The following is a 190,848-nucleotide window of genomic DNA, read 5'->3' as shown; positions in this document are numbered from 1 at the left end:
GATCCGGGGCCATGCCACCCTCGACAGCGTCATCTATTCGGATGGCTGGCGCGGCTACAATAGCCTGGTGGATGTTGGCTACGGTAAGCATTTACGCGTCGATCATGGCCGTGATGAGTTTGTGCGTGACAAAGCCCACATCAATGGCATTGAGGGCTTCTGGGGCTTTGCCAAGTCGCGGCTGACCCGCTTTCGGCGCATGAAAAAAGCAACGTTCTACTTGCATCTCAAAGAATGTGAGTTCAGGTTTAATCATCGAGGCCAAAACCTTTATCCGGTACTACTGATACTGTGCCGAAAACGGCCGCTTAACTAGTCATGACCCTTAACTAATTAACCAGTGAACCACATCCGTAGGAGGCCCGATCCTGGGCCGAACAGCTGATTGGCCAGCCATTGCCTTCCATTCGCATGTTTTTGTGTAACAGTTTTGATACACCTGCCGGCATCGTTCGAATCTCCTGAGTGCCAGCCATGACGGTTGATCGGCTTTATTTGTGCACGCGTCTGTTACGTACAGTTTGCAGTTTACCGCAGGCAAGATCGGGCCAACCTCACCTGCCAGTGGATATGCCACCTGGGATCCAAACTTAATGCTGTCATATGAGTAAGTCGTGCAGCTGTTTGTTGGTTCTTTTCCCCGCCCCATGACCCCGCATTGATTGGGATTCAGCCAGGCGCACCATGGCCAGCCTGGCCTGCCACGAGTTTTTGGCACATGTATTGCAATATAATTACTGAAACGGCTTCCCTGCTTGCGACAGGAAAATGTTGCCAGCGGTGACAAATCCCGCCGGCAACGGAAACCCCAATATTTATCAAACAATTAGCTAGAAGAACGCAGGTGATGCGGGCCGCCGATTGCGGGGAAAACGATGCAGACATTAGTTTTTTTGTCTTCGCAAAAATGACAAAATGTCGTCTATAGGCGACATATTACCGTCGCAAGACGGTGATTATACAGCCTGTTTATCAGGGACCCTGAGGAGGCACAGGCTTTGTTGAATCGATCAGCCACAAACGGTATGCGGCTAGCCGTACTGGTCACCGGTGGTGCCGGCTTTATCGGCTCGCATACGGTTGACCGGCTTTTAGCCGAAGGTCACAGCGTTCGCGTCATCGACAATCTGTCGTCGGGCGCGCGCGTCAATTTACCGGCCCATCACCCACAGTTCGAATTCATTCATGCCGACGTGAACGACGCTGGGCAACTCCGGTCCGCCATGAGCGGTGTCGACAGCTGTCTGCATCTCGCCGCCCAGATTTCGGTGGAGCGTTCGCTCGCTGACCCGGTCTATTCGGCCGAGCAGAACATCATGGGCAGCATCCAGGTGTTGCAGGCTGCTCGGGACATGGGCTTGTCCCGCGTAGTTTACAGTTCTTCCGCCGCCGTCTACGGCAATCCTGATCGGCTGTCACTCGATGAAATGACGCCGTTGCAGCCGCTCTCACCATACGGGATCGAGAAACAGATCCTCGAACAGTATGCCGGTTTCTATACCCAGACATTCGGTCTGTCGTGCATGGGCCTGCGCTATTTCAATGTCTACGGACCGCGCCAGAACGGTGCCTCGCCCTACAGCGGGGTTATTGCTAAGTTCATTGATGCGCTGCTGACCGGCGAGCCACTGCGCATTTTTGGCGATGGTCTGCAACAGCGTGACTTCATCTACGTGCAGGACGTGGTCGCCGCCAATATGGCGGCGCTGCAGGCAAACTGCCAGGGCGTCTGTAATGTCGCGACCGGCCGGCTCACGAACCTTCTGGATCTGGTGCGGGCCCTGGAAGTGCTAACCGGGCAGAATATCCGCCCCGTATTCAATACCATGCGCCAGGGCGATATCCGCAATTCGCTCGGCCATGTCGGTCGCCTGCGTGAATGGCTGGGCGTCAGTGCCCGCTGGTCTCTACATGAGGGTCTGAAGGAGCTGCTTGCCCACGAGGCGGCGAAGCTGGACCAGGTCTACGAGGCGTAATTCATGACACGCCTATCGCTGGGGCTGGTGTGGCTGGCCGTGCTTGGCTGGCTGACGCAGGGTACTGCCGTTGCCGCGGACGCGGCTGTCTCTGCGGCGTCGCCGAGTGTCGCTTTTTACTACGGCAATTCGTTACCGACCGAGATCCTGAATCAGTACGACTGGGTTGTACTGGAGGCCGCCCACGCGGATGAACGGGATCTGCGCGAGATCCGACGCTACGGTGCGGAGGTTTTCGCCTACGTCAGTGTCGGCGAGGCGGAAGCCTGGCGTCAGGACACCGGTCATTTGCCGGACAGCTTGCGGCTCGGCAAAAACAAGGCCTGGAACAGTGAGGTCATGGATCTCACCCACCCGGCCTGGCGCGAGTATCTGCTGGAAGAACGCGTCCGGCCACTCTGGGAAGCGGGTCATCGCGGGCTGTTTCTGGACACCCTCGACAGCTTCCACCTGTTCCTGGAAAAAGAAGCCGACATTGAGGCCCAGTGGCAGGCACTGACCGGATTCATCAGGACGTTGCGGGAAGAGTTTCCGGACATCCAGCTGATCCTCAACCGCGGTTTCCCGATTCTTGACGAAGTACACGACGACATTCGCGCCGTCGCCGCGGAATCACTGTATCAGCGCTGGGACGCCGAACGGGAAAAATACACTGACGTGCCGGAGGCGGATCGCGACTACCTATTGAACGAGCTGCAGTCGGTTCGTAATGATTACGGCCTGCCGGCCATCAGCATCGATTACTTGCCACCGTCGGAACGTGACAAGGCGCGCACTACCGCCAGGCGCATTGCCGAAAACGGCATTATTCCCTGGGTAAGCACGCCGGCGCTGGATCAGGCCGGCATCGGCCTGATTGAACCGCTGCCGCGCCGGGTACTGGTAATGTACAACGCCGCCGAGCTCGAAAACGGCGATCTCGCCAACAGTAGTGGCCATCTGTACCTCGCCGCGCCGCTGGAATATCTCGGTTACGGCGCGGAATACGTGGACGTCGGCGGTCCGTTGCCGAGCGACACGCTGGCCGGCCGCTACGCCGGTATTGTCTCGTGGTTCAACGAAGAAATTGCCGATGCCGGGCGCTACCGCGAGTGGCTGTTACGGCAGATGGATAACGGAGTACCGGTGGCGCTGTTCGGCGATCCGGGCATCAGTCTAACCGGTGAGTTGGCACAAGCCATGAGCATCGAACCGACGCCACCACTCAAGACCGGTCCTGCCTCAATCGTGCGACATGATGACATGGTCGGTTTCGAGGGCATGCCGGCATCGAACATTGTTGAACCGACCGGCGTCAACATCACCCGCGATGATGTCGAGGCGCATGTCGTCATGCGTGATGCAGCGGGCACCGAATACACGCCCGTGCTGAGCGGCGACTGGGGCGGGCTTGCTTCCTATGGTTGGCTGATAGAACAGGGTATGCCGGGTCAGGAGCGCTGGTTGCTGGATCCCTTCCGGTTCCTGCGCACGGCGCTGCAGTTGCCGGATATGCCCGTGGCCGACGCCACCACTGAAAACGGTTCGCGTTACCTCATCACGCATATCGACGGCGACGGTATGGTAAGCCAGGCGGATTTGCCCGGCACGCCCTACAACGGCCAGGTCATCCTGGACCGCATTCTCGAGCGTTACCGCGTGCCGACGACGGTGTCGATTATCCAGGGCGAAACCGGGCCTGAAGGTCTGTATCCCGAGCAAAGCCAGACCGTCGAGGCGATTGCCCGAAAGATCTTTCAGCTGTCATGGGTCGAGATCGCGACGCACACCTTCAGTCATCCGTTCGAATGGCACAGCCTGGAGCAAGGCGTCGTGTCCGGTGAGGGCCAGACATCGGCCGGATTCAATTACAACCTGCCGATACCGGGTTATCACTATTCGCTGGAAAAGGAAATCGCCGGCTCGACGCAGTACATCAACGAGCAACTGGCGCCGGTAGACAAGAAAACCCGTGTCGTGCTGTGGACCGGCGACGCCCAGCCTTCGGCCGAAGCACTGGCCATCGCCGAACGCGAGGGGCTGCTGAATCTCAACGGCGGTAATACCTCGGCGACCAACGACAATCCCTCACTCACCGCCGTCTCGCCGATGTTGCGGCCACAGGGCGAGTACCTGCAGGTCTATGCGCCGCAGATTAACGAGAACGTTTATACCAATGACATGACTGCGCCATTGTGGGGTTACCGGCGTGTCATCGAAACCTACCAGATCACCAACCAGCCACGCCGGCTGAAACCCATCAACATCTATTACCACTTCTATTCGGCGGGTTCCCCGGCCCTGCTTTCGGCCCTGCATGAGGTATACGGTTACGCGTTGGAACAAGAGATCCTGCCGGTCTATGTCAGTACCTACAGTCGTGCCGCCCAGAACTGGTATCACCTGGGTATCGCCCGGCGCCTGCTGGACGAGAGCTGGCAGATAACCGGCGCCGAGGCGAATCGCACACTGCGGCTGCCCGCATCGCTGGGCTGGCCGGACTTGCAGCGGTCGCAGGGTGTGGCCGGTGTTCGTGATCTGGAGCAGGGCCGTTACGTGGCGCTTACCGGCGAGCCGAGGGTCAGGCTGGTATTGCAGTCGCAGCCAACGGACAAACCGCATCTGGTCCGCGCCAACGGCCGCATCGTGAAGTGGCAGCAAGATGGCAAGCGTATTGAAGTCCGGCTGCAGTCCGAAGTCGTGCCGCTGGAAGTGGAACTCGGCGGTGTCGATGGCTGCCGTGTCGATGCTGACAAGGCCCGGCAACAGCGGCGCGGCGATCACCTGATCCTGGCATATAAAACACCGGATTCCGGATTGATCGAGATGCACTGTGGCTGAACCAACGGCATCCCGTCGGCCGGCCACCCTCATCAACCCACTGGCATTAGTGGGACTTGTTGCCATACTCGCACTGGTGCTCTATGTGCTCTTTCCGCTGCACCACCAGATTATCCGTGAAACACCGGAAAGCGCGGGGTCCGACAGCGTTTCGATCAGTTACAAGGAAAACCTGTTGCGGGCGACGCCGGACGATCCGGAACTGATACTCGGACTGGCGCGGGAATACCGCGCCGCAGCACGTTTCGCCGAGGCACTGGCACTGCTTGAGCGTATCGAGCAGGCTAGCCCCGAGATCGCCTGGCTCAGATTCCGGCTGGCAGTCCAGATTTTCAACAGTGTGCCGGCGGATACGCTCGAACATGATGCCGGGCGCCTGTTGATGGAACGTTATAGCAAGGCCCTGCCGCTGGATGACCTGAGTGCCGAACAGCTCGAAACCCTGGCCGTTGACTGGCTGGCGGTAGAACGGCCGGACCGGGCCGCAGCGATTTACGAGCGCCTGGCAGCGGTCAGCCCGGACCAGCGTTACAGCGCCTGGCAGAAGGCTGCCAGATGGTGGCTAGCGGCCGGTGACAACCGACGCGCCGCCGAAGCCCTGCGCCGGGTGCACGAACAGGCACCCGACCGGGCGGCGGCCGTTGAAGCCGCCGAGCGGAGCCTGACGGTACAACGACAGGTCGACGAATCGGTCGCGCTATCATGGGCGCGCGACTTGCTGGCGCGCTATCCGGATACACTGGTATTGCTGGATAAGGGTATCGAGATCGCCCGTGCCCATAATGCCGTGCCGGAAATGCTGCAGTGGTCGGCGCGTTTTTCAGCGCTGCAGCCGGACAGTCGTGCAGCCCTGGAGCGGCGCATCGAGATAGAACTGGCCACCAATCACCTTGAGCGGGCGGCCGGTAGCCTGCGGCGTCTGCGTGATGCCTACCCGGATGATACCGGTGTGCGCAAACAGCTGGCCCTGGTTGAGGAATGGGTAGGGAACCACCAGCGCGCGCTGACGCAATGGCAGTTTGTGGCGCGTAGCGAGGTAAACCCCGCACACGACCAGGAGGTAATTCGCCTGGCGCGAATGCTCAATGACGATGCCGCCGTACTGGCAGCGCTCGAACGCGGTTATCGCCACTATGGCCTGGATACCGAACAACGCTGGACGATGATCGAGATACTGGATCATATGGGCCGGCCGGAGCAGTCTATCGATTACCTGCAGCGCTGGTCGACCGCCGGACGCATGCCGGAACGTTTCTGGCACAAGCTGGCCTGGCTGCACGAGGCGCGGGGCGAACTCGACGCCGCGTTGAATACCTGGACGCGCTACGCCAGTGAGTATGACCGCGATGTCACCGAGACACTGGCGCGGGCACGCCTGCATGTTCGCCTGTGGCAGCCCAACAAGGCGCAGGCAGTCATGGCGTCGCTAAACGCCACGCCGCCAGCTGACGCTACAGAGTTCTGGCAGCTGTATGGCCAGCTGGCCTGGCAGGCGGCTGATATGGCGCGTGTTCGCGACGCTTACTGGCAACTGCACGAAAACGGCGAGCTGGATGTCACCGGTTATCTGCGGCTGATTCAGACCGCGTTCGCCACGGGTGCCACGCAGGAGGCCATGATCGCCACGCGGACCGGCTGGCAGCGTCACCGGGATCCCGAGATTATCGTCACGGCGCTGACTGCGGCGAGTCAGGCACAACAAACCGAAGCGGTAGCCGAACTGTTTCGACTGGCGGCGAAACATCCGGAGGCACTGGCGGACAACAGCAATTACTGGCAACTCTACGGCGAATATCTTTACAGCCAGGGGCAGCTGGACAAGGCCCATGACGCCTACCGCAAGGCGCTGGCCATTCGTCCGCACGATAGCGGCCTGCAGGCGGCCATGATTTACCTGCTCGCTGACAGTCGGCGTTACGCCGAACTCGAGCAGGCGCTGGAACGCTGGGCCGGGACGGCGCGGCAGAGTGCTGAACTGTGGCCGGCTTACGCGGTGGCTTACACCGCCCTCGAGAAACCGCGCCTGGCGCTGCCGTGGTATCAGCGGGCCGTCAAAGCGAATCCGCAGAACGCAATGCTGCTACTGGACTATGCCGATAGTCTCGAGTGGCTGGGTCGCCACGACAGCGCACTGCGCATGCGTCGCCATGCCGTTGCCCTGCTGCGCCAGCAATTCTGGTCCATGGAGGCGAATGAGACCACGCAGTCGACGCTGATGGCCCGCCTGATACCGGCAACGTCACTGTTTCCGGTGGCGACCCGGCGGGCTTTGCTCGTGCGCATGCTGACCGAACCGGCGGCCGGTGATGGCAGAACTGGAGATACCGCGGCGGCCGATACCGGTCTGCTGTTGACCTGGTACCTGGATCAGGCAATGCCGGCCTACGCCCGCTACTGGCATCAGCGCGCGCAGCTGCAGCGGCTGGACACTGAACTCTGGCAACAGCTGTCGCTGGCTTTGCAGGCCAACGATGAAGCAGCCATCCAGGCAATTCTGGTCGCCGACGCCGAGCGCGGGGCACTCGATGTCAACGACAGGGTCACGGCCCTGCGGCGGCTCGATCATAACGGGTCAGCGCAGCGGCTCGCGCTCGATCATATCGGCGATGACGCGCTGACCCGCGCGAGTCATCGGAACCTGAAGCGTCAGGCCGCCGAACTTTACCGCGAGATGCCGCAGAACACGGGCGTGGAGCTGGAAATGGGCGCGCTGGGCGATCTTGATCTGTTAACTGAGCGCGCCTGGCTAACACGCAGCACTGAATCCTGGACGTTCACGTTCGAGGGCGGGGCCGTGCAGTTCGATGATTCGGCACTGGATGCTGATCTTACCGGCCTCGATCAGCCGGCCTATATCGGCACACAGGTGCAATGGCGACAGCGGCGCGGCCAGACCGGCCTGCGGCTGCGCTACAGCGAGGCCAGTGACGCCGACACGCTCAGCCTGGGGCTCAGTCAGCGCTGGCAGCTGACGCGCCGGCTTGGCATCGACGCGTTTGCCAGCCTGCGTGACGAGGCAATCGAGACCGGCGAATTGCGCGCGCTCGGCACCCGCGATCGATTGGGCATCGGCTTCGACTGGTCGCCGACTGCACGCGACACTCTGAGCATCAATGCGGCTTACAACAGCTACAACACGCGCGAGGACGCAAACCACCTGGGCGACGGTTACCAGCTCGAAGCCGTGGCCTCGCGCGCGCTGATGACGGGCCCCACCTATCAGTTGACCACGCGCGTGCTGGCCACCACACAACAGAATTCACCGGTCGGCTCGCTGCCGGATGACGTGGCGCGGCGATTGCCCGCCGGCAGTGTCGGCGGTGATGTGGTACCGGATGAATACAGTTTCATCGGTGCCGGCATCAGTTTCAGTCGCGGACTGCCCGGTAGCGATTATCCGCTGGTGGCATCACCGCGTTTTCAATTGAATCTGGATGCCGGTTACGTCTCGCCGGATTCGAGTTTCGGTGCCAGCGCCAGCGGCGCTGTGGGCGTCAGCGTAATCGGCAGCGATGAACTGAGCCTGGAGGCCAGTTACAGCCAGAGCGGCACGGCAGCTGCCTCGAGCAGTTACGGCGTCATGCTGAAATATCAGTACTTCTTTGGACGGTGATGTGAACAGTTTCTTATTTAACGTTGTTTCATTTTAGGAAAGGGAGGAAACCATGAAACCTTTCAAGTCAGTTTTATTAATACTGCTGTTACTGGGTGGCTGTGCAGTCAGTGACGTCTACGAGACGCAACCGCTGCAGGCCGATGCACGCTGGGCGCTGTTACCCATGGTGAACTATGCAGAAGCACCCATGGCGGGGCAGCGGGCCGAGTCGATACTGGCGACGCTGCTGCGCAAGCAGGGCATCAACAGTCTGGAGACCTATCCGCAGCGCGATGATGAAGGGCTGCCCGAACTCAACGACGAACGGCGACTGAGCCATGCCATGGAATGGGCCCGGAACAGCGACTTTCAGTATGGCGTCCGTGGCTCGGTCAAGGAATGGCAGTACAAGAGCGGCCTGGATGGCGAACCGGCTGTCGGCCTGACGGTCGAGGTCATCGAAATCGCCAGCGGCCGGGTGGTCTGGAGCGCTTCGGGCGCTGAATCCGGCTGGGGCTTTGACACGCTGGCCGGTACGGCTCAGGAATTGCTGGTAGACCTGATCGCCACGCTGCCACTGCAATGATCAACAGGTAGACAGCTATGGCCACGCGTATAGAAGACACGCAATATCAGCCACCGGCGCTCTGGATCCGTGTGCTTGAAACCCTGTTGCTCACCCTGGCGGTACCTGCACTCGGTTGGTTCATGAAGCCCGACGATCCGTTTTTCCTGGATGAACCTTTCGCCTGGCTGATTGCAGGCCCCCTGCTCGTCGGTCTGCGTTACGGTTTCGCGCTTGCCTTCAGCAGCGCATTGCTGCTGGCACTGCTGGCGCTGTCGGCTGACAACATGGGCATCGGTGGGCTGACTATCTCGCTGCAATACATCGTCGGTCTGATTCTGCTGGCAATGGTAACGGGCGAATTCACGGATGTCTGGCATCGACGATTGAAACAGGTGGAGGTCATCAACCACCAGCAGTCCACGCGCCTGAACGAGTTTGTCAGAAACTACCACCTGCTGCGCACCTCGCACGACCAGCTCGCCGAGCGGATTGCGGCGAATCCGTATAACCTGCGCGATGCCTTGCTGCATCTGAATCAGCGATTCAATCCGGCGGCGGAAGAGCATTCCATGCTGGCATTTTCCGGCGATGAGCTGCTGAGCTTCCTCGCCTGGCATACCAAGATTCAGCAGGCGGCGTTATATTCGGTGGATGAGACAGGCCGGATCGTGACGCCGGCCATAGCGAATATCGGCGGTGAACCGGCCTTCGATGTGACAAATCACCCGATGGTCAGGGAATGTCTCAATAAACGCTGCATGATCAGTCTCAAGGAGGCCCTGATCGAGGAACTGGAACTGAGCGGCTCGGATGTGCTGGCCGCCGTTCCGCTGATTGATGTGAATGAACGCGTCTGGGCCATTGCCGTGGTGACAGATGTGCCATTCATCATGTTCCATCATAACATGCTCGATTTACTGGCCATTCTGGGTGCCAACCTGGGCGATCTGATTCGCGAAGCCAAGAACAAGGCCAGTGTCTGGGCGAGTGACTCGGATGCAGCATTCATTGAACGAATCAAGACATGGTCGCTTTACAAGCGTCGTTACAAACTGGAATCCCTGCTGATGCGTGTGCACGTTCCGAACACGGGAGAAGCTGATATGTCCCGGTCCATTATTGACCTGTTGCTGGGTCAGTTGCGTGGCCTTGACTATCCGGCCGTATTCGATAGTGACAATGGCTATCACAAAACGCTGGCGATTCTGATGCCACTGACAGGCAGCGCCGCCGCCGGGCCTTACGAGAACCGCATTAGCCAGATGCTACGCGAGCAGTTGGGTATCGAGCCCGCTGACTATGGCATCACCTTCCAGCATAAGCTGATAGACGGCAAGCTGGACGCCAAGGCGCTGATTGACGAGATCCGGGATGAAAATGCTGCGCTATATAATTAGCGTCATCCTGCTTCTGGTGGGCGTCGGGCTTGAGTGTCTGGCTCTGGTCGATCTGCTGCATCTGATTGCCGTGGCTAACGCCGTAGCCTGGCAGCCGTTCTGGCTGCATCTGCTGGCCGCATTGCTGGCGACCGCGGCCGGGGCCCGACTCGTGCCGCAGCGGTATCGGCAGGGTAGCGACGCCGGCATGATCTATTTATTCAGCATGGCCTTATTCATTCCGTTGCTGGGCGTGCTAATTATCACCCTGTCATTGTTACCGGGGCTCTGGACGACCCGGGAGCCGTTACCGAAAATCTGGGAAGAGCGCCGAATACCAGACCTGGCGATGCGGACGCTGAATATCCATACCGATACCATGTTCATGCGCGATGGCTTGATGTCCAGTCTCTTAAACATCAAGGATCCCGACTATCGCCAGGAGGTCATCAGTTCCTGTCAGTATCTCAACCGCCGTCAGGCGGTGCCAATTCTACGGGCTGCCATGGCGGATCCTGCCGAAGAAGTCCGGCTACAGGCCTTTGCCATGATCAGCAAATACGAAAAACAGCTCGAAGAACAAGTCAACGATCTGGAAAAAAAGGTCGAACATAATCGGGCGGATGATCGGGCGCAGGAAATGCTGGCGCGGCTTTACTGGGAGTACAATTATCTGGACCTGGCACGTTCGACACTGACCGATTTTTTCATGCACAAGGCCATGTCGCATCTGGAGCAGGCGCTGGCACTGGTGCCGAACTCGGGACGCTGGCTTATGCTCACCCGGATCAGCACCAGCCTGGGCGAGTTTGAAAAAGCCCAGCAGGCGATCGTTGAAGCCGGCAAACTGGGACTTGACCAGGATCATCTTGCGCCTTACCAGGCGGAACTGTCCTTTCGCCGGGGAAACTACAGGGATATTCCCAGTGACCTGGACTCATTGAGTGAACAGGCCCGTAACAATCCAACACTGGCCCCGGTGGTGGCTTACTGGACATGAATCTACCTCGACTCAATCCCGATGATCAGCCTGCTGACGTGACCCTGCTGCTTGAGGGCAGCTATCCACTGATTCGCGGTGGTGTGGCAAGCTGGGTGCATCAGCTAATAACCGGCTTGCCATCGTTGCGCTTCGCCGCCATTTTTGTCGGCGGTGCCGAGGACGAGTACCAGGGATTGCGCTATGAACTGCCGCCGAATCTAGTACATCTTGAACTGCATTATCTGTTGGCAGGCAAGGCCGCGACCAAGCCGGCGCCAAGACAGGGCTGTCCGGCAGCTTTCCAGGCTAACGATGAACTGCATCAGTATTTCAAGTCGCCGACTGAATATAGTGGTGAACACTGCCTGCAAAGCATCGCGTCGCTCCTGGAACAGCCCGGTGGTCTGAGCGAGGAAGATTTTCTCTACAGCCAGCAGGCCTGGGATCAGATCGTTGATTATTATCAGCGTTACTGCACCAATCCTTCCTTCATCGACTATTTCTGGAACGTGCGTAATATTCATGCGCCACTGTTTCTACTGGCGGATATTGCCAAGCATTTGCCGCCAACACGCTGCCTGCATTCCATCTCCACCGGCTATACCGGCTTTATCGGTGCGCTGGCCCGGCAGTTGCACGACATTCCGTTCCTGCTGACCGAGCATGGTATCTATACCAAGGAACGCCGTATCGAGTTAACGGAGGTTGAATGGATCAAGACACCCCAGGCCAACCTGGGTGAACTGCTCCAGCATGAAGTCGATTATGTCCGTCACATGTGGCAGCGATTCTTCGAAGGGCTGGGCAGACTTTGCTACGTGGCCGCCGATTCCGTGACTACACTTTACGAGAATAACCGCCTGCAACAGATTCAGGACGGGGCCTATGCCGAGCGTACCCAGGTGATTCACAACGGCATCGATGTGCAGAAATTCAGTCACCTGCGTGAACGCGATGCCGATGCCAGACCGCCGGTCATCGGTTTTCTCGGCCGTATCACTCCGATCAAGGATCTCAAGACGCTGATCCGCAGCATGCACACGGTCTGCACTCGCATGCCTGAGGCAGAGGTGCTCATAGCCGGTCCCGAGGATGAAGATCCGGAATACGACGAGGAATGCAAGGCGCTGGTCAAGCGGCTTGGGCTTGAAGACAGAATCCATTTTTTGGGCTTTCAGAAGACCGAGGAGATTCTTGGGCGTATCAGTGTGCTGGTGTTGAGTTCGATCAGTGAAGCGCAGCCGCTTGTTGTACTGGAAGCCATGGCGGCCGGCGTCCCCGTGGTAGCCACCGACGTCGGCGCCTGCCGGGAATTGCTATACGGCAGCAACGGATCCAGACATGAACCGCAAGCCGTTGAAACCATGGATCCGCGACCGGACCAGGCCTGCGGCTATATCGTACCGATTGCAAATCCAGAAAGCATGGCCAATGCCGTGCTCAAGCTATTGCGCGACAGCGAGGACTGGCAGCGGGCCCATGATGCCGGCATCCGGCGCGTGGATGCAGAATACACCCAGGAACTGATGTTCGATCGTTACAGGCGGCTGTATGAAGACACCATGCAAGCCGATGCTGACAGGGAGAAAAACTGATGGCCGGTATCGGGTTTGAGCTGCGCAAACTGCTGCGCGAGGAAAGTTATACAGGCCTGCTGCGCGCCTATGGCTACGCCGGACTGATCAGTTCCGGTCCCTGGGTGCTGTCAATTCTGGCGGTCATGGCACTTGGCGTGATGAGTCTGGTCTATGCCGAGCATGCTCTGCAGGTCAACCAGTTCCTGGTATCGGTAACCTACCTGGTGGCTGCTTCCCTGATAATCACCGGCCCGTTCCAAATCCTGTTCACCCGCTTTGTAGCCGATCGCCTGTTTGCCCATGAGCGCCATCGCATCATGCCGAACCTGATCGGGCTGCTGTCGTTCATCAACATACTGGCTGGCGTGATCGGCATTGCCATTATCGGATTTCTGTTTCAGGGCGAGCCGCTGTTGTACCGTCTGGAAATGATGACGGGCTTTGTCCTGCTGTGCAACATCTGGTGTGTCGTGATTTTTGTGGTCGGCATGAAAGCCTATCGCCAGGTTCTATGGGCTTTTGTTTTCGGCTATGGGGCGACGCTGGCTGCCGGTTTGCTGCTCAATGATTATGGTCTACAAGGGTTGCTGGGCGGCTTCGTTATGGGGCAGGGACTGCTGCTATCGATTCTTTTATACCTGGTGCTCCGGGATTATCCTGCAGACCGGTTCATTGCCCTGGATATTCGCCATCGGAATCTGACCCATCGTTCACTGCTGTTCGTGGGATTGTTCTACAATCTGGGTATCTGGGCGGATAAACTGATTTTCTGGTTCAACCCCTATACCTCGGAGCCGGTTATAGGACCATTGCGTTCCTCACCGATTTACGACTTGCCCATCTTTCTGGCTTACCTGTCCATCGTGCCCGGTATGGCGGTATTTCTGATTCGTCTGGAAACCGATTTTGTCGAACGCTATGACGCGTATTATTCCTCGATTCGCGATGGCGGTGCGTTGAATACCATCCAGGAACAACTGGATGCCATGATCGAGGCGGTCCGCCAGGGCATCTACGACATTCTAAAAATACAGGGCATCACGGTCGTCGCGCTGATCCTGCTGGGACCAAGCATCATGGACTGGCTGGGCTTTTCCATGCTGTATCTGCCGCTGTTCAATATCGATCTGGTTGCCGTCGGCATTCAGGTCCTGTTTCTGGGAATTCTGAATGTGCTGTTCTATCTCGACAGGCTGAAAGAGGCACTCGGCCTGTGTTTAGCGTTCTTGCTTGCAAATACGGGCCTGACCCTGCTCAGTCAACAACTGGGACCATTCTATTATGGCTATGGCTATGCGGTGTCGCTTTTGCTGGTGACGTTGCTGGGCTTCATCCTGTTGGATCGGGTATTCAAACAGCTGACTTACGCGACCTTCATGCTGCAGCCGCAGACCATCCGGCATGTTGAGTGAGAGGATGACCGGTATTCAGCCAACGGGTCCCTGGATTGACAACCACCGATAACCAGCCTCTTGTAGGAGCCGACCTCAGTCGGCGAAACATGCGCCAAATGGTTCGCGGATTGCAATCTGCTCCCACAGGAGTCGGGCCTTACCAATCACCGCTCCGTAGGAGGCCCGACCCCGGGCCGAACAGGAAACCGGTTATGGCGTAATATTCGAACCTTTTCTTCGCGGCGGGGTCGCCGCTCCTGCCAATTAACCCTGTTTAGCTCGCCTCCCGTTCCGGCGGCCGTGGTACGGCACTGAGCAGCTTGCGGGTGTATTCGTGTTGCGGCTGTAGCAGCACATCGTCGACCTTGCCCTGCTCGACGACGCGACCCTCGTACATCACGGCCACATAGTGCGCCAGATACTCGACCACGGCGATATTGTGGGTGATGAATAGATAGGCCAGACCCAGTCGCGCCTGCAAATCCTTGAGCAGATCCAGAATCTGCGCCTGCACGGACACATCGAGCGCACTGGTCGGTTCGTCGCAGATGATGAGTTTCGGATCAACGGCCAGTGCTCGCGCGATGCAGATACGCTGGCGCTGGCCGCCAGAGAACTCATGCGGGTAACGATTCTTGTGCTGTGCCTGCAGACCGACCTGCTGCAGCAGCTGTTCGATACGTGCCTGACGCTCGTGGCGATCACCGCCGACGCGCTGCGCCAGCATGCCCTCCTCGATGATGTCCCCCACCAGCATGCGCGGATTCATCGATGCGTAGGGATCCTGGAAAACCACCTGGATATCGGCACGCCGGCGGCGCAGGGCATCACCACGCAGCCGGGTCAGTTCATCACCATCGAACAGCACGGCGCCATCGGTCGGCTTCAACAATTGCAATATGCCCTTGCCCAGCGTGGTCTTGCCGGAGCCGGACTCGCCGACCATAGCCACGGTCTCGCCCGAGTGAATCCTGATGGAGACGCCATCGACAGCACGCACGTGACCGACCACGCGCTTGAATACACCCTTGCGGATCGGAAAATGGACTTTCAGATCGCGTACCTCCAGCAACGGCGCACTTGCAACATCCGGACGGGTATCATTGGCCTCACGCTGGCGCCGCTCGCGACTCGGCAGGGCATCGAACAGTTCGTGCGTATAGGGATGACGCGGTCGGGCGAAGAACGCCTCGCGCGGATTGGACTCGACAATGCAACCGTGGCGCATGACCGCAACGTGATCGGCGACCTGGGCGGCGACACCGATATCATGGGTAATGAACAGGATGCCCATGTGCGTTTCGCGTTGTAACGACTTGAGCAGATCGAGGATACGTGCCTGAATGGTGACATCCAGCGCCGTGGTCGGCTCGTCGGCGATGAGCAGATCCGGACGGCCGGCCAGCGCCATGGCGATCATGATGCGCTGCTTCATGCCACCGGAAAACTGGTGCGGGTAGTCGTCGATGCGGCTGCGGGCCTCGGGAATACCGACCTCGTCCAGCAGTTCCAGTGTGCGCCGACGCTGCGCGCTGCCGTGCAACTGCTGGTGGCGGGCGAGCGTTTCGCCAATCTGCTGGCCCGCCGTCAGCACCGGGTTGAGTGAGCTCTGTGGTTCCTGAAAGATCATCGCGATACGCCCGCCACGGATATCACGCATGCGCCGTTCCGGCAATTTCAACAGATTCTGACCATCGAGTATAACCTCGCCGCCAGCCACCCGGGCGGCCGGTGGTAACAGACGCATGATCGTGTGCGCGGTAATCGACTTGCCGCTGCCGGATTCACCCAGCAGGGCCAGCGTTTCATCGCGGTCGATGCCGAAACTGACATCATCGACGGCGCGGGTGAGATTGTCGTCGTCACCGAAGAAGGTCTGAAGATTGCGAACTTCGAGTAGTTTATGGCTCATCAACGGATTCCTCGGGCACGGTTCGCGGCCGACGTTCATCGTCCAGTGCCACGTAAGTCAGCTCGGCGTCGGCGACATGCAGTACCGCCGCCCCGGGTGCGCCCAGGTGGCGCTGGCTGTAAACGTCGACATGAATGGTCATGGAGGTGCGGCCCACTTCGATGACTTCCGCGTAACAACTAACCAGATCACCGGCCAATACTGCCTCACGGAAATGAAAATTGTTAACCGCCACGGTAGCGACACGTCCGGCGGCGCGCTGGATAGCGATAATTCCGGCGGCAATATCCACCTGCCCCATCAACCAGCCGCCAAAGATAGAACCACCGGTATTACTTTCCTTGGGCATGGCGGCGACCCGCAGCACCGCTTCACGATCACTGGGCAGGTCCTGTTTCATGTTGTTACTGTACGTAGCCATAAGTTCAATTGTTCTGGAGTTTGCGCATGCGCGGATCGAAGGCATCGCGCACCGCATCGGAAAACAGGTTCGCCGGCAGTACCAGACCGAGCATGAATATGAACGCTGCCGCCAGCGACCACCAGACCACCGGGTCGCGTGCCATTTCCAGGCGTGCGCTGTTGATCATATTGCCCCAGCTGTTCATGCTCGGGTCAACGCCGATGTTGATGTAGGACAGCACCGCCTCGGCAAGCACCAGCGCGCTGAAGTCCAGCACCACGGTAATCAATACGATGTGCATGACGTTGGGCAGTATATGCCGTGTCAGAATGGTCATGTGCGAGACCCCAAACGCCTGTGCCGCCTGCACGTATTCGATATCACGCAGTTTCAGCGTTTCTCCGCGCAGCAACCGGCACAGGCTGGTCCAGCTGGTAATGCCGAGGATCAGGCACAGAAACAGCAGGCGCAGGTCGGCACGGTTCTCGGGGGTGCTGAACTGTTCGGGATTATTGCTCATGTAGACCTGCAGCAACAGGATCGCCGCAGCGATCAGCAACACGCCGGGGATCGAAACCAGCGTCGTATAGGTGTACTGCACCACATCATCGACCCAGCCGCGGAAGTAGCCGGCAGCCAGGCCGAGAAAGAGGGCAAACGGCAGCATGATCAGTGTCGTCAACGTACCAATCATGAGACCGGTACGAATGCTCTTCAGGGTCTGGTAGAACACGTCGGCACCGACCTTATCAGTGCCGAATATATGATAGTGCGGCGCCAGCTGCGTCGCCAGACTGATGAACACAATGACCACGGCGCCGGTATAGATGATCACATCCCACGGCACCGGGGTGCGGCGCTTGAAGATATCGGCCAGCCGCCGGCGGAACGGCTGTTGCAGACCCCGACTCTGCCAACCCACCAGCACAGCGACCGCCAGCAGCCAGATAACAAGCGCATATATCAGTCCCATTCCCGCGCGCGTGGCGATATCCGTCAGCCGCTGCGTTTCCGGGTCACTCAAGTGCGCACCGCCGTGTTCGAGTCGCGGATAGATGCGATCCTGGGTACCATCCGGCAGACGCACGGTTTCCTTGGCATAGAGATGCGTGGCAAATGGTGCCGAGTAGGTTTTCTCGACCTTGCTGCGCACCGGGTCCATGATCCAGTCGAAAACGCTGATCACATCCGCGGAATAGCGCGGCTGATCGGCACTGGCATCGTGGTCGCGCGGATGGAAATGAATCGAGTCGAGCAGACCGATGGCCACATAGACCACCAGAATAACGGCCGCTGCCATACCCATGCGACTGCGCGCCACCTGCCGCCAGGGCGCACGCATATGTTCCCGGCGGCGGGCCACCAGCACGAAACTGATGATGGCCAGCACCAGCAGGAATACCAGCATGTCGGTCCACAGCAATACCAGGTTCATCGCGTCCTCAATTCAGCCGCACGCGCGGATCGACCAGGGTGTAGGAAATATCGGTCAACAATAGACCGATGATGTAAAGCACCGACCCCAGGAACACCATTGAACGAACAATGGCGAAATCCTGTTGATTGATGGCATCGATGGTGTAACTGCCAAGGCCGGGAATGCCGAAAAACGACTCGATGATGAGACTGCCCATGAACAGCAGCGGCAGCAGCACGACGATACCGGTCAGGATGGGTATCAGGGCGTTACGCAGTACGTGCCGACCCATGACAACTTTCTCGCTGAGGCCCTTGGCACGTGCAGTACGCACGTATTCCTTGCCCGACTCCTCGAGAAAGATCGTGCGATACCAGCGAGAGCCGGAACCGATGCTGTAAATGATGCTGATCGCCACCGGCAGGATCAGGAACTTGATCGCTTCAAGACCGGTATCGTACCCCGAGATTGGCACCAGGTTGAGCATTTTTCCGATCAGGAACTGGCCGCCGATGATGTAGAAAAGACTCGAGATCGACATAAGAATGACGCACAACACCACCCCCGCGGTGTCGATATAAGTCGCGCGGAAAAAGACCATGGTCAGGGCGAAGGTAATATTCAGCAACAGACCGACCAGCAATGAGGGCACGGCGATCGCCAGGCTGGGCCACATACGCTGACTGATATCGTGGGCAATGTTGCGACCATTATCCGACAGGCCGAAATCGAACACGAACAGCCGTATCGACTTGGTATAGAAGATCGTATCGGTAAATTGCCCCGCACCGTCCTTCTCGGCATTCCAGAACAGTGGTTTGTCATAGCCGAGATTCGCTTTCCACTTCTCGATCGCTTCCTCGGTCACCCGCTTGTCGCCCAGGTGCATGCGCGCCATGTCGTCCGGCGTATTGACCACGAAAAACAGTGCGAAGGTGAGAATATTGACGCCAATCAGGATCGGGATGGCATACAGTAAACGGCGGATAATATAGGCAATCATAGCGCGGCTTCCTTCTCGCGTTTACGATAAACCCGGATCGCCGGCAGTATTGCCAGCACCAGCAGACCGATGACCGTCAACACCGGCCAGACCACGGGCTCATTCCACTCGGCCCGCAGCCGCTCGCGCTGTTGTGCGTCGATGCGCTTGTATTTCAGCGTATTGTTGGCCATCAGGTTGGGTTTGGCATTGCTGTACCACTGGTGATGCAGGGTGTAGGCAACCGGATGGAAACCCCACAGCCAGGGTGCATCGCGACGGGCAATTTCAACCATCTTGTCGATGATGGCCTGGCGCTCGTCGTCGTTGTCCATATTGCGCATCTGCTCGAACAGGCGATCAAACTCGCTGTTATCGTAGTTCGAGGAATTCTCGCCGCCATGGAGTACCTTGCCATTGGGGCCGTAAAGCAGGAACAGAAAGTTTTCCGGGTCCGGGTAGTCGGCATTCCAGCCCCAGAAATACATCTGCGCATTGCCCTTGCGCATTTTCTCGCGGAAACGGTTGTAATCCGTGCTGCGGACCACCAGGCGGATACCGAGCTTGTCGAGCTGCTTGATGTACCAGTTGTGGATTGCCTTGGAATCGGGGCCGCGATCGAGCGTATCAAAGTATAGTGTCAGCGGTTCACCGGATTCCCGATTACGGCCGTTCGGATAACCGGCTTCGGCCAGCAGCTCCCGCGCCTCGCGTATCGACTTGCGTTCCGGTTCGCCCTCTTCCCAGTCATAGACATAGGGATTGATGCCGGCCTTGCCTTCGCGGTGACCGAAAATGCCGGGCGGCAACGGGCCCTGCGCGGCGATGCCGCGCCCGTTCTGGAAGATGCTGATGAATTCCTCGTAGTCGATGGCAATGGAAATCGCCCGGCGCAACAGCCGCGCCTGCTCGCTATCGCCGCCGACCACGGAATCGAGCATGTTGAAACCCAGGTAATAGCTCGAGGTCGTGACTGCCTTGAGCAGGTTGATCCCCTTGCGCTTCATTTGCGGGGTCAGCTCGGCATTGCCCTGGGCATTAAAGTTGACTGCCTGATCGAAGCTGTCGGAACTGATGGCCGAGACGTCATAGTAGCCCTGCAGGAACTTGTTCCACGCCGGAATGCTCTCGTTCTCCAGGCTGTAGACCGCCTTGTCGATGAACGGCATGGTCTTGCCGGCGTCATCCAGTAGACCGGCCTCGCGATCGCCGGGCATGCCCTCGGTCGGGTATTTTTCACCCCAATAATTGGGATTGCGCTCCATCACCATGCGCAGATTGGGATTGTTTTCCGTGAGCATGAACGCGCCCGTGCCGATCGGATACCAGTCGAGCACGATATTGCGCTGATTCATGCCGGTTTGATTGTAGAAGCGTTCGGCTTCCCACGGCATGGGGGCAAAAAACGGCATCGCCAGCCAGTAATTGAACTGCGGGTACTTGCCGTTGACCCGGATCTCGTAGGTATAGCGATCGATGACCTGGACGCCCTCGAGATCGTGATTGCGCAGGTCGATGTAACCGTTCAGGTCCATCGGCGCGCTCTTGAGTTCCTCCTTCAGATCCGGCAGACCGACGATATGCTTGGACATCACGCCGGCAATGGGCGAGTAGCGCCGCGGGTGCACCATGCGCTTGATCTGGTATACGTAATCGGCCGCTGTCAGTTCGCGTGTGCCGTGATGCTCGAAATCGGACAGCTCGCGAATACCTTCAAGCTCCGACTTTTCCAGCGCATGATAGCGATAGTTGCCGTCGGCGTCGCGGGCGAAGGCCGGATGCGGCTGATACTCGATACCCGGTTTGATCGATACCCGGTAAACACTGTAATCCACCGCATCGGCGGGGGCATCCGCCGGCAGGCGCTCGTCATCGGCGTCGAACAGCATGGGCTCCGGCACCGACTCGGCGGTCAGGGTCGTCAGCTCATATGGGCGCTTGAGAAAATGGTACTGCAGTGGCGGTTCGTAGATCTGGCCGATGAACTTGTATTCGTCAGCGCTGTAGGCGGATACCGGGTCAAGGTGCTTCGGCCGCTCACTGAACATGTCGTAGTAGACCGGTTGACCCGATTCCGACGCCGGGTACGGATTATTCCACGGCGCCTGCTCACAGGCCCCGAGCCCGAGCGTGAGCAGCGTCAACAGGATTTTCAGACCGCTAGGCATGGCTGTGGCTGGGCGCTGGCTTCGAGGTTGCGTTATTATTCTTGCGGTTCAGGCTTTGTCGTGGTCAAACATAAGGCTTCAGCCGGTATCGGGCACGGTTTCTGTCAGCGGCTATCGACACCCTCTGATCCAGCACCGTGCGGCCAGCAGCGGTGCCCGACTCATAAATCACTACAAACCCGGTTGCCGCCTGCTCTGACACTGGCATTATAAACACAGGCTTAAAGGTCCAGTCATCCACCTGCTGCATGAAAGTCACGCGGCATGCCACAGCCTGTATACTGGCACCCATAACATAGACACGGCGACGGGCATTTCATTCCCGGGAACCAGCAACACAATCAAGGATAGCGACTATGGCATTACTACAAGGCAAGCGCGCGCTGATCACCGGCGTCGCCAGCAACCGTTCCATCGCCTGGGGCATCGCCCAGGCCATGCGCCGCGAGGGCGCAGAGCTCGCCTTCACCTACCAGAACGAGCGTCTCAAGGAGCGCGTCACGGCACTGGCGGCAGAGCTCGACTCGGACATCGTCCTGCCCCTGGACGTCGCCGACGACGCCCAGATCAATGATGTTTTCACGCACCTCGGCCAGCGCTGGGACGGCCTCGACATCCTGGTCCATGCCATCGCCTTCGCGCCGCGCGATCAGTTACAGGGCGACTATCTGAAAAACATCAACCGCGAGGCCTTCAGCAGCGCTCACGATATCAGCTCGTACAGCTTCGCGGCACTCGGCGCCGCTGCCCGCGACATGATGCAGGGCCGCAATGCCGCATTACTGACGCTGAGCTACCTCGGCGCAATGCGTTCGATCGCCAATTACAACCTCATGGGGGTGGCCAAGGCCAGTCTCGAGGCCAATGTACGCTACATGGCCGCCAGCCTCGGGCCGGAAAACATCCGCGTCAATGCCATCTCGGCCGGCCCCATCCGCACCCTCGCGGCGGCTGGCATCAGCGGTTTCCGCGAGATTCTCGACCACGTCGAACAGGCCGCACCACTGCGCCGCAACGTCACCATCGACGAGGTCGGTAATGTCGGCGCATTCCTGTGCTCCGATCTGGCCAGTGCCATTACTGCCGAGATCACCTACGTCGACTGCGGCTTCAGTACCACGGCGAGCCTCTAGGCCCCGCCGCAACGGCCACCCCACCGGCTTCCTCGAGGACGCACTGCATGCCGCAATTCCGTCAGCAAACCCTGCTCTGGGCCATTCTTGTCGGTGCGGCCGCCGGTCTTGTCTGCGGCTGGTGGTTTGGCGAAGCCATGGCACCGGTAGCCTGGCTTGGCGATCTGTTCCTTGACGCGCTGAAGATGGTCATCGTGCCGCTGATCGTGGCGGCAGTCATCAGCGGCATCGGCTCGCTCGGCGATGTGCGCCGGCTCGGCCGCATCGGCGGCCTGACCCTGCTGTACTACTTGCTGACGACTGCCAGTGCAGTGCTGCTGGGACTCGTCCTGGTCAACCTGGTCCAGCCCGGCAGCGGCATCGACACGCTGGCCGGCGGCGTGCCGGAGGGCTTCGCCGACAAGGAAACGACCGGTTTCAGCGACATCGTCCGCTCGCTGATCAGCCCCAACCTGGTCGCCGCCGCCGCCGATACCCAGCTGTTGCCGATCATTGTCTTCAGCCTGCTGCTGGGTGCCGCACTAACGACCGTCGGCGAGCACGGCCGCACTACGCTCGCCTTCTTCGACGGCCTCAACGAGGCGATGATGAAGCTGGTGATGTGGATCATGGTGGCGGCCCCGGTCGGCATCTTTGCGCTCATCGCCGGGCGCTTCGCCGAGGCCGGCGGCGGCGCGGCGTTCCTGGCCGAGGTCCAGGCGGTGGGCTGGTACGTCGCCACGGTCATTGGCGGCCTGTTCCTGCATTTCCTGCTGCTGACCGCCGTCGGCCAGGCGCTGGCGCGGCGCGGCTTCAGCTACGTCCGCGCCCAGGGCCGGGCGCTGGTGACCGCTTTCGGTACCGGGACGTCCTCCGGCACCCTGCCGGTGACGATGGAGTGTGCCCGTGAGGCCGGCGTGGATGATCGCGCGGTACGCTTTGTGCTGCCGCTGGGGGCAACCGTGAACATGGACGGCACGGCGCTGTATGAGGCTGTGGCGGTCATGTTCATTGCCCAGGCCTATGGCATCGAGCTGGGTCTGGCCGAACAGACGCTGGTGTTCATTACCGCGACCCTGGCCGCGATTGGTGCGGCCGGCATTCCCCAGGCCGGGCTGGTGACGATGATCATCGTATTGACCGCCGTCAACCTGCCGCTGGAGGGTATCGGCCTGCTGCTGGCGGTGGACTGGTTCCTGGACAGGCTGCGAACGCTGGTCAACGTCTGGGGCGATAGCGTCGGCGCCGCCGTCATCGGCCAGTACATCGGTGCCAACGACGCTGCTGCGGCGCCTGCCGCGCCGCAGCCCAACGCCTGAGGCGACTCAGATATCCACGTTGTCGCGGTTGACCGATATCTCGGTCCGCGACTTGGCGTCCTCGACCAGATTCTGCCAGCTGTTCCGCGCGGTCGCCTGCCGCAGCTGCTCGCGCAGTTCGTCACGCTGCTCGGCGGTCAGCGTATCGACGCTCGGTACCTGCACATCACTGACACCCACGACGATGTAGTCGCCGCTGCCCAGCGAACTGCCGTCGTAGCGGGCCGCGTCGTCTTCCGGTGCCGGGATGCCGAAGGCGGTCCGCAGCACCGACCGGCTGACATTCGGGTCGTCACGCGTGGCTGCCTGCGCCTGCTGCCAGTCGATATCGTGCTCAGTCGCCACCGCTTCCGGCGACTCGCCCGCCTGCAGTGCCTGCAGTATGGCCTCGCCCTTTTCGATCGCCTGCTGGCGGGCGCGCTCGTACTTGATATCGTCAACAATTTCGTCCCGCACGCTGTCCAGCGGCAGCGGCTGGGCCGGCTCATGCTCGGCAACCCGCAGTACCAGCATGCGTGAATTGCCCAGTTCCAGTGCCTCGCTATTCAGTCCGCGTTCGAGCACGTCGTTGGAGAAGCTGGCCATCGCCACCTCGGGTTCGGCGGCGATGCCTTCACCACCGCCCTCGCTGAACCAGTCACTGGTCTGAATATCAGCATTCAACGCATCGGCGGCCGGCTCCAGGGAACGCGGGTTCTCGTAGGCCAGCGTTGCCAGGCGATCGGCCTGTTCGAAAAACAATTGTTCGGCCTGTTCGCGGCGATAGTCTTCCTCGACCTCGTCACGCACACTGCCGAAATCGCTGCGCTCGCCGCCCTTGGCATCGTCAACCCGGACGATGTGCATGCCGACATCGGAGCGGATAATGTCGCTGATCTCGCCCTTGTCCATGTCGAAGACCAGCTCGTCGAGCTCCGGTGCCATCACGCCGCGTGGCGTGAAACCGAGAGAAATCTGTTCGAAGTCGTTGCCCAACTGATCTTCATAGTCCTCGGCCACCTCTTCCATGGTCATGCCGGCATCGAGTTTCTCCTGGATGAATTCCATTGACTCGCGGGCAGTCTCGACAGCCTCTTCTTCCGCATCCTTGTCCAGTTTGATGTACATCTGCGTCAGTTTGCGTGCCTCGTCAACGGAATACGACTCCGCATTGCTTTCAAAATAGGCGCGCAGATCGTCCTCGCTAACTTCGACATCGTCCATCAGGCTTTCGAGGGTTAGATCGATATAGGCAATACGGACCCTAGCCGGCTCACGGTAATCATCGATATTCTCGTCATAATAGGTCTGGATGTCGTCATCGCTGACCTCAATGCTGTCATAAAGCGGCTGCGCGGCGATGGTGACGTAACGAATATCACGCGTCTGGGCCTCGATCTTGGCCAGCCGGGTAACATCCGCATCGGTAACGAATGCGGTGTCGATGATCGAATTGCGCAGTTGCTGCAACAGGACTTCCTCGCGCATCTGCTGTTCAAACCCGGAAGCGCTCATGCCAATACGTGACAGCGCCTGCTGGTAACGTCTCTGGCTGAAACCGCCATCGTCATCATGAAACGCGTCGATAGCGCGAATACCGGCAACCACATCGGCATCGCTGACGCGCATGCCGGCGTCACGGGTCAGCTGCTTGAGCACTTGTGTCTCTATCAACTGATTCAATGCTTCCTGGCGCAGCATTTCGTTGTTCAGGGAATTGGCCGACTGACCCAGTGCCTGTTGGACCTGCTGACGATAGTTCTGGTAGGCGCGCTGATACTCGGCGATGGTAATTGGTCGATCACCGACCCGGGCCACGTTCTGGCTACCGCCCGGTTCCATGTAGTAATGAATGCCAAAAAAGGCAAAAACGATAATGATTAGTCCTACAATAACGCCAGCTATCCAGCCGGAAACAACGTCTTGGATTTTCAGCAGCATATCGACTGTCTCTGATAATTAATTAGTTAGCTTTATTGATTGAACCATAGTCCCGGCCGCGAGCGGGCTTTATGGAAACCCGGCCGCGCTGGTGCAGCGCCATGAGCACGGGGCATTTTACCGTGTTGTTCGCCGTAATGCCTCCCCGACAGTAGACACGGAACGGGAATACGGGCCACAAACAAAAACGGGCGTCCGCATGGGACGCCCGTGGTGCTTAATGGCGGAGCGGACGGGACTCGAACCCGCGACCTCCGGCGTGACAGGCCGGCATTCTAACCAGCTGAACTACCGCTCCGTATATAACCTGATTGTCTCTTTGGTGGGTGCTGAGGGGATCGAACCCCCGACCTTCGCCTTGTAAGGGCGACGCTCTCCCGGCTGAGCTAAGCACCCGTCCGGAAAAGCGCGCTAGTTTATGGCATCTTTGAGCGCTTTTCCAGGCTTAAATCCTGGAACTTTCGAAGCCTTGATCTTGATCTCGGCGCCGGTCTGCGGATTGCGACCGGTACGGGCGGCACGCTCACGCACGGAGAAGGTACCAAAACCCACCAAGGTCACGCTGTCGCCCTTTTTCAGCGAGTCGGTGATGGCATCAAGGGCCCCGTCCAATGCCCGCGCAGCTGATGCTTTTGAAATATCAGCCGCCTCCGCTACGGCGTCAATCAGTTCTGATTTATTCATTCGTTATTCCCCTTGGAAATAGGACCAGCACATGAGAAGTGCTGATCATGAAATTATTCGCTTGAAGTCGATATACCCGGACTGGCGCTAAGACTTATTAACGCCGAGCGGAGTTTTATACCAAGCACCCCTATCGCCGTCAAGAAGCGCCAGAACCCGCTGCCAAACAATTAACATCACTAAACCGGCAAACGAATAAAACTGGTACGGTTAATGCGTACGCAGATGGTCCGTGTCCTTGTCGGCGTCCTTGTCATCCTGCTTGACCAGTTCTACCGCCTGATCCTGTTCCGGCAACGGTTCCGGCATACGCGGCAGGGCAACCGTCAGGACCTCGTCAATCCAGCGGACCGGACGAATATCAAGATTCTTCTTGATATTCTTTGGAATTTCCGCCAGTTCGCGCTCGTTTTCCTGCGGAATCAATACCACCTGAATGCCGCCACGCAGCGCGGCCAGCAGTTTCTCCTTGAGACCTCCGATCGGCAATACTTCACCACGCAGGGTGATTTCACCGGTCATGGCGACGTCGGCGCGCACCGGAATGCCGGTCAGGGCCGAGACAACGGCCGTGCACATCGCGACACCGGCGCTGGGGCCGTCTTTCGGCGTCGCGCCTTCCGGCACATGGATATGAAAATCGTTTTCCTGGTAGAAATCCGGCTTGATACCCAGGACCCGGCTGCGGCTGCGCACTACCGTCATCGCTGCCTGAATTGATTCCTTCATGACATCGCCAAGCTGACCGGTATGGTTGGCCTTGCCCTTGCCCGGCACGATGGCCGCTTCAATCGACAGCAGATCGCCGCCGACCTCGGTCCAGGCCAGTCCGGTCACCTGACCGATGCGATCCTCCTCCTCGGCACGGCCGAAACGATAACGCTGCACTCCGATGAGCTTTTCGACTTTCTTCGGTGTGACCTGCATCTTCTTCTGCTGCGGCTTAAGCAACAGCTGCTTGACGACCTTGCGGCAGATGTTGGCAACCTCACGTTCCAGGTTACGTACCCCGGCCTCGCGCGTGTAATGGCGAATGATGTCGCGGATGGCCGGGTCCCCCATCAGGATTTCCTCGGGTTTCAGGCCGTTGCGCTCGATTTGTTTCGGTAACAGGTACTTGCGGGCGATATTGACCTTTTCATCCTCGGTGTAACCGGACAGACGAATCACTTCCATCCGGTCCAGCAATGCCGGCGGAATGTTCGTGCTGTTGGCCGTGGTCATGAACATGACCTCGGACAGATCGTATTCGACCTCAAGGTAGTGATCGGCAAAGGTCGAGTTCTGCTCCGGATCCAGCACTTCCAGCAACGCCGATGCCGGGTCGCCACGGAAGTCCATGGCCATCTTGTCGATCTCGTCGAGCAGGAACAGCGGGTTCTTCTTGCCGGTTTTGGCCATCGACTGGATGATCTTGCCCGGCATGGAACCGATATAGGTACGACGGTGACCGCGGATCTCGGCCTCGTCACGCACGCCGCCGAGCGACATGCGGATGAATTCACGATTGGTCGCACGGGCAATGGACTTGCCCAGCGAGGTCTTGCCGACACCGGGCGGGCCCACCAGGCACAGGATCGGCCCCTTCATGCTCTTGACGCGCTGCTGTACAGCGAGGTACTCGAGAATGCGCTCCTTGACCTTTTCCAGACCGTAGTGATCCTCGTTCAGCACCTGCTCGGCCTTAACAACATCACGCGAGATTTTGTTGCGCTTCTTCCACGGCACGCTGACCAGCCAGTCGATGTAATTGCGCACCACCGTGGCCTCGGCCGACATCGGTGACATCATCTTCAGTTTGTTCAGCTCGGACTGCGCCTTTTCCTTGGCCTCCTTGGTCATGCCGGCCTTTTCAATCTTGTTGGTCAGCTCCTCGATCTCGTTCGGCGCATCTTCCATCTCACCGAGTTCTTTCTGAATCGCCTTCATCTGCTCATTCAGATAGTACTCGCGCTGACTCTTCTCCATCTGCGTCTTGACGCGACCGCGGATGCGCTTTTCGACCTGCAACAGGTCGATCTCGGCTTCCATCAGGCCAATGATGTGCTCGAAGCGCTCGCGCAGGTCGACAATTTCGAGAATGTTCTGCTTTTCTTCCAGCTTAACCGCCATGTGCGCGGCAATGGTATCGGCCAGCCGGCCCGGGTCATCGATGCTCGACAGCGACGACATGACTTCCGGCGGCACCTTCTTGTTCAGTTTGACGTACTGGTCGAACTGGCTGGTTGCCGACCGGCCCAACACCTCGAGTTCGCGCTCGTCGTACTCGGGCGATTCGAGCTCCTGGACCTCGGCGGTAAAACAGCCGTCATCGTCGTTCAGCTGGGTGACCTGCGCGCGACTGCCGCCCTCGACCAGCACCTTGATGGTGCCGTCCGGCAGCTTCAGCAGCTGCAGTATGTTTGACAGCGTACCGATCTGGTAAAGGGAATCAGCGCTTGGATCGTCCTCGGCGGCGCTCTTTTGCGCGACCAGGAATATCTGCTTGTTGCCCGCCATGGCGGCGTCCAGCGCCTTGATCGACTTCTCGCGGCCGACGAACAACGGGATGACCATGTGCGGATAAACCACGACATCACGCAATGGCAACACCGGAAATGCGTTTTCCGGCACTTGGATTTCGGTTTGGTTCTGCTCTTCAGTCAAGGGATAATACCTCCGCTGGGACAGCGGTCGGGGACACGGTCGGTGTCATTACCGGCCGTATGTAAAGATGGATGTGGCTGAAAAACCGGCCATCTGTCGTATTCAATATACCACAGCATCGCGCCGGCCAGTGTCTCCGCCGGCTCTGGTTCTCAGTCGGAAGCCACCTTGGGCATGTCGGAACCCTCATAGATAATGAGCGGCTTGGACTCGCCCTTGATGACGGCCTCGTCGATGACCACCTTGGTGACGTTTTCCATCGACGGTAATTCATACATGGTGTCGAGTAGCACGTTTTCAAGGATCGAGCGCAAACCACGGGCACCGGTCTTGCGGTCCATGGCCTTGCGGGCGACGGCGCGCAGGGCGTCCTCGCGGAACTCGATCTCACAGCCTTCCATTTCGAACAGGCTCTGGTACTGCTTGACGATGGCGTTCTTCGGCTCCAGCAGGATAGTAATGAGCTGATCCTCGTTCAGCTCGTCCAGCGTCGCCGCCACCGGCATGCGGCCGACAAATTCCGGGATCAGACCGTACTTGACCAGATCTTCGGGCTCGACCGAGTGCAGTATTTCGGTAGCGCTCTTCTTGTCATGCTGGCCCTTGACCTCGGCCGAGAAGCCGATACCGCCCTTCTCCGAACGCTCACGGATGAGCTTGTCGAGACCGGAAAACGCGCCGCCGCAGATGAACAGAATATTGTCCGTGTTCACCTGCAGGAATTCCTGCTGCGGATGCTTACGGCCACCCTGCGGCGGCACCGAAGCGACGGTGCCCTCGATCAGCTTCAGCAGCGCCTGCTGCACACCCTCGCCGGACACATCGCGGGTAATCGACGGGTTGTCCGACTTGCGTGAAATCTTGTCAATTTCATCGATGTAGACAATGCCCTGCTGCGCCTTGTCGACGTCGTAGTCGCACTTTTGCAGCAGCTTCTGGATGATGTTCTCAACGTCCTCGCCGACATAACCGGCCTCGGTCAGTGTCGTGGCATCGGCGATGGTGAACGGCACATTCAGAACGCGCGCCAGTGTCTCGGCCAGCAGCGTCTTGCCGCTACCGGTCGGGCCGATGAGCAGCACGTTGCTCTTGGTAATTTCGACGTCGGACTTGTGCTGCGTCTTGTCCATGCGCTTGTAGTGGTTGTACACCGCGACCGACAGGATCTTCTTCGCCTGCTCCTGGCCGATGACGTACTCATCCAGTACTTCCTTGATCTCATGCGGTGTCGGCAGGCTGCTGCGCGACCCGGGCATGGACTTTTCCTCGATCTCCTCGCGAATGATGTCGTTACACAGTTCGACACATTCATCACAGATGAAGACCGACGGGCCCGCTATCAGCTTGCGGACTTCATGTTGGCTCTTGCCGCAAAACGAGCAGTACAACAGCCGATCGCTGTCACCGCCGTTCTTGCCCTGATTGCTGTCACTCATTTACAACACCTTCGAGTCAACATTGAATGAAATACTGACGCTCACCTTACTAAGCCGGTCACGTACTGGCAACATCGGGCACCGGTTTGCGTTCGCTCAGGACGTCGTCGATGAGGCCGTAGGTCACCGCTTCGTCGCCGCCCATAAAGCGATCGCGCTCGGTATCCTGCTGGACCTGTTCCACGGACTGTCCCGTATGTTTGGACAATATCTGGTTCAGTTGTTCACGCGCCTTGAGAATTTCGCGCGCGTGAATATCGATATCCGTCGCCTGGCCCTGGAAACCGCCCAGCGGCTGGTGGATCATGATGCGCGAGTGCGGCAGGCAGAAACGCTTGCCCGGGGCGCCGGCCGCCAGCAGCAGCGATCCCATGCTCGCCGCCTGACCGACGCACATGGTGCTGATATCGGGCTTGATGAACTGCATGGTGTCGTAAATGCCGAGTCCCGCGCTCACCGAACCGCCGGGTGAGTTGATATACAGATGTATATCCTTGTCCGGGTTCTCCGATTCCAGGAACAGCAACTGGGCGATGATCAGGTTGGCAACCTGGTCCTCGACCGGGCCGACCAGAAACACCACCCGCTCCTTGAGCAGCCGGGAATAGATGTCATAGGCACGTTCGCCGCGAGCGGACTGCTCGACGACCATCGGCACGAGATTTAAAGCTTGCGTATTAGGTGCACTCATGTATTTGAATCAACAGTAGAAAATAGTATCACGGCGATTACTCAGTCTGCCCTTTATTCATCAGAGCGTCAAACGTATACGGCGTCTCGCTGACCTGGGCCTGCGACAGCAGCCAGTCAATCAGCTTGTCCTCGATGACCAGGGCCTCGACCTCGCCAAGACGCTGCTGATCGGCGAAGTACCAGTTGACCACCTCTTCCGGGCTTTCGTAGCCGGAGGCGTTCTTTTCAATCAGTTCGCGCATTTCACTGGTCTCGGCCTTGATGCCCTGCTCGCTGACCATTTCGCGCACCAGCAGCTGCAACGCCACGCGCTTTTGCGCCTGTTCCAGGTAATTGGACTTGTCCATGCCCATGGCCTCCAGCTGCTCGTCGCCGATGCCGTACTGGCGCATGTTGTTCTTGGTCTGCTCCAGCAGGCGATCTTGCTCGGCCTCGACCAGCGCCGCCGGCAGCTCGACGCTGTTGGCCTGATAGAGCGCATCCATGACCGATTCCTTGGTACGGTTGCGTACGGTCTGCTCGGCCTCGCGCTCCATATTCCGGCGCACCTCGGCACGAAATGCCTCCATGCCGCCTTCGGTAACGCCGAACGCCTGGAAGAATTCGTCATTGAGCTCCGGCAGCCGGGCTTCCTGGACCTGCTTGACCGTGATCTCGAACTCGACCGGCTTGCCGGCCAGCTCCGCCTTGCCGTAATCGTCCGGGAATTTCAGGCTGAGGTTACGGGTGTCGCCAGCCTGGGCGCCCACCAGCCCCTCCTCGAAGCCCGGAATCAGGCGGTTGGCGCCGATCTCGACATCGAAATCCGTACCCTGGCCGCCCTCGAACACCTCGCCGTCGACGCGGCCGGTGAAGTCGACCTTGACCGTGTCGCCCTCGGCGGCGGCGCGCTCGACGGCTTCCAGCTGCTTCTGCTGCTGGCGCAGGGTCTCGATCATCTGGTCAACGTCAGTCTCATTGACCTCGCACACCGGCTGCTCGACCTTGAGCTGATCCGGGGCCACCGGCTTGACCTCCGGGTAGACCTCGAACGTCGCGGTGTAGGTGAAGCCCTGTTCCGTTTCCTGCGGCTCGATTTTCGGCTGACCCGCCGGGTTGAGCTGTTTTTCGGTCACCGCCTCATAGAAAGTCTGGCGCATGGTCTCGCCGATGACCTCGGCGCGAACCTGCTGGCCATAGCGCTTCTGGACCAGTTTCAACGGCACCTTGCCCGGCCGGAAACCGTCAATCCGGGTGGTGCGCGACAGGTTTTTCAGGCGGTTTTCAACCTCGCCGGCAATTCTATCTTCAGGGATCTCGACGCGCAGGCGGCGTTCCAGCGATCCCAGTTCTTCTACGGAAACTTGCATGATCTGTCCTCAGACCTAATGAATTATATATTTAAAAACAATAACTTAAGTGATAAATACGCGATTGGTGCGAAAGGAGAGACTCGAACTCTCACGGGTTGCCCCACTGGCACCTAAAGCCAGCGCGTCTACCAATTCCGCCACTTTCGCGCTTGTACTGTCTTGTGCGGGCAGCGCCTGTCACGGCGCCGCGTGGCTGACACCTGTCGCTGGGGTATACCGTGACAGAGCGCAGCAGGCGACCAAAGCTGCAGACGAATTATAAAGGTGGGCTCCGGCTTTGTAACCCTCCGGCACACGAAAATGCCGTTGACCCGGTGCGTAGCTTGATTGCCGGTGTATACTGACGCCATTAGGCATTTATTGAAAGAAGGGTGTATGCCATGGACCAGACACGCGCGCTATTGTCCTGTCTCTGCCTGCTCGCCGTCACCGGCCCGGCCGTCGCGGCGACCATTGTTCAGTGCGAGGATGCCGACGGCAATCGTACCTTCGAGGCCAGCTGTCCGCCGGGCACGACCCAGGTCGAGAAGAAAAGCTACTATACCGGACCCAAAGACACCGCACCTGACCTCGAAACCCTGAAGGCGGAGCGCCCCGTTGTCCTCTACCGGGTGCCCACGTGCGAGGCCTGCGACGCGGTAAGCAACTACCTGGATAACCGCGGTACGCCCTACAGCGAAAAGAATGTCTCCGACGACGCCGAGCTGCAGGAAGAGTTGCTGTCGATCAGCGGCGAACTGTCAGTACCGGTGGTAACGGTCGGCGAGGAAATGGTCGCCGGCTACAACCGGCCGATGCTCAGTGACAAGCTCGACGCGGCCGGCTACCCATCGGCAGAGGACGAGGGGACCGAGTCCGCCAGCCGCTAGCACGGCAAGCGATCTAGAAGCACTCCATTCCGAACTGCTTGCAGCTGCGGCGGCACTTGCGCGTGCCCTGTTTCGAATCGATGATGCAATCCTCGCCCCATTCACGGCACACCCGCATGCACTTGCGCCGCGACTCGGACTGCGTCTGCCGGCCACTGGCGCTGTCCTGTCCGGGCATCAACAGCGTGCCGGAGGGCACGCCCGCCCGATCGTTGCCGTCCTGCTTGCTGGTGGCCGGCTCGTCAGACAGGGCGAGCGGCGACGACGCCACCACGACTGACATTAATAAAGCGCGTAGTACATCCATTGGCACAACCGATTCATCTGGTTAGCAAATCACTTATACAGCCTACAGGCACACCGGGCCTACCAGCCTATTGGAGCCGGTAAATCGAGACAGGTTCACTGATACCGCGGATGTTCACCGACACCGGCGCACTGAAGCGGAATGATTCATCGGCAGTTTCCGCCACCACCGATCCGGACACCTCGATGGTCATGGATTCGGCATTGCTGCACAATCTGGAAGCCAGGTTAACGGACTGCCCCACGGCCGAATAGTCCAGATGTTCCTGCGAGCCGATATTCCCGATCAGTACCGGGCCCATGTCAATGCCAATAGCCACCGGCAGACTCGGCTGGTCGGCGACACCCTGCATGCCGGATGCCTGGTGCAGGATTTCCAGAGCACAGCGACAGGCGCTATGAGCCTTATGGTCACCGTCAAAAATCGCCATGATGCCATCGCCGGAAAACTTGTCGATGTAACCGCCATAGTGGTAAACCATATCGACCTGCATGGCCAGCAAGCGATTCAGCGAGTTGAACAACACCTCGGGTTCGGTCCTGCGGCTCAGGGCCGTGAAACCGCGGACATCGGAAAACATGATGCAGACTTCGCGCCGCTCCGGCACCGGTAATTCATCCGTGGTGGCATAGGCTTCCACCATACGCTGGGTCCGTGGCGATACGTAGCGATTGAGGTAACGCCGGACACGTTCCATTTCCAGGTAGTATTCAACCTTCTGGATATGTCCCTGCAGGCGGGCCTTGAGTACAACGGGATTGATTGGCTTGGCAATAAAATCCGTTGCTCCGGCATCGAACACCGCGGCCAGCATTTCCTCTTCTTCCAGCGCGGTGATGAAGATAATCGGTGTAATGCGATAGCGATCGTGTGCGCGCAGCTTGCGGCACAGTTCCAGCCCGCCCAGCCCGGGCATGCGGATATCGACCAGGAACGCATCAATGTCCTTTTCCAGGGCCAGGAACAGGCACTTCTCGCCACGGTCGGCGAGCTCGACATTGAAACCGTCGTTTTCCAGCAGACTCGCCAGCACGTTACGGGTCGTGCGATCGTCGTCCGCTACCAGAATCGTGTAATTATCATTTTGCATGCCGCCCTGCCCCCTGAGCAGGTGGAGCATCCTGCCGTTTCCCGCCGGCCGTCGTGGCCAGTCATGAACCAGTTTATCAACACACCGGTTTACAGACTTAATTATTATCCCGGCTGCCCCGACCAGGGCAGCCTGTTAAGTCTCTCTTGACAACCAATCCGGGCCGTTATCTGTTTTCCTTATATATCAAAGCTTGAGACATTTAATCTTGAGAATACAGATTAGAGTCATTTGTTGATTTAAATCAAGCGTCCGGCAATCGATTAAAATTACATGGTCTAATTTAAAACAACTGTCATTTGCAATAGCCACCCCCCTCTGCTATTAACTGTAGTTACCTGATCAGTGGGGTGACGTATGCCGGGGAGGCATATGTCCAGAGCACCCGGTCGAGGGCAATACTTTCTTCCCGTATAACCATAACAATATGCCCGCCCGGAGTTGCCAGTACCCACACTGGTCCACGCTAAGAGTCCTTATGCCTGTAGCACAGGAAGGAATAAAGCAATGGATGCACATAAGCCGTTGCTGTTCGTCGGCGATAATAAGCAGGGTGAACTGCAGCAGATTGCCAATGACATGCGCACGTGTGGCTGGACCGTACAGCACGCCAGCGACTGGGATCAGGCCGGGCTCTATTTGGACAAGCAGCCCTGTGAAGTTGGCCTGGCGCACCTCAATCCCAAACACCTGCCCGCCAAGACCGAGCTGGATGAGCTTGTCGACGGCAAACAAACCGAGTGGATCGCCCTCGTTGATACGCCGGCGCTTGGCAACTGCAATGTCCAGCAACTGATCCACAGCCTGTTCTTCGCCTATCACACAATACCTGGGGACGCGGCCAGGCTGGATAGTGTACTCGATCATGCCAGGGCCATGGCACGTTTATCATTCTCCGAATGCGGCCAGAATGAGCAGGCCGATAATGAATACGAAATGGTCGGCAGTACCGCCATCATGCGGCAACTGTTTGCAGATATCCGCAAGATCGCGGCCGTAGACGCCCCGGTTCTGATAACCGGCGAATCAGGCACAGGCAAGGAACTGACGGCACGCGCGATTCATGAACGTTCAAAACGCGCCCAGGGACCGTTCAACGCCGTCAACTGCGCCGCCATACCGGCCAACCTGGTTCAATCCGAGCTGTTCGGTCATGAAAAAGGCGCCTTTACCGGCGCCAATCAACGCAAGGCCGGACATTTTGAAGCGACCGCCGGTGGCACCATCTTCCTCGACGAGATTGGCGATTTGCCACTCGACCTGCAGGTCAACCTGCTGCGTTTTCTGGAACGCCATTGTATCCAGCGCGTCGGCAGCAGCCAGGAGATTCCCGTGGACGTGCGTGTGCTGGCTGCCACGCACGTCGATCTGGAAACGGCCGTGGCCGAAAAACGTTTCCGTGAGGACCTGTATCATCGCCTCAATGTCCTGACTATAAAAACACCGCCCTTGCGCGAGCGTCAGGAAGACATCGAAGTCCTGGCCAATTTCTTCTTCCACAAGTTCCGTTGCGAGAAAAGCAGCCGCCTGACTGGCATCAGCGAACAGGCCCTAACCATCATGCACCAGTACGACTGGCCAGGTAACGTGCGCGAGCTGATCAACCGCATGCGGCGGGCCATGGTGATGTGTGACAGCCGTTTGATACGGCCTGCCGATCTCGGCCTGGAGCGTCGCAAATCCAAACGCGTCGTAGTTACGCTGGAACAGGCACGTGACAAGGTGGAAAAGAACACCATCCATACTGCCTTGATGCGCAATCAGAATAACGTCTCACGCGCGGCCCAGGAACTCGGCATCTCACGAGTCACCCTGTACCGGTTACTGGAAAAGCATCACATCCCCCACGCCGGCAAGCATTGACCGACCGACAATCAGCAGCATGCCAGCAAACTGTATCATTCCTGTATCACTTCCATAACAGCGGCAAACAGGCCCATTCAGTCTGATAAAGGTTGATGGGGCCTACAGCCCGTATCGATAGCTTTACAGTCGTCATCAAGCGGTAAAAACCCTTTCCTAACAAAAACAGCCACATACCTATTGGCATAGCGATTGCTATGTCTATTCACATCAGCAACCGGTGAGGAAGCGGACGGTGAATAGACTCCAAAACAATCAAGCACGCGTTAGTTGCCATACCCCCTGGCAGCGCCCCTTATCGCTGCTTATGGCGCTCTCATTCGCTCTGCTTAGTGCCACCTCGCCGGTTGCTGCTGAACAATTGGCAGATAGACCGGCTCCTGCGGGCGTACATTACGCCTACGCCGGCTTTAGTGTCACGACGACAGGAAATATCAGCGGCCACACGCCCTTAAACGACGACCAGCTGGGCCAGGTTCGCGGTCTGTTTACCGAACCCATGCTGATACAAGCGAGTAACGGTAATGAAACCGGCGTCATTCTCTGGGACGAAACCAGCTCCAGTGGCAATCGTACTTCCGTCATGCAAAGCAATGGTCATAACAACAGCCAGAACAACCGCCTCAAGATGGGCCAATGACAATGACCATCAAAACACACAGAGTAATCATTCTGTCCCAGGCAATCTTTCTGATGCTGCTGTTCGCCGCCGCCTCACCTGTGCTCCAAGCTCAGGACAGCTCCCCCAACCTCAGACCCGGCGTCAATCCCGGTGAAGTGGTTGTGATACGCCGAGTCGAGCCGGCACCCATGAACCGGGTTGACCGTGACAATGGCCCGATCACCACCAAGATCAATCTGCGTCGTACTGGCGAACTCAGCAACGGAGTCAACAACCAGGTCAATAATCAACTGGATGGCATGATGGGAATTGCACTGTCGGACAGCCAGGCAGCAGGTGTGCACAGCACACCCGCGCCGGCCCGACAGCTGCATCAGGCACTCGGCATGGAACAGGGCCATAACCTAAACCGTAATGGTGGCAGCCATTCCCAGGCAAACAGCAGCAGCGGTCGGCTCATGGGCATCCTCAATGCAGAAAGCGGCAGGGGCGGCAGCATCGGCGGCGTCATGTCCGGCTTCTCGGATACGCTCAAGCAGTCGCTGGGCGCCATAAACCAACAATAAAATGACAAGACAGAAAACCATGAATCTGCAATCAACCACCAGTCAATCAATAGCAAACCAGTGGCTTGCATGGTCCAGCTCAGGCTGTCTGCAAAAAATGATAACGGCCTTGGCCGTCAGTCTGCTAACAGCGGCTCCCGCACTGGCACAGGAACTCTCCCCCGCAAATTCGTTTTATTCAGCCAGAACCATTCTGAATGGCAACGCGCTCAGCGGCGTGACCGGGGCGATCAACGTCAACATGGCGGCCGGGGACAACAACCTGCAGAACAACGCCGGCACCATGGCGCTGGGTGAATACGCGCATATAACCAACCTTATAGTGCAGCGGGCTTTACTGAATAGTGGCTTCGCGCCGGACAAGGCATCTGTACGCATTGGCGACAGGGCCTTCAGCAATGCCGTGGGATGGATCACGGTCAACCAGGCGGCGGGGCAAACGAATGTACAGAGCAATACGATGGGTATGGCTCTGGGCATAAAAGGCAGCAGTCTGACCGACATGAGTCTGGGTCAGGTACTGTCCAATCAGCAAATACTGACCGGCGACCCGGATTCCGGGACACCACAGCGTCAAATCGAGATAGAGAGCTCGACGTTCAGTGGTGCCCGGGGAATTATCCAGGTCAACCAGTCAGCGGGTACAGGCAATGCCACTCGCAACAGTTTCAGCCTCCAAATGGGGCCGTAACGGGGCGATGGGATAGCCAGTAATAATATAGCACAAACTAATAAGTCAGGAGATACACCATGAAAACCTTTAAATTGACTCCGCTGGCGCTGGCGATTGCTGCCCTGGTAGCTTCGCCGCTCGTGCTGGCAGGCAACGGCGGTTATCCGAACGGTGGTGGTAACCACTTCGAGACCGACAGCGAAATCGATTCCGAGTTTGAGAACGATATCGAGGTAGACCTCGAGCATAACGCCGATACCGACAAGTACATCGACGTCAAGATCGACGCCGAAGTCGACCCGGGCAACTACAGCGGCGCCACCGTTGACAGCAAGCAGCTGACCGACGATGTCGACGTTGACAACAAGCTCAGCGAGAACAATGCCCGTTTGAACGGCGACGCCCTGCGTGGCGCTTCTGGCAACATCGGTGTCAACGTTACTGCTGGTGACGACAACAAGCAGGCCAACGATGCGGCCCTGTCCGCTTCTGACGCGGCCACCGTGTTTGCCCAGTCAGCGGCGTTCTCGGCCCAGTCTGCTTCCAACAACAAGGTCGACAACCAGGGCGCTACCAACAACGCCACGCTCGGTGGCAACGCCCTGCAAAACGCCACTGGCAATATCGGTGTGAACATTGCCGCAGGTGTCGCCAATGCCCAGCAGAATTCACTGGCAGCTTCGGTTAATACCGCCAGCGGTTCGGCGGATGCGACCACAGCCGGCGTTCAGCAGAGCTTTGATAACTACACCGATAATACCGGCAAGGTGGTCACGCTGGAGAAGGGCTTTGTCTATCGTGAAAACCTGGTCATGGTCGGCGGCTACGCCGGTGGTGGTGGTGGCACCTATTCGGGTGAATGGGAACAGACCAATAACGTCTATCCGGAAATCTGGATGAGCAACAACCCCAGTGACCCGGACACCCTGAATCATCCCTGTTCAAACTGTCAGCAAGTTGGTCACCTTGACTTCGATGCCGATCAGGAAAATGGCCGCTTTGCTGGTGAAGAAAGTGGTGAATTCGGCTTCAGGGAAGCCGGCATCATCGTGCTCAAGGGTGCCGCCTCGGGTTATGGCAAGACCTTTGAAGACGTCATCGTCTATCACCAGAACAATGCTACCTTCGGTGGCAATGCTCTGCGCGGTGCCAGCGGCAACATCGGCGTGAACGTCGCTGCCGGCAGCAACAATCTGCAGCGCAACTCGCTGTCGATTGCAGCCGCGACTGGTGGTAATGGCGGTGGCAATGGTGGTGGTAATGGTGGTGGTGAATTATAAAAGCACCATTACAAAGACCAGCATAATATATAAATGCTGATACAAGTTCCCGGTCCGCCACAAGCGGACCGGGATTTTTCTCCAGGGATGGGCCGGTACATTGGCAGGGAAGCAGTCGACGACCATGGACAGAAGCGCATGTTGTCAGTAAATGACAGGAATATTATCAGCGGCATGGTTGGCGCAGTGATGCTAGCTACGACCCTGCTTGTCAGCATACCAGAGACAAGCCAGGCCGCCGGGATCAAGTTCGGCAATGCCATACCCGGCACCATGATCACCAAGAATGTGCAATCCATCCGCGAACGTCGCTACGAAAATCTCGTTGAACAGCAAACCGATTTCTCCTGTGGTGCCGCATCCGTCGCAACCATCCTCAGGTATGCCTACGGCCAGGAAGGCATTACCGAGCTTGATGTGCTCGACGGCATGCTGGATGTCGCCGACCCGGAAGTTGTCAAGGCCAGGGGTTTTTCCCTGCTGGACCTGAAGAACTATGTCGAATCACTGGGGCTGCGTGGCCGCGGTTACCAGGTTGAAACTGAAACGCTCGATGATGTATCCATCCCGGTTATCGTGCTACTGGACCTGAATGGCTACAAGCATTTCGTCATCATGAAAAAGACCAGTGGCGATCGTGTCTATGTCGGCGACCCTGCACTGGGCAACCGCATCATGGAGCGTGATGAATTTGTCGCTTCTTGGAATAACATCATTTTCGCCATAGTTGGCGAGGGATTCAATGAAAATACCGTTTTGCTCAAGCCCCGGCAGCCACTGACGGCACGCAAACTAACCGACGTGTTTGCGCCGGTGCCCAAGCATAGATTACTGGATTTCGGCTTCATACATGCCGATTTATTTTGATTATATCGATAGCCTTTTTGAGGGACTAGAGAGATGAACACTCGATTTGTAAGGCGTCACTGGTTTATCGTTCAGGCCAGTGCTCTACTGTGCATAACAGTCGGAACGACAGCGCCGGCAGCCCAGGCAGCCTGGCCTGATACTTCCGCTTTCAGCAATGCACGCGAACTGACTGACGGTGAACTGAGTGGTATGCGGGGCCGTTTTATTGACGGCAATAAAATCCTTTACTTTGGCATCCAGATGACCAGCGAGTGGCGCACCGCAGCCGGTGAGTCGCTCCAGGCGGGCGCCATCATGTATGCCGACATGAGCGGCAAGGTACCGAACGTAAGGTTCGAGCCACACATAACCGCGGCAAACGGTGACGGCAACACTCCGTCACAGCAGAATTTCGGCAACAACCAGGTTCAGAATCAGGGCACGGAAAATGCGAGCGGCGTCGTCCAAACCATTCAGGCCGGCGGCGACCACAATTCCGCCAGCAATGATTTCTTTATTGAAATCGACAGCCGCAGCCGTGGCAATGCGCTGCCCGGCAATACAGGCAATGGCATGTCCAACTTGACCACACTGTCCGGTGCCAGATTATCGGTCAGCAGTGGCAATGGCGGCCTCGGTGTCAGCATTGATGTGCCGGGACAGGGGCGTATCAACCAGCAGATACTCTCGCGCCAGGGGCTGCACCAGTCCGTTCAGCTAAACAGCAATTTACAACAGATACGCAATGTTACGCGCCTGCAGCTGGGTATAGATCGTCAGGCCAGTGCAGGCATGGACGGCCAGATGCGCCGTGCCATCGAGACCGCCCGGGGCCTGAATCGCCTCTAATTCAGGATTTTATCAAGCGTCTCTGCTATAAGTTATAGAGAGCAAAAACCGCGAACACGGATGGTGCATTTGCCCATCCGCGTTCCCATTCAAAAGGCCGGCAGTGGCAGGTAATCGTGTGGTCCGGTTACAGACAGCGGCTTAATAAAAATTGCAATATGGGAACCACCTGGGGGCATTAAAAATGAAAAGAACGACTGTTTATACCATGGCGTTGGCCACGCTATTGAGCAGCCGGGGCGCTGCCGTTCTGGCCGAGGATATAGATGAGGTTGAACGCCTGCGGGCACAGGTGGAAGCTTTGAAGGAGCAAGCTGAAAAGCAGCAAAAAGTCATTTCAATAATCAGTCAACGTCTCGAAAAGATTGAGAACACCGACGCTAAAGCCGGAACCAATCGAATCAGCAAAAAATCAGTACCCGATAGCGAGCTGGAAAGATTGGCCGGCAGGGGCACATCGCAGACAGACAACAGTCCGCCACCAGCCAGCACGGAGAGCGCCCCGGCCCAGGGCGAGGAGGAAGTGGTCAAAGAGGCCGGCCCGAGCCAGAGTGTCCGCGACGTCCTGCGCGAAGAGCACACCTTGTTCAATCAGCGACTCACCCTGGAACCCGGCTTCACCTACTCCTATTCCGATCGCAGTCAGCTGGCACTCAGCGGCTTCCTGGCACTGGATGCCATTTTCCTCGGCCAGATCAACGTGGATACGGTTGAAAGTCATATAATGACCCTGGACATGAATGCTCGTTATGGCTTTTCGGACCGCCTTGAGGCAGAGGTCAACGCCCCATTTATCTATCGTGAATCAACCTATCAGTCGATCGGTGTCGGCGGCTCGACAACGCAAAGCAGTGAAGTGAGTGTTGATGAAACCGGTCTCGGCGACATTAGTGCCGCACTGTACTACCGCCTGTTCCGGGAAACCCAGACCACGCCGGATGTGGTCGTCAATATCGGTTTTCGTGCGCCGACAGGCTCCGACCCCTTTGGTATCCCTACCCAGGTAGATCCCGTCAATAACAATGTCACGTTCCCCTCCGAACTGCCTACGGGCAACGGCGTCTGGGGTGTGACCGGCGGCGTATCCGTGCTCAAGACCATTGACCCGGCTATCGTGTTCGCCAATGCCGGCTATACCTACAACATCGAGGAAAGTTTTGACGACATCAACGCGACCAGTGGCAACCAGCCGGGCGACGTAAAGCTGGGCGACGCCATACGTTTCGGTTTCGGCACGGCCTTTGCCTTGAATGAGCGCTTCAGCCTGTCGCTGTCATACAGCCACCAGTACAGCATGAAATCCGAGGTGACGCAGAATGGCGTCAGTCAGAGGATCATCGGTAGCGATGCCAATGTCGGCGTCATGAATTTCGGCGCCACTTACGCGCTCAACAACTCGACATCCATCGTCAGCAACATAGGCCTCGGCCTCACCAACGATGCATCCGATATCGCCATAACCTTCCGCGTCCCCATGCAATTCTAGCCGTATAATATCGGTAAACAAAAAAAGCCGTTCAGGGCAACCTGAACGGCTTTTTTCAGTTTGGTGGGCCGTGGAGGAATCGAACCTCCAACCTTGGGATTAAGAGTCCCCTGCTCTACCAATTGAGCTAACGGCCCTTCATTTTTTGCCATTCGCGGACATTGCGCCCGCTGTTGATACATCAGCAAACAACAATGCAGGGCTCACGCCCTGCATTGGTTGCCATCAAGTTTGGGGTGAGAGATGGGACTTGAACCCACGACCACCGGAGCCACAATCCGGAGCTCTACCAGCTGAGCTACTCCCACCATAAAATCTGTACTGCCTGATTTGGTGCGCCTGGCAGGACTCGAACCTGCTACCCTCGGCTTAGCTTACCAACTACTGTTTTCACAGCCTGACTATACCGACTGGATCCCCGCTTTCGCGGGGATGACACCTACGGCGTCAGTTTGTGGTCTGGACTATCTCTTCGCCATCTCAGGCGCTACACGTATAGTCTCTACGGAACCCCGCCGTACTTCATTGTTGCAGGTTTCCACGGGATTGCCATCAGCCCAGCCTGTTTGACTGGCTGCTAAGGTTTCCCCGTTACGGTGTAGTCCACCCGACAGGTTCAATTTCCCTGCAGGGGCTCCTGCAATGAGCAACTGACATACCAGTCACTCGCTTAAAGGCCGATGCTCTATCCGGATGAGCTACAGGCGCATATCGTAAACTCAACTTACTGGCTTATCAGCCTTTAATTACTTCACTTCTGGTCGGGGCAGAGGGATTTGAACCCCCGACCCCCTGCTCCCAAAGCAGGTGCGCTACCAGCCTGCGCTATGCCCCGTAAATCTTTGATTCATTTTCGAATCATCTTCCAGTCACCACAACCGATATTCTACTCGAACAGCCGATTGCGCGGGAGGGCGGGATAATACGCGCCGGCCGCGTAAGCGTCAATTTTAATGGCTTTAGAACAACTTAGCCATACGCGACTAGCCCCGGCGCCAGGTTGTGCCGCTGGCGGTGTCCTCCAGCTGAATGCCTTGGGCCGCCAATTCGTCGCGGATGCGATCGGACTCGGCAAAATCCTTGCGCTGGCGTGCCTCGCTGCGTTGCTGGATCAGCGCCTCGATGGCGGCGCTGTCGAGCGCATCGTCGGCGCGCTGCGGCGTACCCTGGAGAAACGCCTCCGGCTCGCTCTGGCACAGCCCCAGCACAGCACCGAGATGCTTCAGGGTAGCCGCCAGGTCGGCCTGTTCCTGACCGCTTGCCCGGTTGATACGCCCGGCCAGGTCGAAAAACACCGCCAGCGCGTCAGGGGTGTTGAAATCGTCATCCATGGCGGCACGGAAACGCTCGACCTCGTCATCCAGGATCTCGCCGCCGCTGGCGTCGGCGTGACGCAGCGCCGTGTACAGTCGCGTCAACGAGGCCTTCGCGTGTTCGAGATTTTCGCCAGAGTAGTTCAGTGGGCTGCGATAGTGACTGGCCAGAATGAAGAAACGCACGATCTCCGGCCGGTACTGTTTCAGCACGTCGCGCACAGTGAAAAAGTTGCCCAGCGATTTCGACATCTTCTCGTCGTCAACACGGACAAAACCGTTGTGCATCCAGGTCTTGACGAACGGCTGGCCGGTGGCGCCGACCGACTGCGCGATCTCGTTTTCATGGTGCGGAAACTGCAGGTCCATGCCGCCACCATGAATATCGAAATAATCCCCGAGGCAATGGGTCGACATGGCCGAACACTCGATATGCCAGCCGGGCCGGCCCGGTCCCCAGGGTGACGCCCAGCTCGGCTCGTCCGGCTTGGCCGCCTTCCAGAGCACGAAATCCAGCGGATCCTGTTTCGATTCCTGCACCTCGACACGGGCGCCGGCGCGCAGTTCATCAAGATGCTTGCCCGACAGCCGGCCGTAGTCCTCGAAACTGGTGATGTCGTAATAGACGTCGCCATTATCGGCGACATAGGCATGGCCGCGCGCGATAAGCTGCTCGATCATTTTGGTAATGTCATCGATGTGCGCGGTAGCGGCCGGTTCCTGATCCGGACGCTCGACGCCGAGTGCATCGGCATCCTCGTGCATTGCCGCGACAAAGCGCGCGGTCAGCTCACCGATGGTCTCGCCGTTTTCGCGCGCACGCGTGATGATCTTGTCGTCGATATCGGTGATGTTGCGCACGTAGTTGACGTCATAACCACTGTAGCGCAGGTAGCGCGCGACCATGTCGAACACCAGCATGACGCGGGCATGGCCGAGGTGGCAGTAGTCATACACGGTCATGCCACAGACGTACATGTTGACCTGTCCGGGCGTCAGGGGTTCGAAGGCGGACTTCTTGCGGGTCAGGCTGTTGTAGATCTGGAGCATCGGGTTCTTCTTGGGAGTACGGGATTCGGCTGCGGCCAAGGCGCGCATGTTAGCCGAATTGCGGGATCGACTCAAAAGCCGGCCGGCGTCCGTGGCTGTCGACAGGCCCCCTGTGCAATAATCGCGACTCATTCCTTTTCAGGCAGACTGCCATGCAAGTCAAGCTGACCACCAGCCGCGGCGACATCGTTATCAACCTGCACGACGAACAGGCGCCGCAGACGGTCGCAAACTTTCTCGACCATGTCCGTTCGGGCCACTACGACGGCACCATTTTTCACCGCGTCATCAAGGGTTTCATGATCCAGACCGGCGGCATGGATGCCGACATGCGCAGCCGGCCCGGCGGCGGCCCGATCCGCAACGAGGCGAACAACGGCCTCAATAACCTGACCGGCCAGGTCAGCATGGCACGGACATCGGATCCACACTCCGCCAGTGCGCAGTTCTTCATCAATACCAACGACAACCTGTTTCTCGATTTCAAGGCCGAGACCGCCGATGGCTGGGGTTACTGCGTATTTGGCGAGGTCAGCGCAGGCATGGACGTGGTGCGCGACATCGAGTCGACCAAAACGACCCGTAAGGGCGGCCATGCCGACGTGCCGGTCGAACCGATAGAAATCCGCCAGGCGGAGATCCTGGACAGCTAGCCGCCGATCATGCGCACACTGTTCGTCTCCGATCTGCACCTCAGCGACGAACGCCCGGACCAGCTGGATCTGTTCCGCCGTTTCATGAGCGGGCCGGCGCTGGAGGCGCAGGCGCTGTATATTCTCGGCGATCTGATCGAAGTCTGGGCCGGCGACGACGACGCGACAGCGCCGCACCCCTGGCTCATCGCAATCATGCGCCGGTTCACCGATGCCGGGGGGCGGCTGTTCGTCATGCGCGGTAACCGCGACTTTCTCATGGGCGAGCGTTTCTGCCGCGAAACCGGCGCCACCCTGTTACCGGACCCGAGCGTGATTGAACTGAACGATCGCCGGGTGCTGATCATGCACGGCGACCTGCTTTGCACGCAGGACACCGGTTACCAGCGCTACCGCCGGCTGGTGCACCATCCGGCGTTCCAGAAGGGCTTTCTCGCCATACCGCGGTTTCTGCGCGTCGGCATCGCGCATGGCTTTCGCAACCTGACGCGGCGCACCACGCGCCAGAAGGCAAATACGATTACGGACGTCGAGCAAAGCACGGTTGAAGCGACGCTGCGCGAGCACGGCGTTTCATTATTGATACACGGCCATACACATCGGCCGGCGGTGCATGACTTCGATCTCGACGGTCAGCCGGCACGCCGCATCGTTATCGGCGACTGGTACGAGCAGGACAGCGTGCTGGTCAGCGACGACCAGGGCGAACGGCTGGTGCGGGTGCGGGAACTGCTGGACTGAAGCGGCCTGTAGGAGGCCCGACCCCGGGCCGAACAGGAGGCCAGTTACAGTATCTGAATCTTGTCTTCGCGGCGGGGTCGCCGCTCCTACCAATTAATAAGTTAGCATCCACCCCCCATCCTAACCTTCCCCCGTCTAGGGGGAAGGAACAAGGTGTACTGCGCGCTGTGGATTGATGCGCTCCCACGGGAGTCGGACCTACCAATCACGAATCACCAGTCACCAATCAACCAGGCCCATCAGCTGACGACGCCGGCGATCGTCATGACCGCCAGCACGCTGAGCCAGACGATCAGCGTACGGTTTTCAAGTCCGCGCGCCATCTCGATCCAGCTGATGATGTCCTCGCTGTGCGGCTCGCCTGCCGTCGTACTACCAGCAGCAACGTTCTCGCTGCCGGTGTCGTCAGCGTCGGTGTCGTAAACCTGCGGAAACTGCAGCGCGTTCAGGCCCGACTCGATCAACACGTCTTCGTTGACCGCCAGGCTGCGCGCCTCAGCCCGGCGCCAGCCCTCGATTGCATCGACCAGGTTGCCGGCCAGGGCAAAACCCAGTGCCGACAGCCGCGTGGTCGGCCAGTTGAGCAGGTTATACAGATCGCGAATGCTGTTGGCGAAACCGCCATGCACTTCATGGTAGTGGCGATACAGCTCGGCGGTCAGGCGATACAGCAGCGCACCCACGGGACCGAGTACGGCGAACCAGAACAGCACCGCGAACAATCGCACGTTGGCCTGCTCCAGCAGACTGGCCAGCGTGCCGCCGAGCGGGCCGTAAGGGTGCCAGTGGTGATTGATGAAAGCGGCATGGGCCTCGGCCGCGGCATTGCGATCGCCGGCTTCCAGCGCCTCGGTGTAGCGGCTGACCTGGTGGCCTAGGTCCGCCGGACCGAGGCAGTAGAGCAGCACAGCGCATGCGAGCAGGAAGTCGAGCACCGGCGTAACGCTATGCAACGCCTGGATGATGACAGCGAGCAGCAGCAACGGCGGCAATAGGATGACAATGACACCGAACGGCCCCTGCCAGAGCGAACGGGTCGACAGGCGATTTTCACACCAGCGCGAGTAGGTCCGGAACCAGCCGAAGTGCCGCAGGTGGTCGACGGCACCAACAAAACGCTCAATGGCAAGTACCAGCAAGATGGCGATCAGGGTCATGCGAATGCTCCGTTATTCAATGAGTTGCCGGTAGTATGTCCAGTCAAAAGCCGGGCCCGGATCGGTCTTGCGGCCCGGCGCGATATCACTGTGGCCGACGATGTGACTGCCCGCAAGCGCCGGATAATGGCGCTGTAACGCCCGCGTCAGCTGTGCCAGCGCGCGGTACTGCGCCGCCGTGTAGGCCACATCATCGGTGCCCTCGAGCTCGATGCCGACGGCAAAGTCATTGCAGCGTTCCCGACCCAGAAAACAGGACGCGCCGGCATGCCAGGCGCGATCGTTCACCGACACGTACTGGGTGACCGCGCCACTGCGATCGACAAGCAGATGCGATGACACCCGCAGCCCGGCGATTTCGCGGTAATAAGGGTGCGCTGACGGGTCCAGCGTATTGGTAAACAGCCGGTCGATGCCGTCGCCGCCGAATTCGCCCGGCGGCAGGCTGATGCCGTGAATGACCAGCAGGTCGATGCTTGCCTCCGGCGGACGCGCGTCGCAGTTCGGTGACGGCAGCTGGCGCACGCCCGCGAACCAGCCGGTTGCACCGTCCAGTTCAGGCGTTGTATCAGTTACGGGTGCCGGGGTTTGGCCGCTCATGCGTCCATGCTAGGCTAAGCTTTGGGTAGTTGAAAGCCACCCCCACCGGTTTAGCACCGGTTACCACACTGGATTGAAGGGATTATGTGTCGACTGGCGGCCTACGCCGGCCCCCCGCTGTCACTGCGCCAGCTGCTGCTGGCACCGCCGCACAGCCTGTATAAACAGGCCTACGCGCCGGCGGAGATGGTCAGTGCTGTGCTGAACGCCGACGGTTACGGCTTCGGCTGGTACGACGACGAGCAGCGGCCGCGCATCTACACGCACACGCTGCCGATCTGGTCCGACGGCAACCTGCCGGATCTGGCCGACAGCCTGTCAGCGCGGCTGTGGCTGGCCAACGTGCGCAGCGCCACCCCCGGCCAGTCGGTCAACCTGGCCAACACCCAGCCATTCCGCGCCGGCCCGCTGATGTACCTGCACAACGGTTTCCTGCAGGACTTCAACAGCGGCCTGCGGACGCGCTTCCACGAGCACCTGCAGGCCGACCTGAGCGCCAGCCTGCAGGGCACCACAGACTCCGAGTACCTGTTTGCGCTGGTACGCCAGCACCTGCGCCACACGCCCGACCTGGGCCGTGCCCTGAGTACCGCGCTGGACGAACTCGAGGATCTGCTCGCCGGCCGCCAGGCGCTGCTCGGCATCGTCATGAGCGACGGCGACAGCCTCTACGCGGTGCGCCACGGCATCGGCTGCGCACCGCCGACCATGTACGTCAGCGACAGCGACCCGGACTATGCCGGCGGCTGGCTGATTGCCTCGGAGCGCCTGACCGAACCGCGCTACTGGCAGACGCTGACGGCCGGCCGGGTACACCGCTTCAGTCCCGGACAGCCGCTTGCCGCCAGCGCATGAGCAGTCTGGAACGGCTGGCACGCTACCAGCGGCTGGTGCTGGATCTCGTAACCGATGAAGGCACCGACCACTACAGCCACCAGTTTCATCCCGACCTGAGCCCCAGCGGCTGGCACCTGGGCCACTGCGTATTCACCGAAAACTACTGGATCCGCGAGGTCATTGAGGCACAGCCGCTGGCCGCCGCCAACCGTGACCTGTACGTGCCGGAGTTCTCCTACAAGCCGGCGCGTGGCCAGCAACTGCCCGATTTTCACGACCTGATCGACTGGGCCGGCCGCGAGCAACGCGAGAATAGCCGGCGCCTGCAGCAGTTGCAGCACAACCCGCGCCGGCATCCGCTGCTCAGGGGCGGCTACCTGCACGATTTCCTCATTCAGCACTACGCCCAGCACTACGAGACGCTGTGCTATGCGCGCGCCCAGCGCCAGCTGCAACAGGCCAGTGCTGTACCGGTGCGGCCGTTGCCCGTACGCCGGCCCAACGCCCGCGACGCGGTCACGCTCGCGGGCGGTGACTACGCCGTTGGCCAGACTGCGCCCGGCCGCCCGTACGACAACGAGCATTCACGCCATACGATCACGCTTGCCGGCTGCCGGCTGGCACACCGGCCGCTGTCGAACGCCGAGTTTTTCGGTTTCATGGAGGATGGCGGCTATGAACGGCGTGAACTCTGGTCCGACGCCGGCTGGCACTGGCTGCAGACTGCCGCGGTCGCACGACCCGGCTACTGGCGTTGTGACGACCCGGGCCATTATTTCCAGGTCAGCCCGGCCGGGGCAGAGCGCCTGCGCCCGGGCGCGCCGGTCGTCGGCATCAATTACCACGAGGCCGCGGCGGTGGCCGCCTGGGCCGGTGCCCGCCTGCCACACGAGCACGAGTGGGAAGCCGCGACGCGCAGTGGCCTGCTGCAAGGTCGCGGCCAGGTATGGGAATGGTGTGCGAACGCCTTCTATCCCTACCCCGGCTTCCAGGCGTATCCCTATGACGGCTACTCGCTGCCCTACTTTGACAATGCACACTTCGTTTTGCGGGGCGGCAGCCGTTACACCCGGCGGGTCATCAAGCGTCCCAGTTTTCGCAACTACTACGAGGCCGACAAGCGCCACCTGTTTGCCGGTGTGCGCCTGGCCTGGGACAGTCCCCCGGCCTGATCCCGACCGGCATGACCGGCATTCAACGTAATGGCCGCGGTTATGCTGTAATGCGATTATTCGATATCAATAAAAACAATGAACCCAGGATAAGCGGATGATTCCCATGGAAACCCTCGAGACGCTGCTCGGCCAGTTCAGCAACTTCATCTGGGGCGTGCCGATGCTGTTGATGCTGCTCGGCATCGGCCTTTACCTGACCCTGGGCCTGCGGGCGATGCCATGGCGCAAGCTCATCGCGGCCTGTCGTTACCTGTGGCAGGGGCGTGAATCGCGTGCCGGTGACGAGGGCGACATTTCACCCTTTCAGGCGCTGATGACGGCATTGTCCGGCGCCATCGGCACCGGCAACATCGCCGGCGTCGCCACCGCCATCTACCTCGGCGGTCCGGGGGCCGTGTTCTGGATGTGGATGACGGCTCTAGTCGGCATGGCCACCAGCTTCTGCGAAGGGTATCTCGCGGTGCGCTACCGCGAGCAGGATGCGCTCGGCAACTATGTTGGCGGGCCCATGTATTACATCAAGAACGGCCTCGGCCAGCGCTGGCTGTGGCTGGCCGGCACGTTTGCCTTTCTCGGCACCTTCGCCGCCTTCGGCATCGGTAACATGGTGCAGGCGCACTCGGTCGCCGACGTCATGCATTCCACGTTCAGCATACCGACCTGGGTGACCGGCGTGGTACTGGTCATCCTGACTGCCGCAGTGATTCTCGGCGGCATCAAGCGTATCGCCGAGGTGGCCGGCAAACTGGTTCCGGTCATGGCGGCCGGCTACATCCTCGGCGCACTGGTACTCATCGGCCTGAATTTCGAGGCCGTTCCGGACGCGCTGGCACTGATCTTCACGGATGCGTTCACCGGCACCGCCGCGACCGGCGGCTTCGCCGGCGCCGCCGTGTGGGCAACGATCCGTTACGGCATCGCCCGTGGCGCGTTTTCCAACGAGGCCGGCATGGGCAGCACGCCGATTGCCCACGCCGCCGCGCGCACCCGCGATCCGTTCAAGCAGGGCCTGCTGGCCATGCTCGGCACTTTCATCGACACCCTGCTGGTCTGCACCATGACCGCACTGGCCATCGTCCTCAGCGGCCAGTGGACCAGTGGCGAGAATGGCGCACCGCTGACCGCGCTGGCCTTCGAGACCGGCCTGCCCGGCCCCGGCGGCTGGATCGTCACCTTCAGCCTGATGATCTTCGCCTTTACGACCATTCTCGCCTGGAGCTATTACGGCGAGCGCTGCGCCGAGTACCTGTTCGGTGTGCGCGCCATCCAGCCGTACCGCTACGCCTGGCTGGCGCTACTGCTGGTCGGCTCGCTCGGCCAGATCGGGCTGGTCTGGATCATCGCCGAGATCATGAACGGCCTGATGGCGATACCGAACCTGGTCGCCCTGGCGGCGCTGAGTCCGCTGGTCTTCCGCGCGGTGCGCGAACGCCTGGCACAAGGTGAACTATGACCGTGCAATGGCCCGACCCCGCGGTCGTACAACGTGACGTCGCCGCGGCGCTGGCCGAGGATGTCGGTAGCGGTGATCGCACCGCCGCGCTGATTCCCGCCGACAAACCCGGCCATGCCCGGGTCATCTGCCGCGAGGCGGCCGTGCTCGCCGGCCAGCCGTGGTTCAGCGAGGTCTTCCGTCAACTCGACCCGGACGTGCGCATCGACTGGCATCTTGGCGACGGCGATCGCATGGCGCTGGACAGCTGCGTGTGTGAACTTCAGGGACCGGCCCGCGTGCTACTCACCGGCGAGCGCTCGGCACTGAATTTTCTCCAGCTGCTGTCCGGCACGGCCACCGTGACCCGAAACTATGTCGACGCGGTCGCCGGCAGCACTGCCACGATCCTGGATACCCGCAAGACCCTGCCGGGATTGCGGCTGGCACAGAAATACGCGGTACGCTGCGGCGGCGGCGCCAACCACCGCATCGGCCTGTTCGACGCGATCCTGATCAAGGAAAACCACATCGCCGCCGCCGGCAGCATCAGCGCCGCGGTGACAGCGGCACGCCAGCAACAGGTGCCGATCGAGGTCGAGGTGGAAAGCCTGAAACAACTGGAAGAAGCGACACGCGCCGGCGTGACGCGGGTACTGCTGGACAACTTTAACGAGCAGGGATTGCGCGCGGCGGTGGCACAGAATGCCGGCCGGGTAGAACTGGAAGCCTCGGGCAGCGTTGATGAAGAGACGGTGGCGACGATCGCCGCCACCGGCGTCGATTACATCTCAATCGGCGGACTGACAAAGCACGTCCGCGCAATCGATTTTTCCATGCGACTGGATGGTTAATGGTGACTGGCGAACAGTGAATGGTATCCCTATCAAATTCACCAATTACTACTCACCAATCACAATCTAGATTTGACGATTTCATAAACCTCGTCGGTCAGTTCGCGCGTGCCTGACAGGGTCTGCTCGAGTTCCTGCTCGCGCGACTGCTTGAAGTCCTCGTCCTTGATGCCGCCGACGTTGATGTAGACGTTCAGCGCGGCACTGCGTAATGCGGCCTCGGCAGCCAGAACGGCGACGCCGGCGTCGCTGATGACGTTCTTGTTGCCCTTCTCGGCCAACGGCTTGGACAGCTTGATGACTTCGGCGGCGGCCTTGGCACAGTCCAGGGGTACGTCGGTGGCTTCTTTCAGTGCCGCCTGGATGGCCTTGCTGCGCTCGGCCTTTTGCTCATCGGTGTCCTTGGGCATGCCGTAGGCGCCCATGACCTGGTTGAAGACGTCGATGTCGGCCTTGATCATGCCGGTCAGCTTATCGCGCAACGCCTCGCACTGATCCAGTATCTCGCGCACCTCGGCGTCGACGTCCTCGTAGCCTTTCTTGCCGACCGTGAAGTTGCCGACCATGCTGCCCAGCGCCGCGCCCATGGCACCCATGATCGCCGCGGCGCTACCGCCACCCGGGGTCGAGGCCTTGCTGGCCAGTTCATCGAGAAACTGCTGGATCGGTTGGTCCTTAATCATGCTTTCCTCCGCGCGGTTCGGGTAGTGTTGGTTATAGCGACAGCCACCGGCGACTCAAGCCGGCGCAAAACAGCCGCAGATTTGCAGAAAAGCGATTGATTATACAGCATTTCGGCCCCTCGTCGCGGCCCCGCCCAAGTTGTCGGATCGGTGCGCATGCGTTAACTTATGCGCCATTCAGCCGACCGGCCCGGCCGGCCGGCGCCGCACAGCCGCTGACAAACGATTAAAAAAACCCGATAAATCGAGGACATCCATGAAAAAGTTACTGTTCCAGCTCGACACCGACATGCACCCGGCCGTTTTCGACAGCGTCGTCGCCTACGACGGTGGCGCCGATCACGTCATCGGCCATGGCAATGTAACGCCGGACAACGTCGCTCCGCTGGTCGAGGGCACGATCTTCACCCGTGCGCCGAAGGAAAAGCGCTTCACCGCGATCTTTGTCGGCGGCAGCGACATGGCGGCCGGCCAGGAACTGTTCAAGGCCGTACAGAAGATGTTCTTCGCCGACTTCCGCGTGTCGGTCATGCTGGACAGCAACGGCAGCAATACCACCGCCGCCGCCGGCGTCGCCAAGCTGATGTCCAGCGGTGCGGTCAAGGGCAAGAAGACCGTGGTGCTGGCCGGCACCGGTCCCGTCGGCATGCGCGCCGCGGCATTGCTGGCGCGTGAGGGCGCCGACGTGTCGCTGACCTCGCGCGATCAGCAGCGCGCCGATCAGGCCTGCAAGGCTATAGCCGAACGCTTCGAGGTGAACGTTACGCCGATCGAGGCCAAGGACAATGCCGCCCGCGCCAAGGCCATTGCCGACGCCCAGGTCGTGTTCGCCACGGGTGCGGCTGGCGTCGAGCTGCTTGGCGAGGACGACTGGGCCAACAACAAGACCATCGAACTGATGGCCGACGCCAACGCCACCCCGCCGCTCGGCATCGGCGGTACCGGCATGATGGATAAGGGCAAGGACTACGATGGCCGCATCATGTGGGGCGCAATCGGCTTCGGTACGCTGAAGCTGGCACTGCACCGCGCCTGTATCGACAAGCTGTTCGAGGCACACGACCAGGTGTTCGACGCCGAAAACATCTTCGATCTTGCCAAGACCATGGCCTGACCGGACAGCGCATCGATGCCGTTCCGACCCGCCGGTCTCACGTACACCGTGAACGCCCGGATAACTCTGTTGCGTGGCGCCACCGCCATTGTCCTGGCGCTGTGGCTGGCATTATTGACCGCGAGCCCGGCGCTCGCCCAGGGCTACAACGAGGCCAAGCAGGCTTACCTGGCCAAGGAATACGACAAGGCACTGAATATCCTGGAGCCGCTGGCCACCGAGGGTGACAGCGATGCCCAGGTTCTTCTGGGCCTGATGTACGACTACGGCCATGGCGTCGAAGCCGACCCGCAGACCGCCATCGACTGGTATACGCGGGCGGCGCGCCAGGGTCTGCCGGTGGTCCAGCATGACCTCGGCGTCAAGTACTTCCAGGGCAAGGGCATCGAACGCGACTACGATCAGGCCAGGCTCTGGTGGCAGATGGCCGCTAATGCCGGTCTCGCCGATTCCCAGTTCAATCTCGGCCTGATGTACTACCGCGGCCTGGGCGTGGCCCAGGATCGTGAACGGGCCCGCGATCTGTTCGAACAGGCCGCCGCACAGGACCATGCCAACGCCCAGTACAGCCTGGCCGTCATGTATGCCTTCAGCCAGGGTGTCGAGCAGGACTACGAGCGCGCCTTCAAGCTGTTTGAGGCGGCCGCAGATAACGACATTGCCCAGGCGCAGTACAACCTCGGCGTGTTCTTTGAAAACGGTTACGGCGTCGACAAGGAAATGGACCGCGCGCGTTACTGGTATAAACAGGCAGCGGCCAATGATATCGACAAGGCCGTCGAGAGGCTCGCGGTCCTGGACGGTGATGCCAGCGGTGCCGCCGGTAGCGAACCGGAAGATACCGCTACCGCTGCTGACGACATTCGCGAAGCAACCGACATGGCCGGGACCAGCGGCCAGTTCCGCCGCGACGACTGGCTGCGCGAGCAGTCGGCCGGGGAATTTACTATCCAGCTGATCAGCCTCACCGACGAACAGTCAACCAAGCAATATCTGCAGGACCATGCCTTAACGGACCGTGGCGGTTACATTGAAGTCAAAGTGGACGGGCAGCGCCGCTACAATGCCATCTACGGCACCTACAGTAATTACGAGTCTGCCCAGGCTGCAATCACCGAACTGCCAACATCCGTACAACGCGGCCAGCCCTGGGTCCGGAATTTCGGCGTATTACAGGATTTGATGCCCTGAGCGGCGTGAGCTTTTAAGGTGCGATACCGAACAGGCACGGCGCCGTCATCGTGTTGTGTACAATAGCGATGGACTATGGTCTGCTAAATACCGTTTCAGCGTATCAAACTAGGGGACTGTCGCGTGGCGAGTTTTAACGATGTGTTGCGGGCACCTGCAGAAGATCTGCTCAGGATCTTCTACGTTTTCCGTTCGCAGCCACAACAGCAGCACCAGACACCCGCCGCCATTGCCAAAAGCCTGGATCTCAGCAACGGTCAGCTCATGTGCGGTCTCGGTTTCAACCGGGAGTGCCGCGAACTCAGCGAAATCGTCGACATCCTCGGTTTCCGCCGCTTCGCCGACATCGAGGAACGGCGCAACGAGTACTTCGCCAAAGACATATACCGGCGCCTGACGCTGGACAATATTCTCGCCATCTACGAGGTCGTCAAGCACGATGCCGAGATTCTGCACAGCATGCAGTACCTGTTGCGCCGGCGGCTGCAGTCCATCGAGGAAAACATCGAATCGACCATCAACTCGCTGACCATAGAGAAATACAAGGCCGAGATTCGTGCCATCTACTCCGACGGCATTGCGTCCATCGATTTTGCCAAGGAGCGCCTGCAGCAAATGGACAATGGCTTCCGCGCCCTGGCAAACGAGGTCAGTATGATCACGGAATACAAGCTCATTCCGGTTGGCGAGGTATTTTTCATGGACACCATCCTGCCGGAAGAAAAGCGCCGCCTGCTCAGCCAGGGCGATATTCCCGATGAACTGGTCGAGATGCGCCTCGAGGACAGCTCGATTCCCGGCCAGGAGAGCCGCGTATTGCGCGAGTACCTGCGGCTGAACAGACACCAGGAAGGTGGCGAATGACGCAGACGGTCGGCTTCACCGAGCTGCTGACGGCGACGGACACCGATCTGGTCCGCCTGTTCTACAGGATCAAGTCCGATCCCAGGGATGATTTCATCATTCGCATCAACAGGGTTGCCGAACAGCTCGGCCTTAATCATACCCAGTTAATCTGTGCGCTCGGTTTCAACCGGCACATCCGCGATCTGTCCGACATCCACTCGGTACTCGGCTTCAAATCATACAAGTTGCTGATGTACCGCAATAACGAGTTGTTTCGTACCGACACCTACCGACAGCTGTCGATCGACAACGTCATCGACATCTACGCCGAGCACCTCGAGGATGAGGATATCTTTGCTGCCCTGCGGCAATTGCTGAAGCCGCGGCTCGACAATATCCAGGCGCGTATCGCCGACAGCGACGACCCACAGCTGACGATCTGCTACCGCATGGAGGTCCACACCATCTACACAGCCGGCCTGGCCGATACAGCCTTTGCCGAGAGCCGGCTGGCCGAGCCCATCAGCCGTTTTCGCGAACTGGCCAGCGAGGTCAAGGTTGTCGCCGACAGCGGCCTGCTGCCGCCCAGCAACATGTTTTTCATGGACAGCCTGTCCCCCGGCGAAAAAGTCAGCCTGATCGAACAATGCGGGATCAGCCGCGCCATGATCGAAAACCGCCTGAAAAATGCCAGGATTTCGGCTGACGAGCGCGACCAGCTGGAAAACTACATCTAGCCCCCACCGGCCGCGGCGACGTTTTGTCCGCCGTATATTCACTCTAGAATATAGACAGGAATTTTTCCTGCCAATTATTAGCCAGTATCCTATTGTCACCGGGAAACAAGACGGCTACGCAATCCCGCTGAAAAAGGGTAGCTTGCAGCCTAATAACAAGGTCGTCGCAACGGCCATCTATACACAAATAAAACAGCTGAGGGGATAGCAATGGGAGAGATGTTCACACCCAAGCCACTGTCACGTGCGATCGTTTTCGCGCTGGCGGCCGGCGGCATACCGACGATAGGTCTCGCACAGGATGAGCCGGAAACCATGCAAGCCATCGAGGTTATCGGCGTGACGCCAACGCTCGGTGTTGGCCTGCCCGAGGACAAGATTCCGTACAATGTCCAGTCCGCCGATGATGAGGATCTGGATCGGACCAAAAGTCTCGACATCACGGACTACATGAACCGCAATTTTGCCGGGGTCATCGTCAACGACGCGGTCAACAACCCGCTGCAACCGGACATTCAGTACCGCGGCTTCACCGCCTCTCCCCTGCTCGGCCTGCCGCAGGGCCTGGCGGTCTACCAGAACAGCGTCCGCGTCAACGAAGTCTTTGGCGACACGATCAACTGGGACCTGATCCCGGAATCCTCGATTGCCAACATGAACCTGGTCGGTGGCGCCAACCCGCTGTACGGCCTCAACACCCTGGGCGGCGCCATCGCCCTGGAAACCAAGAATGGTTTCACCCATCCGGGGCATAGCCTGGAAGTCTATGGCGGCTCCTACGAACGCTACGTCACCACGGTGGAAAGCGGTGGCAACAACGGCACCTGGGGCTACTACACCACCTTCCAGTATTTTGACGAGGAAGGCTGGCGCGACGCCTCACCGTCGGATTCGCTTAACCTGTTCACCGCCCTGAGCTACCGCGATGGCAATACCACATCGCTGGACCTGAACTTCAACTACGCCGACACTGACCTGATCGGCAACGGTGCCATTCCGATTGAGCTCGCCCAGCGCGACCGCTCGGCTATTTTCACCTCGCCCGACCAGACCAAGAACGAGATGTTTTTCCTCGACCTGGAAGGTGAACACTGGCTGAACGACGTGACCCAGATATCCGGTAACATCTTCTATCGCGATAATGACACCAACGCATTCAATGGTGACGGTTCGGAATACGACGAATGCGACTCTGACCCGACCGTCCTGTGTGAGGAAGACGAACCCACCGATCCGATCGAGGATCAGAACGGCAACGAGATCGCCGTCGACGGCGGCAACGGCGAGCGCAACGGCCTCCAGAACCGCAGTACCCGTGACCAGGAAAACTATGGTTTCTCGTTGCAGACAGCGTTTTTCAACGACCTGTTCAACCGTGATAACCAGCTCATCATTGGCGGCGGTTATAATGCCGGCGAGGTGGACTTTATGGCGAGCAGCGAAGTCGCACGCCTGACACCCCAGCGCAGTACGATTGGCTCGGGACTGTTCGTGCCGGAGGAAGGCACCTTCATAAACTCGGAAGTCGAAAGCTGGTCGCTGTATGTAACCGATACCCTGTCGCTCACCGAAAAGCTCGACTTGACCCTGTCAGCCCGCTACAACCACACGAACGTCAAGCTCAATGACCGGGGCGGAACCGATGCTGCCGGTCACACCGTCGCGGAACCGGATCTCAACGGTGACCACGACTTCGACCGCATCAATCCGGCGATCGGACTGACCTACGCCATTCGCGACAATCTGTCGACCTATGCGAGCTACAGTGAGTCATCACGCGCACCGACGGCCGTGGAGCTGGCCTGCGCCGACGAGGATGCACCGTGCAGCCTGCCGAACGGCTTCTTGGCCGATCCGCCGCTGGAACAGGTGGTTGCGAAAAGCTTCGAGGGCGGTTTCCGCGGCAGCTTCCGCAACATCGGCATGATGGACGTACTGAACTGGCAGGTCGGTGCATTCCACACCACCAACGAGGATGACATCATCTTCCAGACCACAGGCGGCGTTTCCAGCAACCAGGGTTTCTTTAACAACGTCGGTGACACCGAGCGCGTCGGTATGGAGCTCGGCCTCAATGGTGTAGTAGAGCGCCTCAACTGGTTTATGAACTACAGCTATGTCAGCGCCACCTACGAGGATCCGTTTAGTTCCAATAGCGCCAACAATCCCGCTGCCGACAGCAATGGCAAGATCCAGGTGCAGCCTGGCGATCACATCCCCGGCATTCCAGAGCATACTTTCAAGGTAGGCGGTGATTTTGCAGTCACTCCGAAACTCAGCCTTGGTGCCGATCTGCTGTACAAGTCGGGCGTCTATCTCCGCGGTGACGAATCCAACCAGCTTGGCAAGCTGGACGACTACGTAACCGTGGATCTGCGGGGTGAATACCAGATCAACAAGATGTTCAGCGTCTTTGCACTGGTCAACAACGTCTTCGATGAGGACTACGAGAGCTTCGGTCTACTGGGCGAACCCGACGAGGTGCCCGGCTTCGACAACTTCGAAGATGCTCGTTTCGTCGGCGTCGGAGCGCCGCGTTCTGCCTACATAGGCGCGCGGATGCAATTCTAGGGTGAATCACATCGCTACACTAAGAAGGGCGCCATTGGCGCCCTTCTTTATTATCCCCGACCAAACCCGGACCCGCTCACTCAGACCCTGCAGGTACAAACCAAGCCGGCCGACAAGTTACTAACTCCCCTTGCCCTGCTCACTTACAGCCAGCCTAACTTGCTGAAAATTAACCAATAGCCAAAGAATGCATTGCTGAGTGTGTCTGCAGGCAGTTGATGCTATGGTAAAAAGACAGGATGAATGTCTTGTCGGTACTACAAGGTAATTCCTGCACATACGGGTATATAAGACAATGTATGAGCAGATTCAGCAAAACGAATCTACATATCGCCAGTTGTTCGAATCCAGCCCCTCCCCCATGTGGGTCTACGATCTGGAGAGCCTCGGGTTTCTGGCCGTAAACAATGCCGCCGTAAGTCATTATGGCTATACGCGCGAATCCTTTCTGGCAATGACTATCAAGGAAATACGTCCGCCAGAAGAAATTCCTGCCTTGCTGGCCAATATCACCAATGTAGACTCGGACACGGACCATGCCGGTGTCTGGCGACACCAGCTTGCTGACGGCCGGATCATTTTTGTCGAGATCATTTCCCAGCCCCTGACTTTCGCGGGCCGACTCGCCGAGATCGTCATTGCGCATGATGTCACCGAACGCGTGGAAGCAGAGGAGAAAGCCAGCCAGAATAAACTTCTGTTGCAAATCGCCGGACAGACCGCACGCCTGGGTGGCTGGTCCATCGATTTGCGGGATAACCGCATTATCTGGTCAGATGAAGTCTGCGCCATTCACGAGGAACCGCCCGGAACATCCCCAAGCCTGGAAGAAGGAATCAATTATTACGCGCCGGAGTATCGTGATCATATTCGGACAGTATTCGATACCTGTGTCAACGACGGGATACCCTACGATGAAGAGTTGCAGATCATTTCCGCCAATGACCAGAGGGTCTGGGTGCGGGCCATCGGGCATCCTGTGCATGACGACGATGGAACCGTCATCAAGGTTCAGGGCTCTTTCCAGGACATTACAGAAAAAAAAACTGGCGCAAGAGGAGGCTAGACGCCTTGCCGAACGACTCATGTCGACCCTGGAAAGCATAACCGACGCCTTTTTCATCCTGAATCATGAATGGCGGTTTACCTACCTTAATCAGCAGGCCGAACGGCTTTTACAACGCGATCGCAACGACCTTGTGGGGAAGTTTATATGGGAGGAATTCCCTGAAGCTATAAACGGTATTTTTTATCGTGAATATCACCGTGCCATGTCTGAGAAGTGCACTGTCGGCTTCGAGGAATATTTTGATCCACTGGAGACCTGGTTTGAGGTCAATGCTTATCCATCAGAAGAAGGTCTGGCAGTCTATTTTCGTGACATAACCGAACGCAAGGCTGCGCAACGCATAATGCACGAAAGTGAGGAACGTTTCAGGAATATCGCCCGGGCTACTGCAGACGCCGTCTGGGACTGGGACATGAAAACTGATGTCATGTGGTGGAACGATGGTATACACACGCTGTTTGGGTACAGCCCCAAGGAAATCGAATCCGACATCAGTTCGTGGACCAGCCGCATTCATCCCGATGAAAAAGATCAAATACTGGCTGAAGTCCATCATGCCATCGACAGTGGTGCCGGAAGCTGGACAGGCGAATACCGATTCCGACGCAAGGATGGTTCATATGCCTATGTCTGGGATCGCAGTTTCATTATCCGTGATGAATACGGCAAAGCCGTACGCATGCTCGGCGGCAAGAATGACATTACCGAATCGAAACTGCAACAGGCCAGACTGACCCAGCAGGCCGAACTACTGGACAAGGCCCACGATGCAATCATAATCCGGGACATGGACAATCATGTTTCATTCTGGAACAAGGGCGCTGAACGCCTCTACGGATGGACAGCCGAGGAAGTTGCCGGACGTCACCTGGAAGAATTTCTTTACGAGGATACCAAAGGGTTCAGAACGGCCATGGAGGAATTACAGAAAAATGGTGAATGGCGCGGTGAACTGGAGCCAATCCACAAGAACGGCAAAAGGTTGATTATCGAGGCACACTGGACATTGATACAGGATGATGCCGGCTATCCAGAATCAATACTGGCCATCAATACGGACATCACGCAGCGCAAGGCCGCTGAGCACGAAATCCAGTACCTCGCCTTTTATGATCAATTGACACAATTGCCTAATCGACAACTCATGCTGGATCGCCTGCAACGGGCCATTAACGCAACTTCGCGAAACGGGCAGCATGGTGCGCTTCTGTTTATCGACCTGGATAATTTCAAGATCCTCAATGACACGCTTGGTCATGATATTGGCGATTTACTTCTGCAACAGGTGGCCCAACGGCTAACAACATGTATCCGGGAAAGTGATAGCTTGTCCCGTCTTGGTGGCGACGAATTCGTGGTTATGCTGGAAAACCTGGGCGGTGACTCCCTGGAAGCTGCCAGCCAGGCAGAAACTATTGGCGAGAAAATCCTGGCCGCACTTAATGAAAGCTATTCACTCTCTGACTACGAGCACCAATGCACACCCAGTATCGGTATCACCCTGTTCAGCAACCAGGAACATAACATGGATGAATTGCAAAAAAGAGCTGATCTAGCCATGTACCAGGCAAAAGGTGAAGGCCGCAATACCATACGTTTCTTCGATCCTGATATGCAGGCGGCTATAACCAACCGGATAACACTGGAAGCGGACTTGCGTAGTGGGCTAAAACAAAATGACTTCCTTGTCTATTATCAGCCTCAGATAGTCAAGGATGGTAAGCTGCTGGGTGCCGAGGCGTTATTACGCTGGCAGCACCCATCGCGAGGCTTGGTTTCACCGACTGAGTTCATACCTCTGGCCGAGGATACAGGGCTGATCCTGCCGCTCAGCGAATTCGTACTGATGACGGCTTGCAATCAATTGGTTGCCTGGGCACAGCACCCTGAAACAGCTGAACTTAATCTGTCAGTCAATATCAGCGCTCGCCAGTTTCATCATAGGGATTTTGTTGATCAGGTGCTGGGCACACTCGCGAAATCAGGTGCCAACCCGGAAAACCTGACTCTGGAACTTACGGAAAGCCTGCTAGTGGAGGATATGGAAAGCGTCATATCGAAAATGACCACCCTAAAGTCCAGGGGCATCAGTTTCTCCCTGGATGATTTTGGCACCGGCTATTCATCGCTCAGTTACCTTAAGCGATTGCCACTGGATATCCTGAAGATCGATCAATCATTCATCCGCGACTTACTGACCGATCCAAGCGACGAGGCAATCGTGCGCACGGTCATTTCCCTCGGCCAGAGTCTGGAACTGGCCGTAATTGCTGAAGGCGTGGAAACCGGGGAAACCCGCGAAGCTCTGATAAATATTGGCTGTCATGTTTATCAGGGGTATCTATTCAGCCATCCTCTACCGATCGAGGAATTCAATAAATTCATTCGCAAGATGCAGACGGAAACAATAACAAACAAGGTTTGAAACAGAGGTTGCCGGAGAGAGGATGATTCGGCACTGACGTGCCTCACCCTACGGGCCGGATGCGCTATGCGCATCCGTTCAAATTGGCCGTTGGCCAATTTGTCGAACATATTGTTTGACGGAAGTTCGAACACATCTCCCGAACAACTAAAAAGGCCCATACCATGATGGACCTTCAGAATTGGTGCCGGAGAGAAGATTCGAACTTCCGACCCACGCATTACGAATGCGTTGCTCTACCAACTGAGCTACTCCGGCTGAATCATGAAGGGGTGCGAGTATAGAGAACGGACCGGGCTGACTCAACTGTTGCTGCGATCTTCGTTACGCACCCGGATGATGACGTCTATACCATCACTGCGGGTGGCCTCTGGCAGATCGGGCAGACGGGCAAATTCCACGGCCGAGGCCGGAATATCAGTCAGGTCGCCGGTGTCCTGGTTATAGAAATGATGGTGCGGCGTGGTATTCGAATCGTAGAACACCTTGCTCGAGTCGACCATCACCTCCAGCACCAGGCCCTTTTCCGCGAACAGGTTGAGCGTATTGTAAACCGTGGCCTTGGAGACCTTTCTGCCGCTCTGGTTGACCCGCTCGAGGACTTGGTCGGCCGACAGATGCTGGTGCGTCGCCAGCAATACGGCGGCTATATGCAGTCGCTGGCTGGTCGGCAATATGCCGTGCTGCTTGAACAGCTCGGTGAGCGAATTTTCCTGATCGTCCGAGATTCCCATGACTGAATTATATAAGCACGGGCACGCCCAGACAATGAATGCATCTGAGTCTCACTCAGCAATATGCCGATCCGGCGCGAAGGCCGCCGCCGGCGGGCAGTCGGTGCCGTCCACCATGATGTCCGCCAGCAACTCGGCCGAAGCCGGTGCCAGCAGAATGCCGTTGCGGAAGTGGCCGTAATTGACGTAGAGCCCGTCAACACCAGGATGGCGCCCGATATAGGGCAGGCCATCAGCCGTGGCCGGCCGCAACCCTGACCAGTGGTGCATCGGAACCCGATCCGCCAGCTGCGGTGCCAGGCGCGCGGCCATGGTCCGCAGACCGTTGGCGGCCGCGGTGGTCGTCTCGCTATCGAAACCGACCTGCTCGAGCGTGCTACCGGCCAGGATCAGACCATCGCGTCGGGGAATCAGGTACTCGCGTGTCTGTAGAACCATCCGCTGCAAGAGCCCGGGCTCGGCCTGAAAGGCCAGCATCTGCCCGCGTACAGGCGTCACGGCCAGATCGGGCTTACAGTCGCTCAGGAGCTCACTACTCCAGGCGCCGGCGGCAACAACCACACGCCCAGCCACAAGTCGTTCGCCATCGACGTCCACGCCGCTACAGCGCCCGTCCGTCAGCACCAGGCGAATGTTGTCACCGGTGCAAAAATGCACGCCGCGCGCCTGCAGATCCCGGCGCAGCGCCTTGAGCAGTCGCGGATTGCGAACCTGGGCAACGTCCGGCAGCAGCAGGCCGCCTGCATGGGACGGTCCGACAGCCGGTTCCAGCGCCGTCAGCCGTTCGCTATCCAGCCATTCATGGGTAACCGCCTGGTATTCAAGCCATGCATCCACCCGGTCATGATCGAGCGGTTCCAGTACCAGCATGCCGCAGCTATCGTACTCGGCATCAATGCCCGTATCCCGCTTGAGCGCGGCCACCAGACCTGGAAACAGCTGCTGGCTGCGCCGGGCAAGCTGCGTAATCGGTTCGGGCTCCAGCCAGGGTTCCAGCGGCGATAGGATACCCCCCGCTGCCCAGCTGGCGGCCGGCCCAGCAACGGCCTTGCCGCAGACCACCACCTGCAGGCCACGTCCCAGCAGCTCACGGGCCAGGAACAGCCCGGCGGCACCATCTCCCGCGATCAAGCAGTCCGGTGTCGTCATAAGTCTCTGCAAAAGTCTTCAAAAGCCAATCAACGAGCAATTGCCGCCGCCCATCCGCCAGCAAGGACCGCTGGTCTGAACAGGCCTGACATTCGCCGCAAGCTTGCCTAAATTCAAGGCTGGGTAATCTTATTCAGCCGTGATTATGACGCATGAAAATCCACGGGTATATATAAAGGGACAAGAGCAATACCGATGACGGACAAACCTGCTAACGGCTTCACGCTGATTGAACTGCTGGTCACGATGGCCATCGTGGCAATCCTGGCCGTGGCCGGTATCCCGATGTTTGGCGACTTGGTCAAGAATAATCGAATCACCGCACAAGCCAATTCTGCCATTACGGCGCTCCACTACGCCCGCAGTGAAGCCATCAATCGCGGCGTCGATGTCAGGGTCGAACCGATAGTCGCCGGCACCGACTGGTCCGCCGGCTGGCGCGTCCGGATAGATGGCAACAATGACGGCGACTTTTCCGACAGTGAAGACGTCATCACCCGCACCTTTGACGAAGTTAAATCCAGCAGTCTGACAAGCAGCGAGAACAATATAATCTATATGCCAAACGGCCAGGTAGATACCGGCGCAACGCTGACCCTGCTGGCTGATAAGTGTACCGGCGAACATAAACGAGTCATCAACGTAAAGCCCTCGGGCCATGTCTGGCTGGATGAAAACGACAGGGATTGCCCATGAAATCAAGAAACACATCCATTTATCGCATAAAAAGCATCAACTCAGGATTCTCATTACTTGAAGTCATGATTGCACTGTTTGTCCTATCGATAGGATTGCTCGGGCTGGCGGCCCTTCAATCGGTTGCTTTGAAAAGCAACCACAGTGCCTACCATCGTTCCCAGGCCACGTTTCTGGCCTACGACATCATGGATCGCATGCGCGCTAACAAGAATGCAGCCAAAGCGGGCAATTATAACGTCGAAATGGGCGCCAACCCCAGTGGCAGCGGGAGCCTTGCTGCCAATGACGTCTCGGACTGGGTCAACAACCATGTTGCCCAACTTCTGCCGGCCGGTGACGGTTCCATCAATTGTGATAACCAAGGAATGTGCCTGGTTATCGTGCAATGGGACGAGTCACGTGCCGGTGGCACAGCAACAGGAGGCGATGACACAGCCGAATTCGAGCTTGAGGCAGAGATTTAACCGCCATGAATAAACCACATAACAAACTAAAAAAACGGCAATCAGGCCTGTCCATGATTGAACTCATGGTTGCACTGGTCATCGGTCTGGTGTTGACCGCCGGCGCCATCCAGATTTTCATCAGTAACAAACAGACTTATCGGCTGGAATCAGAACTATCACGGATGCAGGAAACCGGCCGATTCATCGTTGACACGATCAGCAAAGAAGTCCGCATGGCTGGCTACACCGGCTGCTCGAGCCGCGGCAATATTGATATGAATACAATATCCAACAATCCGCCGCCGTTCGATCCTACTGGTGAAAATGCCATTCTCGGTTATGAGGCAACCGGTGGAGGTTCATGGTCGCCGACCTTCCCTACCATTATAGAGAACGCCATAAATGACATTGATGGCGATGCATCCAAGGACATTATCAGTGGCACCGATTTCGTGATTATCCAGAGAGCTGACGAATGTGGTGGCACGGTTGACGAGATCGATGTTGCCAATGCAAACATCAAGATCAATTACCCCAACACCTGCGATTTTCAACAGGATCAGACGGTAATGGTCACCAACTGTCGGACGGCTGATATTTTCTCGATTACCAACGTGACGTCTAACGAATCCAGTGGCCGGCAAAATCTGGCGCACTCAAACAGCGGCAACACTGATAATAGATTATCACAGACCTACGGCACGGATTCGCAGGCATTCATATTTCGTTCAAACATATTTTTTATCGCCACTGGAGAAACCGGCGAACCCGCTCTTTACATGGCCCAGTGGAATCCAGTCGACCCTGATGATTACACCATAATTGAACTGGCTGATGGTGTCGTTGATATGCAGATTCTCTATGGAATCGATAACGCGGGGGGTGATGAATACGCGGATAACTATGTTACAGCCAACAATGTTACCGACTGGAATGACGTGAGAAGCGCCCGGATCAGTTTATTGTTACAGAGCGACGATAATCTGACTAGCGAATCGCGCAGCTACATGTTTAACGGCGCTGAAGCCAACCCGGGCAATGACCGTCGTTTGCGCATGACGTTCACATCAACTGTGACACTGCGCAATCGCTTGCAATAATAAGGAGATAGCAATGGCATCATTGAATAACCATCAGAAAGGCGCCGCGCTGATCGTCAGTCTCCTGCTGTTGCTGGTCATGACGCTGCTTGGCATCAGTGCGGTGACGACCACGACAATGGAAGAGAAAATGGCTGGCAACATCCGCAACAAGCATGTGTCATTTCAGGCAGCTGAAACAGCACTGCGTGCTGGCGAACAGGTTGCTGCCAACCTCGATCCGGACACGACTTTTAATGGGGCAAGCGGCCTTTATCCGCGTACTGAGGTCGGTGACACCAACTATCCAATCTGGATGCAGACCAGCGGTATCAACTGGCAAGGCGTTAGTGGCGTCAAGGGTGTCGTTCAAGATCCCGTGTATGTTGTCGAGGATTTCAGCAATGCGCCGAGGGACAAGAACTGCATGCTGGAACTGCCGCCACCGCCCGGCTGCATGCTGCCGATTTACCGAGTAACGGCTAAGGGGTGGGGCCAGAACACCAACGCCGAAACCATGCTGCAGTCCACCTACAAGCAACTCTGACAGCACCAGGTAATGACTATGGAAACCATCACTAACAAACTCAGACTGAGCCTGTCGGTACTGCTGCTGACATTCCTAACTGGCGTCAGCCAGTCCGCACACAGCGCGTTGGTGTTGCCTGATGATCCCCTGATCATAGACTCCGGCCCACAACCGAACATCTTCTTTGCTCTGGACGATTCAGGCAGTATGGCATTTGCACTGCTGACTTCAGGTAATGGCGGTACGTTTAGATATCCTGTCAGTGGTTTTAGAGGTAATGTCGAGCTTTATTATACGTTCCCCGCCCCGAACAATCTGGATCCATTCGATCGTGTTGTTCCTTTCGAAGAATGGCTTACAAATCGTGGTAATAGCCCATTAGGCGTATGGCGAGCACGTAATTCTGACTACAATCGAATCTATTACAATCCAGGAGTAAACTATACCCCCTGGTCAGGCAAGGACGAGGATGGCAACGAGTACACGGATGCCAATGCATCGGCGGCTCGTTATAACCCTTATAATCCTGATATTGGCACAATTGATCTAACATCTGATCGAACCGAAAGCTATGTCAGTTATCATCCTGAAATCCCTAATAGTAATCCTGGTTGTTGTCTATTCTCCACCACAAGCACTTATTTTCCTGCTTTCTACTATACATGGGACGAAAAAGTAGCTGGTGAAGAACCCGATGCTGATGACGACCATACCAAGATTGAAATCAAACCGGGCAATGCCCCTTTTGCCGGCGGACCCGACCGGGTTGACTGCGCCAACCCAAATGCCTGTACCTATGCTGAAGAAATCCAGAATTTTGCTAACTGGTTTGTTTACTACCGGTTAAGAGATTTTACGCTCAAGCGCGCGACCTCAAACCTTATAAATGACTCACAGGCCTACATGGGCCTTGCGACACTGCATGATAACAATGATGTCGGAACACCCATACGCGATATGAGCGAGCAGACGAACAAAGATAACCTTCTGAACCAGTTGTCCAGAATGGAACCAGTTGGTGGCACGCCATTACGTAATTTGTTAGATAATGTTGGCCGATATTATGACGATACTGATGGTAGCGGGTCCCCCAGCGCACTGGGCTTTTCAGAACAAAGCCCTATTCTCTCAGAGACAGAGGGCGGCGCCTGCCAGCAGAATTTTACTGTTCTCATGTCTGATGGTTTCTGGAATGGTAGTCATTCCGGCACCGGCAATACGGACGGTGACAACAATACCGATTTTGACGGCGGACCGCATGCCGACGATCTCTCAAACACGCTAGCCGACGTAGCCATGAAATATTACGAGAGCGACCTGTCAAATTTACCTGACGCTGTACCCGTAATTGAGGGGGTCGATGAAAATGAAGCACAGCATATGGTTACTTATACAGTGGCTTTTGGTCTTACCGGGAATAACCTGACAACACCGGAGAATCACGATCCCTCGACCCCTCCACCGCCATGGCCGAATAATATTGATGCAGACACACCAGAAACCCTGGATGACATGCAACATGCTGCATTCAATGGTCGCGGTCTTTTTCTTAACGCATCTAATCCGCAAGAACTGATTGATTCCTTAGCCAACTCAATCGGCGATATTGAGGAGCGGACAACTTTTTCCGCATCGTCAGTCGCCATCAACAGCACAGTGCTGCGCACCAGCTCCCTGCTGTTCCAGGCTCGTTTTGACAGCAGCAACTATACGGGCGAACTCAATGCCTTCAGTCTAAACGCCGATGGCACCCTGGACGAACAGGTCTGGCAGGCCACAAGCAACATCCCGGCCGCGACCAGCAGGGAAATATTTACCACGGTCGACAAAGCCGGCACACCAACGGCGATATCGTTTGATGATACTGACGCCGATCTCCAGGCAGCCGTGGGCACCCTTGATATCGATGGAACCACGGTCACCTCAAGCGAGATCATCAATTATGTTCGTGGTGATCAGTCAGAAGAAGAACAGAACAACGGTCTGTTACGTGATCGTGATGAGCTGCTGGGTGATATTGTCAATTCATCACCGCTATCCGTTGGGCAGTCTGACCAACTCTATGAAATGCTGCCGGGTGACGAGGGCGACGAATATCCTGCTTTCCTGTCGGATAAAATCAGTCGTTTCACCAGTGGCGGCGATCCGTTCAGTGTTGTTTATGTAGGCAGTAATGACGGCATGCTGCATGCCTTTGACTCGCGGGATGGCGGCGAGGAATTCGCCTATATACCCAGCACCGTGCATCAGAACCTGAAGCAACTGGCCAAGCCGAGCTATGGTCATAAATTCTTTGTCGATGCCACGGCCGGGGCTTCCGATGCCTATGTCGGTGGCGGTTGGAAAACTCTTCTCGCCGGTACACAGGGCGCCGGCGGTCGCGGCATTTTCACCCTGGACATTACTAATCCGTTTGCTTTCGGCAGCGACGACGTACTTTGGGAATTCACCAGCGCTGATCATGCTGAGCTGGGTTTCATCTATCACCAGCCACAGATTGTGCGTCTGAACAATGGTGAATGGGGCGTTATCGTCGGCAATGGCTTCAACAGTGACAGCGAAAAGGCCCAGCTGTTCATCCTGAATGCCGAAAACGGTTCCGTCATCAAGGTCATTGATACTGAGACCGGCAACCCCACCAACACCAACGGGCTTTCCATGCCATTCATCCTGGATGAAAACTCCGACCTGATCGCAGACACCGTATATGCTGGCGATCTGCACGGTAACATGTGGAAATTCGACCTGACGGGCAATGTTAATAACTGGGATGTAGCCTACAAGCAGGGCAATAATAAGCTGCCGCTTTACAGTGCTGAAGATACGAACGGCGACCCACAGCCCATCACCACCCGGCCCGTAGTCGTCAACCACCCGGATGGCGGTTTTGTGGTTCTGTTCGGTAGCGGCAAATATATCGAAAACAGCGATAACAGCATCCCCGAGAACCCGCAGGTACAGACCTTCTACGGTATTCGCGACAATAATGACGACGTGGGCAGTGGCCGTAATAAGCTACAGGAACAGGAAATCCTGTCAGAACCCGACATTGTCGACGAGAACGGCGATACGACCGGCAAAGCCAGAATCGTCAGCGAAAATACGGTCGATTATGCCAACAAGGATGGCTGGTACATTGACCTGATCTCGCCGATCGAGGGTGCCCAGGCGGAGCGCGTTATCGCCAACCCCCTGACCCGTTTCGGCCGTATCATTTTCACGACTTTCATACCGGGCGTATCTCCCTGTGATCGCGGTGGCGCCTCAGTCATCATGGAGCTTGATGCGGTCAGTGGCGCCCGGCTTGAAAACTCGGTATTCGACTATAATGATGACGGCATCATTGATGCCTCGGACTTTGTCAATGACCCCAGCGGCAATGGTGTACCGGGTTCTGGCATCTTCATTCCGCCGACCATCGCCTCACCGGCAGTGATCTCGGCAGAGGATGCAAGCATGGAATACAAGCAGACCTCAGGTATAGAAACTGACATTACCACCACCAAGGAAAGTACCGGTGGCACAACCGTCGGTCGACAGTCCTGGCGCCAGCTGCGCTGATACAGACAGGAGACAAGGCAATGAGAGTAATTAAATCATGTATACTCCTGCTGATACTTTTGGGTATCTTGCCCTTACACGCGCAGACACCCAAGTATCAGGGTACGGGTATAGTAGATTTCATATATCCCGATGATGGTCAGGTGGTCATTAGTGACCGCACCTTCAATATTGCATCCTATGTACAGGTTCACAATGGCAGTACTGCCATAGGCATTCAGCATCTAGAATTGGGCAAGCCAATTGGCTACAAGATGCAGACGATGAATAATAGTAGCCTGATAACCGAGGTCTGGATCCTTGATGAACTGGCCTCACCTGAAGAGATCAGTATTCCTGTGCGTTAATAACAGCCATCAAAATCGAGTTATATATATGATCAAACAGACAAAAATACTGGGTTTTACGCTTATTGAACTTATGATCACGGTGGCCATTATCGGCCTGTTGGCTGCGATTGCTTACCCTTCCTATCAGAATTACGTTACCAAGACGCGGCGCGTGGATGCGGAGGGCAATCTGCTGGAGCTGTCGCAGTATATGGAACGCTTCTTTACCGAGAATGGTCGTTATGATGAAGATACCGGCGGTGATGACGTAGACCTACCCTTCACCGAATCGCCAAAGGAAGGAAATTCAACATTTTATAATCTCGGCTTTGCCAGTGGTGAACCGACCAGTACCACCTTTGTTCTGGAAGCGGTACCTGTCGGTCCCCAGGCAGCCAACGACACGGCTTGCGCGACATTGACTCTCGACTCGACCGGCGCCAAGTGCATACTGGGCGGTAGCAAATGCTCCGACAGCACGGATTCCGCCGTGCGTAAGGCGGTTGATGAGTGCTGGTGAGGTTTCAGGAAAGGTTGATTAGAAAGAAAGGAGGCCCAGAAAGGTCTTAACTCTCGCAGTACTTCTTAACCTTCTCCTTCACTTCGTTAATGCGTTCGGCCTGTTCTTCCGGACCAATGCGCGACATGTTGCCATCTTCATCAATCGCGCGGACCATGCCACTGTTTTCCAGCCTCTGCAGTCTTTCCCGGGCCAGGCGGCAGTTCTTTTCGTAGAGCGCGGCGCGCTCCTGTTCTTTCTCCGCCTCTTCACGGGCCTGTTCGCGCTGTTGCTCCATTGCCTCGAGCTTTTCCTGTTTGCGCTGCAGTTCCTCGCGCGCCTGTTCGGTGTCTACGTCGGCGGGCGGATCCATGCGCACGCCTTGGGCATCTTCCGGGGGTGGGTTTTGCGTATAGTGGACGTTGCCCTCTTCGTCCGTCCACTTGTACATATTCGTGGCCAGTACCGGCGTATTCAGCATCAGCAGTGCCAGTATCGATGGAATGACTGTCTGAACCCGGTACATTAAGTTTTAATCCTGTGAATGCTCAGTGGGAGGTCGCCGTATCCTGCTCGGGCTCGCTCATCAGTTCGCGCGGCAGCGAGAACATCACTTTCTCCTGCTTGCCCGGTACTTCGCTGGCGACATTGGCACCCCACTCCTTGAGCTGCTTGACCACGCGTTCGACCAGCACTTCCGGCGCCGAGGCACCGGCGGTGATGCCGACGTTGGTTTTACCGTCCAGCCATTCGCGCTGGATTTGATCGGCGGAATCGATCAGATAGGCGGGGATACCGAACTTCTGCGCCAGCTCCTTGAGCCGGGTCGAATTGGAGCTGTTCGGCGAACCGACGACGAGGACCATGTCGCACTGCTCGGCCATCTTCTTGACCGCGTCCTGGCGGTTCTGGGTGGCATAACAGATGTCGTCCTTGCGCGGCCCGGCGATTTTCGGAAAACGCTGACGCAGGGCATCGATAATACCGGCGGTGTCATCCATCGACAGCGTCGTCTGCGTTACATAGGCAATAAATTCCGGGTTCTTGACCTGAAGCTTCCAGACATCGTCGATCGATTCGACCAGGTAGATGCCGCCCTTGCCGTCGGCCGGTCGGTACTGGCCGAGCGTGCCCTCGACTTCCGGATGACCGGCGTGGCCGATGAGAATGCATTCGCGGCCCTCGTCCTGGTAACGGCCGACTTCCATATGCACCTTGGTCACCAGCGGGCAGATGGCATCGAAGATGCGCAGGTTGCGACGCGCGGCTTCCTCGCGCACCGCTTTGGAAACGCCGTGGGCGCTGAAGATCACGATCGAGTCGTCTGGCACTTCGTCGAGTTCCTCGACGAAGATGGCGCCCTTCTCGCGCAGTCCGTCGACTACGTACTTGTTATGGACGACCTCGTGGCGCACGTAGACCGGTGCGCCGAACTGGTCGAGCGCGCGCTCGACGATTTCGATCGCCCGGTCGACACCCGCACAAAAACCGCGCGGGTTGGCGAGCAATAATTCCATCGGTTTCAAAACTGCTTCCATCTTGCTTCTCCGATTGCCTGGGGTTCTGATCGGACGCCCCGAAAAGGGTCATAAGTCCTTGAACATAAAGCAACCATAATCAATTGTTGCCCTGCACACTACGTCCCGGTCACGACGGTGTCAACCGCCCGGCCAGTATTCTAGCCCAGCCCGGACCGGGGTCGTGATCCCGACCTCAATCCAGGTTGGCAAAGGCCATGTCCGTCATCAAGACAGGTTCGCCCGCAGGGGTTGGACTAGGCCTGTTTGCGATCGTCACGGCTCAGCCAGATGGCGTCGATAATCAGCATGACCGCACCCACGGTGATGGCCGAATCCGCGATATTGAACGCCGGCCAGTACCACTGCTGATAGTAAACCTGTATGAAATCAACCACATAACCATGAACCAGGCGGTCATACAGGTTGCCCAGCGCGCCGCCCAGGATCAGTGCCAGTGCCGTCGGCAACCAGCGGGCGCCGCGCGGCAGGCGGTACAGCCAGACCAGCAGCACTGCACTCACGGCCAGCGCGAAGGCGGCGAAGAACCAGCGCTGCCAGCCACCCGCCTCACTGAGGAAGCTGAATGCCGCACCGGTATTATACGTCAATGTCAGGTTGAAACCGGGCGTGACCGCGAGCGGCCGGTGATATTCCAGCACCTGCAGGACCAGGTATTTGCTGCCCAGGTCCAGCGTTATCACCACGGCGGCCAACAGCAGCCATGGCAGCATGCCCGGCATCCGGTTATTGTCAGTACCCGTGTTCATTCCGCCCGTCCCAGCCGTTGTCTGGCATTGTCCATATCGATATGCATTTGTTTGACAAGTTCATCAGCGCTGTCGAAATTGCGATCCCCGCGCACGCGTTCGACGAATTCGATCTCGATCAGACGACCATAACAGTCGGCATCGAAATCGAAGATATGCGTTTCCAGCAATAATTTACGACCGTTGAAGACCGGCCGCGTACCGATATAACTGATCGCCGGCAGTGGCGTATCCGCGAGCCGATGCACGCGCGTGGCGAACACACCCTGCAACGGTGACTGCAGGCGCTTCAGATCCATGTTCAGTGTCGGCACACCCAGGTCACGGCCGCGCTTCTCGCCGTGGATAACACGACCGACGTGGGAAAACGGCCGACCCAGCAGAGCGGCGGCCGCTTGCAGGTCGCCGGCTGCCAGTGCCTCGCGTACCCGGGTACTGCTGACCCGTTCGGTACCGACATCGTGCGTGTCCATGGCGGTTACCGTATAGCCGAACTCCGCACCCAGTTCCTTCAGCGTTGTATGGTCACCGTCGCGGCCTCTGCCGAAGCGGAAATCGTCACCAATGACCAGGCTCCTCAGTCCGAGCCGTTCAATCAGCAGCTGTTGCACGAACTCACGCGCCGTCAGGCTCGCCAGTCTGGCATCAAAGTGCAGACACACAAGGTGATCCAGCTGCATGTGGCTGAGTACCAGTGCCTTCTCGCGCAGTGTCGTCAGCCGTGCCGGCGCGATCGCCGGTTTGAAATATTCCAGTGGCTGCGGCTCGAACGTGACCAGCACGCTTGGCAAGCCGGCACTTTTGGCCTGGCGCTCGACTTCAGCCAGCAGGTACTGATGGCCACGGTGCAGGCCATCGAAGTTACCGATCGTGGCCACACAGCCTGTCAATGCTTGCGTCAGGTTCTGCAGACCCCGTATCAGCTGCATTCAATTCGCTCCCTGGCCGCGAAAATGCCGCAGCCGCAGACCGGCGATCAACAACACCAGCGGATAGAGCAACGCCCCTGCCAGTACCCAGGCGGTCAATTGCAGTACACGCTGCCACAGATCCAGGTTCACCCAATGGTCGATGGCCGGCACATAGTAAATCAGCAATGCCGTCATCACGATCGCCGCAATGGCAATCCGCAAGGCGAACACGCCCCACCCCGACTGCGATTGAAATGCGCCGCTGCGCTGCAACCACACATACAACAGGCCGGCGTTCACCATGGCGGCGATCGATGTTGCCAATGCCAGACCAACATGTGCCAGCGCCTGAATCAATGCCAGGTTCAGGACAATGTTGGTCAGCATGGCGGCGACACCGGCCTTGACCGGGGTTTTCGTATCCTGGCGCGAGAAAAAGGCACTGGCGAGCACTTTGATCAACACGAAAGCCGGCAAACCGAGCGCAAAGGCCATCAGGCTGCGTGCCGCCATCGCCGCGTCACCGGGCGTGAAACTGCCATACTGGAACAGTGTGACCATGATCGGTCCGGCGAGCAGCGCCAGACCGAGTGCCGCCGGCAGACACACCAGCCAGACCAGTCGCAGCCCCCAGTCCAGCGTGGCGGAATAGTCCGCGCTATTGCCCTGGCTGTGCTTCTCGGACAGCTGCGGCAGGATGACGGTGGCCAACGCGATACCGAACACGCCGAGCGGAAACTCCATCATGCGATCCGAATAGTACAGCCAGGAGATGCTGCCACTGACCAGAAACGATGCCATCAGCGTATCAACAATCGTATTGATCTGCGCCACCGAGACACCGAACAGCGTCGGCAGCATCAGTTTGAATATCCTTTTCACACCCTCTTTGTCGCGCCCCTTGAACGGGCGCGGCAGACGTCGCAGTTTCAGCAGAAACGGCAACTGAAATAGCAATTGCACGACGCCAGCGAGCAATACGCCCCAGGCCAGTGCGATGATGGGCCGCTCGAAATAAGGCGCCCACCAGATCGCCGCGGCGATCATCGCCAGATTCAGCAGCACCGGTGTAAACGCCGGCACGGCAAACTGCCGGTAAGCATTCAGAATGGCACCAGCCAGCGCGGTCAACGAAATGAACAACAGATACGGAAACGTCAGCTGCAACATGGACACGGCCAGTTCATAACGGCCGCCGTCACCACTAAAGCCCGGCGCGAAACCGAGAATGACAATCGGGGCGGCGACAATACCGATCAGGGTCACGGCGATCAGGATCAGCGCCAGAGTCGCGGTGGTATGATCGATCAGGTTGCGAACCTGTTCTTCGTCGCGCTGCTCCTTGTATTCGGTCAGCACCGGCACGAAAGCCTGGGCGAATGCGCCTTCGCCGAACAGGCGGCGGAAGAAATTGGGGATACGAAAGGCGACGAAGAACGCGTCGGTACCGACGTCGGCACCAAAGGCACGCGCGATGACGATGTCACGGATCAGCCCGAAAATCCGCGACAGCAGGGTCATGCTGCCGACGGTGGCGGTGGATTTCAGCAGGCGTTTGCTCAGGGCGGCGACCTCGGTGGACCGGTTTTCCGGGCTGACCAGCTAACTGGTTGTTTTCGATACAGTATTCAAAAACGGCGTAGCATACCACAGACACCGCACAGGATTGACAAATGTCCGCCAAATCAGCATGATGTCGCGCCTTACGGACAGGTGTCTGTCCACCGACGAATTGATTTCAGGAGTTTTCAGTCTTGGCTAACATCGCCTCAGCGAAAAAGCGCGCCCGGCAGTCCGAAGTGGCCCGCAAGCAGAACACCGGCCAGCGTTCCATGCTGCGCACGCAGATCAAGAAGGTCGTCACGGCCATCGAGAAGAAGGACAAGGAAGCGGCCAGCGCGGCTTACAAGGCTGCCGTTCCGGTGATCGACAGCATGGCCGACAAGGGCCTGATCCACAAGAACAAGGCCGCCCGCCACAAGAGCCGTCTGAACAGCCAGATCCGCGCGCTGTAATACACCCCCGTTAGTGTTGCGCGCGGACTGTAGTCCGCGCCCGCAATCCTGGTTTATATCCGTCATTCCGGCCGACCGCAGGGCGAGCCGGAATCTCTGGTATCGGTACAGGCTGATTCATTCGCGCAGCAAGCTGCGCTCCAGTAGGAGCGGCGACCCCGCCGCGAAAGAAGGTTCAGATACCACGCCATAATCGGTTTCCTGTTCGGCCCGTGGTCGAACCTCCTACGGAAACAGCGGACTCACCTCCAAGGTTCTAGACAATGATCAGGTTATCGCGATGGATGAGCTCGGGTTCATCCACGTAACCGAGTAATTCGGCGTAGCGGCTGCTCGGCTGGCCCATGATCAAACGCGTCTCCGCGGCGTCGTAATTCACCAGCCCGCGGGCAATGTCCCGGCCCGCGCTGTCGCAGCAGGCGACAATTTCGCCGCGTGCGAATTCGCCCTCGACCTTTTTCACGCCCACGGCCAGCAGACTGCGGCCCTGCTCCCTGAGCACCCGGACCGCGCCATCGTCGAGTACCAGCCGGCCGCGAACAATGGACTGGCTCGCCAGCCACTGCTTGCGCGCCGCCAGGGGCGAGCGTGACGCCGTCAACAGCGTACCCAGGGGCTCGCCGGCAACGATGCGCAACAGCACGTCATAGGTCTGGCCGGAGGCAATCACGGTATCGGCACCGGACTTGGCCGCGGCCGCGGCCGCGCGCAGCTTGGTGGTCATACCGCCGCGTCCCAGCGCCGTGCCCTCGCCCGCCATCGCTTCCAGTTCCGGATCGCCGGCGCTGGCCTCGCTAACCAGCTCGGCATCGGCAAAACGACGCGGATCGCGGTTATACAGGCCGTCCTGATCGGTCAGGATCACCAGCGCCGGCGCCTCGACCAGGTTCGTCACTAGGCCCGCCAGCGTGTCGTTATCACCGAAACGGATCTCCTCGGTGGCGACCGTGTCGTTTTCGTTGACGATCGGAATCACACCGAAATCGATCAGGGTGCGCAGCGTGCTGCGCGCGTTCAGGTAACGCTCCCGGTTGGTGATGTCGTCATGGGTGAGCAACACCTGTGCGGTGCGAATGCCGTATTGCTGGAAACAGCTCTCGTAGGCCTGGATGAGTCCCATCTGGCCGACAGCGGCGGTGGCCTGCAGTTCGTGCACGGTCTGCGGCCGCTTTTTCAGGCCCAGCCTGACCACACCTTCGGCGACCGCGCCCGACGATACCAGCACGACCTCGTGACCCTGCTCGCGCAGCGTGGCGATCTGTCCGGCCCAGCGCGCCAGCGATTCCCGGCGCAGGCCGAGACCGTTGTTGGTCAGGATGGCGCTGCCCAGCTTGATGACCCAGCGGCGGCTGTTACTCAGTTTCGTGCGTGTGTTCGTCATCGGTCTTGTGTTCCGCGGTCTGCGTGCGGCGGCTATCGATATCGCGCTGGACGGCGTTCATCAGCTCCGTGCAGCCCCAGCCGCTGGCAGCGGCAATACCGGCCAGCGGTCCCTGCCAGTCCAAGGCCGTGCGAATTGCCGTGACGCGTGCCTCGCGCTCGTCCTCGACATACAGATCCAGCTTGTTCAGCACCAGCCAGCGCGGCCGCTCCAGCAGGCTGGCGTCGTACTGTGCCAGTTCGGTCTCGATTTCGCGCAGGTCCATGGTAATGGCTGCCATGTCCCGGTCCGGCCCGGCATCGACCAGGTGCAGCAGCAGGTGCGTGCGCGACAGGTGGCGCAGGAACTGGTGGCCCAGCCCGGCACCGCCGGCGGCCCCCTCGATGAGGCCGGGGATGTCGGCCATGACAAAGCTCGATTCGCTACCGGTGCTGACCACGCCCAGGTGCGGGTACAGGGTCGTGAACGGATAGTCCGCCACCTTCGGTCGCGCCGCGCTGACCTGCGCCAGCAGGGTCGACTTGCCGGCATTCGGCTTGCCGAGCAGGCCGACGTCGGCCAGCACCTGCAGGACCAGTTTCAGGTTGCGCACCTCGCCGGGCTTACCGGGCGTGGTCTGTCGCGGTGCGCGGTTGGTGCTGCTCTTGAAGCGGGCGTTGCCAATGCCGTGGAAACCGCCCTGGGCGACCCGCAGCGGCCGTTCGGCGTCCACCAGGTCGCCGATCAGCTCGTCGGTGTCGGCATCGTAAACCAGCGTGCCCTGGGGCACGCGGATGTAGAGATCGTCGGCGCTGGCGCCGGTGCGGTTGGCCCCCATGCCGGGACGGCCGTTACCGGCCTTGAAGGAACGGTTGTGGCGAAAGTCGACCAGCGTATTCAGCCCCGCGTCGACGATCAGGTAAACGCTGCCACCGTCACCGCCGTCGCCACCGTCCGGACCACCCTTGGGGACGTACTTCTCGCGCCGGAAACTCATGCAGCCGTTGCCGCCCTTGCCGGCTTCCACGCGGATTGTCGCTTCGTCGACGAATTTCATGGCCGTTCGATCTACTGTTGTGGGAGCGGCGCCCTCGCCGCGAACCGTTCGGCCCGGGGTCGGGCCTCCTACATACCCTAGAAACAAAAAACCCCGTCGGTTGACGGGGTTTTGAGTGCTTCACCAGCTTGTGGCCGTCAACTTGCCACGACGCTGACAAAAGTCCGCTTGCGCGGGCCCTTGGTTTCAAACTTCACCTGGCCTTCGCTCTTGGCGAACAGCGTATGGTCGCTGCCGATACCGACGTTAGTGCCGGCATGAAAATGCGTACCGCGCTGGCGCACGAGGATGTTGCCCGGGATAACGCTCTGGCCGCCGAAGCGTTTCACGCCCAGGCGCTTTGATTCGGAATCGCGACCGTTGCGGGAACTGCCCGCTGCTTTCTTATGTGCCATCTCTTACGTCCTCCAGCTGCTCAATTACGCACCGGCAGCGATCTTGTCGATGCTGATCTCGGTGTAGGCCTGACGGTGACCGGTAGACTTCTGGTGATGCTTGCGGCGGCGGAATTTGACGATGCGGATTTTCGGGCCGCGACCGTGACCGACCACCTTGGCGGTGACCTTGGCGCCCTTGACCATCGGGCTGCCGACCTTGACGTTGTCGCCGTCGACGACCATCAGCACGTCGGTCAGGTCGACCGTGCTACCGGCCTCGGCCTCGAGCCGTTCGACCTTGAGGGTGGCGCCTTCAGCCACGCGATACTGTTTGCCACCTGTCTTGATCACCGCATACATCGCCAAAATCTCCAAAAATCTGCCACAATGCTTGTGTGCCGGGCGGGTCGGCTGGAACCGACTGCCGGTAAAGGGCGCAAATTCTAAGGAATTCCGCGCCATCAGACAAGCCTTAAATGCGTCCCGGCCGGGTCTAAATCACCATTTCGGCGGACATTTTCATGGCATTTGCCGGCCGCTATTGGCAAAATGCCGATCTTACTTCATCCACGGCTGTCCCGGCCCCAGTTTGTGAACCAGTCCAACGCCACCGCCCCATCCAGCGCCCGCCCCGGCATCGAGACCCTGCGCAGCCTCGTCCGCGAGGACATGCAGCAGGTCGACGAGCTGATCGAGCGGCGCCTGTACTCCGAGGTCGGGCTGATCAACCAGCTTGGCCATTACATCATCAACAGCGGCGGCAAGCGCCTGCGCCCGGCCCTGGTGCTGCTCAGCGCCCGTGCCTGCGGCTACCAGGGCAGCCAGCATATCGAGCTGGCCGCGATCATCGAGTTCATCCACACCGCCACGCTGCTGCATGACGACGTCGTCGACGCCTCGAAACTGCGCCGCGGCCACCAGACCGCCAACCAGCGCTGGGGCAACGAGGCCAGTGTGCTGGTCGGCGACTTTCTCTATTCGCGTGCCTTCCAGATGATGGTCGACGTCGGCTCGATCCGCATCATGGAAGTGCTGTCCGATGCCACCAATGTCATAGCCGAGGGCGAGGTGCAGCAACTCCTGAACCGCCATGACCCGGAAACCACCCAGGAACGCTACCTGCAGGTCATCCGCAACAAGACCGCCAAGCTGTTCGAGGCCGCCAGCCAGATCGGCGCCATACTCACCGACCGGCCACCGGCCGAGGAACAGGCCCTGGCCAACTACGGCCTGCACATCGGCACCGCTTTCCAGCTCATCGACGACGTGCTCGACTACAGTGCCAGCGCCGACACCCTGGGCAAGAATATCGGCGACGACCTGGCCGAGGGCAAACCGACCCTGCCGCTGCTGTACGCCTACTGGCATGGCAGCGAACAGCAGGCCGAACAAATCGCCGAGGCCATCAGCCAGGGCGGCCTGACCAACATCGACGCGATCAGTGAAGCCATTGAAAGTAGCGGCGCAATTGCCTACACTGCCGCCCTTGCTCAGGAGCAGGTGCAGCAGGCCATGCAGGCATTACAGGTTCTGCCGGTTTCTGCCCACCGCGACGCCATGCATGAACTGGCCGCTTTCGCCGTCGACCGCCAGTACTGACGCAATAAACCGGAATCCGCAACACATCCCCAGTGTTGCACGCAGGACCACCATCGGGGTGTAGCTCAGCTTGGTAGAGCGCTGCCTTCGGGAGGCAGAGGTCACAGGTTCAAATCCTGTTACCCCGACCAATTATCAATATCTTACAATTACCCTCTGCCATCTGCTGTACGCATTTTTATTCTGCCATTTCCTGCTTGTTAGCTTGTTACAAGGAACGGCCATCGCAGCCCTATCGTGCCGTTTTCCAGACAATCCACCCTTCCCCAGCAAGTTCATTAGACATAAGCACTCCCTGCTCATCGCGTTCTTCTCGTAACAGCGATACGCCTGCCGATGAAAAATGCCGGGCTTAGGCCCGGCATTGTACGGTTGCGTTACTGGTTTTAACGAGTGGTCCGATTTAGCTCTTTACAACCTGATCATACTTTCGGAAAGCCTTGTCCAGGTTTTCCTGTTCATTTTCTAGAAAGTCCTTTTTGGCCTGCTCGTTGCCAAAACAGTACAGGTTGCCGTTCGGACCGACCCAGTTGACGGAGCAGTCGGTTTCCACTTCCGTACCCATGGCCACGCCCATGGTACAACGGCCACCGAACTCCGGATACTCCTTGGCCATCACGGGACCGACAATGGCAAAAGTTAGAAGGACCAGTATTGTCATCAGTAGATTTTTCATCTATCTCCTCTTTAATCAATATCTGATCAATATTCGTGGCGTTTTATATCGCCATAACGGGTGACACATGATGAAATAGTGAGTTCCTGTCGTGGCAGGATGATCAATTCAACGTATCAGCATTGTTGCAGCGCAGGATACACTGATGAAATTAAGACACCTTTACGTCAAAGAGCAATACACTCCGAAGCCTACTATGGTGAAAATCAAACTGAGCCGAGTACTGGCCCTGATGAGGTATATATTATCACTAGCCGATACCATCGGTCAGGATAACTGGGTTCTCGTCCATATCTGGAGCCCGGGCTGCGGCCTATGCGTGCGCGAAACGGCTGACGTGATCCATTTTCACCAACGCCACCCCAACATCCCGATGATCGCGATGATTACCCCGACTGATGAACTCGTGGCCAGCTGGCCGTGGCCGATCAATGCCGGCAAGATCACAACATTCATAAACAGTATAACGACGATACCATGCACGACGAGCTCACCGAGGGGTTCTGAACCCGTGGCACCATGAACAGCCGGACACCCCCGCTTAGGCTACTCATTTCATATGATAGCTGCAAAACTGGCCTAATGCCGGCTGGCCGGACGATCTGATAAAGTATAGCTATGGAAGAGGTCAACCAAATCATCTACAAGCTAAATAATAACTCAGAATGGGCTGAATCTCAGGAAGCCCGTGAAGTTTTCTTTAACATCAGAATTGCATAAAAGAATGAGAATTGCGGATCAATAACAATGCGTAAAGAATCGAAACAAACCGCGAAGATACTATATTTCCCAAACACCACATCTAATAAAAAATCACAGGCATGTGGCGGTGTCTGGGAATGGGATGTACAACTAAACCTGATTACCGCAAGCGCAGGTGCATTTGATATTTTTGGACTCGAATATAGAAAAGACGGCTATAGAATGTATCAATTATTGAAAAGAATTCATGCCGACGATCGCGCTTATGTGGACAAGCATATAAAAGATTTAACTTTATGTAAAAAGAAAGAAACAACTATCAAATATCGTGTAGTACTGCCTGATGGCACTACAAGAGTAGTTAAAACCTATGGCAAAGGATGCTATAGCGAGGAAGAAGTGCTAACACACATATTTGGTATTAGCGAAGTTGTAGCAACTAAGTAATATTAAAACACCTATAATAAAAACAAGAAACAAATAAACTATCATGAGCACTTTATTGTTTTCGCATACACGTTCTCATTTTTATCAATGGTATGCAAATTCCGATCAATCTATGCAAATAAAGAAGTAAGATCCCCTCGTATATATGCTGATAATTAAATATCCAATAAATATTTGGGAAAGCATCTCTGCGAATGGCCTCGACACCTTCGATACGGATATAAAGCGCAGTATTATTTTAGTTAATCAGATTGCTTTCTGCGGACTTATTACATCACTAGTTTATAATATTTTATATGCTTTATACGATCTGCATCTTCTATTTCCTGCCATATCAATCAATATAATCGGCATGATTTTCTTTGCCGGCATTCTTCTGCTCAACAAACTCCATAAACACAATGCAGCAAAATGGACGCTGGTATTAGCACCTAATCTGCAGATTTTCGCGCTAACCTATTATCTCGGAACCGCTTCGGGGATGCAGCTTTTACATATAATGATGGCCAGCTTCCCGTTGCTACTGGCTATTAATGATCGTATTTATATACGTGCTATCTTCGTTATCATACCCATTCTATTTTACATCTTATCGTACTTTTCTTTCTCTTCTGGAAAGAATCTTATTGCACTAGATACTTTGTTTCTTAGCACCCTTTTCATGACTGTATCCATTAGCGTCTTTGCACTAGTTATTCTATTTCTTCACCTGTTTCATGTTGAGGTAAAGCGTGCGGAGCGGCTGCAATCGTTAGAATATGATCGGGCCGAATCATTATTATTGAATATATTACCTGCAGATGTTGCCAGACAGCTTAAAGATGACGCAAAAGTAATTGCAGAACGACATGATTCCGTAAGCGTTTTATTTTGTGACATCGTCGGATTCACTCGCATATCCGATCAGCTTGCCCCCGAGCAGATTATTTCGATTCTGAATGATTTTTTTTCTTACCTGGATCGGCTTGCCGAACATTATGGTCTTGAGAAAATAAAGACGATTGGTGATTCATACATGATTGCAGGCGGCATCCCCGTACCCGATAGTCAACATGCTCGGAATATTGCCAACTTCGCGCTTGATGCACAGGACTACATGGAACAAATCCACATCGGCCGTAACAAAGTCTATTTACGTATCGGTATACATATAGGCCCCCTGGTAGCCGGCGTCATAGGCAGGCAAAAATTTTCTTACGATGTTTGGGGCGACACCGTCAATATTGCCAGCCGCATGGAATCCCATGGCATTACCGGTGAAATACAGGTTTCAGAAACTGTTTATTGGCTTTTACGCAGTGAATTTATTTTTCTTTATCGCGGAGAAATACCAGTGAAGGGCAAATCGCCCATGCGCACTTACCTGCTTAAACGCTCGCCCCTGCTAGCCTAGGGCTTGTTGTTTTTTTCAAACAGGCAGTCTTGCTTAGTCCATCGCACTATTCTTGCATATTATTACTAGCGTTTGATGTACCACGTAGCGGTTGTCGCTTGCCACCTCTACCCCGGGCGTGGCCGACGCAGCAGCGATTAACCCGAGTGCTGTCATGGAGGTTGCCGCAGGTAAGTTCAAAATGCATCGCCAGGCCAGAACTGTTGATCGCCTTGTCCAGCTTCGCGCTCTCAACGCCTCACCCGGCCAATATCTGCCATCGCATCGCGGACGACACCACTGCTATGCTCAGCGCCCACGCACCATGTTCATCTTTGCCCCTTCATTTTTTTCAACAGGCAATGTTTTCGATTAATCCTATTCTGCTATTATTGCTATCAGGAATATTGATGGGGAGGACTTGATGCGGTCATATGTCATCGGTGCAGTAGTCAACTGCAATTTTGCACAGTTTTCCGTTAAATTATGCGCCTTGATCGCACTATGCCTGTTCCTGATGAGCTCTGAATCACAGGCCAATGGGGTGCTCAGAAATGGTCATGGTGCCGGTGCCGCCGCGCTGGGCGGCACGAATACGGCCTCTACGCAGGGCCCCATTGATGCCATGACAGGCAACCCAGCCGGTCTCAGCACACTGCCATATTCAGCTATTCAGATCGGTGGCGGCGTGGCCATTCTCGATGCTGAATTTAGCAATAGTGCGAATAATCAGGTTTCTGACGACACCGATCCCGGCATTCTGGCCGATATCGCACTGAATTATAAACTTGGCGACACAGGTTTCGGTTTAAGCCTGAGCCCGATCGCCGTGGCCGAATCCAACTGGCAGTATGTTGACGCGGCAGGGGGCTCTGACGGCTCTATAAGCTATGGTCGGCAAAAACATCGTTCCCGTTTTCTGGCTCTGCGCGCCGCACTGGGTGTGGCTAGAGAGATTTCCGACGGCGTTCATCTCGGCGCTTCACTAGGTGTTATTTATAACGAAAATCGGCTACAGGCCCCGTATGTGTTTCAGTCGCAGCCTGATCTGGCAGGTTTTAAAACGCTGCTGGACATGGAAACGGAGGGTTTAGGTGTCAATGCCACCTTTGGCCTGATGGTGAAGCCGGACCCGGATGTAACGCTTGGGATGCGCTACACCACGCCGACAACATTTCATACGGATGGCACGGCTCGCGGGGATGTCAGCGGCGAGTTTGGTGCGCCGGTATTGTTTACCTATGATGCAGACGTGAAAACACGTCTGCCTGATGTGGCCAGTATTGGCATCGAATGGCAGGCGCAGCCTCAACTAAAATTAAACAGCCAGATTGACTGGCTCGGCTGGGATCGGGCTTTCGATGCACTGCCTGTTGCGCTCAGCAACGGCAGCAATAGTGCGATCAACAACATCGTAGGCAGCGACCGCTTGTACGATAATGTACCGCTGGACTGGAGTGACAGCTGGGTATTCCGCTTCGGTGCCGAGTATGCCGTGTCCGATAACACCCTGTTGCGGGCCGGCTATAGCTATGGTGAAAGCCCGGTCCCGTCATCAACGCTAACACCACTAACCGCAGCAATCAGCGAGCATATCCTGGGGATCGGGATTGGACAGCGGGTCGGCAATTACCAGCTCGATCTGTCTTACCAATGGAACTTGCCAGCATCGCAAAGCGTTAACCGCAGCGCGCTACTGTCCGGTGAATATGACAACAGCAGGGTCGCTGTCAGCACACATTGGCTGACATTCAATATTTCATTTGTTAATCCATTCGTCCGCTAACCACACAATTTCCTGGTTAGCGACTTGGTTCTTCGATCTGGTGGCGGCTTCTGAGGATTTTAAACAGTTTAAAAAATTCTAACGCGTTTCATGGTCGGTTTAGTTAAGAGTAAATCCCGGATGTTAGTCTATTCTGCTTTCGGTGTTCCTCTGATAGCGCCAGCCGCCCGGCAACGCCTTCTTCGACGGGCGATTCTACCGGGCCAACACTGGCAATCATTGCAAACAGATTGACCTATTGCCATTCAAACCGGTCTCCTGAACAACTCGTTCATTGCTTGCCAAACGGCCGCAGTCGCTCCAGCAGTACCGGCAGTAGCGCCAGGTTACTGACCAGCGCCAGTACCATAGCGAGTCCGGTCAGAAGACCGAAGTAGATGGTCGGCATGAAGTTGGACAGGGTCAGTATGGAAAAACCGAGGGTGATGATCACGGTCGTATAGACCATTGCCCGACCCACCGAGTGGTGGGCGGTTGCCGCCGCGGCAGCATTATCCGCCCCCAGGTTCACTTCCGTCCGATAGCGGTCGACATAATGGATGGTGTCGTCCACGCCGATACCAATGGCGATCGCGGCAATGGTCATGGTCATGATGTCGAGTGGCAGACCCACCCAGCCCATGATGCCGAGCACCATACTGGCAGCAGCAGCCGTCGGGATTGGGCCAATGAGCGCCATGCGCAGGGACCGGTAAAGGATACCGAACATCAGCATGATAGCCGCAAAGACCACCACCAGTGTCACGATCTGCGAGTGAAGCAGGCTCTGCATGACATTGTTGTAGAGTACAAGCATGCCTGACAGCGTGAGCTGTTCCGGTTGCAGATCAAACTTCTCCGGCAGTTCCGTTCGAATCCGTTCGAGCAGGCGGTCGCGGTTCAAGCCGGGGAGCGAATCGATAACACGGATATCAAAGCGGATCTGGTTGCCATCCGCAGTCATGTACGGATCGATCAGCTGCTGACGGATCTCTTCCGGCGCCTGATTGTAAAGAATCGCGAGTTCGAAGGGTTCAAGCGGCTCGCCGTCATTGAGTTGGCGCACCACCTCCCAGGTTGTACCAAGGGACAGGATCTTCCCCGTCGCGTCGAGGCTTTCCAGGTAATCCTGGATTTCAGTGACCAGCTCGATGCCGCCGGCATTGTACCAGTAGCCCTGGGCCGGCGTTGGCTCAGACTCAAGCCCCATTTCCGCGTCGAAGGCCCGGGCTTCTTTGTAATCCTCCATGAAGTTATCCGGCGCGTCGATCACGACATCGAGGGGTGTCGTTCCGCCCAGCTCGCGATCGATCAGCGCCATGCCCTGATAGATCTCGGTATCTTCGTGGAAATAGTCGATGAAACGATTCTCGACCGTCAGTTGTAACGCGCCGGCGATGCCGAGCGTTGTCAGCACTATGAAAGCAATCGCGGTTCGGCCTGGGTGGCGGTGGACGACGTGCGCGATGCCGAGATTCAGCGTTCCGGCCCGGTCGCGTCGCGATTGCGGGACCGATTCCGGCTTCAGCCGGGCCAGCAGTGAAGGGAACAGGATGAATGTGAATACGAAGCCGGCGACGACGGCGCACACCATCATCAGGCCAAAGTCCATCACGGGCCGGATACCGGCAAACATCAGCGAGCCGAATGAAATCGCCGTGGTCAGCGACGTGAAGAAGGACGGCTTGAATTTGCTGCGCAGTGTCTGTTCGACGAGTTCAGTCTGGCCGGCGGTCTCGTTACCTGCCTGCAACTCGCGGTAACGCACGATGAGGTGAACGATCAGCGACAGCGTGATGATGAGCACCAGCGAAATGAAATTCGACGAAACCACCGTTACCGGCCAGCCCATGAAGCCGATCCAGCCCACCATGGCCAGAACCACGCCGGCACAGATGGTGGTCGGGATCACGACCCAGCGGGTCCGGCGAAAGGCTAGCGTAAGCAGGATAATGATGAACAGCCCGACGCCGATACCGAATGTCCGTATATCGCTGCGGACGAAGTCGATCATGTCCACGGCAATCATGGGAACACCGCCCAGATGGATCGTCGGCGGGTCGCGATAGCGTTCCAGAATCGAACGGATTTCCGCGATATCCGCCTCCATCTGCACCTGGATCCGGTCGCTCTGTTGGCTGAAAGCCTGTTCCACCTGCGCGAGTTCCGCCCGGCCTGCCGTGTCCAGTCCACCGGCATCCTGGCTGGCGCGGAGTTCACGCCGGCGCTCGAACAGTTGCGCGAAACGCTCGTCCTTGCGGAATCGGACCAGCAACGCGGTGGTATCGGCGTCGGCGTTGAGAATGAGGTCCTTGTAGATCGGGCTCGTCAGGAATTCCGCGCGCGCCTGTTCTACCGTCACGTCCGGATCGCGCAGCGTCGGTGGTCCCTTACGCAGCGTATCAAAGGTCACGTCCTCGCCCTGCACCAGCGGCACATTCAGGAGGCTGGTCACCGAGGCGACCCGGTCGACCGCGGCGAGTTCTGCCCGCAGGGCATCAATTTTATCCAGGCTTGCCTCACTAAAGAGCGGGGCATCCGGTGTAAAAGTCACGAACAATACATCATCGGAACCGTAGCGCTGGCGGATAACCCTGTATTCCTCGAGATTCTCGTCGCCTTCCAGCATGAGCGACTCGGCGGAGGCATCGAGTTCGAAATATTGTGCTTGATACAGGGCCGCGGCGAGCAGAACGGCGACGGCCGCAATCACGACGAGTGGGCGGCCGAGCGCAAGATTATAGTAGGCTTTGACGAGCCTTGTGGACATATGCGGTATTCCTTGGTACTGAGAAACCGGGCTGAGGATACCGATTATGTACGGTGCTGTCGTCCCGTACCTACCAGTCTCCCAGCCGGTTCAATCAACACAACCACCGCCTCCGGCCCTCTACAGTCATCCTGATAACGATACCAGTCCATGGTCCTTGCAAATTCCACGTCAAACTCGGCGTGACCAAACTATACTTGTTCGTATATCCGCTTTATCTATCATGATCACGGCGCTGGCGAACTGGTTGACGTTTCAGCCAATGGAGCCAGCCGAACAGGCCGGCCACGGATCCGAACATCAGAGCAATGGTCAGCCAATAGGCGGTAAGCCAGCTCATGTCACACCTCCCAGGGTTGGCGGTCCTCAAGCCCTAACCGGGTGTACAGGCTGTCGATTGTACGGGTCGGACCGGCGGCCACACGCTCGGCCTCGGTGCAGATATGCTCCTGCAGACCCGGACTCAGATAGGTGATGTCGCGCACCAGCGCCCGGTGCAGGGCATCTATGGCGGCGTTGACCGCCATCGGCTGGGACACCCGCAGCTGGCGGGCCAGATCGAACAGGATCCGGCTATGCAGCCGGAACAGGCTGTCGCCGTCGGCGCCGTCGGCGAAACGTAGGGTGATGGCCGGTCGGTCGTAGGCCGTGTCGAGCGAGTCACGCGCGATGGTTGCGGCCATCTCGGGGTCGGGCCCGTTGGTTCGCTGCAGATGGGCCGCCAGCGCCGGCGAGTCGTAGTGGCCGGCCTCGACCAAGACCGCGTGGAGGCAACGCACGGCCAGCTTGGCCGCGCGGGGCGCGGTTACGCCGAAGTGGGCGGCGAGTTCGACCAGGGTTTCGCTGTCGAGGTGGAACAGCAGCTCGGGGGCATCGCCGTCGTCGAAAAAGATTTGCAGACGGGTACGGGGATGGTAGGTACTCATGGGCATACTCCTGTCGTCACGTGAATGAACGGCCACCGGTAACGGGCACAAAAAGCCTGTTACGCCGGGCGGCGCTTGGACCACGTGACGGGCTACGGCTGGAGCGGCCCGGATAACTGACCACTAATTCTAGTGGGCAGCGCGGTCGAGCTCAACCATGATTACTTGCATGGCTGAGGTTCGCCCAGCCGGGCTCGTCGATGAAGGGGTTGCGGTTACCCTGGATGGCATGGACCCGGTCATTGCGGTATTGCTCGAAGTCGGGGCCCGTACCGGTTGTGCCAGTCGAGCAGCGTGTACAGCCAGCCGATATGGGGTGCATCGGCCAGCTCAGTCCGGTCGACAATTTCCTGGTCCGGCATGTCGCCATCGGCGCCTTGGCGCCGATGGCGTAGACAAAGTGGATGGGCGCCGTTCAAGATGCGATCAGCCGGAAACATACGATGCAGAGTTCGGCATGTTGCCAACAGTCGGGCCTTGTCATGTCATTGGGCCGCTGTGACTGCCTGCTATTACACCCGGCCACTTTAGTTTAACATCGGCCACAAAGCTGTTCCGGCTTACCTGGGAGCCCACTCGTCTATAAATCCGTACCGCTGATAATGCTTTTCCAGCAATTTGATATGGTGTTTGGGGTGAAAATGCCTGCCATAGCCCTGCCAACCAATCAGATAATTATTTCTGGCCCAGCGGCATCGGTCGCCGCCGTCACCATGGCCAAGGGATGTGGAAACAAGGGCGATGGCTTCCTTATACGGCACACCCTGCCGCTCGAAGTCGGCCATCAGGTCCTGGGCAAAACGGCTGCGCAAAGAGTGTGGTGAGAATACGCCCTTGAAACCGGCCCGATACATTTTGTCCTGATATCGCTTGATTGAAAGATCGAGATTCGTCCCCCTGAGCAGATAACCGCCTCGCAACCGCATAATCTCCTTGGCGCGCCACAGTTCATTTAGCAGGGGTTCGTGGAAGCAATGCGGGATAATGATATTTCTGGGCTTCCCCCCTTTGGTCCCATGAGGCATATAAATCAGACCACTCAACCTCAACGTAACGATCCACGAATCAATGGACTGAACACATAAAAGCAACTCTTCGTTGCGTGCGCCCGTATACCACTGGATTGTACAAAGGACTTTTACGCCCTCGTCCTTGATATTGTCGTAGCACCGGGCAATAAAATCATGGCTTGGTGCCACGTGCTTGCCCAGGTAATCGACGTCATCCAGACCCAGTTCCTTGTTCGTGATTGTCACATTCTCACACATCCCCCTGATACGGCTGAGCGTTGTCCGAATGGTCGAAACCTCAAGACCGTTTTCCAGGCAATAATCCACATAGGGCCTGACATGCTTGTTCTTCACTTCTCCTGCCCGGCCGCACTGAATATTTTGCAGCTGCATGACTTTGGTGAAATGCTTGGCGGCAAAAATATAGCCGGTCCTGGTTTTACTGCCACGGCCGACGCGTTTGCGGGTTGCCTCCCCTTTCATTGATTGATACAGCTGATTGGTTTTCATGTAAATCCCTCTCGTTGTTCTGTTTGAAAATAAAATGATCGCAACGTCACAATTTGATGAACGGGTCTGACCTGGCAGACCTACGGCATACCGTCTCCTACCCAGCCCGTCGCGATCGGTACTGGCTGAACTCTGGGCCCGACGACCGGCCATAGGCGGCCGCCACCCGGGAGTGGGCTGATGGGCAATAAAACTGGCATAAGAGTACGGGGATACCGCGCTCGGTAGAGCGCAATTCGAGTGTCACAGCGGGCCGTATTTGGGCGCGCGGAACGCACGCCAATACAGCCGCACTGGACGGTTGGGTGGGTGCACATGTCTTATGGCAGCGAAGAACTGCCATCCGGCGTGTGCATCTGGTTTGGTGTATACGGGCTCTGAGCGGAACGATTGACACAGCCAATGTTCCACCGAACGCACATACACAGGTCGCTACATCTGGCCCGTAAGCCAAGGTGCGCTATATCATCATTAAAGGAGTTGGCTTGGCCGTGAAGCGGCCATGCAACAATTGGGAGGGATAATCGGTCTTTAACCGACCAGCCATTTTCTTGTGCCCGTTTTCGCCGTGGGCTGAGCAGGGCGGCTCCGTCGCTAGACAGTATTACTCTGCCAAAGGCTCTATATGCTTGTCAATACCCGTCCTAAATCCGGTTGCCAGTCAGTAGCAGCGGCATGTATGACCCGGTACACATGCAGGTATACGGGCTTACGCACTATCCATAAAAAAGGTTTCTGCACCAGAGAAGCAACCCGTTTGCACCCTAAATAGGCATAAAGGTGCCCATCAACGGCAGAATTATAAATAACTGCTTGATTCTTAATGAATCCAGAATTCGGCACGATTACTGCAGGAATTATCACCGTCGTCTCATCACTCCCGATGGCGAGCGACTGTATCCTCAACTCCCTTAACAGGCGCCCACCCGGGCGCCTATTTTTATCCGCGTACCGGCGGGTACAAATAAGTACCAGACACGCTTTGTCCCGGCCGGATAGTTTCCGCCCCGCGCCGGTCTGAGTACAGGAACCACTCCGGCACGCGGCTGCTATAAGCCGGCCGCGGGCGCTGATAGAATAATGCGGTTTCCAGCTGGCTGACTCCATACCGGGATATAACACTATGTCATTCGACATTCTTGGCCTGATCCGTGAAGCCGAGGGCCGCAACTACGAGTTGCACGACGAACACGTCAATCCGCGCTTCGCCAAGACGCTGCGCACCATCGGCTTCGACCGCTGCTATACCCGTGCCCAGGGCCCCTACCTGTGGGATCACGAGGGCCGCCGCTACATCGACATGCTGTCCGGCTACGGTGTATTCAATCTCGGCCGCAACAACCCGACCATTCGCCAGGCCCTGATCGATTTCCTGCAGGAAGACTATCCGTCGCTGGTACAGATGGAGGCGCCGCTGCTGTCCGGGCTGCTGGCGAAAGAGCTGAAAGCGCGCATGCCGAATCAGCTCGATTACGTATTCTTCACCAATTCCGGTGCCGAGGGCGTCGAGGCGGCGATCAAGTATGCCCGCGCCGCCACCGGCAAGCCGGCCATACTGCATGCCAAAAAAGCCTTCCATGGCCTCAGCAACGGCGCCCTGTCGCTGAACGGCGATACGGTCTTCCGCGAGACTTTCGAGCCCCTGCTGCCGGAATGCCGCATGGTACCGTTCAATGATCTCGCGGCGCTGGAACAGGCGCTGGCCGCCGGCGACGTCGCCGCATTTATCATCGAGCCGGTGCAGGGCAAGGGCGTGAACATCCCGTCGCCGGGTTACCTGCGCGAGGCGGCAGCGCTATGCCGCAAGCACGGCGCGCTGTTCGTCGCCGACGAGGTGCAGTCGGGCATGGGCCGTACCGGTCGCTTCCTGGCCTGTGAACACGACGGCGACGTCGACCCGGACATCGTCATCCTGTCAAAGTCGCTGTCCGGCGGTTACGTGCCGGTCGGCGCAGTGCTGACGCGCCAGTGGATCTTCGATCGCGTGTTTCCGTCGCTGGAAAAATCGGTGGTGCACTCGTCGACCTTCGGCCAGGGCAGCCTGGCCATGGTCGCCGGCCTGGCGACCCTGCACGTGCTCGACGAGGGCAACTACATCGCCCGCGCGGCCGATCTCGGCGATCGCATCGGCCAGGGGCTGCAGGCGCTGGTGCCGCAATACGAATTCATGAAGGAAGTCCGCTGGCGCGGCCTGATGGTGGCGATCGAATTCGCCAAGCCGGAGTCGTTCGCCCTGCGCAGCGGCTGGGAGATCGCCCACCGCATGGACAAGAGCCTGTTCCCGCAGGCGATCACCATGCCGCTTTTGCAGGAACACGGTATGATCACCCAGGTCGCCGGCCACCACATCGACGTGGTCAAGCTGCTACCGCCGATGGTGCTGTCCGACGCCGACGTCGACGAATTCATCCGCGCGTTCGCCCAGGTCATGAAAGGCCTGCACCGCTTTCCCGGCCCGGTCTGGGAAACGCTGTCGCGCATGGGGCGTTCGTCCATCGGCTGGGGCAAGAAGCACAAGGCCTCCGCCTGACGCGGTCACAGGACTGTCACTGCAAGGCCCTATCAGGGATAATCGCGGCCCATGTCATCCGTTATCGCCAGCGAACACGCCAATACCGACAGCCACCCGGCCAGCGTCGCCGATCGGCATTATCAGGACGACATCCTGCAGGATGTTTCGCGCACCTTCGCCCTGACGATACCGCAACTGCCCGGCGATCTGCGTGAGGTCGTCGGCAATGCCTATCTGCTGTGCCGCATTGCCGACACTATTGAGGACGACAAGGATCTGCCGGCAACCGCCAAGTGCGACTATGCCCAGCACTTCATCGACGTCGTCGCCGGGCGGACACCGGCGGCGGCATTCGCCGACGAACTGGCACCGCGGTTGGCGCCGCAGACACTGGCAGCGGAACGCGACCTGGTCGCCAATACGGCCGCCGTCATTCGCATCACCCATGGTTTCAACGAGCGCCAGCGCGGCGCGCTGGAACGTTGCGTGCGCATCATGGCCGACGGCATGGCGCACTACCAGGAAGCCGAAACGCTGGACGGCCTCGCCGATCAGGCGGACATGGATCGCTATTGCTACTACGTCGCCGGCGTGGTCGGCGAAATGCTCACCGAGCTGTTCTGCGATTATTCGCCAGCCATCGATGCGCACTACGATGAACTCATGCCGCTGGCGGTGTCGTTCGGCCAGGGTCTGCAGATGACCAACATCCTCAAGGATGTCTGGGATGATCGCGCCCGCGGCGCCTGCTGGCTGCCGCGTGACCGTTTTGCCGCCGCCGGCCTCACCCTGAGCGCGGTCCGGCCGGGCGAAGGCGGCGCTGCCTTCGAGCAGTGCCTGCGCGAACTGGTCGGCATCGCCCACGGTCACCTGCAAAACGCCATGCGCTACACCCTGCTGCTGCCGGCCGGTGAAACCGGCCTGCGCCGGTTCTGCCTGTGGGCCATCGGCATGGCCGTCCTGACCCTGCGCAACATCCATGCGCGACCGGGTTTTGCTGACGCCCGCGAGGTAAAGATCTCGCGCACCAGCGTCAAGACCACGATTGCCGTGACCAATCTCACGGTCAAAAACGACAAGTTGCTGAATTTACTCTTTAAGCTGGCCGCCCGCCGATTGCCGCGCAGTCCCTCGGCGTGAGAAGATAGAAAGAATTTGGCTGGCCGGAACGCCGGTAGCCTGACCGACAGGCCAATGCGGCTGCTGTGAACAACCCGTTTGTAACAGATCAGGTAACCCGGAATCGGAGATTCTGACCCAATGCTGATGGAAACGCGATATCGACTGACTGAAGCGGAAGCCGGTCTGGCGCATGCCGATACCGCGGCAGAGACCCCACCGGGCGTGCGGCTCGATCGCGTCATCGATCACGCCGAAGCCGGACTGCTGGCCGACCAGCACAGCGACGGCCATTGGTGTTACGAGCTGGAGGCCGACTGCACGATCCCGGCCGAGTACATCATGATGAATCACTTCATGGATGAACTCGAACCGGAGCTGGAGCGCAAGCTCGGCAACTACATTCGGTCGCGCCAGTCCGCTGAACACGACGGCTGGCCGCTATTCCACGGTGGCGATTTCGACCTCAGCTGTTCGGTCAAGGCCTACTTCGCGCTGAAGCTCATCGGCGATAGCCCGGACGCCCCGCACATGCAGCGCGCCCGCGAGGCGATCCTTGCCCACGGCGGCGCCGCGCGCTGCAATGTCTTCACGCGTATCGCACTGGCGCTGTTCGAGCAGATCCCGTGGCGCGGCACACCGTTCGTGCCGGTCGAGCAGATGCTGCTGCCGCGCTGGTTCCCGTTTCACATCAGCAAGGTGTCGTACTGGTCGCGCACGGTCATGATCCCGTTGTCGATCCTGTGCAGCTACAAGCCGCGTGCCGCCAATCCGCGCCGGGTCGATATCCGCGAACTGTTCACTATTCCGCCGGAAGAGGAGAAACACTACTTCCGCCCGGATACCCTGCTCGGCCAGGTGTTTCGTATCTGGGACATCGTCGCCCGCACGTTCGAACCGCTGATTCCGAGATTCATACGCCAGCACGCCACGCGCAAGTCGGAGGCCTGGTTCATTGAACGTCTCAACGGTGTCGACGGCCTCGGCGCCATTTTCCCGGCCATGGTCAACGCCTACGAGGCTCTGGCCCTGCTCGGCTACCCGGCCGACCATCCCTACCGGGTCGAACAGCGCGAGGCAATCCGGCGCCTGCTGATCATCGATGACGAGGCCGACTATGCCTATTGCCAGCCGTGCGTCTCGCCGGTCTGGGATACCGCCTGGGCGGCTTTCGCATTGACGGAAAGCGGTTGCACGAACAGCGATGCCATCCGCCAGTCACTCGACTGGCTGGCCGAGCGCCAGCTCAGCGACGAGCCCGGCGACTGGCAGGACAATCACCCCGATCTCGCCGGCGGCGGCTGGGCGTTCCAGTACCGCAACGATCACTACCCCGACCTCGATGACACACCCGCGGTGGCCTGGGCAATGCACTACTTCGATGCCGATCGCTATCGCGAGAATATCGAACGGGCCGGCGACTGGATCTGCGGCATGCAATCGAGAAATGGCGGCTACGGCGCGTTCGATTCCGACAACACCTGCCATTACCTGAACTACATTCCATTTGCCGACCACGGCGCGCTGCTCGACCCGCCAACCAGCGATGTCACCGGCCGCTGTGTCATCCAGCTGTCGTTGCTGGATAAACCGGAATACCGCCCGGCACGCCGGCGAGCCATCGAGTTTCTAAAAAACGAACAGGAAGCCAACGGCTCGTGGTTCGGCCGCTGGGGCACCAATTACATCTACGGCACCTGGTCGGTGCTGACCGCGCTGGAAGTCGCCGGCGAGGACATGCAACAGAACTATATCCGTCGTGCCGTCGACTGGCTCAAGTCGATCCAGCACGATGACGGCGGCTGGGGCGAAGGCAACGACACCTATCACGATCCGGACGGCATCGGCGCGCCGCACCCGAGCACCCCCTACCAGACCGGCTGGGCACTGCTCGCCCTGATGGCCGCCGGCGAGGCCGGTTCGGACAGTGTCCGCCGCGGCATCGAGTATCTGGTACAACACCAGCAGAACGATGGCCTGTGGTCGGACGACAGTTTCACCGCACCCGGCTTCCCGCGAGTGTTCTATCTCAAGTACCACGGTTACGCGAAGATATTCCCGTTCTGGGCGCTGGCGCGTTACCGCACCCTGCTCGGCCGTGACGAGACAGCGACATTCCCCGAGTCAGAGCTGCCACTGCCACAGTCAGCCGTGTGAGCAATCTCGGTATTATCGCGGCATTACCGGCCGAAGGCCGGCTGCTGTGCCGACAGTTCAGTCCCGGCAAAATCCAGCCCCTGCCCGATCAGCAGTCATTGCTGGTCTGCGGTATCGGCGCCAGGGCGGCTGCGCGTGCGGCTTGTACACTCATCGAGGCCGGTGCTGATCACCTGTTGAGCTGGGGCTGTGCCGCCGGTCTGCGGGCCGCTACCCGGCCCGGCGATCTGTTTCTGCCACGGCGGATACTCACTGACGCTGGTGCACGGCAATTGCCGGTTGATCCGGAATGGCATACGCATCTGGCCACATGCCTGCAAGCGCACGGTATTGCCTTTGACGACGCTGCATTGATCGGTGTCGAAAAACTACTGACCGACCCGACTGGCAAACAGGAACTGGCACAACAAACCGACGCAGCTGTTGCAGACATGGAAAGCGCCGCCATAGCAGACGTTGCCAGAGAGCATGCGTTACCGTTTTTATGTATTCGCGCGGTCGCCGACAATTACACGATGACCGTTCCGGCGGCACTGACCAGCGTGCTGAACGATTACGGTCAGGCCGATCTCAGGCAACTGACCGCGTTGCTACTGCGCCAGCCGCAACTGCTGCCACAACTGTTGCAACTCGGGCGCGCGTTCAGTCGGGCGCGGCGCAGTCTTGCCAACGTACGTGCCTGCGATATCACGCTGGGTTTGCGATAATCACGTCCGACATTTCGACAACACTAATAACCACGCCTCGGTAGTCAGCCTCAAAGCCATGCCCGATTCCAATAGCCTGACCGATCGCATCCTTACGCGCTGGATGCAGTATGCCCTGCATTACCGCCTGATCATTGTCCTGCTGATGATCGTCGCCAGCGGCCTCAGTCTCGCTTATACAGTCAATAACCTGACCGTGAACACGGATACCCGCGACATGCTGTCGCGCGATCTCGGCTGGCGCCAGCTCGACCTGGCCTACGAAGACGCGTTTCCGATGTACGTCAACAACATCGTGGTTGTCGTCGAGGCACCGACGCCGGATCAGGCTACCGACGCCGCACGCCACCTCGGTCAACAATTGCATGCCGACGGCGGCGAATACGAGGAAATATACCAGCCCGGTGAACTCGAATTCTTTCGCACCGGTTCACTGCTGTACCTCGACCGGGACGAACTGCAGGCGCTGGCGGATCGACTGGCACGCATTCAGCCGTTTCTCGGCCAGCTGACCGACGACCCGAGCCTGCGCGGCCTGTTCGGCCTGGTACAGCAGGCCGTTGAAGCGCGTCGTGATGGTGACGATGTCGCGATCGAGCCGCTGTTACGCCAGATGACTGCGGTCATCGAGGCCGACCTGGCCGGCGAGCGCCGCCACCTGTCGTGGCAGCGCCTGATCAGCGGGGACGCGGACAGCGGCGGCACGGCACGCGAATACCTGTTCATCAAGCCGCACATCGACTACAACAGTCTGCTGCCGGGCGAAGCAGCCATCCAGTCTTTGCGCGCAATGATCCGGGATGCGGAACTCGATGAACGTTACGGCGCGCGTGCCCGGCTGACCGGCAATGCCACGCTCGCCTACGAGGAACTGGAAAGCGTCAGCGAGGGCGCCGGTATTGCCGCCCTGGCCGCGCTGATCGTGGTCACCCTGATCCTGATCGTTGGCCTGCGTTCGGTGCGCATGGTCTTCGCCGCGGTAGTGACGCTGTTATGCGGTCTGCTGCTGACCGCCGGTATGGCGACCCTGACGGTCGGCGAACTGAACCTGATCTCGGTGGCCTTCGCCGTTCTGTATATCGGCCTGGGCGTCGATTTCGCCATCCATTTCTGCCTACGTTTCCGTGAACTGCATGCCGAGATGGATATCCCCGCGGCCCTGCGCCGAACCGGCACCAGCGTCGGCCAGTCATTGTTTATCTGCGCACTGACCACAGCCATTGGCCTGTACGCCTTCATTCCCACCGATTACCGCGGCATTGCCGAGCTCGGCTGGATATCGGGCACCGGTATGTTCATCAGCCTGTTCGTCACGCTGACTCTATTGCCAGCGCTGCTCGCCATCCTCGCCCCGGCCGGCGAACGGCCCCGGCCGCAGCGACCGCAGCCGCTGCTTGATCGCCTGGCGCGACTGCCACAAAGCCACGGCCAGCGTATCTGCCTGATCGCCCTGCTGCTGGCCGTGGTGGCTGCCAGCCTGTTGCCGGCTGTACGTTTCGACGCCAACACCCTGAACCTCCAGGCTGATTCCAAGGAATCGGTACAGACCTATCGCGACCTGATCGACGACAGCGACGCTTCACCGCTGAGCGGCATTCTGCTGACCCGTGACGCCGGCGCGGCGAAACAATGGGCACGCGAGCTCGAGACCCTGCCCGAGGTCCGCGACGTACGAACCCTGTGGGACTTCATTCCCGCCAACCAGGCCGACAAGCTGGCTATTATCGATGATTTGAGCCTGCTGCTGGGGCCGACGCTCATGACCCCGACAGACACGGCGGACATCGGCGCGGCCGCACGTCGCCAGGCACTCACGGATCTGCTGGCCTATCTGGAGGCGGCGCCACCGCAAACATCCGAGCCGTTACTGCGGGATTTCCATCAGCAACTGCTGGCCTTCGACCGGCAGATCGAACAACAGCCCGATGAGGCCGCCGCGCGGCTGGCAACGCTGGAAAACCGGTTATTGCAGAACCTGCCCGGGCGGCTGCAGCAGTTGAACGAGGCGCTCGGCGCCGAGAACGTGGATAAGGCAAGCCTGCCGGCGGTACTGCGCGATCGCTGGTTGAGCCCCGATGGCTGGTACCTGGTCGATATCCAGCCGAGCGAGGCGCTCGACTCGGAAGCGGCCATGCGCGACTTCGTTACGGCATTGCGCGCGCAAACCGATGACCTGATCGGCGCACCGGTGATTCAGCTGGAAGCCGGCGACTCGGTGGTCGATGCCTTTACCGAGGCGTTCATACTGGCTTTCACGGTCATCGGCCTGCTGTTGCTGCTGCTGTTACGCAGTCTGCGTGACACCCTGCTGGCACTGGCGCCGATCGCACTGGCGGCCCTGTTGACGGCGGCGGGCACGGTGCTGCTGGAGATACCGTTCAACTTCGCCAACATCATTGCCCTGCCGCTGCTGCTCGGTATCGGTATCGACAACAGTATTCACCTACTGCAACGGCAGCGGACGGCACCGGCAGACGGTGCTTTATTGCGCAGCAGTACATCGCAGGCGGTGCTGATCAGCGCACTGACCACCATCTGCAGTATCGGTAACCTGGCGTTTTCCGCCCACGCGGGCACTGCGAGTATGGGCTTGCTGCTGACACTCGGCATCAGCATCAGCCTGGTGTGTGCGCTGTTGCTGCTGCCAAGCCTGTTGGCGCTGCTGAAAGGTCGAACCGAATAATGGAAGGAGAAGCCGTCCCTGGCTGCGGTCACCTTCCCTGAAACTCATTCGTTCATCCGTGAAAACCCCAATCCGTTGGAGCAATCCCTGCAGTCCTGGGGCGATACTATAAGTGCGCGGGACGGCCATTTCGTCCCCCATATAGGGTATTTTTTTGCTCGGGAAGGGTTCCCGGCCTCCGGCCGGTTCAGACGCGCCGTCAGCGGGCCAACACACCGAGGCCGACCACCGCCAGCAGCCATAATAGCAGCCAGGCGGTCAGCGCCAGCACGGCGCGGCTGTTCAGTTCCGCCGTTCGGTAGCCGGCGGCGCCCGCCAGCGCCCGGCACCGGGCCAGCAACCAGAAGCCGCTGCGCTGCACGCCGCGGACCAGCGTACGGGCCGTCGCTGCAGCCAGCGGCCCGAGCAGCGCCAGCCCGCGGCGACACAGCCAGTCACCGCTGACCGGCGTGCGTGGCCGGGCAGCGTGCAGGTGCGCACACAGGGCGAAGGTGAGTACGGCGAAGACCAGCAACTGCAGCCAGGGCAACAGCTGCGCCGCGGTGTAGGGTGCGCAGGTGGCGCCATAGGGCAGCAATCGGTACAGCGCGCACGGCGCCATACCGATGATGAGCGTCAGAAAGGCGAGTCCCAGCATGGCCAGGCGTGCCGGCAGGGCCACTTCGCTAACCGCAGCCGGCGCCGCGGCGGCGCGGCGGAAGAAAACCAGCCAGGGATAGCGCAAACCGGCATGCAGCACCGCCGCGGCGCTGGCGGCGACGAGCAGGAACCAGACGCCGTCACGACCGAGATCCAGCGCCGCAGTCGGTAGCATGATAGTCGTGACATAACCACTGGTCAGCGGGACCGCCAGTACCGCCAGGGCGCCGATGCTGGCAACGGCGGCGGTCAGCGGCATGCTCGCAAACAGGCCGCCGAGCCGGGTCAGCCGATACTGCCCGGTTTGCCGGATCACCGCCGCCGCGGTCAGCCACAGCAGGCCGAAATAGAGGATTTGCGCAACGCTCCAGGCCACCGCGGCGTTCAGGGACAACTCGCTGCCCAGGCCGAGGGCAACCAGGGTCAGTCCCGCCTGGGCCACCATCGCATCCAGCAGCAGGCGACGGAGATCGTTTTCGAGCACCGCATTGACGAGCGCATAACCGGTCAGGATAAAACCGATGACCGGCAATGCCTCGTGGCCGGGAAACAGGCGCAGCAAGACATACAGTGCGCTGTAGATCAGCAGCACTGGCAGCAGGATCAGGCCGACCTCCGGACTGTCTTGCGCATCAGTCAGCCAGCTCGATAATGGCCAGCCCGCGACATTGATCAGCATCGCCGCGAGCAGCAGCAGGCCGGCCGGGCTACCGGGTGTCAGGCCATTCAGGTTGAGACCGTGGCCGGCATGCACATGCACCATAATCGCCGCGAGCAGCAGCAGACTGGCCAGGCACTGCAACCACAGGTAGCGCAGGCTGGCGGCGCCAGCGGCAACGATCACCAGCGCCGTCGCCAGGATCAGGATTTGCCAGGCCAGAAACAGGCTGACGAAGTCGCCGGCCAGGATCACGCCGAGCGCGGCACCACCGGCCCACAGGGCCGGCAGCAGGACGCGGTCCGGCGTTCGCGCGGCACAGAACAGCATCGCCGCGGCAATGGTGAGGGCCAATGCCAGTGCCAGCAGGCGGGCCAGTTGATCGGCCAGCAACGGCGTGAACTGATAACCGTACCATTGCCAGCCCGGCCCGAGGCCCGTCGGCAGCTGTGTGATCGCGTACAGCGTCCACAAGGACACCAGCACGGCCAGGGCCGTACGCGCCCAGCCGCGTGCCAGCGGCAACAACAGGGCGCCGCCGAGTAACCAGAGTCCCGGCGGCAAATTGTTTAACAGGGAATCAATCGACATCGCGTTCCGCTGGCTCAGCGGGCAACAGCCGTCCGATAGTGCGTGCCAGCAACAGCGGTGCAAGGACGGCGACGATAGCGATGAGCGCGTGACTGGCAAAACCACCGGCGAGCGCCGGTGCGGGCTTGTCCGCCAGGACGAGCTCCGCCAGCAGGACAACAAGTGCGGCGACCGCAGCGGCCAGCCACGGCAGGTGCGGCCGCAGCTGCTGCAATAAGGCCGGTGAATTCATCGATGCGGACCTCCTCTGCTCTGCGTACTGTTTGCTGTTGCTACAGCCGTACGGCGACCTGAATCCTGCCGACGATTGTAACGGTCAGCCTCGATACATGCAGGCGAACAGGCCCTGATACGGCCACTCACTCGCGCGGCTTGTCCTCTAGGCCGCTGCGCAGCATATGATCGCGCGTATCCAGCCGCTCGCGCAGTTCATCCTTGAGGGTTCGATCCCAGAACGGCACACCGACGAAATACCCGGCCCGGGCGATGGCATGTGCGGCGATCGGCGCGGTCATGACGACAAAGACAACGATGGCAATCGCCCGGACCATGACATCGGTATCAGCAAAATGCAGACCGCCGGCCACCGCCAGCAAGCCCCCGCCCAGCGCACCGGCCTTGCTGGTGGCATGCATGCGCAGCATCAGGTCCGGCATGCGCACGACACCGATCGCGGCGATCAGAATCAGTGCCGCGCCAAGCAGTAACAGTATTGATACCACGAGTTCACTCATCGCGGGTGCCGCCCCGTTCCAGGAAACGCGAAAAACCCACCGCCGCCATGAACCCGGTCAATGCCAGTACGAGGGCAACGTCAAGAAAATGGGCCACATCGACATGGACCGCGTAGACAACACTGAACGCCACGGTGATGAGCGCGAGAAGTTCCAGCGCGACGACCCGATCCGGCAGACTCGGGCCCAGCACCAGCCGGACAAAAGCCAGCAGCAGTGACAGCGCCAGCATGATAAAGGTAAGCGTAACAACCCATTCCATTTTCATTCACCTCAACTCAGCAGCTCGATCACGCGCCGTTCCAGGTCTTTCAGATCGCGGCGCAGCGCCTCTTCGTCATCAATATACATGGCATGTATGAACAGCATGCGCCGATCATTGGAAACGTCCAGACTCAGCGTCCCGGGCGTCATGGTGATCAGGTTGGCTAACAATGAAATAACGGCATCGCTGTCGCTGTCCAGCGGCAAGCCAATCACGCCCGGCTTCATGTAATGCGTCGGCGTCAACACCTCGTAGGCAACGCGCACATTCGAGCGAATGATTTCCCAGATATAAAACAGGGTAAAACCGACCACCTGCGGTATCTTGCGGGTATAGCTGCGCGTCTCGCCGCTCATGCGGGTGACAAAAGCCAGCATCAGGTAACCGAAAGCAAAACCGGTGAGCATGCCACTGCCGGAGAAATTGCCGGTCAGCGACACCCAGGCCAGCGCCAGCATGATGTTCCAGATAAAGAGCCTCATTGGCTGTCTCCCAGCACCGCCTGAACATAGATCTGCGGGTTCTGCATCTGCTCGGCGGCAGCGCTCGCCAGCTCATAGACCGGCTGGGCGCCGATACCGATAAACAGGGTCAGCAGTGCCAGTGCGCTGATCGGCATCAGCATCAATACCAGCGAGCGCGTGGGCAGTGCCGCGGTAAACTGTGCCGCGCGCTCGGCATGCGCCTCGGGCTGCGCCTTCCAGAAAGCCTCGGCCCATATCTTGATCATCGAATACAGCGTCAGCAGGCCGACCACCAGTGCCACCGCGACAATACCCCAGCTCTGCTGCTCGATACCAGCGCGTATAATAATGAATTTGCCGAAGAAACCGGACAACGGCGGTACCCCGGCCAGTGACAGCGCTGGCACCAGGAACAACAGGCCCAACCACGGTTTCTCGCGCCACAATCCGCCGATCTGTTTGAGGTCGTAGCTGCCGCGCAGGAAATACACCACGCCACCGACCAGGAACAGGTTCGCCTTCACGATGATGTGGTGCATGATATAGAACACCCCGCCGATAAGCGCCAGAGGCGTAAACAATGCCAGCCCCATGATCATGTAGCCGATCTGGCTGACGATATGGAATGACAGTATACGCCGGATTTCGTACTGGGCGGCGGCGCCGAGGACGCCGGTGATCATCGTGAAGCCGGCCATCCACAACAGAATCTCGTGGGTGTAGCCGACATCGTGGTCGAACAGCAAAGTGAAAAAGCGGAATAGCGCGTAGACGCCGACCTTGGTCAGCAGGCCGGCAAACAATGCCGACACCGCCACCGGCGGCGTGTGATAGGACGCCGGTAACCAGAAAAACAATGGAAACGCCGCCGACTTAATGCCGAACGACACCAGAAACAGCATCGCGATAACCGTCACCAGTCCCTGGTTTTCCACCGCCGCCAGCTTGCCGACCAGGTCGGCCATGTTCAGCGTCCCGGTCATGCCATAAGTCAGGCCTACCGCCACCAGCAGCAGAATCGAGGACAACAGGTTGAGCGTGACATACTTGATTGCGCCTTCCATCTGCGCACGCTCGCCGCCGAGGATCAGCAAGGCAAACGACGACACCAGCAATACCTCGACCCAGACATACAGGTTGAAGATGTCGCCGGTCAGAAAGGCACCGCAGACACCGGCCAGCAGCAGGTGAATCAGCGGGAAATGACCGTAGGCGATATTGTCGCGGCTGATCGTCGCCAGCGAATAGACGGCGACGGCAAAACCGAGGATCGCCGCCAGCACGGTCATGATCGCACCGAGCAAATCGGCGACCAGGACGATGCCGAATGGCGCCGCCCACTCACCCATGGCCATCACCCGAATCCCCTGGGTATAGGTCATATACAGCAGGTAGATACTGGCAACCAGCAATGCACCGGTGCCCAATATGCCGATCCAGCGCTGGACGCTGAGCGATCGGTAAAACACCAGCGACAAAGCACCGGCGATGAACGGAATCAGAACAGGCAGGGCGACGTCGGGATTCACGTATCGGTGCTCCGCATCTTGTCCAGATCGTCTTCCTGCACCACCTCGTAGGCACGGTGAATCAGCACCACCGCAAACGCGAGCACGCCGAAGCTGATCACGATCGCGGTCAGGATCAGCGCCTGGGGCAGCGGATCGGCCCAACCGCCGGTCGGCATTTTCATGCCTTCATCGATCAGCGGCGGCAGACCGCGCTTCATGCCGCCAACGGTAAAGATCAACAGATTGGCGGCGTTACTCAGCAGTATCAGGCCGATCACCAGCTTGACGATCGAACGCCGCAGCATCATGTATATGGACGTGGCGAACAGTGCGCCGACGACAATGGCCATTACCGGTTCCAATTCATTCCTCCTCTGCCTCGTCCAGGGCCAGGACAATGGTCATGATGGCGCCAAGCACCAGCAGGTAGACGCCGATGTCGAACAGCAACGGTGTCGACAGTTTCACTTCGCCGAAGCCGGGAACGTCGATGGGCCACCATATGGCGGTAAAGAATGCCTCTCCCAGCAGTATCGATGGCAGACCGCTGACGGTCGCGGCCAGCAGCCCGAGTCCCAGCAACAGCCGCGGATCAACGCCCAGTAACTGGCGCGTACGCGCGGCATCGAAGGCGAACAAATACAGTGCGAACGCCACCGCGGCAATCAGGCCGGCAATAAAGCCACCCCCCGGTTCGTCATGGCCACGCAGCAGCATGAACAGCGAAAACAGCAGCAGCAGCGGCAGCAGAAAGCGCGCCGCGGTGCGCAGGATCAACGAGCCCATCATGACCTTTTATCCTCCGCCCGCAGCCGGATCATGGCGTAGACGCCGATCGCCGCCAGGCCGACAACGAAAATCTCGCCCAGCGTATCGAGGGCGCGAAAGTCGACCAGTATGACGTTGACGATGTTGCGGCCGTGGCCCTCGTCGTAGCTCCAGGCCACCAGCTGATCCGAGATCGGCGCGACAACCTCGACATCGAGCACCGCCAGGATCAGCACCGTCATCATACCGCCGAACAGCAACGCAACCAGCGCATCGCGAATGCGCGCCGCGGTACTCGACAGGTTGAGGAAACGCGGCAGACGGTACAGCACCAGCACCAACAGGATGACGGTCAACGTCTCCACCATGATCTGGGTGATCGCCAAATCCGGCGCGCTGAACAGCACGTAGATGAGCGCCACACCGAAGCCGACCATGCCCACCGTGGCCACCGCGCCGAGGCGTGACTGCATCAGCGACACGACGATTGCACCGGCGATGATCAGCGCGGCGATCACCGCCTCGTAGAAAGTAATATCGACCGTGCCGAACGGCACCGTGTTGCCGGTATAGATAAAGAACGTACCGCCGGCCAGTGCTACTGCAGTCAGCAGGATAGTAATGAGATAATTGCGCATGTAGCCGTTCTGCAGCACGCGCGTCTGCCACTCGGCGACCCAGACCAGCGCCGCCATGACCCGCTCGTAACCGCGTTCCGGGCCAAAGCGATCGATGAAAGTCAGGCGCCGGTACACGGCGAGGACACGATCCCAGCCGGCAAACACCAGTAGACCGGTTACCACGGCCAGCAGGCTGAGCAGCAGCGGCGTGTTGACGCCATGCCAGAGGTAAAGCTTGAACTCCAGCGGGCTGCCGTGCACGGCGGCGACGGCACTGTGGAGAATACCCTGCACCGGCAGAAAACCGGCGACGCCGAACACCAGGCTGAGCGCGGCCAGCACCACCGGACCGGCGAGCATCGACGGCGGCGCCTCGTGCGGCTGTTTCGGTGTTTCCTTCAACTTACCGGTGTACGGCCGCAGTGCGAATAGCGCGGCCACCGCCATGATCATGATCGCCGAGATCACGGCCAGTACCGTGGTGACAGTGGCGATGGCCGGCGCGTGCAGAGTCGCCTCGAACATCAGTTCCTTGGCGATGAAACCGAACAGCGGCGGCAGACCGGCCAGCGACAGCGCGGCGACACAGGCGGTAATGAAACTGACCGGCATCAGCCGGCGCAACCCGCCCATATTGAGGATGTTTTTGGTGCCGGTTTCGTGATCGAGACCACCGGCGAGCATGAACAGCGCCGCCTTGTAGAGCGCGTGCGCGAGCAGAAACGCCAGCGCCGCAATAATCGCCGCCTCGGTACCGATGCCGATCAGCATGGTCAGCGTGCCCAGCGCCATGATCGTGCTGTAGGCGAGCATCGCCTTCACATCGGTGCTGCGCAGCGCCATGAACGAGCCGGTAAACATGGTCACGGCACCAAACAGGCCCAGCGTGTACAGCCACTGGTCGGTACCGCCGAGGCCGGGATTCAGACGCGCCATGAGGTAGATGCCAGCCTTGACCATGGTCGCCGAGTGCAGGTAGGCCGACACCGGCGTTGGTGCGGCCATGGCGTTGGGCAGCCAGAAGTGGAACGGCACCTGCGCCGACTTGGTGAACGTGCCGAACAGAATGAGGATCAGCATGCCGGTATACAGCGGGTAGTCGCGCAGCACGTCGCCACTGTTGAGCAATTCCGACAATTCGAAACTGCCGCCGGCACCGGCCAGCATGATCAGGCCGGCGAGCAGCGCCAGACCGCCGGCGACGGTCACGAACAGACCCTGCAGGGCGCACCAGCGCGCCTGCTTGTCCTCATGATTAAAGCCGATCAGCAGGTAGGACGTGATGCTGGTCAGCTCCCAGAACACGAACAGGCTGATGATGTTATTCGACAGCACCACACCCAGCATCGCCGCCATGAACGCGAACATGATGCCGTAGAAACGCGGCAGGTATTCGTGGCCGTGCAGGTAACCGCCGGAATAGATGATGATAAAGGTACCGATGCCGCTGATCAGCAGCGCGAACAGCAGGCTCAGGCCATCGACGAGAAACGACAGGTTGATATCGAGCCCGGGGATCCAGCTGTAGTGAACCACCTCGGCCGCACCACCGGCGGTGAGCGGAATCCAGCTGAGAAAGTAGACGAACAATGCCGCCGGCAACAGCGCCAGCACCCAACCGGCCCGATCGCCTAACAGCCGGGTCAGCCAGGGCGCGCAGGCAGCAAGAATAAAGCCGGACAGGACGGCGAGCAGCATGGTTGGTCAATCACCCCACATTGTACCCGGCCCGGCGACCGCGGCCGCGCCCGGCTTGTTATTCTCGATGGATTACAGCCCTACGATGCGGGGCAAGTTACGACAAACCGGCGAATGGGCTGTCGGCCATCCGCTTGCATGATTGCCGTGCAAGTCGCGCAAGATTAACGAACGCCGTCGGGGTTGGCAAGACGGCCCAGACGCATTTACGCGATACGCAGTCACTGCGTACGACGATGCAGCTCGGCCAGTCCCGGGTAATCCGCCAGCAGTTCGGCGCCCGCCAGAACCTCGACGGCGCTGTCATCGAACTCGCCCGCCGCCGGTTCCATCGCGCCGCCAAGACAGCGCGCCAGAAAAGCTTCGGCGATGGTACACAGCGCCAGCCGGTTGGCCGGCCGCGCAATGCCGTGGCCTTCATCCGGGAACAGCAGGTAGATGACGGGAATGTCATGCGCGCGGAGCGTCTCGACAAGCCGATCGGACTCGCTGCGTGGCACGCGCGGATCGTGCGCGCCCTGGGCGATCAGCAATGGCCGGCGAATATTATGCGCCTGGCCCAGCGGTGAACGCGCCTCGAGCAGCGCGCGACCGGCCTCGGTATCGGGATCGCCCAGCCGCTGGCGGAAAAAGTCCCGCTGCGCCTGCCACTGCGGCGGGATCGCCGCCAGCAATGACGGCAGGTGGCTGGGCCCCATCAGGTCGATGCCGCAGGCAAAGCGCGTCGGCGTGAATGCCAGTCCCGCCAGCGTTGCATAGCCACCGTAGCTGGTCCCCATGAGCGCGATCCGTGCCGGATCGCTGAGTCCCTGCGCCACCGCCCAGTCGACACAGTCATGCAGATCCTGCTGCATTGCCCGGCCCCATTCGCGATCGCCGGCGTTGAGAAAGGCCTTGCCGTAACCGGCCGAACCGCGGTAATTGACGCTGAGAACCGTGTAACCGCGGTTGGCCAGCCACTGGTGCCAGGGATTGAAGCCCCATTCATCGCGTGCCCACGGACCGCCGTGCACCAGTAGCAGCGTCGGCCCCGGCCCCTCTGCGGCCGGCGGTTGCGTGTAATAGACATGCAATGGCAGACCGTCGTGGGCCGCCAGCGTTGCGGTATGCATGGCTGCCAGCGGCTGCGCCGCAAGGCTGTCGCTGTTGTTGAACAGGTAACGTGCCGTACCGCGACGGCGATCGTAGTGATAGAAATTCACCGGCGCGGTATCGGCCTGGTAGCCGATGATCCAGTGGTGATCATCGGCCGAGCGGCTGGCAATGCTGATGTCGCCGTGGGCACGGCCGGCCAGGTAGTCGAATTCGGCGGCAACGCCGGCGTCCAGGGCGTGCCACTGCTTGCGCCGGCCGGTGACCGCCACCGCCAGCGGCTGGCGGCCGCGCGCATCCAGCAGCACGTCGCTGACGTCGGCCTCCGCCGGCTCGAACAGCAGCTGCTGCCGGCCATCCGTGAGTGATTGTTGCACCAGCGCCGCGCGGTCTCGGCCGCGACTGTCAACGAGATACAGCTGATCGCCGGCCAGACCGACCGGGTACGTGGTCAGATTGTCTTCCGGCGGCACACTGAAGGCCGGGTTCCACTCGGCGCTGACATCCGCGCCCGGCTGATACCAGTCGCTGCCGCCGTCGGCACGTGGTCGGCTGCCGAGGACCGGCCGGAAATCATCGGTCAGCAGCCGCTGGAAGTCCGGCAACGGCGGCAATGCTTCCCGTGTAGCATCGGCCAGGCGAATGCGAAACAGGCCGCAGGCTTCGGCGTCCGGCGACTGGATCTCGACCAGCGCGGCATCCGGGTGACGCGGTGACAGTTCCAGCAGCCGGGCACGCACACCGGCACCTGGCGTCAGGTCGGTGACCGCGGCGTCGGCCAGCCGCAAGCGATACAGGTGCCAGTTTTCATCACCGTCGTGATCGGCCAGATACAGCAGCGATTCATTATCGTAGGCCCAGACACAATGGCCGATACCGCGTCCGCGGGCAGAAGTCAGTGGCTGTTCGCTGTCCGGGGCGTCGATCGGCGCAACGACAATGTTCATGACACCGTCGACCGGCGCCAGGCTGGCCAGTTGCCGGCCGTTCGGGCTGATCAGCGCAAACGCGCGCTGCGGGTTGCCGAACAGTATGCGCCGGGGAATTAAAGCCATCGGCCGCGTGTCTTAACTGGCATGATCATGGCTGCGACTATAGCAGCAGCAACGGGTCGCGCGAACAGCCACCGGCTTCGGTATAATCCGGCCATCATTCGGAGCAGCCTAATTTTATGAACAATCAACGCCTGACCATTGTCGTGCTCGTGCTGGCCGGCCTCGCCGCGCTGGGTGCCGGTATCGGCAGCTACGTCGCCCAGCAGGCCGGTAGCGAACCGGACACCCCCGACGGTCTGCTGTGGCCGAACCCGAAAACCTTCCCCGACGTGACGCTTTATGATCACAACGGCGATGATTTCACCACCGCCGATTTCAAGGATCAGTGGTCGCTGGTGTTCTTCGGTTTCACCCACTGTCCGGACATCTGTCCGAACACCCTGTCCCAGCTCGACCGTCTGCAGAAGCAGCTTGCCGACAATGGCATTGACGATTCCGAACTTCAGGTCGTTTTCATCAGCGTCGACCCGGAACGCGACACACCGGAACGACTGGCCGAATACGTTGAATACTTCAACAGGGATTTCGTCGGTGCCAGCGGTGACAAGGAGGCCATCGACCGGCTGACGCGTTCCATCGGCGCGGTCTATCATATTGCCGAAGCCGACGAGGACGGCGACTATCAGGTCGATCATTCGGCGTCGGTGTTCCTGTTCGATCCGCAGGCACGGATGGTCAGCGTTTTCACCACACCGCATGAAGTCCCGTCGATGCGCGAGCAGTTCGTCGCCATCCACGACTTCATCGAACAACAGGCCCTCTGACATGCGCGCGCTATCGACATTACTGCTGCTGGCCGGCATGAGCTCAGCACTGGCCGGTTCGGCCGATCATCCCGTCACCATCAGCGATGCCTGGATACGCGAAGCGCCGCCGGGTGTCAGCCCGCTGGCCGGCTACCTGCAGCTGGACAATACCGGTCGCGAAACGATGGTACTGACCGGCGTCAGCAGTCCCGACTTCAAGCGCGTCGAAATCCATCGTACGCGCATCGAGGGTGACGTCGCGAAAATGGAGCAAAAGGACAGCCTGAGCCTGAAAGCGGACGAGAGCGTAGTTTTCGAACCGGGTGGTTATCACCTGATGCTGTTCCAGCCCGGGCGACCAATGAAAGACGGTGATCCGGTTGCACTCACTTTCAGTTTCAAGGACCAGCCGCCACTGGAAATCGAGGCACGCGTGCGCTCGGCACGCGACAACAACGATGACTCGCATGGCAGCAGCGATCATTCGCATCACCATCATCACTGAACCGGATCGGCATGCCTGTTGATGTTTCACCGCCTGCGGGCATGGACCGGCGATCGCGCTGTTTCAACCGACTGCAGTCCTGGTTGCCGCAACAGTGGCTGTCGCGGCTGATGTATCACGCGACACGCTGGACCTGGCAACCGTGGAAGAACTGGCAGATCAACTGGTTCATTCGCCGTTATGGGGTCAATATGGCCGAAGCCGAGCAACCGCAAGCCCGGGCCTATCCGCACTTCAATGCCTTCTTCACCCGCGCCCTGCGACCCGGGGTGCGCCCCATGCCCGACGATACCCAGGCACTGGTGTCACCGGTAGACGGCCGCATCAGCCAGATCGGCACGATTCACGGCAATCGCCTTATCCAGGCCAAGGGCCATGATTACACGGTCGAACAGCTGCTGGCCGCCGACGCGCAACTCGCCGGTCGTTTCCAGAACGGCGGCTTTGTCACCATCTACCTGGCGCCGCGTGACTACCACCGCATCCACATGCCCTGCGACGGCCGCCTGGAACGCATGATCCATGTCCCCGGGCGTCGCTTTGCGGTCAATGAAACCAGTGCCGCCGGCATCCCCGGCCTGTTCGCGCGGAACGAACGCCTGGTGAACATTTTCACCACCCCGGCGGGGCCGCTGGCGCTGGTGATGGTTGGCGCACTGTTCGTCGGTTCGATGGAAACAGTGTGGACGGACACGCTGGCGGCCCGCGCCAGCGGCGAGCTCGGTGACTATGATTACCACAACGCACGCATCCATTTGCGCCGCGGCGCCGAGATGGGCCGCTTCAACATGGGATCGACGGTCATACTGCTGACCGGATGGCAACAGGTGGAATGGCTGACGGCGGTACAGCCGGGGCGCCCTATGCATTTCGGCCAGACCCTCGGTCGTTTGCTGAACGCGGATGACCCGTTAACGCAACCCGCCTAGCCTGACCGGCGCCGGCCACGCCGACTGAACGGCAGCCACTGGTGGCGCCAGACAAAACCGGGAATGGCGAAAACCATGAACAGGCACAGACCGACCCAGTAGAACTCCCAGTCCTGGGCGTGCGTGCCGCCGGTGGCCTTGCGCTCGATGGCGGTCGCCAGCACACCGACCAGTAATGCCATCAGCAGCCACTCGAGCAGCCGCATCCAGAACTGCTTGTGGCCGCCACGCGGCGTCCAGACAAACAGAAACCGCTCGCTCAGCCAGGGCAGATTGGCGGCCACCAGCGCCAGCGCCAACAACAGCCAGATCGCGAGTCCGATCGACATCAGGGACTGAAAGCCGCCATGCACAGGGACATCAACAGTCCCGGGCTTAAGCCCAACAACAGCAGGCTGAGGCCATTCACACTCAGCACCGTGCGCAACGGTGTCGAGCATTGCGGTTCATCCGGCTCGCGTGGTTCATCGAAGTACATCAGCTTGACCACCCGCAGGTAGTAGAACGCGCCAACAATGGCGAAAGCCACCGCCAGCAACGCGATCCAGACGAAACCGGCCTGGATGACCTCGCGCAATACGAACCATTTGGCCCAGAAACCGAGAAACGGTGGAATACCGGCCATGGAGAACATCAGAATCAGCATGAGGAAAGCCAGCCAGGGACTGCGTTCCGCCAGACCGCTGAAGTCATCAAGCTGATCGGCCTCCGCGCCCTTGCGGCCAAGCAGAATGATCATGGCAAAACCGCCCATGCTCATCAGCGCGTAGGTGATGACATAGAACATGGCACCGGCGTATCCGCCGGCGTTGCCGGCCACCAGGCCGAGTAACAGAAAACCGATATGGGCGATGGTCGAGTATGCCAGCATGCGCTTGATATTCGTCTGCGCGATGGCGATCAGATTACCGGTCGCCATCGACAGCACCGCCAGGATCATCAGCATCTGCTGCCAATCCGGCAGCAATGGGCCGAGTCCGTCGACCAACAGCCGGATGGCCATGGCAAAGGCAGCCAGCTTCGGCGCGCTGCCGATGAACAGCGTCACCGCGGTCGGGGCGCCCTGGTAGACGTCCGGCAACCACATGTGAAACGGCACCGCGCCGAGCTTGAAGGCGACACCGATCAGCACGAATACCAGGCCGAATATGGCCAGCGTCGGATAGTCGCTCTGCCCCTCGAGTACCTGCGCGACGGCGCCGAGTTCGAGGCTGCCGGTCACGCCATAGAGAATCGATATACCATACAGCAGCATGCCCGAGGCGATCGCGCCGAGCACGAAGTACTTGATCGCGGCCTCGGAGGCGCTGCTCGAGTCACGGTGGATCGCGACCATGGCGTACAGCGACAGCGACAGCAGCTCGAGACCCAGGTACACCGTCAGCAGGTTGTTGGCCGAGACCATGACCAGCATGCCAAGGACGGCAAACAGACCGAGCACGAAATATTCGCCCTTGATGATGTCATGACGCAGCAGGTACTCGCGCGAATAAAACAGCGCGAACAGGCTGATGATGCAGATGGCGAACTTCAGCAGACCGCTCATGGCATCGCTGACGAACATGCCGGCCATGGCATACTGGCTGTCACCAGTGTAGGTAACCAGTACCAGCACGGCGGTCACCAGCAGCGTCAGCTGCGCCAGCCAGTAGCCCGGGCCGTGTTTCGGATCATTGCTGAAAATATCCACCATCAGGGTGGCACAGGCGAGCGTCAGCAGTGCGATCTCGGGCAGCAGCAGCGACAGGTTATCGATCGACATCTCTAGATTCCTCCCAGCTTGCTGCGCGTGACCGTGTCCAGCAGGACTTCCAGCGTCGGGTTCATGATTTCAAACAGCGGTTGCGGCCACAGGCCAAACAACAGCACCGGCACGGCCACCAGGATCAGGATCAGTTTCTCGCGCGGGCTGATGTCCTTGAGCGCGGCCACGCTGCTGTTGGCGATGTCACCGAATATCACCCGCTTGTACATCCACAGCGTGTAGGCGGCGCCGAGGATCAGCGTGGTTGCGGCCAGGAACGCGATCCAGAAGCTGGCCTGGAAGCTTGCGAGTATGACCATAAATTCGCCGACGAAACCGGACGTGCCGGGCAGTCCGGCGTTGGCCATGGCGAACAGCATCATGAACGCGGCAAACTGCGGCATCGGGTTGGCGACGCCGCCATAATCACCGATCTCGCGACTGTGCATGCGATCATAGAGAACGCCGACGCACAGAAACAGTGCGCCGGAAATAAAGCCGTGCGAAATCATCTGCACCATGGCGCCGCCCAGGGCCAGGGTCGCGCCGCTGGTCGATCCGGTGTTCTGCACGATGGCGTAGATGACAAAGAAACCCAGCGTGACGAATCCCATGTGCGCGATCGACGAGTAGGCGATCAGCTTTTTCATGTCCTGCTGAACCAGCGCGACAAAGCCAATGTAGACCACGGCGATCAGCGACAGCGCGATCATGAGACCATCCAGGGCCATGCTGGCGTCCGGCGTGATGGGCAGGCTGAAGCGCAGAAAACCGTAGCCGCCCATCTTCAGCATGATCGCCGCCAGGATCACCGAGCCGCCGGTCGGCGCCTCGACGTGCGCGTCCGGCAACCAGGTGTGTACCGGCCACATCGGAATCTTGACGGCAAAGGCCAGCAAAAAGGCGATGAAGATCAGTTTCTGCACATCCAGCGGCAACGCCAGCTCGTGAAACGCCTGAATGGCGAACGTGCCGGTCTGGCCGTACAAATACAGGAACGCCACCAGCATGAACACCGAACCGAAAAAGGTGTACAGGAAGAACTTGATGGTCGCGTAGACGCGGCGCGGTCCGCCCCAGATGCCGATGATCAGGAACATCGGGATCAGCATCGCTTCCCAGAAGACATAGAACAGCACCGCATCCAGCGCCGAGAACACGCCGATCATTAACCCCTCGAGGACGAGGAACGCGGCCATGTACTGCGACAGGCGCCGCTCGATCACTTCCCAACTGGCCAACACCACCAGGATCGTGGTGAACGCGGTCAGCAGGATAAGCGGCAGCGCGATACCATCCACACCGAGGTGGTAATTGATGTTGAAGGCCTCGATCCAGCGGCCGAACTCGACGAACTGCATGTTGCCGCGGCTGCTGTCGAAGCCCAGGTACAGCAGGGTCGCCAGCGCGAACACCAGCAGGCTGACAAACAGTGCCAGGTAACGCACCGTCTGCGGCTTGTTATCACCGGCGATCAATACCCAGACACCGCCAAGTATCGGCGTCCAGATGAGCAGACTTAACAGGGGTAATTGACTGGAAATCATGTCTGGGCAGCTAGCGTGGTTGCATGAGGCCGTACTGTGCCAGCAGCGCCGGCCAGTCCTGGACGAACAGCGCCAGTAACAGCACCAGGCCAACGATCATGGCAAAGGCGTAGTGATACAGGAAGCCGGACTGCGCGTGACGGATCAGGCCGGAAAAGCGGCGCACGCTGTTGGCGGAACCGTTGACGATCAGGCCGTCGATCAGGCGCACGTCGCCGATCCGCCACAGCAGACCGCCCAGGCCACGCGCACCGCGGGCGAAAACCGCCTGGTTGAAATCGTCGAAGCCGTACTTGTTCAGCAGCAGGCGGTAAAGCCCGCCGCTGGCCGCGGCAATGCGGCCCGGCAGTTCCGGCCGCAACTGGTAGCAGTACCAGGCGACGATGAAACCGGCGACCGCCAGCCACAGCGGCGGTGTCATCAGACCGTGCAGCATGAAACCGAGCACGCCGTGATAATCCTCACCGAGCCGGGCGAGCACGTCATGCGCCGGGGCGACGTGGATGGCATCGGCGAAGTAGCCGCCGAACAGCAGCGGACCGATGGCGACCAGACCCAGCAGCAGCGACGGCACGGCCAGGATCAACAGCGGCAGCACGACCACTGGCGGCGACTCGAACAGGTGACCCTTGGCATGCGAGTCGACATTGTCACGGCCGTGGAAGACCAGAAACAGCAGACGGAAGCTGTACAGCGAGGTGATGAACACCCCGGCGAGCACACAGAAATAGGCATAACCGGCACCCGGCAGCTCCGACAGATGCACGGCCTCGATGATCGCGTCCTTGGAGAAGAATCCGGAAGTACCGGGGAAACCGACCAGCGCCAGCGTACCGGCCAGCATGGTCAGCCAGGTGAACGGCATGAAGCGGCTGAGCCGGCCCATGCGGCGCATGTCCTGTTCGTGATGCAGGGCAATAATCACCGAACCGGCACCGAGGAACAGCAACGCCTTGAAGAAGGCATGCGTGACCAGGTGGAAAATAGCCGCCGAGTACGCCGAGGCGCCGAGCGCGACGGTCATGTAACCGAGCTGCGACAGCGTCGAGTAGGCGATAACCCGCTTGATGTCGTGCTGAACCACGCCCAACAGGCCCATGAACAGCGCCGTGGTCGCACCGATGACCAGGATGAAAGTGAGCGCCGCTTCACTCAGCTCGAACAGCGGCGACATGCGCGCCACCATGAAGATGCCGGCGGTAACCATGGTCGCGGCATGAATCAATGCCGAAATCGGCGTCGGGCCTTCCATCGAGTCCGGCAACCAGACGTGCAGCGGCACCTGCGCGGACTTGCCCATTGCACCAATGAACAGCGCGATACAGATGAAACTCAGCACCGACCAGTCGGCATTACCAAACACATTGATGGTAGTACCGGTCAGTGACGGTACAACAGCAAAAACCGTCGTATAGTTGAGGCTGCCGGTATAGAACAGTATCGCGGCGATACCGATCAGGAAGCCGAAATCACCGACGCGATTGACCAGGAACGCTTTCATGTTGGCGAATATGGCCGACTCGCGCTTGAACCAGAAACCGATCAGCAGGTACGACACCAGGCCCACGGCTTCCCAGCCAAAGAACAGCTGGAGGAAATTGTTGGCCATGATCAGCATGAGCATGGCGAAGGTGAACAGCGAAATATAACTGAAGAAACGCTGGTAGCCCGGATCGTCGTGCATGTAGCCGATGGTGTAGACGTGAATCATCCAGGAAACGAACGTCACCACCAGCATCATGGTCGCGGTCAGGCTGTCGACCAGGAAACCGATGTTGAAACTGATGCCGCCCAGTGCCGCCCATTCGTACAGGTTAACGTTCAGCACCGCGGCACCGTCGAACACCTGGGCCTTGAACACCAGCGCCGACGCCAGCGTGGCAATGGCGACGCCAATGATTGTGACCCAGTGCGCACCGGCACGCCCCAGCGCCGAACCGAACAGACCGGCCAGCATCGAACCGGTCAACGGCGCCAGTACCACAATCAGGCACAGGGTTGTAAGGTAATCCGCCATCGCCCTAGCCCTTCATCGAGTCGAGGTCTTCGACATTGATCGTGTCGCGATTGCGGAACAGTACCACCAGGATGGCCAGCCCAATCGCCGATTCGGCTGCGGCCACCGTCAGGATGAAGAACACGAACACCTGGCCGTGTATATCACCGAGGAAATGCGAGAACGCGACGAAGTTTATATTCACCGCCAGCAGCATCAGCTCGATGCACATCAGCAACAACAGCACGTTCTTGCGGTTAATGAATATCCCGGCGATGCTGATACAGAACAGCACCGCGGCGAGAATCAGAAAATGGGACAATGTCAGCACGGCAGTCGCTTTCGTTTCCGGTTATCGTTTCTGGATTGTCATTCGCTGTCGCGTTCGCTGGACATCTTGACCAGCCGCACCCGGTCCTGACGGCGTACCGCCACCTGGGCGTCGGGATTCTGTGCCTTGGTTTCACGCTTGGCGCGCTGGGTCAGCGCAATCGCCGCGATGATCGCCACCAGCAGGATCGCACCGGCGATCTCCAACGGGTACAGGTAGGCGGTAAACAGCGCCTCGCCGAGCTCGGCAGTGTTGCTGTAAGCCGGCCCGCGTTCAGCCAGGCCGCTTTCGCGGATCTCATTGAAGCCCTCGCCGCCGACCACCAGCACCATCGACGCCGCCAGCACCAGTGCCACCAGCGCGCCTGCCGGCAGGTAACGCATGAAACCGGCGCGCAGTCGCGCCAGGTTGATGTCCAGCATCATGACTACAAAGAGGAACAGCACCATGACTGCGCCGACATAGACGAGCACCAGCACGATGGCGAGAAACTCGGCGCGCAGCAGCAGCCAGATGGCTGACGTGGAAAAGAACGCCAGCACCAGAAACAGTGCCGCATACACCGGGTTGCGCACACTGATCACCATCAGCGCCGACAACAGCAGCATCGTTCCGAAACTGTAAAAGATGATCTGTTCAAACACTGGCTAAACCCGCGGCCTGTAGCGGATCACCACCAGCAAAACACAGTTCCGTTTTTATGGCTCTATCCGACATTTATTATTTTTCCTGTCCCCGATTATTCCCGTGATGGCCGCCGGCTATCGGCTTCAGGCCATCAGCTTTTAGCTACCTGTAAGCCGCATCCGCCGCGCGGTCGGCGGCGATCTGCGGCTCGGCCAGGTCACCGATCTTCAGCAGCCGTTCCTTGGTCATGAGCAAATCGCCGCGCTCTTCGCCGTGATATTCGTAGATCCGCGTCTCGACGATCGAATCGACCGGGCAGGATTCCTCGCAGAAACCGCAGAAAATGCACTTGGTCAGGTCGATATCGTACTGCGTCGTCCGCCGCGTACCGTCGTCGCGCTGTTCCGACTCGATGGTGATCGCCACCGCCGGGCAGACCGCCTCGCAGAGCTTGCAGGCGATACAGCGTTCCTCGCCGTTCGGATAGCGACGCAGCGCATGCAGCCCGCGAAAACGCGGCGACTGCGGCGTCTTCTCTTCCGGGTACTGTACCGTCACCTTGCGCTTGAACAGGTTGCGGCCGGTCAGACGCAGACCCTTGAGCAATTCAAGTAACAGCAGGCTTTTGCCGATACGATGGACGTTCGCAAACATAAATCTTTCTGTCAGTTAAACCACGGTGTGATCTGCAGCTTGGCCAGCGTCGCGATAACCACCAGCCAGACCAGCGTGATCGGGATGAACACCTTCCAGCCCAGCCGCATGATCTGATCGTAGCGATAGCGCGGGAACGTTGCCCGCAGCCACAGGAACACGAAAATGAACAGCGACGTTTTCAGGAGCAGCCAGTGAATGCCGCCGCCCAGCACGCTGCCGATCACCGGCAGCGTAAATGCCGACTTCGGCAGCACGCCTTCGAACGGCGACAGCCAGCCACCGAGAAACAGTACGGCGCTCAGCACCGAAATCAGAATGATATTCGCGTATTCGGCCAGGAAAAACAGCGAGAACGCCATGCCGGAATATTCGACGTGGAAACCGGCAACAATTTCCGACTCACCTTCGGCGACGTCGAACGGTGCGCGGTTGGTTTCGGCGACACCGGAAATGAAGTAGACCACGAAAAACGGCAGCAGCGGCAGCCAGTACCAGTGCAGCAGGCTGCCGGACTGGGCGTTGATGATCTGGCCCAGATTGAGGCTGCCGGCAGCAACCACGACACCGACCAGCGCAAAGCCCATGGCGATCTCGTAGGCGACGATCTGCGCTGCCGAGCGCATGGCGCCGAGGAAGGCATACTTCGAATTCGACGCCCAGCCGGCGATGATCACACCGTAGACCGCCAGCGAGGTCAGCGCCAGCACATACAGCAGGCCGGCATTAATGTCAGCCAGCACGGTATCGGCAGCGAACGGTATCACCGCCCAGGCAGCGACCGCCGGGGCCATCGACAGGATCGGCGCGATCACGAACAGGAACTTGTTCGAACCCGTCGGGATGATGATCTCTTTCAGAATCAGTTTCAGCGCGTCGGCGATCGGCTGGCCGAGACCGGCGAGACGGTAGCCGAAGGCGCCAACCCGGTTCGGACCGATGCGGCCCTGGATGGAACCGATCACCTTGCGCTCGGCATAGACCATATAGGCCACGCACAGCATCAGCGGCGTCAGAATGATCGTGATCTGCATCACGATCAGCATTACCTCGACCGTCTGCGCCTGCCAGGCGGCAGGCACGATCTGACCGACGGTGGCATTCAACATCTGGCGTATCATTTCCAGCATGGTTGCCTAGCGCCCGCCCGCTTCCAGGTTGCCGAACCAGCCACCGAGTTCGATCGCATCCGGGTGCGTGGCATGGATCAGCACGCAGCCCGGCGCCAGTGAATCATCCAGCGCCAGCGGCAGTTCAACGCTGCCGCCATCATTCTGCAGCCGCACATGCGCACCAGCGGCAAGGCCAAGGCGCGCGGCGGTATCCGGATGCATGTGGGCGTGGCCATCGGCGACATCAACGGTCTGTTGCAGGGCCGGTGCGTGCCGTACCAGCGGGTCGAGACTGTTGGTCGGCATGCGCGTCACCCGCTCGAGCGAACCCGCCGCGGCCTGCGGCAATGATCCGGGAAGCTGCCAGTGATGATTGCCCGGTCGCAGTGACGTGATCGCATCCGCCAGTTCCGCCCGCACCTGCTCGGCGCTGTCGTAATCGAAGTCCGCCAGGTCGAAGCGATTGCCGAGCACGCGCAGGATCTTCCAGCCCGGTCGCGCCTGTCCGGGCGGCGCAACCGCGCCGTTGAAGCTTTGCAAGCGGCCCTCGACATTGACATAGCTGCCGGCGGTTTCGGCATACAGGGCCAGCGGCAGGATGACGTCGGCGTATTCTCTCAGGCTGGCGCTGTCGTAGGCGCTGAAGGCGACCACGCAATCGGCCTGGGTCAACGCCCGGATCACCTCACGGCCGTTCCAGCAATCGCGTTCCGGTTCCAGGTTAAACAGGCAGTAGGCGCGGCGCGGCTGTTCGAACATGGCGCGGGCGTCGAGGCCCGGGCCCGGCGTTGTGCCCATCAGGGGGCCGCGCTGTGGCAGGACGCCGGCGAGCCAGGCACCGCTGCTGTTGGCCGATTCGCCCAGGTAGCCGAGCCGTGCACCGGTCAGCGTCGCGATCTCGCCGGCCAATGCCCGCAGCGTCGCGAATTCCGGATGGGCCTGCGCCTGCACGCCGAGCAGGACGGTAGCGTTGTCCGCGCGCCGTAAGGCCTCGGCCAGGCGGCGGTGCTGATCATCAACGCTGACATTATTAATGAGGCCACGCAGTGCATCACCGGCGACCGCGCCCTGCTCGACCAGCGCCGCGGCAACTGCCGCCAGCGTCTGTGCCATCTGTGACGGCGCGACAACACAGGTCTCGGCAAACTCGAAGTTCTGCGCGTAGGCCGCCGGGTTCACGGCCATGATCGCCGCACCGCCCAGTGCCGCCTTGCGCAGGCGGTGGTTGATCAACGGCTGTTCCTTGCGCGGATAGGCGCCCACCAGCAATGCGGCGTCGACGTGTTCAAGGTCGACCAGCGATTCACCCAGCCAGGGGAATGCCGGCGCGACATCATCATCGCGAAAATCATGCTGGCGCAGGCGGTGATCGATGTTCGCGCTGCCGAGACCGCGCAACCATTTCTGGAACAGGTAGAGTTCTTCCAGCGTTGCCCACGGCGCAGCCAGGCCGGCCAGTTCGTCGGCACCATCGCGATCGATGACAGCCTGCAGACGATCGTGGACCTGCTCCAGTGCCACCTCCCAGTCGACCTCGTGCCACTCACCATGCTGCTTGATCATCGGTGCCTGCAGGCGATCCGGACTTTGCAGTCCCTCGCAGCTATAGCGATCGCGATCCGCCAGCCAGACCTCGTTTACCGCCTCATTCTCGGCCGGGACGACGCGTTTGACCGTATGCCCCTTGACGTGCAGATCCATGTTCGAGCCGACGCTGTCATGCGGTGCTATCGTCGGCCGCTGCACCATTTCCCAGGTGCGCGCCGAATAACGAAACGGCTTGTTGGTCAGCGCACCGACCGGGCAGATGTCGATGACGTTGCCGGACAGCTCCGAGGTCATGGTCTTTTCAACGTAGGTGCCGATTTCCATGTGCTCGCCACGACCAGTCGCACCGAGCTCACGCAGCCCCGCGATCTCGTCGCCAAAGCGCACGCAGCGGGTGCAGTGAATGCAGCGGGTCATCTCGGTCTGCACCAGCGGACCGATGTTCTTGTCCTTGACGACGCGCTTGCCCTCGCTGTAGCGCGATACGTCACGGCCGTAGCCCATGGCCAGATCCTGCAGTTCGCACTCGCCGCCCTGGTCGCAGATCGGGCAATCCAGCGGATGGTTGATCAGCAGGAACTCCATCACCGACTTCTGCGCATCAAGCGCCAGCTGCGAACGCGTGAATACTTTCATGCCGTCGGCCACCGGTGTCGCACAAGCGGGCAACGGCTTCGGTGCCTTTTCGACTTCCACCAGGCACATGCGGCAGTTGGCCGCCACCGTCAGCTTCTTGTGATAACAGAAACGCGGTACGTAGATGTCATTGGCGTCCGTCACCTCGATCAGCATCTGCCCCTTGCGGGCCTGCATCGGTGTGCCGTTAACCTCGATTGTGACGCTATCTTCACTCATGCTTGATTCATTTGCCTTCAGCGGGGCCGACGTCAGGCGGCAGCGGCCGGGTTTTCCGGGCCGTACTTGGTACGCTTGTTGATCACCGCGTATTCGAACTCGTCGCGGAAGTGCTTGATGAAGCTGCGCACCGGCATGGCAGCGGCATCACCCAGGGCACAGATGGTACGGCCCTCGATCTTGCTGGCGATGTCGTCGAGCTTGTCCAGGTCTTCCATCCGGCCCTCGCCACGAACGAGGCGATCCAGCATACGATACAGCCAGCCGGTCCCCTCGCGGCACGGTGTGCACTGGCCGCAGGATTCGGAATAGTAGAACTGCGAAATGCGCCGCAGCACCCGCACCATGCAGGTGCCGTCATCCATCACGATCACGGCGCCGGAACCGAGCATGGAACCGGCCTCCTTGATGGCATCGTAATCCATGTCGGTCTGCATCATGACCTCGCCGGGCACGACCGGAACCGAGGAACCGCCCGGGATCACCGCTTTGAGCGCACGACCATCACGCATACCGCCGGCCAGTTCGAGCAGTTCGCTGAACGGAATACCCAGCGGCACCTCGAAGTTGCCCGGTTTCGCGACATGACCACTGACGGAAAAGCACTTGGTGCCGCCGTTGTTCGGCTTGCCGAGTTCCAGGAACCACGCGCCGCCGTTACGCATGATGGTGGGTACCGAGGCATAGGTCTCGGTGTTGTTGATCGTCGTCGGCCGGCCATAGAGACCGACATTGGCCGGAAACGGCGGCTTGAATCGCGGCAGGCCTTTCTTGCCCTCCAGCGATTCCAGCAGGGCGGTTTCCTCGCCACATATATAGGCGCCGGCGCCGAGCGAACTGTAGATGTCGATATCGACGCCGCTACCGAGAATGTTCTGCCCCAGGTAGCCCTCGGCGTAGGCTTCTTTCAGGGCGGTCTCGAAACGTTCGAACGGCTCGTCCATGAACTCGCCACGGATGTAGTTGTAGCCGGTGCGCGCGCCCATGGCATAGCAGGCGATAGCCATGCCCTCGACCAGCGCGTGCGGGTTGTAGCGCAGAATGTCGCGGTCCTTGCAGGTGCCGGGTTCGCTTTCATCGGAGTTGCAGACGACATACTTGGGACCGTCGGTCTGTTTCGGCATGAAGCTCCACTTCAGGCCCGTCGGGAAACCGGCGCCACCGCGGCCGCGCAGGCCCGAGGTCTTGATCTCCTCGGTCACCTGTTCCGGCGTAATGCCGTCATTGAGAAGCTTCTGCCACGCCTGATAGCCGCCAACCTGGCGGTAGGTATCCAGCGACCAGGGCGTATCAAACTTCAGCGTCGCGTAGCAGACTTCGTTCAGTAACATTACCGTTCCGTCTATTCCAGAGCGTCCAGAACCTCGTCCACCTTTTCCGGTGTCAGGTTCTCGTAATACTTGTGATTGACCATCATCATCGGCGCGCCGCAGCAGGCCGCCAGGCATTCCTCTTCCTTTTTCAGGTAAATGCGGCCATCGGCGCTCGACTCGCCGAGCTTGAGGCCATGCTTTTTCTCGATATGCTCGACGATGTCATCGGCGCCGCGCAGCATGCAGGAGATGTTCGTGCACACCGATACGCTGTTGCGCGCCACCGGCTGCGTCTCGAGCATGGAATAAAAGGTCGCGACTTCATAAACCGCGATCTTCGGCAGCTCCAGGTACCCGGCTACCGCATCCATCAACGCCACGGTCAGGTAACCGTCGTTCTCGTGCTGCACCTCGCGCAGCGCCGACAGCACCGCCGAACGTTTCTGCTCCGGCGGATACTTCGCCACCCAGGCGTCGATCTGCTCGCGCACGTGCGCGGACAATTCAATTGATTCGTTAGATTCAGACATGAGAAAACCGTATCTCGTATCTCGTATCTCGACGAAGTTTTATCGCCGACATGATCCTGCAATGCCCGAATCCCGTCCGCGAGATACGCTTCACGAATGACGAGATACGCGCCTTGGCGCCACGCTTCACGAACGACGAGATACGCATATTCATCGGTCAACTTCGCCGAAGACGATGTCCTGCGTGCCAATCACCGCGACCACGTCGGCCAGCATGTGACCGCGCACCATCTCGTCCATCGCCGCGAGGTGGGCAAAGCCGGCGGCGCGAATCTTGACGCGATAGGGTTTGTTGGCACCATCGGAAATCATGTAGACACCGAACTCGCCCTTCGGGTGTTCGACCGCGGCGTAGATCTCGCCTTCCGGCACGCAGTAGCCTTCGGTAAACAGCTTGAAGTGATGAATCAGCGATTCCATGTCGTCCTTCATCTCTTCACGCCGCGGCGGCACCAGCTTGTGATCGTCAATGATCACCGGGCCCGGATTGTTGCGCAGCCAGTCGACGCACTGCTTGATGATGCGGTTCGACTGGCGCATTTCCTCGATACGCACCAGGTAGCGATCATAACAGTCACCGTTGCTGCCCACCGGGATATCGAAATCGATGCGATCGTAGACCTCGTAGGGCTGCTTCTTGCGCAGATCCCATTCGATGCCGGAGCCGCGCAGCATCGGGCCGCTAAAACCGAGTTGCAGCGCGCGCTCGGGCGAGACGCTGGCGATGCCGACGGTGCGCTGCTTCCAGATGCGGTTGTCGGTCAGCAGCGTTTCGTATTCGTCGATGCGCTCCGGGAAGCGGCGGGTGAAGTCCTCGATGAAATCCAGCAGCGAGCCCCGCCGGTTTTCGTTCATTTTCTCGACTTCCTTCGCGCTGTGCCACTTCGACGGCTCGTATTTCGGCATCGAATCCGGCAGATCGCGATAAACACCGCCCGGGCGGTAATAGGTCGCATGCATGCGCGTACCGGAGACCGCTTCGTAGCAGTCCATCAGGTCCTCGCGTTCGCGGAAGCAGTACAGGAACATCGTCATCGCGCCGATGTCGAGGCCGTGCGCCCCCAGCCACATGAGATGGTTCAGAATGCGCGTGATCTCGTCGAACATGACGCGAATGTACTGGGCGCGGATCGGCGGCGTAATGCCGAGCAGCCTCTCGATGGCCAGCACGTAGGCATGCTCGTTGGCCATTTCCGAGACGTAGTCGAGCCGGTCCATGTAACCGATGCTCTGGTTGTACGGCTTGCTCTCGGCCAGCTTTTCCGTCGCCCGGTGCAGCAGACCGATGTGCGGGTCGGCACGCTCGATGACCTCGCCGTCCATTTCCAGCACCAGACGCAGCACACCGTGCGCCGCCGGGTGCTGCGGCCCGAAATTCATGGTCATGTTACGGATTTCAGGCATTGACCCTGGGATCCTCGACTTGCGGCTCGCCAATCATGTAACGATTGTCATGGCGGATGACTTTCGGCACCAGCACGCGATTCTCGATCGTCACCGGCTGGTAGATGACGCGGCCCTTGTCCGGGTCGTAGCGCACCTCGACGTTGCCGTGCAGCGGGAAATCCTTGCGGAACGGGTGACCGACGAAACCGTAGTCGGTCAGGATGCGGCGCAGATCCGGGTGACCGTCGAACAGGATGCCGAACAGGTCAAACGCCTCGCGTTCGAACCAGTTGGCGGAATTCCAGACGTCCACCACCGAATCGATGCGCGGCGGATTGCCCTCGGTATAGCAACGCAGGCGCAGACGCCGGTTGTGCTTCAACGACAGCAGGTGGTAAACCACCGCGAAGCGCTGCGGCTTGTCCGTGGATTCCTGGTACACGCCGATGCTGACACCGCGGCTGAAACCGGTCGACGTCGTCTCCTCGGTTTCCCAATCGGCCTGGCCGTAGTGCAGGTAATCGACGCCGCAGACGTCCATCAGCTGTTCGAAGTGAAACGCTGCCTCGTCGCGCAGGGCCCGGCAGACTTCCAGCAAACGTGCTGCGGGCAGTTCGACCGTAACCTGACGGCGCTCGATACGGACCGTGCTGAGCGCATCCGTGAAGCGCTCCTGCAGTTGGCTGGCGAGTTGTTCGGTGGCTGTCGTCATGGCAATCAGTGGCGACTTAACGGGCAATACTATTGGTGCGGCGGATCTTGTTCTGCAGCTGCATAATACCGAACAGCAGTGCCTCGGCAGTCGGCGGGCAACCCGGCACGTAGATGTCTACCGGCACGATGCGATCACAGCCACGCGTGACGGAGTAGGAATAGTGATAGTAACCGCCGCCGTTGGCACAGGACCCCATCGAGATCACCCAGCGTGGTTCGGACATCTGGTCATAGACCTTGCGCAGTGCCGGCGCCATCTTGTTGACCAGCGTACCGGCAACGATCATGACGTCCGACTGGCGCGGACTGGGACGGAAAATAACACCGAAGCGATCCATGTCGTAGCGTGCGGCACCGGCGTGCATCATTTCCACCGCGCAGCAAGCCAGACCGAAGGTCATCGGCCAAAGCGACCCCGTGCGTGCCCAGTTGACCAGGTTGTCCACGGTAGTGGTAACGATGCCGTGTTCGTGCACCTGTTCGTGGATCTGGCCGGTATTCATTCTCTCAGCGGCTACTCCCATTCGAGTGCCCCCTTCTTCCATTCATAAACAAAGCCGACGGTCAGCAGGCCGAGAAACACCATCATGGCCCAGAAACCGGCCCAGCCGATCTGATCCAGCACCACGCCCCAGGGAAACAGGAACGCGATTTCCAGATCGAAAATGATAAAAAGGATCGCGACCAGGTAATAACGCACGTCGAATTGCATGCGCGCATCCTCGAACGCCTCGAAACCGCACTCATACGGCGACTGCTTCTCGGCATCGGGACGGCGCGGACTGAGAATGAAGCCCAGCGCCAGCATAACCACGCCCATCAACAAACCGATGATCAGGAAAATCAGGATGGGCAGATAATTACTTAACATTGGCGCTTAAATGCTCACAGCTCAGCGTCGACGCGCTGCCAGTCTATCGGATTATTATTCCGACCGGTCCTGCCCATGGGACGAATACGAGTTCGGTGATATCCATCGTGCAGTCCGGCCTGCTCTGTTTCGGTGCAACAGTGCATGCCGTTGCAGTACAGCATTATACAGATATAGGCACTGGCGGGATAGCAAACGCCAGCAATTTGGACGCCAGGATCAGGGCCCTGCACGGCCGCAAGCTACCAAGAACGAGGTAGATTTGAGTGGGTTACAGGAAAGGCACAGCGGCTAATGCTGCCCGCGTCATTCGGAAAAACTGGTGCCGATAGGCGGACTCGACAAAACGTCAGGATTGACGTTCTGGACGCCCGCAGGGTGACCCCAAGGGCGAGCGCCCAAAATGGCGCGAGTCTACACCCACGCATACCCTGTCGATCCGATAAGCTCAAACTTAGAGACTGGTGCCGATGGGGAGACTCGAACTCCCACGGGCTTTCGCCCACTACCCCCTCAAGATAGCGTGTCTACCAATTCCACCACATCGGCTTGTTTTGAAACCTGCGGTCGCAACCGCGGCGGCTACTGCTGCGGAATCGCCGGCATGTCATCATCGCCGCCGGACGCCGTGCCCTGCTCGTCCGCCGCGCGTTCCTGCTCAGCCTGCTCGGCGGCATGCTGTTCCATCAGGCTTACCGTTTCCGCCGTGTTGGCGGCCAGATAGCCCAGCGTCAGGCTGTTGACGAGAAACACCACCGCCAGCAGGGTCGTCATCTTGGTCAGAAAATTGCCCGAACCCTGACTGCCGAACACGGTGTTGGAAGCACCGCTGCCGAACGCGGCGCCGGCGTCGGCGCCCTTGCCATGCTGCACCAGAATGATCGCGATCAGGCCCAGTGCAATGAACACCTGCAGGACCAGCAAAGTTGTCTGTAACGTCGTCATTAAATCCTTAAACCTCGTTATTGGCCGTCAGGCGGCGTGGCAGATATCGAGAAATGCCCGTGCATCCAGCGACGCACCGCCTATCAGTCCACCATCTATGTCTTCCATGGCGAACAGCGTGGCGGCGTTGTCCGCCTTGACGCTGCCGCCATACAGAATTCTTGTCTGCTGCCGGCACGCCGCAGGCAATTGCCCGCGGATGAACGCATGCACCGCCTGGGCCTGCTCCGGGCTGGCCGTACGCCCGGTGCCGATGGCCCAGACCGGCTCGTAGGCAACCACCGCGCCGGCGAAATCGTCCACCGCCGTCAGCACGGCATTGAGCTGCCGGCCGACCACCGCCTCGGTGGCGTCGGCCTCGCGCTCGGCCAGCGTCTCGCCGACACACAGGATGGGCGTTAAGCCGGCCGCCTGCGCCGCCCGGAACCGGGCCGCAACGCCGGCATCCGTCTCCGCGTACAGATTGCGGCGTTCAGAGTGACCGACGATGACAAACCGGCAATTATAATCTTTCAGCATCGCCGCCGACACCTCCCCGGTATAGGCGCCGTACGTGTATTCCGAAACGTTCTGCGCGCCCACCGCAATGCGGCTGTCAGCCACGGCGGCGGCGACTTCGGCCAGGTAGACAAACGCCGGACAGAGGGCGACCTCGGCCGCGCCGTCATCAAGCCCGGCGATCACCTCGGCGAGCAATGGCCGCAGCGTGGCGAGCGTGCCGTTCATTTTCCAGTTGGCGGCCACCAGGGGGCGACGCTGGACCATCGATGCAGTTATCCCGTCCCGGAAAAGGGCGCTAGCCTACAACCTGGCGCGACAAAGGAAAAGCCCGAAATTACAAATTCATGTCGCGCCCGGCCGGTCAACGTCAATGTCCGGCAGACGCCCGTGTACCCCGTGCGGCACGCTGTAGTGCGGCGATCTCGTCGGCGCTGAGATCCCAGAACTGACCCGGGCGCTTGCCGCGCGGCAATTCGATCGGCCCGAAACGCACGCGCATCAGCCGCGCCACGGTCAGACCCTGCGACTCGAACAGCCGCCGTACCTCGCGCTGACGCCCCTCGGTGATAACGACGTGATACCAGTGATTGCTGCCCTCGCCGCCGGCGTCGCGGATCGCGGTAAAGCGGGCCGGACCGTCCTCGAGGCTCACACCCCGAATCAGCGCGCGGAGGCTGTCCTGGCTGAGCTGGCCGCGCACGCGGGCGGCGTACTCGCGCTCAATGCCCGCCGACGGATGCAGCAACTGGTTGGCGAGTTCACCGTCGGTGGTGAACAGCATCAGGCCCTGGCTGTTGATGTCGAGCCGACCCAACGCCACCCAGCGGCCCTGCTTCAGTCGCGGCAGCTGGTCGAATACGTTCTTGCGGCCTTCCGGATCGCTGCGCGTGCAGATTTCGCCGTCCGGCTTGTAGTAGGCCAGCAGCTTGAATCGCGGCTCGGCGCGCCAGTCCATCTGCACCGGCTTGCCGTCCAGCAGCACGCGATCGTCGGCACCAATACGATCACCGAGCTGCGCGACCTGGCCGTTAACCTGGATACGGCCGGCACTGATCCAGCCCTCAACGGCACGGCGCGAACCGACGCCGGCACGGGCAAGGACTTTCTGGATGCGTTCGGGCATACGTTCGTATCTCGTCGTTCGTGAAGGTATCTCGTGCGGGAATGGCGCCCATTGCCGCGAATATTCGGCGCAAGGGCAATCTTTAATAAATAACTCAGGAGTTAGCGGGATTCAATGAACCAATCACTGCTTCCCGGCCAACGAGATACGAGATACAAGATACGAGATACGCATGCTTATTTCGAAAACTGCACGACCTTGTCGTTGTCGTCGTCTTCATCTTCGTCGTTCTCATCCTCGGCGTCGGACGCCGTGGCAGTGTCCGCGTCGCTCACCGCTTCGTTCTCGTCAGCCTGCCCGGCAGCGTCCGCATCAACGGCTTCAGTCTCGCCGGTCTCTGAGCTGGCAACGTCTTCGGCGGCAGCTTCGGTTGCAGCGGTTTCGACGACCTCGCTGGCGTCATTGCCAACGCCACTGGTTTCATATTCGAATTCGGCGACGCTGTCCTCATCGCCGACGGCGCTGCCTTCCGTGTCAGCGTCCATCGCGCTGTCATCGTCCACGGCCGGCGCCTGTTCCGCTTCGGCGTCAGTCGACTGGCCCTCGCCCTGCTCGAGACCGGCAAACAGGTCGGGATTGATCTCGTCGAGGTCGCGAATTTCCGCGAGCGTCGGCAGATCGGAAAGCTTCTTCAGGTTGAAGTAGTCGAGAAATTCCTTCGTCGTCGCCAGCAGCTCCGGCTTGCCGGGCACGTCACGGTGACCGACTGACTTGATCCATTCACGCTCCTGCAGCGTGCGCACGATGTTGGCGCTGACGCTGACACCGCGAATGTCCTCGATTTCGCCGCGCGTAATCGGCTGACGATAGGCAATGATTGCCAAAGTCTCCATCAGCGCGCGCGAGTAGCGTGGCGGCTTTTCATCCCACAGGCGGTTGACCCAGTCGGCATAGTCGGCGCGCACCTGGTAACGCCAGCCGCTGGCCACCTCGGTGAGTTCGATGCCGCGGCCGCTGCAGTCCTCGGCCAGTTCGGCCAGCGCACTGCGCAGGGCGTCGCGATCCGGCTGCACGGCGTCCCTGGCGAACAGTCCCTGCAGCTTGTCCAGCGTCAGTGGCTGGGTCGAGACCATCAGCGCGGCTTCGAGGATATTTTTAATATTCGTGGCATTCATCAGTTAATGGCATCTCTGCGGAGCGGCAGATGGCTCCGAAAAACCTGTCCTAGCCGGCCGCCTTTACGTAGATGGGGCCGTTGATTTCATTCTGCACCAGTTGCGCCAGCGATTCCTTGATGAGTTCCAGCAGTGCCAGTAGGGTCACGACCACTCCGGAACGGCCCTCTTCGACCGTGAACAGCGAGGTAAAGTCGACATAGCTGTCGGCGTTCAGGCGCCCGAGTACGATACTCATGCGCTCGCGTACCGACAATGGCTCGCGGGCGATATGGTGATGCGCGTACTGGTCGGCGCGTTCAAGCACGTCGGCGAAGGCGCGCAGCACATCATCCAGCGACACTGCCGGCGGCTCCTGATTCAGGCTGCGATGCGGGAATTCGACGATCGTGGCGAACACATCGCGCTCGAGCCGCGGCAGCTGGTCGATATCCTCGGCTGCCTGCTTGTAACGCTCGTATTCCTGCAACCGGCGCACCAGCTCGGCGCGCGGATCGTCCTCGTCATCTTCCTCACTGACCGGCCGCGGCAGCAGCATGCGCGACTTGATCTCGGCCAGCATCGCCGCCATCAGCAGGTATTCGCCAGCCAGCTCCAGCTGCAGCTCCTGCATCAGCTCGATGTACTGCATGTACTGGTGCGTGATGCGGGCAATCGGAATATCGAGAATATCGAGATTCTGGCGCTTGATCAGGTACAGCAGCAGATCCAGCGGTCCCTCGAAGGCGTCCAGGAACACCTGCAGCGCCTCCGGCGGGATGTACAGATCGCGCGGCAGCTCGGTATAGGGCGATCCCTGGACGATGGCGAACGGCATCTCGCCCTGTTCAACACCGGGGACGGGATGGTTTTGGGGCGCCTGTTCGACGGGATCGGACATAGTGGCCGGCAGTATAGCGCGCGACCGTCAGCGATACACCAGGCCCATGACCTGGCGCACCTCTTCCATGGTCTCGCGGGCGACCTCACGGGCGGACTCGCAGCCCTCGCTGATGATGCCGCGCACGGTCTCGGGGTCTTCCTCGTACTCGCGAGCGCGCTCCTGGATCGGCTTGAGCTCGGCCAGCACCGCCTCGATCAGTGGCTTCTTGCACTCCAGGCAACCGATGCCGGCCGAACGACAGCCCTCCTGAACCCAGTCCTGGGTATCATGGTCGGAGTAGACCTGGTGCAGGCTCCAGACCGGGCACTTCTCCGGCTCGCCCGGATCCGAGCGCCGCACCCGCGCCGGGTCCGTGGGCATGGTCTTGAGCTTCTGCTCGACCGTCCCGGGATGCTCGCGCAGCGAGATGGTGTTGCCGTAGGACTTCGACATCTTCTGGCCATCCAGCCCCGGCATCTTCGGCGCCGGCGTCAGCAGCGGCTGCGGTTCCGGGAAAATGATCTTGCTGACGCCGTCGAGATAGCCCACCAGGCGCTCGCGGTCGCCGATGCTGATGTTCTGCTGGCCCTCGATCAGCGCGCGCGCCTTTTCCAGCGCCTCGATGTCGCCGTGTTCCTGGTAACGCCTGCGCAGATCCTGGTACAGCTTGTTGTTTTTCTTGCCCATCTTCTTGGCGGCGATTTCGGCCTTCTCTTCAAAGCCGGGCTCGCGGCCATACAGATAATTGAAGCGGCGCACGATCTCGCGCGACAGCTCGACGTGCGAGACCTGGTCCTCGCCCACCGGCACGAAACCGGCCTTGTAGATGATGATGTCGGCGGTCTGCAGCAGCGGATAGCCGAGGAAGCCGTAGGTCGACAGATCCTTGTTCTTGAGCTTTTCCTGCTGGTCCTTGTAGCTCGGCACGCGCTCGAGCCAGCCCAGCGGCGTCATCATCGACAGCAGCAGGTGCAGTTCGGCGTGCTCCGGGATGCGCGACTGGATGAAGAGTCGCGCCGAGCCGGGGTTGATGCCCGCGGCCAGCCAGTCGATAACCATGTCCCAGACGCTTTGCGAGATGACGCCGACGTTGTCGTACTCGGTCGTCAGCGCATGCAGATCGGCGACAAAGAAGAAGCACTCGTACTCGTGCTGTAGCTCGAGCCAGTTCTTGAGTACGCCGTGGTAGTGGCCCAGGTGCAGCTGCCCGGTCGGGCGCATGCCCGAGAGCACCCGCAGGTTGGTCGCGTTAGCCAAAAAGCCTCCTTAGGAAATCGTCAACAGGGCGCGATTATAACCGCAGCCTCGCACGCCTGACGATTGGCAAAAAGCATTTTCATGCCGGCAGCCCGAGTGCGGCAACGTCGCCGAGACCCTGGCGCACCAGCACCGGTTCACCGTCGACCAGGTCCAGCACCGTGGTCTGCTCGAGACTGCGGGCGCCGGCAGCCATGATAAAATCCAGCGCGTGGTCCAGCTGCGCGCGGATATCCTCGGGATCGGACAGCGGATTCTCGGCATCCGGCAGTACCAGGCTGGTGGTCATCAGCGGTCCGCCGAGTTCGGCCAGCAGGCCGCGGGCGACATTATCCGCCGGGATGCGAATGCCGATGGTCTTGCGCTTGGGATGGCGCAGGCGGCGCGGTACGTCGCGGCTGGCTGGCAGCAGAAACGTGTACGGTCCCGGCGTCAGCGAGCGCATCAGGCGGAAGGCGCTGTTGTCGACCTTGGCCAGCTGGCCGATCTCGGACAGATCGGCGCACAACAGGGTGAGATTGTGGTGTTCATCGAGCTGGCGCAGGAACTGGATGCGCTCCAGCGCCTGCTTGTCGCCCGGCAGACAGCCGAGTGCATAGCAGGAATCGGTCGGATAGGCGCCGACGCCGCCGCCACGCAGTATCTCCACCGCGCGATGCAGCAGCCGCTTTTGCGGATTGTCTGAATTCACTTCAAAATACTGGGCCATAATAGAGACTGCCTTGATGCATCGTCCGCCTACTTTAACGTATCAGCGCATCGGAACGACTTAAAATTCAATGAAATTCCTGATCGATTTCTTCCCGGTGGTGGCCTTTTTCATCGCCTTTTACATTCCCGAGGATCGCAGTCAGGGTATTTATGTTGCAACCGTCGTCGCCATCGCCGCGAGCTTCGTGCAGGTGGCCATCTGGTGGTGGCTGACGCGCCGGTTCGAGAAAATGCACCTGATCACGCTGGTGATGCTGGTCGTGCTGGGTGCGGCGACACTGTTGCTGCAGGATGAACGCTTCATAAAATGGAAGCCGACCGCGGTATACTGGCTGTTCGCCGCGGCCCTGCTCGGCAGCCGGGTTTTCATGCATAAGAACCTGGTCCAGCGCATGCTCGAGCATGCCGTTGAGCTGCCGCAGCAGGTCTGGAACAACCTTAACATGGGCTGGGCCGTGTTTTTCATTGCCAGCGGCGTCATCAATCTCTACGTCGCCTTCAACTTCAGCAACGAGATCTGGGTCAACTTCAAGCTGTTCGGTATTCTCGGCCTGACACTGCTGTTCGCCATCGGCCAGGGCCTTTACATGAACCGTTACATTTCGGCACCGAAAGAGGATCAATAACCCATGCTTTACGCCATCATCGGCGAGGACGTCGCCGACAGCCTGGAAAAACGCAAAAGCGTGCGCGACCAGCACATCGCCCGTCTACAGCAACTGCAGGACGAGGGCCGCATGATCCTGGCCGGCCCCAACCCGACCATCGACAGCGCCGATCCCGGCCCGGCCGGATTTACCGGCAGCATTATCATTGCCGAATTCGAATCGTTGGACGCCGCCGAGGCCTGGGCCGAGGCCGATCCCTACATCGAGGCGGGTGTCTATGAAAAGGTCACCGTCAAACCCTTCAAACAGGTTTTTCCCGGAGCCTGATCATGGATCGTGTCGCCACCATCCGCGAACGCCTGCAGGCCGCCCTGCAGCCGACGCACATCGACATCGCCGACGAATCGCACAAGCACGCCCGCCACGCCGGCGCGCGCGAATCCGGTGGCGGTCATTTCAACGTCACCATCGTGGCCGAATGCTTTCGCGATCAATCGCCGATCAAGCGTCATCGCATGGTCTATGCGGCGGTGGAGGACCTCATGCCGCAGGAGATCCACGCCCTCAGCATCCGCGCCCTGACCGCGGACGAGCAATAGTTGCCCTGCCCTTGGCCACGCCGACGACAAGACCGTTCCTGAAGTGGCCGGGCGGCAAGTACCGCCTGGTGCCGGAACTGCAACAGGCCTTCAGCGCCTCGCGCCAGTGTGCGGACGGCAAACTCATAGAACCGTTCGTCGGTTCCGCCGCGGTGTTTCTCAATACCGGCTTCGACCGCTATCTGCTGGGCGATACCAACACGCATCTCATCGGCCTGTACGAGGATCTGCGCGACGGTCGCGAAACGTTCATGGACGAATGCGCGGCGCTGTTTCATCCGGACAACAACACTGCCGCGCGCTACTATGCCTTGCGGGACGAGTTCAATAACGGTGCCGGCCGCCGGCGCCGGTCGGCGCTGTTTCTGTATCTCAACCGCCACGGCTACAACGGCCTGTGCCGGTACAACAGCCGCGGCGAATTCAATACGCCGTTCGGCCAGATGATCAAACCCTATTTCCCGCGCAAGGAGATGGTGGCGTTCCTGCAGCGGGTGCGGCGCAAGCAGACCATCCGCTTTGTCAGCCAGGGGTTTCGCGAGACCATGCTGCGGGCGCGGCGGGGCGATATCGTCTACTGCGATCCGCCGTATGTACCGCTGAGCCGCACGGCGTCATTTACCGACTATCATGCCGGCGGTTTCGGCTGGCAGGACCAGGAAATGCTCGCGGCCACTGCCGCCAGGCTGGCGCAACGCGGCGTACGCGTGGTTGTCTCGAATCACGACACGGCGGCGATACGCCGGCTTTACTCGGACTACGGCGCGCGTCTGCGCAAGCTCAATGTGCGCCGCTCGATCAGCTGTAACGGCTCGCGCCGAGCGCTGGTCGGTGAAATCATTGCCACTTTCAGGGAACCCCGAGAGCACGACTCATGAACACGGACGCCACGCTGGAACTGGCCTGCGATCTCATCCGCCGGCCTTCGGTCACACCCGCTGACGAAGGCTGCCAGGCGCTGATTGCCGAACGTCTTGCGGCACTGGGCTGCCATGCTGAGCACATCCGCTACGGCGATGTCGACAACCTGTGGCTGACCCACGGCAGCGGCCGGCCGTTGACCGTACTGCTCGGTCATACCGACGTCGTACCCAGCGGTCCTGAGACGGAGTGGCAAACACCGCCGTTCGAACCGACGATTAGCCACGGCCATCTCTACGGCCGCGGCGCGGCCGACATGAAGGGCAGCGTCGCCGCCATGGTCGTCGCCATGGAAAACTTTCTCCAGGCACACCCCGACCACAACGGTACCATTGCATTGCTGCTGACCAGCGATGAGGAAGGCGTCGCCCGCGACGGCGTCAGGCGCGTTGTCAGCGATTTCCTGGCTGCAAACGGTATCGATATCGACTATTGCCTGGTCGGCGAGCCGTCCAGCCACGAGCGCCTCGGCGACACCATCAAGAATGGCCGCCGTGGCTCGCTGGGCGGGCGTCTGATCGTGCGCGGCAGCCAGGGCCACGTCGCCTATCCGCACCTGGCCGAAAATCCGTTTCACCGTGCGGCCGCGAGCCTGGCAACGCTGTGTGAAACCCAGTGGGATCGCGGCAACGACGACTTCCCGCCGACCTCGTTTCAGATCTCCAACATCCATGCCGGCACCGGCGCCGACAACGTGATTCCCGGCACGCTGGAAGTGCTGTTTAATTTCCGTTTCTCCACCGAGGTAACCGCCGACGAGCTCAAGCAGCGCGTGCACAGCCTGCTCGATGCACACAACCTGAATTACGAGCTTGACTGGCGGCTGTCCGGCGAACCGTTTCAGACGCCCCGCGACAGCCGCTTGCTGCAGGCGGCGCAACAGGCCGGTGAAGAAGTACTGGGTTATCCGGCGCAAACCTCGACTGCCGGCGGCACGTCGGATGGCCGTTTCATTGCGCCACTCGGCGCCGAGGTGATCGAGCTCGGTCCGCTGAACGCGACCATTCACAAGATCAACGAATGCGTGGCAGTGGATGATCTGAGCCAACTGACCCGGATTTACCACAACATACTGTCGCGACTGCTGCTTTAAAAGAGTCTATGCCCGCTTGCTATCCGCAACGGGACGCTCCCCAGTCACAAGTTTTTCAGTGCCACGCTGGCCGTGCCAACACCGACGACCGGACATAAAAAAACCCCGCCGAAGCGGGGTTTTTTTCAAGAATCGGTGTCTGCTAAATCAGACAGCACGAATCTGGGTAGCGGCCATGCCTTTCTGGCCACGGACCGGCACGAATTCAACGCGCTGGCCTTCCTGCAGGGTGCGGAAACCGTCGCCCTGGATTTCCTTGAAGTGGGCGAACAGATCATCGCCACCCTCGGTCGGGGTGATAAAGCCGAAGCCCTTAGCTTCGTTAAACCATTTGACGGTACCAGTTGCTGTATTGCTCATTGTAAATACATTCCTACTATTGAATAAATTGAACACGGGCTACTACCCGCCCGCATGGGCTGCAAACGAATCAAGGAAGGTATTTCGGAGCTCTACAACACCCCGCCCGTTCAGTCTGATAACGAGACGGGAAATCTCTGGTAACACACTGCCTGAAGCGACTGCGTGATGCAGCATACGCCCCCACCGGGGGGTTGTCCAACTTTATTCTCGGAATAATACCGGATTATTGCGCCCGATCGCCATGAACGACTCTCACGCTATCATTGAGCCGCATTTGAGTCTGGAATAATTCTCGTTCAGGCCCGTCAGCACCTGCGCTTCGAGGTTAGTAAACACTTTTTTTGAAAACCATTTAAAATTATTTCCAAGTCTCTGAATCACTCTTGTTTTTTAAGATAACTATATGATTTATATAAATTTTTAAGTATTTCGAAAAAATCAAGTATATCGGTTAATAAGGGCCTTTTTATGTGCTGTTATAGCTATAAAACCGATATGAAACTTGATTATATGAGACCAAACCCTTATTTTAGTAAACAAAGCGGTTTTCGCCTCGCGCTGCGCGGGATCAAAATATGCTGGTCATTGCGCCGCGACGGTTCCCCAGAATCGTGTTATTCGACAGAACAGCAAGGTGAAAGCAGACATGTGTCGCCCGTTCACCAGAACCGGCCATACGACTGTCAACACACGGTCCATACAGGTGTGTACCGCCTGTACCGAACAGACATTATAGAGCATTATCGCTACAGTTATTTGCAGCGGTCAGGCGCGCGGACGTCGATCGCACGACGTTTATATAATGAAGGAGATTGAATCATGAACGCGAAAGCGGAAGCATTCACCAACAACCCGGAAGATACCAAGAGTTCCGAGTACTACCAGGAACAGTACGAGCAAAGCTTTGCCGAAAAATGGGACGAGCTCATCAACTGGGAAGCCCGCGCCCAGAGTGAAGGCCGGTTCTTCATCGACCTGTTAAAGGAACGTGGCAAGACGAAGATCCTCGACGTCGCCGCAGGTACCGGTTTCCACTCCATTCGTCTGATCGAGGAAGGCTTCGATGTGACCACGGTCGACGGCAGCCCGGAAATGCTGGCCCAGGCCTTCCGCAACGGCCGTAACCGCGGCCATATCCTCAGTACCATCCAGGCTGACTGGCGGTCGCTGAACAAGAGTGTCGACGGCAAGTACGACGCCGTTATCTGTCTGGGCAACTCGTTTACCCATCTGTTTTCCGAGCGTGCGCGCCGCAAGACCCTAGCCGAGTTCTACGCCGCCCTGCGCCACGACGGCATCCTGATCCTCGACCAGCGCAACTACGATCGTATCCTGGACGAAGGTTTCTCAACCAAGCACAAGTATTACTACGCTGGCAAAGATGTCTCAGCCGAGCCGGAAAGCATCAGCGATGAGCTGACCCGCTTCAAGTACACCTTCCCGGACGGCTCGGTTCATTACCTGAACATGTTCCCGCTGCGCAAGGACTACACCCGGCGCCTGATGACCGAGGTCGGTTTCCAGTACATCGAAACCTATGGCGACTTCAAGGAAGAAAGCCCGGACGGTGAAAAGCCGGACTTCTATATCCATGTTGCCGAAAAACAGTATGACCCGAACCGCGACAAGGACGAATAAGATTGACGATCGATCAGGCTGTTTAATACAGCCTGATCGCCTGTAATCTGGAAATACGCTAATTAAGGAACAGTTTGATCATGAGTCAATACAACGACGAGGCCACCAACACGGCCCGCGATTATTACAACAGCGAAGACGCCGACAATTTCTACTTCAATGTCTGGGGCGGCGAGGATATCCATGTAGGCTTGTACAAGTCGGATGATGAACCGATCCGCGATGCCAGTCGTCGCACAGTTGAACAGATGACAGACAAGCTCACGGGCATTAACAAGGATTCAAAAGTGCTTGATGTTGGTGCCGGCTATGGCGGCTCCATGCGTTACCTTGCCAAGCGCTTTGGCTGTCATTGCGTTGCCCTGAACCTGAGCGAAGTGGAAAACGATCGCGATCGCGAAATGAACAAGGAACAGGGTCTGGCGGATCTCATCGACGTCGTCGATGCAAGCTTCGAGGATGTCGACTACCCCGATAACAGCTTTGATTTCGTCTGGTCACAGGACGCCATCCTGCACAGCGATCATCGCGAAAAGGTCCTGGAAGAAGTCGTCCGGGTACTCAAACCGGGTGGCGAATTTGTCATGACCGATCCGATGCAGGCAGACGACTGCCCCGAGGGTGTACTGGACCCGATTCTGAATCGCATCCACCTCAACAGCCTGGGATCGCCGGGTTTCTATATCGACACCGCCAAGAAGATGGGCATGGAAGACCTCGGTTTCGAGGACCATACCCATCAGCTGACCCGGCACTATTCCAGGGTTCGACAGACGTTGATCGAACTCGAAGACGAACTGGCCGACAAGGTGGTCAGCCGTGACTACATCGAACGGATGAAGGAAGGCCTGCAGCACTGGATCAACGGCGGCAACAGCGGCTATCTGGCCTGGGGCATCTTCCACTTCCGCAAGAAACAGTAAGCAATAGTGCGAAGCACACCCTGTCTTTTCCGGCTGGATAAAGACAACCGAAAAAGCCCGCTCGCCGAGCGGGCTTTTTTTATGCCCGACCGCCCGATCTGGACAGACGGGCCATGAGTCCGTATATACTGCGCTCCTGATTAAAACAATGATCCACCGGCAGGCACAGACTCATGGCACAATCGCGACGCAACCGCAAACGCACGCACACACAGCGACACGCGCAATCTTCTACTGGCAGCCGCCACTCTGAAAATCGCGCCAGCCAGCTAAGCCCCGACTGGTGGATTACCGGCCTGGCTGTGTTCGGCATGCTGATCACCGCCTATCTGACCCGCGTTGCTGTCACCGCCAGCGACGTGGCGTTCTGTAGCAGCGGTTCCGGCTGTGCCATCATCCAGCAAAGTCAGTGGTCCACCGTGTTTGGCATTCCGCTGGCATTATGGGGATTTGCGCTCTATGTCGTGATCGCCCTGTCCGCCACATTGATGAAACCGCGACTCAAGCGCTGGCGCCGGCTCTGGTACCTGTCGCTGGTTGCACTGGCCATCAGTGTTTACCTGACGATCGTTGGCATCGTCGCCCTCGACGCGGTCTGCATCTGGTGCCTGGCGTCGCTGGCAACCATCGCCGCGATCTTCACCCTGGTGGCCCTGCGCCGACCGGCATCCGCACCGGGCATGCCATGGCAGAAGTGGCTGCTGCAAAGTGGTATCACGGCGGTCGTTATCATTGCCCTGCTGCACGCCTACTACAGTGGTCTGTTCCAGCCTGCCGAGGATCCGAAACTAAAAGCCCTGGCCACGCATCTGGATGAAACCGACGCCAAATTCTACGGTGCCTACTGGTGCCCCAACTGCAATGAACAAAAGGAGCTGTTCGGCGCCTCGGCCGATCGCCTGCCCTATGTCGAGTGCACGCCCGACGGCCGCAACGGCGTCATGGCCTTTGTCTGCATCAGCAAGGAGATCGAGGGCTACCCGACCTGGATCATCAATGGCCGTCACCATCAGGGCGTATTGCAACCCGAGCAGTTGGCGCGTTACTCCGGCTTCGACTGGGACAAGGACTATTCCGAGTAACGAATTTCGTGAACCGGGCATGTACGCAGTTCTATCTGAATGGTAACATGCTTGGTTTCGAAAACCGTCGCACAAAGCCGCGCGCATGACTCGGCACGTGGTCGGCGCCGGCCTGTTCGCGGTCAAGCGCATACAGGGGTCAACCGGTTCTGGTTAACACCCGGCGAAATACCCTCGATCGGCACATGACCCATCCCGCGCAATAGCTGCCAGCTGGCGTGCCTGTCAGGCTGCCCATACCGCAAATCTACCCGGCATCGAATACATACCATGTTGAGGAGCCCGCAACCAGGCGCCAGTAACTCTACAGAGCCTCCTAGCTATGAGTATGCGTCATGATGACCTTCCGTATCACGGTGAACCAGACGGTAAAGCGCCGGCAGAACCAGCAGTGTCAGCAGCGTCGATGAAACAATGCCGCCGATCACCACGGTAGCCAGCGGCCGCTGGACTTCCGACCCCATACCGGTGTTGAACGCCATCGGCACAAAACCGAGGCTGGCGACCAGGGCGGTCATCAGTACCGGCCGCAGTCGCGTCAGGGCGCCATCGACAATGGCTTCTTCCAGAGATAAGCCCTCGCGCCAGCGCTCGCGGATAAAGGATAGCATGACCAGCCCGTTCAGAACCGCCACACCGGACAGGGCGATAAAGCCGACCCCGGCCGAGATGGACAGCGGGATGTCGCGCAGCCACAGTGATAGCACTCCGCCGGTCAGTGCCAGCGGCACGCCGGTAAATACCAGCAGCGCGTCGCGCAGGCTGCCGAACGCCGCCAACAGCAGCGCCAGAATCATCAACAGCGCCATCGGCACGACAATCTGCAGTCGCTGGGCGGCGGAAATCAGCTGTTCGAAACTACCGCCGTATTCGATCCAGTAACCGGCTGGCAAGTCGATCTCCTCGCGAATCCGTGTCTGCAGATCCTCGACAAATGAGGCCAAATCGCGGCCACGCACATTGGCGGATACATAAACCCGTCGCTTGCTGTTCTCGCGGCTGATCTGGCTGGGCCCCTCGATCTGCCGGACATCGGCAACCTCGCCCAGCGGGACGTAACTCGCGCCGCCGGCAAAATCGCCATAAGCCATGTCGCGCGTCGATTCATCAGGTACTACACCATGCGCCGGCAGCGGGACCGGCAACAGACCGATAACGTCCGGATCGCTGCGCAGCGGCTCCGGCAGCCGCACCACCAGCGGGAAGCGCCGGTCGCCCTCGAAGATGAGCCCGGCCTCGCGACCACCGAAGGCGATCTGCAGGCTGTCCTGCAGGTCAGCGACGTTCAACCCGTAGCGTTGCAGAATGGCACGCTTCGGTTCGACGCTGAGCGTCTGCAGGCCGGTAACCTGTTCCATGCGCACGTCGGCAGCGCCCGGCACCTCGCGGGCCAGGGTTTCGACCCGCCCGGCCAGCTCCGCCAGCTGATCGAAGTCATCGCCGTAGACCTCGATGGCCACATCGGCACGAACGCCGGCAATCAGTTCATTGAAGCGCATCTCGATCGGCTGGGTGAATTCGTATTTGTTACCCGGGATTTTCTCGACCTCGGCCTCGATCTCCGCGATCAGTTGTTCCTTGGGCTTGTCCGGCTGCGGCCAGTCGGATCGCGGCTTGAGGATGATGAACGTATCCGCAACATTGGGCGGCATGGGATCGGTAGCCACATCCGGAGTGCCGATCTTGCTGAATACGCGCTCGACCTCGGCAAACTGGCTAACCGTCTCTTCCACGGTGCCCTGCATGTCAATGGACTGCTGCAGCCCGATACCCGTGACTCTGAGTGCATGCATGGCGATATCGCCTTCATCCAGCTTGGGTATGAACACCGATCCCATCCGACCTGCCAGCAGTGCACACAGCACCACCAGCACAACTGCGGCGGTGACCACGGGCCAGCGCCAGGCGAGGCAGGCTTGCAGTACGGGCCGATAGACCGCACGCGCGCCACGCATCAGCCAGTTTTCCCGGTGGCGTACCCGACCGCCAAGAAACAGCGCCACCGCCGCCGGCACGAAGGTCAGGGCCAGCACCAGCGCCGCACCCAGCGCCATCATTACCGTCAGGGCCATGGGCTGGAACATTTTCGCCTCCACACCACCGAGCGCGAAAATCGGCACATAGACGATCATGATGATGAACACGCCGAAGGTCGCCGGCCGTATGACTTCCTGACTCGCCCGAACTATAATTGCCAGGCGCTCGCTGTGGCTTAATTTTTCACTCGCCTTTTGTGCCTCGCCGAGACGTCGGACACAGTTTTCAACGACGATGACCGCGCCGTCGACGATCAGGCCGAAATCCAGTGCCCCCAGGCTCATCAGATTGGCGCTGACCCGGTTGCTGACCATCCCGGTGATGGTAAACAGCATCGACAGGGGAATGACTGCGGCCGTAATAAGGGCAGCACGGATGTTGCCGAGCAACAGCAGCAGCACGGTGATCACCAGCAGTGCGCCTTCGAACAGATTCTTCCTGACGGTTTCGATGGTCTTGTCGACCAGACCGGTACGATCATACACCGCACGTGCAACCACACCCTCCGGCAGCGAACGATTGATCTGTTGCAGACGTTCGGCAGTTGCGGCGGCCACCGTCCGGCTGTTCTCGCCGATCAGCATCATCGCCGTACCCAGCACGATCTCCTCGCCAGCCTGGGTTGCGGCACCGGTGCGCAACGGCTTGCCGAAGTCTACCGTCGCAATATCGCCGATCGTAATCACCACACCATTACGCTCGGCAACAATGATGTCGCGGATCTCCGCCAGGGTCTGTACCCGCCCCGGCATCCGGATCAGGTATTGCGCACCGGAACGCTCAAGATAACCGGCGCCGGTATTGGCATTGTTCGCCTCAAGGGCGGAGATAACGTCTTCGAGACTGATGTCGATCGCAATCAATCGCGCCGGGTGTGGCATTACCTGGTACTGGCGCTTGTAACCGCCGCTGGTATTGACCTCGGTGACGCCGTCCACCTGTAATAATTGTGGCTGGATGATCCAGTCCTGGATCTCGCGCAAATCCATCGGCGTGTATTTAGAACCGTCCGCCTTGCGTGCGCCGGCCTCAGACTGCACCACGTACATGAAGATCTCGCCAAGCCCGGTGGCGATCGGTCCCATCTCGGGCTGCACCGTTGCCGGCAGTGTTTCCCCGATGGCCTGCAGGCGTTCGGCTATCTGCTGGCGGGCAAAATAGATATCGGTGTCCTCCTTGAACACCACTGTCACCTGCGACAGACCGTAACGCGAGAGCGAACGTGTATAGTCGAGCTTCGGCAGTCCCTGTAAGGCCAGTTCTATCGGGTAGGTGATCTGCTGCTCGGCCTCGATCGGCGAATAGCCGGGCGCCTCGGTGTTGATCTGCACCTGGACGTTGGTGATGTCCGGTACGGCATCGATCGGCAGGCGCTGGTAGTTGTATATTCCCAGCCCGGCCATGATCGCCACCAACAGCATGATCAACCAGCGCTGGGCGACGGCAACTTCAATAAGTTTGTTCATGGCGGACGCCCCTCAGAACGGAATGCCAAAATGCCGCAGCAGCGCGATCATCGCGCCATAGGCGGCCAGCATGGATAGCGTCGCCGCGACCAGGGCGACTGCAAACGGCAGTCCCATGCGCAACAAGGCCGTGAGCACCAGAAACAGCACCAGCGACGGCAAAACCAGCCAGAAGATGCTCTGCGACAATGCGGCAATTCGGACATTGTTGCCGGTTTCGTAGTAGATCCAGAGGATGGCCAGATACGAGGTCAGCGGCAGCGACGCGAGCAATCCGCCGAGCCCGGGGCTGCGTTTGCCGAGTTCGGAAACGCCGACGACGATGGCCGCCGACAAGAGATATTTAATCAGGAGATACATATTCGGTTCCTCAGTGGGCGTGCTCGGCGCCGGACTTCTCGATGTCGGCCTTGAGCAGGTAGCTGTTGTCGACCACGTACTCGGTACCGGGATCGAGCCCGCCGATCACCTCGGTATGCGTCGCATCGCTGCGGCCGAGCTCCAGCATGCGTACCTCATAGGTATCGCCGAAGCGCGCGAACACCACGTCAAAGTCGCGGAAGGTCTGCAGCGCGCTGTTGCGCACCGCCAACGGGACGTCGGTTTCTTCGATGGTCACCTCGGCGGTGACCGCCGTGCCCGGCCGCCAGTGTCCGTCCGGGTTGTCGAGATAGACTCGTGCGGTCGTGGCCTGTGAACGACCGTCCGTGACTGGCAACAGATAATCGATATTGGCGCGGCCATCGAGGTTGCCGTCCAGACTCTGCAGCTGCACCGATTGGCCAACCCGGATCTTATCCAGCTGTTCGCGAAAGACGGCCAGGTCCAGCCAGACATGATCGAGATTGGCGATGGTGTAAATTGACTGATCGGTGCTGACCGCCTCGCCGGCACCGGCCTGTTGCGCGATGACTACGCCGCTGATGGGGGCCTTGATTGCATAGCTTTGCAGGCTGTCGTTACTCTCCACCCGGGCCACCGCTGTATCGGCTTGCACCCGGTCGCCCACGGCCTTGCCGGCCGAACGGATCACACCCGCATAGCGGGCCCGGACCTGACGCATCCGGCCGGGGTCGTACTGAATCCGTCCCTGTAACGTGACAGTACGATGGATCGTGGCAGGATTGGCAATAGCTGTTTCAATGCCCGCGGCCTCGGCCTGCGTCTGCGAAATTCGCGTACGACCCTCGTGCTGGGCATAGCGCCAGTCGTAATCGCGACCGTTGTGACGCGCCTTGATTCGGACATCAAAGGAGTGCGGCTCGGTTACGGTTTCGTTGCTGACGCGATAGCTCTCGCGCGGCTGGAACGTGAACCGATCCGTCTTGCCGCCGAGCCGTGCCAGCTCGATCTTCAGATCGAATGCTTCCGCTGCCAGCGGCTCGCCATCACGATAAGCATAGACGCGAAATTCCGGCGGCACGCCACGTTCGTATATCGTAACTTCGAGCTGGAAATCACCGGCTTCCAGCAAGCGGCCACCGTGCGGGCCGGTCTGCTCGCCGGCGTGTTCAGCGGTGCCGGCGTCATGCCGATGACTTCCCTTTGCCGGCGATGATTGCAACAGCTGCTGGCCGGCGTAGGCGCCGATTAGCAGAATCGCCAATAACAACAGCACATTCATTAGGATTTTCATTTCAGGTCTCCCCGTTCAACGCCGAATCCCAGCCCGGTCAGGCGTTCGATCTCGATCAAATGGCTGTGGTAGGACGCGGCGGCACGTATGGCCTCGGCCTGCACTTCCATGAACTCGCGCCGGGCATCGGCGACTTCCAAATAGGAAAAGCGACCGGCTGCATAGCCGTCCTCGAACGAGTTCATGGCCCGGCGGGACTGGGGTATGACATCCTCGCGCAGGGTATCCGCCTCGGTACGGGCGTGGCGCAATTCCTGATAGGTGGTAAACAACAGCGACTGGGCCTCGATATAGGTTGTGGTTTCATCGACCGCGACCTGGCCGAGACGCTTGCGCGCCGCGCGAATATTGCCCTGATTGCGATCAAAGACCGGCAGTTCCATGCTGAAATTCAGCATCAGGGCCTGCTCGTCGATACTCTCAAGCCGGCGAATACCGGCGCCGATTCGGGCGTCAGGCACCGCACCTGCCTTGGCGAGTTCGAGTTCCGCCTCGCGCAGGCGACGTTCGCTGAGAAAGCGCGCCAGATCCGGGCTGTCCCGCAGTTCGCTGAGCAGGCTATCCAGATCACGAGTTGCCGGAAGCCTGAATAGATCAGCTTCCACCCGCGCAAAATCTACGCTGTCGCTGCCCCAGCTGGCCGCCAGACGCCGTTTCGCCGCCAGGAGTTCATGTTCGCGATGTTCCAGCCGGAGCCGCGCTCGTGCCAGCTCGATGTCGGCACGGCTCAGTTCAGCCTGCATGGCACGCGCCGCTTCTACACGTTCTGCAACTGACGAACGGTTGCTTTCAGCGAGATCCACAGCCTCTTTGGCAACCTTGAGCAATCGTTGATCGCGAGCCACATGAATAAAGCGACGTGCCACTTCAGCCAGTACGTCGAGTCGGCTGATGTCGTAATCGGCTTCGATCAGACCGACGTTGCGTGCCGCCGTCAGCTCACGTTTCTCGCGTTTGCCGCCCAGTTCCAGCAACTGGCTGAGCATCAGCGTCGTCTCCATCCCGCGCACACCGCTGATCTCGCCGGTACCGGCAAAGTTTTCCAGTTGCAATCCCAGTTCCGGATTCGGCAGCAGACCCGCCTGCAGACGCTCGGCCTCCGCGGCACGGATTGAGTAGGAATAAGTCTCGAGTTTCGGACTTTCGGTCAGCGCCCGTGCCAGCGCATCGGCCATGCGTAGTGGCCCGGCGGCTGTTACGGGCATGCTTGCCAATAACAACAGGCCTGCCATCGACAGGCGTAATACATGATTCATTGAACTAACTCCCGCCTGCCGGTCAGCACCGGACAGGCCATATCATCGGGTGCTGAGCGGTAACTGATACCGTTCAGCGATGAATTGATTACCGGGAGTTAAAGATTGGGGGGCGGTGTCGGCGGCGCCTCACTGCGCAGCAGCGAACGATCGGTGAGGAAACGCTGATAGGTATCCAGATGTACGTTTGAAACCAGGACAATGCTGGAGGCCAGACCCACGAAATGGGCACTGCAATTGGGACAATGATGGTGTTTGCCCGCGTGGTCATCGCCACCATGATCATCATGGTTGTGATCATCATCGTGGCTGGCGCAGTGCTTGTGATCGATGTATACCTCATCGGCTGCACTCACCTGCCACGAGACTGCACTAAAGATAATGCAAAGCCCAACGACAAGGCGTTGCAGTCCACTTTTGGAAAAGACCTTCATTATTGCAAGGTTAACACAGCATCATGGGACCGGTAACCGGCCACAAAAAAACCCGGTGGCCTTTTGAGCCACCGGGTTTGTCGTTACAGCCTGACGGCTGCGGTTCTGTCGGCCGGGCCGGCTCAGAACTGGGCGTCTTCGGTGGAACCCTTCAGTGCGGTGACTGAGGAATTCTCGCCGGAGATCGTCTGGGTCACGGCGTCGAAGTAACCGGTACCGACCTCGCGCTGATGCTTGGTCGCGGTGTAACCGTCCTTCTCGGCAGCGAATTCCTTCTCCTGCAGTTCGACGTAGGCTGACATCTGCCGCTCGGCATAACCCTTGGCCAGGGTGAACATGCTGTAGTTCAGCGCATGGAAACCGGCCAGGGTAATGAACTGGAACTTGTAGCCCATCGCACCCAGTTCGCGCTGGAACTTGGCGATGGTGGCATCGTCCAGGTTCTTCTTCCAGTTGAACGACGGCGAGCAGTTGTAGGCGAACAGCTGTTCCGGATAGTCCTCGCGGATGGCGTCAGCAAATTTCTTCGCGTATTCCAGGTCCGGAGTCGCGGTTTCACACCAGATCAGATCGGCGTACGGCGCATAGGACTTACCGCGGGCGATGGCCTGATCCAGACCCGGCTTGGTGCGGTAGAAGCCTTCCGCGGTGCGTTCACCGGTCAGGAACTTGTGATCGCGCTCGTCGATGTCAGAGGTGATGAGGTTGGCGGCTTCGGCGTCGGTACGCGCCAGCACCAGGGTAGAGGTACCGCAGATGTCGGCAGCCAGGCGCGCGGCGATCAGCTTCTGCACGGCTTCCTGGGTCGGCACCAGGACCTTGCCGCCCATGTGGCCACACTTCTTGGCCGAGGCCAGCTGGTCCTCGAAATGCACGCCGGCGGCGCCCGCTTCGATCATGTGCTTCATCAGTTCGTGTGCGTTCAGCACGCCACCGAAACCGGCTTCGGCGTCGGCCACGATCGGCGCAAACCAATCAACGCTGTCGTCGCCCTCGGAATGACGGATCTGGTCGGAACGCACCAGGGCGTTGTTGATGCGGCGGACGACGGTCGGCACGGAATCGACCGGATACAGCGACTGGTCGGGATACATGTCGAAGGCGCTGTTGGCGTCACCGGCGACCTGCCAGCCGGACAGATAGATGGCCTTCAGGCCACCCTTGACCTGCTGCACGGCCATGTTGCCGGTCAGCGCGCCCAGCGAGTTGACGAAGGGCTCTTCGTTGACCAGCTTCCAGAGCTTTTCGGCGCCCTTCTTGGCCAGGGTATGTTCGATCTGCAGGCTGCCACGCAGACGCACCACGTCGGCGGCGCCGTAGTCGCGCTGCACGTTCTTCCAGCGCGGATTTTCCGCCCATTCCTTCTCCAGTTGCTTGATTTCAGCATCGGCACTCATCAGATTTCCTCCAGATGGGTTCAGTTGTGTGTCACTTGATTGTGATTCTTGTCAGGCAGCGGCACACAGCGCTCCATGGCGTCTGCTTGCTACCGGACCGTGGACCGTCTTCAGCGGCGTCCGAGGCTTGGATCCGGACTGTGAAAGGCGCATCCCGGTGTCGCGGCGGCCTGTATGACAGAAAGGTTAAGCCAAGCACGAGCCAGTCTAGTTGCGGCGCATCAATTGACAAGCGGTTTATGTCAATATTAACTATTAACATATTTAATAGTAGAATAATGCCCTGATGGCCCGCGATTACTATAAACAGAACAGACTCAAGCAGTTACGTGCATTCTGTCACACCGCCCAGAGTGGCAGCATGTCCAGAACGGCGGAAAAAATGGACCTGACCCAGCCGTCTGTGTCGCTGCTCATCCGCGCCCTGGAAAAGGACATGGGCCACCAGCTGTTCGGCCGCCGTGGCCCGCGCATCTACCTGACGGCCGAGGGCCGCAGCCTGCTGGAGCTGGCGCTGCCGCTGGTCGACGGGCTGGAAAACCTGCCGGCCGCCTTCGACGAACAGGTCAACAAGCACATCAGCGGCGAGCTGCACATCGCCGCGAGCGAGGCGATACTGCTGCAACTGTTATCACAGCCCCTGCGCCGGTTCCACGCTGCCTATCCGCAGATCCGGGTCTGCCTGCACAACGTCACCAGCCCCGACGGCCTGACCCAGATCCAGGCCGGCGAGATCGACCTGGCCATCGGCGCCCTGATCACCGTGCCGCAGGACGTGTTGTTCACGCCGCTGTGCGACTACGACCCGGTGCTGATCATGCCGAACGACCACGCCCTGGCGGGACGCTCGGTCATCCGGCTGGAGGAAATCACCCCGTACGGCCTGATACTGCCGCCGCGGCACCTGACCACGGCACAGATGGTTGAAATGGTGTTCAGCCAGCACAACATTAAATACAGCGTCGTCATGGAGGCACGGGGCTGGGAAGTCATCAAGAAATACGTCGAGCGCGACATCGGCATCGCCATCGTGCCGCGTATCTGCCTGGCCCAGCACGATGATCTGGCGACCATACCGCTTGGGCAGTACTTTCCGAAATGCAGTTACGGGCTGGTACTGCGACGTGAGCAATTGCTGTCGCCGGCGGCGCGGCGGTTCGTGGAAATGCTGGCACCGCAGGCTCTGGCAGGGTGGCAACCGGGCCCGGCAAAGCGTTCCCAGCGACGCACATCAACCAGCTAAGTATACACCTTTTATACCCGGCTGCACGCGTCTGACGGGGGTATATTAGCGCGGTATAATTAGTTACAGTAAAGTCGTAAACCTAAGTCCCGATCGCGGGTCAAAACCGTCGGCCGGGTCAACCTAAGTCAGGGGTCAGAGTTAAGCAGTATGTCCGACAAAGCTGGCCACAATCACGAACCAGGCCGTGATCCGAATCATGACGATGGACTGGCAGTTCAGGAGGCCAAACCCAAGCTTAAACGTCCTCCACTCTACAAGGTCGTCCTGATCAATGACGATTACACGCCGATGGATTTTGTGGTACACATTCTGGAAGAGTTTTTTTCGCTGGATCGCGAAAGCGCCACGCGCATCATGCTGGAGGTACATACGCGCGGCAAAGGTGTGTGCGGTGTATTCACGCACGAGATCGCCGAAACCAAGGTCTCGCAGGTCAACAGTTATTCCCGCGAGAACAATCACCCATTACTATGCACGATGGAAAAAGCGTGAGGGCTTGAGCCATGCTCGATAAAGACCTTGAAACGACACTGAACAACGCTTTCCGCGAGGCACGCGAACAGCGCCATGAATTCATGACCGTCGAGCACCTGTTACTGGCGTTGCTCGACAATCCGTCCGCCGCCCGGGTACTGCGCGCCTGCGGCGCCAATATCAATGCCCTGCACAATGACCTGCGCAATTTCATTCGCGAGAACGCCCCGGTACTGCCGGAAGGCGATGAACGCGACACCCAGCCGACACTGGGCTTCCAGCGCGTATTGCAACGCGCGGTTTTCCACGTGCAATCCTCCGGCAAAAAGGAAGTCAGCGGCGCCAACGTGCTGGTGGCCATCTTCGGTGAACGCGAATCGCATGCCGTGTTCTTTCTGTCACAACAGGAAGTCAAGCGTCTGGACGTGGTGAATTTCATCTCCCACGGTATTTCCAAGGTACCGCAGGAAGACGCCAACGAGGAAGCCGAATCTGCCGCCAGCGAAGAGGAAGTGCGTACCGAGGAAAACGGCAGCAATCCGCTCGAAGCCTACACAGTCAATCTCAACGAGCAGGCCAAACGCGGCAAGATTGATCCGCTGATTGGCCGCCAGCATGAAATCCAGCGCACAGTCCAGATCCTCTGCCGGCGGCGCAAGAACAACCCGCTGTATGTCGGCGAGGCCGGTGTCGGCAAGACCGCTATCGCCGAGGGCCTGGCCAAGCTGATCGTCGACGAAGATGTCCCCGAGGTACTGGCCGACAGCATCATCTATGCGCTCGATCTCGGTGCCCTGCTCGCCGGCACCAAGTATCGCGGTGATTTCGAAAAGCGGCTCAAGGGCGTCATGGCCGCATTGAAGAAGAAACCGGGGTCGGTGCTATTCATTGACGAGATTCATACCATCATCGGTGCCGGCGCAGCCTCCGGTGGTGTCATGGATGCCTCGAACATCATCAAGCCGGCGCTCGCCTCTGGCGAAATGAAATGCATCGGCTCTACGACCTACCAGGAATACCGCGGTATCTTCGAAAAGGATCGCGCACTGGCACGGCGTTTCCAGAAGATCGATGTCAATGAACCGACGGTCGATGAAACCGTCAAGATCCTTGAGGGTCTGAAGTCGCGTTTCGAGACACACCACAATATCCGCTACACGCACCAGGCCCTGCGTGCGGCCGCGGAGTTGACCGATCGTTACCTGTCCGATCGGCACCTGCCGGACAAGGCCATCGACATCATTGACGAAGCCGGTGCCTCACAGCACTTGGTCGCACCGTCGAAACGCAAGAAGACGGTCAACGTCAATGACATTGAAAATATTGTTGCCCGTATCGCGCGGATTCCACCCAAGTCGGTCAGCACCTCCGACAAGGATGTGCTGCGCAATCTCGACCGCGACCTGAAGATGACGGTTTATGGCCAGGACACGGCGATCGACACGCTGACCACCGCGATCAAGATGTCGCGTTCCGGGCTCGGCAATCCACAGAAACCGATCGGCAGTTTCCTGTTTGCCGGCCCCACCGGCGTCGGCAAGACCGAAGTCACGCGGCAGCTCGCCCACATCATGGGCATCGAGCTGATCCGCTTCGACATGTCCGAGTACATGGAACGCCACACCGTGTCGCGCCTGATCGGTGCACCGCCGGGCTATGTCGGCTACGACCAAGGCGGCCTATTGACCGACGCGATCAACAAGCAGCCGCATGCCGTGCTGTTGCTGGACGAGATCGAAAAGGCGCACCCGGATGTGTTCAATCTGCTGTTGCAGGTTATGGACCACGGCACGCTCACCGACGCCAATGGCCGCAAGACCGACTTCCGCAACGTGATCATCGTCATGACCACCAACGCGGGGGCCGAGCGCATCAGCCGTTCGTCCATCGGCTTCACGACCCAGGATCACTCACACGACGCGACCGAGGCTATCCAGAAGACGTTCACGCCCGAGTTCCGCAATCGCCTCGACGCGACCATCGAGTTCTCGCCGTTGTCGCCAGAGATCATCAGTCACGTCGTCGACAAGTTCTTGGTCGAACTGGAAACCCAGCTCGACGCCCGCAAGGTCACCATGGAAGTCGATGAATCGGCCCGCGAGTGGCTGGCCGAGCACGGCTACGACAAGGTCATGGGTGCACGGCCGATGGCCCGCCTCATCCAGGACAAGATCAAGAAGCCGCTGGCCGAGCAGCTGCTGTTCGGCAAACTCGAACACGGCGGTCATATTCACATCACGGAAGAGAACGACGACCTCAAGATCGAAGTGCTGGAAGAAGAGACCGAGGGCGCAGTCTAGTTGGCCGGTCACTGGACAAAGGGGGGGGCCGATCACTCGGCTGCCCCGTCATAACACCGCTCACATCACCACAGCCTACGGGCCGGCGTAACCGGCGACGGACATCCAGCATGAACAAAGGCTGCATACACCTGCTTCTGGCCCTCATCCTGGTGCCCGGCCTGTGGTTGCCCGTCAGCGCAGAGGAAAGCGGCCATCTGACGCTGGGCGCCGGTGTCTTCGAAGCGCTTCAGGGCAACAACCGCGCCGCCGAGGGTTACATGGCCTACCGCTTTTCGCCACGCCTGTTTGGCGATCGGTTCGGATCGGCATTCCACGGCATCGGTCCGATGGTGGGGCTGAACGCCAATACCGATGGCGGTGTATTCGGTTATGGCGATCTGTTTCTCGACATCCGGCCGACGGAAAACACCGTCATCTGGCCGTCCGCCGGTATCGGCGGCTACCGGCAGGGTGACAGCATATCGCTGGGCGGCGTGTTTCAGTTCCATGCCGAAGTGTTCCTGGGCTATCGCGTGACGGACAGCCAGATGCTGGGACTGTCCTACCAGCACATATCGAATGGCGGCATTCACGCCAGCAATCCGACCGCCGATTCGTTCTACCTCACCTATACGCTGGCGCTCTGGTAATCGACTGTCCGTCTGTACCGCAGCCGCCGTACCTAGAGCGACTTGATTAGCACCTTGGAGTTACGCTGGATGTTGTAAAGCTCCTTCCGCTTGACCGGCAGGTCATCGATCTTTGCCTCACGGAAACCCCGTTCGAGAAACCAGTGTGGCGCGTGCGTGGTCAGCACAAACACCCTTTCCATGCCGAGCCGCCGGGCTTCACGCTCGAGGCTGGCAAACAGCTGATCGCCGCGGCCCTGGTTCTGGTAGGTCTCGTGAATGGCCAGACAGGCAATTTCGGCCACTTTTTCGTCGGCAAACGGATACAGCGCGGCACAACCGATGATCACATCGTCACGCAGCAGAATCGTGAAATGATCGATCTCAAGCTCGAGTTTTTCCCTCGACCGGTGTGCCAGTACGCCGCTTTGTTCGAGCGGCTCGATCAGTTCCAGCACGCCGGCGACATCTTCGATAGTGGCCGTGCGCATGTCATCGAACGGTGCCGCGCTGATCATAGTGCCGACACCGTCGCGGCTGAACAGTTCCAGCAACAAAGCACCGTCACGGCTCCGGTTGATGAGATGTGTACGCACCACACCCTGCTTACAGGCATAGATCGCGTGGGCGACCTGATCCGTCACGGCACCGTTGGCATGGCCATCTATGAGCCGCTCAGCCTCGCGTTCCGACAGCTGGCGCACGAGCTGGCCGTCAGCATCACACAGGCCGTCGCTTTCGGTCAGGTAGATCAACTTGGCTGCCTGCAGGCTGACGGCCACCTCGGCGGCAACATCGCGGGCACTAAGATTGAACGCCTCGCCGGTCGGTGAATAACCGATTGGCGGCACCAGCACGATCTCGTGGCGATCCAGCTTACTCTGGATGGCCTGGGTATCGACCCGCCGCACCTCACCGGTGTGTTCGAAATCGATGCCGTCGTGAATGCCGAGCGGCTGCGCGGTGATGAAGTTGCCCGATGACACCTGCAGCCGCGTTTCACGCATGGGCGTATTGCCCGGCCCCATCGATAGCAGCGCCTCGATGTCCAGGCGGATGCGACCCGTGATCTCCTTGGCATGTTCCAGCGCCGCACTGTCGGTAACGCGCATGTCCTTGTGGAAACGTGACTCGATACTGGCCTGGGCCAGGCGCGCGTCGATCTGCGGCCGCGCACCGAATACCAGCACCAGGCGCACGCCCAGGCTGTTCAGCAAGGCCAGGTCATGAATGAGCTGGGCGAACTGCGCATCGGCGATCGCCTCGCCGTCGAACTGGACGACGAAGGTATGACCTCGATGGACGTGGATATAGGGCGACGCCTGGCGGAACCAGCTGACGAAGGCCTGGATATCGTTGTTGTTGGACGCGCTCACTGGGACTGCTCCATGCAGAAATGCCGGATCATGCCATCAACAATACGCTGCATCGGCACGATCCGATCTAGCGGGACATATTCGTTGCTCTGGTGTGCCACGGCAATGTCACCGGCGCCGAGCACCACCGTATCCATACCGAGCGCATTCAGATAGGGCCCTTCGGTACCGAAGGCGACGCTGCCGGCCGTCTGGCCGCTGAGCTGCTCGGCGACGCGGACGACTTCCGCCTCGCGCGGCGTCTGCATGGCGGCGACGCCATCGAACGACTCACGGAATTCCAGTTCCAGGTTCAGGTCGGCGACCGCGGCCGCCACCCGCTGGCGCAACTCGGTCTTGAGTTCACCAACGTCCATGCCCGGCAACGGCCGCAGGTCGATACCCAGCTCGCAGCTGGCACAGATGCGGTTCGGGTTGTCGCCGCCGTGGATCCGGCCCAGGTTCAGGGTCGGTACCGGCACGCGGAAATCGGTATTGATGTGTTCGGCCTGCAGTTCGTCACGCCAGTCCAGCAACGCCCGGATGACCGCATGCATGCCTTCGAGTGCGTTTTCACCCAGTGCCGGATCGCTGGAATGGCCGGCCCGGCCGATAAGCCGGATCGCCGCCATCATCACGCCCTTGTGCATGTACACCGGCTGCAGGCCGGTCGGCTCACCGATCAGCGCCTGACCACCGAGCGCCACACCACTGTCGACCAGCGCCCGGGCACCGTGCATGTTGCTCTCCTCGTCGGCGGTCGCCAGTACCGTCAGTGGCTGGCGCAACCGGCCCAGATCGAGCTCGCGCACGACCTCGGTGATCACCGGGAAGAAACTTTTCATATCGGAACTGCCGAGCCCGTACAGCCGGCCGTTCTTCTCGGTCAGCGTGAACGGATCGCTGTCCCAGCCGGTTTCGTCATAGGGCACAGTGTCAGTATGCCCGGACAGAACCAGGCCGGCACCGGCCGCGTCCGGACCCGCCCGTGCGATCAGGTTCACCTTGCCCGCCTGCCCGGGGACGTCGTGCTGTTCGATGCGAAAGCCGAGATCGCCCAGCCAGTTGGCGAGGTGATCAACGATCGGCTGGTTGCTCATATCCAGGGCCGGATCGACGCTGCTGACCGACGGAATCGCGACCAGCTCCGCGAGGGCGTCCTTGAATGTCTGGCTGGGGGCGGTCATGGCCTTGTCTCCGGTTTATTGCCGGGTTGGTTATTCATTTGAGTTGGCACGCGCTTACCTGACAGGCTGCCATGGCTGGTGTATTCTAACGCACCTTTTTTACATCATGCTGCGGTTTTCTGTACCGGTTTCCGGGGTCCGCAGCCAGCAGGCGGCCAGTGACGCCGGGCCGCTGCGATAAACATGAACAACGACTGCTCCCAGAGATACTTCAGATGGCTAGCAAACAACTGAATCGCATCAGCGCCCGTATCACCCAGCCCAAGTCGCAGGGCGCCTCGCAGGCCATGCTCTATGGCACCGGCCTGGGGCCCGACGACATGAACAAGGCCCAGGTCGGCATCGGCAGCGTCTGGTACGAGGGCAATACCTGCAACATGCACCTGCTGAGCCTGGCCGAGAAGGTCAAGGAAGGCGTGGTCGACGCCGGTCTGGTGGGCATGCGCTTCAACACGATCGGCGTATCCGACGGCATTTCCATGGGCACCGAGGGCATGAGCTATTCACTGCAGTCGCGCGATCTGATTGCCGACTCGGTTGAGACCATCATGTGTGGCCAGTGGTATGACGCCAACATTTCCCTGCCCGGCTGTGACAAGAACATGCCCGGCGTACTCATGGCCATGGGGCGCCTGAACCGGCCGTCGCTGATGGTCTACGGCGGCACGATCAAGCCCGGTCATCTGAAGAAGAATAACGACGAGGTGAAGCTGGACATCATCTCCGCGTTCCAGAGCTATGGCGAATTCATCTCCGGCAGCATCGATGACGATGCGCGCCAGAATATCGTCCGCAACGCCTGTCCCGGCGCCGGCGCCTGCGGTGGCATGTACACCGCCAATACGATGGCCTCGGCGATCGAGGCGATGGGCATGTCGCTGCCCTACTCTTCGTCCACGCCGGCGGTCGATCCGCTCAAGCTGGAAGAGTGCTACAACGCCGGCGCGGCGATCCGCAACCTGCTCGAGCTGGATCTGAAACCGCGCGACATCATGACCCGCGCAGCGTTCGAGAACGCCATGGTGCTGGTGACCGTGCTCGGCGGTTCCACCAACGCCGTGCTGCATCTTATCGCCATGGCCCGGTCGGTCGGCATTGAGCTGGGCGTCGACGACTTCCAGGCGGTCAGCAACCGTACGCCGTATCTCGCCGATCTCAAGCCCAGCGGCCAGTACGTCATGGAAGACCTGCAACACATCGGCGGAACGCCGGCGGTGCTGAAGATGCTGCTCGACAATGACATGATCGACGGCGACTGCATCACTGTCACCGGCAAGACCCTGGCCGAAAATCTCAAGGATCTGCCGGGCCTCAAGCAAGACCAGCCGATCATCCGGCCGCTGGACAATCCCTACCAGAAGTCCGGCCACATCCAGATTCTGAAAGGCAATCTGGCACCGGGCGGTTCGGTCGCCAAGATCACCGGCAAGGAAGGCCTGTCCTTCACCGGGCCGGCACGCGTGTTCGACGCCGAGGAGAACATGCTCAAGGCGCTGGAAGAAGGCAGGATCCAGAAGGGCGACGTTATCATCATCCGTTACGAAGGCCCCAAGGGCGGGCCCGGCATGCCAGAGATGCTGACGCCAACCTCGGCCATTATGGGTGCCGGCATGGGCGGCGACGTCGCCATGGTGACCGACGGCCGCTTCTCCGGCGGCTCGCACGGCTTCATCATCGGCCACGTGGTCCCGGAAGCGCAGGAAGGTGGACCGATCGCGCTGGTCGAGGACGGCGATACCGTGACCATAGACGTCGAAAACAACCGCATCGATGCCAACATCAGTGAGGCCGAATTCGAGCGGCGCCGCGCCAACTGGACCATGCCACCCTACAAGGCGACGCGCGGCACGCTGGCGCGCTACATCAAGACCGTGCGCAATGCCTCCGAAGGCTGTGTCACCGACGAATAGACCCGCGGGGATCGGGCTTGCCTGATGGACTGATCGTTGCCGTACTGGCCTGGGCCGCCGGCATCACCGCGTTTGCCGGCGGCCTCGGCGCGGCGCGCGAGCGCTTCGCGGAAAGCGACAGCAAGCAACAGTTCATTCATGCCAACGTCGCCTTCGGCGGCGGCATTCTATTGGCCGCCGTCGCGTTCAGCCTGGCCCCCAGGGCCATCAAACACCTCGATGCTTCCTGTCTGCTGTTCTTCACCCTGCTGGGCGGCGGCCTTTTCTGCCTGTTTGATGCCTGGCTCGAACGGCGTGGCAGCTCGCGCGCGCAGCTGCTGGCGATGCTCATGGATTTTGTTCCGGAAGCCATCGCGCTCGGTGCAGTATTTGCGGGTGAGCGCAAACACGCCCTGCTCCTGGCCCTGTTCATTGCTGCACAGAACCTGCCCGAGGGCTTTAACGCCTTTCGCGAAATGCGCACCGCCGGTTCCGGCAGTGGCCGCATTCTCACGCTACTGTTGCTGGTAAGTCTGCTCGGCCCGCTGGCCGCGTTGCTGGGTTACGCTTTATTGCAGAACAGCGAGACGGTGACCGCCGCGATGATGGCGTTCGCCAGTGGCGGCATTCTCTATCTCATGTTTCAGGATATAGCGCCACAGGCATCGATGAAACGCCACTGGTCACCCAGTCTCGGTGCGGTGGCGGGTTTCAGCCTGGGGATGCTGGGGTCGAAGCTGATTCTTTAGCAGTCACTGGTGACTGAAATAGCGTGGCCGGCGCTGTTTCAGTGTCAAAGAAAAAAATCAATTCCCGTAGGAGACCTGACCACGGGCCGAACATAAGGTCGGTTATGACAAGGTATCCAAACCTTTTTCGCGGCGAGATCGCCGCTCCTGCCAATCACTAATCACCAGTTACCGATCACCCCTTAATTCCCGGCGACCTGTATCCCCTGCTCGCGATACTGGCGGTAATACTTCAGCACCTTGCGCACGTAGTTCTGCGTTTCCGGATAGGGCGGGATCTGGTTATCATATTTGATCACGGCGTTCTCGCCGGCGTTGTAGGCGGCCAGGGCCAGGCGCACGTCGTTGTCGAACATGCCGAGCAACTGCTTCAGGTAGCGCGTGCCGGCGTAGACATTGGCGCGCGGGTTCTTGCGGTCGCTGACGCCGAAACGCTTGGCGGTTGCCGGCATCAGCTGCATCAGGCCCAACGCCCCAGCACTCGACAGGGCGTTGGGATCGTAGGCCGATTCCGCCGTCACCACCGCGTGTACCAGTGAATCCGGCAACACGTACTGCTCGGCGGCCTCGGTGATCAGATCGGCGAACCGGCGCTGGTTCTGCTTGAAGCGACTCGTATCGTAGCTCGGTTCCTGCCAGCCCTTCCAGGTCTTGACCAGGCGCTTATAGCCGGAATGCTTGGGTTTGTCGGTAAGATAGACGCGGCCGTGTTTGTCCACATACTTGTAGATGTCGGCCTGCGCCGCCGGTACCGCCAGCAATACCGCAAGCAGACCGCCAACCAGCATCGATTTGAACCAAAGTCCCCTGAAAAAGTACGCGTTCAAGCCTTGCCCCCTGAATATTGTACTTGTTATGTCTTGCAACCCTAGCTAAGTCAATAAAAAAAGGGAAGTTATTTGTAGCAAAACTGCGGCATAAACCCCCGCCAGCAGGTCATCGAGCATGATACCCAGTCCGCCCTCGACGTGACTGTCCAGCCAGCTTATCGGCCAGGGTTTCCAGATATCGAACAGGCGGAACAGGCAAAAGCCGGCCAGGATCCAGAGCCAGCCGGCCGGTGCGGCCACCAGGGCAACCAGCACGCCGACGATCTCGTCCCAGACGATGGAACCATGATCATGGACCCCCAGTTGGTTCGCTGTATGGGTACATAACCAGACGCCAAATACAGCCATCAGCAACACGACCAGCAAATAGGTGCCCAGCGGCAATGCCATCAGTGCCATGTACACGACAACACCCACAACGGTTCCGCAGGTGCCCGGCGCCCACGGACTCAGGCCACTACCGAAACCCCAGGCCAGCCAGTTGACCGGATTCCTGTAGCAGTGTGCGGGTATATCGGCTGACATGAGGCGCATTGTATCAGTAACGGCCCCTACAACGACGCTACAGACAAACTGCGGGGCCGATATCTATGGCGGCCATCGAGCAGGCTTGGCATTATTGCCAATCACACGCACCTGGACGTTACGAGGCGCCCGCAGTTCGACTGGCGCACCACTCGATACACTGCCGTCACCATGACCATGAATAACAGCAATCCCCTCTCGCACCTACCCTCATTGATTCCGTTTGCGGTCCTCGTCAGCCTGGTGGCCCTCAGCGGCACCATGTTCGAGCCGGGCGACTGGTACAGCCGTCTGAACAAACCCGCGTGGACACCACCGGCGATAGCCTTTCCCGTTGCCTGGACCATACTGTATGGGCTGATCGCTATTGCCGGCTGGCTGGCCTGGCTCGCGGGGTCCGTTGGCCGGGGGCCTGTGTTCTGCGTCTATGCCCTGCAGTTGCTGCTGAACGCGGCCTGGTCGTGGCTGTTTTTTGGTTTGCAACAGCCGTTATATGGTCTCGTAGCCGCGACGCTGCTGCTCATCGTGATTGGCATCAACATGTTATTATTCTGGTATCGACGACCGCTGGCAGGCCTGCTGCTGCTCCCCTATTTCCTCTGGGTCGGTTTTGCCGTCGGCCTGAACGGTGCCATCGTCTGGCTTAATTAATGTGCTACCGCGTGACACGACCATCATGACCGTAGAATCGATCAATATTTTCGGTGAACCGTTACAGCCCTGCTGCTTCGAGCCCATAACCGGCGCCTACCGCGACGGCTACTGCAACACCGGCGTCGAGGACTTCGGCGACCATGTCATCTGCGCCCGGCTCACCGCCGAATTTCTCGAGTTTTCCGCGCAACTCGGCAATGATCTGATCACACCACGACCGGAGTTCGGCTTTCCCGGCCTCAAGCCCGGTGACCACTGGTGTTTGTGTGCGCAACGCTGGCAGGAAGCCTTCGAGGCCGGTGTCGCACCGCCCGTCTACCTGCAGGGCACGCACAAGCGGGTACTGGACATCGTAGCCCGGGAAACCCTGGAACAGCATGCGCTGGATCTGGACTGAAACGCATGCGTCACATTGATAACAGGAAAACATGACATGGGATGGCTCTATCTGCTTCTGGCCGGCGTTTTCGAACTCGGATTTACCACGTCGCTGAAAATGTCGGATTCATTCAGTCGCCTGGGCCCCTCGATACTGGTCATGGTGTTCGGCGGCATCAGTCTCTGGCTGCTGTCACGTTCCCTCATGACCATTCCGATTGGAACAGCCTACGCCATCTGGACCGGTATGGGTGCCTTCGGCACGGTCGTCATAGGCATGCTGTTTTTCAGTGAGCCGATTTCTGCGGCCCGTATTGTCCTGTTATCCACGCTTGTACTGTCCATCATCGGACTGAAATTCGTCACACCCGGCTAATTTTGCAAAACAGGAAATAACAACATGCTGGAACAACGCTTTGAAAAGCTGTTATTTGCCATGCGCTGGTTGCTCGCGCCGATTTATTTCGGTTTGTCGCTGGCGTTACTGGCGCTGGCCATCAAATTCTTTCAGGAACTCGTGCATCTGTTCCCGCATATTCTCGAGACCGCTGAAACCGACCTGATACTGACAGTCCTGGCGCTGGTCGACATCGCCCTGGTCGGCAGTCTCATCATCATGGTCATGCTGAGCGGCTACGAAAACTTCGTTTCCAGAATCGATGTCGATACCGCCACTGAGAAACTCGGCTGGATGGGCAAGCTCGATGCCGGCACGCTCAAGATCAAGGTTGCCGCCTCGATTGTCGCAATTTCATCCATTCACCTGCTGCAGGCTTTCATGGACGTACAGAAGATACCGAATGACAAACTCATGTGGTACGTGATCATTCACATGACGTTCGTCTTTTCCGCACTACTGCTGGGCTGGCTGGACAAGATCGCCTTCTCCAGCCACCGCGATCACTGAGATCATCTGAAATTTTACCGCCGGGACCGCCAGCCAGCCGGCGCTCCTGCGTTCCCTCCTGGACGTTTCTCGCCCTTATTCGAGAATAATTACCCGAAGGTATCAGGAAATATTCCCCTGAATTGCAGGATTACAACACTTTCATATTTTATCGCGATTTTTACCACAGGGGTTTTGATAAGTTCTAACTGTGCTGTCTGGCCCAGTTCCGTTCAGCCAGGATTAATCATTACTAAAACCTATCCGTTCCGGATAGTTAGAGGGGATATAATTAATGAAACCATTCATAAGGTCACGATACCGGGCGTTGCCCGGTAGCACATTGGGGCTGGCCATCGCTGCAGTTATCAGCGCACCGGTGTATGGCCAGAGTACGACTGATGAAACTATTCGTAATTTGCCATCCATTGATGTCCAGGAGATATTGCCGAGCGAGGTTCGATTTGCACCCGGTGCCGCCAGCATCCTGACAGATGAGGAAATCGATACTTATCGGCCATATACCCTGCATGATGCACTGGATTTCGTTCCGGGTGTGCGCACAATCGATGATGATGTGTATGGCCGGCGTTCCGGTATAGGTATTCGTGGTGCACCTTCCCGTCGTTCAAGAAAAACCCTGTTGATGGAAGATGGTACACCGATCAATGCTTCCACCTACCTCGATCCGAGTGCCCACTATACGCCGCCGATGGAACGACTTGAGCGCGTGGACGTGCTGAAGGGTAATGGCATGATTCTGCATGGTCCACTGAACAACCATGGCATTATCAACTTCCGCAACAAGCAGCCGACGCTGGAGCCGGAAACAACCATCGAGGTCGGCGTTGGCAACCAGAATGCCAACAAACGTCATGTCATGCATACACGTACCGAGGGTGATGTCGGCATGGTCTTCGCCTATACCGGCTTCAATGGTGACGGCAGCTTCGATGTTGAAGAATTCCAGTACGACGACTTCTTCACCAGTTTCGACTGGGATATCAACTCACGCCATAGTCTGGGTGCCTCGTTCACCTACTTCCGTGAACGTTCGGACTATGACGAAAGTAATCTGACACCGATTGAATTCGCACTCGCACCGCGTAAAAAGCTCGGGCGTTTTGGCCAGGAATTCAACCAGATCAACGTGGATTATTTCAAATGGGACCTGACCCATGACTTCCAGATGACTGATAACCTGTCGATGTCAACCAAGTTCTTCGCCACGGATCTGGATCGCCCCCGTTATACAGTCGACCCCGAGGACATCGAAGTCGGTGCATTACCCGATTTTGTCTATGATGATCCCGCTGATCAATTCATTGCAGGCGACCAGGGCATAATGGTCAGCCGTGATCGGCATTATCGTACGTTCGGCATTGAAAATCGTATGGAGCTTGCAAATATCGAAGCTCTGGGTCTGGACCACACCTTCCAGTGGGGGGTTCGTTTCGAACGCCATTTTCTGGATGACAAACGCCACGAAGGTGCACAGGGCCAAGTCATTGACCGGGATAATACAGGCGCCCTGCAACGCAACGAGCAATATCAGGCTTCCGCCTTCTCGGTATTTTTCCAGGATGCCATGAATTATGGCGACTGGACAGTAACGCCGGGCCTGCGCGCGGAATACTATAGCCAACGTAAAACGCGTACTTTCCCGGAGTTTGACCCTGAAGAAAGTGGCAGCGAATATCGCACGATTCTCCTGCCCGGTATCAGCGCATTGTACGATGGGTTCGAGGATACCCAGGTCTATGCCAGCGTCCAGCGGGGCTATTCGCCGGCAGCGGCCCGTACAGCTGATGGTTTCCCGCTTCGACCGGAAACGGGTATCAACTCCCAGTTGGGTTTCCGTACCAACGTACTCCAGGGTGTAACCGCCGAAGCAGCCGTGTTCTATAACGATCTGCGCAACACCATCGTTAATACGCCGATCACAATCGATGGTCAGGATCTGGTTATCAACAGCGGCGACTCCATTGCCTATGGTGTTGATTTAGGTCTGCGGTTCGATTCAGCGGCATATACGGGGTCCGCCTATAACTGGTTTGCTCAGCTTGCGTACAATTACACGCGTGCGGAATTCGATTCCGGCGAAATTGACGGCAACAGGGTGCCCGAGATACCGGAACATGTCGGTAGTTTCACGCTCGGCCTAGAGCATACCGACGGCTGGCATGTCAGCGGCACGATCAGCCATTTCGGTAGTTTCTTCACCGACGTCGCAAACACTGGCGGTTTCGTACTGGCGGATGAAGACGGCGAACCTGTCGGTCCGGGCGACACCCTGGAAATCCGTGAACCCGCAGTTCTCGGTGAAGTTCCGAGCCATACGCTCTTTTCGGCCCGCGCCAGCTATGAGTTACCGGGCGCACGTAACACCACGCTGTGGATCCAGGGTCGCAATCTGACCAATAAACTGTACATCACGGATTCAGCGAACGGCCTGCGTCCGGGTGCAGAACGCACTTATATAGCCGGCGTTACCGTGAAATTCTAGTAGTTAACCGGCAAAACAGAGTCCCGGGCGGCTAGGGCCGCCCGGACTTCCTCCGAACACACCTGGTAACTCACAGGCCCAGTCTATCCCTTCAGCTGGTCTGACTATTCAGGTGTCCTCAACCGGTCATTGTTTAGCACAATGACCGGTTTTTTTTCGGCATCTAGCGAACGGTATAAGAACGGAACTAATAGCTCTGTTGCTGCATTGCAGCAAAAAGACATAGTGAGCGAATAGTTAGATCACATTTCAATATCGCCTTGCTCGATATGTGGGTGTCCAGCCCTACGCCCGGAATCACCGCCTAATATTGCCGGATCAGGAATTCATGCAATCCGCTCTGGGAATTCCTCCTACAATGTAGAGGAATTACAACACTCTCTGGTTTTGCTGGGGTTTTTACAACAAATTGTTTGATACCTTCCATGCCGTGCTGTCTGACTAATGCAGTTCAGCCACAAGACGCCATTCTGACTTAAACCGCTACCAGATCCCTTGGTAGTCTGGAGGGGAGATAACAATGAAATACTCAATACGCCGTGGCCTACCCGGCACCACGCTGGGACTGGCCGTTGCCGCAGTCGTCAGTGCGCCGGTATACGCCCAGGGCACCACTGATGAAACTATTCGTAATCTACCGTCGATTGATGTCAAAGAGATATTACCGAGCGAAGTACGCTATTCGCCGGGTGCAGCTAATATCCTGACTGATGAGGAAATCGACACCTATCGGCCATATACACTTCACGATGCTCTGGATTTTATTCCCGGCGTGCGTACGCTAGAAGATGATATTTATGGCCGTCGTGGCGGAATCTCGGTTCGTGGCGCCCCTGGTCGTCGTTCGCGCAAAACGTTACTGATGGAAGATGGCACACCCATCAATGGTTCTTCGTATCTCGACCCCAGTGCGCATTACACTCCTCCCATGGAACGACTCGAGCGTGTCGACGTACTCAAGGGCAACGGCATGATCCTGCACGGCCCCCTAAACAACCACGGTATCATCAACTTCCGGAACAAACAGCCGACACTGGAGCCGGAAACCACCGTCGAAGTCGGTGTCGGTAACCAGAACGCCAACAAGCGCCATTTCATGCATACGCGCACCGAAGGCGATGTTGGTATGGTTTTCGCGTACACCGGATTTAACGGCGATGGCGCTTTCGATATCAGTGAGTTCCAGTACGATGACTTTTTTGCGAGCGCCGACTGGGATATCAATTCACGTCATAGCCTTGGTGGCTCATTCACCTACTTTCGTGAACGTTCGGATTATGACGAAAGCAACCTAACGCCAGTTGAATTCGATCGTGCACCACGCAAGAAGCTCGGCCGATTTGGTCAGGAATTCCATGAAATCAACGTAGACTATTTCAAGTTTGATCTGACACATGATTTCCAGGTGACTGACAATCTCTCGATGTCGAGCAAGTTCTTCAGAACCGACCTGGATCGGCCGCGCTACACTGTTGACCCTGAATCAATTCTCGTAGGGGCCTTGCCCGATTTCGTATACGAGGATCCGGATGATAGGTTTATCGCTGGAGAACAGGGCATCATGGTCAGCCGCGATCGACACTACCGTACCTACGGTGTCGAGAATCGTATGGAGCTCGCCAATGTCGAAGCCATCGGCATGGACCATACTTTCCAGTGGGGTGTACGTTTCGAGCGTCATTTCCTGGATGACAAGCGACATCAAGGCGCACAGGGGCAGGTTATTGACCGGGACAACCCCGGCACTCAAACACGGGATGACAAATATAATGCTTCGGCATTTTCGGTCTTCTTCCAGGATGCTATGAGTTTCGGCGATTGGACAGTAACACCTGGGCTGCGCGCGGAATACTATGAGCAGGAAAAATCCTCCGGTGGCGAGAATCAGAACGAGTATCGCACTTTACTGCTTCCCGGCATAAGTGCTTTGTATGACGGCTTCCAGGACACCCAGGTCTTTGCCAGTGTCCAACGTGGGTACACGCCTGCCGCCGCCCGTACTGCTGGCGATTTTCCGCTTCGTCCTGAAACCGGCATCAACTCACAGGTCGGACTGAGAACCAATGCTGTTAAAGGCGTAACTGCTGAAGCCGCCATTTTCTACAATGATCTGCGCAATACCATTGTGAATACACAGATAACTATCGATGGTCAGGATCTGGTTATCAACAGCGGCGATTCCATTGCCTATGGTGTTGATTTAGGTCTGCGGTTCGATTCAGCGGCATATACGGGGTCCGCCTATAACTGGTTTGCTCAGCTTGCGTACAATTACACGCGTGCGGAATTCGACGGTGGTCGCTTGGATGGCAATCGTGTTCCTGAAATACCGGAACATGTGGGTAGTCTGACAGTCGGTGTCGATCATGCCGATGGTTGGCATGTCAGCGGCACTATGAGTCATTTCGGCAGCTTTTTCACTGATGTAGCGAATACCAAGGACCAAGTCTTGGCTGACGAGGATGGTAATCCTGTGGGTCCGGCTGACTTCCTGGAAATTCGTGAGCCGGCCGTGTTGGGCGAAGTGGCAAGTCGCACCCTGTTTTCAGCCCGTGCCAGCTACACCCTGCAGCGCTCACCCAACACGGAACTTTGGATCCAGGGCCGTAACCTTACAGACAAACTGTATATCGCCGATCATGCCAATGGTCTGCGTCCGGGTTTCGAACGCACGTTCATAGGTGGCGTCACGGTTAACTTCTAGAAGTTACTCCAGAGAAAGCAGAGTCCCGGGCGGCAATGGTCGCCCGGACTTCCTCCGAACACACCTGGTAACTCACAGACCCAGTCTATCCCTTCAGCTGGTCTGGCTATTCAGGTGTCCTCCACCGGTCATTGCCCAGGCGATGACCGGTTTTTTTATTCCGCTAACCTGATAGGCTAGAGATGTAGCCGATTCGTGGACCGGGTGTACCGGCGTCGCGAACAAGGCCAAGGCATCTGACAGCCCTCGCACTGCAGCATGGGATGGGTTGCCCGAATCAGGGATCATGGCGGGGATAATCGGCCAGTGAATGACGACAGCCGCAAACGAAACATGCTGCGAACAGCACGTAGTTATCTGTTCAGTCTTGCTCTGTTCAGTCTCGGACTGGCTATCGGTATTGGCGTAACCAGGGTCTATTTCCAGCCGGAGCCCGAAAAAATCGAGTTCGACCGCCAGCAGATCCCGACACTGATGATGCATCCGCTTGGCCGTGACGGCGCGCATCGTCACCGGATCGGTAACTGGGAGCTGCTGAGCTCGCTGACGGCAGGCAATGACAGCCTGATTCTGAGGTACAACGACACCTATATTGCAGCCCTCAAGACTACCCCGGACCGGCGGATCGAGTCCATCGTCGTCAACCACCCGCTTCACGACAGCGTATTGCTGATCCTGGAACGTCTGAACGAAAAGTCGGTGACCGGCAAACTGACCACCGACATTCTCTCCAGTGATGGCCAGAAAACAGGTTTTGTCATAGACGAGAACATGGACGGCCAGCCGGACCTGCGTTTCGAATATGCCGGTCCCTACCTGTATGTCTGGCTGGACCAGAGCTGGCACCGGGTGCTGCGCTCGAGCCCCCGCGAATCGGGGGCAGGCTTCAAGCACACAGTGATCTATCGTCAGGAGATGCACGAGATCAGACTGGAAGAATATCCCTACAGTCTGGAACCGATCATCCCGCGGATCCGGCAATAATCATCGCTGGGCAGCTGTGACAGGTTCCGTACCGTTGCCGCTAGCCTATTGATCGATAAGGCAATCTGTAATATTAATTACAAACTCATGGTTACTGGATAAGGGGCTGCCGTGAAGGAAGCACTCAAACGCAAACTCGACGATATCGGCCAGGCCACGAGTGTCTGTTTCCGCGTGGTTTTCAAGGATGGCAGTCATTACCAGAATCATTCGGACGGCCAGCCCGACATCATCATCCACATCAACGATAACCGGGCCATTGCCCGTATCATGATCTACGGCCATATCGGTCTGCTGGAATCCTACTTTGACAACAGCCTGGATGTCGAAGGCGACCTGAATCTGGCCTTTCGCGCCGGCATGGAGACCGACTTCAGTAGCCATCCACCACTACCCGTACGACTGCGCAACCGCTGGCACGAATTCCGTCACAACAACGGTACCATCGAGCGGGCACGCGAGAACGCCGACTTTCATTATGCGCTCGGTACCGAGTTTTACCGCTACTGGCTCGATGATCCCTACATGATGTACACCTGTGCCTACTGGAAAGAAGGCACGCAGACGCTGGAACAGGCACAGCAGAACAAGATGGAACACGTCTGCCGCAAAGTCCGCCTGCAGCCGGGCGAAACCTTTGTCGATATCGGCTGCGGCTGGGGTGGTTTCATGCGTTATGCCTGGGAGCATTACGGCACCGTAGGCACCGGCATCAACATTACCGGCGAGCAGGTGCGCAATGGCAACGCAATGTTCGAGCAGCTGGGCCTGGCCGACAAGCTGCAGATCCACGACGCCGACTTCCGCGAGGTCCATGGCGAATACGACAAGAGTATTTCCATCGGTGTGCTCGAACATGCCGGGCGCGACCAGCTCGAAAACGTCGTCCGCGCACACGCCCGTACGATGAAGCCCGGTGGTCTCGGCATGATCCACTTCATCGGTCACGTCGGTCACTATGAAACCGAATTTTTTATTCGCGATCACATTTTTCCCGGCGGCTGGATCCCGTCACTGTCACAGGCTATCGATGCCATGGAGCGCTGTGGCCTGGAGGTGCTGGACATCGAGAATCTGCGCCGGCATTACGCGCTGACCCTGGACGCCTGGGCGGAGCGCTTCGACCGTCACTGGGACGAGATCGTCGCGCTCGATCCGCAACGCTTTGACGAAACCTTCCGCCGCAAGTGGCGCACGTACCTGTATTCCTGTGCCGAGATGTTCCGCTCCCGCAACGGCTACACCCACCTGTTCCAGGTGCTGGTTTCCAAGGGTAACGTCGACTATGACTACCCGATGAGCCGGGCCCATATCTACAGGGACGACAGCGCTTGAGTCGTCATGCCGACAAGCTGGCGACTCTGCGTTCCAAGCTTGACCAGCAACAGGCGGCAACGGTCGGGCTCAACAAATCCACTTCCAACCTGTTTCGCGATCGCCAGGGCACTCAGGGCGAGCGGCTCGATCTGAGCCATTTCAATGAGGTCATTGACGTCGATGCCAGCGCTGGCTGGGTCGACGCCGAGGGCATGACAACGTTTTACAATCTGGCCAGTGCCTGTCTGCAGCATCAAACCATGCCGGCGGTGGTGCCGGAACTGCGTTCGATCACCCTCGGCGGTGCCGCCACCGGTGTCGGTATCGAGTCAACCTCGTTCCGACACGGGCTGGTGCATCACAACCTGCTGGAAATGGATATCCTCACTGCAGACGGTGAAATACGCCATTGCCGGCCAGACAACGAGCACAGCGATCTGTTTTTCGGCTTCCCGAACTCCTATGGCACACTGGGCTATGCGCTGCGCCTGCGTTACCGGACATTACCGGTCAAACCGTATGTGCGCCTCGAACATCATCACTGCACTGATACGACCGACTTTTTTGCCGCTGTCGATCGGCACTGCCGCGGTCCGGAATCCGGCGACAACGATTTTGTCGACGGCGTGGTTTTTGGCCGCAGTGAACAGGTGCTGACGCTGGGGCGCTTTGTTGATGAGGCGCCCTATGCCAGCGACTACACGTTCGAGCATATCTATTACCGTTCGCTGCGTGAACGCGGGGAAGATTACCTGACGGCGCACGACTATCTCTGGCGCTGGGATACCGACTGGTTCTGGTGTTCAAAAAACGTTTTTGCACAGCACCCGATAATTCGACGCCTATATGGCCGCAGACGCCTCAACTCGGTGACCTACAGTCGCATCATGCGCTTTAATAACCGCTGGGGCCTGACCCGCCGCTTGAATCGCCTGCGCGGTATTCACACCGAGTCAGTCATTCAGGATGTCGATATACCGCTTGAGAATGCGCCCGGCTTTCTCGATTTTCTGCTGCGCGAGATCGGCGTGTTGCCGATCTGGGTCTGCCCGATTGGCACAAGCGATCTACCCGGCCCGTTTCCGCTCTACCCGCTCAAGGATGACACGCTGTACATCAACTTCGGTTTCTGGGACGTGATCAGCACGCACGAGTCCTATCCGCACGGTCATTTCAATCGCCTGATCGAACGCGAAGTCGCCGCCTGTGGCGGCACCAAGTCACTGTATTCGGAATCCTATTATGACGAGGCCGAGTTCTGGTCGATCTACAATCACGCTGCCTATAAGGAACTGAAACAGCGCTACGATCCGCACGGTCGTTTCCCGGATCTCTACGCAAAGTGCGTGCTCCGCCGCTGATTGCCAACGACAATAAAAACCACTGTTATTCAGATAATTACGCCGCTTGCCGGCGTCACTTTGTAGCATCTGTTCCGTTGCCTACTTATAATGATTCCAGCATAAACAAAACAATATACATATCCTGAACGAGTTGAGGTTGCTGTGGCAGTAAAACCGGCGGATTTCCGCGAGATAAATTGCAAAGAATGCGCCAATGGCGCCAATCTGGACTTTGACTTCACCATGGCATTCCAACCGATCGTCGATATCGACCAGGAATCAGTATTTGCCTACGAGGCACTGGTGCGCGGTGTTAACGGCGAAGGCGCCGGTCAGGTACTCAGTCTGGTCAACGACAGTAACCGTTATCGCTTTGACCAGAGTTGCCGGGTCAAGGCAGTCAAGCTGGCTTCCGAACTGGGCATCCGCCAGAAACTGAGCATCAATTTCCTGCCGAATGCGATCTACAAGCCGGAAAGCTGCATTCGTACAACGATCGCCGCGTGCAAGACGTATGACTTCGATGTCGAAAACATCATCTTCGAGGTCACCGAGGTCGAGGAAATTTCTGACAAGGCACACCTGCAAAACATATTCACCCATTACAAGGAACGTGGCTTCCTGACTGCTATCGATGACTTCGGTTCAGGTTACGCCGGCTTGGGTCTGCTGGCCGAATTCCAGCCACAACTTATCAAGCTGGACATGGAACTCATCCGCAATATCGACCAGAGCAAATCCAGGCAATCCATTGTCAGCGGCGTTATCCATACCTGCCTGGACATGGGCATCGATGTTATCGGCGAGGGCATCGAGACCCGCGAGGAGCTCGACGTGCTCAGGGACAAGGGTATCAGCAAGTTTCAGGGGTATTACTTCGCCCGACCGGCCATCGAACAACTGCCGACAGTCAACTTCATTTCCTAATCGAGACACTCACATCATGAACCTCTCCGAGCTGTTACGCTGGCAATGGTCAGCCTACCCATCGACCCATACACACCGCGTCAATCTGTTGGTGCATGTGGTCACCTGGCCGTTTTTTGTCAGTGGCTCGTTAATGATTGTCGCGGGTATTATTCTGCTACAACCGGCATTGACACTGTTGGGTCTGCTCGGGACCAGTGGCGCGGCCATGGCACAATTGCAGAGTCACCGTTTCGAGCCCCAGGCCCCGGCCCGCTTCAGCAGTCCCTGGGACCTGATCCGCCGCTTTCTGGCCGAGCAGTTCGTGACTTTCCCGCGCTTCCTGCTGAGCGGCGGCTTCGCCGCGGCTTGGCGTCGGGCCGGGCATGCCCCGGGCGACGCCAACCACTGAGCTTGCAAGCGGGCCGCACAGGCGCCATATTCATGTTCAGAACCCGTCGCCGGAAAATCCATGCCCCTTTACGACTACTACTGCGCTGACAACCGGACCACGGTCGAGGTTCAGCACCCCATGACCACAATCCTGCGGACCTGGGGCGAGGTCTGCTACGTCGCCCAGATTCCGCTTGGCGAAACCGATCCGCTGGCACCGGTCAGCAAGGTCATTCATGCGCCCCACCTGTCGCTGCCCACCGGCGACAGCAAGCTGCGCGAGACCGGCTTTACCAAGCTGGTGCGTCGCGACAAGGGCGTATACGAGAATGTCACTGCCGCCGAAGGCGAGGCACGCTTCCTGAGCGCCGACGGCGAGGATGCAGCGCCCAGGTTCAGCGACAATATCCGCGACTGACATCACCCTGACGGCGTCATGGCGAACAATAGCCGTGACGATCAGTCATAACAGTTCAATATTCTTTACTTTTATTTACGGGAATCACCGATGCCTGCAATCAGCTTATCAAGTTTCATTCGCAACATGGGCCTGGCACTGGTCTGCACTACTGCCACTGCCGCCTTCGCCGACAGCACTATCAGCGAACAACTGGACAAGGCACTGGATGGCGATCACCGCAGCGCCGAGAACAAGGCGCGCGACCAATACCGCCATCCGCACCAGACGCTCACCTTCTTCGGTCTCGAGCCGGACATGCGCGTGCTCGAAATCACGCCCGGCGGCGGCTGGTATACCGAGGTGCTGGCACCAGTGCTGCAGGAACGAGGCGAGCTGATCGCCGCCAGCTTTGGCGCCGACCACCCGGTCGACTACCTGGCCCGCGTGCACGGCCGCTACATGGACAAGCTGGACGCCGATCCGGACACCTATGGCGCGGTCGAACGCATCCTGTTCCAGGAAGACGGCCGCTACCTGCCGGCATTGGCCGATGAGTCGGTGGACATGGTGGTCACGTTCCGCAACACACACAACTGGATCAAGCAGGGCGAAGCGGAAGCCATATACCAGGCCATGCACCGCGTACTGAAACCCTGCGGCACGCTGGGCGTGGTCCAGCACCGCGCCGCCGATGATGCCGACGTCCGCGCCAGCGCCAAACAGGGCTATGTTCCGGAGCCGTACATGGTCGACATGCTCGAGGGCATCGGCTTCGAGCTGGTTGCGCGCAGTGACATCAATGCCAACCCAAAGGATGACCGCGATCATCCGGAAGGCGTCTGGACACTACCGCCGAGCTACCGTCTCGGCGATACTGACCGCGACAAGTACGAAGCCATCGGTGAAAGCGATCGCATGACGCTGAAGCTGCGCAAGCCCGGCGCACAGTGCCCGGCATCATGACGGCCAAGGCACTGCTGCTGGCGGGTTCGGTCAATGCCGCTCTGTGCGTACTTCTCGGTGCGTTCGGTGCGCATGCCCTGAAGGCACGGCTGACGGCCGAACTCAGCGACATCTGGGGCACCGCCGTGCAGTACCACTTCTATCACGCCCTCGGCCTGCTGCTGATCGGTGTGCTGGCATTGCACTGGCCGGCCAGCGGCCTGCTGCGCACCAGCGGCGGGGTGATGCTCGCCGGCATGATCATCTTCTCCGGCAGCCTGTACCTGCTGACACTGACCGGGATACGCTGGCTCGGCGCCATCACACCGCTGGGCGGCAGCCTGCTGATCGCTGCCTGGGTGTTATTATGTGTAGCCATTCTTCGCAGCTGAAAGGAGTCATGAATCATGAGCAGCCAACACGACAAGGGCCGTGAGCTGGCGGAACTGCACCTGGGCAAGGCCGGCCTCGACAGTCTGGACCAGTTTTCGCCGGAACTCGGCGACTATGTCATCCGCCACGGCTTCAGCGACATGTACACCAACGAGGCACTGGATCAGCGCGCCCGCAAGATCGCCACCCTCGCCTCGCTGGTAACTTCCGGCAATCAGCCGCAGCTGGGCTGGCATATCCGCGGCGCACTGGAAAATAATATGCTGAGTGTCGACGAGATCCGCGAAATCATCGTGCAGATGACGATCTACATCGGTTACCCGGCGGCATTCAATGCCATGCGCACCATGAATGAAACCCTCAAGTCCATGGAGACCGAATGAACAAACCATTGCTTTTCAGTATCGGCCTGACTGGCCTGCTGTGCCTATCGCTCACGAGCGCCGCTCAGGCTTCCGATCACTGCCGCGCCCAGGCACGCGAGCTGGCCGTCAGGGCCGACGGCAAAGTATTTCCAAACATGACCGCCGGCCAACGTGCCGAGCTGCGCAAACTGGCCGAGGAAACCTGTGAGCGGTTTGCCAGCAAAACAGCCGCCGACAGCGATGGCGAGTCCAGCGGCGACTGGTTCACGGATCGCGTCATGAACGGCGAACCGGCCGACAAGCCGGGCAACCGGCGCCTGGAAAGGATGGGCCGCTAGGGTTTATTGCATGCAGCCAGACCACGCCCTTTTCGCCGAACAGTTGCGTCGCGGTGACACGCTCATCGGTACGCTGGTCGGTTTCAATAACAGCGCCGTAGTCGAGTTACTGGCCGGCTGCGGCTACGACTGGCTATTCCTCGACGCCGAGCATGGTGCCTTTATGCCCGGCGAGTGTCTGACGCTGCTGCAGGCCGCAGCACCCTGCCCCTGCCTCATCCGGGTACCGGCCGCCGAGCCGGTCTGGGTCAAGAAGGCACTGGATACCGGTGCCAGCGGCATCATCGTGCCGCAGGTGCACGACGCCGCCGATGCCCAGCGCATGGTGGCAGCCGCCAAGTATGCCCCGGCCGGCAACCGCGGTGTCGGTGTCGGCCGAGCCCACGCTTACGGGCCCGGCTTCGGGCGTTACCTGGCGACCGCAAATGACGAGACGCTGGTCGTGCTGCAGGCGGAAAGTCGGGCCGCGATCGACAACATCGACGAGATCACCGCCGTGCCGGGCATCGACGCCATTCTCATCGGCCCCTATGATCTCTCCGCGAGTCTCGGCCATATCGGCAACGTCGAACACGCCGAGGTGATTGAAGCCATCGATACCGTCGCCGGCGCCTGCCGCCAGACAGGTATCAAGCTCGGCATTTTCGGTATCACGCCGGAGGCGGTGCGACCTTACATGGACAGGGGCTTCACCCTGATCACCGTCGGCGTCGACAGCCTGTTTCTCAACCAGGCCGCTGGCGAAGCCCTCAACGCCCTGCGGGACAAACAATGACGCCCGGCACATTGAGTACCATTCTCAATACTGCCCAGCTCATCATGCAGAATGCGGATCGATTGACGACCATCATCCGCAAGCGCAGCCTGGCACCGGATCCGGAACCGACCGATACGCTGCCCGAATCGCTGGAAGACCTGAACAGTGAACTGCAGCGCCTGCACCAGCGTCTCGATGCCGGTGACGAGGCCAACGTCCAGCAACTGAAATTCATCGAGCAGCTGGCACGGCAGAACGAACTACTGGCCGAATCGTTGCAGGCCAGCAACCGCCGCACCCAGTGGGCGTTGATCATTGCCGCGGCGGCGGCCACCACCAGCCTGCTGCTCATCATCTGGGTACTGCTGACATGAAAAAGGTCTACAGTGACGAGGACCGCATGCTCGCCGGTTACGTCAAGGGCATTCTCGAATCGCACGGCGTACATTGCTTCATGAAGAACGAGAACCTGGCCGGTGCGGTCGGCGAGCTGCCACCGCACGAGGTGTGGCCGGAAGTCTGGGTCACGCATGAGCACGAACACGAACGCGCCGAACGCATCGTCAAGGATCTGATGGTCGACCTGGGTAACGCCAGTGACTGGCGCTGCCCCAACTGCCGCGAACTGATCGAGGGCCAGTTCGGCGAGTGCTGGAACTGCGGCACCGAGGCGCCCCAGTAAACATAACACCGCTCAAACCCAACCCGTAAACGGCCAGCGCATGTACCAGACATGCCCCAAATGCGGTCATCAACGCAGTCCCGCGGATGACCACCATACCGATACCTGTCCGGCCTGCGGCCTGATCTTCAGCAAGTGGCTGAAACAGCAATACGCTCAGGCAGAACAACCGCGTGCCGCCAATTTCGATACCGAACCCGACAGCGGCGGTCGCCTGGCCGCAACCGCCGTGGAACTGCAGCAGCTGCTCTTCACAGTCGATACACCGCGCGATGCTATCAGCTTCTGGGGCCGCGTGCTTTTACTGCTGGCCTTCAGCGTCTGGGGTGCCTATTTCATTTCGCTGGACTTCGAGAGCAACGCCATCGGCCAGTCGTTCATGCACGCCATTAATCTGGTCTTCCACGAGGCCGGCCATGTCATTTTCATGATCTTCGGCAGTCACTTCATCACCACGCTCGGCGGCACGCTGGGCCAGTTGCTGATGCCGACGATCGTCATGGCGGTCATGCTGTTCGCACAGCGGGACCCGTTCGCCGCAGCGCTCGGGCTATGGTGGCTGGGCCAGAGTTTCATGGACTGTGCGCCGTACATCAACGACGCCCGCGCACTGGAACTGCCGTTGCTCGGCGGCGGCACCGGCGCGGACAAGCCGGGCATGCATGACTGGGAAAACATCCTGCTGGACCTGGGCATGATCGAATACGACCATCAGATTGCCCATGTCTTCGACGGCATTGGCAGTGTACTCATCCTGCTGGCCATCGCCTGGGGCTGCTACATCCTCTCCCGGCAATGGCAGCTGGGACACACCCGAACTTAAGGTTATAAACGTCAGTCAGCCGGAATCTTGATCCGACCGGCGCTGTCCGCCAATCCAGCCACGGCGGATAAAGAAGACCAGAAAACCGGCAAAGACTGACAGCATCAGCAGCAACACGGCCAGATAACCGTAGTACCACCCGAGTTCCGGCATATTAAATGGCGAGTTTGAGCCGTCGAAATTCATGCCGTAGACGCTGGCAATAAAGCTCAATGGAATAAAGATCGTAGCGATCATGGTGAGGACCTTCATGGTCTCGTTCATACGCAGATTGATGCTGGACAGGTAAAGCTCCATCAGCGAACCGGCCGTTTCACGGCAGGTCTCGATGATGTCCAGCAATTGCAGCGAATGATCCTGACAGTCGCGCAAGTAAGTATGTAGATCGTCGCCGATCAGGCCACTGTCATCACGTTGCAGCATACCCAGCATGTCACGCTGCGGCCAGATGGCCCGGCGCAATTCTGACAAATCTCGCTTGAGTGCATGCAGGCGCTCGATCGGCAAGCGTTCGGCCGAACGCATAACGGTATTTTCCAGGACATCGAGGTTGTCGGCATAGCTCTCAAGCAGCGGAAAGTAGGCATCAGTGGCTGCATCGATCAGGGCGTAGGCTAGATAGTCCGACCCGGAACAACGAATGCGGCCCTTGGCGGTGCGTATCCGCTGACGCACATTGTCGAAACAGTCACCGACCCGTTCCTGGAAAGTAATGATAAAGTGGTTGCCCAACAGTAAGGAAACCTGTTCTGTCAAGGTACCTTCGTTCACGTTCGGTATGCGAGTAACAACGAACAGGTGATCGGGGTAGCTTTCCAGCTTCGGACGCTGGTGCACGTGGGCAATGTCTTCCAGCACCAAAGGGTGTAGTTCGAAAAGATCGGCGATCTGCCGCAGTGCATCGAGGTCAGTTACGCCCCTGACGTCAACCCAGACCACGCCCTTGAAGTCCATCCAGTCGCGTAACTGCTCTAGTCGATCGATTTCTTGCTCGGCCAGTTCGTGCTCACTATAGGCAGTGAGGACAATACTAACCGCATTTGCCTCACCGGCCTGAACCAGCGTACCGGGCGATGCGCCAACCGGTGGTTTGTGAAGCGCCAGCCGGTGGTGGTCACGTCCGATTTTTCCGGAGGCCTTGTTGCGGTGCCATTTGTTCCGGTTTCGCATGATTGTGTTTCCTGTTTGTTTGATAACCAGTGTAGCCCGCCATTGCCCGGCCCATGCAAGCGTCAGTCAGACTCAGCTAGTCATGCAGGCTGATACCGACCCGGGCAACGCGGCCATCGTCCATTTCGCGGACCACCAGCTGCACCTTGTCGAGGCGCACGCGGTCACCCACCACCGGCCGGTTGCGCATACTGCCGGTAAGGTGTTCAGCCAGCGTCCGGCTCTGTAACTCCGCCGGAATCTGCAGGCCATACATCATGGCCACATCACTCAGCGTCGCCTGACCATCGAGCACGAATTCGCCGAAGAAGCCGCGGTCATCCAGCTGCGCCGGCGTGGCCTCGGCAGCAAACAGCTTGTTCAACTGTTCCAGCGTGTGTTCATGACAGACGATGTAAACACCATCGTTCTGCGCCAGCCGCATCTCGCCATCGCTTTGCAGAAAGCTGCTATCACGCAGTACACCCACCAGCCGGCTGCCTTCGGGCAAGCGCAGCTGCTTCAGCGGTTTGCCAACCACCGGTGTTACTTCCTTCAGGTGATAAGTCACCAGTTCGTAACCGGAGGCCACCGGAATATCGAGCTCCACACGCTGCACCGGTGCCGGTTTCGGCGGTACCTGTAGCCTGAGCAACCGCGACAGCGGCGCCAGAGTCCAACCCTGCAGTGTCAGCGAGGCCACCACGACAAAGAAAGCGATATTGAAGTAGTGCTGGGCACCGTCGAGGCCGGCCAGCAACGGGAATATCGCCAGAATGATCGGCACCGCGCCGCGCAGACCGGTCCAGGCGATAAACAGCATCTCGCGCCATGGCATGCGAAACGGCGCCAGGCAAACCAGCGTCGCCAACGGCCGGGCAACAAAAATCAGCACCAGCGCGGCGCTGATCGCCGGAATGGCGTCGGCGACAATTGCTGACGGGCTCGCCAGCAACCCCAGCAGGACGAACAGAACGATCTGGCTCAGCCAGGCCATACCGTCATGAACCCGCAGAATGTTCTGACGCGAGTGCATCGGCTGATTGCCGAGCAGCAGACCGGTGAGATAAATGGCCAGGTAACCGCTGCCGCCGAGCACATTGGTTAGGCCATACACCATCAGGCCGCCGGCCAGCACCAGCAGCGGATACATGCCCAGCGCCAGGGTCAGACGATTGATGATGGCCAGTAACAGATAACCGCCGGCGATACCCAACAGGGCACCGAGTCCCATCTGCCAGGCAAAGGCACCGGCCAGCCACCATCCGGGCGCGACTTCGCCGGCACTGATCATTTCGATCAGGATGATGGTCAGAAACACGGCCATCGGATCATTGATGCCGGACTCGATCTCCAGCGTGGCACCAACACGCTCTTTCAGTTGCAGGCCATGGCTGTGCAGCAGTGAAAACACCGCGGCGGCATCGGTGGAACCGACGATGGCCCCCAGCAGCAAACCCTGCATCCAGTGCAGACCGAGGATATAACTGGTGAACAACCCGGTTACCACGGCGGTGATGAGCACGCCAACCGTCGCCAGTGACAGCGCCGGTCGCAGACCGACTCGAAAGCTCTTGATCGATGTGCGCATACCGCCGTCGAACAGGATGACGGCGAGCGCGATCGTGCTGATCAGGTAGGCAGTGGCATAGTTGTCAAAATTGACGCCGCCAAAACCGTCTTCACCGGCCAGCATGCCCAGTGCCAGGAAGACCAGCAGCAACGGTACACCGAAGCGCGAGGCCGCCGAACTGGCGACGATGCTGGTAAACAGCAGTACCGCACCGATAAAGATGAGCTGATTGAGAAAATCCATGTGCTGGCCGGGCTCCTGTTATTGGCACCAGTTTACCTGAAGCCGGACCCGAACAAGAGACGATGACTTAACGAATCATCACATCAATAGCGCAATGTTTTCTCAGGCGCTGATATTCAAGATGCACTGTACTCGCCCAACAGGTTCCGTTTCAGTGCATCCCGTTGCCGACGAACACGTTCCCAGACCTTCTCGTGCAAGAAGTACGCGACCGTGTTGCACAGCGGCTCGATCAGTGCGACGGCGCCGCCGAGCGCGAGATTGCCCGTGGTCAGATAGACCACCGAGAAGGCGACGCTCATATGTACGGCTGCGAATGTCAGGGTCTTAATCATGTCCGTATCTCCTTGGGATATGGAAATGATAGTCATTTGCATTAATAGCTCAAATTGATTGTCTAAATAATTTCAATTTTTTCTATCTATCGCTTACCGGTGATATAAACCGCTGATATAAAAGGACTTATCCGGCTGAGCCAGGGCTTGTGCCGGGCGTCCGTACGGTGTCATAGTAGCCTTACGGTCCGCCGTTGCAGGTAGCCGCTGCCAGGGAAAAGAGCCGTGTCATGACCGACGACGATCAAGCTTCAGCACCGCAAGACCCGGACGACGTCGACCCGCAGGAGACGCGCGAGTGGCTGGAATCCCTGGATGCGGTCATGGCCAGCGACAGTCTGGAGCGTGCCCACTTCCTGCTTGAACGTCTGGTCGAGAAAGCCCGCCGCAGCGGCGCCTACCTGCCCTTCTACGCCAATACCGCCTACGTCAATACCATCCCGCCGTCACGCGAGGCACGTTCGCCCGGCGACCCGGCCATCGAATGGCGCATCCGCTCGCTGATCCGCTGGAATGCGCTGGCCATGGTGGTACAGGCCAACCGCCGCAATCCGGAACTCGGCGGCCACATCGCCAGCTTCGCGTCGTCGGCGACGCTTTATGATGTATTGATGAATCATTTCCTGCACGCGCCGACTGACGACCGCCTGCCCGATCTCGCCTACATCCAGGGCCACTCGGCGCCGGGCATCTACGCGCGTTCCTACATCGGCGGCGAACTGGGCGCCGAACAGCTGCAGCGCTTTCGCGAGGAAGTCGACGGCGGCGGCCTGTCATCGTATCCGCATCCGTGGCTGATGCCGGACTACTGGCAATTCCCGACCGTGTCCATGGGTCTGTCACCGATCATGGCGATCTACCAGGCGCGCTTCATGCGTTATCTGGAAAACCGCGGCCTGATCGAAAAACAGACCCGCAAGGTCTGGGCATTCGTCGGCGACGGCGAGATGGACGAGCCGGAATCGCTGGGCGCAATTGGCCTCGCCGCGCGTGAAAAGCTCGACAACCTGATCTTCGTCGTCAATTGCAATCTGCAGCGTCTCGACGGACCGGTGCGCGGCAACGGCAAAATCATTCAGGAACTCGAGGGCGACTTCCTCGGCGCCGGCTGGAACGTCATCAAGGTGATCTGGGGCTCCTACTGGGATCCGCTGATTGCGCGCGACACGCACGGCCGTCTGCAGCAGCGTATGGAGGAATGTGTCGACGGCGAATACCAGGCCTACAAGGCACACAGCGGCGACTACGTGCGCGAACACTTCTTCGGCAAGTACCCGGAACTCAAGGCCATGGTCGCGAACATGACCGACGAGGACATCTGGCGCCTGAACCGCGGCGGTCACGACCCGCACAAGGTCTACGCCGCCTACGCCGAGGCGGTCCGCCACCAGGGCCAGCCCACCGTCATCCTCGCCAAGACGGTCAAGGGCTACGGCATGGGCGAAGCCGGCGAGGGCCAGAACATCACCCACCAGCAGAAGAAGATGGACGAAGCGGCGCTGAAGAAATTCCGCGACCGCTTCAACATCCCCATCAGCGACGAAGACATCGGCGAAGCGCCGTTCTACCGGCCTGATGACGACAGCGAGGAAGTGCAATACATCAAGGCCCGGCGCGCGGAACTCGGCGGCGCCTACTTCCGCCGCTGGCCGCACGCCGAACCGTTGCAGATTCCGGCACTGTCGGCGTTCGACAAACTGCTCGCCGGCTCGGGGGATCGCGACATCTCGACGACCATGGCGTTCGTGCGCCTGCTCAACATCCTGGTCAAGGATGAACACCTCGGTGACCGCATCGTGCCAATCATACCGGACGAGGCGCGCACTTTCGGCATGGAAGGCCTGTTCCGTTCGCTGGGGATCTACTCGGCCGTCGGCCAGCTGTACGAGCCGGTCGACCACGACCAGGTCATGTATTATCGCGAGGATCAAAAGGGCCAGATCCTCGAGGAAGGCATCACCGAGGCCGGCTCGATATCGTCCTGGCTGGCCGCCGCCACCGCCTACCGTACACACGGCCTGCAGATGGTGCCGTTCTTCATTTTCTATTCGATGTTCGGCTTCCAGCGCGTCGGCGACCTGTGCTGGGCCGCCGGCGACAGTCGGGCGCGCGGTTTCCTGCTCGGCGGTACTGCCGGCCGCACCACCCTGGCCGGCGAGGGCCTGCAGCACCAGGACGGCCACAGTCACCTGCTCGCCTCGACAGTGCCCAACTGCATCAGCTACGACCCGACATTTGCCTACGAACTGGCGGTGATCATTCATCACGGCATGCAGCGCATGTTCGTCGACTGCGAGGACGTCTACTACTACATCACCCTGATGAACGAGAACTACCACCACCCGCCGCTGCCCGACGGCGTCGAGGGCGGCATCATCAGGGGACTGTACCGGCTGCAGACCGGCAAGCAGGGCGACAGGCGGGTACAGCTGCTCGGTGCCGGCACCATCCTGCGCGAAGCAATCGCCGCCGCCGAATTACTGACGAATGATTTCGACGTCGCCGCCGATGTCTGGAGCGCGACCAGCTTCAACGAGCTGCGCCGCGACGGCCTTGATTGCACGCGCTGGAACCGACTGAACCCGGAGGCAGCACCGCGCCGCAGCTACGTCGAACAGCAGCTGGCCGATACCACCGGACCGGTCATCGCCGCCAGTGATTACATCAAGGCCGTCGCCGATCAGATCCGCGAGTTCGTGCCGCGCCACTACGTCACGCTTGGCACGGACGGCTTCGGCCGCAGCGACTCGCGCACCAAACTGCGTGAATTCTTCGAGGTCAATCGCTACCACATCGTTGTCGCCGCACTCAAGGCACTGGCCGATGAAGGACAAATCGAGGTTGCCAGGGTCAGCGAGGCGATCAAGAAATACGATATCGATCCGGACAAACCGAATCCGGTGACGGTGTGATTGGTGACTGGTGAACGGTAATTGGTGACAGGAATTTCATCTGGTAATAGCTGGCTCAGTCGGCGTTCGGCTAACCATAATCGCGGGTTATAATCTGTTTTCCATGCAATGAAATCATGACTGAAACCACAACCATAAAGGTACCCGACATCGGTGACTTCAGCGAAGTCGAGGTGATCGAGGTACTGGTCAAAACCGGCGATCAGATCGAGCATGAAACGCCACTGGTCACGATCGAAAGCCACAAGGCGAGCATGGATATCCCCTCGCCGGCCGCCGGCAAGGTCAGCGAGGTCTTCATCAAGGCCGGTGACAAGGTCTCCGAGGGCACCGACATTCTCGCCATTGAAGCCGCCGAACAAACTGGCACCGAATCAACAGGAACAGGGGAACCGGACACACGGGCTGCAACCGCAGGCGAACAGGAACAACCGGACACTGCCAAGTCTGAAACAGTTGAAAATGAAGCTGCCACGGACAACACGCCGGCGGCCGATATAGCACCTGCGGAGCCAACAACCGATCCCCGGGCACCAGGTCAACCACCGGCCGGACTGCCCAGTGGCAGCCAGACCCGGGATAACGCGTCCGCAAGGGCCCACGCCAGTCCGACAGTAAGACGTCTGGCACGCGAGCTCGGCGTCGAGCTCGCCCAGGTGCGCGGCAGCGGCCGCAAGGGCCGCATCACCAAGGAGGACGTCAAGGCGTTCACCAAGGCGGTGATGTCCGGCAACCGCGATTTCGGCGCCAGCGGTGGTTTCGCCCTGCCCGAGATCCCGGCAGTCGACTTCTCAAAGTTCGGCCCGGTGGAAAACAGGCCCCTGAGCCGGCTGCGCCGGCTCACCGGCCAGCACCTGCAGCGCAGCTGGCTGAGCGTGCCGCAGGTCACGCAGTTTAACAAGGCGGACATCACCGACCTGGAAGCCTTCCGCCATTCGAAGCTCGAGGAAGCCGAGCAACACGACGTCAAACTGACGCTAATCAGCTTCCTGTTGAAGGCGGTGGTCGTGGTACTGGAAAAATACCCCGAGTTCAACGCCTCGCTGGCGGCCAGCGGCGAGGAGCTAATCCTCAAGCAGTACTTCCACATCGGCGTCGCAGTCAACACGGACGATGGCCTGGTCGTGCCGGTCATCCGCGACGTCGATCAGAAAGGCCTGTTCGAACTGGCGCGCGAGATCGGCGACAAGAGCGAACGCGCACGCAATAACCAGCTCAAGCGCGACGACATCGAGGGCGGCTGTTTCACGATCTCCAGCCTTGGCGGCGTCGGCGGCTCGTACTTCACACCGATCGTGAATACGCCGGAGGTCGCCATACTCGGCGTCTCGCGCGCGACCATGCAGCCGGTGCATGACAACGGCAGCTTCGTGCCGCGACTGCTGCTGCCGTTCGCGCTGTCCTACGATCACCGCGTCATCGACGGCGTCGCCGGGGCGCGTTTCACCGAGGAACTGCGCACGGTGCTCACCGATATTCGTCACATACTGCTTTGATGAACACTGAACAGACCGAACTGCTCGTACTCGGCGCCGGCCCCGGCGGCTACACCGCCGCCTTTCGCGCCGCCGATCTCGGCAAGCGCGTCACGCTGGTCGAACGCTACCCGGTACTCGGCGGCGTCTGTCTCAACGTCGGCTGCATTCCGTCCAAGGCATTGCTGCACATCGCCCGGGTCATCGCCGAAGTCGGGGAACTCGGCGAGCACGGCATCGATCTCGGTATCGACCTACAAAACATTCATCCCGACGCCCGCTCGATTCACGCCTTCAGCGAAAGCGTCGTGAAGAAACTCACCGACGGCCTGGCGAAAATGGCCGAACAACGCGGTGTCGCAGTAGTTCAGGGCACGGCGCGTTTCAGCTCGCCACACTCGGTCACGGTCGAGCATAACGACGAAAGCCACGATATCAGTTTTGACCAGGCGATCATTGCCGCCGGCGCGCGTGCGACCACGTTGCCGGAGCTCATCCTGAAACCGGATCACGATGACCCGCGCATCATGGATTCGACCGGCGCGCTCGCACTCGACGCGATCCCGGAGAAACTGCTGGTCGTCGGCGGCGGTATCATCGGCCTGGAGATGGCGACGATCTACGACGCGTTCGGTTCGAGAGTCAGCGTGGTCGAGATGCAGGATCAACTCATGCCGGGTGTCGACAGTGACCTGGTGCGGCCGCTGCTGAAACGCATCAAACCCCGCTACGAGGCCATTCACCTGAACACGACGATCACCGCGGTTGAGATGACCAGGAACACGTTAAGCGTGTCATTCGATGGCGACAAGGCACCGGCCAGTGACGACTTCGACGCGATGCTGATTGCCATCGGCCGGCAACCGAACGGCGATCGCATCGCCGCCGATCGCGCCGGTGTGCGCGTCGACGAACGTGGCTTCATTCCAGTCGATGACCAGATGCGCAGCAACATCCCGCACATCTTCGCCATCGGTGACATCAACGGCGAACCATTACTCGCACACAAGGCCAGTCACGAGGGCAAGGTCGCCGCCGAGGTCGCCTGCGGCGAAAAAAGTGGCTTCGAGGATCGCGTGATACCGGCGTTGGCCTACACCGACCCGGAAGTCGCCTGGGCGGGACTGACCGAAACTGCAGCGAAGCAACAAGGCATCGACTACGATAAGGGCGTGTTCCCCTGGGCCGCCAGCGGCCGCGCGCTCGGTCTCGGCCGCGACGAGGGCATGACGAAAATCCTGTTCGATAAACAGACCCAGTGTGTGCTCGGCATCGGCATGACCGGACCGCACGCCGGCGATCTGATCGCCGAGGGCGTGCTGGCGATCGAAATGGGCGCCGATGCCCGCGACCTCGCCCTGACCATACACCCACACCCGACACTCTCGGAAACCATCGGCTTCGCCGCCGAGGCCTTCGAGGGTACAATCACGGATCTGTATTTACCGCGCAGAAATAAGTGATTAAGTCGGTGACTGGTGATTGAATCTGCATAGCATGGCGCTGCCACTAGTCAAGGGCGCTAATCACTAATTAACCAGTTAACCAATCAACCCAATGGCCATCGACACCCGCTACGCCATCTGCATCGTGCAGAACGCCGACGACGCCCTGCTGCTGGTCAAGCGTTCAGCACACCGCGACTTCAACCCGAACCGCTGGGGCTTCCCCGGTGGCCATATCGAGGACAACGAATCGCCACAGGAAACGGCCTGGCGCGAACTGCGCGAGGAAATCGGCGAAAATCATCAGGTGGAACTGCAGCGTTGCGCGGGCCCGTTTCGCGATCGCCACTACGGCGGCCGCATCGAGGCGCACCTGTTCCTGTATCGCTGGCTCGGCGGCACCATCACGCTCGATGCTGAACACACCGACTACGCCTGGGCCGATCCTCTCCGGCTGCACGACTACGAACTCATGCCCGGCATCGACGCGGATCTCGATCACCTCGGTCTGCGCACCGCATGACCCCCATATGACCACGGCGCTCGAACTTGCGTGCGGCGATACCGGCAGCGGCCCGGCGGTTGTACTGGTCCACGGTTTGCTCGGCAACGGCCGCAACCTGCAGCCGCTGGCCCAGGCACTGGCCAACCGGCATCGCGTGCTGACGCCGGACCTGCGCAACCACGGCCGCTCGCCGCACAGCCCGGTCATGGATTACCCGGCCCTGGCCGCCGATCTCATCGCCCTGCTGGACCGACACGGGATTGAGAAAGCCACGCTTATCGGCCATAGCCTCGGTGGCAAGGCGGTCATGGCCACAACGCTGCTGCATCCTGAAAGAGCCATCCGGCTGGCGGTACTGGACATGGCGCCGGTGTCCTACCGCGAATTCCTCGGCGAGCTCTTGCAGACACTCGAACAAATGCCGTTGACTGAAATTACCAACCGCAACGATGCCGACGACTGGCTGGCACAACAGGGCGTGGCCAACAGCCGCCTGCGCGCCTTCCTGCTACAGAATCTCAGCCGCAGCGACGACGGCTTTCGCTGGCGCGTGAACCTCGACGTGCTGCTCAAGCAGCGCCAGACTTTGACCGATTTCCCCGACGACGAACCCGCCTGGGACGGTCCGACGCTGTTCCTGCATGGCGCCGACTCCGACTACGTCCTGCCCGAACACCACGAAGCCATACGGCGACTGTTCCCGCAGGCCGGCATCGAGGCAATAGCCAATGCCGGCCACTGGCTGCACGCCGACCAGCCCGATACTGTCGCCAAACGGCTACGGACTTTTCTCGAAACCTGACTACACGCCGCTCCTCTTATTCCCCTTGCTGGCATTTCGACCACGCAATGCGCAAACCGGAATATCCATGGCATTGACCAACAGCGCGCAACCCGCCCTGTTGGTGACTGGTGATTAGTAAACGATGATTGGCAACGCTTGCCTTTGTGCGAGCGGATTGCAATCCGCAAACCCTTCGGCGTATCTATCGCCAGCCGTAGTCGGCTCCCATGGATTCAATGTCGTCATTCCGGAGAACGTCGATCCAGCATCAGGGTGCCATCCACGTGGATATCCCGCTGGGGAAACGCCACGACGATACCGTGCTCGCCAAAAGCCTCCTCGATGGCGAAGCGAATGTCACTACGCACACCGCGTGCCCCGCCTTCTGAGCCGGCTTCCAGCCAGAAATAGACATCGAATACCAGGGCGTTGTCGCCGAAGTCCTCGAAATAAGCCATCGGGGCTGGATCACTCAACACTTCAGGGTGCTCTTCACAGGCTTTCAACAGCAGGTCATGTACCACTCTGACCGGAGAACCGTAGGCAACCCCGACCCGAACCGTTGTACGAAAGCGCCGGTCCACCAGCGTCCAGTTGATGACGGTGCTTTCCAGCAAAGTGCTGTTGGGAACCAACATGTGTACGCCGTCTACCCGGCGGATGCGGGTCGAACGATTGTTGATGGCTTCCACCCGTCCGTTGACGTGCTCGAATTCGATAAAGTCGCCGATGCGGATGGGCCGCTCGCCCATGAGAATCCAGCCGCTGATGAAGTTGTTGAAAATGTTCTTGGCACCGAAACCTACACCGATGGCAATGGCGCCGGACACGAACGCGAAGGCAGTAAGCGGAATTCCCAGAATGGCCAGGGCACCCAGCACCACCATGGTCATCAGTCCGTAGAACAGTAGACGCCGCACCAGCTGCAGCACGTCGGGCCCCATGGCCGACCCGCGCAGGCGGCCCACGACCAGCCGTTCGACGACTCGTGCCACCACGAAACCAGCTATGACAGCCGACAGGGCCAACAGCATCTGGCCGACCGTCAAAGAAGCGGTTCCGGTATCGATGAGCGTGGTGTCCAGAAATTCCATGTATCTCCCCAGAGATGCTAACGCGCTGTGTTCCAGCTGCGGTCTATGGCGACAACCCGGCCACATTTGCCGATATGGTAGGTATGGCGGTGGCATACCCTGCGGGATTCAGCACACCGTAGGCTCGTGCGTTATCTTTTCCCTAATCCCTGATCAGGGAAAAGTCCTGGTTCTGTTTCGCCGCAAACTCTTATTGTCCGCCACCGGGTCGACGCTGGCCAGGACCGCAGGAACACCAGCCACTCACAAGCCGCAATAATACAGGGCGCGGAAAGACAGCATTGTAGAAGTCTGCCAGCACAGTAAGAGTATAGGAAGCATAATCAGCTTTTTTCGGGCTGGTTAACGGCTCGTCAACGCTCAATCATGGGGTACGAGGCGCTACAAATAGCCAACGTCTCTTGCCTCCAGCCCGACACCGTCGCCGATCGGCTACAGGCTTTTATAGACACCTGAACGGGTTATTGGTGATTAGGGCCTGTTGATCTTTGCGGTTTAATTAAGGATGGGCATGGTGCCTGTTATCATTGTTTTCGGACAAAACAGTGAGTTGAGGCGACCATGCCCAGATTGATGTTAACAGATGCCGACTGGTCCCGGCTATCGAGCCTGCTGCAGCTCAGCGGGCGGGTGTACAACAAGACGGAACATCGGCTGACGCTGGAAGGGATCCTGTACCGGATGCGCACGGGTTGTCCGTGGCGC

The 190,848-nt window shown here is 59.1% G+C and carries 174 protein-coding genes and 9 tRNA genes; 95 read left to right on the top strand and 88 right to left on the bottom strand.

From position 1 onward, the window contains the following. From J2T55_RS05075 to pelG, 9 genes are all read left to right on the top strand, one after another. Nucleotides 1-316: IS1595 family transposase (locus J2T55_RS05075; protein ID WP_259054620.1), on the top strand; the 316-nt coding region annotated here is incomplete at its 5' end. A gap of 709 nt (nucleotides 317-1,025) precedes the next feature. Beyond that, nucleotides 1,026-1,976, top strand: a complete 951-nt coding sequence (locus tag J2T55_RS05070; RefSeq protein ID WP_259054619.1) for an NAD-dependent epimerase/dehydratase family protein — start codon at nucleotides 1,026-1,028, stop codon at nucleotides 1,974-1,976. 3 nt (nucleotides 1,977-1,979) lie between these two features. Then, complete coding sequence (locus tag J2T55_RS05065) at nucleotides 1,980-4,796, top strand: bifunctional glycoside hydrolase 114/ polysaccharide deacetylase family protein (protein WP_259054618.1); 2,817 nt, start codon at nucleotides 1,980-1,982, stop codon at nucleotides 4,794-4,796. Further along, nucleotides 4,789-8,409, top strand: coding sequence for a tetratricopeptide repeat protein (locus J2T55_RS05060; protein WP_259054617.1), 3,621 nt, complete (start codon nucleotides 4,789-4,791; stop codon nucleotides 8,407-8,409). Before J2T55_RS05065 ends, J2T55_RS05060 begins: the two co-directional genes overlap by 8 nt. A gap of 52 nt (nucleotides 8,410-8,461) precedes the next feature. Continuing rightward, nucleotides 8,462-8,977, top strand: coding sequence for a hypothetical protein (locus J2T55_RS05055; RefSeq protein ID WP_259054616.1), 516 nt, complete (start codon nucleotides 8,462-8,464; stop codon nucleotides 8,975-8,977). 17 nt (nucleotides 8,978-8,994) lie between these two features. Beyond that, nucleotides 8,995-10,356: a PelD GGDEF domain-containing protein gene (locus J2T55_RS05050; protein WP_259054615.1), complete on the top strand. Its 1,362-nt coding sequence runs from the start codon at nucleotides 8,995-8,997 to the stop codon at nucleotides 10,354-10,356. Further along, nucleotides 10,337-11,335, top strand: a complete 999-nt coding sequence (locus tag J2T55_RS05045) for a tetratricopeptide repeat protein (RefSeq protein ID WP_259054614.1) — start codon at nucleotides 10,337-10,339, stop codon at nucleotides 11,333-11,335. Before J2T55_RS05050 ends, J2T55_RS05045 begins: the two co-directional genes overlap by 20 nt. Continuing rightward, the gene (gene pelF, locus J2T55_RS05040) at nucleotides 11,332-12,912 is read left to right on the top strand and encodes a GT4 family glycosyltransferase PelF (RefSeq protein WP_259054613.1); all 1,581 of its coding nucleotides are present in this window, start codon (nucleotides 11,332-11,334) and stop codon (nucleotides 12,910-12,912) included. The genes J2T55_RS05045 and pelF overlap by 4 nt, the downstream gene beginning before the upstream one ends. Further along, nucleotides 12,912-14,306 (top strand): exopolysaccharide Pel transporter PelG, encoded by a 1,395-nt coding sequence (gene pelG, locus J2T55_RS05035; RefSeq protein ID WP_259054612.1) that lies wholly within the window; start codon nucleotides 12,912-12,914, stop codon nucleotides 14,304-14,306. The genes pelF and pelG overlap by 1 nt, the downstream gene beginning before the upstream one ends. 256 nt (nucleotides 14,307-14,562) lie before the next feature. Here the strand turns inward: pelG and J2T55_RS05030 are convergent, their stop codons facing one another. The 5 genes from J2T55_RS05030 to J2T55_RS05010 are packed head-to-tail and all read right to left on the bottom strand — an operon-like array spanning nucleotide 14,563 to nucleotide 21,170. Next, the gene (locus J2T55_RS05030) at nucleotides 14,563-16,200 is read right to left on the bottom strand and encodes an ABC transporter ATP-binding protein (protein ID WP_259054611.1); all 1,638 of its coding nucleotides are present in this window, start codon (nucleotides 16,198-16,200) and stop codon (nucleotides 14,563-14,565) included. Next, nucleotides 16,190-16,621, bottom strand: coding sequence for an acyl-CoA thioesterase (locus J2T55_RS05025; protein WP_259054610.1), 432 nt, complete (start codon nucleotides 16,619-16,621; stop codon nucleotides 16,190-16,192). Before J2T55_RS05025 ends, J2T55_RS05030 begins: the two co-directional genes overlap by 11 nt. Nucleotides 16,622-16,625: 4 nt before the next feature. Beyond that, on the bottom strand, nucleotides 16,626-18,038 hold the full coding sequence (locus J2T55_RS05020; RefSeq protein WP_259054609.1) for an ABC transporter permease: 1,413 nt from the start codon (nucleotides 18,036-18,038) through the stop codon (nucleotides 16,626-16,628). Between the two features lie 7 nt (nucleotides 18,039-18,045). Continuing rightward, a complete protein-coding gene (locus J2T55_RS05015) occupies nucleotides 18,046-19,023 on the bottom strand; it encodes an ABC transporter permease (protein ID WP_259054608.1) in 978 nt (325 codons plus the stop codon). Then, complete coding sequence (locus J2T55_RS05010) at nucleotides 19,020-21,170, bottom strand: ABC transporter substrate-binding protein (protein ID WP_259054607.1); 2,151 nt, start codon at nucleotides 21,168-21,170, stop codon at nucleotides 19,020-19,022. Before J2T55_RS05010 ends, J2T55_RS05015 begins: the two co-directional genes overlap by 4 nt. 356 nt (nucleotides 21,171-21,526) lie before the next feature. Between J2T55_RS05010 and J2T55_RS05005 the strand changes: the two genes are divergently transcribed. After that, a complete protein-coding gene (locus tag J2T55_RS05005) occupies nucleotides 21,527-22,303 on the top strand; it encodes an enoyl-ACP reductase FabI (RefSeq protein WP_259054606.1) in 777 nt (258 codons plus the stop codon). A gap of 47 nt (nucleotides 22,304-22,350) precedes the next feature. After that, nucleotides 22,351-23,601, top strand: coding sequence for a dicarboxylate/amino acid:cation symporter (locus tag J2T55_RS05000; protein ID WP_259054605.1), 1,251 nt, complete (start codon nucleotides 22,351-22,353; stop codon nucleotides 23,599-23,601). Between the two features lie 6 nt (nucleotides 23,602-23,607). Here the strand turns inward: J2T55_RS05000 and J2T55_RS04995 are convergent, their stop codons facing one another. The 9 genes from J2T55_RS04995 to J2T55_RS04955 form a co-directional block, all read right to left on the bottom strand. Continuing rightward, nucleotides 23,608-25,521, bottom strand: coding sequence for a SurA N-terminal domain-containing protein (locus J2T55_RS04995; RefSeq protein ID WP_259054604.1), 1,914 nt, complete (start codon nucleotides 25,519-25,521; stop codon nucleotides 23,608-23,610). A 221-nt stretch (nucleotides 25,522-25,742) separates the two neighbouring features. After that, nucleotides 25,743-25,819, bottom strand: a tRNA-Asp gene (locus J2T55_RS04990). A gap of 22 nt (nucleotides 25,820-25,841) precedes the next feature. Further along, nucleotides 25,842-25,917: transfer RNA gene (locus J2T55_RS04985), tRNA-Val, on the bottom strand. 15 nt (nucleotides 25,918-25,932) lie between these two features. Further along, complete coding sequence (locus J2T55_RS04980) at nucleotides 25,933-26,205, bottom strand: HU family DNA-binding protein (RefSeq protein ID WP_259054603.1); 273 nt, start codon at nucleotides 26,203-26,205, stop codon at nucleotides 25,933-25,935. 210 nt (nucleotides 26,206-26,415) lie between these two features. Continuing rightward, the gene (gene lon / locus J2T55_RS04975) at nucleotides 26,416-28,851 is read right to left on the bottom strand and encodes an endopeptidase La (RefSeq protein ID WP_259054602.1); all 2,436 of its coding nucleotides are present in this window, start codon (nucleotides 28,849-28,851) and stop codon (nucleotides 26,416-26,418) included. A gap of 152 nt (nucleotides 28,852-29,003) precedes the next feature. Then, entirely contained in the window at nucleotides 29,004-30,287 is a 1,284-nt protein-coding gene (gene clpX, locus J2T55_RS04970) for an ATP-dependent Clp protease ATP-binding subunit ClpX (RefSeq protein ID WP_259054601.1), read from the bottom strand. A 58-nt stretch (nucleotides 30,288-30,345) separates the two neighbouring features. Then, nucleotides 30,346-30,978, bottom strand: coding sequence for an ATP-dependent Clp endopeptidase proteolytic subunit ClpP (clpP, locus tag J2T55_RS04965; protein ID WP_259054600.1), 633 nt, complete (start codon nucleotides 30,976-30,978; stop codon nucleotides 30,346-30,348). A gap of 37 nt (nucleotides 30,979-31,015) precedes the next feature. Continuing rightward, nucleotides 31,016-32,329 carry a trigger factor gene (gene tig, locus J2T55_RS04960; protein WP_259054599.1) on the bottom strand — a complete coding sequence of 438 codons (1,314 nt, stop codon included), beginning with the start codon at nucleotides 32,327-32,329 and terminating at the stop codon, nucleotides 31,016-31,018. A gap of 65 nt (nucleotides 32,330-32,394) precedes the next feature. Further along, nucleotides 32,395-32,479, bottom strand: a tRNA-Leu gene (locus tag J2T55_RS04955). A 233-nt stretch (nucleotides 32,480-32,712) separates the two neighbouring features. Here J2T55_RS04955 and J2T55_RS04950 point away from each other — a divergent pair. Further along, on the top strand, nucleotides 32,713-33,201 hold the full coding sequence (locus J2T55_RS04950; protein WP_259054598.1) for a glutaredoxin family protein: 489 nt from the start codon (nucleotides 32,713-32,715) through the stop codon (nucleotides 33,199-33,201). A gap of 13 nt (nucleotides 33,202-33,214) precedes the next feature. Here J2T55_RS04950 and J2T55_RS04945 read toward each other — a convergent pair whose 3' ends face one another. Both J2T55_RS04945 and J2T55_RS04940 read right to left on the bottom strand, forming a co-directional pair. Beyond that, on the bottom strand, nucleotides 33,215-33,508 hold the full coding sequence (locus tag J2T55_RS04945; protein ID WP_259054597.1) for a hypothetical protein: 294 nt from the start codon (nucleotides 33,506-33,508) through the stop codon (nucleotides 33,215-33,217). A gap of 67 nt (nucleotides 33,509-33,575) precedes the next feature. Then, nucleotides 33,576-34,598, bottom strand: coding sequence for an adenylate/guanylate cyclase domain-containing response regulator (locus J2T55_RS04940; RefSeq protein WP_259054596.1), 1,023 nt, complete (start codon nucleotides 34,596-34,598; stop codon nucleotides 33,576-33,578). A gap of 507 nt (nucleotides 34,599-35,105) precedes the next feature. Here J2T55_RS04940 and J2T55_RS04935 point away from each other — a divergent pair. The 8 genes from J2T55_RS04935 to J2T55_RS04900 all read left to right on the top strand — a co-directional run bounded on the left by J2T55_RS04935 (nucleotide 35,106) and on the right by J2T55_RS04900 (nucleotide 42,786). Then, nucleotides 35,106-36,461 (top strand): sigma-54 dependent transcriptional regulator, encoded by a 1,356-nt coding sequence (locus tag J2T55_RS04935; RefSeq protein ID WP_259054595.1) that lies wholly within the window; start codon nucleotides 35,106-35,108, stop codon nucleotides 36,459-36,461. Between the two features lie 235 nt (nucleotides 36,462-36,696). Next, nucleotides 36,697-37,101 carry a hypothetical protein gene (locus J2T55_RS04930; RefSeq protein ID WP_259054593.1) on the top strand — a complete coding sequence of 135 codons (405 nt, stop codon included), beginning with the start codon at nucleotides 36,697-36,699 and terminating at the stop codon, nucleotides 37,099-37,101. Between the two features lie 53 nt (nucleotides 37,102-37,154). Beyond that, entirely contained in the window at nucleotides 37,155-37,649 is a 495-nt protein-coding gene (locus tag J2T55_RS04925) for a hypothetical protein (protein ID WP_259054592.1), read from the top strand. Nucleotide 37,650: 1 nt separating this feature from the next. Next, complete coding sequence (locus tag J2T55_RS04920; RefSeq protein WP_259054591.1) at nucleotides 37,651-38,340, top strand: hypothetical protein; 690 nt, start codon at nucleotides 37,651-37,653, stop codon at nucleotides 38,338-38,340. A gap of 59 nt (nucleotides 38,341-38,399) precedes the next feature. Further along, a complete protein-coding gene (locus tag J2T55_RS04915) occupies nucleotides 38,400-39,602 on the top strand; it encodes a hypothetical protein (RefSeq protein WP_259054590.1) in 1,203 nt (400 codons plus the stop codon). Between the two features lie 138 nt (nucleotides 39,603-39,740). Next, nucleotides 39,741-40,469, top strand: a complete 729-nt coding sequence (locus tag J2T55_RS04910) for a C39 family peptidase (protein WP_259054589.1) — start codon at nucleotides 39,741-39,743, stop codon at nucleotides 40,467-40,469. Between the two features lie 192 nt (nucleotides 40,470-40,661). Next, nucleotides 40,662-41,300 carry a hypothetical protein gene (locus tag J2T55_RS04905; RefSeq protein ID WP_259054588.1) on the top strand — a complete coding sequence of 213 codons (639 nt, stop codon included), beginning with the start codon at nucleotides 40,662-40,664 and terminating at the stop codon, nucleotides 41,298-41,300. 184 nt (nucleotides 41,301-41,484) lie between these two features. Next, nucleotides 41,485-42,786, top strand: a complete 1,302-nt coding sequence (locus J2T55_RS04900; RefSeq protein WP_259054587.1) for a transporter — start codon at nucleotides 41,485-41,487, stop codon at nucleotides 42,784-42,786. 61 nt (nucleotides 42,787-42,847) lie between these two features. Here J2T55_RS04900 and J2T55_RS04895 read toward each other — a convergent pair. From J2T55_RS04895 to cysS, 4 genes are all read right to left on the bottom strand, one after another. Then, nucleotides 42,848-42,923: transfer RNA gene (locus tag J2T55_RS04895), tRNA-Lys, on the bottom strand. Nucleotides 42,924-43,018: 95 nt separating this feature from the next. Further along, nucleotides 43,019-43,094: transfer RNA gene (locus J2T55_RS04890), tRNA-His, on the bottom strand. Nucleotides 43,095-43,544: 450 nt separating this feature from the next. Continuing rightward, nucleotides 43,545-43,621, bottom strand: a tRNA-Pro gene (locus tag J2T55_RS04885). Between the two features lie 148 nt (nucleotides 43,622-43,769). Further along, nucleotides 43,770-45,149, bottom strand: coding sequence for a cysteine--tRNA ligase (gene cysS / locus J2T55_RS04880; protein WP_259054586.1), 1,380 nt, complete (start codon nucleotides 45,147-45,149; stop codon nucleotides 43,770-43,772). Between the two features lie 152 nt (nucleotides 45,150-45,301). On the opposite strand from cysS, the gene J2T55_RS04875 reads away from it, so the two are divergent. After that, on the top strand, nucleotides 45,302-45,802 hold the full coding sequence (locus tag J2T55_RS04875) for a peptidylprolyl isomerase (RefSeq protein ID WP_259054585.1): 501 nt from the start codon (nucleotides 45,302-45,304) through the stop codon (nucleotides 45,800-45,802). A gap of 9 nt (nucleotides 45,803-45,811) precedes the next feature. Next, complete coding sequence (locus tag J2T55_RS04870) at nucleotides 45,812-46,543, top strand: UDP-2,3-diacylglucosamine diphosphatase (protein WP_259054584.1); 732 nt, start codon at nucleotides 45,812-45,814, stop codon at nucleotides 46,541-46,543. 239 nt (nucleotides 46,544-46,782) lie between these two features. Here the strand turns inward: J2T55_RS04870 and ampE are convergent, their stop codons facing one another. Next, nucleotides 46,783-47,700 (bottom strand): regulatory signaling modulator protein AmpE, encoded by a 918-nt coding sequence (gene ampE, locus J2T55_RS04865; protein ID WP_259054583.1) that lies wholly within the window; start codon nucleotides 47,698-47,700, stop codon nucleotides 46,783-46,785. 12 nt (nucleotides 47,701-47,712) lie between these two features. After that, entirely contained in the window at nucleotides 47,713-48,300 is a 588-nt protein-coding gene (ampD, locus tag J2T55_RS04860; RefSeq protein WP_259054582.1) for a 1,6-anhydro-N-acetylmuramyl-L-alanine amidase AmpD, read from the bottom strand. 84 nt (nucleotides 48,301-48,384) lie between these two features. Between ampD and J2T55_RS04855 the strand changes: the two genes are divergently transcribed. The 4 genes from J2T55_RS04855 to nadC all read left to right on the top strand — a co-directional run bounded on the left by J2T55_RS04855 (nucleotide 48,385) and on the right by nadC (nucleotide 52,598). Next, entirely contained in the window at nucleotides 48,385-49,155 is a 771-nt protein-coding gene (locus tag J2T55_RS04855; protein WP_259054581.1) for a class II glutamine amidotransferase, read from the top strand. Then, nucleotides 49,152-50,309: an SUMF1/EgtB/PvdO family nonheme iron enzyme gene (locus tag J2T55_RS04850; RefSeq protein ID WP_259054580.1), complete on the top strand. Its 1,158-nt coding sequence runs from the start codon at nucleotides 49,152-49,154 to the stop codon at nucleotides 50,307-50,309. Before J2T55_RS04855 ends, J2T55_RS04850 begins: the two co-directional genes overlap by 4 nt. A 106-nt stretch (nucleotides 50,310-50,415) precedes the next feature. Then, nucleotides 50,416-51,765 carry an alanine/glycine:cation symporter family protein gene (locus J2T55_RS04845; protein ID WP_259054579.1) on the top strand — a complete coding sequence of 450 codons (1,350 nt, stop codon included), beginning with the start codon at nucleotides 50,416-50,418 and terminating at the stop codon, nucleotides 51,763-51,765. Nucleotides 51,766-51,767: 2 nt separating this feature from the next. After that, nucleotides 51,768-52,598, top strand: a complete 831-nt coding sequence (gene nadC / locus J2T55_RS04840) for a carboxylating nicotinate-nucleotide diphosphorylase (RefSeq protein WP_259054578.1) — start codon at nucleotides 51,768-51,770, stop codon at nucleotides 52,596-52,598. Between the two features lie 59 nt (nucleotides 52,599-52,657). On the opposite strand, the gene fchA is transcribed toward nadC, so the two are convergent. Continuing rightward, complete coding sequence (gene fchA / locus J2T55_RS04835; protein WP_259054577.1) at nucleotides 52,658-53,281, bottom strand: methenyltetrahydrofolate cyclohydrolase; 624 nt, start codon at nucleotides 53,279-53,281, stop codon at nucleotides 52,658-52,660. A gap of 256 nt (nucleotides 53,282-53,537) precedes the next feature. Here fchA and J2T55_RS04830 point away from each other — a divergent pair, with 256 nt between their 5' ends. From J2T55_RS04830 to J2T55_RS04800, 7 genes are all read left to right on the top strand, one after another. Beyond that, nucleotides 53,538-54,395, top strand: coding sequence for an NADP-dependent methylenetetrahydromethanopterin/methylenetetrahydrofolate dehydrogenase (locus tag J2T55_RS04830; protein ID WP_259054576.1), 858 nt, complete (start codon nucleotides 53,538-53,540; stop codon nucleotides 54,393-54,395). Between the two features lie 15 nt (nucleotides 54,396-54,410). Further along, a complete protein-coding gene (locus J2T55_RS04825) occupies nucleotides 54,411-55,586 on the top strand; it encodes an SPOR domain-containing protein (protein WP_259054575.1) in 1,176 nt (391 codons plus the stop codon). Between the two features lie 123 nt (nucleotides 55,587-55,709). Next, a complete protein-coding gene (locus tag J2T55_RS04820) occupies nucleotides 55,710-56,450 on the top strand; it encodes a hypothetical protein (protein ID WP_259054574.1) in 741 nt (246 codons plus the stop codon). Beyond that, nucleotides 56,447-57,169, top strand: a complete 723-nt coding sequence (locus J2T55_RS04815; RefSeq protein ID WP_259054572.1) for a hypothetical protein — start codon at nucleotides 56,447-56,449, stop codon at nucleotides 57,167-57,169. The genes J2T55_RS04820 and J2T55_RS04815 overlap by 4 nt, the downstream gene beginning before the upstream one ends. A gap of 210 nt (nucleotides 57,170-57,379) precedes the next feature. Beyond that, nucleotides 57,380-59,740 (top strand): TonB-dependent receptor, encoded by a 2,361-nt coding sequence (locus J2T55_RS04810; RefSeq protein WP_259054571.1) that lies wholly within the window; start codon nucleotides 57,380-57,382, stop codon nucleotides 59,738-59,740. A gap of 295 nt (nucleotides 59,741-60,035) precedes the next feature. Further along, on the top strand, nucleotides 60,036-60,806 hold the full coding sequence (locus J2T55_RS04805; RefSeq protein ID WP_259054570.1) for a PAS domain-containing protein: 771 nt from the start codon (nucleotides 60,036-60,038) through the stop codon (nucleotides 60,804-60,806). Further along, nucleotides 60,724-63,234, top strand: coding sequence for a sensor domain-containing protein (locus J2T55_RS04800; RefSeq protein WP_259054569.1), 2,511 nt, complete (start codon nucleotides 60,724-60,726; stop codon nucleotides 63,232-63,234). Before J2T55_RS04805 ends, J2T55_RS04800 begins: the two co-directional genes overlap by 83 nt. 182 nt (nucleotides 63,235-63,416) lie before the next feature. On the opposite strand, the gene J2T55_RS04795 is transcribed toward J2T55_RS04800, so the two are convergent. The 3 genes from J2T55_RS04795 to thiO all read right to left on the bottom strand — a co-directional run bounded on the left by J2T55_RS04795 (nucleotide 63,417) and on the right by thiO (nucleotide 65,117). After that, a tRNA-Thr gene (locus J2T55_RS04795) sits at nucleotides 63,417-63,492 on the bottom strand. A 44-nt stretch (nucleotides 63,493-63,536) separates the two neighbouring features. Then, a complete protein-coding gene (locus J2T55_RS04790; protein ID WP_259054568.1) occupies nucleotides 63,537-63,968 on the bottom strand; it encodes a Fur family transcriptional regulator in 432 nt (143 codons plus the stop codon). Between the two features lie 51 nt (nucleotides 63,969-64,019). After that, on the bottom strand, nucleotides 64,020-65,117 hold the full coding sequence (gene thiO / locus J2T55_RS04785; protein WP_259054567.1) for a glycine oxidase ThiO: 1,098 nt from the start codon (nucleotides 65,115-65,117) through the stop codon (nucleotides 64,020-64,022). A gap of 195 nt (nucleotides 65,118-65,312) precedes the next feature. Here thiO and J2T55_RS04780 point away from each other — a divergent pair, with 195 nt between their 5' ends. Genes J2T55_RS04780 through J2T55_RS04750 form a run of 7 tightly spaced genes read left to right on the top strand, consistent with a single transcriptional unit; the run spans nucleotide 65,313 to nucleotide 72,280 of the window. Then, nucleotides 65,313-65,813: a GspH/FimT family pseudopilin gene (locus J2T55_RS04780; RefSeq protein ID WP_259054566.1), complete on the top strand. Its 501-nt coding sequence runs from the start codon at nucleotides 65,313-65,315 to the stop codon at nucleotides 65,811-65,813. Then, nucleotides 65,810-66,280, top strand: a complete 471-nt coding sequence (gene pilV, locus J2T55_RS04775) for a type IV pilus modification protein PilV (protein WP_259054565.1) — start codon at nucleotides 65,810-65,812, stop codon at nucleotides 66,278-66,280. The genes J2T55_RS04780 and pilV overlap by 4 nt, the downstream gene beginning before the upstream one ends. A gap of 5 nt (nucleotides 66,281-66,285) precedes the next feature. Then, the gene (locus tag J2T55_RS04770) at nucleotides 66,286-67,362 is read left to right on the top strand and encodes a PilW family protein (protein WP_259054564.1); all 1,077 of its coding nucleotides are present in this window, start codon (nucleotides 66,286-66,288) and stop codon (nucleotides 67,360-67,362) included. Between the two features lie 13 nt (nucleotides 67,363-67,375). After that, nucleotides 67,376-67,888 (top strand): pilus assembly PilX family protein, encoded by a 513-nt coding sequence (locus tag J2T55_RS04765; protein ID WP_259054563.1) that lies wholly within the window; start codon nucleotides 67,376-67,378, stop codon nucleotides 67,886-67,888. Between the two features lie 18 nt (nucleotides 67,889-67,906). Next, nucleotides 67,907-71,431, top strand: a complete 3,525-nt coding sequence (locus J2T55_RS04760) for a pilus assembly protein (protein ID WP_259054562.1) — start codon at nucleotides 67,907-67,909, stop codon at nucleotides 71,429-71,431. 20 nt (nucleotides 71,432-71,451) lie between these two features. Then, on the top strand, nucleotides 71,452-71,778 hold the full coding sequence (locus J2T55_RS04755; protein WP_259054561.1) for a hypothetical protein: 327 nt from the start codon (nucleotides 71,452-71,454) through the stop codon (nucleotides 71,776-71,778). A gap of 28 nt (nucleotides 71,779-71,806) precedes the next feature. Next, a complete protein-coding gene (locus J2T55_RS04750; RefSeq protein ID WP_259054560.1) occupies nucleotides 71,807-72,280 on the top strand; it encodes a type IV pilin protein in 474 nt (157 codons plus the stop codon). Nucleotides 72,281-72,326: 46 nt separating this feature from the next. Here the strand turns inward: J2T55_RS04750 and J2T55_RS04745 are convergent, their stop codons facing one another. The 5 genes from J2T55_RS04745 to murJ all read right to left on the bottom strand — a co-directional run bounded on the left by J2T55_RS04745 (nucleotide 72,327) and on the right by murJ (nucleotide 77,005). Further along, nucleotides 72,327-72,785, bottom strand: a complete 459-nt coding sequence (locus tag J2T55_RS04745; protein ID WP_259054559.1) for a DUF4124 domain-containing protein — start codon at nucleotides 72,783-72,785, stop codon at nucleotides 72,327-72,329. Nucleotides 72,786-72,807: 22 nt separating this feature from the next. Beyond that, nucleotides 72,808-73,776: a 4-hydroxy-3-methylbut-2-enyl diphosphate reductase gene (ispH, locus tag J2T55_RS04740; protein ID WP_259054628.1), complete on the bottom strand. Its 969-nt coding sequence runs from the start codon at nucleotides 73,774-73,776 to the stop codon at nucleotides 72,808-72,810. Nucleotides 73,777-74,033: 257 nt separating this feature from the next. Next, nucleotides 74,034-74,546, bottom strand: a complete 513-nt coding sequence (gene lspA / locus J2T55_RS04735) for a signal peptidase II (protein ID WP_259054558.1) — start codon at nucleotides 74,544-74,546, stop codon at nucleotides 74,034-74,036. After that, nucleotides 74,543-75,475 (bottom strand): bifunctional riboflavin kinase/FAD synthetase, encoded by a 933-nt coding sequence (gene ribF, locus J2T55_RS04730; RefSeq protein ID WP_259054556.1) that lies wholly within the window; start codon nucleotides 75,473-75,475, stop codon nucleotides 74,543-74,545. Before ribF ends, lspA begins: the two co-directional genes overlap by 4 nt. Next, on the bottom strand, nucleotides 75,476-77,005 hold the full coding sequence (gene murJ, locus J2T55_RS04725) for a murein biosynthesis integral membrane protein MurJ (RefSeq protein WP_407660038.1): 1,530 nt from the start codon (nucleotides 77,003-77,005) through the stop codon (nucleotides 75,476-75,478). 206 nt (nucleotides 77,006-77,211) lie between these two features. Here murJ and rpsT point away from each other — a divergent pair, with 206 nt between their 5' ends. After that, on the top strand, nucleotides 77,212-77,472 hold the full coding sequence (gene rpsT, locus J2T55_RS04720; RefSeq protein WP_259054555.1) for a 30S ribosomal protein S20: 261 nt from the start codon (nucleotides 77,212-77,214) through the stop codon (nucleotides 77,470-77,472). 256 nt (nucleotides 77,473-77,728) lie between these two features. Here the strand turns inward: rpsT and proB are convergent, their stop codons facing one another. From proB to rplU, 4 genes are all read right to left on the bottom strand, one after another. Further along, nucleotides 77,729-78,853 carry a glutamate 5-kinase gene (gene proB, locus J2T55_RS04715; RefSeq protein WP_259054554.1) on the bottom strand — a complete coding sequence of 375 codons (1,125 nt, stop codon included), beginning with the start codon at nucleotides 78,851-78,853 and terminating at the stop codon, nucleotides 77,729-77,731. After that, nucleotides 78,825-79,889 carry an Obg family GTPase CgtA gene (gene cgtA, locus J2T55_RS04710; protein WP_259054553.1) on the bottom strand — a complete coding sequence of 355 codons (1,065 nt, stop codon included), beginning with the start codon at nucleotides 79,887-79,889 and terminating at the stop codon, nucleotides 78,825-78,827. Before cgtA ends, proB begins: the two co-directional genes overlap by 29 nt. Before the next feature lie 137 nt (nucleotides 79,890-80,026). Beyond that, nucleotides 80,027-80,284 carry a 50S ribosomal protein L27 gene (gene rpmA, locus J2T55_RS04705; RefSeq protein WP_259054552.1) on the bottom strand — a complete coding sequence of 86 codons (258 nt, stop codon included), beginning with the start codon at nucleotides 80,282-80,284 and terminating at the stop codon, nucleotides 80,027-80,029. A 24-nt stretch (nucleotides 80,285-80,308) separates the two neighbouring features. Further along, complete coding sequence (gene rplU, locus J2T55_RS04700; RefSeq protein WP_259054551.1) at nucleotides 80,309-80,626, bottom strand: 50S ribosomal protein L21; 318 nt, start codon at nucleotides 80,624-80,626, stop codon at nucleotides 80,309-80,311. Between the two features lie 231 nt (nucleotides 80,627-80,857). Between rplU and ispB the strand changes: the two genes are divergently transcribed. Continuing rightward, on the top strand, nucleotides 80,858-81,865 hold the full coding sequence (gene ispB / locus J2T55_RS04695) for an octaprenyl diphosphate synthase (RefSeq protein ID WP_407660034.1): 1,008 nt from the start codon (nucleotides 80,858-80,860) through the stop codon (nucleotides 81,863-81,865). A gap of 54 nt (nucleotides 81,866-81,919) precedes the next feature. Beyond that, nucleotides 81,920-81,996 (top strand) — tRNA-Pro (locus J2T55_RS04690). A 272-nt stretch (nucleotides 81,997-82,268) separates the two neighbouring features. Here the strand turns inward: J2T55_RS04690 and J2T55_RS04685 are convergent. Continuing rightward, the gene (locus J2T55_RS04685) at nucleotides 82,269-82,541 is read right to left on the bottom strand and encodes a hypothetical protein (protein WP_259054550.1); all 273 of its coding nucleotides are present in this window, start codon (nucleotides 82,539-82,541) and stop codon (nucleotides 82,269-82,271) included. Between the two features lie 145 nt (nucleotides 82,542-82,686). Here J2T55_RS04685 and J2T55_RS04680 point away from each other — a divergent pair, with 145 nt between their 5' ends. From J2T55_RS04680 to J2T55_RS04665, 4 genes are all read left to right on the top strand, one after another. Further along, nucleotides 82,687-83,064, top strand: coding sequence for a thioredoxin domain-containing protein (locus J2T55_RS04680; RefSeq protein WP_259054549.1), 378 nt, complete (start codon nucleotides 82,687-82,689; stop codon nucleotides 83,062-83,064). A 224-nt stretch (nucleotides 83,065-83,288) separates the two neighbouring features. Beyond that, on the top strand, nucleotides 83,289-83,690 hold the full coding sequence (locus tag J2T55_RS04675) for a PAS domain-containing protein (RefSeq protein WP_259054548.1): 402 nt from the start codon (nucleotides 83,289-83,291) through the stop codon (nucleotides 83,688-83,690). A 145-nt stretch (nucleotides 83,691-83,835) separates the two neighbouring features. After that, entirely contained in the window at nucleotides 83,836-85,083 is a 1,248-nt protein-coding gene (locus J2T55_RS04670; protein ID WP_259054547.1) for an adenylate/guanylate cyclase domain-containing protein, read from the top strand. Between the two features lie 403 nt (nucleotides 85,084-85,486). Further along, nucleotides 85,487-86,848 carry an OmpP1/FadL family transporter gene (locus J2T55_RS04665; protein ID WP_259054546.1) on the top strand — a complete coding sequence of 454 codons (1,362 nt, stop codon included), beginning with the start codon at nucleotides 85,487-85,489 and terminating at the stop codon, nucleotides 86,846-86,848. A 271-nt stretch (nucleotides 86,849-87,119) separates the two neighbouring features. On the opposite strand, the gene J2T55_RS04660 is transcribed toward J2T55_RS04665, so the two are convergent. From J2T55_RS04660 to J2T55_RS04645, 4 genes are all read right to left on the bottom strand, one after another. Beyond that, the gene (locus J2T55_RS04660) at nucleotides 87,120-89,597 is read right to left on the bottom strand and encodes an efflux RND transporter permease subunit (protein ID WP_259054544.1); all 2,478 of its coding nucleotides are present in this window, start codon (nucleotides 89,595-89,597) and stop codon (nucleotides 87,120-87,122) included. 214 nt (nucleotides 89,598-89,811) lie between these two features. Then, nucleotides 89,812-89,937: a hypothetical protein gene (locus J2T55_RS04655; RefSeq protein WP_259054543.1), complete on the bottom strand. Its 126-nt coding sequence runs from the start codon at nucleotides 89,935-89,937 to the stop codon at nucleotides 89,812-89,814. A gap of 1 nt (nucleotide 89,938) precedes the next feature. Then, a complete protein-coding gene (locus J2T55_RS04650; protein WP_259054542.1) occupies nucleotides 89,939-90,523 on the bottom strand; it encodes a hypothetical protein in 585 nt (194 codons plus the stop codon). Between the two features lie 560 nt (nucleotides 90,524-91,083). Beyond that, nucleotides 91,084-92,043 (bottom strand): integrase domain-containing protein, encoded by a 960-nt coding sequence (locus tag J2T55_RS04645; RefSeq protein WP_259054541.1) that lies wholly within the window; start codon nucleotides 92,041-92,043, stop codon nucleotides 91,084-91,086. A gap of 1,123 nt (nucleotides 92,044-93,166) precedes the next feature. On the opposite strand from J2T55_RS04645, the gene J2T55_RS04640 reads away from it, so the two are divergent. From J2T55_RS04640 to J2T55_RS04620, 5 genes are all read left to right on the top strand, one after another. Next, a complete protein-coding gene (locus J2T55_RS04640; RefSeq protein WP_259054540.1) occupies nucleotides 93,167-94,573 on the top strand; it encodes an aspartate aminotransferase family protein in 1,407 nt (468 codons plus the stop codon). A 51-nt stretch (nucleotides 94,574-94,624) separates the two neighbouring features. Next, nucleotides 94,625-95,695 (top strand): phytoene/squalene synthase family protein, encoded by a 1,071-nt coding sequence (locus J2T55_RS04635; protein ID WP_259054539.1) that lies wholly within the window; start codon nucleotides 94,625-94,627, stop codon nucleotides 95,693-95,695. 126 nt (nucleotides 95,696-95,821) lie between these two features. Continuing rightward, nucleotides 95,822-97,831: a squalene--hopene cyclase gene (gene shc / locus J2T55_RS04630; protein ID WP_407660037.1), complete on the top strand. Its 2,010-nt coding sequence runs from the start codon at nucleotides 95,822-95,824 to the stop codon at nucleotides 97,829-97,831. Further along, complete coding sequence (locus J2T55_RS04625) at nucleotides 97,828-98,538, top strand: phosphorylase family protein (protein WP_259054537.1); 711 nt, start codon at nucleotides 97,828-97,830, stop codon at nucleotides 98,536-98,538. Before shc ends, J2T55_RS04625 begins: the two co-directional genes overlap by 4 nt. Nucleotides 98,539-98,596: 58 nt before the next feature. Further along, on the top strand, nucleotides 98,597-101,221 hold the full coding sequence (locus J2T55_RS04620) for an MMPL family transporter (RefSeq protein ID WP_259054535.1): 2,625 nt from the start codon (nucleotides 98,597-98,599) through the stop codon (nucleotides 101,219-101,221). 199 nt (nucleotides 101,222-101,420) lie between these two features. Here the strand turns inward: J2T55_RS04620 and J2T55_RS04615 are convergent, their stop codons facing one another. The 10 genes from J2T55_RS04615 to J2T55_RS04570 form a co-directional block, all read right to left on the bottom strand. After that, the gene (locus tag J2T55_RS04615; RefSeq protein ID WP_259054534.1) at nucleotides 101,421-103,109 is read right to left on the bottom strand and encodes a proton-conducting transporter transmembrane domain-containing protein; all 1,689 of its coding nucleotides are present in this window, start codon (nucleotides 103,107-103,109) and stop codon (nucleotides 101,421-101,423) included. Continuing rightward, on the bottom strand, nucleotides 103,099-103,341 hold the full coding sequence (locus J2T55_RS04610; protein ID WP_259054533.1) for a hypothetical protein: 243 nt from the start codon (nucleotides 103,339-103,341) through the stop codon (nucleotides 103,099-103,101). The genes J2T55_RS04615 and J2T55_RS04610 overlap by 11 nt, the downstream gene beginning before the upstream one ends. 127 nt (nucleotides 103,342-103,468) lie before the next feature. Continuing rightward, a complete protein-coding gene (mnhG, locus tag J2T55_RS04605; RefSeq protein ID WP_259054531.1) occupies nucleotides 103,469-103,843 on the bottom strand; it encodes a monovalent cation/H(+) antiporter subunit G in 375 nt (124 codons plus the stop codon). After that, nucleotides 103,836-104,105 (bottom strand): monovalent cation/H+ antiporter complex subunit F, encoded by a 270-nt coding sequence (locus J2T55_RS04600; RefSeq protein ID WP_259054529.1) that lies wholly within the window; start codon nucleotides 104,103-104,105, stop codon nucleotides 103,836-103,838. The genes mnhG and J2T55_RS04600 overlap by 8 nt, the downstream gene beginning before the upstream one ends. A gap of 11 nt (nucleotides 104,106-104,116) precedes the next feature. Continuing rightward, nucleotides 104,117-104,590, bottom strand: a complete 474-nt coding sequence (locus tag J2T55_RS04595) for a Na+/H+ antiporter subunit E (RefSeq protein WP_259054528.1) — start codon at nucleotides 104,588-104,590, stop codon at nucleotides 104,117-104,119. After that, the gene (locus J2T55_RS04590; protein ID WP_259054527.1) at nucleotides 104,587-106,101 is read right to left on the bottom strand and encodes a Na+/H+ antiporter subunit D; all 1,515 of its coding nucleotides are present in this window, start codon (nucleotides 106,099-106,101) and stop codon (nucleotides 104,587-104,589) included. The genes J2T55_RS04595 and J2T55_RS04590 overlap by 4 nt, the downstream gene beginning before the upstream one ends. After that, nucleotides 106,098-106,445, bottom strand: coding sequence for a Na+/H+ antiporter subunit C (locus tag J2T55_RS04585; RefSeq protein WP_259054526.1), 348 nt, complete (start codon nucleotides 106,443-106,445; stop codon nucleotides 106,098-106,100). Before J2T55_RS04585 ends, J2T55_RS04590 begins: the two co-directional genes overlap by 4 nt. A gap of 1 nt (nucleotide 106,446) precedes the next feature. Continuing rightward, on the bottom strand, nucleotides 106,447-106,872 hold the full coding sequence (locus J2T55_RS04580) for a Na+/H+ antiporter subunit B (protein ID WP_259054525.1): 426 nt from the start codon (nucleotides 106,870-106,872) through the stop codon (nucleotides 106,447-106,449). Further along, entirely contained in the window at nucleotides 106,869-109,169 is a 2,301-nt protein-coding gene (locus J2T55_RS04575) for a putative monovalent cation/H+ antiporter subunit A (protein WP_259054524.1), read from the bottom strand. Before J2T55_RS04575 ends, J2T55_RS04580 begins: the two co-directional genes overlap by 4 nt. Before the next feature lie 221 nt (nucleotides 109,170-109,390). Then, the gene (locus tag J2T55_RS04570) at nucleotides 109,391-111,316 is read right to left on the bottom strand and encodes a S9 family peptidase (RefSeq protein ID WP_259054523.1); all 1,926 of its coding nucleotides are present in this window, start codon (nucleotides 111,314-111,316) and stop codon (nucleotides 109,391-109,393) included. 116 nt (nucleotides 111,317-111,432) lie between these two features. Here J2T55_RS04570 and J2T55_RS04565 point away from each other — a divergent pair, with 116 nt between their 5' ends. The 3 genes from J2T55_RS04565 to asd are packed head-to-tail and all read left to right on the top strand — an operon-like array spanning nucleotide 111,433 to nucleotide 113,496. Then, nucleotides 111,433-112,080 (top strand): SCO family protein, encoded by a 648-nt coding sequence (locus J2T55_RS04565; RefSeq protein ID WP_259054522.1) that lies wholly within the window; start codon nucleotides 111,433-111,435, stop codon nucleotides 112,078-112,080. Nucleotide 112,081: 1 nt separating this feature from the next. Further along, nucleotides 112,082-112,567, top strand: a complete 486-nt coding sequence (locus J2T55_RS04560; RefSeq protein ID WP_259054521.1) for a copper chaperone PCu(A)C — start codon at nucleotides 112,082-112,084, stop codon at nucleotides 112,565-112,567. 41 nt (nucleotides 112,568-112,608) lie between these two features. After that, the gene (gene asd, locus J2T55_RS04555; protein WP_259054520.1) at nucleotides 112,609-113,496 is read left to right on the top strand and encodes an archaetidylserine decarboxylase; all 888 of its coding nucleotides are present in this window, start codon (nucleotides 112,609-112,611) and stop codon (nucleotides 113,494-113,496) included. On the opposite strand, the gene J2T55_RS04550 is transcribed toward asd, so the two are convergent. From J2T55_RS04550 to J2T55_RS04440, 23 genes are all read right to left on the bottom strand, one after another. Next, on the bottom strand, nucleotides 113,493-113,825 hold the full coding sequence (locus J2T55_RS04550) for a DUF2818 family protein (RefSeq protein ID WP_259054519.1): 333 nt from the start codon (nucleotides 113,823-113,825) through the stop codon (nucleotides 113,493-113,495). The genes asd and J2T55_RS04550 overlap by 4 nt on opposite strands. Continuing rightward, nucleotides 113,825-115,258 (bottom strand): NADH-quinone oxidoreductase subunit NuoN, encoded by a 1,434-nt coding sequence (gene nuoN, locus J2T55_RS04545; protein ID WP_259054518.1) that lies wholly within the window; start codon nucleotides 115,256-115,258, stop codon nucleotides 113,825-113,827. Before nuoN ends, J2T55_RS04550 begins: the two co-directional genes overlap by 1 nt. Nucleotides 115,259-115,260: 2 nt before the next feature. Further along, complete coding sequence (locus J2T55_RS04540; RefSeq protein ID WP_259054625.1) at nucleotides 115,261-116,784, bottom strand: NADH-quinone oxidoreductase subunit M; 1,524 nt, start codon at nucleotides 116,782-116,784, stop codon at nucleotides 115,261-115,263. Nucleotides 116,785-116,797: 13 nt separating this feature from the next. Next, nucleotides 116,798-118,804, bottom strand: a complete 2,007-nt coding sequence (gene nuoL / locus J2T55_RS04535) for an NADH-quinone oxidoreductase subunit L (protein ID WP_259054517.1) — start codon at nucleotides 118,802-118,804, stop codon at nucleotides 116,798-116,800. Nucleotides 118,805-118,808: 4 nt separating this feature from the next. After that, the gene (gene nuoK, locus J2T55_RS04530) at nucleotides 118,809-119,114 is read right to left on the bottom strand and encodes an NADH-quinone oxidoreductase subunit NuoK (protein WP_259054516.1); all 306 of its coding nucleotides are present in this window, start codon (nucleotides 119,112-119,114) and stop codon (nucleotides 118,809-118,811) included. Between the two features lie 38 nt (nucleotides 119,115-119,152). Continuing rightward, nucleotides 119,153-119,758: an NADH-quinone oxidoreductase subunit J gene (locus tag J2T55_RS04525; RefSeq protein ID WP_259054514.1), complete on the bottom strand. Its 606-nt coding sequence runs from the start codon at nucleotides 119,756-119,758 to the stop codon at nucleotides 119,153-119,155. A 145-nt stretch (nucleotides 119,759-119,903) separates the two neighbouring features. Next, on the bottom strand, nucleotides 119,904-120,395 hold the full coding sequence (gene nuoI, locus J2T55_RS04520) for an NADH-quinone oxidoreductase subunit NuoI (RefSeq protein WP_259054513.1): 492 nt from the start codon (nucleotides 120,393-120,395) through the stop codon (nucleotides 119,904-119,906). 11 nt (nucleotides 120,396-120,406) lie between these two features. Further along, nucleotides 120,407-121,504 carry an NADH-quinone oxidoreductase subunit NuoH gene (gene nuoH, locus J2T55_RS04515; RefSeq protein WP_259054624.1) on the bottom strand — a complete coding sequence of 366 codons (1,098 nt, stop codon included), beginning with the start codon at nucleotides 121,502-121,504 and terminating at the stop codon, nucleotides 120,407-120,409. Between the two features lie 27 nt (nucleotides 121,505-121,531). Next, complete coding sequence (nuoG, locus tag J2T55_RS04510) at nucleotides 121,532-123,910, bottom strand: NADH-quinone oxidoreductase subunit NuoG (RefSeq protein WP_259054512.1); 2,379 nt, start codon at nucleotides 123,908-123,910, stop codon at nucleotides 121,532-121,534. Between the two features lie 32 nt (nucleotides 123,911-123,942). Next, on the bottom strand, nucleotides 123,943-125,241 hold the full coding sequence (nuoF, locus tag J2T55_RS04505; RefSeq protein WP_259054511.1) for an NADH-quinone oxidoreductase subunit NuoF: 1,299 nt from the start codon (nucleotides 125,239-125,241) through the stop codon (nucleotides 123,943-123,945). Between the two features lie 11 nt (nucleotides 125,242-125,252). Beyond that, on the bottom strand, nucleotides 125,253-125,753 hold the full coding sequence (locus tag J2T55_RS04500; protein ID WP_259054510.1) for an NADH-quinone oxidoreductase subunit NuoE family protein: 501 nt from the start codon (nucleotides 125,751-125,753) through the stop codon (nucleotides 125,253-125,255). 150 nt (nucleotides 125,754-125,903) lie between these two features. Further along, a complete protein-coding gene (locus tag J2T55_RS04495; RefSeq protein WP_259054509.1) occupies nucleotides 125,904-127,157 on the bottom strand; it encodes an NADH-quinone oxidoreductase subunit D in 1,254 nt (417 codons plus the stop codon). Continuing rightward, nucleotides 127,150-127,851, bottom strand: coding sequence for an NADH-quinone oxidoreductase subunit C (locus J2T55_RS04490; protein WP_259054508.1), 702 nt, complete (start codon nucleotides 127,849-127,851; stop codon nucleotides 127,150-127,152). Before J2T55_RS04490 ends, J2T55_RS04495 begins: the two co-directional genes overlap by 8 nt. Before the next feature lie 16 nt (nucleotides 127,852-127,867). Then, a complete protein-coding gene (locus tag J2T55_RS04485) occupies nucleotides 127,868-128,356 on the bottom strand; it encodes a NuoB/complex I 20 kDa subunit family protein (RefSeq protein WP_259054507.1) in 489 nt (162 codons plus the stop codon). 11 nt (nucleotides 128,357-128,367) lie between these two features. Beyond that, nucleotides 128,368-128,724, bottom strand: coding sequence for an NADH-quinone oxidoreductase subunit A (locus J2T55_RS04480; protein WP_259054506.1), 357 nt, complete (start codon nucleotides 128,722-128,724; stop codon nucleotides 128,368-128,370). Between the two features lie 462 nt (nucleotides 128,725-129,186). Then, nucleotides 129,187-129,273, bottom strand: a tRNA-Leu gene (locus J2T55_RS04475). A 33-nt stretch (nucleotides 129,274-129,306) separates the two neighbouring features. Then, complete coding sequence (gene secG, locus J2T55_RS04470; protein WP_310521975.1) at nucleotides 129,307-129,669, bottom strand: preprotein translocase subunit SecG; 363 nt, start codon at nucleotides 129,667-129,669, stop codon at nucleotides 129,307-129,309. Nucleotides 129,670-129,696: 27 nt separating this feature from the next. Next, complete coding sequence (gene tpiA / locus J2T55_RS04465; protein ID WP_259054505.1) at nucleotides 129,697-130,434, bottom strand: triose-phosphate isomerase; 738 nt, start codon at nucleotides 130,432-130,434, stop codon at nucleotides 129,697-129,699. A gap of 103 nt (nucleotides 130,435-130,537) precedes the next feature. Then, the gene (rluB, locus tag J2T55_RS04460; RefSeq protein WP_259054504.1) at nucleotides 130,538-131,293 is read right to left on the bottom strand and encodes a 23S rRNA pseudouridine(2605) synthase RluB; all 756 of its coding nucleotides are present in this window, start codon (nucleotides 131,291-131,293) and stop codon (nucleotides 130,538-130,540) included. A gap of 176 nt (nucleotides 131,294-131,469) precedes the next feature. Continuing rightward, nucleotides 131,470-132,408: an SMC-Scp complex subunit ScpB gene (scpB, locus tag J2T55_RS04455; protein ID WP_259054503.1), complete on the bottom strand. Its 939-nt coding sequence runs from the start codon at nucleotides 132,406-132,408 to the stop codon at nucleotides 131,470-131,472. 49 nt (nucleotides 132,409-132,457) lie between these two features. Further along, complete coding sequence (locus J2T55_RS04450; RefSeq protein WP_259054500.1) at nucleotides 132,458-133,288, bottom strand: segregation and condensation protein A; 831 nt, start codon at nucleotides 133,286-133,288, stop codon at nucleotides 132,458-132,460. A gap of 27 nt (nucleotides 133,289-133,315) precedes the next feature. Beyond that, nucleotides 133,316-134,527: a tryptophan--tRNA ligase gene (locus J2T55_RS04445; protein ID WP_259054498.1), complete on the bottom strand. Its 1,212-nt coding sequence runs from the start codon at nucleotides 134,525-134,527 to the stop codon at nucleotides 133,316-133,318. Between the two features lie 79 nt (nucleotides 134,528-134,606). After that, nucleotides 134,607-135,236: an L-threonylcarbamoyladenylate synthase gene (locus J2T55_RS04440; RefSeq protein ID WP_259054497.1), complete on the bottom strand. Its 630-nt coding sequence runs from the start codon at nucleotides 135,234-135,236 to the stop codon at nucleotides 134,607-134,609. A 70-nt stretch (nucleotides 135,237-135,306) separates the two neighbouring features. Here J2T55_RS04440 and J2T55_RS04435 point away from each other — a divergent pair, with 70 nt between their 5' ends. Genes J2T55_RS04435 through dapE form a run of 5 tightly spaced genes read left to right on the top strand, consistent with a single transcriptional unit; the run spans nucleotide 135,307 to nucleotide 138,459 of the window. Beyond that, nucleotides 135,307-135,864 carry a septation protein A gene (locus J2T55_RS04435; RefSeq protein WP_259054496.1) on the top strand — a complete coding sequence of 186 codons (558 nt, stop codon included), beginning with the start codon at nucleotides 135,307-135,309 and terminating at the stop codon, nucleotides 135,862-135,864. A gap of 3 nt (nucleotides 135,865-135,867) precedes the next feature. Continuing rightward, nucleotides 135,868-136,173 carry a YciI family protein gene (locus J2T55_RS04430; RefSeq protein WP_259054495.1) on the top strand — a complete coding sequence of 102 codons (306 nt, stop codon included), beginning with the start codon at nucleotides 135,868-135,870 and terminating at the stop codon, nucleotides 136,171-136,173. A gap of 2 nt (nucleotides 136,174-136,175) precedes the next feature. Then, the gene (locus J2T55_RS04425; RefSeq protein WP_259054494.1) at nucleotides 136,176-136,445 is read left to right on the top strand and encodes a BolA family protein; all 270 of its coding nucleotides are present in this window, start codon (nucleotides 136,176-136,178) and stop codon (nucleotides 136,443-136,445) included. An 11-nt stretch (nucleotides 136,446-136,456) separates the two neighbouring features. Beyond that, nucleotides 136,457-137,323: a Dam family site-specific DNA-(adenine-N6)-methyltransferase gene (locus tag J2T55_RS04420; protein ID WP_259054493.1), complete on the top strand. Its 867-nt coding sequence runs from the start codon at nucleotides 136,457-136,459 to the stop codon at nucleotides 137,321-137,323. Then, complete coding sequence (gene dapE / locus J2T55_RS04415; RefSeq protein ID WP_259054492.1) at nucleotides 137,320-138,459, top strand: succinyl-diaminopimelate desuccinylase; 1,140 nt, start codon at nucleotides 137,320-137,322, stop codon at nucleotides 138,457-138,459. Before J2T55_RS04420 ends, dapE begins: the two co-directional genes overlap by 4 nt. A 147-nt stretch (nucleotides 138,460-138,606) precedes the next feature. On the opposite strand, the gene J2T55_RS04410 is transcribed toward dapE, so the two are convergent. After that, nucleotides 138,607-138,819, bottom strand: coding sequence for a cold-shock protein (locus tag J2T55_RS04410; protein ID WP_259054491.1), 213 nt, complete (start codon nucleotides 138,817-138,819; stop codon nucleotides 138,607-138,609). A gap of 822 nt (nucleotides 138,820-139,641) precedes the next feature. Between J2T55_RS04410 and J2T55_RS04405 the strand changes: the two genes are divergently transcribed. The 3 genes from J2T55_RS04405 (at nucleotide 139,642) to J2T55_RS04395 (ending at nucleotide 142,465) form a co-directional block, all read left to right on the top strand. After that, complete coding sequence (locus J2T55_RS04405) at nucleotides 139,642-140,460, top strand: glycine/sarcosine N-methyltransferase (protein WP_259054489.1); 819 nt, start codon at nucleotides 139,642-139,644, stop codon at nucleotides 140,458-140,460. Nucleotides 140,461-140,540: 80 nt separating this feature from the next. Further along, nucleotides 140,541-141,383, top strand: coding sequence for a methyltransferase domain-containing protein (locus J2T55_RS04400; protein WP_259054488.1), 843 nt, complete (start codon nucleotides 140,541-140,543; stop codon nucleotides 141,381-141,383). Nucleotides 141,384-141,556: 173 nt separating this feature from the next. Continuing rightward, nucleotides 141,557-142,465, top strand: coding sequence for a vitamin K epoxide reductase family protein (locus tag J2T55_RS04395; protein WP_259054487.1), 909 nt, complete (start codon nucleotides 141,557-141,559; stop codon nucleotides 142,463-142,465). A 320-nt stretch (nucleotides 142,466-142,785) separates the two neighbouring features. On the opposite strand, the gene J2T55_RS04390 is transcribed toward J2T55_RS04395, so the two are convergent. From J2T55_RS04390 to aceA, 6 genes are all read right to left on the bottom strand, one after another. Continuing rightward, on the bottom strand, nucleotides 142,786-145,968 hold the full coding sequence (locus J2T55_RS04390; protein ID WP_259054486.1) for an efflux RND transporter permease subunit: 3,183 nt from the start codon (nucleotides 145,966-145,968) through the stop codon (nucleotides 142,786-142,788). 12 nt (nucleotides 145,969-145,980) lie between these two features. Continuing rightward, entirely contained in the window at nucleotides 145,981-146,328 is a 348-nt protein-coding gene (locus J2T55_RS04385) for a DUF3147 family protein (protein ID WP_259054485.1), read from the bottom strand. Nucleotides 146,329-146,338: 10 nt separating this feature from the next. Next, nucleotides 146,339-147,604 carry an efflux RND transporter periplasmic adaptor subunit gene (locus J2T55_RS04380; protein ID WP_259054484.1) on the bottom strand — a complete coding sequence of 422 codons (1,266 nt, stop codon included), beginning with the start codon at nucleotides 147,602-147,604 and terminating at the stop codon, nucleotides 146,339-146,341. Continuing rightward, a complete protein-coding gene (locus J2T55_RS04375) occupies nucleotides 147,601-148,860 on the bottom strand; it encodes a TolC family protein (protein WP_259054483.1) in 1,260 nt (419 codons plus the stop codon). The genes J2T55_RS04380 and J2T55_RS04375 overlap by 4 nt, the downstream gene beginning before the upstream one ends. A gap of 98 nt (nucleotides 148,861-148,958) precedes the next feature. Continuing rightward, nucleotides 148,959-149,294: a DUF2946 family protein gene (locus J2T55_RS04370; protein ID WP_407660032.1), complete on the bottom strand. Its 336-nt coding sequence runs from the start codon at nucleotides 149,292-149,294 to the stop codon at nucleotides 148,959-148,961. A gap of 122 nt (nucleotides 149,295-149,416) precedes the next feature. Further along, entirely contained in the window at nucleotides 149,417-150,691 is a 1,275-nt protein-coding gene (gene aceA, locus J2T55_RS04365; RefSeq protein ID WP_259054481.1) for an isocitrate lyase, read from the bottom strand. A gap of 286 nt (nucleotides 150,692-150,977) precedes the next feature. On the opposite strand from aceA, the gene J2T55_RS04360 reads away from it, so the two are divergent. The 4 genes from J2T55_RS04360 (at nucleotide 150,978) to J2T55_RS04345 (ending at nucleotide 155,343) form a co-directional block, all read left to right on the top strand. Beyond that, a complete protein-coding gene (locus tag J2T55_RS04360) occupies nucleotides 150,978-151,934 on the top strand; it encodes a LysR family transcriptional regulator (protein WP_310521974.1) in 957 nt (318 codons plus the stop codon). A 150-nt stretch (nucleotides 151,935-152,084) separates the two neighbouring features. Continuing rightward, the gene (clpS, locus tag J2T55_RS04355; protein WP_259054478.1) at nucleotides 152,085-152,429 is read left to right on the top strand and encodes an ATP-dependent Clp protease adapter ClpS; all 345 of its coding nucleotides are present in this window, start codon (nucleotides 152,085-152,087) and stop codon (nucleotides 152,427-152,429) included. 11 nt (nucleotides 152,430-152,440) lie between these two features. Beyond that, on the top strand, nucleotides 152,441-154,711 hold the full coding sequence (gene clpA, locus J2T55_RS04350) for an ATP-dependent Clp protease ATP-binding subunit ClpA (RefSeq protein ID WP_259054476.1): 2,271 nt from the start codon (nucleotides 152,441-152,443) through the stop codon (nucleotides 154,709-154,711). Between the two features lie 110 nt (nucleotides 154,712-154,821). Then, nucleotides 154,822-155,343, top strand: a complete 522-nt coding sequence (locus J2T55_RS04345; RefSeq protein WP_259054475.1) for an acyloxyacyl hydrolase — start codon at nucleotides 154,822-154,824, stop codon at nucleotides 155,341-155,343. A gap of 32 nt (nucleotides 155,344-155,375) precedes the next feature. Here the strand turns inward: J2T55_RS04345 and argA are convergent, their stop codons facing one another. Further along, nucleotides 155,376-156,698, bottom strand: coding sequence for an amino-acid N-acetyltransferase (argA, locus tag J2T55_RS04340; RefSeq protein ID WP_259054474.1), 1,323 nt, complete (start codon nucleotides 156,696-156,698; stop codon nucleotides 155,376-155,378). After that, the gene (gene argE, locus J2T55_RS04335) at nucleotides 156,695-157,864 is read right to left on the bottom strand and encodes an acetylornithine deacetylase (RefSeq protein WP_259054472.1); all 1,170 of its coding nucleotides are present in this window, start codon (nucleotides 157,862-157,864) and stop codon (nucleotides 156,695-156,697) included. Before argE ends, argA begins: the two co-directional genes overlap by 4 nt. Before the next feature lie 215 nt (nucleotides 157,865-158,079). Between argE and ilvD the strand changes: the two genes are divergently transcribed. Next, complete coding sequence (gene ilvD / locus J2T55_RS04330; protein ID WP_259054471.1) at nucleotides 158,080-159,774, top strand: dihydroxy-acid dehydratase; 1,695 nt, start codon at nucleotides 158,080-158,082, stop codon at nucleotides 159,772-159,774. A 17-nt stretch (nucleotides 159,775-159,791) separates the two neighbouring features. Then, nucleotides 159,792-160,502, top strand: a complete 711-nt coding sequence (locus tag J2T55_RS04325) for a ZIP family metal transporter (RefSeq protein WP_259054470.1) — start codon at nucleotides 159,792-159,794, stop codon at nucleotides 160,500-160,502. Nucleotides 160,503-160,684: 182 nt separating this feature from the next. On the opposite strand, the gene J2T55_RS04320 is transcribed toward J2T55_RS04325, so the two are convergent. Further along, complete coding sequence (locus J2T55_RS04320; protein WP_310521973.1) at nucleotides 160,685-161,329, bottom strand: transglycosylase SLT domain-containing protein; 645 nt, start codon at nucleotides 161,327-161,329, stop codon at nucleotides 160,685-160,687. A gap of 45 nt (nucleotides 161,330-161,374) precedes the next feature. Further along, entirely contained in the window at nucleotides 161,375-161,857 is a 483-nt protein-coding gene (locus J2T55_RS04315) for a phosphatidylglycerophosphatase A family protein (protein WP_259054469.1), read from the bottom strand. Nucleotides 161,858-162,034: 177 nt separating this feature from the next. Here J2T55_RS04315 and J2T55_RS04310 point away from each other — a divergent pair, with 177 nt between their 5' ends. The 20 genes from J2T55_RS04310 to J2T55_RS04215 all read left to right on the top strand — a co-directional run bounded on the left by J2T55_RS04310 (nucleotide 162,035) and on the right by J2T55_RS04215 (nucleotide 178,628). Further along, the gene (locus J2T55_RS04310; RefSeq protein WP_259054468.1) at nucleotides 162,035-162,508 is read left to right on the top strand and encodes a TspO/MBR family protein; all 474 of its coding nucleotides are present in this window, start codon (nucleotides 162,035-162,037) and stop codon (nucleotides 162,506-162,508) included. Between the two features lie 25 nt (nucleotides 162,509-162,533). After that, complete coding sequence (locus J2T55_RS04305; RefSeq protein WP_259054466.1) at nucleotides 162,534-162,908, top strand: DUF2237 family protein; 375 nt, start codon at nucleotides 162,534-162,536, stop codon at nucleotides 162,906-162,908. Between the two features lie 36 nt (nucleotides 162,909-162,944). Next, nucleotides 162,945-163,265 (top strand): DMT family transporter, encoded by a 321-nt coding sequence (locus J2T55_RS04300; protein WP_259054465.1) that lies wholly within the window; start codon nucleotides 162,945-162,947, stop codon nucleotides 163,263-163,265. A 27-nt stretch (nucleotides 163,266-163,292) separates the two neighbouring features. Next, nucleotides 163,293-163,796, top strand: coding sequence for a TIGR00645 family protein (locus tag J2T55_RS04295; protein WP_259054622.1), 504 nt, complete (start codon nucleotides 163,293-163,295; stop codon nucleotides 163,794-163,796). Nucleotides 163,797-164,070: 274 nt separating this feature from the next. Then, a complete protein-coding gene (locus J2T55_RS04290) occupies nucleotides 164,071-166,281 on the top strand; it encodes a TonB-dependent receptor family protein (protein WP_259054463.1) in 2,211 nt (736 codons plus the stop codon). A gap of 520 nt (nucleotides 166,282-166,801) precedes the next feature. Continuing rightward, nucleotides 166,802-168,985, top strand: coding sequence for a TonB-dependent receptor family protein (locus tag J2T55_RS04285; protein WP_259054462.1), 2,184 nt, complete (start codon nucleotides 166,802-166,804; stop codon nucleotides 168,983-168,985). A gap of 333 nt (nucleotides 168,986-169,318) precedes the next feature. Continuing rightward, on the top strand, nucleotides 169,319-169,969 hold the full coding sequence (locus J2T55_RS04280) for a hypothetical protein (protein WP_259054461.1): 651 nt from the start codon (nucleotides 169,319-169,321) through the stop codon (nucleotides 169,967-169,969). Nucleotides 169,970-170,080: 111 nt separating this feature from the next. Continuing rightward, complete coding sequence (locus J2T55_RS04275) at nucleotides 170,081-171,304, top strand: SAM-dependent methyltransferase (RefSeq protein ID WP_259054460.1); 1,224 nt, start codon at nucleotides 170,081-170,083, stop codon at nucleotides 171,302-171,304. Next, entirely contained in the window at nucleotides 171,301-172,647 is a 1,347-nt protein-coding gene (locus tag J2T55_RS04270; RefSeq protein ID WP_259054459.1) for an FAD-binding oxidoreductase, read from the top strand. The genes J2T55_RS04275 and J2T55_RS04270 overlap by 4 nt, the downstream gene beginning before the upstream one ends. A 225-nt stretch (nucleotides 172,648-172,872) precedes the next feature. Then, nucleotides 172,873-173,556: an EAL domain-containing protein gene (locus J2T55_RS04265; RefSeq protein ID WP_259054458.1), complete on the top strand. Its 684-nt coding sequence runs from the start codon at nucleotides 172,873-172,875 to the stop codon at nucleotides 173,554-173,556. 16 nt (nucleotides 173,557-173,572) lie between these two features. Beyond that, a complete protein-coding gene (locus J2T55_RS04260) occupies nucleotides 173,573-173,947 on the top strand; it encodes an Mpo1-like protein (RefSeq protein WP_259054457.1) in 375 nt (124 codons plus the stop codon). 60 nt (nucleotides 173,948-174,007) lie between these two features. Then, a complete protein-coding gene (locus J2T55_RS04255; RefSeq protein ID WP_259054456.1) occupies nucleotides 174,008-174,346 on the top strand; it encodes a zinc ribbon domain-containing protein in 339 nt (112 codons plus the stop codon). 90 nt (nucleotides 174,347-174,436) lie between these two features. Continuing rightward, nucleotides 174,437-175,291 carry a class I SAM-dependent methyltransferase gene (locus J2T55_RS04250; protein ID WP_259054455.1) on the top strand — a complete coding sequence of 285 codons (855 nt, stop codon included), beginning with the start codon at nucleotides 174,437-174,439 and terminating at the stop codon, nucleotides 175,289-175,291. Further along, on the top strand, nucleotides 175,288-175,662 hold the full coding sequence (locus J2T55_RS04245; RefSeq protein ID WP_259054453.1) for a DUF423 domain-containing protein: 375 nt from the start codon (nucleotides 175,288-175,290) through the stop codon (nucleotides 175,660-175,662). Before J2T55_RS04250 ends, J2T55_RS04245 begins: the two co-directional genes overlap by 4 nt. Before the next feature lie 15 nt (nucleotides 175,663-175,677). Beyond that, a complete protein-coding gene (locus J2T55_RS04240; RefSeq protein ID WP_259054452.1) occupies nucleotides 175,678-176,046 on the top strand; it encodes a carboxymuconolactone decarboxylase family protein in 369 nt (122 codons plus the stop codon). Next, nucleotides 176,043-176,366 carry a hypothetical protein gene (locus tag J2T55_RS04235; protein ID WP_259054450.1) on the top strand — a complete coding sequence of 108 codons (324 nt, stop codon included), beginning with the start codon at nucleotides 176,043-176,045 and terminating at the stop codon, nucleotides 176,364-176,366. The genes J2T55_RS04240 and J2T55_RS04235 overlap by 4 nt, the downstream gene beginning before the upstream one ends. 10 nt (nucleotides 176,367-176,376) lie before the next feature. Further along, nucleotides 176,377-177,141, top strand: coding sequence for an HpcH/HpaI aldolase family protein (locus J2T55_RS04230; protein ID WP_259054448.1), 765 nt, complete (start codon nucleotides 176,377-176,379; stop codon nucleotides 177,139-177,141). Continuing rightward, nucleotides 177,138-177,497 (top strand): hypothetical protein, encoded by a 360-nt coding sequence (locus J2T55_RS04225; RefSeq protein WP_259054447.1) that lies wholly within the window; start codon nucleotides 177,138-177,140, stop codon nucleotides 177,495-177,497. Before J2T55_RS04230 ends, J2T55_RS04225 begins: the two co-directional genes overlap by 4 nt. Further along, on the top strand, nucleotides 177,494-177,805 hold the full coding sequence (locus J2T55_RS04220) for a putative signal transducing protein (protein ID WP_259054446.1): 312 nt from the start codon (nucleotides 177,494-177,496) through the stop codon (nucleotides 177,803-177,805). Before J2T55_RS04225 ends, J2T55_RS04220 begins: the two co-directional genes overlap by 4 nt. Before the next feature lie 40 nt (nucleotides 177,806-177,845). After that, complete coding sequence (locus tag J2T55_RS04215; protein ID WP_259054445.1) at nucleotides 177,846-178,628, top strand: zinc ribbon domain-containing protein; 783 nt, start codon at nucleotides 177,846-177,848, stop codon at nucleotides 178,626-178,628. 15 nt (nucleotides 178,629-178,643) lie between these two features. On the opposite strand, the gene corA is transcribed toward J2T55_RS04215, so the two are convergent. The 3 genes from corA to J2T55_RS04200 form a co-directional block, all read right to left on the bottom strand. After that, complete coding sequence (gene corA / locus J2T55_RS04210; RefSeq protein WP_259054444.1) at nucleotides 178,644-179,798, bottom strand: magnesium/cobalt transporter CorA; 1,155 nt, start codon at nucleotides 179,796-179,798, stop codon at nucleotides 178,644-178,646. Between the two features lie 76 nt (nucleotides 179,799-179,874). Then, on the bottom strand, nucleotides 179,875-181,593 hold the full coding sequence (locus tag J2T55_RS04205) for a potassium/proton antiporter (protein WP_259054443.1): 1,719 nt from the start codon (nucleotides 181,591-181,593) through the stop codon (nucleotides 179,875-179,877). A gap of 116 nt (nucleotides 181,594-181,709) precedes the next feature. Next, nucleotides 181,710-181,928 carry a DUF2061 domain-containing protein gene (locus J2T55_RS04200; RefSeq protein WP_259054442.1) on the bottom strand — a complete coding sequence of 73 codons (219 nt, stop codon included), beginning with the start codon at nucleotides 181,926-181,928 and terminating at the stop codon, nucleotides 181,710-181,712. A gap of 230 nt (nucleotides 181,929-182,158) precedes the next feature. On the opposite strand from J2T55_RS04200, the gene aceE reads away from it, so the two are divergent. From aceE to J2T55_RS04175, 5 genes are all read left to right on the top strand, one after another. Beyond that, the gene (aceE, locus tag J2T55_RS04195) at nucleotides 182,159-184,840 is read left to right on the top strand and encodes a pyruvate dehydrogenase (acetyl-transferring), homodimeric type (RefSeq protein WP_259054441.1); all 2,682 of its coding nucleotides are present in this window, start codon (nucleotides 182,159-182,161) and stop codon (nucleotides 184,838-184,840) included. 116 nt (nucleotides 184,841-184,956) lie between these two features. Then, nucleotides 184,957-186,336: a 2-oxo acid dehydrogenase subunit E2 gene (locus J2T55_RS04190; protein ID WP_259054440.1), complete on the top strand. Its 1,380-nt coding sequence runs from the start codon at nucleotides 184,957-184,959 to the stop codon at nucleotides 186,334-186,336. Then, nucleotides 186,336-187,778 (top strand): dihydrolipoyl dehydrogenase, encoded by a 1,443-nt coding sequence (lpdA, locus tag J2T55_RS04185; protein WP_259054439.1) that lies wholly within the window; start codon nucleotides 186,336-186,338, stop codon nucleotides 187,776-187,778. The genes J2T55_RS04190 and lpdA overlap by 1 nt, the downstream gene beginning before the upstream one ends. Nucleotides 187,779-187,872: 94 nt before the next feature. Beyond that, nucleotides 187,873-188,283, top strand: a complete 411-nt coding sequence (locus tag J2T55_RS04180; protein WP_259054438.1) for an NUDIX hydrolase — start codon at nucleotides 187,873-187,875, stop codon at nucleotides 188,281-188,283. A 7-nt stretch (nucleotides 188,284-188,290) separates the two neighbouring features. Further along, nucleotides 188,291-189,067, top strand: coding sequence for an alpha/beta fold hydrolase (locus J2T55_RS04175; RefSeq protein WP_259054437.1), 777 nt, complete (start codon nucleotides 188,291-188,293; stop codon nucleotides 189,065-189,067). A gap of 224 nt (nucleotides 189,068-189,291) precedes the next feature. Here J2T55_RS04175 and J2T55_RS04170 read toward each other — a convergent pair whose 3' ends face one another. After that, on the bottom strand, nucleotides 189,292-190,143 hold the full coding sequence (locus J2T55_RS04170) for a mechanosensitive ion channel family protein (RefSeq protein WP_259054436.1): 852 nt from the start codon (nucleotides 190,141-190,143) through the stop codon (nucleotides 189,292-189,294). Nucleotides 190,144-190,704: 561 nt separating this feature from the next. Here J2T55_RS04170 and J2T55_RS04165 point away from each other — a divergent pair. Then, on the top strand, nucleotides 190,705-190,848 hold a 144-nt coding region (locus J2T55_RS04165), incomplete at its 3' end, for a transposase (RefSeq protein WP_259054621.1).

Origin of the sequence: Methylohalomonas lacus, assembly GCF_024808875.1 — a bacterium.
In the GTDB taxonomy this organism is placed as follows: domain Bacteria; phylum Pseudomonadota; class Gammaproteobacteria; order Methylohalomonadales; family Methylohalomonadaceae; genus Methylohalomonas; species Methylohalomonas lacus.
Note: the sequence above shows the minus strand (reverse complement) of the source record. Positions and strands in the feature narration are given on the sequence as shown.

Coding starts and splice junctions, on each gene's coding strand:
- clpA (WP_259054476.1), top strand. CDS start 152,441: ATGCTCGATAAAGACCTTGAAACGACACTGAACAACGCTTTCCGCGAG.
- ampE (WP_259054583.1), bottom strand. CDS start 47,700: ATGACCCTGATCGCCATCTTGCTGGTACTTGCCATTGAGCGTTTTGTT.
- J2T55_RS04225 (WP_259054447.1), top strand. CDS start 177,138: ATGACGCCCGGCACATTGAGTACCATTCTCAATACTGCCCAGCTCATC.
- scpB (WP_259054503.1), bottom strand. CDS start 132,408: ATGAATGCCACGAATATTAAAAATATCCTCGAAGCCGCGCTGATGGTC.
- J2T55_RS04675 (WP_259054548.1), top strand. CDS start 83,289: ATGCGTAAAGAATCGAAACAAACCGCGAAGATACTATATTTCCCAAAC.
- nuoH (WP_259054624.1), bottom strand. CDS start 121,504: ATGTTGAATGCCACCGTCGGTCAGATCGTGCCTGCCGCCTGGCAGGCG.
- nuoL (WP_259054517.1), bottom strand. CDS start 118,804: ATGGCGGATTACCTTACAACCCTGTGCCTGATTGTGGTACTGGCGCCG.
- J2T55_RS04900 (WP_259054587.1), top strand. CDS start 41,485: ATGAAAAGAACGACTGTTTATACCATGGCGTTGGCCACGCTATTGAGC.
- J2T55_RS04380 (WP_259054484.1), bottom strand. CDS start 147,604: ATGAAAATCCTAATGAATGTGCTGTTGTTATTGGCGATTCTGCTAATC.
- ampD (WP_259054582.1), bottom strand. CDS start 48,300: ATGAGCGGCCAAACCCCGGCACCCGTAACTGATACAACGCCTGAACTG.
- J2T55_RS04410 (WP_259054491.1), bottom strand. CDS start 138,819: ATGAGCAATACAGCAACTGGTACCGTCAAATGGTTTAACGAAGCTAAG.
- J2T55_RS05015 (WP_259054608.1), bottom strand. CDS start 19,023: ATGATTGCCTATATTATCCGCCGTTTACTGTATGCCATCCCGATCCTG.
- aceE (WP_259054441.1), top strand. CDS start 182,159: ATGACCGACGACGATCAAGCTTCAGCACCGCAAGACCCGGACGACGTC.
- J2T55_RS04855 (WP_259054581.1), top strand. CDS start 48,385: ATGTGTCGACTGGCGGCCTACGCCGGCCCCCCGCTGTCACTGCGCCAG.
- J2T55_RS04805 (WP_259054570.1), top strand. CDS start 60,036: ATGTATGAGCAGATTCAGCAAAACGAATCTACATATCGCCAGTTGTTC.
- J2T55_RS05005 (WP_259054606.1), top strand. CDS start 21,527: ATGGCATTACTACAAGGCAAGCGCGCGCTGATCACCGGCGTCGCCAGC.
- rplU (WP_259054551.1), bottom strand. CDS start 80,626: ATGTATGCGGTGATCAAGACAGGTGGCAAACAGTATCGCGTGGCTGAA.
- J2T55_RS04315 (WP_259054469.1), bottom strand. CDS start 161,857: ATGTCAGCCGATATACCCGCACACTGCTACAGGAATCCGGTCAACTGG.
- J2T55_RS04200 (WP_259054442.1), bottom strand. CDS start 181,928: ATGATTAAGACCCTGACATTCGCAGCCGTACATATGAGCGTCGCCTTC.
- J2T55_RS04255 (WP_259054456.1), top strand. CDS start 174,008: ATGCCCCTTTACGACTACTACTGCGCTGACAACCGGACCACGGTCGAG.
- shc (WP_407660037.1), top strand. CDS start 95,822: ATGGAAACGCGATATCGACTGACTGAAGCGGAAGCCGGTCTGGCGCAT.
- J2T55_RS04750 (WP_259054560.1), top strand. CDS start 71,807: ATGATCAAACAGACAAAAATACTGGGTTTTACGCTTATTGAACTTATG.
- argE (WP_259054472.1), bottom strand. CDS start 157,864: ATGACCGCCCCCAGCCAGACATTCAAGGACGCCCTCGCGGAGCTGGTC.
- J2T55_RS05020 (WP_259054609.1), bottom strand. CDS start 18,038: ATGAACCTGGTATTGCTGTGGACCGACATGCTGGTATTCCTGCTGGTG.
- J2T55_RS05070 (WP_259054619.1), top strand. CDS start 1,026: ATGCGGCTAGCCGTACTGGTCACCGGTGGTGCCGGCTTTATCGGCTCG.
- J2T55_RS04345 (WP_259054475.1), top strand. CDS start 154,822: ATGAACAAAGGCTGCATACACCTGCTTCTGGCCCTCATCCTGGTGCCC.
- asd (WP_259054520.1), top strand. CDS start 112,609: ATGGACCGGCGATCGCGCTGTTTCAACCGACTGCAGTCCTGGTTGCCG.
- ilvD (WP_259054471.1), top strand. CDS start 158,080: ATGGCTAGCAAACAACTGAATCGCATCAGCGCCCGTATCACCCAGCCC.
- pelG (WP_259054612.1), top strand. CDS start 12,912: ATGGCCGGTATCGGGTTTGAGCTGCGCAAACTGCTGCGCGAGGAAAGT.
- J2T55_RS04280 (WP_259054461.1), top strand. CDS start 169,319: ATGCTGCGAACAGCACGTAGTTATCTGTTCAGTCTTGCTCTGTTCAGT.
- nuoG (WP_259054512.1), bottom strand. CDS start 123,910: ATGAGTGAAGATAGCGTCACAATCGAGGTTAACGGCACACCGATGCAG.
- J2T55_RS04600 (WP_259054529.1), bottom strand. CDS start 104,105: ATGGAATGGGTTGTTACGCTTACCTTTATCATGCTGGCGCTGTCACTG.
- J2T55_RS04645 (WP_259054541.1), bottom strand. CDS start 92,043: ATGAAAACCAATCAGCTGTATCAATCAATGAAAGGGGAGGCAACCCGC.
- cgtA (WP_259054553.1), bottom strand. CDS start 79,889: ATGAAATTCGTCGACGAAGCGACAATCCGCGTGGAAGCCGGCAAGGGC.
- clpX (WP_259054601.1), bottom strand. CDS start 30,287: ATGAGTGACAGCAATCAGGGCAAGAACGGCGGTGACAGCGATCGGCTG.
- J2T55_RS04370 (WP_407660032.1), bottom strand. CDS start 149,294: ATGAAGGTCTTTTCCAAAAGTGGACTGCAACGCCTTGTCGTTGGGCTT.
- J2T55_RS04640 (WP_259054540.1), top strand. CDS start 93,167: ATGTCATTCGACATTCTTGGCCTGATCCGTGAAGCCGAGGGCCGCAAC.
- J2T55_RS05055 (WP_259054616.1), top strand. CDS start 8,462: ATGAAACCTTTCAAGTCAGTTTTATTAATACTGCTGTTACTGGGTGGC.
- J2T55_RS04940 (WP_259054596.1), bottom strand. CDS start 34,598: ATGCAAAATGATAATTACACGATTCTGGTAGCGGACGACGATCGCACG.
- J2T55_RS05000 (WP_259054605.1), top strand. CDS start 22,351: ATGCCGCAATTCCGTCAGCAAACCCTGCTCTGGGCCATTCTTGTCGGT.
- J2T55_RS04385 (WP_259054485.1), bottom strand. CDS start 146,328: ATGTATCTCCTGATTAAATATCTCTTGTCGGCGGCCATCGTCGTCGGC.
- J2T55_RS04450 (WP_259054500.1), bottom strand. CDS start 133,288: ATGTCCGATCCCGTCGAACAGGCGCCCCAAAACCATCCCGTCCCCGGT.
- J2T55_RS04405 (WP_259054489.1), top strand. CDS start 139,642: ATGAACGCGAAAGCGGAAGCATTCACCAACAACCCGGAAGATACCAAG.
- proB (WP_259054554.1), bottom strand. CDS start 78,853: ATGACGAACACACGCACGAAACTGAGTAACAGCCGCCGCTGGGTCATC.
- J2T55_RS04550 (WP_259054519.1), bottom strand. CDS start 113,825: ATGTCGATCGGACTCGCGATCTGGCTGTTGTTGGCGCTGGCGCTGGTG.
- ispH (WP_259054628.1), bottom strand. CDS start 73,776: ATGGAATTATTGCTCGCCAACCCGCGCGGTTTTTGTGCGGGTGTCGAC.
- J2T55_RS04685 (WP_259054550.1), bottom strand. CDS start 82,541: ATGAAAAATCTACTGATGACAATACTGGTCCTTCTAACTTTTGCCATT.
- J2T55_RS04290 (WP_259054463.1), top strand. CDS start 164,071: ATGAAACCATTCATAAGGTCACGATACCGGGCGTTGCCCGGTAGCACA.
- J2T55_RS04635 (WP_259054539.1), top strand. CDS start 94,625: ATGTCATCCGTTATCGCCAGCGAACACGCCAATACCGACAGCCACCCG.
- J2T55_RS04570 (WP_259054523.1), bottom strand. CDS start 111,316: ATGGCTTTAATTCCCCGGCGCATACTGTTCGGCAACCCGCAGCGCGCG.
- J2T55_RS04430 (WP_259054495.1), top strand. CDS start 135,868: ATGCTTTACGCCATCATCGGCGAGGACGTCGCCGACAGCCTGGAAAAA.
- J2T55_RS04665 (WP_259054546.1), top strand. CDS start 85,487: ATGCGGTCATATGTCATCGGTGCAGTAGTCAACTGCAATTTTGCACAG.
- fchA (WP_259054577.1), bottom strand. CDS start 53,281: ATGATTAAGGACCAACCGATCCAGCAGTTTCTCGATGAACTGGCCAGC.
- J2T55_RS04390 (WP_259054486.1), bottom strand. CDS start 145,968: ATGAACAAACTTATTGAAGTTGCCGTCGCCCAGCGCTGGTTGATCATG.
- J2T55_RS05045 (WP_259054614.1), top strand. CDS start 10,337: ATGCTGCGCTATATAATTAGCGTCATCCTGCTTCTGGTGGGCGTCGGG.
- J2T55_RS04490 (WP_259054508.1), bottom strand. CDS start 127,851: ATGACGACAGCCACCGAACAACTCGCCAGCCAACTGCAGGAGCGCTTC.
- J2T55_RS04500 (WP_259054510.1), bottom strand. CDS start 125,753: ATGTCTGAATCTAACGAATCAATTGAATTGTCCGCGCACGTGCGCGAG.
- J2T55_RS04300 (WP_259054465.1), top strand. CDS start 162,945: ATGGGATGGCTCTATCTGCTTCTGGCCGGCGTTTTCGAACTCGGATTT.
- J2T55_RS04250 (WP_259054455.1), top strand. CDS start 174,437: ATGCCTGCAATCAGCTTATCAAGTTTCATTCGCAACATGGGCCTGGCA.
- J2T55_RS04830 (WP_259054576.1), top strand. CDS start 53,538: ATGAAAAAGTTACTGTTCCAGCTCGACACCGACATGCACCCGGCCGTT.
- J2T55_RS04800 (WP_259054569.1), top strand. CDS start 60,724: ATGACGACGATGGAACCGTCATCAAGGTTCAGGGCTCTTTCCAGGACA.
- J2T55_RS04485 (WP_259054507.1), bottom strand. CDS start 128,356: ATGAATACCGGCCAGATCCACGAACAGGTGCACGAACACGGCATCGTT.
- nuoI (WP_259054513.1), bottom strand. CDS start 120,395: ATGTTTGCGAACGTCCATCGTATCGGCAAAAGCCTGCTGTTACTTGAA.
- rpmA (WP_259054552.1), bottom strand. CDS start 80,284: ATGGCACATAAGAAAGCAGCGGGCAGTTCCCGCAACGGTCGCGATTCC.
- secG (WP_310521975.1), bottom strand. CDS start 129,669: ATGACGACGTTACAGACAACTTTGCTGGTCCTGCAGGTGTTCATTGCA.
- thiO (WP_259054567.1), bottom strand. CDS start 65,117: ATGACGACACCGGACTGCTTGATCGCGGGAGATGGTGCCGCCGGGCTG.
- J2T55_RS04220 (WP_259054446.1), top strand. CDS start 177,494: ATGAAAAAGGTCTACAGTGACGAGGACCGCATGCTCGCCGGTTACGTC.
- J2T55_RS04760 (WP_259054562.1), top strand. CDS start 67,907: ATGGAAACCATCACTAACAAACTCAGACTGAGCCTGTCGGTACTGCTG.
- J2T55_RS04245 (WP_259054453.1), top strand. CDS start 175,288: ATGACGGCCAAGGCACTGCTGCTGGCGGGTTCGGTCAATGCCGCTCTG.
- J2T55_RS04235 (WP_259054450.1), top strand. CDS start 176,043: ATGAACAAACCATTGCTTTTCAGTATCGGCCTGACTGGCCTGCTGTGC.
- J2T55_RS04650 (WP_259054542.1), bottom strand. CDS start 90,523: ATGAGTACCTACCATCCCCGTACCCGTCTGCAAATCTTTTTCGACGAC.
- J2T55_RS04260 (WP_259054457.1), top strand. CDS start 173,573: ATGAACCTCTCCGAGCTGTTACGCTGGCAATGGTCAGCCTACCCATCG.
- J2T55_RS04680 (WP_259054549.1), top strand. CDS start 82,687: ATGAAATTAAGACACCTTTACGTCAAAGAGCAATACACTCCGAAGCCT.
- J2T55_RS04240 (WP_259054452.1), top strand. CDS start 175,678: ATGAGCAGCCAACACGACAAGGGCCGTGAGCTGGCGGAACTGCACCTG.
- J2T55_RS04945 (WP_259054597.1), bottom strand. CDS start 33,508: ATGGATGTACTACGCGCTTTATTAATGTCAGTCGTGGTGGCGTCGTCG.
- J2T55_RS04745 (WP_259054559.1), bottom strand. CDS start 72,785: ATGTACCGGGTTCAGACAGTCATTCCATCGATACTGGCACTGCTGATG.
- J2T55_RS04610 (WP_259054533.1), bottom strand. CDS start 103,341: ATGAATTCACCGGCCTTATTGCAGCAGCTGCGGCCGCACCTGCCGTGG.
- J2T55_RS04170 (WP_259054436.1), bottom strand. CDS start 190,143: ATGGAATTTCTGGACACCACGCTCATCGATACCGGAACCGCTTCTTTG.
- J2T55_RS05010 (WP_259054607.1), bottom strand. CDS start 21,170: ATGCCTAGCGGTCTGAAAATCCTGTTGACGCTGCTCACGCTCGGGCTC.
- J2T55_RS04950 (WP_259054598.1), top strand. CDS start 32,713: ATGGACCAGACACGCGCGCTATTGTCCTGTCTCTGCCTGCTCGCCGTC.
- aceA (WP_259054481.1), bottom strand. CDS start 150,691: ATGAGTGCCGATGCTGAAATCAAGCAACTGGAGAAGGAATGGGCGGAA.
- J2T55_RS05025 (WP_259054610.1), bottom strand. CDS start 16,621: ATGGCTACGTACAGTAACAACATGAAACAGGACCTGCCCAGTGATCGT.
- J2T55_RS04850 (WP_259054580.1), top strand. CDS start 49,152: ATGAGCAGTCTGGAACGGCTGGCACGCTACCAGCGGCTGGTGCTGGAT.
- J2T55_RS04175 (WP_259054437.1), top strand. CDS start 188,291: ATGACCACGGCGCTCGAACTTGCGTGCGGCGATACCGGCAGCGGCCCG.
- rluB (WP_259054504.1), bottom strand. CDS start 131,293: ATGCCCGAACGCATCCAGAAAGTCCTTGCCCGTGCCGGCGTCGGTTCG.
- ribF (WP_259054556.1), bottom strand. CDS start 75,475: ATGCAGCTGATACGGGGTCTGCAGAACCTGACGCAAGCATTGACAGGC.
- J2T55_RS04655 (WP_259054543.1), bottom strand. CDS start 89,937: ATGAGCTGGCTTACCGCCTATTGGCTGACCATTGCTCTGATGTTCGGA.
- J2T55_RS04620 (WP_259054535.1), top strand. CDS start 98,597: ATGCCCGATTCCAATAGCCTGACCGATCGCATCCTTACGCGCTGGATG.
- pilV (WP_259054565.1), top strand. CDS start 65,810: ATGAAATCAAGAAACACATCCATTTATCGCATAAAAAGCATCAACTCA.
- J2T55_RS04935 (WP_259054595.1), top strand. CDS start 35,106: ATGGATGCACATAAGCCGTTGCTGTTCGTCGGCGATAATAAGCAGGGT.
- J2T55_RS04875 (WP_259054585.1), top strand. CDS start 45,302: ATGCAAGTCAAGCTGACCACCAGCCGCGGCGACATCGTTATCAACCTG.
- J2T55_RS04565 (WP_259054522.1), top strand. CDS start 111,433: ATGAACAATCAACGCCTGACCATTGTCGTGCTCGTGCTGGCCGGCCTC.
- J2T55_RS04495 (WP_259054509.1), bottom strand. CDS start 127,157: ATGCCTGAAATCCGTAACATGACCATGAATTTCGGGCCGCAGCACCCG.
- nuoF (WP_259054511.1), bottom strand. CDS start 125,241: ATGTTACTGAACGAAGTCTGCTACGCGACGCTGAAGTTTGATACGCCC.
- J2T55_RS04480 (WP_259054506.1), bottom strand. CDS start 128,724: ATGTTAAGTAATTATCTGCCCATCCTGATTTTCCTGATCATCGGTTTG.
- J2T55_RS04425 (WP_259054494.1), top strand. CDS start 136,176: ATGGATCGTGTCGCCACCATCCGCGAACGCCTGCAGGCCGCCCTGCAG.
- J2T55_RS04670 (WP_259054547.1), top strand. CDS start 83,836: ATGCTGATAATTAAATATCCAATAAATATTTGGGAAAGCATCTCTGCG.
- J2T55_RS04825 (WP_259054575.1), top strand. CDS start 54,411: ATGCCGTTCCGACCCGCCGGTCTCACGTACACCGTGAACGCCCGGATA.
- J2T55_RS04845 (WP_259054579.1), top strand. CDS start 50,416: ATGGAAACCCTCGAGACGCTGCTCGGCCAGTTCAGCAACTTCATCTGG.
- J2T55_RS04310 (WP_259054468.1), top strand. CDS start 162,035: ATGAATAACAGCAATCCCCTCTCGCACCTACCCTCATTGATTCCGTTT.
- dapE (WP_259054492.1), top strand. CDS start 137,320: ATGAACACGGACGCCACGCTGGAACTGGCCTGCGATCTCATCCGCCGG.
- cysS (WP_259054586.1), bottom strand. CDS start 45,149: ATGCTCCAGATCTACAACAGCCTGACCCGCAAGAAGTCCGCCTTCGAA.
- mnhG (WP_259054531.1), bottom strand. CDS start 103,843: ATGAGTGAACTCGTGGTATCAATACTGTTACTGCTTGGCGCGGCACTG.
- pelF (WP_259054613.1), top strand. CDS start 11,332: ATGAATCTACCTCGACTCAATCCCGATGATCAGCCTGCTGACGTGACC.
- J2T55_RS04870 (WP_259054584.1), top strand. CDS start 45,812: ATGCGCACACTGTTCGTCTCCGATCTGCACCTCAGCGACGAACGCCCG.
- J2T55_RS04995 (WP_259054604.1), bottom strand. CDS start 25,521: ATGCTGCTGAAAATCCAAGACGTTGTTTCCGGCTGGATAGCTGGCGTT.
- lspA (WP_259054558.1), bottom strand. CDS start 74,546: ATGAACACGGGTACTGACAATAACCGGATGCCGGGCATGCTGCCATGG.
- J2T55_RS05050 (WP_259054615.1), top strand. CDS start 8,995: ATGGCCACGCGTATAGAAGACACGCAATATCAGCCACCGGCGCTCTGG.
- J2T55_RS04375 (WP_259054483.1), bottom strand. CDS start 148,860: ATGAATCATGTATTACGCCTGTCGATGGCAGGCCTGTTGTTATTGGCA.
- J2T55_RS04910 (WP_259054589.1), top strand. CDS start 39,741: ATGTTGTCAGTAAATGACAGGAATATTATCAGCGGCATGGTTGGCGCA.
- J2T55_RS04755 (WP_259054561.1), top strand. CDS start 71,452: ATGAGAGTAATTAAATCATGTATACTCCTGCTGATACTTTTGGGTATC.
- J2T55_RS04790 (WP_259054568.1), bottom strand. CDS start 63,968: ATGGGAATCTCGGACGATCAGGAAAATTCGCTCACCGAGCTGTTCAAG.
- J2T55_RS05030 (WP_259054611.1), bottom strand. CDS start 16,200: ATGAGCCATAAACTACTCGAAGTTCGCAATCTTCAGACCTTCTTCGGT.
- J2T55_RS04400 (WP_259054488.1), top strand. CDS start 140,541: ATGAGTCAATACAACGACGAGGCCACCAACACGGCCCGCGATTATTAC.
- J2T55_RS04230 (WP_259054448.1), top strand. CDS start 176,377: ATGCAGCCAGACCACGCCCTTTTCGCCGAACAGTTGCGTCGCGGTGAC.
- J2T55_RS04360 (WP_310521974.1), top strand. CDS start 150,978: ATGGCCCGCGATTACTATAAACAGAACAGACTCAAGCAGTTACGTGCA.
- lpdA (WP_259054439.1), top strand. CDS start 186,336: ATGAACACTGAACAGACCGAACTGCTCGTACTCGGCGCCGGCCCCGGC.
- J2T55_RS04660 (WP_259054544.1), bottom strand. CDS start 89,597: ATGTCCACAAGGCTCGTCAAAGCCTACTATAATCTTGCGCTCGGCCGC.
- J2T55_RS04580 (WP_259054525.1), bottom strand. CDS start 106,872: ATGATGGGCTCGTTGATCCTGCGCACCGCGGCGCGCTTTCTGCTGCCG.
- clpS (WP_259054478.1), top strand. CDS start 152,085: ATGTCCGACAAAGCTGGCCACAATCACGAACCAGGCCGTGATCCGAAT.
- J2T55_RS04215 (WP_259054445.1), top strand. CDS start 177,846: ATGTACCAGACATGCCCCAAATGCGGTCATCAACGCAGTCCCGCGGAT.
- J2T55_RS04560 (WP_259054521.1), top strand. CDS start 112,082: ATGCGCGCGCTATCGACATTACTGCTGCTGGCCGGCATGAGCTCAGCA.
- J2T55_RS04815 (WP_259054572.1), top strand. CDS start 56,447: ATGACGCAGACGGTCGGCTTCACCGAGCTGCTGACGGCGACGGACACC.
- J2T55_RS04180 (WP_259054438.1), top strand. CDS start 187,873: ATGGCCATCGACACCCGCTACGCCATCTGCATCGTGCAGAACGCCGAC.
- J2T55_RS04615 (WP_259054534.1), bottom strand. CDS start 103,109: ATGTCGATTGATTCCCTGTTAAACAATTTGCCGCCGGGACTCTGGTTA.
- J2T55_RS04810 (WP_259054571.1), top strand. CDS start 57,380: ATGGGAGAGATGTTCACACCCAAGCCACTGTCACGTGCGATCGTTTTC.
- clpP (WP_259054600.1), bottom strand. CDS start 30,978: ATGAGTGCACCTAATACGCAAGCTTTAAATCTCGTGCCGATGGTCGTC.
- J2T55_RS04190 (WP_259054440.1), top strand. CDS start 184,957: ATGACTGAAACCACAACCATAAAGGTACCCGACATCGGTGACTTCAGC.
- corA (WP_259054444.1), bottom strand. CDS start 179,798: ATGCGAAACCGGAACAAATGGCACCGCAACAAGGCCTCCGGAAAAATC.
- J2T55_RS04395 (WP_259054487.1), top strand. CDS start 141,557: ATGGCACAATCGCGACGCAACCGCAAACGCACGCACACACAGCGACAC.
- J2T55_RS04575 (WP_259054524.1), bottom strand. CDS start 109,169: ATGCTGCTCGCCGTCCTGTCCGGCTTTATTCTTGCTGCCTGCGCGCCC.
- J2T55_RS04435 (WP_259054496.1), top strand. CDS start 135,307: ATGAAATTCCTGATCGATTTCTTCCCGGTGGTGGCCTTTTTCATCGCC.
- J2T55_RS04925 (WP_259054592.1), top strand. CDS start 37,155: ATGCTGCTGTTCGCCGCCGCCTCACCTGTGCTCCAAGCTCAGGACAGC.
- J2T55_RS04595 (WP_259054528.1), bottom strand. CDS start 104,590: ATGAGGCTCTTTATCTGGAACATCATGCTGGCGCTGGCCTGGGTGTCG.
- J2T55_RS04205 (WP_259054443.1), bottom strand. CDS start 181,593: ATGGATTTTCTCAATCAGCTCATCTTTATCGGTGCGGTACTGCTGTTT.
- J2T55_RS04770 (WP_259054564.1), top strand. CDS start 66,286: ATGAATAAACCACATAACAAACTAAAAAAACGGCAATCAGGCCTGTCC.
- J2T55_RS04285 (WP_259054462.1), top strand. CDS start 166,802: ATGAAATACTCAATACGCCGTGGCCTACCCGGCACCACGCTGGGACTG.
- J2T55_RS04920 (WP_259054591.1), top strand. CDS start 37,651: ATGACAAGACAGAAAACCATGAATCTGCAATCAACCACCAGTCAATCA.
- J2T55_RS04305 (WP_259054466.1), top strand. CDS start 162,534: ATGACCGTAGAATCGATCAATATTTTCGGTGAACCGTTACAGCCCTGC.
- J2T55_RS04440 (WP_259054497.1), bottom strand. CDS start 135,236: ATGGCCCAGTATTTTGAAGTGAATTCAGACAATCCGCAAAAGCGGCTG.
- J2T55_RS04265 (WP_259054458.1), top strand. CDS start 172,873: ATGGCATTCCAACCGATCGTCGATATCGACCAGGAATCAGTATTTGCC.
- J2T55_RS04980 (WP_259054603.1), bottom strand. CDS start 26,205: ATGAATAAATCAGAACTGATTGACGCCGTAGCGGAGGCGGCTGATATT.
- J2T55_RS04780 (WP_259054566.1), top strand. CDS start 65,313: ATGACGGACAAACCTGCTAACGGCTTCACGCTGATTGAACTGCTGGTC.
- J2T55_RS04915 (WP_259054590.1), top strand. CDS start 38,400: ATGAAAACCTTTAAATTGACTCCGCTGGCGCTGGCGATTGCTGCCCTG.
- J2T55_RS04765 (WP_259054563.1), top strand. CDS start 67,376: ATGGCATCATTGAATAACCATCAGAAAGGCGCCGCGCTGATCGTCAGT.
- J2T55_RS04905 (WP_259054588.1), top strand. CDS start 40,662: ATGCGGGGCCGTTTTATTGACGGCAATAAAATCCTTTACTTTGGCATC.
- J2T55_RS05065 (WP_259054618.1), top strand. CDS start 1,980: ATGACACGCCTATCGCTGGGGCTGGTGTGGCTGGCCGTGCTTGGCTGG.
- nuoN (WP_259054518.1), bottom strand. CDS start 115,258: ATGTCGATCGATAACCTGTCGCTGCTGCTGCCCGAGATCGCACTGCTG.
- tpiA (WP_259054505.1), bottom strand. CDS start 130,434: ATGGTCCAGCGTCGCCCCCTGGTGGCCGCCAACTGGAAAATGAACGGC.
- tig (WP_259054599.1), bottom strand. CDS start 32,329: ATGCAAGTTTCCGTAGAAGAACTGGGATCGCTGGAACGCCGCCTGCGC.